Consider the following 196650-nt stretch of genomic DNA (forward strand, 5'->3'; position numbering starts at 1 on the left):
ACGGATGGAAAGCTATGAAGTGTTACTTAAAAATTATTATCCTCAAGATCGTGTTTATTTAGCAGTGTTCCCTGCAGCTATGCGTTATGCAGGTCCGCGTGAAGCGATTTTCCATGCTATGGTTCGCAAAAATTATGGCTGCACTCACTTTATCGTTGGTCGTGACCATGCAGGTGTCGGTGATTATTATGGAACATACGATGCACAACTTATTTTTAGCAACTTTACTGTAGAAGAGCTTGGTATTAACTTAATGTTCTTTGAGCATAGCTTCTATTGCTCAAAATGCGAAAACATGGCATCGACAAAAACGTGCCCGCACGGTAAGGAACACCATGCCATTTTGTCCGGAACAAAAGTTAGAGAATTACTTCGCAATGGTGAGATTCCGCCAAGCACATTCAGCCGAAAGGAAGTTGTTGAAGTATTGATTAAAGGGCTTCGCGAACACGCTTTAAAGGCCTAACCAGGTAACGAGGAGGATTATACTTTGGGAAAAAGTACAAATATTACATGGCATGAGTTATCATTATCTAAAGAAGCACGACGCAAACAAAACGGACATCAAAGCTTTGTCCTTTGGTTTACGGGATTATCTGGTTCAGGGAAATCAACGGTGGCAAACGCTCTTGCACAAAAACTATTTGAGATCGGAATTAGGAACTATGTATTAGACGGAGATAATATTCGTCATGGACTTAATAAGGACCTAGGTTTTTCTGATAGCGATCGTACAGAAAATATCCGCCGTATTGGTGAAGTATCTAAGTTGTTCGTTGATAGCGGCCAGGTTGTCTTAACAGCATTTATTTCACCATTTATTGCAGACCGTGAGCTAGTTCGCGGCCTACTTGAAGACGGGGAATTTATCGAGGTTTATGTAAAATGCCCGCTTGAGGAATGTGAAAAGCGTGATCCAAAAGGATTATATGATAAAGCAAGAAAAGGCTTAATTCCTGACTTTACTGGAATTCATTCACCATACGAAGAACCGATCAACCCAGAATTAGTAGTGAATACTAGCGAGTCATCCGTAGACGAATGCGTCGAGCAAATTATTGCTTATTTGTCTTCAAAAAACGCGATATAGAAAGATGGGGAAACGGTATGGCATACGAAAAAATTTGGGCTGATAATCCAAATCTAAACAAGACTGAACTTCGAAAGCTACAAAAAGACGCTTTAAAGATTTTTGATGACATTCCTTATTATGCACAAAATGGTTTTAGTTCCATTCCGCAAGAAGAATGGGATATGTTCAAATGGGCCGGTTTATATTTGCAAAAGCCAAAAGAAGCTGGTTATTTTATGATGCGCGTCTGTGTTCCTGCTGGAGCATTAACGAATGAACAGGCGATAACATTAGCGAATATTGCAAAGGATTATGGACGTGGTGTCTACGATATTACGACTCGTCAAGCGGTCCAATTCCACTGGCTAACAATTGATCAGATTCCTGATATTTATAAGCGTTTAGAAGTAGTTGGGCTTTCTTCAGCAGGTGCTTGCGGCGATATTACCAGAAATATCGTTGGAAATTCATTGGCGGGAATCGATCCGGACGAATTATTCGATACGAGAGACATTGTGCAGGAAGTTTATGATTTCTTCCAATTTAATGAAGATTTCTCAAACCTACCTAGAAAATACAAAATTTCAATCTCAGCAAATGTAAACAATGCATCCAATGCTGAAATTAACTGTTTGTCATTTGTTCCAGCGACTAAAGAAATCAATGGAGAAAAGGTTGCCGGTTTCCATGTGAAAGTTGGTGGCGGATTATCTTCTGTTCCATATTTAGCTGAAACGCTTGATATCTTTGTTACTCCTGAAAAAACGTTAGACGTCGCCGTTGCAATCACCACTCTTTACCGTGATCATGGCTATCGTGAAAAACGCCACCGGGCGCGTTTGAAATTCCTTATTGCTGACTGGGGCGTAGAAAAGTTTAAAGAAAAATTGCTTGAGTTAACGGGTCCTCTTCCTGAAAAAGGAGAAGACGCTCAAAAAGGCTGGAATGCTGGTTACTTCTACGGGGTAAACAAACAAAAACAAGAGGGATTAAATTTCATCGGTATGAATATTCCGGTTGGGCGGTTAACGCCGGATGATGTGATCGAGTTAGCACGACTTTCCAAAAAATACGGAAACGGTGAAATTCGTAATTGTAACTCACAAAACATTGTCATTCCTAATATCCCTGACGAAAATGTTGAAGCGATATTAAAGGAAGAAATTTTTACGAAATTCCCAATTTCTCCAAATAAACTTGTAGGCTATTCTGTAGCTTGTACAGGTAATGAATATTGCAACTTGGCATTAGTTGAAACAAAAGAAAGAATGAGAACAATTGCAGAAAACCTTGATCAAGAGATTTCTCTTGATGTCCCAGTTCGTATTCATATGGTAGGCTGTCCTAACTCTTGTGGTCAGCGCCAAATTGCTGATCTAGGGCTCCATGGTGTGAAATCAAGAAACAAAAATAAAGAGCTTGTCGAGGCATTTGAAATCCATGTTGGCGGAACATTAGATGTAGGTGCGAAGTTTAACGAGAAGCTTAAAGGTAAAGTTGAAGCAGATCAGCTTGAACAAGTGGTCAAAGAGCTCTTGTTAAGCTTCAAAGAAACAAAGCTTCCAGGCGAAACGTATATCGAATATTTTAACCGCGTCGGCAAAGAGTATATTCAAGAGGAATTAGATAGAATTTTAACAAGTGTTGCTGTTTAATCAACCAATATTGAGATTGCCGCCCAACTCGATCACACTGGGATGGACAGGCAATCTCATATTAGTTTTTAGAGAAAAGGCTGGGTTAAAGCTCCTTGTTGATTGGACCGGAAGGTGCGAGACTCCTGCGGGAAAAGAAGGACAGGGGAGACCCCACAGGCGCCATGGCGCCGAGGAGAACGAAAAGCGGAAGCGGCTTGCCTAGGGGCGACAGGCATAAGACGAGCCGGCATGAAGGTCGTTCTTTGACCTTCTTGACGGATTGGCTTATGACCCCGAGCCCCTAGCCGCTGGAGCTAGACAGGCTCCCGGACTGCCCACGGAAAGGGAGCACCTGAAGCGGAAATCAACAGACATATTTAACAGAGCTTAGAGAAAAGGTGGCTTGACGATGAACCTGTATCGGTTTGAAGTGACTTTGGGACGTGAAGTGGCGCATGTTATTGTAGCCGCGGATAATGAGGAAGCCGCTTTTAATCAAGTGGATATTGAAATTGAGCGGCATTTTTTAAAGCTTCCTGTAGTAAACGATGTTGTTTTATATGAAAAAAAAGTCATTCGCAATGGCGCTGGCTTTGTGATAACCCGAGATGAAACGATAATTTAAAAACAAGAAGGCGGGTGCTTATATATGGGGAAAGTTTATTTAGTCGGAGCAGGACCCGGAGACCCTGACCTGATCACTATTAAAGGATTAAAATGTATTAAAGAAGCGGATGTCATCCTCTATGACCGCTTAGTAAATAAGGAACTATTGAATTATGCAAAATCCTCAGCAGAATTAATCTATTGCGGAAAACTCCCAAATAATCATTCGTTGCAGCAAGAAACAATTAACGAGACAATCATCATTCATGCTCAACAAGGGAAGGTAGTAACGAGGCTTAAAGGAGGAGACCCATTTGTCTTCGGCAGAGGTGGAGAGGAAGCAGAAGCTCTCTTTAATTATGGGATTGAATTCGAAGTCATTCCGGGCATTACCGCTGGGATTGCCGCTCCGGCCTATGCAGGTATCCCTGTAACTCACCGTGATTATGCCGCAACCTTCGCAGTTGTAACCGGTCATCGAAAAGACGATTTTGAAGATGATACAAAATGGGGACACTTAGCAAAAGGGATTGATACATTAGCTGTTTATATGGGTGTCAAAAATCTTCCTTTCATCCAAGCAAAGCTACTAGAGCATGGGAAAGATCCTAGCACGCCGGTTGCCATCATTCATTGGGGAACACTACACAATCAGAAAACGATTGTGAGTTCATTAGGCTCAGTGTTAGAAACGGCCGCAAAAGAAAAAATTGAAAACCCATGTATGATCATAATTGGCGAAGTAGTAAGGATGCGTGAAAAACTTCAATGGTTTGAGCAAAACCCATCTCAGAACAATTTACTTTTTAGTGAGGCTTATTAACATGAATGCAGTTCTTTACATTTGCCATGGAAGCCGTTTAAAACAAGCTCAGGAACAAGCAATAGCTTTTATCCAAACGTGTATGAGTGAAAGACTTGCTCCCATCCAGGAATACTGTTTTCTTGAGCTCGCAGAACCATCGATTGAAGCTGCATTTAAAGTGTGTGTTGAAAAGGGCGCAAAGAAAATTATCGTGGTTCCAGTGCTATTATTGGCTGCCGCACATGCGAAAGAAGACATACCGAAAGAACTGGCACGTTTGAAACAGAATTATCCGGAAATTAAGCTGATTATCGAAGAACCAATCGGTGTTCATCCTTCGATTCCGGAGATTCTTAAAGAAAGAATCGAAGAGACTAACAAAGGACTTCCGACAGATTCAATGGTTTTACTAGTTGGAAGAGGAAGTAGTGACCCCGACGTAAGGAATGATTTAGGGAAAATCGCAGAAATGTTAAAGGCGACCCTAAATAACAAAAAAGTGGATACAAGCTTTTTAGTAGCTGCATCGCCAAGCTTTGAGGAAGCCTTGCAAATGGCTAAACAAAGTAGATATAAAAAAGTTTTTGTTATTCCCTATCTACTGTTTACAGGGATTCTAATGAAAAAAATCGAAAAAATTATCAAGGAACATAAAGAAAAGTCCCTGCAAGAAATCATTTTATGTAGATATTTAGGCTACCATCCACTTCTTAAAAATATTCTGAAAGAACGAGTGATAAGGTCATTAAATGAAGACAATGACATGTACTTTCAATAAAAAAGCACAGTTTTCTAATCGAAACCGTGCTTTTTTTACTGTTTATCATTCTCAATAGATTTTTATTTAAGAATAATTATAAAATTATTTTGAAACAATAAAATGGATAGAGTATAATACTAATAATCCACAAGACTTTCATAGATTTTTCTGCCGATTTTTCATTTGTATTGGTAACCTAACCCTTCCTCCATTCCTTGTAAAAAAGGGCGGCTATGATCACAAACTCTACAAGCCCGCCATATACAAATGGCCAACTTTGGGTTAAATGACCAATGATAAATAATGGAGCAATGGCGATTCCTATCTTAACTATCTTTTTCATGGACAATCCCTCACATGTTTTCTTTTCAAAAGGTGTAAGAATTTATTTTTTTCAATATATTATACTACATTTAATAAAAGGGTAAGGCAAGCAAAGTATTTTCGCTTTTGCCTATACACAATAATCATCTTAAATTTTTCAATGGGGGGACGCTTATGACAATAGAACAAATTCAAATTTCTCCAAATAAAGCAACAACAGATAATCAAGTCCCACTAATCCATATTATTGATGATGATTTGGTGGGTTTAATTTCCTTAAAAAATAATCTTGAGGACAAGGGCTGGATGGTCGTAGCCGATACCGATCCTCAAAAAGCGATTTCTCATTATTTTGAAATGTGCCCCGATTGTTTAATCCTTAATGCCCAGCTACCTAATAAAAATGGTTATCAAATCCTTGAAGAAATACAAAAGCATAATAGCAAGATTTTTGTGCCAAAGCTTTTACTAAGCTCTGACACGAGTAGAGAGGCTAGAATAAATGCTTATAAAAGTGGAGCAGACGACTTTATTATTAAACCCCTCGATTTAGAGGAGCTTACTATACGTTTAGAAAGGCATATTGACCGAAAAAGGACCTATGAACAGACAGTATTAATTGATGAACTTACTAAAGTGTATAATAAAAAATTTTTAGAAATTGAATTAGAAAAAAGTTTAGATGATTGGAATCGCTCCGATTATTCCTTAACAATTGCTGCTTTAGATTTAGATAATTTTTCTTACCTTAATAAACGTTATGGTCACTTTACTGGAGATTCAATTCTCCTTGATTTTGCAGGGTTTGTGAAAGAGAACATTAGAAGTGGTGATGCTTTCTTTCGATTATGGGGCGATCGCTTTCTTATCCATTTCCCACGAACAAACAATCAAGAAGCTAGCGAGGTTGTTAACCGTCTTTTAAGCAAGTATTCAACGAAAATGCATGAGAAAGAGGGTCAATTTTTTAATGTAACCTTTTCTGCAGGACTTTTTGAAGTCCAAAATGTTGAATTAACCCCAAAAGCGGCCATCCAATTGGCGGAAAGGGCTTTAGACATTTCAAAGCGTGAAGGGAAAGCACGAGTAGAAACTATTAAAGATGAATCCGTGTCTCTTGTAAAAAAACAGCTCCATATCTCAATCATTGATCATGACATGATTATTCGAACGATGCTAATGAAAGTGTTTGCTTCATTAGAGATTGAAAATTTCGAAATTAATATTGAAATGTTTGAAAATGGGGTTAAATTTTTTGAATCAAATCGTATTGAGGCAAAAGGGAAGCATTTTATTGTTATGGAAGCTGTAATGCCGATTATGAATGGAATAGAAATTCTAAGTAGAGTAAGGCAGCTAAAGCCCCGGTCCCCATTGCGTATTTTAATGTTAGCAGGGAAAAAAGATGAAAAGGAAATTGCCAGAGCGTTAAAATTGGGCGCCGATGATTATATGATAAAACCGTTTAGTATTACTGAATTAAAAGCAAGGATTGAACGCCTGCTTCAAAGGATGATGTAGATGTTCCAGAATGAAATATTCATTTTATCCATTGCCAGTTCGCTTATTCTGTCCATTTTAATCCTTTTACTGCTCTATTTGGTCATTCGTAAGGCAATAGAAAACAGCAGGCGTAGAAAAATAGAGGCAACAAAGGAAAAAATGAATCCATTATTATACGATTATTTGGTTGATGGAAATGTTGTAAGAGGTTTTCATGCGGATACAGCGATTAAGAAAATGGCTCTAGAGGAATTACTGCTGCGTTACGCTGAAATGATCGAAGGCGATGAGGAAAGGCAAAACATAACAAAGCTGGCGGACCTCTATTTAAAGGAATTATATTGCCGCAACCTGAAGAGTTTCGTGTGGAGCAAAAGGATGAATGCTCTGTACCATATAGAAGATCTTAGACTAGAAAGTTTAACTCATGAAGTACTAAAAAGAGTTGAATCAAAAAGAGCTTCTACAGAGGAAGTCATATTATCTTTTCGGATTCTAGCTGATTTTAATTATCCTAATATGTTTGAACTCCTGCAATCGAAATGGGAGGGGCTAACTGAATACGACTTCCGCTCGATTTTATCTCGGTTATCAGAACCTTTATTACAATCTTTTATTGCCCAATTTCAACATTGTCCCGAACAATTGAAATATGCCTTACTTGAAGTAATGAGTGTAAAGCGGGATTCGAACTTCTGCTTTTTTTTAGAAACCACGTTTTTAAGGGGCGAGGGAGAGATTCGTTTACGGGCTTTGAAAGCAATTGCTTCTATCGGGCATTGTCTTGATGTAAAGCCATACATGTCATTAGTTCGTTCAAATGTGTGGCAGGAAAGAATGATGGCCGCAAAAATATTTGGGAATATGAGAGGGAATGATCTCATTCCTTATTTGAAACAGCTTCTTTCAGATAAAGTTTGGTGGGTTCGTTATCAAGCGGGCCAGTCTATCATGATGTTTCCCGATGGAAAAGAAATTCTCCGCACGATTAGGGAAACCTCGGATGATCCATTTGCCAAAGATATGGCCTTTGAATGGATAAATAAAGGAGCTGTTTAGTAGATGGCAACTTACTTTACGCATGGGATTGCTTTATATTTTACTTGGTTTTTTGTTGTCTATATGTCGTTTGTCATTATCTTTTATTCTTTTATATTATTTATTTCCATGCTCCAGCTGCGAAAAGAATATCGTTTAAATCGAGATCAATTGTTTCATGAATATATGAACGAGATTAATATGAAACCATTATCCATTCTTGTTCCGGCATTTAATGAAGAGGCAGGGATTGTTCAAAGCATTCGTTCCTTATTAAGCATTAATTATCCAAGCTATGAAATTATTGTGATTAACGATGGTTCTACCGATCAAACATTACAAAAAGTCATTCATCATTATGAAATGGTTCCAATCGAAAGAGTCATTCGAAAGCAGCTCGAAACCGCCCCAATTCGAAAAATTTACCAGTCCACAATACTTCCAGAGCTTTACTTAATCGATAAGGAAAATGGCGGAAAAGCAGATGCGTTAAATGTTGGCTTAAACTTTGCGCATTATCCATATTTTTGTTCCTTAGATGGGGATTCGGTGCTTGAGCAGGATGCATTCTTAAAGGTAATGAAACCCATCATCGATTCAAATGAGGAAGTAATCGCTTCTGGGGGAAGTATTAGGATTGCAAATGGCTGTGATATTCAGAGCGGGCATTTAGTTAAGATCGGCCTTTCTAAAAACCCTCTGGTGATAATGCAAATTATTGAATACTTAAGAGCTTTTTTGATGGGGAGAATTGGGTTAAGCAAGCACAATTTACTTCTCATTATTTCCGGCGCATTTGGTGTTTTTTCAAAACGGTGGGTCATTGAAGCTGGTGGATATAATCCAAATACAGTCGGTGAAGATATGGAGTTAATTGTCCGTGTTCACCGTCTCATTAAGGAGAGAGGCTTAAACAAGAAGATTGTATATGTACCTGACCCTGTTTGCTGGACTGAGGTTCCGGAAAGCTGGAAGTATTTGCGTCGTCAACGGCGCAGATGGCATCGCGGCTTGCTCGAAAGTCTTTGGGCACATCGAAAGCTGACGTTTAATCCTAAGTATGGTTTAATCGGACTTATTTCTTTTCCATATTTTTGGATCATTGAGTTTTTTGGACCAGTTGTGGAACTCTCCGGTTATCTTTATATTTTGATCAGCTTCTTTCTTGGCGGTATATATATCGAATATGCGATCTTAGTCTTTTTGCTTGCATGCTTATACGGATCGTTATTTTCAATGACCTCAGTCCTTCTTGAAGAATGGAGCTTGCGAAAATATCCAAAAGTATCACAAATCCTAATTCTGTTTGTCTATTCATTAACGGAGACTCTTTGGTATCGGCCTTTAACCGTATTTTGGCGGGTAGAAGGAATTTGGCAAATGATTATTGGTGATCGGAGTTGGGGAGAAATGAAACGAAAAGGTGTATCCCAATGAGAATGATTCGGTATAGAGGTCAAACCCTTCTTTTCTTCTATATAATTGTGTTTTTACTAATTGTCACTAGTCCTTTTTGGATCTGGATTATAAAAGATTCAAAACCTTTAGATGTGTTAATCGTTGATAAAACTGTTCCAGATGAAAGTTATCGGGAGCATGAAGGGCTGGTGTGGCTCTTAAACAATGAGAAATATGTAAAAAAAGGCCAGCAACCCTACTCAATTGAAGAGGATTATATTGGGTTCAAATTAGGTGCAAATAAAACATATAAAAAAGAATCGCTTCCAACAAACTTAAATGAATATGAACTTATCTATTTAACGGATCTTTATGGAGTTTATCGTGAGGAATTTGAAAAAACAAATGAAACGGGAAAACGCTCAGAGCAGATCTATGGCGGTTTGACGAATGATGAGGTCAAGCTCCTTGAACAGAACCTGTTTAAAGGCAGAAAAACATTAGTCGCTGAATTTAATACGTTTGCCAGCCCTACCGAAGAAGAAGCAAAGGAAAAAATTTCTAATTTATTAAATTTATCTTGGAGTGGTTGGATCGGCCGTTATTTTCCTGAATTAGAAAGCAAAGAAGTACCGGTATGGGTGAAGGAGAATTATGAAAAAATTCAAGGGAAATGGAATTTTAAAGGAGAGGGAATTGTTCTCGTAGATCGCAATGATTTTATTGTTGTTTTATCCGGGAAGGAGCTAGAGGCACAAAGCTCAATTCCTGTTTTCAATGTGACAAAAAAGGGTAAGCAGCTATTTGATATTGAAAAAAATACGCAGTACTCGTATTGGTTTGACATTGTTGAGGCTCGGAATAACAATGAAGTTTTGGCCACATATAAGCTCCCTGTAACCGCATCTGGCAAAGAAAAGCTAACGCAATTTGATATTCCAATACAGTTTCCAGCAGTAATTCATCATCAAAACCGAAAATACGCTTCTTATTATTTTGCTGGTGATTTCGCAGATGAGCCGGAAGTTCCCGCTATTTATCAATCGAATCTGATCTCCTTTTGGAAGAAAAACATAACAGCTGAACCTTCATTTTACTGGGAAGCCTACGTGCCGATGATGAAAAAAATCCTTTCATCCGGGCTTCAGTCAAAATACGACGATAAAGAATTAGTCGAGATACATGACACGAATGGGATAAAGACCAATAGCCTGACCACTAAATCAACGATTCAGGTAATGAAGAATGGAAAATGGGAGGACTTATTGGTTAAAGGCGTCAATATCGGGATCGCCAAACCTGGCTATTTCCCTGGTCAGACCGCTATTTCAAAGGCAGAGTATGCGAGATGGTTTAAAGCAATTGGAGCGATGAATGCGAATACCGTCCGAATCTATACCCTCCACCCTCCGCAGTTTTATGAAGCTTTTTATGAATATAATCAAACTGCTAAAAAACCGCTGTACTTGCTACATGGTGTGTGGGTAAACGAAGAAAAGCTTGTTTCTTCTCAGAATGCATTTTCAAACGAAACAACAGAGGATTTTAAAAAGGAAATCACAAAGGTTGTGGATGTTATTCATGGAAGTGCGGAAATTCCAGAAGAAGGAGGACATGCATCAGGAAAATATACACGAGATATCTCTCCATATGTATTGGGGTTACTGATTGGTATCGAGTGGGATCCAGAAGCTGTGCTCCATACAAATGAAAAGAATCCGGCTCAGTCTTTTTACAATGGCCAATTTTTTCAAACAAAGGACGCTGCTCCATTTGAAAGTTGGCTGGCTCAAATGCTTGACTTTACTACACAATATGAAACAGACCGGTATCATTGGCAGCATTCTGTTAGTTTTAGTAATTGGGTGACCACTGATTTACTTGTTCATCCGGCAGAACCGCTGGCTAATGAGGATTTAGTCTCGGTTAATCCTAATCACATTTTATCTACCGACCGTTTTCAAGCCGGCCTTTTTGCATCTTATCATATTTATCCATATTATCCGGATGTGTTAAATTTAGACGAAACGTACAAAAACTATCAGGATTTTGGAGGGAAAAAGAATAACTATGCCGGTTATTTACACCAATTAATACAAGCTCACCAGCTTCCGGTCTTAGTAGCAGAATTTGGTGTCCCGGCTTCTCGAGGGCTAACTCATAAGAATGTGCATGGAATGAACCAAGGATTTTTGTCAGAACAGGACCAAGGGCTCATCAACCAACGCTTGTTTAAATCGATTATCTCAGAAGGGTATGCTGGTGGGATTGTCTTTTCGTGGCAAGATGAATGGTTTAAACGCACATGGAATACGATGGACTATGATGATTCGGACCGTCGCCCTTATTGGTCTAACCTGCAAACAAATGAACAGCATTTTGGTTTACTAAGCTTTGATCCAGGTAAACAAGGGAAGGCCATGGCTGTAGACGGGAATACTGGCGACTGGCTCAAAAATGGGGCCAAGCCTATTTATCAGGACCAAAGTAAAGATGCTGTAATTAATAAAGTGTATGTCCATTCCGATGAAGCGAATGTATATGTTCGATTGGATTATAACAAGCCTATTGATTGGAAGAGTCAATCTTCCTATTTGCTATTGGATACGATTGCAAATCAAGGTCAATACAAAGTCCCTTTGAATGAAACTAAACAGGTAGAAACCAATTACGGTGTTGATTTCTTAGTCAATTTACAAGGGGAGAAGAACTCGAATATTTTAGTCGACAGCTATTACGATCCATTTTATTATCAATACGGATACCAGCTTCAAATGATTCAGGAAATCGCTGGGGTGAACGTAAAAAATAATGGATTATTTCATCCAATTCGACTTGCCTTGAATAAACTGCAAGTACCTGAGAAAGAAAAATCTTATGAAACAGGCCGACTTTTGTTCGGGAATGGAAATCCTGATTCTGAGCAATATCAATCATTAACAGATGTCAGTATTAGTAAGGATCAAAAAGTGCTGGAGCTTAGAATTCCTTGGCAGCTAATCAATGTAAAGGATCCAAGCCAAAAGCTGATCATGAGCGATGTTTGGAAAAATGGATTAAAGGGAAAAGAAAAGATAGTTGGCATTAAGATAGCGGTAGTGACAACAGAAAAAGACAAGCTTAACAAAACCCTTCCAAAAATGAATGCTGGAGTGTTAGATGAAAAAGATGTATTTCTATACGAATGGAAGGAATGGGATCAGCCGAATTTCCATGAGCGATTGAAGGATTCTTATTACATCATGAAAGAAACGTTTGGAACAAGTGGAAAATAAAATATGCCTTAAAGGAAATGGATGTATGGTCCATTTCCTTTTTTATTGGAATAATTCGTCAGACTAAATCGGTTTTCAAAGGAAGATAATGATAAGGTAATAACCTTTTTTAAAGTTCATTGGAGGTAATCAAAAGATGTTGAAAAAATTGATTTTGTCCCTTTCGATTATGTTTATGTCAATGCCGATTTTTTCTAAGGCTGAAATAAGAATGTTTAATGAGCCACCCTTTGAATTTTATAAAGTCTCTAGCGGTGACTCTTTTTGGTTTATTGCAAAACGATATGGTCTTGATTACAGACAATTAATGGCCCTTAATCCTAATGTAGAGCCAATGAACATGCATGTTGGCGAAGTGATCCGTCTAAAGCCGGCAGCAGGAAGTCCAAGCAATTTCCAAGATCAAGTTGCACAATTGGTCAATAATGAACGAGCTAAAAACGGATTAAGACCACTCGTTCATCGAGCGGATTTAAAAAATGTGGCCCAGAAAAAAGCACAGGATATGATTAACTCAAACTATTTTTCCCATACAAGTCCGAACTATGGATCGCCATTTACAATGCTAAAAACCTTTGGGATTTCTTATCGCAGTGCGGGCGAAAATATCGCCAAGGGCCAAACCACTCCACAAGAGGTCATGAACTCGTGGATGAACTCGTCCGGACATCGCGCTAATATCTTAAATCCAAACTACAATTGCATTGGTGTCGGCTTTTATCATGGAGCATGGGTTCAAATGTTTATTCAATCATAATGCCATTAGAAGGGTCAGCCTCCCTAAACATTAAGGGGGCTACCCTTCTTTTTTTGTTCGGTTACTTAACCGTTTTTTATTAAAGGCTGTGTTAAAGCTAAGTGTTGATTTTTTTACACAATGTTGATTGGAGCGGAAGGCGCCCGCCCCGCGGATAGCAAGCGCCTCTCGCTGCAATCAACAGTCAAGTTTAACACAGCCTTATTAAAAAAATTTTGTAGAATAGTCAATTTTGTTCACTTTCGAGCATAGATTAAGGTGGATGAAATAACATGTAGACGACCTTCTGCAGGACGATATATAGAAAAGAAAGGAAATGTTGAGGAGAAGCCATGAGTAGATATCAGAAATTACATGAAGAGACGATTCCATTTTTAAAAACGAAGATTTTTTTACTGCTTATATTCATTGCCGTGCTGATTTTTGCAACCAATTTATATTTAAAGAGTCTCATTAAAATTGAAGCGCCCGAAATCGATCTAGGCCGGAAAGTGGTTGTACAGCTCCCAAATGGCAAAGAAATTCAAACGTATGAAAATTTGCTTGTTGAAGAGGATGGCAAATTATACTATCAGGGTGAACTAAACACGATTGATGTTACCGGAGGAATTGTTGTTGTGGAAGATTGGAATTAGCGTATAGAAGGCAAAATTAACCGAAAAGGGAATCATTTTTTTCCAGACGCAGTCTTGTTTTAAGTGACTGCTTTTTATTTTTATTAATATAGTTCAAATAGCACATTTTCTTTATATGGTATGTAATTATACTTGAACTTTATATATTACGTGTTAAAATCAGTTAGGAGATATATTTGTTTTTTTTAGAGAACATTTTGAAGATACATAGCGAAAAAAATGAAACTTTTTCGTGAGTTAATTCGTCTAATATAACGGAGGATTAACCTAAGGAAACGTTCTTTAATTTTTCATTATTTGCGTTTCTACTTAAAAATTAATGTGATATAGTAATCTACATTCATTCAACTTTACTTGCAGTAAATGAGGTGTAAGATCGTGAAAAAGTTTTTTAAATCTCCAAAAGGATTGCTTAGCGGAAGTCTTTCTGTTTTTTTCTTAGCGATCATTCTATTCTGGTTAAAAACGTATATAGCCTATCAAATCGAATTTGATTTAGGGATTGATAACAAAATCCAAAAGTTCTTACTTTTTATAAATCCATTAAGTTCAACCTTATTGTTTTTGGGACTAGCGCTTTTGTTCCGGAAACGTGGTCAAAACGTAATGCTGATCATCATGAATTTTCTATTGTCTTTTCTCTTATATGCTAATCTAGTATACTATCGTTTCTTTAATGATTTTATTACTGTACCCGTTCTTTTACAGACAAAAACGAACGCTGGGCAGCTTGGGGATAGTGTATTATCTTTAATGTCTCCTTGGGATGTTTTTTACTTTACAGATACGATACTGCTAATCTTGCTTTTAGTCTTTAAAGTTGTAAAACCATTAAGTGGGAACAATCGTCGCCCAGCGGCCTTTGTACTTGCTGCGGCTGTAATTGTTTTCTTATTTAATTTGGGATTAGCTGAAAAGGACCGACCTGAGTTATTAACCCGTTCCTTTGACAGAAACTATTTAGTTAAGTATTTAGGGACATATAATTTTACTATTTATGATATCATCCAAAATGCCAAATCATCGAGTCAACGGGCGATGGCGGACAGCAGTGATATAGTAGATGTTGAAAACTACATTAAAGCAAATCATGCTGCTCCAAATCCTGAGTATTTTGGCAAAGCTGCAGGAATGAATGTCGTCTATGTATCGATGGAATCACTGCAAACCTTTATTATTGATTATAAAATTAACGATCTTGAGGTAACACCATTTTTGAACTCTCTAACACGGAATGGTGAGGCGTTTTATTTTAATAATGTCTTTCATCAAACAGGACAAGGGAAAACATCTGACGCTGAATTCATGATGGAAACATCTTTGTTCCCAATGTCTCAAGGTTCGGTATTCGTCAATAAGGCACAAAACACGTATCAGGCGATGCCGGGGATTTTAAAAACAAAAGGTTATACTTCAGCAGCATTTCATGGTAACTATAAGACGTTCTGGAATCGAAATGAAATTTATAAATCGTTCGGTTATGATAAATTCTTCGATGCAGAATATTATGATATGAGTGAAGAAAACACAAAGAACTATGGGATGAAAGATATACCATTCTTTGAACAGTCCATGCCATTATTAACGGGCTTAAAGCAGCCTTTTTATACAAAGTTTATTACGCTTTCAAACCATTTTCCTTTCAAAATGGATGAGGGAGACACCGATTTCCCTGCGGGTAATTTTGGGGATAATAATGTCGTGAATAACTACTTCCAGTCTGCTCATTATATGGATCAAGCATTGGAAAAGTTTTTTAATGATTTAAAAACAGCAGGTTTATATGATAATACTGTTGTCGTTTTATACGGTGATCATTATGGTATTTCCGAAAACCACAATGAAGCAATGGCCAATGTAATTGGGAAGGAGATTACTCCATTCGAAAATGCCCAATTGCAGCGAGTTCCGGTTTTCATTCATGTTCCGGGTGTAAAGGGTGAAAAGATTGAATCTTTCGGAGGTCAGGTTGACCTAATGCCTACCGTTTTACACTTGTTAGGAATTGATACGAAGGATTATCTGCAAATGGGTACCGACCTATTATCACCTGAACACCAGCAAACTGTTCCATTCCGAAATGGCGACTTAGTTTCCCCGGAAATTACCTTTGTTGGTGGTAAAGTATATGACAATGCTACTGGTGAATTAGCTGATCAGACATTATACAAAGATCAAATCGATCAAGTCAGCACAAGGCTAAAAATATCGGATGAGATCGTTTATAAAGATTTATTGCGGTTCTACACTCCGCAAGGCTTTACACCAATCGATCCTAAAGATTATCAATATGTGAAAAAAGCAAATCAAAAAGAAGAAAAACAAAAGTAAACAAATAAAAGGATGACCATAGCCGCATACGTTGCGCTAAGGTCATCCTTTTTTGTTTTGGCTGTGTTAAAGAACAATGTTGATTTTTGAACACTCTGTTGATTGGAGAGGAAGGTGCGAGACTCCTGCGGGAGAAGGTGTCACGGGAGACCCCACAGGCGCTATGGCGCAGAGGAGGCTCCCGGACTCCCCCGCGGAAAGCGAGCACCTGGAGCGGAAATCAACAGACTAATTTAACACAGCCTTTATTTTTTGAAATGATACATTGGGGATAGGGTTATTGGTAGCAATCTAACCGAAATAACCATGGTATTTTGTCATAAATACGGATGTAAGAAAAATAATTGCAGACAGAGGGGGAAAGGAGTATTATTATTTAGTATTTCTAAATAATTTTTATTTGTTGGGAAAGAAGATGACGTTGTGAAAAATGGCCTTACGCTAAGTGAGCAAAATGAGACTTTCAGTATTCGAAATGGAATTGCCCAAACGATTGTTTTGAATGGGAGTGCAGGCTATTTTCCCTTATTTGCGATCAGTGTATTAGGCGCATCAAATTATCAAATTGGACTGATCAACTCGCTTCCGCAGTTTATTGGAATGTTCGCCATGTTAATTGGTTCAGTCATCTTAAATAGGCTGCCGCAGAAAAAGGCATTCACGGCATACTCTTTTTTAGTTACCCGGTTGTTTCTTCTTGGGATGTTTATAGTTGTATACTTTCCGAAGGAATATGCTGGATGGATTTTTGTTTTCCTTGTAGGGATGATGAATTTACCTGGTTCCTTCGCTAATCTTAGCTGGCAGTCTTTAATCGGAGACTTGATTCCCGAAACAAGAAGGAGCAGTTTCTTTAGCAAACGTAATAAATGGATGACCATTGTAGGAATGATAATCACATTTTTGATAGGAGTAGGTTTGAACTTTTTTTCAAAAAGCAACCCCGTGCCCTATCAGTTTTTATTTTTGTTAACTTTTATATTTGGCATAGTCGAGGTTTATTATTTACTTAAACATACTGAAATAAGTCGAACCGTTCGTTCGAGAAATCAGAAACGGAAATTCACCTGGTCGATTCAGGGAAATAAGCCTTTTCTTTATTTTTTAATTTGCGGCTTGTTTTTCAATTTTACCTGGCAAATGGCTTGGTCACTATTTAGCATTTTTCAAATTAAATATGCTTACGCAACTGGATTTTGGATCAGCGTCATTACGGTTGCCAATCAAATTGGCCAAATTGTTAGCTATCAATGGTGGGGGAAAATGGCGGACAGACATGGAAATGCAAAGATGATGATTCCTGTTTCAATCGGCATGGCACTTGCACCGGTCCTAACAATCTTGTCCACAAACCTCGTATACTTGACCATTATCAATGCAGTAGCTGGGTTATTTGTTTCGGGTACGGTCCTACTGTTGTTTAATTTATTGTTGGAAACTACAACAAAGGAAACCCGTGATAACTGCATATCTCAATATAATATTTTATTAGCTATTATAGGTTTTATTGCACCACAGGTCGGGGTCCTGTTACTTGAGGAGATATCGATGAATTTTGCGATGATGACCTCGACATTTCTAAGACTAATGAGCAGTGTGTTCTTTTTTGTTTTTTATCTCTATTTAAGAAAAAGCGGGCTTCGTTCCTATACACCTATTCATACCCCGTAAACAACAAAAAGAATACGATTATGTGATTAATTGCAATGCTCTTGCCAGTATTTAAGATATAATGAGGGTATACATAAATAGGAGGCAGAAAAAATGGGACAATGTAATTTAGATCATTCACAAGAAGATGTTTACAAAAAGTATGAGTCACAAATAGAGTTTTTGCCATTAGAAATAAGAGATTTGTTTGAAAAATTTTTTAAAAATGAACACAAGCAGGAAATTTTAAATGAAGTGTTCCATCTTTTAAAAAAATATGATTTATCATCAGTTGAAGAACGAGAAAACAGAAATAAGCAGCTAAACTTACTATTAAAGAACCTATAAAAAAGGAATGTTCCCCAGCGACTTGCAAGGGGGGGCATTCCTTTTTACTATTATTCGCCAAGGTTTTGGTACTTAATATTGTTGTTCATCAAGAGCTTTAGTTATTGGGTTTTTAATTATTAATGAATTAAATCTTTTTTGATCCATTGAAGGTGCATAAAGCTGATAATGGTTTTTCCCATCATGTTTCACTTGATACATGGCAGCATCGGCATTTTTTAAAAGGGTTTTCATGTCTTTACCCGCCATAGGATAAATACTTATGCCGATACTAGCCGATATGTTTAACTCGTAATCTTCGACGTTGAAGGGGGTGCTAAATGACCGGACAAGTGATTCGGCAAGAGCATGGAGATATTCATTATCAACCATATTAGGAATAATAATAGAAAACTCATCACCACCAATTCGTCCAATGAAGGCCCCTTCATGAAACACGCTGTTAATCCGATCAGCAACCTCTTTTAATAATCCATCGCCAATTTCATGTCCAAGGGAATCATTAATATTTTTAAATCCGTCGAGGTCTAAGAATAATAGAGCCACACGGTGTTTATTTGATTTTGCATTTTTTAAGGCTTCCCTTAGTTTATTTTCGAAATGTCTTCGATTTGGCAGCCCGGTCAAATAGTCATAATTTGCAAGATGATGAACAATATCCGTTGCTTCTTTTTGTTTCGTAAAATCACGAAGATTAAAAACAATTCCTTGAATATGTTCATCCGCTAAATAATTGGTAAAAGCAGCATCACACCAGCGAATTGTTCCGTCCTTATGCGTAAACCTAATTTGTTGTAAAATAGGTTCACTAGGTTGATCGATAATCCTATGAAGGATGCCTTTCTCAAAAGCTAGAACCTTATCATCTATAAATTCAGTTAAATTAGAACCGATTGATTCAAGCGCTGAAAAACCAAGAATTCGTTCAAATGAAGGATTAAGATAACTGATTTCGCCATACTTATTCATGATTCCGATGATATCGTAGGAGTTATTCGTTAAGGCGCTTAACTGTTTATCTTTTTGTGCGAGATGAAATTCCATTTCTTTTTTTTCGGTAATGTCTTCTTTTAAGCCAACAAACTGATAGGGAGAACCAGAATCGTCTAATAGAGGAGTAATGATCAAACGGACCCAAATAATCTTTCCGTCTTTTCGTTTGTTTTTTATATCTCCACGCCAAATTTTACCGGAGAGGATCGTATCCCACAAATCACGGAAAAATTCCTTTGAATGGAAGCTGGCGTTAAATGTTCTGGTAGATTTTCCTATCAAGTCTTCAGGTCTGTATAGGGTTAAATCAAAAATATTTGGATTCCCATAAAGCACATTACCTTTAATGTCGGTAATAACGACGTTCATTGATTGATCGACCGCATAAACTGTCTTTTCATTAATTAAGATCTTGGCTGGGTCACACTCTGGAAGATGGGCCCATTGATCTGAAGTCTGATTAGCTATTTTTGTATCAATTTCTTTGGAGTCTGGCTTCTTATGTACAATGAGATTGCCATCAATTGATCCATTGTGGGTCATTCCAATTTCCTCCGCGATGAAGTATTCATTAATCAGTGTACAATATCATCTTTTTGAAAGATGGAGCTAATTTTTTAATTGTTTGAATAAAGTATGAACATTTGATTTAGAAAGATAGAAGTGAATAAAAGAGGAGAGATAGAAGTTTAAATTGTGACAAGCTTTTTTTATTTTGCTATAATATGAATGATTTGGAATTGATGTAGGCAGAATGTAGGGGAACTGGTGTTGCCAGTTGAGAAATTATCCTTAAGATGATGACCCTTAGAACCTGAACTGGTTAACACCAGCGGAGGGAACATATTTTAACAAAACAATGTTTGTTAGTATGCGCCCAGGTTTTATACTAGGGCGTTTTTTGTTTTGAAAATAGTTCTTTTTTTATAATGGTTACCGGTCTATGTCGTTACATACTTGTAATTTTATTGGAGGAGTAAACATGAAGAAGTGGCTTTTGTTAGTTGTTTTTGCATTATTTATTACCGGTTGTGGAAATCAGGATGATTCAAAATCGAAGCAAAAGGATACAAAAAAAACACTTAAAAAGGTATCGGTTGTACTCGATTGGACACCAAATACGAATCATACTGGTTTATATGTGGCAAAGGAAAACGGTTATTTCAAAGATGCAGGCTTGGATGTGGACATCATCATGCCTGGGGAAGCTGGAGCGGATCAGCTTGTCGCCTCTGGGAAATCAGAATTTGGTGTGGGTTATCAAGAAGGGGTAACACAAGCTCGAATTCAAGGCGTACCCCTAGTCTCAATCGCTGCAGTCATTCAGCATAATACGTCTGGATTTGCGTCTCCAGCAGCTAAAAATATCGTTACTCCGAAGGATTTTGAAGGCAAGTCTTATGGAGGCTGGGGTTCTCCAGTTGAAAAGTCTGTGATCAATTCATTAATGAAAACACAAAATGCCGATGTGGAAAAGGTGAAAATTGTTAACATTGGTGACGCTGATTTCTTTACGGCAGTAAAGAAAGATATTGATTTTGCTTGGATTTATTATGGCTGGACAGGTGTAGAAGCAGAGCTTCGCGGTGAGAAGATCAATATGATCTACTTAACGGATTACTCAGAGAAACTAGATTACTATACACCAGTACTGACAACGAATGAAAAGATGATTTCTGAAAATCCAGATACGGTTAAAGCATTTGTTCAAGCTGCTTCAAAAGGATATGAGTTTGCGATTGAAAATCCGGAGGATGCTGCAGACATACTTATTAAAGCAGCCCCAGATTTAGATGCAGAACTGGTGAAGAAAAGCCAAGCGTGGTTAGCGTCTAAATATAAGGATGATGCCGACCGTTGGGGAGAACAGAAGCTTGAGGTTTGGGAAAACTATGCATCCTGGATGTTAGAAAACGGCTTATTAGAGAAAGAGCTAGATGCGAAAAAGGCATTTACAAATGAGTTTTTACCTGAATAGGGAGGGGTTATCATGGCCAATTCACTCGTAAGTATACAAATTTTACCGAAACCAACCGATGGAGGGGACGTGATTCCGTTGGTTGATGAGGCGATTCGTGTGATTGACGAATCGGGGGTCAAATATGAGGTTCATCCATTAGAGACGACTATGGAAGGCGAGTTGTCTCAACTATTTTTGATCATCGAGAAAATGAATGAGCGGATGATCGAAATCGGATGTAAGAATGTAATCTCACAAATAAAAGTACTTTATCAGCCGGATGGAATTACAATGGACACTCTTACGGAGAAATATCGATGAAATATCTTCAAAGGAAAGGATGGAGGCCGGTTTCGGTTCTCCTTCTTTTATTCGTTTTATGGGAAATCATTGTAAAACAAGCGGAAATGCCTGAATGGCTGCTCCCGACACCATCTAAGATTTTGAAGGAAGCTGTATCGGGCTGGACGAATTTTTATCCGGATTTAGTATCGACTACAGGGATTGCAACGGAAGGGTTTCTTGTCGGAGTGGGTGTCGGCTTAGTGGTGGCTGTTTTGCTTCACTTAATGCCAGCACTTCGCGACTCGGTGTATCCTCTGCTTATCTTATCGCAAAATGTCCCGATTATTGTTCTCGCTCCTTTGCTTGTCATTTGGTTTGGATTTGGATTACTGCCAAAGCTTATTGTTATTACACTAGTATGCTTTTTTCCGATTACCGTTGCTGCACTCGATGGTTTTAAACAGGTTCCGATTGCGCAGAAACATTATATGCTAATGGCTGGGGCGTCAAAGACACAACTGTTTTGGAAGCTTGAATGTCCGTATGCACTCCCGTCCATTTTTTCTGGGTTAAAAATCTCTGCAACCTATAGTGTAATGGGGGCTGTTATCTCAGAATGGCTTGGTGCTGAAAAAGGGATCGGAGTTTATATGACGTTGGCCTCTTCTTCTTTTAGGACAGACAAGGTTTTTGTGGCGATTTTAGCGATCATGCTGTTGAGTCTCTTTTTCTTCGGGATCATAATAGGTTTAGAGAAATATTTTATTCGCTGGAAAGGGAAGGGAGGAGCATAAAGTGAGTCATTTAACAGTCCGTCATCTCACAAAAGGTTTTGGGCAAAACAAAGTGCTATCAGACCTTAACTTTTCGGTTGAAAAAGAAGAGTTTGTTTCTATTCTTGGTCCATCAGGTAGTGGAAAGAGTACTATTTTTAATCTGATCGGTGGTATTTTGACTCCTGAAACAGGAGAAATTTTGCTCGATGGGGAAACAATAATTGGAAAACGGGGCTCGATTGGTTTTATGCCGCAAACGCCTGCTCTTCTCCCGTGGCGAACTGTTTTGCAAAATGTACTGTTAGGCGGAGAGCTGCAGGGGGAAAAGGACCGTGATAAAGCGGTGGAAATGCTTAAGAAAGCGGGATTAGGGGATTATATACAAGCTAGACCTGATGAACTTTCTGGAGGGATGAAGCAGAGAGTGGCGTTTATTCGTGCTTTATTAAGTCCACAATCGCTCATTTGCCTTGATGAACCATTTTCAGCGTTAGATGAATTGACAAGATTAGAAATGCAAAAATGGCTCCTTTCCATTTTAGGGGAATATCGCAGGACAGTGCTTTTTGTTACTCATTCCATCGAGGAAGCGTTGTTTTTATCAGATCGCATTATCGTGTTATCGCCAAAACCGGCACATGTTACGGCTGAATTTACAGTACCATTTAAACGACCGCGTAATGAAAGTTTGTTCCTTGAAGAAGAGTTCTTAAAATGGAAGCGGTCCATCTATTTTTCACTTAAAAAATAGGGAAGTGAGCAGGTTGATAAAGATTATAGATTCACATATTCATTTAGATCAATATGAAGATGTTGAGATTAAAGCTATTCTTGATAAAGAGTCGTCGATCGAGGCTCTAATAACAGTTTCTATGAATTTACAATCCTGTCAAAGGAATCTTTCATTAGCTGAAAAATATGCATGTGTAAAGCCAGCCTTTGGCTATCACCCTGAACAGCTTCTCCCATCTGAAACCGAACTTTGTGAATTATTAGATTGGATGGAAGTACATAAAGATAAGGTGGCAGCGATTGGAGAGGTAGGCTTGCCCTTTTTTTTGAGGGCCGAGAAAAAGGTTACTCCAAGTGAGTATGACCGTTATATTGAATTATTAGAGATATTTATTAAATTTGCAAAAAAATTGGACAAGCCAATCGCTCTTCATGCGGTTTATTCCGATGCGCCTGTTGTATGTGATTTGCTAGAGAAACATTCTTTTTCTAAAGCCCATTTTCACTGGTATAAAGGTGATCAAAAGACTACTGAAAGAATGATAGAAAATGGGTATTTTGCTTCTGTAACACCTGAAGTGGTGTATGATGAGGAGGAGAGTGTAAATTTGGTTCAGACTTTTCCGCTTAACCAGCTTTTGCTAGAAACGGATGGGCCATGGCCATTTGAAGGACCTTTCACAGGGCAAAGGACAAATCCGAAAATGATAAAAGAATCCCTAAGAAAAATTGCTGATTTAAAACGAATGAATTTTCATGAGATAGTCCAACAGACTCTCCAAAATGCGAAAATATTTTATAACATTTAGTTATAGGATCGAAAAGAAATAAAACACCCCAGGAACCATTTCCTAGGGTGTTTTCAGTTTCTTATGTTTGTTTTGGAAAAACTTTTTCAGAGCTCGCTTCATTAGTATCAATTTTACGATATTCAATTTCATTAGGGTTTAACCCATTTCCTAATGAACCGAAAACTTGCCCTCTTTGCAGATCAATTAAATTCTTTTCTTCAAGATAAATTCGAGGTGTCTTGATCAAGGTCAGCATCGCTTTAGTGTAGGGCATTTCATGATAACGCTCCGGCCACATTCTTTTAATTTGTTCTTTTACTAAAGGGTAATATTTTGGATTCATACTTGGGAACATATGATGTTCCGTGTGGTACGAAAAATTATAATGAAGCACATCGACCCATTTCGGAACAGTCACAGTTAAACTATTAGCTAAAGGATCGTTCGTATCGGTTTGTGGATTTAAGTTATGATTGGTAGCAATATAGCTGCTAACAATAAAATTAGCCAATAACGCTGGGAGCAAAAAGGCAAAGCTCCATTTAGCTGGACCAATTAACACAAGTAACAAAATCCAAGACAACCATGGAAACAAAAATTGCATCCAAACAGAGGGTTGTTTTGAAGGGTTAAATTCTTTTATAAATCGAATAAACATTCTTGTTGAATGCGTATTGAAATTTATAAACAAAAACAATACATATCCTAATGACCGAAATACTTTTGGAATTCGAAATAACGCTCTTAAAATGGGGTTTTTTAATATTTCTTCAGCCGTTGCCCATGTATCAGGATCTTTTTCAGTATGCTGTGTGTGAACATGGTGGGTGCTATTATGCCATTTCCGCCATAATAAAGGCCCTGTTGTAAATGGCCAAAAGCAGATCGCCCCTACAATATTGCGAAGTTTAGGATTTTTAACAACGGTCCCATGGAGTACTTCATGTCCTAAAAACCCATTACCAGCAAAACTTAACCCAATGACAACGGAAAGAAGAAAATTGATCCATATATTTAGCTCAAATAAACTTATCGAGACAATGCTACTAATAATAATGAGTAAATAAGCTAGTCCGCCAAGCAGCCTTGCTGGAGCAGGTTTAAAGGCCTTTTCTGGAAGATGAGGAGAAATCTTTGCGGCATACCATCCAAATGTTTGGAACTCTTTCATGTGTTACCCCTTTCGATAAAGAAAAAAATTTTAATAGTTAGATCTGGTTAAAAATGGTTTCTATTATATTTACTGTGTTTATAACGTAATGTTGAAACAACTATTTAATAGTACCATATCTGATTCCAACATCAAACACTTTTATTACCAGATACTAATAAAAGCTCCTAATAGTTAGTTGTAAAAACCTATGTACGTTCTCTTTTATCTTTCCCAATTCCGTGCATTCCTACAATTTCATTTTTGACTAAAAAAGGGAAGTTTGTAGTGTTAATATAAGATAATTTTCCATAACTCAATTCATTTTATGCACACAAAAAGGCTGACTCAAAATGGAAAAATCCATTCGGAGTCAGCCTTATTGTTAATAGTTATGGTAGAACAACAACCGTTCGTCCGCGTGCTTCACCTTTAAGAATTGAGGATAACGTTTCAGGCAAATCGGACAAAGTAACTTCTTTTTTGATTGTTTCCAGTAAGCCATCTGGTTTCATGTCGGTTGCCATACGATTCCAAACCTTCAATCTAGTTTCCATTGGACAATTGACTGAGTCAATTCCTAATAGATTGACTCCACGAAGGATGAATGGGAAAACCGTTGTTGGAAGATCAGCTCCTCCTGTCAGGCCACTAACCGCTACAGAGCCACCGTATTGGACTTTACTTAGAATGGAGGCTAACGATTTTCCTCCAACGGGATCGACAGCTCCGGCCCATAATTGTTGATCAAGCGGCTTTATTTTCTCGCCTATTAGTTCTTCTCTTGAAAGAATTTCCTTAACACCTAGCTTCTTTAAAAAATCGTGCTCCGATTGTTTTCCTGTACTCGCTACAACATGGTAGCCTCTTTTAGCAAGGATGGCGGCGGCGATGCTCCCAACTCCTCCAGTGGCACCTGTAACGAGAACTTTACCTTTATCGGGAGTTAATCCACTATTTTCTAAGCGGTCAACAGAGAGTGCAGCTGTAAAGCCCGCAGTACCATATACCATTGCTTCTTTTAGTGAAAGTCCTTTAGGTAAAGGGACAATCCAATCAGCTGGGATTTGCGCATATTCACTAAAACCGCCATAATGGGAAACGCCAATTTCATAGCTGGTGGCTATGATCTCATCTCCCTCAGTAAAACGGGGATCCGTTGAACTTACGACGATTCCAGCTAAATCAATTCCGGGAACAAAGGGATATGATCGGACGATTTTTCCGTTTGGAATACTTGCTAACCCATCCTTATAGTTAACGCTTGAATAATGAACTTTAACTATGACATCTCCATCAGGAAGGTCATCCATTGAAATCGTTCTTGTTTCAGCTGAAAAATGATCATTTATCTTGTCTACTACGAAAGCTTTGAACAATTTCTCCATAGTATAAATTCTCCTCTCCTAGTGTAGCTTACGACGGGAAATTCTCAACCCTAAGGTAAATCATAGCAAAAACGGAACAGAATATAAAAGGATAAAACTTATACTAAGGAGTACAAAACAGAAAAAATTATCTCTTTTTGTTTAGCTATTCTCATCAAAAAAGGGTTTATTCACGTAATGGTACATCCATCCCATAAAAATGGCTCCCCCGATTAAGTTCCCAATCGTTACAGGGATAAGATTATGAATAGTTCCATACATCGAAATCGTTCCGGGATGGTTCAACACTAATGCAATCGCAAAGGTGCACATGTTAGCGATACTATGTTCATAGCCTGAGATAAAAAAGCAAAATACAAACAGGACCATTGCAAACATTTTGGCGCCATCCCCTTTGAGGGTCATCGGAATGAAGAAGGCCAGACAAACGAGCCAATTACATAGGATTGCTCGAAAGAATAGTTGCACACCTGGAGCGTGCATTTTTTTCTCTACCACACTAAGAAGAAAACCATTTACATTTGCATCATTGAACAGCCCTGTTGTATAGATGGCGATCGCAAACAGGACGGCGCCTAGGATATTTCCGATATAGCTGGAAACCCAAATTTTTATGACCTCAATCCAGTTTATTTTTTTACGAAGCGCAGCGAAAGTAAAGTAGAAGGTGTTTCCCGTAAACAAATCACCGCCTCCATAAGAAATTAAAATGATGGCGGCACCGAATGTTAATGCAGCCATTGGGTAGGTGAGGGGAGAATGTTCAAGGTAAAAATAATTTCCTGTTTTGAATGCAACGATAACACCAAAACCAATAAACATACTGGCAAGCATAGATCTTGATATAAAGCGAAGCTTGCTTTGACGATAAATTTTTTGTTTTTTGAGCGCCAGCTTCTCAATTTCCAGGAGTGTTTCGACTTCCATTTAGCTTCCACCTATCATGATTATTTTTCTATTCCTTGCATTCTAATGTTTACTATCTGGTGGGTTGGTATTCATCCTTTGGCGACGAAGGTAAGTAGGTGGTAAAAAGAAAAAGGACTTAGCCATGATAAGCTAAGTCCTTTAAAAAATTACAATTTAAATGAGCTTTTTAGAGAAACGATTAAGTTAAACACTGACTTTTCTTTAGTGGAATGTTTTGGATCCACATTGAAATAGCCGTGACGGAAAAATTGGAATTTATCGTGAGCCTGTACATCAGCCATATTCGGTTCAATAAAGCCTTGGATCACCTGCAGGGAATTCGGATTAACATAATCAAGGAATGTTTTTTCCTCTGAATCTTCTAATTCCGTCCCTTCGGTGTCGGCATCTAAAATAAGTGGCTCGTAAAGACGGAATTCCGCTGGTACGGCATGCTTGGCATCCACCCAGTGTAAAGTCCCTTTAACCTTACGGCCGGTAAAGCCTGTTCCGCTCTTTGTTTCAGGATCGTATGTGCAGCGAAGTTCAATAATGTTACCCGCCTCATCTTTAATTACTTCCTCGCATTTAATGAAGTAGGCGTGCTTTAAACGAACTTCATTACCTGGGAAAAGTCGGAAATATTTTTTTGGCGGATTCTCCATAAAATCGTCCTGCTCAATGTAAATTTCTCTTGAGAAAGGAATTTGACGAATTCCCATCTCCGGAACTTCAGGATTGATTTCTGCGTCTAACCATTCCACTTGATCTTCAGGATAATTCGTGATGACAACTTTAAGTGGTCGTAGAATTCCCATTGTTCTTGGCGCTTTTAATTTTAAATCCTCGCGGACAAAATGTTCGAGCATAGCGGCATCCGCTGTTCCGGATCCTTTAGAAACCCCTGTTTCTTTAACAAATTCTCGGATCGCTTCAGGTGTATACCCTTTTCTTCTTAAACCAGATAGAGTCGGCATTCGTGGGTCATCCCAACCATCGACGAATCCTTCATCAACTAATTGTTTGAGTTTTCGTTTACTCATTACCGTATTAGTGATGTTTAAACGTCCAAACTCAGTTTGTTCCGGTTTATTTTCCGTTTCACATTCTTGAATAACCCAATTATAAAGTGGGCGATGATCTTCAAATTCTGTTGTACATAAAGAGTGTGTTACACCCTCGATGGCATCACCAAGTGGGTGGGCAAAATCATACATTGGGTAGATACACCATTTATCCCCAGTATTATGATGCGTTGCATGTGAAATTCGGTAAATGACTGGATCCCGTAAGTTCAAATTAGGGGAGGACATGTCGATTTTCGCACGAAGCACCTTCGCGCCATTATCGAATTCACCTTTGCGCATGCGCTCAAACAGATCAAGATTTTCCTCTACTGTACGGTTGCGATAAGGACTTTCTTTCCCGGGTTCGGTAAGTGTTCCCCGGTATTCTCGCATTTCTTCAGCTGAAAGGTCATCGACGTAAGCTTTTCCTTTTTTTATTAAAAGGACAGCGCGATTATACATTTCATCAAAATAGTCGGAAGCAAAAAACATACCGTCCCATTCATAGCCAAGCCATCTAACATCTTCTTTAATGGAATCTACATATTCCTGGTCTTCTTTTAACGGGTTCGTGTCATCAAATCGCAAATTGGTTTTACCGTTAAATTCATCGGCAAGCCCAAAATTAATGACGATTGATTTGGCGTGTCCAATATGTAAGTATCCGTTTGGCTCCGGAGGAAAGCGCGTCATTACGTAATTCCGTTTTCCTGATTCTAAATCTTCTTTAATAATACTCTTAATAAAGTTTGAGGAGTTTTGTTCCAACCTTTATCAACCTTTCTATATGTACAATTACTTATCACTTATTTTATATGTATTTTCGCGATTTTTCCACTGACCTTTATAGTAATAGGAAAAGAAAATAAATACAAGCGATTGTGAAGATGTTTTCGGGGTGTAATCTATTCACTTTTTATTCACTTTAGTTTTCGTTGATTTTATCTGAAAATTCATTATAATAAAGATAATGCTAATGTTAGGAAATATAACATCGAATGTCATGTAGTCTGTCGAGGCACATTTACTTGCGTTTAAAAACCACTGTTAGGAGGGATAACGATGAAATTGACCTCTAGAGAAACTGAAAAGCTGATGATTGTTGTCGCTGCAGATTTAGCTAGAAGGCGACAGCGAAGGGGATTAAAGCTTAATTATCCTGAAGCAATTGCCATAATTACATACGAAGTTTTGGAAGGTGCTCGGGACGGGAAAACAGTGGCACAGCTTATGCAATACGGGGCATCGATTTTGAGTCGGGACGATGTAATGGAAGGGATTGCTGAGATGATCCCGGATATTCAAGTAGAAGCAACTTTTCCTGATGGTACAAAGCTAGTAACGGTTCATAATCCAATTCGCTAATATGGGAGGGGTATTCATGATACCCGGAGAGTTTTTGTTAAAAAAAGAACCGATTTTATGTAATAAAAGCAAACAAGCGGTTTTGGTGAAGGTTGTTAATAGAGGGGACCGACCTGTTCAGATTGGTTCACACTTTCATTTTTTTGAAGTAAATAAGGCGCTCGATTTTGAGCGTGAGCGAGCATTTGGGATGCATCTGAATATTCCTGCTGGTACAGCGGTTCGTTTTGAGCCTGGTGATGAAAAAGAAGTAGAACTTGTCTCATTTTCTGGGGAACGAAAGGTCTACGGGTTAAATAATAAGACGAACGGTTCAATCATAAGGGGGAAATAAAATGAGCTTCCAAATGTCACGGCAGCAATATGCGGAAATGTTTGGTCCAACGACTGGTGATGCGGTTCGCTTAGCTGACACCGACCTTTTTCTAGAAATTGAAATGGATTACACGGTTTATGGTGATGAAGTAAAATTTGGAGGCGGCAAGGTAATCCGCGATGGGATGGGGCAGCATCCATTAGCTACAGGAAATGAAGTGGCCGATCTCGTTCTCACCAATGCGATTATTGTAGACTACACAGGAATCTATAAGGCGGATATCGGAATAAAAGATGGCCTAATTGCAAGTCTTGGCAAGGCGGGGAATCCTTTATTAATGGACGGTGTGAATATTGTTGTCGGTGCAGGAACAGAAGTGATTGCAGCAGAAGGGATGATCGTGACGGCAGGGGGAATTGATGCTCATATCCACTTTATTTGCCCCCAGCAAATCGAAACGGCCCTTTCGTCAGGAGTAACAACGATGCTAGGTGGGGGAACGGGACCTGCAACTGGGACGAATGCGACAACATGTACACCAGGTGCATGGAATATTCATCGAATGCTGCAAGCAGCAGAAGCATTTCCAATGAATTTAGGTTTTTTAGGTAAAGGTAATGCATCTAGTGAAGGACCATTAGTTGAACAAATCGAAGCTGGGGCAATCGGACTTAAGCTGCATGAAGACTGGGGAACCACTGCATCGACGATTGACACAAGCTTGCGGGTGGCAGAGCAATACGATGTCCAGGTAGCCATTCATACCGATACGTTGAATGAAGGAGGATTTGTTGAGGATACATTAGCGGCAATTAACGGAAGGGTCATTCATACCTATCATACCGAAGGTGCCGGAGGTGGTCATGCGCCCGACATCATTAAAGCGGCTGGCTTTGATAACATTTTGCCGTCATCAACGAATCCGACCAGACCTTATACGATTAATACGTTAGAAGAGCATTTAGATATGCTCATGGTATGCCATCACTTAGATCCAAGTGTCCCGGAGGATATTGCATTTGCGGATTCTCGGATTCGGAAAGAAACCATCGCAGCAGAAGATATTCTACACGATTTAGGGGTTTTCAGCATGATTTCATCCGATTCACAGGCGATGGGCAGAGTAGGGGAAGTAATTTCGCGGACCTGGCAGACTGCCGATAAAATGAAAAAACAACGCGGGAAACTGAAAGAGGACGAAAAGAGCATCGGCGATAATTTTCGAATTAAACGATATATTTCAAAATACACCATTAACCCGGCCATTGTTCATGGCATCTCGCAATATGTAGGCTCGATTGAAGAGGGTAAATTTGCTGACCTAGTTATTTGGGATCCTGCCTTTTTTGGAGTGAAACCCGAGTTGATTTTAAAAGGAGGCATGATCGCATATAGTGTGATGGGCGATCCCAATGCCAGTATTCCAACGCCGCAGCCCGCAATATACCGTCCGATGTTTGCCTCTTTTGGAAAAGCAAAGGAGAAGACCTCGATGACGTTTGTTTCCAAATTGGCTTATGAAAAAGGAATTGCCGAAAAACTTGGACTTAAAAAAATCATAAAGCCGGTTATAGGGACTCGTAACATTTCCAAAAAGGATATGGCTTTTAACAGTGAAACTCCGGAAATCGAGGTGGACCCGCAAACTTATGAAGTGAAGGTTGATGGGAAATTGATCACTTGTGAGCCAGTGGACATTGTTCCGTTAGCCCAGCGATATTTTTTATTTTGAGGTGATTAAGATGATTGTTGAACAAGTAATCGGGAATGTGACCACGCTTGTAAAAAAAGCTCCTCATGTTGAAAAAATATATATGCCCAGCGAAAACTTACTTAAACGAATTCAACGTGTGATGACGGATCACGGAAAGGAAATTGGCATTCGCTTAAAAGGAAACCAATGCCTGATGGACGGGGACATATTGTATATGGATGATAAAAATATGATTGTTATTTCTGTTACACCAGATGATGTACTAACGATTATGCCGACTTCACTTCAGCAAATGGGAGAAATTGCTCATCAGTTAGGAAACCGTCATTTACCGGCACAATTCGAAGGGAATGAGATGTTGGTTCAATACGATTATTTAGTGGAGGAACTGTTGCAGAAGCTTGAAATACCGTATAAACGCGAAAAGCGCAAAGTAAAACAGGCGTTTCGTCATATTGGACACCAACATGATTAGTTCACTTTTTTCATTACTCCAGCTTTGCGATTCCAGCTTTCCTTCTGGCGCTTTTTCCCACTCCTTTGGTCTGGAGACCTATATACAGGAATTTGAAATTACCGATAAGAATTCCTTTTATTCCGTAATAACAACGTATATTGACAAGCAGTTAGTTTTTTCTGACGGATTGGCGTGCCGGCTTGCTTACGAAGCACTGGAATCTACTAGTATTTCTGAGCTATTGGAACTTGACGAATTACTATTTGTTTCTAGTTTGGCCAATGAAACGAGACAGGGAAATCGAAGAATTGGAGTCAGGATGGCTAAGCTCTGCTATGATTTGTATCCTTCCGAGAATCTTCTAACCTATTTAACTCAAATCGATAACAAGCAGGCATACGGTCATTCCGCGTTTGTATTTGCCATCGTATGTCACCATTTGCGCGTGGATAAGGAGACAACCATTGGCACTTATTTATTTGCAACGGTTTCTTCGTTAATTCAAAATGCGGTACGCGGGGTTCCGCTCGGGCAAACCGACGGTCAAAAACTAATCATAGAGTGCGAGCAGCACATTAGAAACGCTGTAGAAGTTATCAAAAGAATGAGTATAGATGACCTTGGAGCGGTAAGCCCTGGACTCGAAATCTCGCAAATGCGCCACGAACGATTGCCGGTTCGACTTTTTATGTCTTGACAGTACTTGTAATCAGGACTTGTACATTAAGGTTAGAAGGAGGGGTTCACGATGGAACCAATTAAAATCGGAGTTGGAGGCCCTGTAGGTGCCGGGAAAACGATGCTCGTCGAAAAATTAACAAGAGCGATGCAAAAAGAATACAGTATGGCGGTTGTCACGAATGATATTTACACAAAAGAGGATGCATTATTTTTAATGAAAAATGGAGTCTTACCTGAGGATCGTGTGATCGGGGTTGAAACGGGAGGCTGTCCGCATACAGCCATTCGTGAGGATGCCTCGATGAATTTTGCGGCCATTGAAGAACTAACAGAACTCCATCCGGATTTAGATATCATTTTTGTTGAAAGCGGCGGGGACAATTTAGCTGCAACCTTTAGTCCTGAACTAGTTGACTTTTCAATCTATATAATTGATGTAGCACAAGGAGAAAAGATTCCTAGGAAAGGCGGACAAGGAATGATTAAGTCAGACCTTTTTATCATTAACAAAATCGATTTAGCCCCATATGTTGGTGCCAGTTTAGAGATAATGGAACAGGATACGATTGCCGCGAGAGGACGAAAACCATTTATTTTTACCAATTTAAAAGACGGAACAGGGCTAGCAGATGTTGTTGCTTGGATTAAGAGTGAGGCTCTGTTAATTGGTTTAAAATCGTGAGTGATACGGGTGTTTTAGAGCTAACAGCAGCTAAAAAGCAGTTAAAAACAATCATTTCTGACTGCTATTATGAAGGTGGATTTAAGATTACTCGTCCGGTGTATAGTGACAGTTTATCGCCCACTATCTTTTTAATCCATGTCGGAGGTGGATTTGTAGATGGTGACACGTATCGTATGAATTTAATTCTTAGCGAAGAAGCGGAATTAACTGTAACAACCCAATCCTCTACAAAAGTATATCGAACTCCGAATCAACCAGTTCGGCAGGTAACTGAAATTACTTTAAAGAAGGGGAGTTTATTAGAATTTTTCCCTGATCCTCTTATTGCGTATGAAGGTTCTCGCTTTATTCAAGAAACGACGGTTTATAAAGAGGACGATTCCGTTTTATTTTACAGTGATATTATTACTCCCGGCTGGGCTCGGGATGGGAGATTTTTTCGCTATGATTGGATTCGATCAAAATTAAAAGTTTACCAAAATAATCGGCTCATTCTTTTTGACCATCTGTTTCTAGAACAAGACGGCGATGCGATGGGGCTGTTGAAGATGGATGGCTATTCCCATATCGGTTCTCTGTTTCTTTTGCATCCCAATATTGGGAAGGATTTTATTGATAGGCTGCTAGAATTCCTTAATGATGGTTGGCATGAGCTGAGGTTTGGGATATCGCTGTTGCCGATTAAAGGGTGTATCGTGAGGATTCTCGGGAGGAGTACGGGTGAAATTGAAAAAATGATTCATGCAGCTCACTCCTTTGCGCGGAAGGAATTGCTTAATAAGGAGCCAGTTGTGTGGCGGAAATATTAAGATGGAAAAACGAGCTGAGTGCTCGTTTTTTGTTTGTGGGAATGGGGAGAGTTGGTGTGGAGTAGAGTGGAGTGGTCATGTGATCAGGCAGCAAACGCCTGAAAAAAGCTCCCAGTGTGGGAACGATCAGAGCGTGAATGTGCCAAAAATGCCACAGTAGGAACGATCAGCGCGTGAATGTGCCCGTGGAAGTCTAAAAAAAGCCCCAGCGGGAACGATCAGCGCGTGAATGTGCCCGTGGAAGTCTAAAAAACGCCACGGAGGGAACAATCAGGTCGTGAATGTGCCCGCAAACGCCTGAAAAGAGCCGTAGAGGGAACGATCAGAGTGCGAATGTGCCCGCCAACGTCAAAAAAGAGCCGCAGAGGGAACAATCAGCGCGTGAATGTGCCCGCCAACGTCAAAAAAGAACCAAAGAGGGAACAATCAGAGCATGAATGTGCCCGCCAACGTCAAAAAAATGCCCCAGAGGGAACAATCAGCGCGTGAATGTGCCCGCCAACGTCAAAAAAGAACCAAAGAGGGAACAATCAGAGCATGAATGTGCCCGCCAACGTCAAAAAAATGCCCCAGAGGGAACAATCAGCGCGTGAATGTGCCCGCCAACGTCAAAAAAATGCCCCAGAGGGAACAATCAGCGCGTGAATGTGCCCGCAAACGTCAAAAAAGAGCCGCAGAGGGAACAATCAGCGCGTGAATGTGCCCGCCAACGTCAAAAAAACGCCCCAGAGGGAACAATCAGGTCGTGAATGTGCCCGCCAACGTCAAAAAAACGCCCCAGAGGGAACAATCAGGTCGTGAATGTGCCGCCAACGCCTGAAAAGAGCCACGGAGGGAACACTCAGAGATGAACGTGCCCGCCAACGCCTGAAAAGAGCCGCAGAGGGAACAATCAGAGCATGAACGTGCCCGCAAACGCCTGAAAAAAGCCAAAGTGGGAACGATCAGAGAATAATCGCAACAACGAACATTCGATAAAATCCAAGGCACTAACAAGAAATGATCATGTGCCCCTGCCCTCAACAAAAAACAATAATAAAATAAAGCCAACCAAAAAAGTAACAAATTTGAAAGTCGCCAAAGAATCCATTATGATAGAAAATGAGTAACTATATTCAGAAATTTCTGACACAAACGGAGGCGTTTTTATGGGAAAAGCAATTCCGGAAAGCTGGTGGAGCCAGTTATCCTTGCCAGTCATATCGGCACCAATGTTCTTAGTTTCTGGCCCTGAACTTGTGAAGGAGTGCTGTTTAAACGGAGTAATTGGCTCGTTTCCTGCTCCAAATGCCAGGCCAATACATGTTTTGGATCAGTGGATGAACCAATTAAATACGGAATTAGCGAATGCTAAAGAAAAGAATCCAACTATGAGGGTAGCTCCATGGGCGATGAATATGGTGGTCCATAGCTCTTATAGCCGGCTTGATGAGGAACTGGAGCTCGTTCGCAAGCATCAGCCTCAGTTGGTGATCACCTCATTAGGAAGTCCGAAACAAGTAGTAGAAATTGTTCATGGCTATGGAGGTCTTGTTTTTTCAGATGTCAGCAATGTGAAATTTGCTAAAAAAGCTGCAGAAGCTGGAGTGGATGGCTTAATTTTAGTCGCGAGTGGAGCTGGTGGACATGCAGGGGATATAAACGGTATTGCTTTTGTTGAAATAGTTCGGGGATTCTGGGATGGAATCATTGTGTTAGCTGGAGGAATCTCAACCGGGGCAGGGATTTTAGCTGCCCAAGCAGCTGGGGCGGATCTGGCTTATATGGGGACTCGGTTCATCGTAGCCGAAGAAAGCATGGCAAGTGAAGAATATCGCCAAATGTTGGTAGGAGCAACTTTTGATGATATCATTTTAACTGATGCTTTTTCAGGGGTAAAAGCGAACATGCTTATTCCAAGTATTGTGAAGGCAGGATTAGATCCGAAGGCATTAACAAAAAAGGAAAATATAGACTTTAACCATATGCAAACAGAAAATAACGTAAAAGCTTGGCGCGATATTTGGTCTGCTGGTCATGGGGTTGGTTCAATTGAAAAAATTGGACCAGTTCGTGACATTATTAAAGGATTGGAAAATGAATACCGAGTTGCAGTTAACAGATTGAGCGAGAAGGCAAATAAGACAAGGATAAGGGAATAAACATTTCTAAAAAGGGCTTGTTTTTAGCAAGATTCCGGGGCGGAACCATAAATATGGTTCTGCCTTTTTAAATTGGTAGGACTTTTCTGCTGGTATTTTTATAGAAAACAATGTATTCTAAAGGAAAACACCAACGGAATTTTGTTGACGAGAAGCGAGGTGAAAATATTATGGTCATTAACACCGATGTTGTTATTGTTGGGGCTGGGCCTGGCGGGGCTTTATTAGGCTATTTATTAGCTAAGCAAAATGTTAATACAGTGGTTTTAGAACGGAATTCAAAAATCGATAAGGAATTTAGGGGAGAGCATCTTAATGAACAGGGTGAAACGGTATTAAAAAAACACAACTTGTTTCAACTGATTCAGGAATATGGGCTTCTTCCGATGGAATGGATTGAGTACTGGAATCAAGGCAAACCTTTCAAAACCATTATTCCAAGCTCCGGGCAGGAGCATCTTGGGATCCATGTTCCGCAAAATCACTTGCTTAAAGTACTAACCGATGAAGCGAAGCAGTTTGCAAACTATCAGCTTCTCATGAACACTGCAGTCAATGGATTAATTCAAGATGATGCTGGGAAGTATGTTGGAGTAAAAGCTATGTGCAATGGGGAAGAAGTCATTATCCACTCCTCTTATGTCATAGCAGCAGATGGACGTTTTTCAACCGTCAGAAAGTTAGCCAATGTAACAGCTCATTCTAGAAAACATGGATATGATCTTCTCTGGGCGAAAATTTCTACGCCAAAAGGGTGGGATCCGACCATTCGCTTTGCTATTGTTGACGGAAAGCAGCTTGCCTTGTTTACTCAAGCAGGAGGGTTTATTCAAATTGGTTGGAATATAAATGAAGGTTCTTACCCGGAAATCCGAAAACAATCGTTTAAACCGTTTATCCAGCAATTGATCAATGCTTTTCCAGCCTTAGCTGCTCAGGTTCAACAGAGTATTCGGTCTTGGGATGATTTCGTTCCATTATCCGTATTCAGCAGTCGTTTAGAGAAATGGGTGAAGAATGATTCGTTAATTTTTATCGGAGATTCTGCTCACACCATGACGCCAACTGGGGCTTTTGGAATAAATAGCTCATTAAAGGATGCGGATGAATTGGCGGAAGCGTTACTAACCATAATGGATTTAAAAACGAATCCTTCTGCCTATTTAAAGTCTTTCGAGAAAAATAGATTACAGGAAATGACACTGTTGCAGGAACAACAGCTTAAAATGGAAGCAGGGTTTAAAGAGAATTTCATTGTAATGAGCTAACGAGTAATTAAAATGAGTATGAATGATTTCAACGAAAAATGGCATGATATGGATAAAATGAAAGCCTTTTTCGATTCTATCTATTATAGAGGTGATCGTCGTGATTGACCCAAAAGTTGTGTCTACTCTAAGAGAAAAAATTACTGTCATAAGAAATAATGGAAAATCTATTTTTCTGGTTGGACCGATTCAATTACCAGTTAATTTAGACGGGGAAACGAAACTTTTTCAGTGGTATTGCTGGTTGAAATGTGAAAATATGGCCGGACATTTTTGTAAAGATGGTTCCTACGATACAGAAAAAATTATTGAGACTCTTTCATCTTCTAATCTTGCTGAAATGCAACAATCAAGCGTCCTAGTTTATGGGGATTTTGTTAATGCAGAGGATGCGTTAATCAGAATGCATAGCATTTGTCATACAGGAGATATTTTTGGAAGTAAGCGCTGCGATTGCGGTTTCCAACTGAAGCAGGCAATGAAAATGATTTCCCAGCACGGAGCAGGTGCACTTTTTTATCTTGCCAATCATGAAGGAAGAGGAATTGGTTTATTTAGTAAAGCAATGGCCTATATTCTTCAAGAACAAGGACTTGATACAGTGGAAGCCAATCTTCAGCTTGGATTTGTGGACGATGCCCGTAACTATGATGACGCGATTCAAGTATTAAAAACACTTCGCTCAAAGCCAGTTACATTAATCACCAACAATCCTAGGAAACTTGACGCCTTGCAAAAATTAGATGCCAATGTTACGGAGAGAGTAGCATTATGGGGCGATATTTCAGAGTACAATCAAAAATATTTGGAAACGAAAATTGAGCGTTCCGGTCATTTTGATGATTTAATCCTCGATGATCAACATTGATTTAGTAATCGAGGGTGAGATGACACTTAAATTTTTTGCTCACTGCTAGTCCAATTCCTTTTCAGAAAGGAGTTCACAAAAGACGATCAGCCGTTGTTTATCCGAGTGTTCAGGATGGCAGGTTATCAGTGTGATCATTGATTTCCCTTTAATGGGATTAAGCACTTCAATATCGGAGGGAGCAACAATTTTTTTGTCAAAAACTTTATAGGTAAAAACTTTGTTTTGCGTAGAAATAATCACTTTGTTGCCTAAATTTAATTCATTTAGACGATTGAAAAACTCTCCATATGTATAAGAACGATGGCCTGCAATGGCAAAGTTTTTATCTTTTTTTGCTAATTCATTAATAGAACTGCTTGATGGAAGATGACCAACGGCATAGCGAATATTTTCAGGAGAAGCCCCTTCAACTATTGGAGTCATTAATTTAATTTTAGGGATTTGAAGAATACCTATCGCATCACCTTCATTTTGTTCAACTTGTTGAGGATTCTCTTTTGTGGAGACTTCTGTAAAACTTAATGAAGTATATTCTTCGATAAGCTTTTTCTGTTCAAAATAGGTTTTTCCTTTTGCGTAGACGATAAACAATAATAGCGAAACACCAATAAGGAAGAACAAATTTCCTAGTTTTTTCATGAATCCTGTAACTCCTTTAAAAAAAGGAGGGTAATCACCCTCCCAAGAATATTTATATTACTTAAAAAACGGTAAGCAAAAGCTTTTTACACTGTTTGAAACTTTATTCTTCTTAAAACAGAGCCTAAAACCATCAATAATGCTGAAACGAGTAATAGAATGGAAGAATTCATAGCGGAACCTGTTTTAGGTAATGAATTCCCATCAATTGTTGAATTACTTGTGTTTACTGCAGTATTTACAGTTTTGGTGTTGTTATCGTTATTTTTTGTATTATCATTAGCTGGGTTTTTGTCATCATGTTGATTGTCATCACTAGGTTGGTTGTTGTCTCCAGATGGGTTGTCATTTCCGGATTGGTTGTCATTTCCGGATTGGTTGTTATCTCCAGGTTGGTTGTCATTCCCAGATTGATTGTCATCATCAGGTTGATTATCATTACCAGACTGATCGTCGTCCCCAGGTTGGGAAGGATCTTCTTGTTTTGAAGTATAGTCCTCGTATTCTAAAACACCTGTGTGAAGATCACCAACAATTACAGTATTGTCTGTGTCAATAATGACGACCCCTCCATGTTCCCAAATATACTCATCGGTTTCTACTTTTTCAGATTCAACAACACCTGCATGGACATCACCTAGAACCGGATTGCTTACATCTGCGTCAATTAAAGCACTATGGGAATATTCATAGTCCTCGGTTTTAATGTGAGTATTCTCAAGGACATCTGCATGAGCATCGCCAATAACAGGATTACTCACAGCCGCCTCAACTAATGCAGTGTGTGAATATTCACTATCATCCGTTTGAAGGTTTGTCTCTTCGCCAACCCCAACATGAGCATCTCCGACGATTGAATCTTGGACATCGGCAACTACTAATGCTTTATGTGAATAATCATAATCATTTGTTTCAGCTGTTGTTGATTCAAGCACACCTGCATGAGTGTCACCGAGTATAGCTGAATCATTTATGTCAGCTTGAATAATGCCCTCAGAAACAAATGATCCGTCTTCAGTTTCAACCTTTTTCGTGCTGATTGCATCAATTTCCACATCACCAGTTAAAGGCGTTAAAAGACTTCCGCCTAATTTAATGTTCACAAGTGAGCTTTTCGATTCACTTACGACACTTTCATCTACTAAGCTTTGATCACTTGTATTAGCGGGAGGTGCTGTTGGAATAGTAGGCACTTCTGGCAGACTAGGCACTTCTGGCAGACTAGTAACCGTATTGGTTAGTTCAGTTACGACATTTTGTGGCGCTACTTGTTGAACTAAGGAATCTGCTCCGGCTAATGCTTTAGTAGCATCTAGCTCTTCTGCACCAGCGTGACCTCCGAAAAGGGATAACCCGATAGCCATTGAACCTGCAACAATAATACTTTTTAACGATTTAACAACAAAATTTTTATTCATTTTAATCTCCTTCTTCTTAATTGTATTTTTTATGATAAGAAGAAGGAGTTTTTCGGTGGTTCTGCTGGTGGACCTGTTGTCCATTGATTTGTGATTTCTCTTAGTTTGCAGTGAAGTTGATTGGTCATTGTCACTTCGTTTAAGCAACCTAGATTAAGGTAGGCTGCTACCCCTGAGCCTCCGCCCAAATTAAAAGCTCCGCCACTACCACTGCCACTACCACTACCACTATTAGAAGGAGTTGGACTTGAGACAAATGGCGCTGATAATGCTAAGCTTAACGAATGGTTCGCGTTTTCGTTTAGATTATTTATGATCGTTATTAATTCTGATGAATCATTTTCTGAGCGATTACTTAACAAATTTTTAAAGAAGGGAAATGATATCGTATCCGTATCGTCAGCGTCAGTCCCTAATGTTACATTAAGTATTCCATCGCCAGAATTTACATTAGACTTTGTAATGATGGCGTTTTCACCATTTACTGGAAGCCCTGTTCCAGATCCATCTAATTTAGGTTCATTTCCTTCAGGCTTCTTTTCTGGAAATGTTATATCCGTAGGATCAGAGTTGTCAGAAGGATTTGTTATGGTTGGTTTAGTCGTAATGGATTCAGATCCGCCAATTTTTATTGTCGTATCGACAAGTGGCGAATCATTTAATTCAACATTAACTAAACTGCCATCTTTCTTGGTGGTATTTCCATTAACAGTCTCATTGACTTCAACTATTCCAATGTGTGTATCACCTAATAGATTATTCATCTCAATCGTTGCTAAACTTCCTGAGGAAACTTGTCCGTCGGTTTGAGTTTCTTCTTTTCCCGATAGGACTCCAACATTAACGTTTCCTAACAGGGCTGAATCACTAATCCCGATTTCGAGTAATCCACCTTGCGTTGAGACGCTTTCTCCAGTATCGGACAAAGTGGTTTTCTCCGAGAGTAAGTTCACACTAACATTGCCAAGACCACTCACGCCTACGCTGGTGCTAAGTAGTCCCTGACTCCCACCAATTTGTGCGTGAATGATAGAAGGAGCTACAATCGTGAAACAAATAGTAAACAAGAATATAAGTCCGTTTCTAATTCCTTTCACCCCCTTCCTTTCCGTTGGAATCTATTACCAATATAAATTTTGACAAATTTTGCGGATGAAATCAACAGTAAACGAAAACTTCTAAATATTTGGTTAAAAGGACCTAGTAAGCCTTTCAGCTTAAAAATATCTCTGAATTCCAAAACATCAGTTTTTTAGACGATACATACGAAAAAAAATAATGTTAAAATAGAAAAGTCACTCAGGACTTAAGAAGAAACGGGGGAGAAAAGATGATGAAAAACAATCAAGATATTATGCTCATCGCTTTAGATATGGACGGGACATTGCTTAATGATCAAGGTGAAGTATCGTTAGCCAATCGAGAAATGATAAAGAGAGCACAAGACAATGGCATTCATGTCATTTGCAGCACGGGCAGATCTTTAATTACCTCCCGTGAATACGTTAAGTCTTTAGGTCTTTCGTCCTATCATATAACTGTAAATGGCAGTGAAATTTGGGATGAAAGAGGAGAACTAGTTCAACGAATTGTTATTCCAACAGCACAAATTCAATGGATGCTACATATAGCGAAAGAATACGAGGTTAAATTTTGGGCAACAGCGACCGACCATGTTTGGCGCAGAGAAATGCCAGAGGATATTAGTCAGCATGTTTGGTTAAAATTTGGCTACGAAATAGAAAATGATGAAATTCGGAACAAGGTATATGAGAAGCTACAAACTCGTAAACAGTTGCTGGAGTTCAGTAATTCTAGTCCGATCAATATTGAAATTAATTCATACGGTGTCAATAAAGCAAAAGGAATTGAGGTTGTATGCGACCGCCTTGGCATTAACATGTCTCAGGTGATGGCAGTAGGAGATAGCTTGAATGACCTACCCATGATTCAGGCAGCAGGAATTGGAGTGGCAATGGGGAATGCTCAGGTAATCGTTAAACATCATGCAGACTGGGTGACAGACTCAAATAATCAGGACGGGGTAGCAAAAGCAATTCAAAAGTGGGTTTTTTAAAATAGAAGGGGAACAAATCAGAAAAGCTATTTTTCAGATTTGTTCCCCTTTATCTATCATTTCTTTTTCGGAACGATTTTTACATATTTATAGCCTGGCTTGAGCTTGAATTTCTCAGTCCCTGATTTAGTTTTAACTTGAAAAAGGGTGAATTTTCCTGGTTGATGATCAAGAACATCGATTTTAATGATATCACGGTCAGCAAATCGTTTTTCAATTTTTCTTATTTGTTTTTCTCGTTTCTCACCAAATAAGAAGTCATAAAGCAAGATAAGCACATATAAAAGGGGAATGCCGATCAACAAAGTATAAAGGATAGATGTAAGCATGGCTGTAATAGAACATCCTTTCTATAAAAATAGATAATCTAAATTATAACCTTATTGCAGGTAGAAAACCATTTTGTTAAAAATTATTTATTCACCCGACTAGAATCATTGTTTTTGGATCAAAAAAAGGCGGTCACCACGAGGTGAACCGCCAAAGTCCGGTTACATATAATGACCGAAGGACATGACCCAAATCGAACCCGCCACTGTTACAAAGGCAATAAAGAATGCATAAGCAATGTTAATTATATTAGCTTTTCCATCTTCGCCCTCATTCATATGCATGAACATATACAATTGAAGTACAGCCTGGATCACAGCAAGCGTTCCAATACTCCAAATAATCGTTCTAAATGGTAAGGTTGTTTCAAAAGCCAGAAAGACAGCTGCAAATGTTAACAATAATGATGTTAAAAAGCCCGCCACATGACTAATAGGAAATCCTTTTGATTTGTTCTCCATATTAAGCCACCATCCTTGCTAAATAAACGAATGTAAAAATGAAGATCCAAACGACATCTAGGAAGTGCCAATACAAACCAATGATAAAGACTTTACGAGCCGTAACAGGAGTTAATCCGCGGCGAAGGAGTTGGATGATAATTAACAGAGCCCACCCAATCCCTAAGCTTACGTGTGCCCCGTGGGTACCTAGTAAGACGAAAAAGCTGGAAAGGAAGGCACTTGTTTGCATGGTGGCACCTTCACCAACGTAATGAACAAATTCGGATATTTCCATAAAGATAAAGCCTGCGCCAAGAAGTAAGGTAATGATTAACCAAGTTAATAATCCCTTAAGGTTGTATCGGCGCATTTCATAGATTGCTAGACCACAAGTAAAGCTGCTCGTTAACAAAAGAAGCGTTTCGATCAATACGTCCTTCAGGATAAAAATATCCTGAGGAGTAGGGCCGCCTGCATATCGTTCTCCTAATACTCCGTATACAGCGAATAAGGTTGAGAACAAGACGATTTCTGCCCCTAAGAAAATCCAAAAACCAAATATATTTAGTCTGCTTTGCTCAGTTTGATATTCTAATGGCAACGAAGCATTGACTTTAGCTGACATGATTCTTCACCTCTTCATCTACCTTTTTCCAAGCCCGTTCCGTTTTAATAATCTCGTCAACAGGAACGTGGTAACCATCGTTATAATCAAAGGAACGCGCGATTAGCACTGCAATAATTCCGATTGAGGCAATCGCTGCGGCAATCGTCCATTCAAATACGAGGAAGAAACCAGCAATTCCAAAGATGACGGCCATAATGAAAGGGAGACCAGAATTACTAGGCATATGAATTTCTTCAAATTTCTTTTCATCTATTTGTAAGTCTTTATTATTTTTCTTCATATACCAAAATGCATCAAGTGAGTTCACTTCAGGTGCAACAGCAAAATTGTAATGTTGAACGGGTGATGCGGTTGCCCATTCGAGTGTACGTCCGTCCCATGGATCGGAAGAAATGTTACGATCAGCGTAGCGAGCACTCCAATAAATGTTATAGCACATTGCCGCAAATCCGGCTGCCAGGATTAGTGAACCAATTGCCGATAATAAGAATAATGGTGCAAAACCTGATTCGGCTGAGAAAGTATAAGCGCGTCTTACAGCTCCATCGAGTCCTAAGAAGAACATTGGCATAAATGTCACATTAAAGCCGATTACAAATAACCAGAAATGCCACTTTCCGATTTTTTCATTCAGCATAAATCCAAACATCTTTGGCCACCAATAATACAGTCCTGCAAATACTGCAAATACAACTCCAGGAATCAATACGTAGTGGAAATGGGCCACTAGGAAAAGGGTATTATGGTATTGATAATCCGCAGCCCCCATCGCTAGCATAACACCGGTTACACCACCAATAATGAAGCAAGGTACAAAAGCAAGTGCCCAAAGCATAGCTGTTGTAAACTTAATGCGTCCTTTTCTCATTGTAAACAACCAGTTAAACATTTTAACCCCAGTTGGTACGGCGATCATCATGGTCGTAATCGAGAAAACGGAGTTTACAGCAGGCCCGGCTCCCATTGTATAGAAATGGTGAACCCAAACGAGCATACTTAAAAAGGCAATACCGACAATCGATGCCACCATCGATTTATAACCATATAATGTTTTTCGTGAAAAAGTAGAGATGACCTCTGAAAACATCCCGAAAGCAGGAAGTACCACAATATACACTTCTGGGTGGCCCCATAACCAAAACAGGTTGGCCCAAAGCATGTCTAGCCCGCCGCCTGAAAGGGTAAAGAAATGGGTTCCAAAGATACGGTCAAATGTCATTAATGCAAGTGCGACTGTGAAAATTGGGAACGAAGCAACGATAATAATGGATGCAATAAATGATGTCCATGTGAACATTGGCATTCTCATTAACGTCATACCCTTTGTTCGCATCTTTAAAATTGTGACAATGAAGTTAATTCCTGTCATTAATGTTCCGATCCCTGCAATTTGTAAGGCAACGGCATAATAGTTATTTCCAATCCCAGGAGTAAACTCTTTCCCGGCAAGTGGGAAGTACGAGGTCCAGCCAGCATCAGGTGAACCACCGACTACGAAAGATATATTAAAGAGCATGGCACCAACGAAAAATAACCAGAAGCTAAGTGCATTTAATTGTGGGAACGCAACGTCTCTCGCTCCGATTTGTAAAGGAATAATAACGTTCATTAGTCCAATTAACAGCGGCATAGCCATAAATAAAATCATGATGACCCCATGGGTAGTAAAAATCTCATTGTAATGTTGGGCATCTAAAAATTCCATTTCAGGTCTTGAAGTTTGGACCTTCATTAACAGCCCGTCAATCCCGCCGCGAAAGAACATCAATACTCCGGCAAGGATGTACATGATCCCGATTTTTTTATGATCTACAGTGGTGATCCATTCTGTCCATAACCAGCGCCACTTCTTAAAATATGTGATTCCAGCAACAATTCCGATCATTGATAGTAAAATCGCAATCTGAGATCCTATAATAAGAGGATCTCCAGTCATCATGAAAAACTCTTTCCAATTAATGTCCATGCTGTTCACCTCCATCATTATCGTTCATGTTATTTTGAGTTTCAGCATTCGTATTTTCTTCTTTGAATATTTCCCCTTGATATCCATGGGTCTTATAAAGCTCAGGGTTGGTAATAGTTTTTGAGTCCATTTCAGAATGGTCAATCCATTCCAAGTGTGTATTTGAATAAGTAAGTCGGCCTAAGTGAGTTGGTTTTAGCAGCTCTTCGTATTTCTTTTCAGACAGCTTTGGAGCAGTCTTTTTTACATCCTTTACCCATTGTTCAAAATCGATTTGGGTTTGCGCTAAAACTTCAAATTCCATATCGGCATAGCCACGACCGTTAAAGTTCGTATTTCTTCCTAAATAGGAACCAGGGTGGTCTGCTACCACATATAATTGAGTTTGCATTTTATTCATCGTGTATTTTTGACCAGCTAATGCAGGTACCCAAAATGATTGCATTGTACTTGCTGATGTTAATTTAAAGAGGACTGGACGATCTTCAGGAATGTTGACATAATTGATGGTTTCAATTCCTTGTTCCGGGTAACTAAAGATCCATTTCCAGTCTGCAGATGTTACATGGATCGTAAGCGGTTCTTTCTTTTCATATCCCTCTGGAACTTTCTCAAGTGCGTATAGTGTTTTAACCGTTGGAATCGTTAATGCGATCACGATTAAAATGGGAATGGCAGTCCAAATGACTTCAAGTACCATACTGCCGTGTTCTTCTGGTGGCTCGTAATCTTTGTTTTCGCGTCTTTCACGATATTTCCACACTATGTAGCCAAATAAACCAAATACAACAACTACTACAAGTAGCATGAAAATAAGGGACCAGTTAATCAAATCTAAAATACTGCGAGCAACAGGACCCTGTGGATCAAAAACAACTAAGCTTGGTTCACAGCCGCTTAAAAGTACAATAGTAAGTGCGGCCAACAGGGAGAGCAAAAAGGTTTTTTTAGGATTCATTTTTTTTACTCCTTTTAAGTTTTTAATAAAGATGGGAAAAAGACATAAATGTAAAATAATTCACAATCTTAAATCAATAATTATAATAATTATTAAACGATAATTATTATTTCTACTACATAAATGATGATAACATAAAAAAATCCCAAATAATGATCAAAGTTTGAATAAATTGTGACAAATGTTTGAAGGGTTAATTATCCATTACTGGACAAAATTGTTTGAGGGTGTAGCGGGTATACTACTTATTAGTGAACATAGATTGAAGTTTAAAGGAGAAAAGTGCGGTATAATAGCCTATATAGAGAGATATGGGGGGATAAAGTATGGAGAATTGGACACAATCAATTTTTACTTTTTTTAAAATCGAATGGGAGAATGTTCAAGATTATTTTTTATCTCTCATTCTTACTGCTGTTGTTTCATACTTGACGATTAGAATCATCCGTTTGTTCATCCATCAATTTTTTAAACGAACTCATTTTATCGATGAGAAAAAAGAAAATACAATTGAGAGCGTAGTTAGGAATACCGCAAACTATATTTTGTTTTTTGTTATTTTATTTGCGGCAATTAAGCCTTTTGTCGAAAATTTAAAAGAGTTTATTATGGCTGGAGGAATCATTGCAGCAGTTGTTGGTTTTGGAGCGCAGAAGGTCATCAATGATCTATTAAGCGGGATGTTTATCATATTTGAACGTACCATTCAAAAAGGAGATTTTATTAATATAAATGAAGAACTTGAGGGAGGAACAGTTGAAGAACTCGGGTTTCGGGTTGTTAAAATCCGGTTGATTAATGGAAAGCTAGTTACAATCTCTAACGGTGAGATCCGTAAACTTGTTAATGGTTCAGTTGATATGAGACGGGTTTTTGAAAGTGTCATCGTATCATTTAATGAAAATCCAGGAAAAATAAAGGCACTGCTCGAGGGCGTATGTACTGAATTAAACGAACGGCATAAGGATTTCTTATTAGTGGATAAAACGACTGGAGAATATAAAGAAAAATACCAATTATACGGACTTCACTCATTAGATGTAAGCCCAATTGGTTACAAATTTTCGATTACTGCAACAGTGAACGATATCGATTACATAACAGCTGCAAGAGAAACTAAAGAGCTATTGGCTCAAACGATGTATGATAACAGGGTCATCATGCCCGCTCAGCAAATTGTTTTGCAAAGAGAAAAAGAACGAGAAGCCACCTTACAAAAGTAAAAAGCTGCCAAATGGCAGCTTTTTTTATGAAACTTTTTCAATTTTAACATTAGCTTTTTGAGGTCTAAATTCGCCTTCCCATTTTGAAATAACCGCCGCAGCAAGAGAGTTCCCTACTACGTTAACAGATGTACGAGCCATATCAAGAAGACGGTCGATTCCAGCAATGAAAGCTAAACCTTCAACTGGGATTCCAACAGAGCCCAAAGTTGCTAATAATACAACAAATGAAACGCCTGGAACTCCAGCAATCCCTTTGGAGGTTACCATAAGGACGAGCATAAGGGTAATTTGCGAGCTAATTGGCATGTCAATCCCATACATTTGTGCAATAAAGATTGCTGCCAATGCTTGATACAAAGTCGAACCATCAAGGTTAAAGGAATATCCAGTAGGAATGACAAAAGAAGTAATTGATTTAGGACAGCCGAAGCCCTCCATTTTCTCAATTAATTTTGGGAGCACCGTTTCAGAGCTTGCAGTACTATATGAAAGAATAAGTTCATCTTTTAACATTTTGATCATGTTAAAGAATGCTATTCCATGGATTTTGGCAATTCCACCAAGTACAACTAAAACAAAGAAAAGCATAGTACCATAAACAACCAAAATAAGTTTTCCAAGTGGAATAAGTGATTCAACCCCAAATTTAGACACTGTCACTCCAATTAAAGCAAATACCCCAAATGGAGCAAATTTCATAATTTGGTTAGTCACAACGAACATAGCATCTGCAGTTCCACGGAAGAATGCTAAAACGGGTTTTCCTTTTTCTCCGATTGCTGCAACCCCAATTCCGAATAATACGGAGAAGAAGATAATGGCAAGCATGTCACCGTTCATAAGTGATTGGAAAATATTAGTAGGTACGATGTTGACAAAGGTATCCATGAAACTATGTTGAGCAACCGTTTCTGTTGTTTCAAGATAATTTGAGATATCCCCTTTTGACAAGGAACTCATATCAATTCCTTTACCAGGTTGGAAAATATTAGCCGCTAATAAACCAATGATAATGGCAATGGTTGTAACAATCTCAAAGTAGAGAAGAGTTTTTCCTCCTAATTTTCCAAGCTTTTTCATATCGCCTGTTCCTGCAACACCAACAATAAGGCTGGCAACTACAATAGGAATAACAATCATTTTAATTAGGCGTAGGAAAATTGTGCCGATTGGCTGCAAGTAGGTTTCAACAGCCGGATTTCCATAAAAAATAGCACCTACTGCAATACCCAAAGCTAAACCAACTAAAATTTGGATCGCTAAGCCAAACTTTTTCATATTATCACTTCCTTTTTAATGTTATACGAAAATATATCGTATCAAAAAAAAACACTTTTTCAAATGCAGGAATTGGAAAAAAATTTAACGAAAGATTCAGAAGATACAAGGTTTTTGTGTTATTCAGAAAGGTGTTGTTAAAAAAAGGGGAAATAATTAAAAACTATCTCTATATAATGATTTTAAGGAAAATTGTGCTATTGTTTTATCCAAATTCTTCAATAATCAGACTTATGACAATTTTGTGCAAGCGGAAAAATATTAAATGAAGTTTGATATTATTTTATTTTTTGGGGAAAAAGAGTGAAAAGAAACGAGAGTTATGGGTGATTTTGCTAAGGAATAATTAAATTAGCGAAGCACAAAAATAAAAGGTAAAAAAGACATAAAAATGACGAAAAAGTAGTTTTTCCTATGTTTACATTAAGAAAATTTTAACTTACGATAAAGATTATGTTTTTTGTTATTCGACAAATTCATCCATCAATCGACAAAACACAACTTGCAACTAGGAGGATTTAAATGGATTTGTTTAGGAAAAAATCAATTTCCTTACTTCTGTCACAATCGGAAGCAAAGGGTGCTTCGCTTAAGAAAGATCTGGGTTCTTTTGATTTAACAATGCTTGGGATTGGTGCCATTATTGGAACAGGAGTATTCGTTTTAACTGGAGTTGTTGCGGCTGAACATGCTGGTCCAGCACTTATCCTCTCCTTTATTCTTTCAGCAATGGCTTGCGTTTTCGCGGCTTTGTGTTATTCAGAATTTGCCTCAACCGTTCCTGTGTCCGGCAGTGCTTACACCTATAGCTATGCGACATTTGGGGAATTGTTTGCCTGGATTTTAGGGTGGGACTTAATTTTGGAATATGGAGTTGCTTCTTCCGCTGTTGCGGCAGGGTGGTCCGGTTATTTCCAAGGCTTATTGACCGGTTTTGGTATTCATATCCCGACAGTATTCACAAGTGCATATAATCCTGAAAAAGGGACATTGGTTGATTTACCTGCAATTTTAATTGTTTTACTAATTACTTTCTTACTAACAAAGGGTGTAAAAAAATCAGCTAAGTTTAATACAATCATGGTATTAATCAAGTTAGCAGTAATTTTGTTGTTTATCGGTGTTGGTGCATTTTATGTAAAACCTGAAAACTGGACTCCATTTATGCCGTTTGGATTTTCAGGTGTTGCTACAGGTGCAGCAACCGTTTTCTTTGCTTATATTGGTTTTGACGCAGTCTCTACTGCTGCTGAAGAAGTTCGTAATCCTCAGCGCAATATGCCGATTGGAATTATTACCTCATTAGCTGTTTGTACGATTCTTTATATAATCGTTGCTCTGGTTTTAACGGGGATTGTTCCTTATAATTTATTAGGTGTTAATAACCCGGTAGCCTTTGCCCTTCAATATATTCATCAGGATTGGGTTGCCGGCTTCATTTCCTTAGGTGCGATTACGGGTATTACGACGGTCTTATTGGTAATGGTTTATGGACAAACTCGATTGTTTTACGCAATCAGCCGGGATGGATTACTTCCTAATATCTTTTCTAGGGTAAATCAAAAAACACAGACTCCGATTGCAAACTCATGGATTACCGCAGGAATGATTTGCTTTTTCTCAGGCGTATTACCATTAAATAAATTAGCTGAATTAACAAATATAGGAACATTATTTGCTTTTATCGTTGTTTCGTTAGGTGTTTTAGTGTTAAGAAAAACACAACCAAACTTAAAGCGCGCTTTCAAAGTTCCGTTCGTTCCTGTTATTCCTATTCTTGCTGTGTTATTCTGTCTCTATTTAACGCTTCAGCTTCCAATGACAACCTGGATTGGCTTTAGTACTTGGCTAGTAATCGGTTTATTTGTTTATTTCGGATACGGACGTAAAAGAAGTAAATTAAATATCGAATCAGAAAGCGAACGAAAAATTAGTTAAATAGTAAAAGTTAATCTTCAATAGAAGAAGTAAAATATCGGACACATAACGTGTCTGATATTTTTTTTGTATAAATAATGATTAAAGTCGAAAAATTGAAACATTTCTGATAGGAAACTTCTGTTGTTAATATCTAAAATTAAGATAAACAGTAGTCAAAGAAAATTCTTTTTGCAAAACGCTCTTTAAAAAAGATATAGGGGAGGCAGTTTAGGTGCAAAAGGTTAAAACAATAGACGAAATTGCGAGTAGCTATTTCCGTGATGGAATGACCGTAATGATAGGGGGATTTCTTGGGGTTGGCACTCCAGACATCCTTGTAAAAAAATTAATTGATCATGGGACGAAAGATCTAACCCTAATCGCAAGTGATACAGCAATGCCTGACAAAGGTGTGGGACCTTTAATCGTAAACAAGCGAATCAGAAAAGCAATTGTCACCCATATCGGTACAAATCCAGAGACAGGGAAGCAGCTACTAGCGAATGAGATCAGTGTTGAGTTTGTACCTCAGGGAACGTTACTGGAAAGAATCCGTGCGGGTGGTTCAGGTCTAGGTGGTGTCCTTACTCCAACAGGGGTTTGTACATTCGTCGAGAAGGGAAAACAAAAAATTAAAATAGGTGAGAGCGAGTTTTTACTGGAGCTTCCATTAAGAGCTGATATTGCCTTAATAAAAGCATTTAGAGGAGATCGGTTTGGAAATCTTGTCTATCGAAAGTCTGCTAGAAATTTTAATCCTGTCATGTCGTTAGCAGCTGATATAGTCATTGCCGAAGTCGAAGACTTAGTTGAGGTTGGAGAAATTGATCCTGAAGATGTCGTGACCCCGGGTATTCTTGTTGATATGATCATCGATCATGGAGGTCTATATGAATGATTGAACTAACAAAGCGGGATATCATTGCTAAGCGTGTTGCAAAGGAGCTTCATGATGGCGAAGTGGTTAATCTTGGAATTGGCATCCCAACTCTAGTCACTCAATTTTTACCCGAAAATGTTCAGGTTATCCTTCAATCGGAAAATGGATTTTTGGGATTAGGACCAGTGGGTGAGAAAATTGATCCTGATTTGATCGATTCAGGTGGGAAGCCATGCAGAATTTTGTCAGGGGGTTCATTTTTTGATAGCTGCATGTCATTGGCGTTAATTCGTGGAGGACATATTGATGTTACGGTGCTGGGAGGTATGCAGGTGGACCAAGAAGGGAATCTTGCCAGTTGGATGATTCCTGGAGGAAAAGTTACTGGAATGGGCGGTGCAATGGATTTAGTAACAGGTTCAAAAAAGGTTATCATTGCGATGGAACATACAACAAAGGATGGTACTTCAAAGATCGTTAAGCAATGTACAATGCCATTGACAGGAGGCCGTGTGGTTTCCAAAATTGTCACGGAATTAGCCGTCTTTTCAGTCACGAATAATGGTTTAGTGTTAGAAGACCTTCAAGAAGGTGTAGATTTAACTGCTGTTTATAAAAATACGGATGCTGATTTTTCTGTGCCGGACTCGACTGCACAGATGTGATAGGTGGGATGTAAGATGCTAGAAAAGAAGAATTCAATTTTAGTTTCTTTTTGGTATATTAGTATATTGTTGTTTGTTGTCTATATAATCGTATTATACATAATAATGGACCCGACTTCCTCCGAATTCGTTGAAAGGAAATTAAATTTAAATGGTTTTTCTTATCATACATGGCTTTATTTCTTTTATACACATTTAGGTCTAGGAATTATTTCTTTAGCGAGCGGACCATTTCAATTTTTGGGTCAAAAAGGGAATAATCAACAAAAACATAGATATATCGGAACTGCCTACACAATAGCTGTTTTTATTAATTCATTGATCGTTCCCTTTTTAGCACTCTATGTTGATGGAGGACTTTCAGCAGGAATCGCATTTTTTATTGTTGATGCAGCTTGGTTAGTGACAACCTGGATCGGCGTTTGGCGTTTGGCTCAAAACAAGTTTAACCTGCATCGGGACTGGATGATAAGAAGCTATGCAGTTACGATGGTGTTTATGACCTATCGGATTGTAATTACCTTGATGGAAGCAATACTTGAACTTGACAATAGCATTGCTATTCCACTAGGTTTAGCTCTATCGGCTGTATTGAACCTTATGGTAGTTGAGGGTTTTATTCGCAGTAAAAGACGACAGTTGAAAAGAATGAAAAACGTAACAGCTTAATTCAAGTAAATGGAAAAAATCCGGTCCTTTGACCGGATTTTTCTTTTATCTGGGGGTGTTTTGCTTTAGCCTGACTTTATAGTAAAAGATAAATATTAAAAATTTATTAAGAGATGATTAAAGTTCGTTTAAATATTTTATTAGAAAAATATTCAATCTATCGAACCACTTTAAGAAAATGATAGTCTAATAAGTATAGGTGGTGAGAGCATAATTGGAAAAAGAACAGCTGTTTATTGAAACCGTATATGAAAATAAGGGTTATTTTTATAGAATAGCAAAACGTATTCTTCAAAACGAGACAGATGTGGAGGATGCCATTCAAGATATGATAATAAAGGGATATCGCTCCATAAAGGGTTTAAAAGAGGAACGTTACATAAAAACCTGGCTAACAAGAATACTGATTAATCAATGTAAAACGATATTGAAGAAACGGAAGAGAGTTGTTTTTTCAGGGGAATTTCAAGAACTCAGTCAGTGTGCCGATTATCAAAAAATGGAAATAGAAGAATATCTTAATCAATTAACACAGGAATTAAAGGTGATTGCTGTTTTATATTATTACGATGATTTGCCGGTTAAAGACATAGCCGAATTTGTTAACGTGCCGATCGGGACAATTAAATCGAGACTCTCTAAGGTAAGAACCGACCTTAGGAGGATGATGGAGGAGTGAAGGCATGAAAGACGAACAATTTGATGAATACATAAAGAGTAAATTACGTGAAGAACCCGTTTTAACATTTGGTGATAATATTGATGAAACAATTAATAAGGCAATGAAAAAAGCAAAAAAGGCTAAGTTTAGAGCAACCAGGATGATTGCTGCAGCAATCGTGTTCTTAGGCCTGGGAGCAACTGCAACAGTATTACTGCAAGGACAACAAGATCAACCTAAAATGTCCCAAAAAAATGAAAATATCCAAGCTAACAAGGAAAAACTATCACAACTGGCGGCAGTTGATGTTGAGAGAGAAAAGGAAAGACTTGTGAGTGAAGGGTATTTATTAGAAGCTGGGAGCGACTTGCCTGAAGTTTCTGGACCAAGTAGTTCAGCTCTAAAAGATGTTAGATATACTTCAACGTTAAAGGACTATATATACAATTCAAGAAGTACTGTAAAAGGGAAAGTCCTCGGTGTTAAGTATATTATTGGAGAACATTCTGCCTATACGAAAGCGAAATTCCTTGTTGAAGAAAGTTACTCCGGTCTATACAAGCCCGGGGACATCGTGACAGTGGTTAGAGCGGGTGCCATTATCACTCATTATGAAATGATTATCAAAGAAGAAATCGATAAAAAGTTCAATATTCCTGAAGCCGAATTAGAACAAGCAAAACAAAAAATGGTTGTTGTCGACAATTGGGGAGGTGAAATGATTTTTCCAGATGAATCTATGATTCTTTTTATTGGTGATAGAGTAGAGACAGATGACTTAAACGATGAAGCGTATTATGTTAGCGGACCAGTCGTTAAATTTAAGGGGAAGGAAATTCTCATCCCCGATTCACGAATGGAAGAAGGCTATATATTTGAAGAGTTTTTCTTCACCAAACAATTATCAGTCTTTGTGGAAAAACTTGCTTCTATTGTAAAAGAAAAAGAAAATTATTCGAAAGAAAAGGCAATCGAAGCAGCGTATAACTTTCTTTCAGAACAAGATCGTCAGCAAATAACCAATTTAGAAAATTCGAGTGTTCGCTTTTCTTCGCGAGGAATTTATTATAAAACTCCGAAAAATGTCATAGTCGTTACGTTTATGTTAAAAAATGATCAGCCACTTACAGTTATTTTAAAAGAAGAGTATCAGCTATACAAAATAACAAAATAAATCGAGAGAAGCCTCCTTTCTCTCGATTTTTTCTATTTTATAGGGAATTTAAGATGTTAAATAGTAATGAAATATTTAGTTTATTCGATCCATTTTTGATAAGAAGTCAATAATAAGGATTAAAAAATAAAAAAACCAAGTTGACTTATAGGGTAAATGTGGTTATTATAATAAACATATTCTATCAATTCAAATTTTTTGGTTGATTGAGAATTCTAATTGAATACTTATAGCTGATCAGACAACTGAAGGCTGTTATCTTTTTTAAACAAAGATAGCAGCCTTTTTTTGTTTAGGCTGTGTTTAAGCTCAATATTGATTTTTTTACACAATGTTGATTGGAGCGGAAGGCATAAGACGAGCCGGCATGAAGGTCGTTCTTTGACCTTCTTGACGGATTGGCTGTAGACCTGCGAGCCCCTAGCCGATGCAGCTAGACAGGCTCACCGCCCGCCCCGCGGAAAGCAAGCGCCTCTCGCTGAAATCAACAGTCAAGTATAACACAGCCTTTGTATAAAAAATGAAAAGGGGAGAAAATCAAATGAAGCAGAGAAAGACATTTTGGGGAAAGTTATTTTTAATCCTAGCGATTACTTTAGTGGCTCTTGCCGGCTGCAGCAGTACTCAGGAAACGAGTAAAAAAATAGAAAAAAACTCTGGTGAAAACACAACAGGGAAAACAAGCGAAAAACAAACGAAAAAGGAATCAGTCGAGCTATTAAACGTCTCGTATGATCCAACTAGAGAGCTATATCAAGAGTTTAATGAAGAATTTTCAAAGAATTGGGAGAAAAAAACAGGTCAAAAAGTGACAATCCAACAATCACATGGCGGTTCTGGAAAACAAGCACGAGCTGTAATTGACGGGTTGGAGGCAGATGTTGTAACACTCGCGTTGGCTTATGATATTGATGAAATTTCAGCGGTTAGCGGATTAATTACTAATGATTGGCAAACAAAATTTAAACATAATTCAACACCATACACATCGACCATCGTGTTCCTTGTTCGAAAAGGCAATCCCAAAGACATTAAAGATTGGGATGACTTAACAAAAGACGGGGTTTCGGTCATCACTCCAAATCCAAAAACATCCGGGGGAGCTAGATGGAATTACTTAGCTGCTTGGGCATATGCCGACAAAAAATTCAGTGGGGATGAAAAGAAGATTAAGGATTTTATTAATAAGCTATACAAAAATGTAGAAGTTCTTGATTCAGGAGCTCGTGGTTCTACAACAACCTTTGTTGAAAGAGGAATTGGGGATGTCTTGATCGCATGGGAAAATGAAGCTTATTTGACCTTAAACGAATTAGGCAAAGACAAATTCGAGATCGTTAACCCTTCATTGAGTATTCTTGCTGAACCTCCAGTTGCTGTAGTCGATAAAGTAGTCGATAAAAAGGGAACCCGTGAAGTAGCGGAAGCCTATCTTGAGTACTTATATACGAAAAAAGGACAAGAGATTGCTGCAAAAAATTATTATCGTCCACGTGACAAAGAGATCTTAACAAAAAATCAAGAACAATTCCCTAAGATTAACCTAGTCAATATTAATGATGAGTTTGGCGGCTGGAAAAAAGCGCAAGAGACTCATTTCCAGGATGGCGGAACATTTGATCAGATTTACCAACCATAAACATTGAAAAGGAGGTTCATGTTAGGGCTGACCTATAACACCGTATCTATTCCAGTTTAGAGTAACGGAATAAATGATCCAGGAGGTTAGTCCTTCCATACCTCTAGGGGTGAAAGAATGAAGAAACAGTACAAACTGAGATCATATAGTATTTTACCTGGATTTGGCCTATCGCTTGGTTTTACTATGCTGTATATTAGCCTGCTTGTTTTGTTACCACTTTCGATGATATTTTTTAATACGTTAACACTGGATTGGACAAAGATTTGGTCAACCATTTCCGATCCTAGAGTAGTAGCATCCTATAAACTTAGCTTTGGAGCATCCTTTGCAGCAGCATTTATCAATCTTGTGTTTGGGGTTTTAATCGCTTGGGTATTGGTCCGTTATTCATTTCCGGGAAAAAAGATTATGGATGGATTAGTTGATTTACCATTTGCCCTGCCTACAGCAGTTGCCGGTATTGCCCTAACCACTCTGTATACACCAAATGGGTGGATAGGACAGTTTTTTCACATTAAGATTGCCTATACTCAACTGGGGGTAACAATTGCCCTTACGTTTATCGGTTTGCCGTTTGTTGTTCGAATGGTTCAGCCTGTTTTGCAAAGTTTGGAAAAAGAGGTGGAGGAGGCATCGTCAAGCCTTGGAGCTAATCGGTTTCAAACCTTTACAAAACTGATCATTCCCGAATTACTCCCGGCTGTAATAACTGGATTTGCGTTAGCGTTTGCACGGGCAATTGGAGAATATGGATCCGTTGTGTTTATTTCTGGTAATATGCCGATGAAAACGGAAATTACTCCATTATTAATTATGACGAAGCTGGAGCAATACGATTATGCAGGGGCAACTGCCATTGCTGCGGTCATGCTGCTCATTTCGTTTATCCTATTATTAACGATCAATTTATTTCAGTGGTGGATTAACAGGCGTTATGCCAATGAATAAAGGAGGTGTACTTCATGGCAGGACATGTTCCGATTAACCATTCAAGTGGAGCAATGCTAAGCGCAAACACAACGAATGAACCAAGAATCATCCGGTGGCTGTTAATAGCGTTGGCGCTTGGGTTTTTAAGTCTGTTTTTACTTTTACCACTCATTGCAATTTTTGTTAAAGCATTCGAAAAGGGAGTTGCGGTATATTTTGCTTCCATTACCCAGCCTGATGCATTGTCAGCTATTCGTTTAACCTTGCTCGTTGTTCTCATCGCAGTGCCAATCAATACACTATTTGGCATTGCCGCAGCATGGGTAATTACAAAGTTTCAATTTAAAGGGAAAAGCATTCTCATTACAATCATTGATCTGCCATTTGCGGTTTCACCCGTCATTGCCGGATTAATCTTTATCTTATTATTCAGTGCACATGGGTTATTCGGCCCTTGGCTTTTTGAACATGATATCAAGATTGTATTTGCTTTGCCTGGAATTATTTTGGCTACATTATTTGTAACGTTTTCGTTTGTCGCTCGGGAGCTAATCCCATTAATGCAGACGCTAGGCTCGGCAGAGGAGGAAGCGTCGATTACCCTGGGTGCAAGCGGTTGGAAAACATTTTTATTTGTCACCCTTCCCAATATTAAATGGGGGTTATTATATGGAATGATTCTTTGTAATGCCCGTGCGGTAGGTGAATTTGGGGCAGTCTCTGTTGTATCGGGGCACATTCGCGGGATGACGAATACAATGCCGCTTCATATTGAAATTTTATACAATGAATATCAATTTTCTGCTGCTTTTGCCGTGGCATCCCTAATGTCGATTGTAGCGGTTATTACCCTAGTTATAAAAAGTTATGTTGAGTGGAAAGCAAACGGAATAAAAAAGTAAACAAGGTTAAAAAGAAGGAGGGATAACCGTTGAGCGTATCCATCAATAATATCTCAAAAACGTTTGGTGCTCATAAAGCATTGGATGACATTAATTTGAAAATAGAATCGGGTGAACTGGTTGCCCTATTAGGGCCGTCAGGTTCAGGTAAAACTTCGTTGCTGCGTATTATTGCCGGGTTGGAGGCTGCTGACCAAGGCAGTATTTTCTTTGAAAATAAAGATATGACAACCATTACCACAAAAGAACGAAAGGTAGGGTTTGTGTTTCAGCATTATGCCCTATTCCGGCATATGTCTGTATTTGATAACATCGCATATGGTTTAAGGGTACGTCCTCGAAAAAGCCGCCCAACCAAACAAGAAATCAAAGCAAAGGTAGAAGAACTTCTGAGGCTAGTCAAATTGGAAGCTTATGCCGACCGCTTTCCCGCTCAGCTTTCAGGGGGACAGCGTCAACGTGTTGCCTTAGCCCGTGCTTTAGCTGTTGAACCAAAGCTATTATTATTAGATGAACCATTCGGAGCGTTGGATGCCAAAGTGAGAAAGGATCTTCGCAGGTGGCTGAGAAGACTCCATGATGATTTTCATATTACAAGTATTTTTGTTACTCATGATCAAGAAGAAGCATTGGATGTCGCGGACAGAATTGTTGTCATGAACGAAGGAAGAATTGAACAAGTCGGCAGTCCGGAGGAGGTTTATGAGCATCCAAAAAATCCATTTGTCTTTGACTTTCTAGGGAATGTAAACGTCTTTCCAGGAAGGCTGCGACTAGGAAAACTTAGTGATGGCAGCTTTGAAATCGATGCACCTGATTTTGTTGAAGTAGAGGAGAGTACCGATGCAGTCGGATATGTTCGCCCTCACGATATTCATATTTTTCGAGAGGAAATATCAAACGAAGCAGTACAGGCGAGGGTTGTTCACCTCCATAAAATAGGACCGATTGTACGGGTTGAACTAAGGAGAATCGATACAAATGAGTTTCTCGAAGCGGAGATTTCTAAGGAACAATACCGGACCCTAAACTTAACTGTAAAAGATAAGGTTTATGTTAAACCAAAGCAATTAAGGGTTTTCGTCCCTCAGGATTACTCCATTTAAATGGTGGAGTAATTCTATTGTTTTACGTATTCACATTTCTTTGGATTCTACTTTGATATTACTTAGCCCCTTGCGAATGATGGTAATGATAAACAACAATACCGGTATTCCTGTCTGTAAGGGTAAATGCAGGTAGACAGGAACCTTTTCTAAGCCAATCTCAATATGTTCAGGGAAACTACCTGCCATTAGGATTGAATAAAAGAGGATTAAAAGGCTTACAGCTAAAGTTCCTATCACTTTGTGCTTTTTCTTTGTTAATTTAAGGACCTCAGTGACTCCGGCAAAACCGGAATAGAAAAACACCATAATCTTTAGAAAAACTCCGAAAATTAATGTTGCTACAACGATAACATCTAACCTTTGAATAAAGTCGCCAATTTCTACTCTAGAAATTGTTTCTAAAAGGGGAAACGGGGACGTAGCAACGCCATTTACACCTAAAATAGCTATTTCTAAGGCAATCGTAAAACTTAAAATCACACCGCTGGCTACTATTCCGTATATCCCTACCTTCCAGCCGGATTGTGGTTTAGTCAAATAAGGAAGAATCATCGTAAAAACAATCATTTCACCAAATGGGAATGTATAGGTTTGTTTATAAACGGTTGAGATTACAGGTTTCCATCCGCTTTCTAAAAAGGGTGCTAAATTTTCAAGTTTGATAAGACCTGATGAAAAAAGAGAGGCAATTGCAAAAAAAATGAGTACCATCATGATAAAAAAAACAAATTCACCCGTTCTGCCAATCACCTCAAGGCCGCAAAGGATACCGTAGGTAATAATTACAATCATAAACCCATTTACAGCCAGTAATGGTGTTTCGTTTAAGGTGGAAGTAATCATTAACTCGCCAAAGTCACGTAATACCCGCGAAGCAATATAGAAAAAATAAAGGATATATACAAATGACAAGGGGATTCCAAGAAATTTGCCAAGAATTTTTTGGATGTAACTTGTTAGGGAGATATACTGATACTGCGTAAAGAGATAATAATAAATAAGGTACAATGGGATGCCATTTGCCATTCCTAACAAGATCGCCAACCACGCATCCTGTTTAGCTTGTAATCCAAGTCCTACGACAATCGAGCTCCCAAGCTCGAACATAAAAACTAAACAAAAAAATTGAAAAGGGCTTATTTTTACCTGGTTCATCCCAGTTTACCTACCTTTTTAATGATTCATTTGAATATTTTTATTTTTAGAGACCTTCGCTTTGACCATATCGACAAATAGTAAGAGAAGAGGATAGAATAGCCCGAAAATCAGCATGATCGGGGTCCAGGCTTTTGAAAGAAGGAAATGAAAATAAACAATATTTGGGTATAAGGCGATTGAAAGGACAACAATGATGATTCCTAACGGCAATGTTAATATTTTGTAATTTTTTAACTGTAAAGTTTGAGAAATGGATAATACAGTAGCGTAAAAGCAAATCGTAATTTTCATAAATAAAGAAATAAAAATCGTCGCACCGGATATAATCTCAATCCGTTCAATAAAATCGCCAATACTAATCTTCTGAGCTAGTACAAAGGTCGGGTAATAGAACCTGGAAGTTTCTTGGGCACTCAGAACCAAAATGGAGGTTGTTGTTATCACAAAAACGGCTATGCCCCCCGCTAAGGTAGATAATAGCATAGATTTTTTCACCTTTTTTTGTAAATTAACATAAGGGCTAATCATCAAGAAGATAACAATGTCCAAAAAAGGGACACCTAATGTTCGAATTGATCCACGGAGTACAGGGCTAAGACCATTTTCAAGAAATGGTTGCAAATTTTCAAATTTAAATTCAGGTAACAAAAAAAGAATTAGGAAAAATAAAAAAATTATAATATAAGGAAACAGCATTTCTGCAGTTTTACAGAATGTTTCGAGCCCTAGTCTGACCCCCATGATAACGACTAATAATAATAAAGTTTCAATTGCTTGAATGGGCGTTTCAGGTAAAACATGTGTCGTTAATAAATCTCCTGAAATTCTTAATAATCCGGATGTTAAGATGATTAAGTAAATAAAAAAGAAAAAAGCTACAAATTTTCCAAGCCATTTTCCCAATATTTTTTCGCTATACTGGGCGATCGTCATGTTAGGATATCGACCGGCTAATATACTGTATAACCAAACTAGGATTAATCCAAAACCAAGTCCCAGTAAGACCGAGAGCCAAGCATCCTGTTTCGCTTGAATGGCTGTTAATGGAGGAGTAATTAAGATAGATGTGCCAATCACAAACATGATAATTAATATTTGAAATTGGCTATTGGAGATTCTCCCATTTTCTTCTGCCATTAACCACACCTCCTAAAACGATAAAAGTAGATCGATCATGTTACCAATTGGTACAAAGATGATTAGTAGCCAATCCATCGGATTAGGGATTTTAATCCTTAAGGCTACTACAATCCAAAAAGCTGTTCCAAGGAAAAGAAACAAACTGAAGAAGAATATTTCTTTATAGGCTTTTTCTTTTTTTAGTTTAGGCACTTCAATTAGGGTGATGATCGAACAAACAATGAAAATTCCGAAGATCGCAATCATTCACTATTCTACCTTTACATTTTTAAGGAAGGATTGGTTTAAAACACCTGTTCGTCTGATTTTAAAATCAGATTGTATTGTTACTTCTGAATCAACGAAATGCTGATCCCAATCTTTCTTAAGAACCTTCCATTTTTGTGGATCTGCACGATGAATGACTTCTCCAAAACCATATATATCAGCGCGTAGTTTTTTTGCTTTTTTTACCGATTGGCTAAGAATGTGTTCATTCACTTTGTTAACAGACAACTCTAATTTCTTAATCGATTCCGGCTTAGTTAAATCAATATTACAAGCCACTTCTCCTACATTGGCTTCACCAGACATTTTGATATTTATGTGTACTTTTCCATTTACCACTTTTCCGGTTACTTCGGATTTTGCCCGGATAATTTCCAAAACTAGTTTATTACCATCGGGACAGGGAATTTTCCCAACTGTATTTTTTACATTGTCGGTAATATAGTTATAGCCCTTGCTTTCTTTTTCATTTAACCAGCCTATTAATTTGTCTCCATTAAATACGGCTACATTTTTATAATGAAGACGTGCAAAGGGGGTGATACGTTGAACGTTACCAGAAGTAAGCCCTTTACGCTTATTCCCTCTAATCGTGATACCAGTTAAAACAGGGTTCTTTCCCTCACTTGTAAGGTCTGTAATTAATTCATCCATTTGGATTGCAACCGTTGGCGCCCAGGATTTTTCAGAGCTTTCAAGTGATGAGCGCAATTTATTAGCAGGTATCGCTTCGAGAGGAGTAAGATTTTGAAGAATATCCTTACCACTCACATCCTTTGAAACGATAATATAAAAATCCTTACGGAACTCAGGATCCCTTGTAAGCAACTCTAACGCTTCACTAAAACCTTCCTTCGCTATTTCTTCGCCGAGAACGAGTATTTGTAAATGAGAAAAATAAAGCTTACGCGGGCTTATTGTCGTCATTCTTCGAACGGCCTCGAATAGATAAGCCCCTTCCTCAAAATAGGTTGTAACAGGGGTTCGGTTGCCTCCGCCTTTTTGCGATGCCACTTCACCAGGTTCAACCACTTGAGCCCCCAAAATATATTTGCCATCTTTTTTGTCGATAGACAATCCAACCACTAAAGCGAGCTCGTTTAACTCTCTCCGATTCCAGCACCCGGATAGTATCAACAGACATGAAATAAAAATCAACAATATGATTTTTTTTTTCATCCATTCTCATCCCTTTTCAAAAAGACTCTAATTTTTTTGGTGTTGCTTGGTTGCAATCGCATCAGTTTGACGTCTCATGTTCTTTTGATTGACTAGTCTTGGTCGTGAAAGCAATCGCCAGTGAGGCAATCTAAAGAGAGTATCTCGCTGATCCTCTAACACAAAGGGTGCAAAAGGAGCCATGTAGGGTATACCAAAAGACCTTAAACTATTTAAATGGAGTAAAAGCGCTAATAACCCTAAGGTAATTCCGTACAAACCAAATGAAGCAGCCAAAAACATCATTAGAAATCTCAGCATCCTAACGGAAATAGCCATATTATAAGCAGGAAAAACAAAATTGGAGATCGCTGTAATCGAGACAACAATAACCATTGATGCAGAAACAATTCCAGCTTCAACAGCTGCTTGTCCAAGTACTAATGCTCCAACAATTGATACGGCTTGACCTACTGCCCGAGGCATTCGAATACCTGCTTCTCGGAGAATCTCAAAGGTTACTTCCATAATAATAGCTTCTACAAACGCAGGAAAAGGAACACCTTCACGTTGTGCAGCTAAGCTAATTAATAAAGGTGTAGGCAGCATTTCTTGATGATAGGTGGTAACCGCCACGTAGAAGGAAGGTCCAACCAATGCAATCAAAAAACATATAATTCTTAGCATTCTTAGCAAAGTGGCGATATCGGCGCGTTGATAATAATCCTCTGAAACTTGAAAGTTTTGGATAAACAGTGCAGGTACGACTAAAACAAAGGGGGTACCATCAACAATAATCGCGACACGGCCTTCCAAAAGATTGCCAGCCACAACGTCTGGGCGTTCTGTATTATAGATGGTTGGAAACGGAGTGTAAGTCTCATCTTGAATTAATTCTTCGATGTATCCGCCTTCCAAAATACCATCAATATCAATCTGATCTAAACGCTGGTGAACTTCTTCGACCACTTTATCATTAACAATCCCCTTGATATACATAATCGCAACATTTGTTTTCGTAACTCGGCCAATCTTTTTTTCTTCACAGTGTAAATTGGAATCCTTAATTTTTCTGCGAATTAACGCAGTATTGGTCCGAATGTTTTCAGAAAATCCTTCCCTTGGGCCACGAACAACCGTCTGAGCCGATGGTTCAGTAACGCCACGATCCTCCCAACCAGCTGTTGAGGCCGAAATCGCCCCTGTAAAACCGTCAACTAAAATAATCGTATTCCCTGATAACACCATTGTATAAAGTTCATCATAATGGGTAATTTCAGAGATATTACCAACTGCTAATCGAACATTTTTCGCCCATTCTAATAAAGAAGGCTGGGAGAATAAATGAGTAGGTGGTACTACCTCATGGGTTTCGTTCATTAATGATTCCAGGATAAAATTATGAATGGTGGTTGCATCTGCTAGTCCATCTGCATAAATAACGGCTGCTTTAATCTTCTTGGCTTCACCAATTTTGAATTCCCTTAAGATGACATCTGAACTTTTTTCAAAGGCTTTTTTGATCATTTCAAGATCTTCATCATACTTACCCGTTAGGAGATCAGGAGAATGATCTGGTTGTGAAGATTCCGTTGCGCTTTTTAGTTTCTCAATTTTTCTATTCCTTCGAAATGTCCTCATCATCGAAAGTCCCTTCGCTAGAATCTTATTTATAGAATTTCCCCATAAATTACTATTTCATGCTAAATAATTGTTTGTTTTGAAAAGAATTCCAATACTTTTTTAAAACATTAAAGGATTTGATAAGAGAAAATCCTTGCAAGATCATTGAATTGTGTTATTGTAATAAATGATTAAATAATTAAATAATTCCACACTGGGGGTGCCGGGAAATGGCCGGCTGAGATAAAGATCCAAAGTCTTTGACCCTTAAACTTGATCTGGGTAATACCAGCGTAGGGAAGTGTATCCATTTTTGAATACATAAGTAGATTCCTATTGCTGGAGTCTGCTTTTTATTTTGACTCCAATAATAGGTATCATTTTCTGCCTCCCAGTGTGTAAACTTTGGGAGGTATTTTTATGCAGAAAACACAGAAATTGACATTGACAGCAATGTTCATTGCGATTGGGACTTTAACTAGCCATGCATTTTTTATTCCGATCGGAGTGACGAAAGTTTTTCCAATGCAGCATTTCATTAATGTTTTGTCAGGAGTATTATTAGGTCCTTATTATGCAGTGGCTCAAGCTTTTTGCGTTTCAATTTTAAGAAATATGATGGGAACAGGATCTGTCTTTGCTTTTCCAGGCAGTATATTTGGTGCCTTTTTGGCGGCGTTCTTGTTTAAAAAGACAAGAAAGTTGCTTATGGCTTACGTTGGGGAGGTCATCGGTACAGGAATCATCGGAGCGCTTGTTTCTTATCCAATTGCCACTCTATTTCTTGGGAAAGAGGCTACGCTATTTGGATTTATTCCAGCGTTTATCTTTAGTTCGTTTGCGGGGGCCACTATCGGTTATATCCTCTTAAAAGTATTTGTAAGAAACCCAGCCACGGCAAGAAAAATTAATGAATCTACTACCCATCCTAGAGTTTAAGGGCTAGGAAAATGTGGTGGGTCTTAAATGCAGATAAGAGGTGGAAAAAATGACGGATGTTCTTCAAAAAGTATTAAATCAAGTTGAGGAGCGACAAAAGGAACTGTTTACGCTTTTGGCGAAACTGATATCCTTTAAAACTCCCGCTCCTCCAGCAAGAAACACAAAAGAGGCGCAAGCTTTTGTTGCGGATTTCCTTACGAGATTAGGTTTTTCTATTGATATGTGGGATGTTTATCCGAACGATCCAAATGTAGTCGGGACACTTAAGGGGACGAGTCCCGACGAGTTTCACAGTCTTATTATCAATGGCCATATCGATGTCGCAGAGGTAAGTGAGGACGAACAATGGAAAGCGGATCCGTTCACGGCGGTAATAGATAAGGAGGTCATTATTGGCCGCGGTACAGCTGATATGAAAGGCGGTCTTGCCGGGGCTTTGTTTGCGATTCAATTATTACGTGAAGCAGGCGTTGAATTACCTGGGAATCTGCTTTTCCAATCGGTTATTGGTGAGGAAGTGGGTGAGGCAGGTACACTTCAATGCTGTAAGCGAGGCTATACCGCAGATTTTGCTGTAGTGGTCGATACAAGTGATTTACATATTCAAGGACAAGGCGGTGTCATTACAGGCTGGATCACCGTAAAAAGTAACCAAACCTATCACGATGCGACGAGAAAAGATATGATCCACGCCGGTGGCGGACTATTTGCTGCAAGTGCAATTGAGAAAATGATGAAAATCATCAGCGGACTTCAGGACTTGGAACGGCATTGGGCGATAACAAAAAGTTATCCCGGTTTTTCACCGGGAACGAATACGATTAATCCAGCCGTGATTGAGGGAGGACGGCATGCGGCATTTATTGCCGATGAGTGCCGTTTATGGATTACTGTGCATTACTATCCAAACGAAAATCACGAGCAGGTTGCAAAAGAAATTGAGGAGCATATTTTACAGGTTGCAAAGGGCGATCCGTGGTTAAGGGAAAATCCTCCACTTTTTGAATGGGGCGGAACCTCGATGATTGAAGATCGTGGGGAAATATTCCCCTCCCTGGAGGTCGACCCAGGTCATCCTGGAGTGAAACGGTTGGCACAATCTCATCAACGGATAACAAACAAACAGGCTGCAATCGATGTATCACCAACGGTTACCGATGGGGGCTGGTTTGGAGCAGTGGGTATCCCAGCTGCGATCTATGGACCCGGAGACTTACAAAATGCCCACTCGATAAATGAACAAGTATCGATCGCTCAGTTACTAGATTATACAAAGGTCATGGTTTCGTTTATTTATCAGTGGTGTCATACAAAATCAGCCAAGAATGAAGGAGTGACAGCAGGTGAAGTTTAGTAGCCGGTTATATGAAAAATTAGAGCCGATTTGGCGAAAAAACCATGCTCATCCATTTGTAAAAGGCATGGGAGATGGCACGCTAGAACCAAAGAAGTTTCGTTTTTATATGATTCAGGACTATTTATATTTAATTGATTATGCAAAATTATTTGCTTTAGGCGCAGTCAAAGCGACGGATGTTAGGGCGATGGGGAAATTTGCTAGATTATTAGAGTCAACATTAAATGAAGAAATGTCGCTTCATCGTCAGTATGCCGAAAAGTTCGAAATCAGTGAAGACGAACTTGAGCATGCAAAGCCTTCTCCGATTACATTGGCTTACACACATTATATGCTTCATATTGCCAATAACGGAACATTGGCAGAGCTTGTTTCGGCATTATTACCTTGCATGTGGAGTTATTGGGAAATCGGCAAAGAGCTAAGTGAGATACCTGGTGCATTAGAGCACGATTTATACGGTGAATGGATTGCCATGTACAGCTCAGAGGAGTTTGGGACACTTGCGACTTGGTGCATTGAATTAATGGATGAACTTACATTAGGAAAGCCGGAGGCAGAGTTAGCAAAGCTTGAGGAGGTTTTTCTTAATACAACCCGGTTTGAATACATGTTCTGGGACATGGCATTGAATGAAGAGATGTGGCCGACAGATGAGTAAACCGGTTGTTCAGTTTTCAAATGTAACGTTCTCCTATAAATCCGGAACAAAGTCAGCGGCTATACCGATCTTGGAAAACTTCAATTTTACCATTTTTGATAATGAATTTGTTAGTATTATTGGCCCGAGCGGTTGTGGGAAAAGTACGTTATTCAGGATTATAACAGGACTCGAACAGCCTGAAGCAGGGGAAGTTCTTATCAATGGTACCGTTCAACCATCCCGACTTGGTCAAGTTGGCTATATGCCGCAGCAGGACTTGCTTATGCCTTGGCGGACGATTATCGAGAATGCTTCCTTACCGCTTGAACTAAAAGGGATGAAATCTGAAGTGGCCCAAAAGAAGGTGCTGCCACTCCTTAATGAATTTGGTTTAGCGGGAGTCGGGCGTAAATACCCTTCGGATTTGTCAGGCGGTATGAAGCAAAGAGTGTCGTTTTTGCGGACGATTTTATCGGGTTCAAATGTCTTGCTATTGGACGAACCGTTTAGTGCACTGGATGCGATTACTCGGTTATCGATGCAGGAATGGCTGCTTGAGCAATGGGAGAAGCGGAAAAAGACGGTGATATTCATAACCCACGATGTCAATGAGGCTTTATTTTTATCGGATCGTATCTTTATTTTCACAGATACCCCTGTTGCAAAGCTGAAGGAAGTGGAAGTACCGTTAAAACGCCCTAGGTCAATCAGGGATATCAACGATTCAGATGTTATTACTCTCAAAGAATATTTAATCGATCAGCTTCGAATGAAGGTGAGTGTATGAGGGGCTGGAAGGACTATTTACCACCAATCCTGCTGGTTCTAATTTTATTATTCATTTGGGAAGTTGGAGCGCGCTTTGTCAGTATGCCTTTTATCCTTCCAGCGCCAACGGGGATTGCTTTGAGGCTTTGGGAGTTAAAAGGAAGTTTATTTCTTGAGCATCTTCCTGCTACAATGCTAATCGTCATCATTGGTTTAGCGATTTCGATTATTTTGGGTGTAGGCTTAGCTGTATGGATGCATTCAAGCAAGGGAATAGAGCGTGCTCTCTATCCGCTCATCATTGCATCGCAAACCATTCCCACCATCGCACTGGCCCCAATCTTTGTGCTCTGGTTTGGCTACTCGATATGGAGCAAAGTGGTTGTAACGATTCTGATCACTTTTTTCCCAATTGCCGTTAATACTTTTGATGGACTGCGGTCAAGCAGCAAAGAGTTAAGAGAATTAATGCTGACGATGGGGGCGAGGAAAAAGGATTTATTTTTAAAACTAGATGTTCCATCCGCATTGCCTTTCTTTTATTCGGGGTTGAAGGTAGCGTTTCCGCTAAGCGTAATCGGTGCAGCTATTGGTGAATGGCTTGGGGCACAGGCGGGCTTGGGATATTTTAGCAGAAGAATGATGACACAATTTGATGGAGCTGGTGTATTTGCACCGATTGTCATTTTGTCGCTACTCGGTATAGTTCTATTTTTACTGGTAGTAATGTTTGAAAAAAGATCATTTAAATGGAGGAAGTAATAATGAAAAAATGGATTGCAACTTGTGTGAGCTTATTCATGGTTTTGGTTTTAGCGGCTTGTGGAGGTACTGGAGAAAAAGCAAGCAATAATGAAGGAAAGAAATTAACCGACGTTAGTGTAATGTTAGATTGGTATCCGAATGCTGTTCATAGCTTTTTATATGTAGCACAGGAAAAAGGGTACTTCGAAGAGGAAGGCGTTAAGGTTAAAATCCAATACCCGGCAAATCCAACAGACCCTCTTAATCTAGCGGCTGCTGGGAAAATTACCGTTGGCTTTTATTATCAGCCAGATGTGATTATGGCTCGTGCAAACGAAAGTGTTCCGGTTAAATCGATTGGTGCGATTGTCCGTTCACCGTTAAATCATACTGTTTTCTTAGAAGAAAGCTCTATCGAATCACCAAAGGATTTAGAAGGGAAAACAGTGGGCTACCCAGGTATCCCTTTAAATGAAGCTATTCTTTCAACAATCGTCGAGCATGATGGCGGAAATCCGGATAAGGTCAAAATGGTTGATGTTGGCTTTGATTTAGTATCTTCTGTTGTTAGCAAGAAAACGGATGCTGTGATTGGCGCTTATGTAAACCATGAGGTACCAATCTTAGAATCTAAAGGAAACCCAGTTCGTTATTTTGATCCAACTGAGTACGGAGTTCCAAACTATTATGAATTAGTGGCGGTTACCGGTGATAAAACATGGGAAAAAGAACAGGAGTCTATTAAAGCGTTCTGGCGTGCAGCTTCAAAAGGGTATGAATTTATGAAGAAAAACCCGGATGAGGCATTGAAAATTTTATTAAAGAACCAGGATGAAGCAAACTATCCGCTCGATGCAAAGGTCGAGGCAGAGAGCATGAAAATTCTGTTGCCAAAAATGGACTCCGAAGCCTCTTTCGGCAGCCAAACGAAAGAATCATGGCAAGATACTGCCAGCTGGTTAAAAAAATCAGGCTTAATTAAACAAACGCCTTCAGTCGATGACATGTTTGTTAATTTAGGAGAATAATAGTATAGAAGGAAAAAGATAAGCTTGGCTGGTTAAAGCATTTAGCATTCAATTCATTATGGAGACAGTTTTAAGGAAGATCAGAACTTGCTTCAGCGACTAGCATGTTATCCCTCATTAGTCAGCTAAGAGTTCAAAATGTGGGGAGGCTTCAACATGGAAGATCGCCTATTCAGGAAAGCAATGGGGAAATTTGCGACTGGAGTAACCGTGATTACCACTGAAGTTGACGGGAATGTCCACGGGATGACGGCCAATGCCTTCATGTCGGTTTCCTTAAATCCAATGCTGGTTGTGGTTTCAATAGGTGAAAAAGCCCAAATGCTCGAAAAAATACGAAGCAGCAAAAAATACGCAGTGAATATCTTATCTTCAGACCAGCAGGAATTGTCGATGATTTTTGCCGGGCAAATAAAAGATAAACGGGATATGAGTTTTGAAAGGTTTGCGGGGCTACCCGTTATAGGTGGTTCGTTGGCACAAATTATTTGTGATGTGGTTAGTGAGCATGTGGAAGGGGACCATACTCTTTTTATTGGGAAAGTCTCGGATATTCATATTGAAAATGAGGGAGAACCGTTACTTTATTTTGATGGACGATATCGGTGAAGTGGGGTAAACAGGAGAAGGTGAGATGACTTCTCCTGTTTTTTTGAGTTCTTTGGGGTGTTGTTGTTGTTGTTGTTGCAGTTGTTGTGCATTGGCGGATAAAGGGCTAGATTTGGCGGATAGATCGTGGAATCGGCGGATAAACGGCTATTTTGGCGGATAAAACCCGAAAAATGGCGGATAACCGCTAGAATTTGGCGGATAGAACCAAATGATCCCTTAGAGAAAGTTCCAAATCCCTAAGCATCACTATCCTTATCATCATGCGTCGGATGTGCACCGGGGTATTGCCTTGGCAAGTCTTGGTGCAAATTCCGATTCTCAAAGGTAAAATTGCTGTAAAATTGTTGCCCTTCCTGCCATGGCGTACTTTTATTCTCAACAGGGCTATCAACGCCAATCGGTGAGCCGTATGGACCTTCCGGGAATTCCTCTGCAGTTAGAAACTCATATTGTTTTTCGACATTTTTCAGATTAGAATATTTGGTTTTCCTGCTCATAACATGTTAACCTCCAGTTTATGATTTTGAATTCACTTCAAATGCAGAGTGAAAACAATTTTGTTAATATATGCTTATCCTTCCTTCAACAGGGACTTAATATGTAATAGAGGCATATGCTGTAATTAATTTATTGAGAAAGATGTGATATATATTGTGTTTAATACTTTTCGCATATAAGATTGACCCCGAATTTAAATTAGTCGTTGCTGCTAATCGCGATGAATTTTACGAAAGACCAACCGCCTCGGTACATTTTTGGCAGGACCATCCTCATATCCTGGCAGGGCGGGATTTAAAGCAATTGGGAACTTGGATAGGCATCACTACGACAGGAAGGTTTGCGGCGTTAACAAATTACCGGGACCCTAGTGAAGTGACAGAAGGGAAACGGTCGCGCGGAGAGTTAGTCGGCGATTTTCTAAAGGAAGACAATACTGACCCTGAGGTTTATTTAGAAAAGGTAACCAAAAACAAGGACAAATATCCGGGTTTTAATCTCTTAATAGGGGATAAGAACGACTTGTATTATTATTCTAATAAATCAAATGAAGTAAAAAAGCTAGAACCGGGTATATACGGTTTAAGTAACCATCTTCTTAATACTGACTGGCCAAAGGTAAAAAGGGGAATTGTTGGATTAGAACAAATAATCAATCAGAGAGATGCCGAAACCATGGACGAGCGTCTTTTAAATCTTTTACAAAATGCAGATCCGGCTCCCGATGAAAGCCTGCCCAAGACTGGGGTTTCTCTTGAATGGGAGCGAGTGCTCTCACCAATGTTTATTAAAAGCGAGGGGTATGGAACGAGGAGTTCGACTGTACTTAAAATGACAAATGACTACATTCATATAACGGAACGAGTGTTTTCGAGCGAAGACCAACAAGACCAACAATTTACGGTAATGATTTAATTTTGCCTGGTGCGGAAATCTACATGCTAGTTAATAATAAAGCCTAGTACAGTTTGAACTAATTATATTGCTTGGGTATTTGAACGGACACAGAAGCCCTTATTTTAATAAAATAAGCTTGATTCTAGACTTAAGAGGACACAGGATCCCTTATTTACATAAAAACCACTGAATAAAGCCAGTTTTTAACCAAATAACGGATCTGTTGTCCGCTTAGCTTATCAAAACAACACTTTTTGTGAAAATAGCGGAACATATGTCCGCCACCAAATCACCAAAATGTTGGGCTATATCATTCACTGTACCCCTGTAAATTTATGTGCATTTTCATAGGCAAATTAAACATTGATATATCAATAAAAAAAGACTAACAAATTACCATCTAATTTGTTAGTCTTTTTTGGTTACATTTTTAATGTTTGTGATAGGTGGCGGAACCCATTACGAAACTCTGCGGTTGTTTTTTTCGTTCACAATTAGGCAAGCTGTAGAGCTTGATCATACTCTGCAGTAAGGTTGTCAATGATCGTTTGAACGGGAAGAATGTCATGAATTTCGCTTACTCTTGCTCCGGCAAAAACAAGACCATTCTCCACATCACCGCCAACAGATGTAAGCAATGAATCAAGTGTACAGAAGCGGTGAGAACAACTTTTTAGGCAATCAATACATTTCTTAACTCTTACTTTTTTGTTGTCACTAATTGCATCCGTAAATGTGTTAATGATGGCGCGGCCTTGATAGCCCACTGTTGTTTTCACTAGAACAGTATCTTCCGGGCGTGCATCCAAATATTTTTGTTTGAATGCCATTGGCGCATCACATTCTACTGAAGCAACAAAGCGAGTACCCATTTGTACTCCTGAAGCACCCATATCTAGGGCTTTTTTAATATCTGCACCGGTTAAAATACCACCTGCTGCAATGACTGGAATCGAAACTGCTTCAACGACTTCAGGAAGAATATCAAACATTGGACGGTCGGTACCAAGGTGACCACCAGCCTCAAAGCCTTCAACTACAACAGCAGCTGCACCTAAGCGTTCCGAAATTCTTGCTAGTTTTCCAGAGGAAACAATTGAAAGAACAGGAATTCCTGCTTCTCTTCCCCATGCGTACATATCACGCGAAATCCCAGCACCTGAAATAATAAAATCTACCTTTTCTTCAATAGCGGCTTTCATTTTGTCTGCAAAATCGTTCATAGCGAATAACACGTTTACACCTATATATCCAGCATCTTTGACAAGCTCTTTTGCTCGTCTGATGTGAAGACGCATTTCATCAACAGATATCCCGGTACCAGAAATGATGCCAATTCCACCCGCATTAGCGACTGCAGAAGCAAGTCCACTTAATGAAATCCCGATGCCCATACCGCCTTGCATAATGGGAACCTTTGGGGTCATATGACCGATTTTTAGTTGTGGAAAATTCAACTTAATACCCCTTTTCACAATAAAGAATGTTAGAACCTCTAATGAATGTTACCATGATTAAAATCAAAAGTATGTGACTTTTGTTACCAGGTCATAAGTCTTGGTAATATAAAGTATTATACCATAAACAGCGAAATTAATTTCTTTTTGTCGAAAAATAAATTTTAGAAAAAATTTCTACTATTTTGAAAGCGTTTCCGTGTATCTTCTATATTATAGTTGATAGTTTTCTAACCGCGAATAGTATTCTTTTACAAAGTCAAAAAATACTTTCTCAGATGGTGCTAAATCGCGTTTCTTCGGAATGATCAATCCGACCGTCCGTTTCACTTTTGGAGAAACGATTGGAATTTTAACGGTTAGGGGAGGTGTAGAATCATAAATGGTGCTCTCTGGAAGAAGTGTTACCCCCATTCCTGCTGAGACTAAACCTTTTATTGCATCTAAATCTTCTCCGATTGTCGATGTTTTTGGAATAAATCCTGCCTGCAAACAGGCATCGATCACGATTCGATGGAGAACCATTCCTTCTGGGAACAAGACAAACTCATCGTCTCGCAAGTCACTAAGGCGAAGACTCTTTTTGTCGGCTAAAGCATGATTGGCAGGGATGAGTGCAGATATGCTTTCCGAAAAAAGCGTATGTCCCTCAATATCCGTATCGTTTTTTGGCATTGGACCAAGGAACGCAATATCAATTTCTCTGTTTTTCACGGCATCAATAAGAAATTTATATGAACCTTGCCGCAATTGAAACGCAACATTTTCGTAGCGCTCTTTGAAAGCGGAAATTACAGTAGGTAAAAAGTGGCTTGCAAGGCTTGTTGGAAATCCGATCTTTATCGTTCCCCTTTCAGGATCCAGGTACTCATCAATCTGACTTTTCGCAAAATCAATTGCCTTTAGTGCCGTTTCGGTGTGCTCCAAAAAAAGTTTTCCCACCGGGGTAAGCCTTACATTTCGCCCTTCCTTTTCAAATAATTGAACACCTAGTTCGATTTCTAGATTGGCTATTTGTCTGCTAATTGCTGATTGGGCAATATGCAGATGTGATGCAGCTTCTGATACATGTTCCCGCTTGGCAACTTCCCGAAAATAGCGTAATTGTCTTATTTCCATGCTTCCGCCTCTTCCTATTTATATCAATTTTAGATTGTTTCGTTCGAAATTATATATTGTTAATATTGATTTTAACAGATAGTATAAGTTTATGAAAATAATTTGGGAAGAGAAATGTGAAACGGGGGAGAAAAAATGACATTCAATCAACTTCCAACAGTGCAAGGTCTCTACCGTCCAGAATTTGAACACGATGCATGTGGAATCGGTTTATTTGCGAACTTAAAAGGAATTACTTCGCACGAAATCGTAACAAAAGGTCTTCAAATGCTTTGTCAGCTAGACCATCGTGGTGGACAGGGAAGTGACCCACTAACTGGTGACGGTGCTGGGATTATGGTGCAAATTCCAGATGGATTTTTCAAAAAAGAGTGTCCGGAGCTTAATTTACCTGAAAAGGGGCGCTACGGAGTCGGAATGATCTTCTTTACGAATGATGTTCAATCAAGAACGGAGATAGAAGATTATATAAATAATCTCGTAGAGGTTGAAGGTCAAACTCTATTAGGTTGGAGAACTGTGCCTGTAAATGTCGGAAAACTCGGAAAAGTTGCAAAAGAAAGTCAACCATTTATTCGACAGATATTTATTGGAGCAAGTTCGGAATTAAACGATCAATTATCTTTTGAACGGAAATTATACGTGATTCGTAAACAAGCTGAGTTTTTTGCCCAAGAGCGGGAGCAACGTTTTTATTTTGCAAGCCTTTCATCCCAGACAATCGTCTATAAAGGATTGTTAACACCTGATCAAGTGGATCAGTTTTATCCTGACTTGCAGGATGAAGCATTTGTTTCGGCTTTTGCCCTCGTACATTCTCGTTTTAGTACAAATACATTCCCAAGCTGGGAAAGAGCGCATCCAAACCGTTATTTAATCCATAATGGTGAAATCAATACGCTTCGTGGAAATATTAACTGGATGAAAGCTCGTGAGCAGCAGTTTGTTTCGGACGCGTTTGGTAATGATTTGCATAAAGTCCTTCCAGTGTTAGATACGACTGGCAGTGATTCCTCCATGTTGGATAATGCATTTGAATTTTTTGTTCTAGCAGGTCGCTCACCAGCACATACTGCGATGATGCTCATTCCTGAGCCTTGGACAGAGAATCCGCATATTTCAGATGAGAAAAGAGCGTTTTATCAATACCATAGCTCATTAATGGAGCCATGGGATGGACCAACAGCTATTTCGTTTACAAACGGTAAACAAATTGGTGCCATTTTGGATCGTAATGGTCTACGTCCAGCCCGTTACTATGTAACCAAGGATGATTATATTATTCTCTCATCAGAGGTAGGAGTTATCGATGTTGAAGAGGAAAATGTTTTATATAAAGATCGTTTAAGTCCTGGGAAAATGCTATTGATCGATTTAGAGCAAGGCCGAATTATTTCCGATGATGAAATTAAATCTGAAATGGCAAAGGCTGAACCATATCAACAATGGCTAGATCAAAATCTCGTAAAATTAAACGATTCACTTGAAGAAGAAGTTTGTGAACCGCTAAGTGATCTTCGTACTCGTAAAAAAGCATTTGGATACACTCATGAAGATATTAATAAATATTTAATTCCTGTCGTAACAGAAGGAAAAGATCCACTTGGTTCAATGGGGACCGATACACCGCTTGCCGTATTATCGGATCGTCCACAATCTCTATTTAACTATTTTAAACAATCATTCGCTCAAGTAACAAATCCGCCAATTGATGCGATTCGTGAGCATATCGTGACATCAACGATGACGCTATTAGGGGCGGAAGGAAATCTGCTTCATCCAAATGCAGAAAATGCTCGTCGTATCGAGTTGGATACATTTGTATTATCCAATGTAGAGCTTTCGCAATTGCGTGAAGGTATAACTGCTGATTTTACTAGCAGCACGCTTGACATTTTATTTACAGATAATCTTGAAGGTCGGTTAGAGGAACTTTGTCAAGAGGCTGAACAAGCCATCGCAGAAGGGGCGAGCCTGCTGATTTTATCAGACCGAAATATGGCTGAAAATGCAACCGTTATTCCGGTTCTTCTTGCTGCAAGTGCTCTGCACCAACATCTAGTCCGCCGCGGTAGCCGTACAGAAGTTAGCATTATTGTTGAATCTGGTGAAGTAAGAGAAATTCATCATTTTGCTGCATTGTTAGGTTACGGGGTTGACGCGATTAACCCTTATCTTGTCTACGAAGTTTATAAAAAAGCGATTGCGGATGGCGCATTAAAGTTAAGCTACCAACAAGCAGTTGAAAAATACAACAAAGCTGTTTCCGAGGGCGTTGTAAAAGTAATGTCCAAAATGGGTATTTCTACAGTCCAGAGTTACCGCGGAGCTCAAATTTTTGAAGCTGTCGGCTTAGGCTATGAAGTAATCGAACAATATTTTAGTGGAACAGCTTCACAGCTAGGTGGAATTGACCTTACTGTGATTGCAAAAGAAGCACAGGAACGTCACCAAGCTGCATACGCAGATACGATTGATGATACGCTTGATTCTGGAAGTGACTTCCAATGGAGAAAAGATGGTGAACACCACGCCTTTAATCCAAAAACGATTCACACCCTACAAATGTCAACACGTAAAAATGATTATAGTCTTTACAAGCAGTACTCAGCGGCTGCTAATGAAGAACGCATGGGCTTTTTGCGAAATTTGTTCTCTTTTGATGAAAATCGTCAAGCAATCTCGATTGATGAAGTAGAATCTGTCGAATCAATCGTCCGTCGTTTTAAAACTGGAGCCATGTCGTTTGGTTCTTTGAGCCAGGAAGCTCATGAAGCATTAGCGATAGCTATGAACCGTCTTGGTGCAAAAAGTAACAGTGGTGAGGGCGGAGAAAATCCAGCTCGCTATATTCCTGATGCAAACGGGGATTCACGTCGCAGTGCGATCAAACAAATCGCTTCTGGCCGATTTGGCGTAAAGAGCCATTATCTAGTGAATGCTGATGAAATCCAAATTAAGATGGCTCAAGGAGCGAAACCGGGTGAAGGTGGTCAGCTTCCAGGAAACAAAGTGTATCCTTGGGTTGCAGAAGTTCGTGGTTCAACACCAGGTGTTGGTTTAATTTCTCCGCCACCGCATCATGATATTTATTCAATCGAGGACTTAGCTCAGCTCATTCACGATATGAAAAATGCTAATCGTGCAGCGAGAATCAGCGTTAAGCTTGTATCAAAGGCTGGAGTCGGAACAATAGCTGCCGGTGTTGCAAAAGGGTCAGCAGATGTGATTGTGATCAGTGGTTATGATGGAGGAACTGGGGCATCTCCAAAAACAAGTATCAAACATACGGGGCTTCCTTGGGAGCTTGGTTTAGCTGAAGCTCACCAAACATTGATGTTAAATGGTTTACGTGACCGTGTTGTTCTAGAGACAGACGGTAAACTTATGACAGGCCGTGATGTAGTAATGGCAGCATTGTTAGGGGCTGAGGAATTTGGATTTGCGACTGCTCCACTTGTTGTTCTAGGCTGTGTAATGATGCGTGCTTGCCATCTGGATACATGCCCAGTTGGGGTGGCAACGCAAAATCCTGAACTTCGCCGCAAATTTGCTGGTGACCCAGACTATATCGTTAATTACTTTATGTTTGTGGCGCAAGAAGTTCGAGAAATGATGGCTGAGCTTGGTTTTAGAACGGTTGAAGAAATGGTTGGCCGCACAGACGTATTAAAAGTGAGCGACCGTGCCCAAAACCACTGGAAAGCTCAATATTTAGACTTAACAACGTTACTTTATCAACCTGAAGGTGCGCGTACTTTTAGCACACCACAGAATCATAAAATCGAACAGTCATTAGACATTCAGAAGCTATTGCCTGCAGTAGCACCTGCACTCGAAAACAAGACAAAAGTTGATGCAGCATTTGAAATTAGAAATATTAATCGTGTTGTCGGAACGATTGTCGGTAGTGAAGTATCGAAGAAATATGGGGAAGAGGGACTTCCGGAAGATACGATCACACTTCGTTTTACTGGTTCTGCCGGTCAAAGTTTCGGGGCGTTTGTTCCAAGCGGGATGACGATGTATTTAACAGGCGATGCCAACGACTATTTTGGTAAAGGTTTATCTGGCGGTAAAATTATTGTTTCAGCTCCAAAAGAAGGAACTCTTGGTTCCGCGGAAAATGTAATTGCAGGTAACGTAGCATTATACGGTGCATCCAGCGGAGAAGCATATATTAATGGTCTTGCCGGAGAACGTTTCTGTGTACGAAACAGTGGTGCAAATGCGGTTGTTGAAGGCATTGGTGACCATGGCTGTGAATATATGACTGGCGGTCGTGTTGTTGTCCTGGGTGAAGTGGGCAAAAACTTCGGTGCCGGTATGTCCGGAGGGATCGCGTATTTGCTTGCTGAAGATCATGAAGAGGTCAAAGCATTGTGCAACCATGAAATGATCGAATTTGATACACTAACGGATTTCGCTGAAATCAATGAAGTAAAAGATATGGTGTTGAAACATCATCAATATACTGGAAGTCCAAATGCTGATTTTGTACTGAACAATTGGTCGGATCTTGTTGGCAAGTTCTTAAAAGTAATTCCAAAGGACTACAAGCGCATGATGAATCAAATCGATGAACAAAAAGCAGCAGGTCTTTCTGATGAAGAGGCTGTAATGAGTGCATTTGAAGCGAATGTAAATGGACAAAAAGCATCCTCGAAAGCTGATCAAAAATTAGAGGTTTTGACTAAATAAGAAAGGAGAGCGGAATATGGGTAAAGCAACTGGATTCATGGAATATAAGCGGGAAGAGGCGAAGGAACGCCATCCCGAAACTCGGTTAAATGACTGGAAAGAATATTCTTCTCCTTTCTCTGATGATGTATTGAAAAGACAAGGTGCCCGCTGTATGGATTGCGGGACTCCTTTCTGTCATATGGGAATGGAATTAAATGGGTTAACCTCAGGCTGCCCGATTCACAATTTAATTCCGGAATGGAATGATTTAGTTTTTCACGGAAGATGGCAAGAAGCATTAGATCGACTGTTAAAAACAAATAACTTTCCTGAATTCACCGGGCGGGTTTGTCCGGCACCTTGTGAGGGTTCCTGTACAGTAACCCTTACAAATGATCCCGCAGTAGCAATTAAAAATATTGAACGCGCTATTATTGATAAGGGTTTTGAAGAAGGTTGGGTAAAACCAAGAATTCCAGCCGGCCGTACTGGAAAAAAAGTGGCTGTAATTGGTTCAGGACCAGCTGGCTTAGCCGCAGCTGATCAACTTAACCAAGCTGGTCATTCTGTAACCGTTTTTGAACGGGACGATCGTCCAGGCGGATTGCTCATGTACGGAATTCCAAACATGAAGCTTGAAAAAGCTGTTGTAGAGCGCCGTGTGAATTTACTTGCTCAAGAAGGAATCGAGTTTGTAACCAATACCGAAGTCGGCAAGGACATTACGGCTGCAGAACTGCAGGCGCAGTTTGACTCTGTAATTATTGCGACCGGTGCCCAGAAGCAGCGTGACCTAGTCTTGGAAGGTCGCCAGGCAACGGGAATCCACTTTGCGATGGACTATTTAACGCAAACGACTAAGAGTTTGCTAGATTCTAATTTTGCAGACGGTAAATTCATTGATGCTAAAGGTAAGGATGTTATCGTTATCGGCGGTGGAGATACTGGTGCAGACTGTATGGCTACTGCGCTTCGTCAAGAATGTAATAGTGTTGTACAGTTTGGAAAACATCCAAAGCTTCCAGGCTCTCGTGACGCTGACAATATGTGGCCTGAACAGCCACAAGTATTTACGATCGATTACGCTCATAAGGAAGCTGAAGCTGTATTTGGCGGAGATCCTCGTCAATACTGCATTCAAACGAAGAAAATCGTTTCCGATGAAGCGGGTCACGTTAAGGAGCTTCACACTATTCAAATGGAAAAGATTAAGGACGAGAACGGCAATGTTGTCTTTAATGAGATTCATGGAACTGAAAAGGTGTGGCCAGCACAATTAGTTTTAGTTGCGATTGGATTTGAGGGTCCTGAACAAGAACTGCTCACCCAATTTGAACTAGAAACAGAAAACCGCAAAGTGAAAGCGGAATATGGTAAATTCACCACAAATGTTGAAGGTGTATTTGCCGCAGGGGATGTACGGAGAGGACAAAGCTTAATCGTATGGGCAATTAACGAAGGCCGTGAAGTGGCTCGCGAGGTTGACCGTTATTTGATGGGCAGCTCAAATTTACCTTAAAATGTGTTGGCTGTTGAGCCGACTTACGGACTTATTTATTAGTGGATGGGTGTAAACAAAAGGGGATTTTTATAGATAAATGAAGGGCCTTGGGGGAGGCCCTTCATTTTTGTATTTTATAAATTAGAATAAGTATAATGTACGGATAGGAAGCTGAAATCCACGGATAGGAAGCTGAAATCCACGGATAGGAAGCGAAAATCCACGGATAGAAAGCGGAAATCGACGGATAGAGAGCTGAAATCCATGGATAGAGAGCTGAAATCATCGATGGGAGACCGAAACCCACAGATAAAGAGCCCAAAACAGCTCATAAACCTTAAAACTTTTCATTTGCCAGCCGGTCTCTGTTCTCAGCTAAAGGTGGTTGTTCCATCCAACCGTTTTTGATTAAAAGCTGAATACCGTCTTCTGCATATAGACCAATTTCAGCAATAAGAGCTGTGTAAGTCAATACTAAGTCGCGTCTTTGCGAAACAGATAAAGCTGCACTATAAAATCCTATTGCTGCAGATATGATTTGAACAATATGAAATAACATTAGTTTATCTGAAAAGGGTGGGATTGTGGAGTTGGTTACTTCAGACACCCATGAAGGTGGCGAGATTAGGTCCTCGTTAGTTAATATCGTACTAAGGGTACCAACCTGTCTTTTACAAATATTTTTTCCTCTATTAAAATACTCTTGCAGTTCTTTTGTTTGACAGACCTGTGCAAAACCTAGTTCTAACACTACTTTTGCAATGGTCTTTTGTATGTTATAGCAAATTCCACTTATTTCCACTGCGTTTAATGGCCGTTTTTTTCCAAACCAGCCGGTTAAATAACTTTGATTATGAACAAAATCAATTTGGCTTGGTGGATTAATTTTTGGGGGCCTACTGTATATCCCCTTTTGGAGCATTAACGTTACCGTTCTTTCAAATAACTCCATCGCTTGCTTATTACAGTGGATAAAGTAGGACATTTGATCAGCACGAATAGAGGTACTTACCGCACCAGCATAGCCGGTCATGCCGAGTAATGTCATTACATATATGTACACTAACATAAACGTATCTGTAAATAAGGGAGGGGCAGTAAGGTTAACATCTTTGCTTGTAAAACCCTCCGGAATGGGGTAATTTTCGTGTCTTAGAAAATCTTTAATTTTAATAATTTGAGATTCAGCGATATTTAGGGCAAAAATCAAGATTTCTTTAATGTCTTTGTCCTGTGCTACTTCGATAGAATGCTTAAGTACACAGATAGACATAGTGTCCGACATATATTGAGACCATAGATTTGCTATTTCCCCTGAAGAAAGCCGATTATTATGATCTATATTTTCCACTAAGAAACCTCCATTGGTACATAATCTAATTTTATTTTTTCTCATCTAAATAATATGGTTATTATTAGAAATAAGCTGGATGTTTATTCGAAAAGATTCCATTGTATTTCAAATTTAAAAGGTTGTGGAATGTTACAATAAAGATAGTTTCGGGATTTAAAATTCTGACCCCGTTTCCTTACTTTGGAGGAATGATCATGAGTGAAAAAATTATGAATGAAATAATAGCATGGGTAAAATTAATTGCCATTGCGTTTCTAATTGCTTTTCTTTTTCGACAATTCTTATTTACACCTACAACTGTGTTTGGCGAATCAATGTCGCCGACGTTTCAAGAAAAAGATCGAGTAATCATTAGCAAAACAGCGGATATTCAACGATTTGATGTGATTGTTTTTGATGCGCCAGATGCGGATGAATATTATATTAAGAGGGTAATTGGTCTTCCAGGAGATCATATTAAAATGGAAGATGATGTACTTTATATTAATGGAAAAGCAGTTAATGAACCTTACTTAAAAGAACGAAAAAAATCTCCGTTCATTAGGTTTACGGGTAACTTTTCATTAAAGGAACTTACAGGTGTCTCTAAAGTACCTAAGGACTCAATATTTGTCATGGGGGATAATCGATTACACAGTAAAGATAGCAGATATTTTGGGTTTGTTTCAATCGATTCCGTTATTGGGGAAGTTAAATTTCAATTTTTTCCAATTGATGATATAGGAATAACAAAATGATACGAACAGAAAAAAGGTGAGCATAACTAAACTGCTCACCTTTTTCTACAAGAGAGGATATTGTGAATATTCTGCGCTTATCCTAATGAAGGCACTCTTAACAACGATTGTAAACTGGTAGTAACCTTGCTGATTAAGAATGATACTTTAATGCTCATTAACATCATCATTGAAATTAAGCTAAAAAGAATATTCAAAGCTATCCCTCCAAATTGAAGTTTAGTGTTAAAAATAACACTATGATTAGTGTTAATCTCCGGGAGGAATTTATACAACGATAAAGAGGTACCATTTTTAAACATTTTATAAAACTCGAGAACCCCATAGGAAGGTTCGATAAGACCATGATTCATACACAGAATAAATTTGAACATCCTTAGTAGGATTTAAGTTACTAATATAATATCCATTTCCCATGTAGATCCCTACATGAGTGACCCTTCCGTTTGTTCCAAAGAACATTAAATCACCTTTTCTAAGCTGCTGGAAGGTTAGCGGAGTTCCGACCTTTGATTGCTGAACGCTTGTCCGGGGCAGGGAAATTCCATAACGCTTGTAAATGAATTGGGTCCAAGAGCTGCAATCAGAAATCCAAGGCGCCTTTGCCGGATCGGCACCATAAACATACTGGGTTTTCCCTTGGGTACTGACGGCATAGTCAATAATTAGCTCTGCTTTTTCATATCCTGTATTAACGTGTTGTCCTGGGATTAAATTACTGGGATCTTTAATTTGCGGGTTCAATTTTAGAATTTGTGAAAAAGTAATTCCATGACGCTTAGCGATTGTGTACATCGTATCACCTGGCTTTACCGTGTAAGCAAGCGAGCTTAATGGCATTGCCAAACTAAGTGCCAAAGTGAACAATAAGATGATTTTTTTCATATCCTACCTCGTTTCCACTTTTTTAGTGTCGTTTTCAATAGCCTTTTTATTTTTATCAAAAACGAACTCTCTAAAAGAGGAAATATTTTCAGTTTTCCTTATGAAATCGGTAGATAGATAAAAAGATGACAATCTATACTGACGGTCATCTTTTAAAGAAAAGCTTTCTTGAAAGGGATGGTTATGCTCCCTCGAAAACCTCACCAGCTTCGACATCCTTGTTAACGACTGCACCTGCTCGAATCACAGCTGCTTTTCCAATTTTGACTCCTTCCATAATAACAGCGTTTGGGCCAATAACGACGCCATCTTCAATAACAACAGGTGCTGCATCAGGAGAGGAAATAACCCCTTTAATAACTACTCCGGCACCAATATGGCATTGCTTTCCGATTCTTGCACCCCCGCCAATAACTGCGTTCATATCAATCATTGTTTTTTCACCAATCTCTGCACCTATATTAATACAGGCTCCCATCATCACAACAGCATCATCCTTGATTATAACCCCTTCACGAATGATTGCGCCCGGTTCGATCCGTGCATTTAGATTTTTCGTGTCTAATAAATCAATTAACGAATTTCGTCGGTCCGTTTCGATAAAATAGTCTTCAATTAACTCAGAATGCTGTTCTAAAACTTGTTTGATTTCTTCCCAATTACCAAAAACAATTCCACCATCACCAAGTTTGATGACTTTGCTGCCTTCTCCAAAATGTATTTCGGCAATCTTGCCCTGAATATAGGCTTTTGCAGTGGTTTTCTTTTTAGCATTTTGTAACAGGTTTAAGATACTTGAATTGTCCATCGCCTTAACTCCAATCGCAAATAAATAGGTTAGTTTTATTAAAACATGAAAAAGGGAGCCAGCATACGAAAACTATTCGATAATTTAGCTCCACAATAGGGAAGTTCAAAATGTTAAATTGCACATTCAGCGACAATTTCATAGGAACGAAGTCGCGCTTGATGGTCATAAATTTGTGAGTTTATCATGAGTTCATTTGCGTGTGTTTGATCTAAAAACGCTTGAAGTTTAGTCCGAATCGTTTCAGGGCCACCGATGATGGATGTGGCAAGTCTCTCATCAAGTAAGGATTTTTCAAACTCAGTTGTTAGTCCATCCATGTTTTCTACTGGGGACTGAAGCTTGCCTGGATTGTTCCGGATAAGATTTAAAAATTGCAGTTGCATGGAGCTTGCAAGATAGTTTGCTTTTTCATCTGAATCGGCGGCGATTATATTGACTCCAACCATGGCATAAGGAGCGGCTAGTACTTCTGAAGGCTGAAAGTTGTTCCGGTACAACTCTAACGCAGGTACAGTATACTCTGGTGAAAAATGGCTCGCAAATGCAAACGGCAAACCAAGCTGGGCGGCAAGTCTTGCGCTATAGCCACTTGAGCCAAGCAACCATATAGGAATATTCAATCCTTCACCAGGAATCGCATGAACGTCCATCTTCGCTTGGGCAAGTGACGGGTTCAAGTAAGTACGCAGTTCCGCCAATTGCTGAGGAAAATCATCATACCGAAGATCACGTCTTAATGCTTGTGCCGTGATTTGATCCGTACCGGGTGCGCGGCCAAGTCCAAGATCGATTCGGCCAGGGAATAGTGATTCAAGTGTTCCAAATTGTTCAGCAATCACAAGTGAAGCGTGATTAGGGAGCATAATTCCACCTGAACCAACTCGAATTGTGGATGTACCAGCCGCAACATGCCCAATCACAACAGCAGTTGCAGAACTGGCAATGCCAGGCATATTATGGTGTTCGGCAAGCCAATATCTTTTATATCCTAATTTTTCAACATGACGTGCCAAATCTAATGTATTTCTCAGTGCATCACGAGCCGTTTTGCCCTCAATAATTGGGGAGAGATCCAGCACTGATAATGGTAAAGAACGTTTTAAATTGAATGAGTTAGTTGCCATAAAAGTCAGCTTCTTCCTTAGATAAATTATTTAATAAAACTAAATTTATTTTACCCACTAATGAAAAGGGATCAAAATAGTATGCTCAAAAAGGGATTTTGGAAGAATGTGAGCGCCGGTGCAATAGCGGGAGTTGTAATAATTTTACTAACATACCAATGGATTCAATTGACTAACAAGGAAGTATCGAGTAAGATAACAATATAGCTACGTTGTTCGTAACGATAATAAAGTTTTAACCTTTATACTTGGTTAGGGAGTTTTACATCGATGCCTAACCGACAAGCCTCTGTCTAAATGACATGGAGGACATGCGGATTTAGGTTTCTGCGAACACCCACTTTGAGGAGTGGTGGTTTAAAACTTTCTTAATAAAGTTACGGCAATGGTGGCTTTTTATTTTTCTTTTCTACATAAAAATAAACCAGATTCCTTTTTGGGATCTGGTTTTTCTGTGTTTAAGCGATTTTCTTTATCTCATGGCGATTCAGGGCACTAAACAGACCGAGATAAGTGCCCCATTTAAATGAAATCGAAAATAAGTCCTATTCAAGCGATTTTTTAACATTTCGTTTTAAGCGAGTAAAAGCAATAAAATCACATATTTCCTCTGGAGTAAGTGCAACATCGTCAAGAAAAAGAACAAAATTATTGGATTTTACCATTTCCGCCAAATCAAGCTTTGAATCCTTATGATCAACTTGATTTAAAATATAGTCAACTGAAGTATCAAATAATTCAGCTATCTGAGTTAAGGCTTTTAATGATGGCTCACGATAGCCGGATTCATAGCCTGCATATGTGCTTTTGGCAATTCCAAGGCGATCAGCCGTTTCTTGTAATGACCAATTCTTGTTTTTTCGAAGCTCTGCTAAACGTTGTAACACTTTTCATCACTACCCCTATGTTTATCTTTTTTGATTATAGCAGAATGTTTTCATATATAAAAGAAAAACGTACGCATTTTGAATACATATCTTGATTGTTATCGGTAAAAAGACGTATAATGAGCTATAAATATTCGCAAGGTGCGTACAAATAAATTTACATCTCTTCTTGGAGGTTAACCATGAAAAAGCTATTATTAATTGCGACCGGAGGTACAATTGCATCAATAGAAGGGGATGAAGGACTAGTTCCTGGGTTATCAGCAGATCAACTGTTGCAATATTTTCAGCACACTGATCAGACCATTGATGTGACCTGTCAGATATTAATGAACAGGGATAGTACAAATATGCAGCCTGAGCATTGGGTGGAAATGGCTGAAGCGATTTCCAAAAATTATCACCAATACGACGGATTTATCATTACACACGGAACGGATACACTTGCTTACACCTCAGCGGCGCTTTCTTATATGCTCCAAGGGTTAAAAAAACCAGTTGTTATTACTGGATCACAGGTACCAATTAGCTTTAAGCAAACCGATGCCAAAAGAAATTTAAACGATGCCGTTCGCTTTGCATGTGAGGAGATTGGCGGGGTTTTTGTCGTATTTGATGGACGTGTCATTATTGGTACGAGAGCAGTGAAAATGCGTACCAAAAGTTACGATGCGTTTGAAAGTATAAATCATCCTTACGTCGCCAATATTTCCGGTAATAAAGTAAGTTACTATTGGAGACCAACACGCTCTGACCAAACGCAAGAGCTTCAGGTTGATACTAGCTTATGTTCAGATGTGTTTTTGTTGAAGCTTTATCCAGGGACGAAACCAGAAATATTTGATTTTATTAAAACGCATTATAAAGGGGTTATCATTGAAAGCTTTGGGAACGGGGGTGTTCCTTTTGAAGATCGGAACCTGTTGCCAAAGATTAAGGAATTGACGGAACAAGGGATAGCGGTGTTAATTTCAACACAGTGTTTAGAAGAGGGGCAGGATCTTTATTTATATGAAGTGGGTCGAAAAGTGGCTCAATATGAGGTTATTTTATCCGGGGATATGAACACAGAAGCCATTGTCGCTAAGCTCATGTGGGCACTTGGCAAATCGACTAATTTGCAGGATGTTAAACAAATTATTGAAACACCTGCTGCGTGGGACCTTTCTACGAATTGGGGTAAAGAAGACTGAAAGAAGGACATCTTGTATGAGAAAGAAATTAATCGGGTTCATCTATCTTAATCTAGGCATCTTGTTAGTAGCCATTAATATCCATTTTTTCTTAGCACCTAACCAATTCGCAGCGGGTGGACTTGGCGGACTTGCCATCGTGCTCCATTACTATATTCCGTTTGTTTCAATCGGTTTATTAATGGCTGTGTTTAATATCTTTCTTTTTTTCGCTGGATTTGCATTTGTTGGATTTCAGTTTGGGGTTAAGACGATCTATTCAAGCTTTGCGTTGTCAGGGATGGTATGGATTCTTGATAAGCTTTTCCCTTTATCTGGCCCATTAAGTGACGACAAACTAATTCAACTAATCATTGGTCTGTTGATAGCGGCACTTGGCCTTGTGATCGTGTTTAACCAAAATGCTTCAACAGGCGGGATGGACCTTATCGGTTTAATCCTTAATAAATATTTCTCAATTGATATTGGTAAAGCTGTACTATTAGCGGATCTTCTCATCGCGATATTATCCGTTTTGGCTTTTGGGTTTGAAAAAGGCCTTTATGCATTATTTGGGATAATCTTTAGAGGATTAGTGGTAGATTATTTGTTTGAGCAGTTTTCAATTGTGAAAGAAGTCGTCATTATCAGTAATCAATGCGATTTAATTACAGGTTTTATTGTGAAACAATTACGGCAAAGTGCAACAGTTCACGAGGCTAAGGGAGCTTACTCAAATGACAAAAAAGAGGTTATCACGATCGTTGTAAAAAGGCAGGAATATAATCAGCTAAAAAGATTCGTACACAGCGTTGATAAAGAGGCTTTTGTTATCGTTCACAAAATGAGTGAAGTGCTTGGTAACGGTTTTCGATAAATGATAGATTCATAACTCTGTTCCTTTGGGGATAGAGTTATTTCTATTTTATTGAATCAAAAAATATATAAGACTAAAATGAATGGGGGGAAAGATAAGGGAGGCTAAAGCAATGGACGTGAAACTTTACAATGAAGCGAAAGATTTTATAACGGTTTGCTACGGAGAGTTGGGTAAAACAAAAGGGGAAATGGATCAAAGACTTGAGGAGATCGAGCAGCAAATCAAAGCAGAAGGATATTATGTCCATACCTTTGAGGAGCTTCAACATGGGTCTAGAATGGCTTGGCGCAATAGCAATCGGTGCATTGGCAGGCTGTTTTGGGAAAGTCTACATATCATTGATAAACGGCATCTTGAAACGGAAGAGGAAATTCGTGATGCGTTATTTGAGCATATTGATTATGCAACGAATGATGGAAAAATTCGTCCAACCATAACCATTTTTAAGCCGAAAATAAATCATGAAGTGCATGTTAGATTGTGGAATCACCAATTAATTCGTTATGCCGGATATGAAACAGAATCCGGTATAGTAGGAGATTCTCATTCTTTAGCGTTTACAAAAATGTGTGAGGAGCTTGGCTGGGAAGGAGAAGGCACTCATTTTGACCTATTACCTCTTGTCATTCAAGTGAAAGATCATAAACCAAAAATGTTTGCTATTCCAAAAGAGAAGGTATTAGAAATTCCCATTCGTCATCCTAACTATGATTGGTTTAAGGATTTAAAATTAAAGTGGTATGGAGTTCCTATTATTGCGCAAATGCGCTTAGAAATAGGCGGAATTCATTATACGGCAGCGCCTTTTAACGGATGGTACATGGAAACGGAAATAGGAGCACGGAATTTTGCGGACGATTATCGATATAATTTGCTCCCGAAAATAGCTTCGTTAATGGGGCTTGAAACAGAGACTAATTCATCGTTATGGAAGGACCGGGCTCTGATTGAATTAAATCAAGCGATAATTTATTCATATAAAGAAGATGGGGTCAGTTTGGTAGACCATCACACCGCAGCACAGCAATTTAAAATGTTCGAAGAAAAAGAGGCAGCATGCGGAAGAAATGTAACCGGAAATTGGGTTTGGCTCATTCCTCCACTCTCTCCGGCCACCACACATATATTTCATAAACCTTTTAAAAACGAAACCATTAAACCAAACTTTTTTTATCAAAACGAATTATTTTTATAATTGGCTGTGTTAAAGAACAGTGTTGATTTTTGTTCACTGTTGATTGGAGCGGAAGGTGCGAGACTCCTGCGGGAGAAGGTGTCACGGGAGACCCCACAGGCGCTATGGCGCCGAGGAGGCTCCCGGACTCCCCCGCGGAAAGGGAGCACCTGGAGCGGAAATCAACAGTCTATTTTAACATAGCCTTATAATTTGAAAGGGCTGATCCCGGAGCGTGTTTACCATGCTTGATTGGATCAGCCCTTATTGTTAGTCTTTATTTTTCGTATTTTTCCCACTGTTAATAACAATACCGGAAGAATAATTCCATAAAGAATCGAATAAGGGAACCATATTGATCCGATCACCGATAGAAAATAAGCGGAATTTGGATAAGCAACAAGAGAAAGAACCATCATCGACAACCCTAAAGGGATTAGGAGAAAGCGATAATCCTTTAGTTTTAAGGTTTGCGCCAAACAAAGCGAAGATGCATAAAAGCAGATGACCAGCTTGAAAAAGATCGTGATAAACCAAACGATTGCCAACATCGCCTCAATTCTTTGTAAAAAATCCCCAATATTAATTTTAGTTGCCAAAAGAAAAGTAGGATAGATCTCAATTGCAGTTATACCTGCACCAAGGACAAGAACGGATAGAAAGGAAATTATAATTAATACAATGCCCCCAATCATATATCCTGAGAAAAAGGCTTTTTTTGTAAATTTTGTCTCTTGTACAAAGGGAATGATCATTAAAAAAACAACAAGTTCCATGCTGGGTGTACCAATGTAAGGAAGAGAACCAAAAATAATCGGCTTTATCCCTCCCTCGAACACGGGCAGCATGTTTTCAAACTTTACTTGAGGGGAAATGAAAATGATTAATAGAAATAGTAAAAATAATACCCACGGAAATAAAAACTCTGACGTTCTTGAAAAGGTTTCTAAGCCTAGATGAACTCCGAAAATAACAATGATTAAAAAAATCGCTTCGATAAATTGGATGGGGGTATCCGCTAATATGTGTGTAACTAAGAAATCACCAATGTTCCGTAGTACAAGTGCAGAAATTAGGAAGAAATAGCTGAAAAAAATTATAGAGACGGATTTGCCAAGCCATTTACCAAGGATTTTTTCACTATATTCAGCCAAGGTCATGTTGGAAAAGGAATTTCCTATTGTGTTGTACAAAAAAACTAAGAGGGTTCCAATTGCCACTCCCAGTATCGCCGCTAACCAAGCATCTTGTTTTGCCCTGCCAGCAAAAGCGGAAGGTAAAAGTAAAATGGAGCTGCCAATTAAATACATTGTCACTAATACAGTGAATTGGTTTTGTGAAATTTTCCCATTCTCTAACATTTTAACCTCTAAGATGAATATGTCATTTTTTTATTATTCATTTATTTTTTGAAAATATTCTTTTAAGTTTGGCGAGAATGAAAGACTGATTCCGAGAGAATAATGAATTTGATTAAGTACTTTAAGAAACTAAGCTTTTATGTCACTTGTTACGAGTATGCACTTTTTTAGATTGGGAAGGGGGATTCCTCTGTGATTACGAGCTTAGGAATCTTAGTAGGTGCAATAATATATGGAGTTTTTCAAATTTGGATTTTATTAAAGAAAAAAATGAAAAAAGAGATTGTGGTGTTTATTGTTTTACTTATCATTGGAACTTTGTTAAATATGACTTTATATTTAGGAATTAAGCTGCCAAATCCACTAGATTGGGTAGTTAAAGTTATAAAACCTATCAGCGATTGGTTGGAAAAAATATTAAAGCCTTGATGATTTTGGAATAAATCTGTTGACAAATTTCTACGAAAAGATATAATTTTATTGAAATATCCAAAAATTCTAAATAAAAAGAATTGCGAAAATTGACAGTTTACGTTTCTCCCTCAGCTATGACATGCTTTTGTTAAACAACAAATCGAAAACGCTTTCTTGTCTAACAAAAACATATCAGTTAAAAAAAATATCCGTAAACCATTCTTTTTTGCTAAATCTCAAAGAGGAGGGTAGAAAAATAGAATAGGATATTGTACTTGAAGGATAAGCCGCATAATCCACATTAGACATGCCTTTATAAACAACGATGGAAAGTCCGTTTTGCTTAATACAAAATCTATTTGCATTTATCCTCAACTTGTTGTTGGCTCCGCTCTAATATTCTAGTATATTTATTTAGTATTTATTTTTTAGGAGGAAGTTATGGAAAACAATTCAACAAACGTAAAAGTTCAGGTTGCAGATCCATCCGCAATTGGGATGTTCGGTCTTGCAATGGTTACACTAATCGCTTCATCACAAAAATTAGGAATTACAGAAGGCCTTTCCTTTGTAATCCCTTGGGCATTTTTCCTAGGCGGTATCGCTCAGTTATTTGCTAGTGTTCAAGATGCAAAGCATAATAATGTTTTTGGACAAACAGCATTCGGTGCTTACGGACTATTCTGGATCGGTGTTGGAACTTCATGGTTAATTCAAATGGGTGTATTTGGAGAAGAATTAGCAGCAAATGTTGATCCTAAGCAACTTGGTTTTGCATTTATCGGATATTTAATTCTAAGCCTTTTCTTAACAGTAGGATCAATGGAAACAAATATGGTTTTATTCTCAATCTTTGTGTTAATCGATTTCTTGTTCATTGGTCTTATCCTTTCAACTTTTGGTGTTGTTCCTGAGTTAGCACATCAGGTTGCAGCTGTTTCTGAGTTATTAATTTCTTTAATTGGGTTTTATGGTGCTGGTGCAAATGTATTAAATAACCACTTTGGCCGTGTGGTATGCCCTGTAGGTAAGCCATTCGGAATTTTCAAACCTCAAGCAAAAATGAAGTTGGTTAAAAACGCTTAATTTTTTATATGAAAACCCCGGTTGTTGGACATGCTTGTCTTTGTCCACACCGGGGTTTTTTTGTGCTCTTTTTTCAATAAAAAAAATTGATGAAAAAGGGAACTTGTCTGCTTTACCGAATAGTATGAATTAGAAGTCAGAGAACACTGCGGAACGGTGTTGGAGGTATGCAATTCATACTTTGAAACAAAGGAGTTGATCCATTTTTATGGATGATACAGTTCTTGTATTTGTGTATGGAACATTAAGAAAGCATGAAGCGAACCACTACTTACTAGAGGGAGCAAAATGCCTAGCAGAACAAAGTTGGACGTATGGGGAGTTATATGACACTGGAGAAGGCTACCCGGCTATGAAATGCTCAGTTAGAAACAAAGTCTATGGCGAATTGTATTCTATGAATGAAGAACAGCTTAGGACCCTTGATCAATTAGAGGATTATGCTGGTCCAGGTAAGGATAATTTGTATGATCGCCACAAGCAAACAGTGTATACAGACATCGGCTCGCACAATGCGTATGTATACACAATAAGCCCTGACCATGAGAATTTGCTTCGTAATAAAATTGATTTAGATGACTGGAAAATCTATCATTCTTTTAAACAAACCCCGACCTTCTTTTACTTCGCCTATGGAAGCTGTATGGATCATGAGAGATTTAATTTGGATCACGTTGCTGATTATTTTCAAAATGTTAGTGGCGTGGGAATACTTGATGGATATCAGCTTCGGTACACAAGGATGGTTAGCGACGGAGGAAGAGCGGATATTGTTGAAGAGGGAGGAGTTGTCGAAGGAATAGTCTATGAAGTTCCAGAGGAAGCTCTTTCATACCTCTATCGCCGAGAAGGCGTAAAATATAAAAGCTACCGCCCAGCGCTGATTGATGTAAAAATAGAGGGTCAGTTAAAGAAAAATGTTCTAACGTTTATCGTCGTAAATAAGGATAAGGAAACAGCTCCGCCACTAGATTATGCGATCGAAATTATCCGTGGTGGAAGTGGCTTTCTCAGTGAGTCTTACATTAATAAGCTTAAAAGACAGCTAAAAGAACAATTTAATCTAATCTTATAAGGAAATTGATAATAGGTTCGAAAAATGGAAATTAAAGGTTTACAAGATGATGACGGTGGTTTATAGTAAATGAGTAAATTCAAAATATTAAAACTAGGGGTGTCCAATAGCTGGGCTGAGAGAGAAACGCGACGATGTTTCTTAACCCTCGGGACCTGATCTGGTTCATACCAGCGTGGGGAAGTTAGAATACTGTAAATTAGTAATGGTTTGTGCAATGGACATTACTTAATTTTCGCTAACATCTGCCGGGTCTTAATCAAGACCTGGTTTTTTCATGCTAAAATATGGATTGGATTTTGTCCTTTTTAAAATGGCTTTGTTAAAGAACAATGTTGATCTTCGCTGCAGGTGCGAGACTCCTGCGGGAGAAGGTGTCACGGGAGACCCCACAGGCGCTACGGCGCCGAGGAGGCTCCCGGACTCCCCCGCTGGGTCGCTGAGCACCTGGAGAGGAAATCAACAGCCAATAACAGAGTCAAAATTAAAAGAGGAGAGGACATAATGATGAACAAGTCGATTACTGATCTAAATCTGTCAATTTTATCTAGTTTTTCAGGAAGTAAAAAGGTTTATGTTGGAGGTTCAAGACCTGATATTCAAGTGCCGATGCGTGAAATTCAGTTGAGTCCAACAATCGGAACGGTCGGGGAGGAGAACAATCCACCTATACGGGTTTATGATACTAGCGGTCCATACACAGATTATGAATACGACACTGACATTCGAAAAGGGTTAACCCCACTGCGACGACACTGGGTTCTTGAACGTGAAGACGTCGAAGAGTATGAAGGACGAGCAATTAAACCTGAGGATAATGGCTACAAACAAGACGCCCCACTTGCAAATATGGAAGTTTTTCCAGGCTTACAAAGGAAACCGCTGCGGGCCAAAACGGGTGAAAACGTCACGCAATTACATTACGCACGACAAGGCGTGATTACACCTGAAATGGAGTATATTGCGATTAGGGAAAATGTCGATCCGGAATTTGTTCGAGAAGAAGTTGCATGGGGCCGGGCGATTATCCCTTCAAATATAAATCACCCTGAAAGTGAGCCGATGATTATTGGTCGTAACTTTCATGTGAAAATTAATGCTAATATTGGTAATTCAAGCGTAAGCTCATCGATTGAAGAAGAGGTAGAAAAAATGAGGTGGGCAACCCGCTGGGGCGCTGATACGCTGATGGATTTATCAACCGGAAAAAATATTCATACAACCCGGGAGTGGATTATTCGCAATTGTCCAGTACCTGTAGGAACAGTACCAATCTACCAAGCTCTTGAAAAAGTAAATGGAATCGCGGAGGATTTAACGTGGGAGGTTTTTCGTGATACGCTAATTGAACAAGCAGAACAAGGGGTTGATTATTTTACCATCCATGCTGGTGTTTTGCTGCGGTATATCCCCTTAACGGTCAAGCGAGTGACAGGGATTGTTTCACGAGGGGGCTCGATTATGGCGCAATGGTGCCTAGCCCACCACAAAGAAAATTTCCTTTATACACATTTTGAGGAAATATGTGAAATTATGAAAAAGTATGATGTAGCTTTTTCGCTTGGGGACGGCTTGCGGCCCGGGTCGATTGCTGATGCGAATGATGAGGCACAATTTGCCGAACTGGAGACGTTGGGGGAACTCACAAAGATTGCCTGGAAGCATGACGTTCAGGTTATGATTGAAGGACCGGGTCATGTGCCGATGCATTTGATTAAAGAAAATGTTGATAAGCAGATGGAGATTTGTGGAGAAGCGCCATTTTATACATTAGGACCGCTTACTACCGATATCGCTCCAGGCTATGACCATATTACTTCGGCAATTGGCGCAGCGATGATCGGCTGGTTTGGAACGGCCATGCTCTGCTATGTAACGCCTAAAGAACATCTCGGTCTACCAAACAAAGAGGATGTTAGAGTAGGCGTCATTACTTATAAAATCGCTGCACATGCTGCTGATCTGGCCAAGGGTCATCCTGGTGCCAGAAAGCGTGATGACGCCCTTTCTAAAGCAAGATTTGAATTCCGCTGGCGTGATCAATTCAATTTGTCCCTTGATCCGGAACGGGCGATGGAGTATCATGATGAAACCTTACCTGCCGAAGGTGCGAAAACAGCACATTTCTGTTCGATGTGTGGTCCGAAATTCTGCAGCATGAGAATTTCTCATGATATTCGAGGAATGGCATTGGAAAAAGAGGGCGAACTTGGTAAGGTTATTGATGAAGGTATGACAGAAAAAGCAAAAGAGTTTAAAGCTGGCGGTGGAGAGATTTATCAATAAAAATTTGACCACTGCAAATTAAAAATACCTTACTGTGATCTTGTAGGTGATGGAACCATGAAACAAAAAATTGTCACAACCATCCAAAATATTGAGCAACAGTTTAACGTAAAAGTTTGTTTTGCAGTTGAGGCGGGAAGCAGGGCATGGGGAATACCCGGGGAAGATAGTGACTATGATGTTCGATTTGTATATGCCCATCCTAAGGAATGGTATTTATCCATTGATGAACAACGAGATGTGATTGAACTTCCAAGTGATGACCGTCTCGATATTAATGGCTGGGAGCTACGTAAAGCGCTCCGCCTTTTAAAAAAAGCAAATCCTCATTTATTAGAGTGGCTCCATTCGGGAACCGTTTATTTCCAAACGGGGTCACTCATCGAAAAACTGAAGGAAATCGAGACAAAAGCTTTTTCGCCTCAATCAGCCATGCATCATTATTTAAATATGGCTAAACGTAATTTTCAGGTCTATATGCAGGGAGAGAAAGTGACGATAAAGAAATATTTTTACGTGCTTCGTCCGATTCTAGCCTGTAAATGGATTGAGATTTACAACACTTTTCCACCTGTGGAATTTCCAGTGTTGGTGGACAAAATGTTAAGTCCTGGTCCACTAAAGCAAGAACTCTTAGCTATAATGGAAAGAAAAAGGGCTGGGCAAGGACTTGAACAGGAACTGAAGTCCTTAGTCATCCATGATTATGTAAAAACAGAAATAGATCGTGTTCAAGACTATGCTAAATCAATGAGTGAGAAGAGAGAGGATATAACCATCCAGTTGAATTCTATTTTTCAGGAAACGATTGATGAAGCATGGGGGGGCTTGGCTTAATCAAATAAAGAGCAGCTGATTAGCTGCTCTTTTTTACAAAAATATTATTTATCAAGCTGTAGATCATTAGCAGGAATAGGGATAATTTTTCCACCAATTTGTACATGAATTGTATCGTTAAAGATGGCTTTTACAAATCCTTTTAAAGTAACGGGTGAATCTACGGAGATTTTCTTAGTTTCTGGTTTTTTAGCCATAATCTTCAACACCTTTCAAAGTTTATAAGATATGAAATTTGGAAAAATTATTTAGCCTTACTGATAGTTTAATTGTACAAAATTTGTGGGACGATTGGCAAAGAAAATGAATTAATTACATTATAATTTTTTATGGGAAGTTTTATGTTAATTTTTTATTTACTTTGAAGAAAAAGCTCCCTGTTTTCAATAAAGATCATGAAAGAAGCTAATGGAACAAAATTCTTCTTGTTATTCAGTTAAGAGGATGCTATATTTATTAAGCGATGAGCTAATTTGCATAAGTCAATGAACATGCCGGAAGGCTAAACGTATGAATGTGGTCATACGGTCCATTGCCGCAAACGCAAAAAAGGCGCCTGTTTTCGTAACAGGCGCCTTTTTCTTTTGAAAAATGATTGATTTCGTGAATTTTGGCTGCGGAAAATTGATTTTTTGAGTGAAAACAAGGTTTTTTATTCAAATTGAGCTTGTTTTTTGAAAATGCTCAGGATTTTAGACAATTATATGCTCATAAAAGAGGCTATATGGCCTTCTAATTGTGGATATGACCTATCTGAAAAATTTTATAGACCAACTTTTGAAATATATCGGGTCAACCCCCTAAGTTTGGACATATACTCATGTTTTCTCACGATTCCTTTGTTTTTAAAAAAACTTTTTTATCTATACAGCGATTGGTTTTTTATGATTTATTAGTCCTGCTTCAAACTGTTTTAAGAACTCTTTAGGAGTACGATCAAACAAACTACCGTGAATCCTCCTTTTGTTGTAAAAATCGATATAATCGTCAACTGTTTTATATGCTTGCTCAAGTGTCCTAAATTCATGTCTTTGGAAGCATTCTCGTTCAAGTACACTATGAAATGACTCTATATAAGCGTTATAATTTGGCGATTTAGGTGGGATTCTCTCATGAATTAGTTGGTCCTTATGGGCTTCGCAAAATTCATAAAATGCTTTACTACAAAACTGTGGACCATTGTCAGTCCGTATAACTAGTTTTGTTAATTCCTCTGAAGGAATTCCTCTTTTTAATAGGGCTTTCTGTAACATTCTTGTGATCGACTTGGTCTTACACTCTGTTCCTTTGTAGATACCTACAATGGTACGATCAAAAACATCTATAGCACTGGCGAGGAAAAAGAATCGACGAGATCCTGCGATATAGCCATACTTAATATCCAGTTGCCAAAGCTGGTTCGGACCGGTTACCATGTGATTTCTAGATATACGCCGAGGGTGTTTATTCTTTTTCTCACGTTGAGGGAGTAATATATCCATTTCCTGACACAAACGATACACTTTCTTTTTATTTATGATTAGCTTATATTTCCGCTGTAAGCAGCGAGTTAATTTTCGGTAACCATATACGGAATCCTCGCCATCAAGTAGCCTATTTATAAAAATCTTAATAGATGAATCAAGAACCCTTTTCCCATCTTTTTTTCTTGAAAACCCTGGAATCGGCCGCCCTCCAGTGTTCTTTTTAGGAGAAGGGGTATGAGATTCTCGATAATAGTAGGTGGATCGACGCACTCCTAAAGCTTTTAGAACTCGAAGGGCTGGAAAGCCCTCATGGATCCACTCATTAGCTAAGTTTATTTGGTCACTTAACCCGGAAATTTTTTTTTTAGTTGCTCACGAAGAAGAGCTACTTCAAGTTCCTTTTCACCTAAGAGCTTCATAGCCTTTTCATACTTGGCTTGTAAATCGTTGGGAGCAGGGGGCTGAGTTAGTGGAAGTATTCCTTCATTAGCCATTTCACGTTCAACTTCATCCCGATACACATTGACCCAACTACCTAATGTGCTTTTAGACATACCTAATTTTCTTGCAATAAACGCTATGTTTCCTGACTCTAAAGCCATACGAACATATTTTTTCTTAACTTCTTCAATCACACTATTTCTCTTACTCATAGTGGACTCCTCCCCTTATGACTAAATTGTACTCCTACTAAATTTAGGTGTCCAAATTAGTAAGGGGGCTAAAAAGATATGGTCCAACTTTCAAAATATATGGGTCAAGATTAAAATAAATGGTACAAGCTTCAAGCGATATGCCCATGTTATTCGCGATATGGCTCACTCGCCCCCATCAATGCCATAAAACGGAAACCCCCTTAAAGTCCGCAGCGCTAAAAACAATCATACGCTAAACAAAATTCATCTATAAAAAAACTTATCGATGCTGATCATATCGATTTGCTTTCGTCAGCGACCGAATCAGCTCAATCTCATCCTCAGTCAGCGGGGAGCTGCAAACAGCAGCCGCATTCTCGCGAAGTTGTTTAACCGAACTGGCACCAGCGACTATCGATGTAACGGCTGGATTGGCTAGGTTAAATTGTATCGCTATTTCCGTAAATGGCCGCCCGGAAGCCGTACTAAGTTTTTCACGAAACAGCGGCAAAAGCTTGGCCAACTCCTCGTAGGAATAATCCAAATAACCATTTTCTCGGACCCGGGTCGATGCTTTATCAAGCAGCTTACTGCTCAGCAAGCCATTCGCAAGCGGTCCTCGTGTCACCACACTAATTCCATTTTCCTGTAGAAGCGGCAAGGCTTCCTCTTCAGGGCGCCGATCGAGAAGGCTATATTGCATCATAACCGAGATAATGTTCGATTTAGAAATATACTCGCGAATGACATTCGGGCGAATCGAAGAAATTCCGTAATATTTAATAAACCCTTCCGCTTTTAATTCTTCAAATGCTTCAATTGTTTCATCAATTGGGTCATCCAAAGTGCCGCCATGAAGCTGGTACAAATCAATATAGTCCGTTCCGAGTCGCTTTAGACTTTGCTTTACTTCTTCTTTTATATAAGCCTTCGATGGATCCCAACTCCAGCCGTCCTTAGAATCCCGCCAGCGGTTACCAACTTTTGTCGCGATAACAACCTGATCCCGGACAGCCTTCAGTGCTTGTCCAACAATACTTTCATTTGTTCCAAAATCATATAAATCAGCCGTGTCAAAATAATTAATGCCAGCCTCTAATGCTGCCTCGATAATTCCGCGAGCCGTTTTTTCCTCTGTCCCAAGTGTCATACAGCCTAAGCCCAGCTTACTGACGAAAAGATCAGAACGGCCTAATTGTCGTTTCTCCAATTGCCTCACTCCATTCCTGTATGCTCTTTTCTATTCTATCGAATGGATGAAGTGTGATACAAATTTATCGTTTTTACGATTAAGGCTTAGCGAGTGATATCCTCTGCCCAATCGATCATCAATTCATAGCGGCGGCGGTATTCGGCAATCTTTCTTTTAATTTCCCATGCTTTTCCTACGAGGACGAAGCCTTTATCATGAACATAGATTTTCATTCGTTTCTCCCCCAAAATTAAAGTATGGTAAAATGTATGAGTCTACCATATCGGAATAGAACAGGAGTGACGGAAAAAAATGAGCCGCCTCGAAGAAAAAACGATTAAAACGGAACATATTTTTACCGGAAAGGTAATCAGTTTGCAGGTTGATGATGTTGAACTGCCGGATGGAAAAACAGCAAAACGGGAAATAGTAAAACATCCCGGAGCCGTTGCTGTGATTGCTGTAACAGCCGATAACAAAATCGTCATGGTCGAGCAATTTCGGAAAGCACTGGAACGAAATCTGGTAGAGATCCCAGCCGGAAAGCTAGAAAAGGGAGAAGACCCGCTTTCTTGCGCAGCAAGAGAGTTGGAAGAAGAGACTGGTTATGTTAGTGAAACGCTAGAATTGGTGAATTCCTTTTATGTTTCCCCGGGATTTGCTGATGAAATTGTTCATGTTTACGAAGCGCGCGGCCTTTCGAAAAAAGAAAATCCTGCTGAACAAGATGAGGATGAGTTCATCAATCTGCTAGAATTATCACTCGAAGAAGCAGAACAATATATCAAACAACAAAAAATCTATGATGCGAAAACCATTTTCGCTGTTCAATACTTAAAGCTGAAAGAGGCACTGAAACGCTAATGAAGCATTATTACGTTGACTTGCATATACATATCGGCAGAACTTTTACCGGAAAAGCAGTAAAAATAACAGCAGCAAAATCTCTGACTTTTTCCAATATAATTGATCATGCTCGAAATGAAAAAGGCTTAAATATGGTTGGAATTATTGATTGCCATTCGCCTGAAGTGATTATCGAAATCGAAAAGCTGATGGAAAAAGGTGAACTAACAGAGCTTCCTGATGGCGGGTTAAGCTATGGAGGTTTGACGGTGATTCCTGGCTCGGAATTGGAAATCTACGACGAGAATTGCCAAGGCCCGATCCATTTGCTTTGCTATTTTCCAACACTTCAGGCGATGAAAGAATTCTCTAGCTGGCTTTCAGGTCATTTGAAAAATATCAACCTTAGTTCACAACGAATCTATGCTAGTGGGAGAGAGCTTCAAATCAAGGTCAAGGAACTGTCCGGAATTTTTATCCCGGCTCATGTATTTACTCCTTTTAAAAGCCTTTATGGTAAGGGAGTGATTCGTTCCCTAACTGAAGTTCTTAATCCAGAGCAAATTGATGGAATTGAATTAGGCTTAAGCTCGGATACGTTAATGGCGGACCAGCTAGGCGAGTTGCATCAATATTCGTTTGTGACAAATTCGGATGCCCATTCTCTTCCGAAAATAGCCCGAGAATACCAGGTCATCGCAATGGAAGAACCTTCATTTGCCGAACTGAAAAAAGCGCTGCATCTTAAAGGCGATCGAAAAATAGTCGCCAACTATGGCTTAGATCCGCTGCTTGGAAAATATCATCAAACGGTATGTGCTACATGCCAAACTCAATACTCAACTGAGGAACCGTGTTGTCCTCAGTGTCAGGATACAAAAACAGTGAAGGGTGTGGCAGACCGGATTTTAGAATTAAAGACGGCCGAGTACTCACCGGAAAATCGCCCGGTTTATGTTCATCAAGTGCCACTTGATTTTATTCCAGGCCTTGGGCCAAAGCTGCTAAGAAAGCTATTGGATCATTTCGGCACGGAAATGGCGATTCTTCATGAAGTTCCGGAGGCAGCCTTAAAGCAGGTGGTTCCGGAAAAAGTAGCTGAACTGATCATCAAGGCTCGCCAAGGGGAGTTAAACCTCTTAGCTGGCGGCGGTGGAAAATACGGAAAAATAGCCGATTAATCACAAAAAACAGTCTACCTTATCTAGGTGGACTGTTTTTGTTCATGGCTGTGTTAAAGAATAATGTTGATGTAATGCTATCTGTTGATTGGAGTGGAAGGTGCGAGACTCCTGCGGGAGAAGGTGTCACGGGAGACCCCGCAGGCGCTATAGCGCCGAGGAGGCTCCCGGACTCCCCCGCGGAAAGGGAGCACCTGGAACGGAAATCAACAGCCAAATATAGCAAAGCCCAAAAAAGAACTCTAGTAATGAAAAAGATCCAGTCATAGAAATAGTAGACAAGCATAGAATGTACTAATTAATTTTAGGAGGAAGACAATGAAGAAGAGATTATACCAGAACGTCGCGGCCAATCATTTTCGTGAATATTCCTCAGTCTATATTTTCGTGATTGTGCTTTTCTTGATGGGAGTTATTTTTGGGGCGGTCGTTGTAAATAGTTTAAGTTTTTCGCAAAAAGAGGATTTGTTCTATTATTTGTCACAATTTTTCGGTCAGCTGACAGATGGGAAAGAAGCGTCGTCAAATGATTTATTCAAACAAAGCCTGCTTCATAATAGTAAATATATAGGGTTAATGTGGCTGTTGGGTATATCGATCATCGGCTTACCGGTCATCCTTATTCTCCTCTTTATTAAAGGAATGGTAGTCGGCTTTACTGTTGGTTTTTTAGTAAATCAAATGGGCTGGGACGGATTTTTCCTTTCATTTGTTTCCATTCTCCCGCAAAACTTTATCATTATTCCGGTCTTTATCATCATGGCAGTGATGACGATTACTTTTTCATTGCAAATGATTCGCAGGCAGTTTATGAAAAAAATCAGCAATCCGTTTATGCCAATGCTGTCGCGCTATTTTTTAACCCTGGCAGCGGCAATGGTTTGCATCTTTATAGCGGCCGCAATAGAAGCGTATCTGTCGCCTTCATTGATGAAGGCAGTGATAAACTCATTGTCTTAAATTAAAATAATTATTATATAAAAATAAATATTTATTCTTATTTAGAATAATTGTTTTTGAAACTGGCTTTCCTTCTGTTATAATGAGAATGGAAATTGGCGAGGGAGGGACTGTCAGTATGGAAAGTAGAATAGAACGAATTAAGAAGCAGCTGCATTCATCCAGCTATAAATTAACACCCCAGCGCGAAGCAACGGTTCGAGTTTTGTTAGAACATGAAGAGGATCATTTAAGTGCCGAAGATGTTTACCTCCTCGTTAAAGAAAAATCGCCTGAGATTGGTCTAGCTACTGTATACCGAACATTGGAATTATTAACCGAGTTGAAAATTGTCGATAAAATAAATTTCGGTGATGGGGTATCCCGATACGATTTGCGTCAAGAGGGAGCCGCCCATTTTCATCACCACTTAGTTTGTATAGAATGCGGATCAGTGGATGAAATCCAGGAGGATCTTCTTGATGATGTTGAGGCGGAAGTTGAGCGGAAATGGAATTTTAAAATCAAAGACCACCGATTAACCTTCCATGGAATTTGTCATCGCTGCCAGGAAAAAGAAACAAGAAAAGATTAAATAAAAGAGGCTGATTTTATTCCGGTTCCCTCACTACCACGCAAGTTGGCAGTGCTCAAGGGCTACACCAAAATAAGTCAGCCTCTTTTTTATAACTTTCATTTTAAAATATGGCTTTGTCAAAGCTTCTTGTTGATTGGAGCGGAAGGTGCGAGACTCCTGCGGGAGAAGGTGTCACGGGAGACCCCACAGGCGCTATGGCGCCGAGGAGGCTCCCGGACTCCCCCGCGGAAAGCGAGCACCTGAAGCGGAAATCCACAAGAAGCTTCACCCAGCCTAAAAAAATAGTAGAAAAGGTATAAATCCTACCACCTTTGGCATACCTTGTACTAGTAGTAAACGGCTGGAGGATGTAAAATGAAAGTATGGTTTAAGCTTTTTATAAAATCGATAAAGGTCTTTATTCTGTTTACGGGATGCACGATCCTTTTTTATTATGGAATGATGTGGGTCAATGAAGAGTATCAAAATTATCATCGCTACGATGAGCCAGAGGGCTCAGCACTGAAAGTATCAGCACCTGTAGACGGACAAAATATGCCTTGGCTTGACCGGCTAATATTGTTTTATTTAAATGGGGAGTAATGATATCATGGAAGATCGGCTTCGAGATTTTATCCATTTTTTAATTGTAGAAAAAGGACTGGCAAAAAACACAATCATATCTTATGAACGGGATCTTCGAAGTTATCTGAACTATTTAAAGACAACCGAGCTGATGACCGACCTTAATGAAGTTCAACGGTTTCAAATCATTCGTTTTTTAGCAACATTAAAGGATCAAGGGAAATCATCGAAAACGATTGCCCGGCATATTGCCTCACTCCGTGCTTTTCATCAATTTTTGCTGAGAGACAAAGCGGTGGAACGGGACCCGACGGTTCATATTGAATCTCCACAGCGAGATCAATCTTTGCCCAAGGTGTTAAGCATAAAGGAAGTAGAAAAATTGCTAGACTCACCTAAGGTTCACGACCATTTTGGACGAAGGGATAAAGCGATGATTGAGCTTCTGTATGCTACTGGTATACGGGTAAGTGAGCTGATCGGTTTAAATTTAGGTGATGTCCATTTAACGATGGGGTTTATTCGCTGTATCGGGAAGGGAAACAAGGAAAGAATCATTCCAATTGGCAGGACCGCTACCTCGGCATTACAAGATTATTTAGAAAATGGAAGACATTTATTTTTAAAAAAACAAAAAGACGATGCGTTGTTTTTGAATCATCTTGGTAGAAGGTTAACTAGACAAGGCTTTTGGAAAATCTTAAAGCGACTCACCCATAATGCGGGGATTACAAAGGAATTAACCCCCCACACACTGAGGCATTCGTTTGCTACCCACTTGCTCGAAAATGGGGCTGACCTCCGCGCTGTTCAAGAATTGCTGGGGCATTCGGATATTTCTACAACGCAAATTTACACTCATGTAACGAAAACAAGATTGAAGGATGTTTATAGCCAATTTCATCCGCGAGCTTGATAGTTTAATAGAAGAGAAAAAAGCTGTCGAAAAAAACGCAGCTTTTTCTTGTCTCTTGCTACTATTTTTGAGTACAATTAAGATGTCAGACTTCTGACAAATAAAAATGGTTATTCAGATTGTCAGAAGGGAATTCTAAAGATAAATGTAAAAACAGATTCAACCGAAGGAGGATGAAACTGATTATGCCTACATACAAACGAGTATTTTTAGTTGTTATGGATTCAGTTGGAATTGGAGAAGCGCCTGATGCTGAACATTTTGGTGATAAAGGTTCAGATACTTTGGGACATATTGCGGAAAAAATGAACGGCTTGCACATGCCCAATATGGGGAAGTTAGGACTAAGCAATATAAAAGAAATAAAGGGAATTGAAAAAGCCATCGCTCCACTTGGGTGCTATACGAAAATGATGGAAGCTTCAGTCGGAAAAGATACGATGACAGGACATTGGGAAATCATGGGTTTAAATATTAAAACCCCTTTCAAGGTATTCCCGGAAGGTTTTCCGGATGAATTGATCTCAGAGCTTGAGTCTCGAGCCGGGAGAAAGATTATTGGGAATAAGCCCGCTAGTGGCACAGAAATTTTGGATGAACTTGGTGAACAACATATGAAAACCGGGGACTTAATCGTCTATACATCGGCGGATTCGGTTTTGCAGATTGCTGCCAATGAGGACATTGTTCCGATTGAAGAGCAATATAAAATTTGTAAAATGGCTAGAGAATTAACGTTGGACGAGAGATATATGGTGGGCCGGGTTATTGCCAGACCTTTTATCGGTCAACCAGGCGATTTTAAAAGAACGGCAAATCGGCATGATTATGCGTTAAAACCATTTGGACGAACAGTAATGAATGAATTAGCCGATACAGGCTTGGATGTTATTGCAATCGGGAAAATATCGGATATTTATGATGGTGAAGGTGTTACACAATCCTGGAGAACGGTATCCAATATGGATGGAATGGATAAATTGCTACAGTCATTGGATGTCGATTTTACAGGATTAAGCTTCGTCAATTTAGTCGACTTTGATGCCCTATATGGCCATCGTCGTGATCCAATCGGTTATGGAAAGGCGTTAGAAGAGTATGATGTGCGTCTTGCCGAAGTATTGGAAAAAATGAATGAAGATGATTTATTAATGATCACAGCGGACCATGGAAATGATCCTGTTCATCACGGCACAGATCATACACGCGAATACGTACCTTTAATCGTTTATTCAAAAAAGATGAACGCAGGCAAGGAATTGCCGCTGCGCCAAACTTTTGCGGACATCGGCGCAACCATAGCAGAAAACTTTAATGTAAAGGCACCGGATTTTGGAACGAGCTTTTTACATGAACTAGATTAAACGTTAAGGTTGGTGAAGAAAATGAACTTTGAAAAAATTGAAAACGCTGCAAAATACCTGCATGAGCAGTATGAGGCTGTCCCGAAAATAGGGTTAATTCTTGGTTCAGGCTTAGGAGTTCTTGCCGATGAAATCGAAAATGCCGTAAAAATACCTTATGATAAGATTCCGGATTTTCCGGTTTCTACAGTGGAGGGGCATGCTGGTCAGCTTGTTTTCGGAACATTAAATGGAGTAGAGGTTGTCGCCATGCAAGGGCGCTTCCACTTTTATGAAGGCTACAGCTTTGAAAAAGTAACCTTTCCGGTTCGGGTAATGAAGCAATTAGGGGTCGAAACATTGATTGTAACCAATGCAGCCGGTGGGATTAATGAAAGCTTTGAGCCTGGAGACTTAATGCTGATCGCTGATCATATTAATAATATGGGCACAAATCCACTTATCGGTCGAAATGATGCTAAGCTTGGCCCCCGTTTTCCGGATTTATCGGAAGCTTATAGCCGTTTTCTGCGTGATAAGGCAAAAGGGATTGCAGAACAATTACAAATTCCTGTTAAGGAAGGAGTTTATGTCGGGAATACCGGTCCATCCTACGAGACTCCTGCTGAAGTAAGAATGCTGAGAACGTTAGGCGGGGATGCAGTTGGAATGTCAACTGTACCAGAAGTCATTGTGGCCCGGCATGCTGGCCTGAATGTGTTGGGTATATCGTGTATCTCCAATATGGCAGCGGGAATTTTGGATCAACCGCTTACTCATGATGAAGTAATCGAAACCACAGAAAAAGTTAAAGCTAATTTTATTAAATATATAAAAGCGATTGTTGCTTCACTTAAATGAGAAGATCATAGTTAATATTGAGAAACGTGGTGTTCATAAATGAGAATGGTCGATTTAATTGAAAAAAAACGAGATGGTCTTGAACTGGCGAAAGCGGAAATAGATTTTATTATTAGTCAATATACCGCGGGCGATATACCCGATTATCAGATGAGTGCTTTAACGATGGCCATTTTTTTTCAAGGAATGACAGACACGGAGCGGGCCAATCTAACGATGGCAATGGTTGAATCGGGAGATCAAATTGATCTTTCGAAGATTGAAGGAATTAAGGTGGATAAGCACTCAACAGGCGGAGTAGGGGATACAACCACTTTGGTACTCGGTCCATTAGTTGCTGCCGTTGGGGTTCCGGTTGCAAAAATGTCCGGGCGCGGTTTAGGGCATACGGGCGGGACAATTGATAAGCTTGAGTCTGTTTCGGGGTTCCATGTGGAAATTGAGAATGAGGAATTTATTGAACTTGTAAATAAGAATAAACTGGCTGTCATTGGTCAAAGCGGAAACTTAACTCCTGCGGATAAAAAGCTTTATGCACTTCGTGATGTAACCGCAACAGTAAACAGCATACCGTTGATCGCAAGCTCCATTATGAGTAAAAAAATTGCCGCTGGTGCCGATGCGATTGTTTTGGATGTAAAAACGGGTGCAGGCGCTTTTATGAAAACTCTTGATGAAGCAAGAGAACTAGCCAAGGCAATGGTCGGAATCGGAAACGATGTCGGCCGAAAGACGATGGCTATTATATCCGATATGAGTCAGCCGCTTGGATTTGCGATCGGCAATGCATTGGAAGTAAAAGAAGCAATTGACACGTTGCGCGGTGATGGTCCAAAGGATTTAACGGAGCTTTGCTTAACGCTAGGCAGTTATATGGTTTACCTTGCTGAAAAAGCTGATTCACTCGAACAGGCTCGTGAACTTTTACAAGCAGCAATCGAAGACGGTTCAGCGCTTGAAAAAATGAAGCAGTTTCTATCTTCACAGGGCGGGGACGGTTCGGTTGTCGATGACCCTGCTAAACTCCCACAAGCAAAGTATACGTTTGAATTGCCGGCTAAAGACGATGGATATGTTGCAGAAATAGTTGCAGATGCTGTTGGTTCAGCTGCAATGCTGCTTGGTGCCGGAAGAGCAACGAAGGAGTCAACTATTGATCTGGCGGTAGGACTAGTGCTCCGCAAGAAGATTGGGGATAAAGTAGAGAAAGGTGAATCCCTTGTCACAATCTATAGTAATTTTGAAAACGTTGCTGAAGTGCAAGAGAAACTCTATCAAAGCATCAGGTTATCACAAGGTGAAGTAAAGGCACCAAGTCTTATTTATGAGCAAATAACTGAATAAATTTGAAAAAACGCCAAGGTGAAACTTGGTGTTTTTTATGCCCTTTTTTAAGGGTAACTAGTCTAAGAATAGTAAAAGAAAATATTCCCTTTAATAATAGAAAACTGTATAAAAATGGTTTTAATGGAAAAAATGAAGGCTATTAAGAATGGGAGGTTTATGGTTATGAAACGAAACGTATCGATAGTAATAGCGATATTACTTAGTCTAACATTAGTCATTCCAACAGTTTCTGCAGAAGAACAACAACAAGAACAAAGTACACAGCTTGTCGACAACGCCAGGTCTGCCATTTTAATTGAAAGAGATACAGGCTCGATTTTATATGAAAAAAATAGTGATGAGAAATTACCACCAGCCAGTATGACCAAAGTTATGACCATGCTTTTAATCATGGAAGCGATCGACCAAGGAAAGCTTGATTGGAAGGAGAAAATCCGTGCCAGTGAATACGCAGCGTCCATGGGTGGTTCGCAAATTTTCTTAGAGCCTGGCGAAGAAATGACGACAGAAGAGATGCTAAAAGGAATTGCCATCGGTTCAGGAAATGATGCCAGTGTTGCCATGGCTGAACGAATTGCTGGTTCAGAGCCCGCGTTTGTGGACATGATGAATGCTAAAGCGAAGGAACTGGGGTTGAAAAACACTCATTTTAAAAACACAACAGGTCTGCCTGCAGAAGATCATTACAGCACTGCTCATGATATGTCGATGATGGCAAAGGAACTTTTAAAATATCAAGACATTACAAGGTTTACCGGCACGTACGAAGCGTACTTGCGTGAAAATACTGATAAGAAATTTTGGCTCGTAAATACGAATAAGCTTGTTCGTTTTTATCCAGGAGTGGATGGCTTAAAAACGGGCTTTACGGGCGAAGCGAAATATTGCTTAACAGCTACCGCCCAAAAAGATGGAATGCGTGTAATCGCAGTTGTATTTGGTGCACCAACATCGAAGGAAAGAAATGCCCAGGTTACCAAAATGTTAAATTTTGCTTTTTCTCAGTACAAGACTCATCCGATCTATAAGCGCAATACCGCGGTAGCACTTGCAAAAGTGAGTAAAGGGAATAAGAAGACCGTTGGTGTCGTGACAAGTGAACCGATTTCGTTATTAACGAAAAAGGGTGAAAATATCGCTGAAGTTGAGAAAAAATTTATCATCGATAAAAATATTAAGGCTCCAATCACAAAAGGTGACCGAGTCGGAACACTTCAGCTTGTCAGCAAGGGAAAGGTTGTTATGGAAAGTCCGCTTGTATCCAATCAGACCGTAAAAACAGCAACTTGGTGGGAATTGTATAAGCGTTCCTTTGGAATGTTTTCTAAAATTGGGGATTAACTGTCGAATCTACGCTTATGACAACTTCTTTTAGCGAATACCCACTAGTTTTGTCCATTAAGAAGGAAACCGTTTTACTTGTGACGAATTGACTCACTATACCAAATAAGGAGGCATTGGATAGTGAGTCTAAACATTGATATGGATATAAAGCATGACGTTTTATGCATTCGGTTAGCTGGAGAATTGGATCATCATACAGCTGAACAGCTTCGCGAACTTGCATCCAAGGCAATAGAGGATTCTAACATCCGACATATTGTTTTAAACCTAGAACAATTGACATTTATGGATAGTTCGGGACTAGGGGTTATTTTAGGCCGATATAAACAAATTAAACAGGTTGATGGTGAAATGGTGGTATGCGCAATTTCTCCAGCAATTAAAAGATTATTTGATATGTCAGGATTATTTAAAATCATTCGGTTAGAGCAGACGGAAGAATTTGCTTTACAAAGATTGGGGGTAGCCTGACATATGAAAAATAAAATGGAGCTGCAATTTAGCGCATTAAGCCAAAATGAATCGTTTGCCCGGGTTACTGTAGCAGCATTTATTGCCCAGTTAGACCCGACAATGGATGAATTAACCGAAATTAAGACCGTTGTATCTGAAGCAGTAACAAATGCGATTATTCACGGTTACGATAATGATCCGAAGGGGATCGTCTTTATATCCGTTACATTAGAGGATGGTTTTGTTGAAATGAAAATCAGAGATGAGGGAATCGGTATTCGTGACGTGGAAGAAGCCCGTCAACCTCTATTTACAACAAAACCAGATTTAGAAAGGTCTGGAATGGGTTTTACCATTATGGAAAACTTCATGGATGATGTAGAGGTTACTTCGCAGACAGGCAATGGAACGATCGTCACGTTACGAAAGCATTTATCACAGAACAAAATGCTGTGCAATTAAGGAGTCTTGCCTATGGATGTGGAGGTAAAAAACAATAGTAAGCAGATCTATCTTAAGGACCATGAAGTGAAAGAACTGATTAAAAGAAGCCAAACAGGGGATCAAGCCGCCCGGGACTTGATTGTTGAAAAAAACATGAGGCTTGTATGGTCTGTTGTTCAGCGATTTCTAAATCGTGGCTATGAGCCAGATGATCTCTTTCAGATAGGCTGCATTGGACTGTTAAAGTCGGTCGATAAATTCGATTTATCGTATGATGTTAAATTCTCCACTTATGCCGTTCCAATGATTATTGGTGAGATCCAGAGGTTCATTAGAGATGATGGAACCGTTAAGGTAAGCAGATCATTAAAGGAATTAGGGAACAAAATACGCAAGGCTAAAGATGAACTGTCTAAAACGATTGGCAGAATCCCAACTGTTAATGAGTTGGCTGAGTTTTTGGAGATTTCAGCTGAAGATATTATCATGGCACAGGAGGCTAGCAGAACACCAACCTCCATTCATGAAACTGTATTTGAAAATGACGGGGATCCCATTACGTTGTTAGATCAAATTGATGATGGAAATGAAGAAAAATGGTTCGACAAAATTGCCCTAAAAGAAGCCATACTTGAGCTTGATGATCGGGAAAGATTAATTGTATACCTTAGGTATTATAAGGATCAGACTCAATCAGAGGTTGCTGCAAGGCTAGGGATTTCCCAAGTTCAAGTATCAAGATTGGAGAAAAAGATTCTCCAGCACATGAAAGACCGTATGGATCTATAATCCGTGCGGTTTTTTTCTTTGTTTAGGAAATAACAGATTCTTATGCTGTGGATAACTTTTACAACGCTAGACTCGCCCAGCTCCTAGTGGACTTCGCCCACCTCCCTACGATAAGTCAACATCGAATCGCTATCGCTCTTCGTGTTTCCTTTATCTCAGTCGATGTGCTCCAGTCCTGTCGTGAGCTACCCGGGCGCTTGCGCTTTTGTTCTTTACCTCCAAAATTTGGCCAACATGAAAAAATTTCTGTAACTCATACTACTTATAAGAAATCATTGGTTTGGGAAGTGAATGGGATGGAAAAAACAATCTACATTCGCATGAGGAACCGCAGCCAAGTTCGACAAGAGGGAAAAGTATATATACAGGATATCGCTCAAATTATTGCTGATGATCACCTTGATAAACAAATTCGCGTACTCGAAGTTTATCAAGTGAAAAATGAAGATCGAAATATTGTTGTGGTAGATGCGATGACCGTAATAAAGAAAATAACAAAGGTGTTTCCAGACTACGAGGTTCAGATGATTGGACCATCACAGACGATTGTTGAGGTTATTTTTAAAAAAAGAAAGTTTTCGTTGCCCGCTTTTCTGTTAATTTGGTTTTTATTATTTTTCGGAGCCGCCCTAACGATTATGAACTTTCATGAAGATGTCAGCATGCAAATTGTTCAACAAAGGTTGTATACGATTATCACAGGAAAAAAAGAAGTGAAGCCGCTCCTATTTCAAATTCCATACTCCTTCGGCTTGGGACTTGGGATGGTGCTTTTCTTTAATCATTTCTTTAGGAAAAGAATTAATGAAGAACCAAGCCCCCTCGAAGTGGAAATGTTTAATTATCAGCAAGATATAGATCAATATGTCATCATGCACGAAAACAAAGAAAGTATGAAGCATATCGATGATCATTGATCTTATCCTTGTTATCTTTATTAGTCTTGCCGGTGGTTTAGCAGTTGGAGCGGGTTTTGTGGCTTTTTTAACCGTCTTGGGAATCATTCCAAGATTAACCCAGTTATCTAAAACGATGAAAATGATTCATTTTTATGAATGGGCGATTGTTTTTGGGGCTGTTTTTGGAACCTTCGCTAGTCTTAGAGACCCAATCATTATCCTCCCATCCTTTTTATTAATCATCCTTGGTTTAACCGGTGGTGTCTTTGTTGGAATGCTTGCTGCCGGATTAACGGAAGTATTAAATGTTTTCCCAATTTTAGCCAAACGTGTGGGAATTGAGGACCGGATCGAAATCCTGATGATGGCAATTGTATTAGGGAAGGTTTTTGGTTCACTGTTTCATTGGATCTATTTTGTAAATTAACGCTAGACGGGAAGGAATAACATCATGAATCAACGGAGAAGGGTCATTTTAATTACAGATGGTGATGATTATGCAAGAAGGTCTGTAGAAACAGTGGCAGCAGAAATTGGCGGTAGGTGTATTTCGATGTCCCATGGGAATCCGTCTATATTAACTGGTCCGGAATTGGTTAAGCACATCAAAAAAACTCCCTATGACCCCGTGTTTGTCATGTTTGATGATAGTGGGTATGTTGGCGAAGGAGCCGGTGAAGAAGCATTAAAACATGTAGCTACCCACGAGGACATCGACGTTTTAGGTATCATAGCGGTTGCGGCTAAAACGAGGCAGGCTGAATGGACGAAAGTGGATGTTTGCATTGATAGGGAGGGGGTATTAACACCATATGGAGTCGATAAATATGGTGAACCCGAACTGGAAATAGGGCGGCTTTACGGGGACACGGTCTATTGTTTAGATCAGCTTAATGTTCCAATTATTGTTGGAATCGGAGACATTGGAAAAATGGCTCAGCATGATCATTACGAAAGAGGGTCTCCCATTACGAAAAAAGCTGTAGATATCATTTTAGAAAGGAGTGGATATTATGGCAGCCAAAACAAAAGATAAGATTCCAATTCCCGAGTCAGTGGAAGAAATAGAGGATTTTTTTAAAGAAAAAATTGGCCTGGAAAGCAGCTTTGATCTAGGGGTTCGAAAGCTTAAAATAATCAGGAAAAATGTCCATCTTTACTATGTTAATGGGCTGGGGGATACTCAGTTCATTATGGAAATAATGGAGTCGCTGATCCGGATCAACGATCATGAAAAGCTATCTGCAAACCTGTTCCATATTATTGAAAATCATCTCATTCATCAATCTGTTAAACCAATTGAAACATTAGATGAAATGGTAGATCAGGTGTTGTCTGGTTTAATGGTAGTGGTGATTGAAGGTGAGCAAAAAGCCTTGGTGGTCGATGTCCGAAGTTATCCTGGGCGCCAGCCGCAAGAACCTGATACAGAAAAGGTTGTCCGTGGTTCACGAGATGGCTTTGTCGAAAATATTGTTGTAAACACAGCGTTAACGAGACGAAGAATTCGTGATGAGAGACTTCGATTTGAAATCATTAAAGTTGGGGAACGCTCAAAGACCGATATTGCCGTTGCTTATATTAAGGACGTAGCCGACACAGATCTTATCAGCATCATTAAAAAAGAAATACAAGCTATTAAAATAGATGGTTTAACAATGGCGGATAAAGCTGTAGAAGAATTTTTACTAAAGCAGGGGTATAACCCTTATCCACTTGTTAGGTATACCGAAAGAGCGGATGTGGCAGCCACGCATCTTTTAGAGGGGCATGTCCTGATTTATGTCGATACCTCACCGAGCGTCATCATAACGCCGACGACTTACTTTCATCATATGCAGCATGCAGAGGAATTCCGTCAATCACCTGCTGTTGGAACGTTTGTAAGATGGGTGCGCTTCCTTGGGGTTATAATCTCGATATTTCTCTTGCCTTTATGGTTTCTGTTCGTTGTAGAGCCCCATTTTTTACCAGAGCAGCTAGCGTTTATCGGACCAAATAAGCATACAAATATTCCAATTGTAATCCAGCTTTTCCTAGCTGATATTGGGCTTGAATTCTTAAGACTAGCAGCAATACATACCCCTACACCTCTTTCAACCGCAATGGGCTTAATTGCTGCGGTGTTAATTGGTCAAATAGCGATTGAAGTAGGCTTATTTGTCCCTGAAGTGATTCTTTATGCTTCCCTTGCCACAATTGGTACGTTTACAACGCCAAGCTATGAACTAAGTATTGCAAATAAAATTGGCAGACTAATGTTGTTAATCGCGGTTGCAATCTTTCATGCACCAGGATTCGTCATTGGCTCTACCGTATATTTCTTATTATTAGTGGCAATCCGCTCATTAAATACGCCTTATCTGTGGCCGTTTCTTCCATTTAATCCAAGAGCAGCTTGGCAAATTTTGATCCGTACAAGTGTGCCTGGCGATAAAATTCGGCCAAGTATTGTTCACCCAAAAAACCGTCAAAAGCAACCGGCTAATTCCTAGAAAATGATTTACAGACGAATGGTAATTATGATAAAGTTGGTTTAATTAAATTTTGGATACAGAAAAATAGACAGTATCTCTCGCAGAAACTGTCTATTTACTTATATATTTGAAATGCATTTTCGGAGGGGAAAACGATGTATTTTCACGGAACAACTAAAATTAATAATAGGGGTCACTTAGAAATAGGCGGCTTAGATACAGTAGACTTGGCGGAACACTTCGGGACCCCGCTCTATGTGTATGATGTAGCGTTAATCCGCGAACGAGCTCGAGGGTTTAAGAAAACGTTTGATCTTCTTAATGTACCTGCTCAAGTTGCTTATGCAAGCAAGGCCTTTTCAACAGTTGCAATGGTGCAATTGGCTAACGAAGAAGGGCTATCCCTTGATGTCGTGTCAGGTGGAGAGTTATATACTGCTCTACAAGCTGAATTTCCAGCTGAAAAAATCCACTTTCACGGAAATAACAAAAGTGTTGAAGAGTTAGCAATGGCTATTGATGCCCAAATCGGTTGTATCGTAGTGGATAATTTTTATGAACTAGAGCTGCTGGCACAAATTTGTGAGAGCAAAAAAGTAAAGACAAGTATCTTATTAAGGGTTACTCCAGGTATTGAGGCACACACCCACGATTATATTTTAACAGGCCAGGAAGATTCAAAATTTGGCTTTGATTTACAAAACGGGCAAGCGGAAAAAGCATTGCTTGAAGCATTAAAATCGGAATGGTTTGATGTTTTGGGTGTCCATTGCCATATTGGCTCACAGATATTTGAAACGACAGGTTTTATTTTAGCGGCCCAAAAGTTGTTTGAGAAATTGTCACAATGGCAGAACTCCCACCAGTTTCATTCAAAGGTATTAAATTTAGGTGGAGGCTTTGGAATCCGTTACACCGATGAGGACGAGCCGTTACAAGCACATCAATATGTTGAGGAAATCATTTCAGAGGTTAAGAAGCTGGCACAACAAAATAATATGCAGATGCCAGAAATATGGATAGAGCCAGGAAGATCATTAGTAGGAGATGCGGGGACTACCCTATATAAAGTGGGTTCACGCAAAGAGGTTCCAAATGTACGAAATTATTTAGCTGTTGATGGAGGAATGACTGATAATATTCGTCCAGCCCTTTATCAAGCTAAATACGAAGCTGTTTTAGCTAACCGTCCATTAGCTGCAATTGAAGAGACTGTGTCAATTGCCGGAAAATGCTGTGAGTCCGGGGATATGCTTATTTGGGATCTTCCATTGCCAAAAGCTTGTGACAATGATCTATTAGCTGTCTTTTGTACGGGGGCTTATGGTTATTCAATGTCCAATAACTATAATCGAATTCCACGACCGCCAGTTGTTTTTGTAGAAAATGGGGAAGCAACTCTTGTAGTTAAAAGAGAATCCTATCAGGACCTTGTAAGACTTGATTTACCATTAAATTCTAAAGTAAAAATCTGAGAAAAAAATACTCTTTACAAACTATAGAGTACGGGAGTATTATTATCATCAGTTTCATATTTCTAAATCGCTTAATCCAATTGGAACGGGGAAACCAATTTGCGGGCTACTTTGCTCGCTTGGGGTGAATACTTATGTACGCTCAGCTGTGGCGCATGGCGCTTCTGCTCTTCTACTAAGTTAGGGCTATTCTATGGTCCGAATCCGACAGCTAACCTCGTAAGCGTTATGGGAGAGGAAGATGACAACTGATGTGACATTGTTTAAATATGTCCACAGAGGGATGTTTCATGCTCTGTGGACTTTTTTTGTTTATTCGATGATTCTATTTAAGGGAAAAAGGTTTTAATTTTTATGTTGGTGGTGTTGGAGTCATGTTGTCAGCGGTAAAAAGGTTTTTAATTGGCCGTCCGTTAAAATCAGCCGCGCTTGGTGAGCAAAAGCTTAACAAGTTAAAAGCATTAGCTATTCTTTCTTCGGATGCACTTTCATCGGTAGCATACGGAACAGAGCAAATTTTATTAGTATTGGTTACGGTGAGTACTGTGGCCTTTTGGTACTCCTTACCTATTGCAGTAGGAGTTTTATTTCTATTAACGGCACTTATTTTATCGTATCGCCAAATTATTTTTTCTTATCCGCATGGTGGAGGAGCTTATGTCGTTTCGAAGGAAAACCTGGGAGTGAACGCTGGCCTGATTGCAGGCGGTTCATTGCTTGTAGATTATATACTGACTGTTGCGGTAAGTGTTTCTGCCGGAACAGATGCGATTACGTCTGCATTTCCTAAATTACATGATCATACGATATTGATTGCTATTATTCTTGTTATTTTCATTACATTGTTAAATTTAAGAGGCGTAACAGAATCTGCTTCCATTCTTGCTTATCCGGTTTATCTTTTTGTCATTGCCCTATTCGTTCTAATTGGAGTTGGCGGATTCAAAATTTTGACCGGGCAGGTATCGCCGGAATTACACCCAACTCTCGGGACTCCTGTTGCTGGAATTACCTTATTTTTATTGTTACGGGCTTTTGCCTCTGGATGTTCAGCCTTGACAGGCGTTGAGGCCATTTCTAACGCAATCCCGAACTTTAAAGATCCTGCACCCAATAATGCAGCGAAAACATTAATATTAATGGGTTCTTTACTTGCAATTTTGTTTTCTGGTATTACTTTTTTAGCTTATTATTACGGGATTAAGCCATCTCCAACGGAAACGGTAGTATCACAAATCGCGAATCAAACATTTGGCCGCAATGTCATGTATTACTTCATTCAAGGTACAACCGCTTTAATTCTTGTCTTGGCGGCGAATACTGGTTACTCTGCTTTCCCATTGTTAGCTTATAATTTGGCGAAAGATAAGTATATCCCTCGGATGTTTACTATGCGTGGAGATCGTTTAGGATACTCAAACGGAATATTAACACTTGGGGTTGCTTCGATTATTCTCATTATTGCTTTTAAAGGTGAAACGGAACAATTGATCCCTCTATATGCTGTTGGTGTTTTTATTCCGTTTACATTGTCGCAATCCGGGATGATTGTGAAATGGTTTCGGGAAAAACCAAAGGGCTGGGGATATAAATTTATTATTAATTTCGTGGGTGCTTTGATTAGTTTTACTGTTATGATGATCTTTTTTATCACAAAGTTTACCCAGGTGTGGTCCGTTCTTCTGTTCTTACCTATCATTGTGTACTGTTTTCACCGAATTAACAGACATTATGAATCAGTTGGAGAACAATTACGGCTCAAAGCAGGTGAACCTGCTGTTTTAATTGAAGGAAATGTAATCATCGTTCCAGTAGCTGGGATCACCCAGGTAGTTGAAAACTCGATTAACTATGCAAAATCCTTAACTGATCAAGTGATTGCGGTTTATGTTTCCTTTGATCGTGAAGATGAAAAGCTATTTGAACAGAAGTGGAAAAGCTGGCAACCGGATGTCAGATTGGTTACCTTACATTCGCACTATCGAAGCATTATTCAACCGTTAACGAAGTTTATTGATACAGTAGAGCATAAGGCTGCCGAGTCAAACTATTGGGTAACGGTATTAATTCCACAATTTATACCGAAAAAAAGCTGGCATAATATATTGCATAATCAATCAAGTATATTAATTCGTGCCTTTTTGTTATATAAAAGAAAGGTTGTTGTAGCAACTGTTCCGTATCACTTCCAAAAATAAACGGATTCCCTCCTCTGTTTGGGGATTAATGGAAATAGATGCTTTTTTAGTGTAGAATATGGTTATGAAATTATCATTGAACAAAATCAATGAATTTTGTATGATGATAACAATGATGTTAGTTTGCAACAATCAAACTTGATTACATATAATGTCAAGGTAAAAGAAAATGGATTACATGTTAGCCGTTTTGAGATTTTGGTCTGGACATGTTTATTTAATTAATGAGGGATACAATATGTTAATTCGTTATAAAAAAACTTTTGAGAAAATTGCAATGGGCTTATTATCATTTATGCCAACTGAAAAGGATTTGAAAAAGTTACAGCAAACGATGAAACAGTATGAGACGGATGAAAACTGGCAGCTTTTCCTCTGGAAAGAAGAGGATATTATTGGTTTGATCGGGGTCATTATTGAAGTAGATTGTTTGGAAATTCAGCATATTTCTGTGAATCCTTCACATCGACACCATGGGGTAGGAAAAGAAATGGTTATGGCCTTAAAGGAAATGTTTCCTGGTAAAGGCTTTAAACCGAATGAGTTAACTGCACCATTTATAGATAAATGTTTACAATGTGGAAATACAGAAGGCAGGGGATAACTATTCCCTGCCTTTTTTATCGTTTTTTCTTGCCATGGCCACGGATCTTTCTTGAATAACATCACTGCGGTCTCTAAGCGCATGGCGATGAATAAGCTCTTTATTGTCTAGGTTGCTATCCACACCCCATTTAAGCCCTTTTGCAAAGGTAAGCTGCTGACATTCTCTTAATAAGCCAGGATCGGAAATTGGCAGATTAAAGCTAGAGTAAGGGAACCCTGATTTAATATGTATGAGGCGCTCTTCTAAAAATGGTATTAAACTTGTTAAATTTATCCCAAGTTGATGTGCTGTCTGTTCTTGTCCTTGAAAGATGGCTAATGATTTTGAAAGGGTTCGTGCTGCACCGGATAGATTTCCTCTTCGATAATGATAATTTGATACGGCTAGCAAAATAAACCCAACCCAAATAGAGTGCTTATCTTGGTTGGCTGTTTCTTTCCAATATTCCTCTAAAATCTCATGACATTCAAAATAATCGCGATCGCTATGAAAGTGAACTAAAAATTGAATGTAGGCACTTGGATACATCATATTCTTCTCCCTACAAAAAAGTTAATAACATTTTAACATAATATAAAGTATAAAACCCAGCAGAGAGCTGGGCTGGTGTATTTTATAAAATGGTGCCATTAAGAATGAATTTTTTGTTGATTGGAGCGGAAATCAACGAGTATTTTAAACGGAGCCTATTAATTAAAACCAGGAAGCACCAACAATGATTAATAAAATAAACAGAACAACAATTAACGCAAATCCTCCGCCGTGGCGAAATCCATCTGACATAATAATTCCTCCTCCAAGCTTTTTATACTGATTACAATTTCATCATATGTGACAAAAGAAAAGAGGTTTGGGCGATTGTCATTATTTTTGTTAAGAAAATTTTACACCTTGAAAATTCTATTGGATAACCTACTTTTATCCTCTATACTAGAAATAGTGTTTTTGAATAAGTAATGAGAGAATTACGGTGATAACATGCAATATAATGTTAAAATTGATGCCTTCGAGGGCCCGCTTGATCTACTGCTACATCTAATTAATCGATTAGAAATAGATATTTATGATATTCCAGTATCAGAAATAACCGAACAATACCTTCTGTATATACATGCAATGAAAGAGCTCCAATTAGATGTGGCTAGTGAATATTTAGTAATGGCTGCAACCTTACTTGCTATAAAAAGCAAAATGCTGTTGCCTAAATATGAGGAAGAGATACTGGATGAAGACCTTGAACTGGAATACGAGGATGACCCTCGGGACGAATTAGTTGAAAGATTAATCGAATATCGTAAATACAAAGAAGCCGCTCAGGATTTAAAAACGTTAGAGGAACAACGAAGCCTTATTTATACAAAAGCACCAAGTGACTTATCAGATCTAACCACCGTTCGCCAGGAGACGAAAGATCTTAATGTATCATTGTATGATATGCTGGGTGCTTTTCAAAAGCTGTTGAGAAGAAAAAAATTACAAAAACCTTTACCGACCAAAATAACCAAACAGGAGATCCCTATTCAAACAAGAATGAATGAAATTATTATAGAATTGAAAAACATTAAAGGCCGAAAAAACTTTTTTGACTTATTCCCATATCCGGACAGGGGGCATATTGTCGTGACTTTTTTGGCTATATTAGAGCTAATGAAACGAAAAGAAATTAATGTTGAGCAAGAACAAAACTTTGCCGATATCTTTGTCTCTGCCTGCGAAGGAGTGAATTGAATTGGATAATAATAAATTAACAGGGATTATTGAAAGTCTTTTATTTGCAGCGGGAGACGAAGGGTTGACCATTAAGCAATTAGCTGAAGTACTTGAAATAACCGAGTCAAAAGTATCGAATTTAATCGAAGAAATGAAACAAGAGTATAACCAGAATGAAAGAAGGGGTATTTCGATTGTTCAGCTTGCTGGCACGTTTCAGTTAGCTACTAAGAAGAACAATGCGGATTATTTGAAAAAACTGGTGGAATCACCTGGTAATAGTCACCTTTCACAAGCTGCGTTAGAAACTTTAGCGATTGTCGCATATAAGCAGCCTATTACCCGTATTGAAATTGAAGAGATTCGCGGAGTAAAGACTGAACGTCCGCTGCAAACGTTACAAGCGAAAGCGCTGATAAAAGAAATAGGGAGAGCCGATGGTCCAGGACGTGCCATTCTTTATGGAACGACAAAGGAGTTTCTGGACTATTTTGGTTTAAGAAATATTGAGGAGCTTCCACCCCTCCATGAAAAGGTGGAAGAAGAATTTATCCAAGAAGAAGCGGATTTGTTTTTTGAAAAATTTCAAGAAGCCATTGATTCGTAACTTTTCTGACACATTTTCGATTTGATTATGGTAAAATAAAGTTGTAATTTTATGAATATGTTAATTTTTTTCATAAACGATAGCTGAACCATAATGGGTTGCGCACTTGTGTGGAGGAGGGAGCAGTTTTGCTTGTAAAAATATGCAAAGGCTATGAACTGGAAAAAGAAAAGCCAAACACTTCAGAAGATTTTTTTAATCGAAGTGAAGTGGTGTATATTGAAAATGGAGAGGAAAAAACACTGCATGTTTTATATGTTCGATTTTTTGATGAACAATTCAGTGATTTTACCCCATATAAAGAAAATCCCATTTTTCAAATAGGCAGCAAAGGTATAACCTTCAAGGATATTGTTGCACTTGTTTGTTTAATTAGAAATCCTGAGTTTCGTAATCGAAAGCGGATTTACATAAATACTATAGAAGAGCTGACTTCTTATTTTCAAGGGATTGATTTTGAAAAGTTACCTGAGATTTTTCATGCTTTAGAAGAAAAACAAGGGTATGAATTACAATCTCCGTTGGAATATAATGTTCAATCTAAGTAGAAAAAACAGCTCTAAAAGGGGGATAAGGATATGGGAAATACGATTGCAAAAGCTCAAATAGAAGATGTAAAATATTTTCTTGCGAAAACTAGCGCTGAGCTAGAAGAATTTTTAAATGAAAACACCCTTTCCGGTTTATTAGAAAAAAAACCTGGTAATCAGGACTATTATAAGCTTTTGTTAGGGAATATTAGAAAATTGCTTGTTTATTGTGAAGAGAGCTTGGATTCATGTAAAGTCATCTTGCAGACGGAAACTTTTCCTAAAGCAGCAGCCGAAAAGACTCTTTACCGGATTTATCATCAATGTATAGAAGAGTTCTTTTCACCTAAAAGTGATGTTTGGTTTGAAGATAGCCGTTCAGCTTACACGGGAAAAAATTCAATCAAGCTTCGTCACGATGCTCCGGATAATTTGAAAAAGCTAATCGCAGGCCTTGAAGGTGAATTCCAAAGAGTCAGGGAAGAACTGCAATATTACGAAACTGATTACCTTACAAAAATAATGCAATCAAAATAAGAACAAACAGGTGGCCAAAGTGGTCACCTTTTTTCGTATTTCTTAGCGAAATGGAAGTGTAATTTTTGTCATCATTTCAGTCATCCTTCATACGATAGATACGATAGAAAGGGAATGGGAGGAAAGAGGATGACAAAGTTTGAAAATTACGTAAAGGATGTTGCAGGCTGGAATAAACAATTAGTTCAATTTCTAGAATCTGAACAGGTTGAAAAAGAGGAAGAAATTTGGGACCGGCTTGATCAATTTACAAATATATTAGAAACGGTATCAGCATCTCCTACACAGCAGCAGTTAACCGAAATTCAGTCTCAAGTTGAAACTTTATATGAAGAAATGGAAAGGTATTTCTCTGAAAGACAGCAATTAGGTTCTGTTTGGATGAAAGAACCCGTTATTCCGGCTGGTGGACATTCCTTACCACCATTGCCCTATTCTTATGATGCTCTTGAACCGATTATTTCTAAGGAAATAATGGAACTTCATCATGATAAGCACCACAGGTCTTATGTAGAAGGACTGAATAAAGCTGAAAAAATGCTAAAAAAAGCTCGTGAATCTCATGATTTCGCCTTAGTTAAGCATTGGTCAAGGGAATTGTCCTTTCATGGGTCGGGTCATTATCTTCATACTATTTTTTGGAATAATATGAAACCAAAGGGTGGCGGCAAGCCAACTGGTAAATTATTATCCACGATAGAATCCTATTTTGGCAGCTTCGAAGCGTTTAAAAAACATTTTACAGAAGCTGCAAAAGAAGTCGAAGGTGGTGGATGGGCACTCCTAGTTTGGTCGCCAAGATCACGTCATTTAGAGATCCTGCAATCTGAGAAACATAATAACCTAACACAGTGGGATACTGTCCCTTTGCTAGTCTTAGATGTTTGGGAACATGCATACTATCTTCAATATAAAAATAAACGCGCGGACTATATTAATAATTGGTGGTCGATCGTCAACTGGAAAGACGTTGAAAAGCGATTTGAAGAGGCAAGTCAGTTAAAATGGAGACCTTTTTAATTAAAAACTACTAATCTGCACACATATATGTGTGCATTTTTTAATCTTTAATTTACCAGGTTAGTTGTCATATTGGCTTTGTACTTGCATAAACTTGTACAAACTCTAAAAGGAGACGAGGTTTCCAAAATGAAAAAGTTTTGTCAGTTTATCCTCTTTTTCTTTCTACTTTCAATAGTTGTTATAAATATCCCGACACGTGCTGAAGCTTCTGTTTCCGTTAGTGCAAGGAGTGCTGTATTAATTGAGCAAAATTCAGGCCGTATCCTATACCAAAAAAATGCCTTTGAGGTGAGCAGAATAGCGAGTATTACCAAAATAATGACCGCTATCTTAGCGATAGAATCCGGAAAGCTAAATGAAATGGTAACTGTAAGCAATCGTGCGGTTAGAGCAGAGGGGTCCTCCATCTATTTAAAGCCGGGAGAGAAAATTAAACTTGAAGATTTAGTATATGGATTAATGCTTAGGTCAGGAAATGACGCAGCAGTAGCCATTGCTGAACATGTTGGCGGGAGCTTAGAAGGTTTTGTTTTTTTAATGAACCAGAAGGCGGAGGAAATTGGCATGAGCAAAACCCATTTCGCCAATCCACATGGGCTCGATGATTCAAAGTCACATTATTCAACTGCTTACGATATGGCGATTTTAACGAAGTATGCAATGATGAACAGTACATATCAAAAAATTTCGGGTACGGAAATATATCGATCTGACAATCCTAACGAAAGCTGGGATCGGGTATGGAAGAACAAAAATCGTTTGCTCACCGAAAAATATAAATACTGTACTGGAGGAAAGACAGGCTATACCAAATTGGCAAAAAGAACATTGGTTACTACTGCCACAAAGGGGGATATGAATCTTATCGCGGTCACGCTTAATGCCGGAGATGATTGGAATGATCATATATCCATGTATGAAAATGCTTTCGAACAATATGATATTGCCGAAATACTAAGCTCAGGTACTGTATCAGCGGTAAAGAATTCTTTTTATAAAAAAAATCTATATTTAAAAAATTCGTTTGAATATCCGCTTACTTCACCAGAAGAGAATCAAATTAAAATCCAATATAAAATGTTGAAGCCGAAAAAGGAATGGAAGAACGAAGAAAATATCCCGAAGGTTGTTGGACATGCGATCATCTATTTTGATGATAAGAAAATTAAGCAGATGCCAATTTACTATCGGCATAAACAAAAAAAGGATTATTCCACTTTTGATTATTTCAAAAGCGTCTTTACGTCAGTTGCTGGTGTAAAGATAGATGGTTAACTATATTTGGGTCGGAATGACGGTGATTGGAATTGTTTTTGCCCTTATTAATGGAACCATTAAAGAGGTAAACGAAGCCATCTTTAATGGTGCAAAAGAAGCTGTTACATTATGTATTGGTTTAATCAGTATCCTTGTTTTCTGGTTGGGAATGATGCGGATTGCGGAAGATTCAGGGTTGCTAAAAAAATTATCATCATTATTTCGTCCGATTGTCGTCCGACTATTTCCGGAAGTACCACCAAATCATCCAGCCATGGGGTATATTTTATCCAACATGATGGCCAACATGTTTGGACTGGGGAATGCGGCTACCCCGTTAGGAATCAAGGCAATGGAGCAGTTAAAAAAATTAAATGGAGATAAAAATAATGCCAGCCGCTCGATGATCACGTTTTTAGCGATCAATACAGCGAGTATAACGATCATTCCTACAACTGTTATCGCGATCAGAATGAATTATCACTCTGATTCCCCGACAGACATAGTTGGTCCGACGTTAATTACAACAGTTTTTTCCGCAATAGCGGCAATCATGATTGATCGATATTTCCACTATCGAAGAAGCCGAAAAGGAAGAGAATAATATGGAACTTATTTCTCTGATTTCACTTTGGTTGATTCCTGTCTTAATCGGGGGCATCTTAATCTATGGAACAATAAAACAAATTCCTACTTATGAAAGCTTTGTTGAAGGTGGAAAAGAAGGGATAAAAATCGCTGTTTCGATCATTCCTTATTTAGTGGGAATGCTGGTGGCGATAACGGTATTTCGAGCTTCGGGAGCACTTGATTTCTTAATGAAAATGGTCGGTCCGTGGGTTAAAGCGATTGGTATTCCATCTGAAATTATTCCGTTAGCGCTCATCAGACCGATTTCAGGGACGGCAGCCCTAGGTATGACCAGTGATTTAATTGCAACGTATGGGCCTGACTCGTTTACGGGAAGATTGGCTTCCGTACTCCAAGGAAGCACGGATACCACTTTTTATGTATTAACTGTTTACTTTGGAGCAGTTGGAATAAAAAAAATGGGTGATGCGCTCAAGGTGGGGTTAATTGCTGATATTGTCGGCATTGTTGTCGCTATTGCAGTTGTTGCTTTTGTTTATGGGATGAACTAGCCCTAGTCAAAAAATTTGTTCGTAATCAATTTTTGAGCGGACATAGAGGCCCTTATTTTAATGAAATAACCCTTTTTCTAGACTTAAGCGGACACAGGAGACCTTATTTAGATAAAAACCACTGAATAATGCCAAGTTATCATCAGATAAGGAACCTGGTGTCCGCTTAGCTTATCAAAACAACCCTTTTTGTGAAAATAACGGAACTGATGTCCGCCACCATAGGCAACGGAACCCGTTTAAACAAACTGGGTTATTTTTTTTGCTTCTCGCCTTAGTGCTCCAGGAAGGAATGATCATCTCCCCGCAAGGTCATCACCCCTTATTTATTCGACACCATTAAACATTTTTTTCATTTTCTTCTACATAATAAAGCTTGCTTACTTTGAAATTTGACGAACTTATGTCATAATTCTTAAGAATAGAATCGATAATTCTATGCTTTCGATAATCGAAATTGAGGAGGCATTTAATGGAACGCTTGCAAAAGGTAATTGCTCATGCAGGTTTTGCTTCAAGAAGAAAGGCTGAACAGCTAATCTTAGATGGAAAAGTAACGGTAAATGGAAAAGTAGTTAAAGAGCTCGGCGTAAAAGTTTCTCCAAATGATAAGGTCGAGGTAGAAGGGATCCCGGTTGAACGAGAGGAGCCTGTTTACTATCTTTTTTATAAACCAAGAGGTGTTATCTCGAGTGTAAAGGATGAAAAAGGGAGGAAGGTAGTAACGGACTACTTGCCGGACATTAAGCAAAGAGTATATCCGGTAGGAAGACTGGATTACGACACATCGGGCTTACTCCTTCTGACTAACGATGGGGAGTTTGCAAACTTACTCATGCATCCAAGCAATGAAATCGAAAAAGTTTATGTTGTAAAAACAAAAGGAATTCCATCAAAGGAAAAACTTAAACTGTTGCAAAAAGGGGTAGTGCTGGAAGATGGAAAAACAGCCCCAGCAAAAGTTAAAATGATTTCCTTGGATAAACGGAAACAAACAGCGATTATTGAAATTTCGATTCATGAAGGAAGAAATCGACAAGTTAGAAGAATGTTTGAGGCTATCGGCCACCCTGTCATGAAATTAAAAAGAGAGAGGTATGGCTTAATCACCTTAGCAGGATTATCTGCAGGGGATATTCGCGAACTAACACCACATGAAGTGAAGCAAATCAGAACGATGGCAACTAGTAAAAGTTCGTAAATTTGTCACATTTTGGCCGTTAGTTAACAATGTAGCGATGTTGTTAAGTGCTATAATTTATTGGGAAAAATTGCTTTTAATTAGTACTAAGGGGGGAAGTACAGATGAAAAAGCAGCGGTTGATGATTAGAACATTCATTTTGCTTATCTTGGGAGCAGCGATTGCCTACACACTTTATGCCAATTTTACAAAAGATGATAAACAAACCGTTGAGATTGGAAAAAAAGCGCCTGATTTTGCTTTGGTTGATTTAAATGGAGAGAAACACAAGCTTTCCGATTATAAAGGACAAGGTGTGTTCTTAAATTTCTGGGGAACATGGTGTAAACCTTGTGAAAAAGAAATGCCCTACATAAATCACCAATATCAGCAATTTAAGGATCAGGGAGTTCAAGTCCTGGCCGTAAATGTTGGAGAATCAGACCTTGCAGTGAAAAAATTTGCTGAACGGTATCAGCTTGACTTTCCGATTGTGATTGATAAGGACAGTGAAGTCATGCATGCCTATGGAGTAAATCCATTACCGATAACATTCTTGATTGATAAGGATGGAAATGTTGTAAAAACGCATACAGGGGAGCTAACTGAAGCGATGGTAAAGGAATTTATGGAGCAGATTAAACCATAAAAAACGGGGAGATTTTTTCATGAACGAAGTAAAGTGTGAATGTGGTCATGTCAATCCTCACGGTACCATACTATGTGAAGCATGTGGGAAAGTACTTGTGGAAGAAGACAATAATGAGAAATTAGTTGATATGCGCTATGAAGGAAGCGCTCGACGTTCACAAACTTATAACAAAACCATTATTGATAAAGTTTGGAATTTCTTTTCATCGGTTAAAGTGGGAGTTTGGTTAATTGTCATCACGTTAATTGCATCTGGTATTGGGACTATTTTCCCGCAGGAAATGTATATTCCGCCTGTTATGCCGGCGGATGAGTATTATAAAGACCAGTATGGCGTACTGGGAGAATGGTTTTACAAGCTAGGTTTTCATAACTTGTACAGCTCTTGGTGGTATTTAATATTAATTGCTTCCATTGGTGTTTCATTAGTCATTTGCAGTCTCGATAGAGTGGTACCCTTATATCGAGCATTAAAGGGACAACGTGTTACCCGTCATGAAGGGTTTTTAAAACGGCAGCGCCTTTTTGGTACAAGCGAGACGTCATCTCAAGACAGTGCGCTGGATAAGGTAAAAGAAAATCTAAGTCTAAAGCGATACCATATCCGTGAAGAAAATGGTAATATTCTTGCAGAAAAGGGACGTTTTTCAAGATGGGGTCCATATATCAACCATATTGGCTTAATTATTTTCTTGATTGGCGGAATGCTGAGATTTGTTCCCGGTATGTATATCGATAAAGTTCTCTGGGTACGTGAAGGGGAAACGAAAGTGATTCCCGAAACGAATGGGGAGTATTATTTAAAAAATAATCAATTCCTTCTGGAGACGTATGAAAAGGGAAAAGATAAAAAGGTTTTTGAAGAGGCAATCGACAAAAAAGGAATGATGGCAAAAAATTATCAATCCACAGTCACGCTCTATAAAAAACAAGGCAATTCCGTAGCAGGTGAAGAAGCTCAGCTTGAAAAAGTAAAAGATTACAAGATTCGTGTGAATCATCCTTTAAAGTTTGAAGGGTTTGCTTTATATCAAGTTGATTATAAATTGAATGAAATGAATAAAATGTCATTTAAGCTTACGAAAAAAGCAACAAATGAAGAGTTTGGGGATTTAAAAATAGATTTATATAATCCTAAAGAACAATATGATCTTGGGAATGGATACAAAGTAGAACTATTAAGCTACTTCCCAGACTTCGAATTTGGGGAAAACGGGGATCCCACAACAAAATCCCGAATTCCAAATAATCCAGCATTCGTATTTAATATGATTACTCCTGATAAACCAAAAGGGGAAACAAGTTTTGTAGCAATCCGTCAGACCATTGAACCATTTGGAGATAATGAATATAAAATGGCGTTTAATGGGATCGAAACGAAGAATGTGTCTGCTTTAACGGTTCGAAAAGATTTAACCATTTGGGCAATCATTTTAGGTGGAATTATTTTTATGATTGGTGTTATTCAAGGGGCATACTGGAACCATCGCCGAATTTGGATCCAACAAGTCAATGATCAAATATGGGTTGCATCACATACGAATAAAAACTGGTACGGTTTAAAACGTGAACTTCAACTTATATTTAAGGATACAGGTATAAAGGAACCAGGGGATCAATCAGAAAAAGTCAAGGACAATTAAGGATGGGGAAAAACAAATAAGGGGGAAAGATGAGTGGTCAATTTAAGTGCAAACTTGCTTTTTATTGCGTTTATTCTTTATTTGGTCGCCACTCTGTTTTTTGGTGGAGCTATTAAAGAAAAAAAGGGGACAAATGATTCGAATAAGCCAAATTCCTGGGCAAAAATAGGAATTGTGATATCTATCATAGGCTTTATTGCCCAATTAGGATATTTTATTTTAAGATGGGTTGCTGCTGGACATGCTCCTGTCAGCAATTTGTATGAATATACCACATTCTTTGGTATGGCTTTAGTAGGCGCGTTTATTGCTATTTATTTTATTTATAAAACACCGTTATTGGGACTATTTACATTACCGGTTGCGGTATTGGTTATTGCGTATGCAAGCATGTTCCCAAGAGAAATAACGCCGCTTATACCTTCGCTACAAAGTAATTGGCTGCATATTCACGTTACTACCGCTGCATTGGGTGAGGCGATCCTGGCGATTAGCTTTGCAGCTGGGTTAATCTACTTAGTTAAGGTAGTTGATCAATCTAAATCAAGCAAAAGGACTTTTTGGCTTGAACTTGTTTTGTTTGGTTTAATTACGACTTTAGGTTTCGTACTAGTTTCTACTACTTTTTCGATGATGGACTATGAATCAAAATTTACTTGGATCGACAAAGGTGGGAACGAATCAGAACTCATTTATACGATTCCTGCGGTAACTGGTCCGCATGAGGGCAAGCTGTTAACAAAAGGGGCATTTGAACCAATTATCGAAATGCCTGCAATCATCAATGCAAAAAAATTAAATACGGTTATTTGGTCGCTTGGAGCCGGGCTTCTATTATATGGAGCTGTTCGCTTGTTGTTAAGAAAAAGAATTGCTGCTTCATTGCAACCATTAGTAAAGAATATTAATTTAGATTTAGTCGATGAAATAGGATACAGATCAGTCTTAATCGGTTTTCCTGTGTTCACTTTAGGGGCATTGATTTTTGCAATGATCTGGGCTCAAGTTGCTTGGACTAGATTTTGGGGCTGGGACCCGAAGGAAGTATGGGCATTGATTACATGGCTGTTTTATGCGGCGTTTTTACATCTGCGCTTGTCAAAAGGCTGGCATGGTGAGAAGTCAGCATGGCTCGCTGTAATTGGATTTGTTATCATCATGTTTAACCTTGTAGCTGTTAATTTGGTCATTGCTGGTCTACACTCATATGCATAAACTAGATTTTTAAGATTAGATTCATTAGGGGTTAAATCCTATTATTTGCAATATCAAGCATCTCATGTGAAACATTTTTTAGATATTGTGGTATAGGGTTTGACCCCTGTTTAATATTTATTAGATTGACAAACAATAATAAATATATTTTAACTAGTCAAGGAAACCTTACTTGCTTAATATTCTGAAAATTATTGTGTTCACAATAATGTTAGAAAGTTCACAGTAAATTTAACACCTATTCTGTAAAATATCTGCGAGGGGGCATAAATACATGGACAAAGACGTTAAAATTTTAGTAGTAGATGATGAAGAAAGAATTCGCCGCTTATTAAAAATGTATCTTGAGCGCGAAGAATACATAATCGATGAGGCTGAGGATGGAAATGAAGCCTTAGCCAAAGCAATTGCTAATGACTACGATGTCATCCTTCTTGATTTAATGATGCCAGGTAAAGACGGAATAGAAGTCTGCCGTGATCTCCGGGAGAAGAAATCTACTCCCGTTATTATGTTGACTGCAAAAGGTGAGGAAGTTAACAGAGTTCAAGGATTTGAGGTTGGAACAGACGATTATATCGTAAAACCGTTTAGCCCTCGTGAAGTGGTACTGCGTGTAAAGGCATTATTACGTCGTTCTTCACAAACTAGTTACTTACAAACCGAAACAACAACAAAAGATGTCATTGTTTTCCCACATTTAACCATTGATAACGATGCCCATCGTGTAACTGCTGATGGGAAGGAAGTTAGCCTAACTCCAAAGGAATATGAATTACTTTATTTCCTTGCAAAATCTCCGGATAAAGTGTTTGACCGAGAACAATTGCTTAAGGAAGTATGGCACTATGAGTTCTTTGGTGATCTTCGTACAGTAGATACCCATGTTAAAAGGCTGCGTGAAAAACTAAATAAAGTATCGGAACAAGCAGCAAGAATGATTGTGACGGTATGGGGAGTCGGCTACAAGTTTGAGGTTATCAATGAATGATGTTCTGGCGAAGTGTTGTAGGTAAGCTTTGGTTTACCGTTCTTTTCCTCGTTTCATTTGTATTGTTTATTCTTACCATTATGTTGCTTGAGTTCTTTGATAACTATCATATTGAACAAACTAGAAACGGATTGGAAAACACAGCAATTCAAATGGCAAGAATATTAGAGAATCATGATGAGATTGATCAGGAATTAGGCTTAGATATAGCCATGGAATTAGTGGACAAGAACTCTAGTGCCTTGGTGATTTTTGATCCTAAACATTATTATTATTCGCCAAACACGGACCAGTCTGAGCAGATTCAAGTTTCTTTTTTAATGAAGGATGAAAATTTTTCAAAGGTATTTCAAAAAGAAACGGTTCGCAAACAAATTTCATCTTTGGAAAAAATAAACGATGAGACGGCGTCACAGGTATTAGTGATCGGCGTCCCATTTATCAGTCAAACGGGTGACAACGCAGCTGTCTTCATTTATCAGCCGTTAAAGGTTATGCAGGAGACGACCCAGACGACCACTAAGTTCATATTATTGGCAGCTGGAGTTGCCATTATTTTAACCACTATATTCGCATTCTTTTTATCGACCCGGATTACGGCTCCGCTAAGGAAAATGCGGGAGGCTGCATTTGAGGTAGCAAGAGGCAAGTTTGATACTAAAGTTCCGATTTTATCACATGATGAAATTGGTGAGCTGGCAACTGCCTTCAATCAGATGGGCCGCCAATTAAAATTTAACATGAATGCCCTTAGTCAGGAGAAAGAGCAGCTTGCGAGTATTTTGAGTAGCATGGCTGATGGGGTTATCACTTTTAATCGTGATGGTACGATCCTCATTACGAATCCGCCAGCAGAAATTTTCTTGCAAAATTGGTATTTTGATCAAAATGAAACAAATTCAAATATTGAAGCAGTTCCTTCTGAAGTAATGGAATTGTTCCAATTAGCTGTTAATACTGAAAAAGAACAAATTGGTGAAGTCTCTGTACAGGGAAGATCTTGGGTTATTATCGTCAGCCCACTCTATAATAACAAATTCATCCGTGGAGCCGTTGCGGTCATTCGGGATATGACAGAGGAAAGAAGACTGGATAAGCTGCGTCAAGACTTTATTGCTAACGTCTCTCATGAACTCCGAACCCCAATTTCGATGATGCAAGGGTATAGTGAAGCGATTGTAGATGATATTGCCGAATCAAATGAAGAGAAAAAGGAATTAGCAAAAGTCATTTACGATGAATCGTTAAGAATGGGTCGACTTGTTAATGAACTATTAGATCTTGCGAGGATGGAAGCGGGCCATATTCAATTAACAGTTGAAAAAATAGAATTTAAGCCGTATATTCATAGAATTACAAGAAAATTCCAAGGCCTTGCCAAAGATAAAGACATAACCTTAACAGTCGAAATGAAAAACGACGAAGAAGTTTTTTATTTTGATCCGGACAGGATTGAACAGGTCTTAACTAATTTAATTGACAATGCCATTCGTCACACCCCAAGTGGTGGTTCTGTTACTGTAATAGAGAAAAGTGATGAGCGTGGTTGCTTTATCGAGGTTTGTGATACAGGTTCAGGAATTCCTGATGAAGACATACCATTTGTTTTTGAACGCTTTTATAAGGCTGATAAAGCAAGAACAAGAGGAATTTCTGGAACAGGATTAGGTTTGGCTATTGCAAAGAATATTATTAATGCTCATAAAGGGCATATTTCTGTTCAAAGTAAACAAGGTTATGGTACGACATTTTCTGTTTTTCTGCCACGAAATATTGAGTAAAATGAGGTTTTGTGCCGATTGTTCTTGATACACGGGAAACAATACCTGCTAATTAAAAACCTATCCGATTTGGATAGGTTTTTTTTACGAAAAAATTCGATTAAAAGGTTAGTTCTCTTTTCGTGAACAAGCCTTATAATTAAAAGTGAAACTTTTTTTTCTGGTTGACGACTAATTAAATGAACGGGGAGGGGAAACCATTTTATGGACTCCGTTTTCTTAGACTTATATACAAAGTATCACCAGCATGTGTTTCAATTTTTATTCTATATGGTAAAAAACCGTGAACAGGCCGAAGACCTAGTCCAAGAGGTTTATATAAGAGTATTAAAATCATACCAGCGATTTGAAGGGAAGAGCAGTGAAAAAACATGGCTGTTTTCTATTGCACGAAATGTTGCGATTGATCATTTTCGCAAGCAAAAAGGCTGGAGACAGAAGATGTTCGGTACCTTCGATTGGTCAACTCAGCAGGTGAAAGATGAATATCCTTTGCCAGAAGAGATTGCAATGCAAAGGGAGGAACTGCAAATCATGTATCGAGCACTTGATCAATGTACACTTGATCAAAGAATGGTCCTTGTCATGCGCTACCTGCAGGACCTCACCATTGCTGAAACAGCGACTGTGTTAAACTGGACGGAAAGTAAAGTGAAAACGACACAGCATCGTGCTTTAAAGGCGTTAAAAAAACAGATGGAAGAGATGGCCGAAAAGGAGGGATTCGTTCGTGAGTAAAGCAGATTGGAAGGAAGAGCATCTCGAAGAACTGCTTAAACAAATGCCAAAGGTAAACGACAACCGTAATCCCGATGATCTTTATCAGCTTATATCTAACAATGTAAAAAAGAAAAAACGAACTAGCTGGATTATACCCGGCTTTTCAAGCCTGGCAGCTATCATTCTTATGATCATTCTTATTCCGAGCTTCTTTGATGTTGATAATCGCGTCAACCATGATTCGATTCAGGAATCTAAATCAATGGATAAGGCTGAGAAAAGGGAATCTACAAGTTTAAAAATGACTCAGGATAGTAATAGCAACCAAATGGAAGCTCTAATTGCAATCAATAAGACGGCCGTTTATGAAGAGGATTTAGCCGGTAAAGAGCTTCTTACTTTTGGGATACCTGATAAAAGCGCTTTGAATGTCGTACCAGTAAGTGTTCTCGTCAATAAACAGGCTTCAAAAAGCTGGTTTGATTATTTTAATGAAATCATGCCTATATTAACGGAAGAAAATTGGGGGTTAACTGATTATTTTCCTTTAAATGGTACGTGGACGTATCATCGTCAGGAAAAAACAATCAATTTTGATGTTCCGAGTGATCACCAATACGGTCTGGGATCAGCTAGCCAAACGATGTTTGAGAGATCACTTGCGATGACATTTCGAGGCCAAAATGAAATTCATAAGATCACCCTTTCTACTTCAAATAACCCGGGAATCAACTTAGGAAATAGTGAATTAACACAAATAGATCTACTAGCTGTTCGAAAGGACCGCCATCCATATTTACTAATGTATACCGGCAATTATCAAGAGCCGCTGTTTGTCCCTACTCAGGAGACGGTTCCTTCCTTTGAAGCAGCGCTTGATGCAATGAGAATATCCGAACCGACTTTAGGTTTAACCTCAGCGATACCAGAAGGGCTAAACATTGATCATATCGTCACCGATAAAAAAACCGCAGTTATTTATTTTGAAAATCAAGCTGAAATTCCTGAAACACCGGAAATGATCTATGGGGTGGAAGCCATTTTACTAGCAGCTAAATCATTTGATTTTTCTACAGTAGAGTTCAAACACGATGAAACAAAGCAAATCGGCCCGTTTCAGCTCAATACACCAATTAATGTACCGTTAGCCGCCAATAAAAAAGAAATTCAATAAAGTGAAAGAGACTAACTTTCCGGGTTAGTCTCTTTATTTTTTTCTAGGATAAATATGAATATGAATGAATAAAAAAGAGAAAATCCACCAAATAATAACAAGGTGATTTTGTTTAAATACAGTACTCAAAGCTAAACGGGGAATATTAATAAGGAGGAACATAATGCGAGATCAAATAAAACGGCTTTTGAAAGCGGTTGTTTTGGCGCTCTCTATCGGCCTATTATTTCTCGGTGAAAAGGTAGCAAAAGCGGACACTGTCAATATTAACGAGCAAACGGATGATTGGATTTGGCCTTCAAACGGTGTTATTACAGATTTATATGGGACAAGAAGAGGCGTACATAAAGGAATAGATATTGCTGCGGAAGCAGGAACTCCTATTTTTGCAGTTGATGATGGCGTAGTAAGTAAATCATACTTTTCTGAAACGTATGGAAATGTTGTATTTATAAAACACCAAAATAGCTTTGAAACGGTTTATGCCCATTTAAAGTCGCGCAATGTCGCTGAAGGAGTGCAAGTAAAACAAGGCGCGATTATTGGCAGTATGGGGAATACTGGAGACTCTTCAGGTGTCCATTTACACTTTGAAATTCACAAGCAAGAATGGACATTTGATAAGCACAATGCAATTGATCCTATCCTTGCATTAGGGGAGGTTTCAGTTGGAAAATCTGTTGCCGCGAATGTGAACAAGGTACTTGAGGTATCTGGGCGTGCGAACCATCATTATGTTGTTCAACCAGGCGACACACTTACCTCCATTTCTCGTAAGACAAGTACATCCGTTGAAAACATTAAGCAAATTAATCACCTTTCCTCAGATATTATTGTTCCAAAGCAAGTCCTGATTGTTCAGTAAAAAACAACATCAATTCGATAGTTGGCCGCCTATTGATGGACTGTTTTAACGAAACATACAATCGGTGAAGATTACCAAAAAGCCCAGTTACTCTTGTGAAGTAACTGGGCTTTCAAATTGAAACGTCGAATGCGATCTGTTTTATAGATGAATTCGTCTAACGGTGACAATATCTCCACTTTCAGCTAGGTTTGCAACGAGGTCATCTGTTAGTGGTTTATCGGATGATAGAACCATAATGGCTTCTCCACCCGCTTCTTTACGGCCTACCTGCATGGTGGCAATATTAATTTCGTGATCACCCAAAATTTTACCTACACGGCCAATTACGCCAGGACGGTCCATATGCTTAATGATTAATAAATCACCTTCTGGAAGGAAATCGATATTAAAGCCATTTAGATTGACAATTCTTGGACCATAATGGTCAATATAGGTTCCTCTTACAGTAAAGTCTTGAACATCGCCTTTTACTGTAACGGAAATGGTGTTTCCATATCCAAAGGTATTTGTTCCTAGTTTTTCACCGATGGTAATTCCGCGTTCTTTCGCAACGAGGAGGGCATTGATTTCATTCACTGCCACATCAACTCGGTTTGTAAAGAATCCGGATAAGATCGCTTTTGTTAAATAGGAAATCTCTAAATCATTAACGGTACCTGCATAGGTGACGGAGATTTCATTTACACCTTCTTTGACACATTGAGAAATAGTCGAACCAAGTTGTTTACAAAGGGTATGGAATGGTTGTATTTTTTGGAAAATATCCTTTGACATAGATGGTAGATTAATAGCATTTGCCACAGGTTTATCTTCTAAGAATAAACGAACCTCTTTTGCAACTTGGATTGCTACATTAAGCTGTGCCTCTTTTGTGGATGCCCCTAAGTGTGGCGTATAAATCACATTATTAAATTTAAACAATGGATGTTCTCCTGGCGGTTCTGTTACGAATACGTCTAATGCCGCCCCAGCAACATGACCGTTTCCTAGATACACTTCCAATGCTTGCTCGTCGATAATCCCACCTCTCGCACAGTTGAGGAGATACACACCTTTTTTAGTTTTAGCAAGAGTTTTTTCATTTAGTAAACCTCTTGTTTCTGGTGTAAGTGGAGTATGTACTGTAATGATATCAGCGCTTTCTAATACTTCATCTAATGTGCAGCTGGCAACTCCTAGCTGGTTGGCCCGTTCTTTTGTCAGGAATGGATCAAATACGTTTACAGACATACCAAAGACTCTTGCCCGTTTAGCGATCTCAGAGCCGATTCTGCCCATACCAACAATCCCAAGCGTTTTTCCGTATAATTCAGTCCCAACGAAATCATTTCGTCTCCACTCTAATTTCTTTATGGACTCATAGGCTTGTGGAATCTTTCTCATAAGAGAAGCCATCATTGCAAAAGTATGTTCGGCAGTAGAAATGGTGTTCCCGTCAGGGGCATTAATAACCATAATCCCTCTTCTAGTAGCAGCTTGAACATCAATATTGTCGACACCTACACCAGCGCGTCCAACGATTTTTAAGTTTGGCATTTTATCCATTAGGTCTTCGGTTACCTTCGTGGCACTTCGCACTAATAAAGCATCAATTTGTGCTAATTGGACATCTGGGTCGGTAACTTTTTTCTGAATGATATTGGCTTCGGCCATATCTAATAGGGGCTGTAACCCCACTTCGCTAATGGCATCTGCTACTAATATTTGGTACATTATATTCATCTACCTTCCATAGTTTATAGGAACAATTTTAGGAATAATTTTCTGATTATTTTACTAAAATAATAATAGGATGTCAATTTAAAATCATTCACATCTTTAAAAGATGAATGCTGTACAGTAATAAAGTCTTTTATTGTCCTGTTTCGTTTTAACGAGAATTTTATCTTAAAAAAACATAAAATTCTCTTGTTTTGTTCCAGGTGCCATTACAAAGAAAAACCTCTTCTTAATGCGAAGAGGTTTTTCTGTGCAGTATAAACTATGTTTATTCAAACTTAGTAGCGTCACCATCGAATGCTTCGTCAGCAACTTTAATAGAATCAGTTGGGCAGCCTTCGAAAGCATCCATCATGTCGTCGATTAGGACTTCAGGAATTTCAACGATACCTTGGTTGTCATCAAGGGTAACAAATGCGATCCCTTCATCATCGTAATCATAAATATCTGGTGCAGCAGCTCCACATGCTCCACAAGCAATACAAGTTTCTTTGTCAACAATAGTGTATTTTGCCATGAAAAAACCCTCCCAATAGGTCAACAATTATTAAAATTTATTCCATTAACAGTAATGGAAAGCGTTCCCTACTCTATTTTAAAACTGTAAGCACAACTTTTCAATAGGAAAATAAATAAGAATCCTTATTCTGTACCTATTGTCTTTAATAAATTGCTGTAACAAAGCGTTATTATTCATGTTAAAATATATATATTGAAATCACCCGATAATAATTTTCTTGGAATATTAACACTATATTTTTTCCCTTATTTAGAACAGAAAAGGAGAAAAGATGGTCTTAACGTATCTTGAAACAATCATTCTTTATTGTATATCACAAATCCATGGCGAAAGAAGTATTTATTCAATCTTTCATTTGCTTAAAGGCAAGAAATCCTCACAAACGATTCAAGATGCTCATTTATTTCAATTGGCAAAACTATTTCAAACCTTTCCAGCTATTATGAGAGAAGAGTTTGAGGAGAGTATTGTCCGGTGTAAGCAAACAAATCTAGTAATGGAAATTTCTGATCAGCATTATATTTTAACAAGCAAGGGTCAAAGTGAACTAACGAAACAGTTAAACGAGTTTCCGTTGCCAAATTACCTTAATGGCTGGCATTACAATGCAAAGACCGTCGTTTTTTGGGAAAGACTATCCCTTCTTATCCAAGTTTGTTCAAACCTGGTTCATCAGAGGGCTGAATATATTCCTGTTCAGCGGAAAACAGATATACAACAGTGGCTGAAGAGATTTTTGCAGCAATCCTCCAAAGATCGGGAAGATTTAGCTAAGTCTTTATATCAGGAAATCGTCAGTTGCTTTGATACTGAACCTTCGTTGGAACCGGCTTTACTCGTTATTCGGTTAACGGGTTATGATAGAATTGGTCTAACCAGCCAACAGGCAGCTAACTTTTTTAAGCAGGAACATATGTATTATCAACTTTTGTTTATAAATTTTCTGCATTTTACCCTTGACACAATTCTTCATAATCCGATTGAATTTCCGCTATTATCGTCAATCATTGCTGATTTAAACCAACCTTATTCTTTTACGCTATCAACTAGTAAAACCTATACCTTGTTACAAAAAGGGTTCACGATCGATGAGATTGCCGTGATCAGGAAGCTTAAGCGAAGTACAATCGAAGACCATCTAGTAGAAATAGCCCTTTTTGATAAATCGTTTGATATTAATAACATTGTTGCACCAGAAAAGCAAAACAGGATATTAGCTGCGGCCGTGAAGGCGGAGTCTAAACAATTAAAACATATTCGCCAGCATGCTGAAGATGTTGAATATTTTGAGATAAGGCTTGTTATGGCAAAGTTTGGTGATTCAAAATGGAACTAACCTCAATTCTAAAAAAATACTTTCATTATGAAAAGTTCAGAGCGGGTCAGGAAGAAGTCATCTCCTCAGTTCTTGCCGGACATCACACTTTAGCCATGCTTCCTACTGGAACCGGGAAATCTTTATGCTACCAATTTCCGGGTTATTTATTAAAGGGACAAGTACTGATTGTTTCACCTTTATTATCATTAATGCAAGATCAGGTGGAGCAAATGAAGATGAAGGGAGAAAAAAAGGTTATTGCGATTAATTCCTTCTTAAATCCCCAACAGAAAAAAAACGCTTTATTAAACTTAAATAAATACAAGTTTATTTTTATTTCTCCGGAAATGCTTGGTGTGGATAGTGTAGTTAAGGCACTGGGGCAACAATTCATCTCACTTTTTGTGATTGATGAAGCCCACTGTATTTCACAATGGGGCTATGATTTTCGTCCTGACTACTTAAAATTGGGGGCCATTCGTCAGAAGCTCAATAATCCAATTACTTTGGCATTAACCGCGACAGCTACTAAGGAAGTAAGGGATGATATCAAAACATCCTTGGGGCTTAGCAGTTGTCAGGAAATTATCTACTCAGTTGACCGGCCGAATATTTCCATCAAAATAGAGAAAATGTCGGATCATACACAAAAGCAGGATCGGGTTTATGAATTAGTGCAGCAATTACAAGGTCCAGGAATTGTTTATTTTTCTAGTAAAAAAATGGCTGAACAAACCGCCGCTTTTTTACGTGAAAATGGCTTAACTAAAGTCATGGCTTACCATGGCGGATTAGAAATTGAGCAGCGGATCTTAATCCAACAACAGTTTATCAATGGACAACTGGATGTCATTTGTGCAACGAGTGCATTTGGGATGGGGGTCAACAAAGAAAATATCCGCTATATTATCCATTATCATTTGCCAATGCAAATGGAGTCTTATTTACAAGAAATTGGACGTGCCGGAAGAGATGGTCATGATAGTATTGCCATTTTGCTCTATACCCCTGGTGATGAGGTTTTGGCGATTCAACTATCTGAAGGCGAGCTCCCTGCAAAAGAGCAAATCGAATATTTCGCTCTTCTCACTAAAGATAAGCACGAGCAAATGTCTGAATTTCGACTCGAAGAATGGAAAATGATCGTTGGCTTTACTGATACGCAATGGCGGATTGTCCGTGAATTTTTAGATTTGGCCGTCACAACCAAAATAGACAGTCAAATTCAAGAATTAACTCATTTTGTAGAAAACCGAATTACATTAAAACGCGCAAAAATTTCTGCCATCACCAATTGGATTCATTCACAGGAGTGCAGAAGAAGGGCCATCCTTAGCTATTTTGGGGAGGAGCCGGTTACCAAAGCCAGTAATTGCTGCGATAATTGCGGGATAAATGATGATCCGTTTCTCGCTAAAGGCGAAGGCGAGAGCCGGGAAGATGAAACATTATTCAATTGGAAGTCATATTTGTCAGATATTTTATTAAATTAAGTGGGAAAAACAAAATGAAAAATCGTTATAATGAATTAATAAAAGAACTATCAGAGAAGGAATTATTATTTCATCTTTACCTCACGCAATTGATTTTATTTATTATTTCGTTCATCATTGGAATTTTTTTGATTGATGATTACTCCGCTTTTTTTCAATTATTTGATTGGAGTGATTCCAATGTTTACTTGGTTGGAGGTGGAGCCGCTCTTGTTGTAGTCATAATCGATACATTGCTGACTAAAATACTTCCGGAGCATTTCTATTTCGACGGTGGTTTAAACGAGAGGATTTTTCAAAATAGGAATGTAGTGCATATTGCTATTATTGCAAGTTTAGTAGCATTTAGTGAAGAAATATTATTTCGGGGTGTCATTCAAACCCATTATGGACTAATCATTTCCAGCATTCTTTTTGCCTTAGTCCATTATCGTTATCTTTTTAATTGGTTTTTATTTTTAAATATCATTCTACTAAGTTTTTTAATTGGTTATTTATATGATGTTACTGAAAATTTATCTGTAACCATTTTTATGCATTTTCTTATTGATTTTCTTTTAGGCTTAATGATTCGCTTAAAACATAACAAATTAGAAAGAACAGGAAGAGATGTTCATGAATAAAGAGGCACCATATCGGCAGAAAACAGATCATACTCGGCGAAGAATAGGCCGTACTACAATAACGGAGGGCGCATCCACTTCAGGAAAATTGCCTCCACGCAGTGAAATCCATCATCAAAAACGGAAAAAAAGCAGCAAAAAGGTTAGTTTTCCGTTAATACGGATTCAAGTCATATTTTTTATCTTGTTACCTATTACTATTTTTGCTTTATATACTTATCGGGATCAGATTTTGCCAAGTGAAAAAACGCCTGTATCTGAGGAAAAGAGCGGTTATGAAACGATTACAGTGGATAATGAGGATAGCGCTAAGAATTCCACAAAGGATACTCAAAAGTCTGACTCAGAAGAAAAAGCACCAGAAACGAATCAAACTGGTGCAGAGGAAGATAATACAGGCAGTTCCACAACGGACAATAACGAACCAATTGCAGAAGAAAACAATCAATCTCCTTCACCACAATCCGATGTCACAACAAGTGGAGATGCAGCTCAGCAGCAAACGGTTGTCAATGATGCAAGTGGGGCTAACGCTACCCCGGAGACCAATACTGTAGAAATAAAACAGCATACGGTTCAGACGGGTGAGACCTTGTATCGTATTGCAATGAAGTATTACCAATCGAAAGATGGAGTTGACATTATTAAGAAGGCTAATAATCTTACTAGTAATGAAATCCGTGTTGGGCAAGTTTTAAAAATCCCAATCCAATAGTCTATTTAAACTCCATTTTCGTCTTGAATGGAGTTTTTTTTTATTAGTGAGCACAAGGGGGAATGTACAAGATATTTGGTCATTCACTAAACAAAAAGGACCGGGCGGTTTTATGCCCGGTTTTTCTTATTGAAACCTCGCTCAGGGACATTTTCATAGGTGTTGGAAGACCTTTTGTCCTTGAGAGCCTCGCTTAAGGACATTTTCATGGGTGCTGGAAGAACTTTTGTCCTTAAGAGCCTCACTCAAGGACATTTTCATGGATGTTGGAAGAACTTTTGTCCTAGAGAGCCTCGCTCAAGGACATTTTCATGGGTGTTGGAAGACCTTTTGTCCTTGAGAGCCTCGCTCAAGGACATTTTCATGGGTGTTGGAAGACCTTTTGTCCTTGAGAGCCTCGCTCAAGGACATTTTCATGGGTGTTGGAAGACCTTTTGTCCTTGAGAGCCTCGCTTAAGGACATTTTCATGGGTGCTGGAAGAACTTTTGTCCTTGAGAGCCTCGCTCAAGGACATTTTCATGGGTGCTGGAAGAACTTTTGTCCTTGAGAGCCTTGCTCAAGGACATTTTCATGGGTGTTGGAAGAACTTTTGTCCTTGAGAGCCTCGCTCAGGGACATTTTCATAGGTGTTGGAAGACCTTTTGTCCTAGAGAGCCTCGCTTAAGGACATTTTCATGGGTGCTGGAAGACCTTTTGTCCTTAAGAGCCTCACTCAAGGACATTTTCATGGATGTTGGAAGAACTTTTGTCCTAGAGAGCCTCGCTCAATGACATTTTCATGGGTGTTGGAAGAACTTTTGTCCTAGAGAGCCTCGCTCAAGAACATTTTCATGGGTAAAGGAAAAACATTTGTCCTCCCCTGGCTATGTTAAAGAACAATGTTGATTTTAAACACGCTGTGGATTGGAGTACCTAGAGCGGAAATCCACAGCCAAATTTAACACAGCTATCCTATAAAACGACTACTTCCTTTGTTCATATTTCGATGGACAAGAACATAAGATGGTAATGGACAGGGGGGAATAAAATGGATCATTCGATTTTGATGCTCGATGAACGAACCGATCTCGTTACAAAACAGATGCTAAATAATGTAGTAAAGCGAAAAAAGAAATATGATCAATTTAAACAAAAGCATCTTTTGGTCATGTCGGCTACGTTGTTCTTTTCATTTTGCTATTTAGTATATTTATATATTACTGTCGTTAATCCCTATTCATATTCCTTTTCCGCTATGTTTTCAGCTTATGTAAATAATATTTTAAATTTATATTTTCTTATCATAACCCTTGGAACATATGGTCTGATGAACCTCCTCCGTGAAAAGAGGGATAAGGCAGAAAAAGAATTCCATGCTCTTAGGTGTGAGATTATTGATAAAAGCAAGGATTTATGGAAGAAAGAAGAAGCGTGGTCTAATCGCCATCTCGTTTTTGAGATGATGAAAAAAAACTTTGACATCAATTTATACCATGAAAATAAATGAGGCTGTCATAAAAATGAACAGCCCCGCCAGGATATTAGATTTTAGAAAAACTGTTTTTTGCCTTGTTCTTCTTTTAATATTTCAACTGCCTCTCGAAATCTTTGGGAGTGGATAATTTCTCTTTCTCTTAAAAATCTTAAACCATCATTTAAATCAGGATCATCACTCATATTAATAATCCATTGATAAGTAGCTCTTGCTTTTTCTTCTGCCGCTATGTCTTCGTATAAATCGGCAATGGGGTCACCTTTTGCCTGTATATAGGTGGCAGTAAATGGCACGCCTGCAGCATTATGATAAAAGAGGGCATTATCATGGTTAGCGTAATGGCCGTCTAATCCGGCTGCTATCATTTGGTCAGGAGTAGCATCTTTTGTCAGTTTATACACCATGGTTGCAATCATTTCTAAATGGGCAAGTTCTTCTGTCCCTATATCCGTTAATAAGCCTATTACCTTATCAGGAATGCTGTACCGTTGATTTAAATATCTAAGAGCAGCGGCCAATTCTCCGTCTGCGCCTCCATATTGCTCAATCAAAAATTTGGCTAATTTAGGATTACAGCAGCTAACCTTGACAGGATATTGGAGCTTCTTTTCATATACCCACATAAAGCCATAAACCTCCTTTTATAGGTTTTCTCCCGGCGCCGGTCGCCCCTGTGCGAGCCGTCTCCGCTTTTATAATATCCAGCTTCAGCGGCTAGGGGCTCGGGTCATAAGCCAATCTGACCAAAAGGTCAAAAAGCGACCTTTCGGCCAGCTCGTCTTATGCCGGTCGCCCCTGTGCGAGCCGCTTCCGCTTTTATAATTGCCACGGCCATGGGGGATCGTTCCAATTCCATGGATATCCAGAATAGCTATTGCCGTATTGCATCAGGGGACCAAACTGACTTTCAAATAATTTTTTTAATCTTTTTCGTTCTTTTGCACAGGAATTAAACTGGTTGATTGCTTCAGAATCTTGAGGATGGGTATCTAAATACAAAGTAAGCTCAACCAGGACGAAGTCAACAGCCTGAAGTTGTTCCATTAATTGATAAAATTCAGGAGGCACCTGTTTCATGACGGATTACTCTCCTTTGCTCGTTCATATGGGCTGAACCAAGGGTCATAAAATGGTTTCCATAAAGTCCCCGCTCGGAGCGCCTCGTGAGGCGAAAATTGTGGTAAATTTGGCGGCTGAAATCCAATATATAGATTCGGTGGAGTGGAAAAGGTTTTAACTTTTATCGGTGGACATGGATCAAATGGACTTGAATAGGGATAATAATTCTTTCTAACTGTAAACATAACTACCTCCCCTTTAAATTTTATTATTTTACAAAGAAGGCTAATATCAACTTGAATAAACTTAGATGAAACATTATTCCAATGCTAGAAAGGAACTACGTCATTTAATTCTATGCAAAAGTTTTTTTAATCATGAACATTGATATCGGTCTTTATTTAGGTTTAGCTTATTGTAAAACGAAATTTAAATATGGATAAAATAGTGAAGACCCTTCATAGAGTGGTATAGGAGGGATTTTTGTGTTTATTATTATTTGTCAGTTAATTTGCGGACTTATTTGCGGATTTTTAGTGATTAAATGGATCCCATTTACACTTCCAATCGAACTATCAGAGCTATTTGTTTCATTTGTATTAGATCCGGTTGAATTTTTTGCAGCATCAGTGGTGTTTATAATCGGGACTATTATCCATGGCAATCTCATAAAATACATATTCACATTAACGGTTGCTTTTATAAGGAAACAACATGGTTCTTATGTTAAATTGATTTTAAGCTATGGGGCGGTTGTGAATTTTTTAATTTTATTTAAACTAAGTTTTTGGCATGCATTAGCTTTTTTATGTTTTTCGTTCGTTTATGGTATGATTTCGATAGATTTTAGTAAGGGAAGGGTTTATTAGGTGGAAATATGATTTTCATTAGCTTTATGTTGGGGTTTGCGATTCTTTTCCTTATTTTTATGGTAAAAGAGGCATTTACCAATAGAATTTTGAATCATGAACTATCCTTTTCGGAGTTCCCGGAGAGTTTTAATCCAGTTACTATCTTTTTTATATCTGATATTCATCGACGTGAAATATCAGATTACGTAATTACTGAAGCATTGGGTAAGGCTGATATGGTTATTATTGGCGGTGATTTAACAGAACATAAAGTCCCTTTTCAAAGGGTGAGAAAAAATATCGAGAAATTAACAACAATTGCTCCAGTTTATTTTGTTTGGGGAAACAATGATTATGAGGTCGATACCAAATTATTACATTCTATGTTATTGGATTTAGGTGTAACGGTTTTAAGAAATACTGCAACCTCCTTTGAATCGAGGGAGGGTGATTTTTTTCATTTAGTAGGAATTGATGATGTTGGTACGGAGCGAGATTGTCTAAATGATGCTCTACTGGCTGCAAAAAAAGAGGGTTTTCGATTATTAGTTAGTCATAATCCTGAAATTATTGATAAGATTATCCCAGAACATAATATCCATTTTGTTTTATCAGGTCATACACATGGTGGACAAATTCGTATATTTGGTTATGGCCCCTATGAAAAAGGGGGTATAAAGAAAATAGCGAATACCATTTTATTCGTTAGTAACGGCTATGGGACAACCGCTCTGCCGCTTAGATTAGGAGCAAAGGCTGAAACTCATCTTATTACGATTAAACACAGTGCTAAAAACAATCAGCTTCTTCGAAAATCTACACTTAGCTGAAAACAAATCACCTTCTAAGAAATATCACATACATTACCATAAGAGCTTTTGTTCATGGCAGGGGGCTGCATCATGCGCTTGGAAAGATTAACATACAACAAAATAAAGTTTTTTCTTACGTTTGATGATTTGTATGACCGAGGTTTATCCAAAGATGATATTTGGAGAGATTCTTTAAAATGGCATCAATTATTCCATGATATGCTCGAAGAAGCTAATGAGGAGTTTGGTGTGGAGATACAGGGTACGATTGCTGTAGAAATATTTTCTCTTCAAGCCCAAGGGATGGTTATGATTTTAACAATGGAGGAATCAGACCAAGAAGAAGAATCTCTTGATGATGTCTTTATCGAAATGCAGGTAACAGTTGATGACTGTGAAGAAATCTTGTTTGAATTTTCTAGTATTGAGGAAGTCATCCAATTGTCAAAACGATTTAGCACGATGAAAGTTAATGGCGGAGGCCTGTATGCAATGAATGATAAATATTATCTTCTATTTGAAAATATCGAGGCAGAAGAAAAAAATAAACTAATTTCCGTGCTTGCGGAATATGGTGATCCTTCTCTTCTCAGTATCCACCGCTTAATCGAATATGGAAAACAAATAGTAAAACAGAATGCTATTGAAACAATTGTGAAATATTTCTAAACAGGGGCAGTATGCCTCTTTTTTATTATTGATAAATTATTAAGGGTGTTGTTATCTAAAAATAGTTTATTTATTAAATGTTATCTTGCATAAATCATTATTAAATGTATACTATGTCAATAAAGCGGACATAGCCGCTACAGTGAACATTAGGAGGTTTCACAATGGTAGCCGATAACGGTTCTGATCATAAAAATAAAGAAGGTAAACATGACGTTCTTAAATCAACTCAAACAGTCATTCATAGAGCTCTAGAAAAATTGGGATACCCAATAGAGGTTTATGAGCTTCTTAAAGAACCTTTGCGTATGTTGACAGTGAAAATTCCCATTCGGATGGATGATGGCTCTGTAAAGATTTTCACCGGATATCGTGCTCAGCATAATGATGCAGTGGGGCCGACTAAAGGGGGGATTCGGTTTCATCCGAATGTTTCAGAAAAAGAAGTGAAGGCGCTATCCATTTGGATGAGTTTGAAATGCGGAATAGTCGATCTCCCATATGGAGGGGGAAAAGGCGGAATTGTTTGTGATCCCAGAGATATGTCTTTTAGAGAATTGGAACGATTAAGCCGCGGGTATGTAAGAGCGATCAGTCAAATTGTTGGACCGACAAAGGATATTCCAGCTCCAGATGTTTTTACAAATTCACAAATAATGGCCTGGATGATGGATGAATATAGTCGAATTGATGAGTTCAATTCTCCTGGCTTTATTACGGGCAAGCCCTTGGTTTTAGGGGGCTCACATGGCAGAGAATCCGCGACTGCCAAAGGAGTGACCATTTGTATCCGTGAAGCAGCAGCGAAGAAAGGAATCAATCTTCAAGGTGCTCGTGTTGTGGTGCAAGGCTTCGGTAATGCAGGAAGTTACTTATCAAAATTTATGCATGATGCTGGCGCAAAGGTAATTGGTATTTCCGATGCCTATGGCGGCCTTCATGATCCAAAGGGATTAGATATTGATTATTTACTTGATCGGCGCGATAGCTTTGGAACGGTGACAAAATTATTTAACAATACGATAACGAATAAGGAATTGCTCGAGTTGGATTGCGATATTCTTGTCCCAGCCGCGATTGAAAATCAAATCACTGCTGAAAATGCCCATAAAATAAGAGCCAGCATCATTGTTGAAGCAGCTAATGGTCCAACAACATTGGAGGCAACGCAAATCTTATCAGACCGGGACATATTAGTCGTCCCTGATGTACTAGCTTCTGCAGGCGGAGTGACCGTTTCTTATTTTGAGTGGGTTCAAAATAATCAAGGCTATTATTGGTCGGAGGAAGAAGTCGAAGAAAAACTTGAAAAAGTTATGGTGAAGGCCTTTAATAATATATATCAAACGGCTCAAACCCGGCGAGTCGATATGCGCTTAGCGGCCTACATGGTCGGCGTAAGAAAAATGGCTGAAGCCAGCAGATTCAGAGGCTGGATCTAAGAAAAGCGGAAGCGGCTTGCCCAGGGGCGACAGGCTTAAGACGAGCCAGCCGAAAGGTGGGTTTTACCTTTTGGGTGGATTGGCTTAAGACCCCGAGCCCCTAGCCGCTAGAGCTGGACAGAGAAAAGCGGAAGCGGCTTGCCCAGGGGCGACAGGCTTAAGACGAGCCAGCCGAAAGGTGGGTTTTACCTTTTGGGTGGATTGGCTTAAGACCCCGAGCCCCTAGCCGCTAGAGCTGGACAGAGAAAAGCGGAAGCGGCTTGCCCAGGGGCGACAGGCTTAAGACGAGCCAGCCGAAAGGTGGGTTTTACCTTTTGGGTGGATTGGCTTAAGACCCCGAGCCCCTAGCCGCTAGAGCTGGACAGAGAAAAGCGGAAGCGGCTTGCCCAGGGGCGACAGGCTTAAGACGAGCCAGCCGAAAGGTGGGTTTTACCTTTTGGGTGGATTGGCTTAAGACCCCGAGCCCCTAGCCGCTAGAGCTGGATCTAAAACGTTGAATATTCAAACAAAATCTCCTATCATTAGATGAGATTTTTAATTACGATATCATTACATATAGATCATCAAAGGAGATGAGTTGCGTTTATGCAACATGAAGAAGTAATCGTAGTGGGGGCGGGTCCATGTGGATTGGCAGCGGCCATTGCAGTAAAAAATATCGGAGTAAATCCACTGGTGATTGAAAAGGCAAATGTCGTTAATTCAATTTATCACTATCCGACTCATCAAACTTTTTTTAGCACAAGCGAAAAACTTGAAATTGGAGAGGTTCCCTTTATTACCGAAGATTATAAACCTAGGCGAAATCAAGCGTTGTCCTATTATCGAGAGGTGGCTATTCGGAAGGAACTGCGAATTAACTCTTATGAAAAAGTTCTCGAAGTATTAAAACAAGGAGAAAAATTCCGTGTCATAACAACAAAACAAGAGTATTCAGCATCATTTATCATTATCGCGTCTGGATATTATGATAATCCAAACTATATGAATGTCCCTGGTGAAGACTTGCCAAAAGTTTCCCACTATTTTAAGGAAGCCCATCCCTATTTTGACAAGGATGTTCTTGTTGTCGGTGGAAAAAACTCCAGTGTGGATGCAGCGATTGAATTGGTGAAGGCAGGTGCGAGAGTAACCGTAATCTATCGGGGAAAAGAGTATTCTTCAAGTGTAAAACCATGGATCCTCCCGGAATTCGATTCATTAATTCGCAATGAAAAAATAAAGATGGTGTTTAACGGAAATATAAAAGAAATATTTCCAGATAAGGTTATATACACTGTCGATAAACAAGAGAAAGAGATTAAAAATGATTTTGTGTTCGCGATGACGGGTTATCACCCTGACCATGGTTTTCTTCGAAAAATGGGAATTAACATTGAACAAGACTCCGGTCGTCCATTCTATAATGAAGAAACAATGGAAACCAATATTTCCGGAATTTTTATTGCGGGTGTAATTGCTGCAGGAAATAATGCCAATGAAATCTTTATTGAAAATGGTCGTTTTCACGGGCAGCAAATAGCAGATGCAATTAAAACTAGAAAAAAGACTCTTTGATAATCTTTATTTGGTGTGTTTTGGCTAGAATCCAAAAAGAAGTAATGTTCAATCTTAATCATCCATGATACGATGAAAGAAATTGTTTGAAATGAGGATTCAAATGCTGGGGATTTTATCTGCTGGGATAGCGCCAGGTCTAGCTTTATTAGTTTATTTTTATTTAAAAGACCAATATGGTTCTGAGCCAATTTCGGTTGTGTTTAAAACATTTTTATTTGGTGCCATTCTTGTATTTCCGATTGCATTTATACAATATGTTTTTGAAACGGAAAATCTTGGTCAATCAGGGATGATACATGCTTTTGTTTTAACAGGATTTTTAGAAGAGTTTGTAAAATGGTTTGTGTTAATCTATACAGTATACCAGCATGTTGCCTTTGATGAACCGTATGACGGAATTGTTTATGGAGCAGCTGTTTCTTTAGGATTCGCAACTGCTGAAAATATTCTTTTCTTGTTCGCAAATGGCTTAGAACACGCCATTGGTCGTGCGTTTTTACCTGTTTCAAGCCATGCATTATTTGGTGTAATTATGGGATTTTATATTGGTAAAAGTAAATTTATGACAATATCAAAACGGAAATGGTTATCCCTTTCATTGATTCTCCCTTTTATTTTGCATGGGATCTATGATTATATATTGTTAAACGAACAAAAATGGGCGATGATGATTCTGCCGTTTATGTTGTTTCTATGGTGGTTGGGGATAAGAAAAGTAAAAAGGGCTCGCTATTTAAGTGCCATTCACTACGAAAGCAAGTTTAATATCGAAAAAACGAGACTTTCTACAAAATAAACCTGAAAAACTACAAAAAAGGATTGGTCATTTGCAGACCAGTCCTTTTTTGTGCTCTTTTTCATAAAATAACTTATTATAGTTTTTTGCATAAAAACCCAGTCTCTACGGAAACTACATCTAAGAAATGATTATCATCTGGGGGTAACTTCAATGAGAATTAAATGGTTTCCGATAAAGTATTTGGTTCTGGTTTTATTTTTCAGTCAAATAATATCCTTTTATGGAACTGAAAGAAAGGTACAGGCATTCTCAAATCAAGTTATTCAGCATGGTGCGGTGGGGGAAGATGTAATCGAACTACAATCGAGACTTCAATATATTGGGTTTTATAATGGGAAAATTGATGGAGTTTTTGATTGGAGAACGTATTGGGCCTTAAGAAACTTCCAATATGAATTTGGATTACCGATTGATGGTTTAGCTGGCCAAAAGACGAAGGCAAAGCTTGTTAAAGCCACTAAATATCATAAACAATATGTTCAAAAGCAAATAGGGAAAGGAAATAAGTTCACTCATTATGGCGGGATGGATTTAAACAAACAATCAGCACCTGCTAAACAAAAAGCACCTGCACAATCAAAAACACAAGCGCCGGCAAAGCCAAAAACACAAGCACAAACAAATCCAAAAACGCAAACGCCTGCAAAGTCAAAAACGCAAGCTCAAACAAATCCAAAAAAGCCAACGCCGGCAAAGCCAAAAACGCAAGCTCAAACAAATCCAAAAACACAAGCACCGGCAAAGTCAAAAACGCAAACAAATCCAAAAACACAAGCACCGGCAAAGCCAAAAATGCAAACAAATCCGAGAACACAATCACCTGCAACACCAAGAACACAAGCAATAGCGCCAGCTCCAGCGAAGCCAAAAACGCAAGCTCAGACACCACAAAAAAAACCAACAGCAACCAATACTCCAAATGGATTTTCACAAAATGACATCAAGCTGTTAGCAAATGCTGTTTACGGGGAGTCAAGGGGAGAGCCTTACATCGGACAAGTTGCAGTTGCGGCGGTTATCCTTAATCGGATTAATAGCAGCAACTTTCCAAATACAGTTTCAGGGGTTATTTTTGAACCTGGTGCATTTACTGCTGTGGCAGATGGACAAATTTGGCTCACTCCAAATGAAAACGCCAAAAAAGCCGTGTTAGACGCCTTAAATGGCTGGGACCCTACTGGAGAAGCTATTTATTATTTTAATCCGGACACTGCGACAAATGGCTGGATCTGGTCTAGACCGCAAATTAAGAAAATCGGGAAACACATATTTTGTAAATAGCGAGGTGAATTAATTTGCTTAGAGGAATTATGATAACAGTACTTACATTAGGTGTAGCTGGAACAGCGTATTGGGGCTATCAAGAGCACCGAGAAAAAAATGCAATTCTTATTAATGCGGAAAATAATTATCAGAGGGCTTTCCATGAACTAGTGTATAATGTCGACCTCTTACATGATAAGATTGGTACTACCTTAGCAATGAATTCAAGGAGCTCACTCTCTCCAGCCTTAGCTGAAGTATGGCGGTTAACTTCTCAAGCTCATAATGATGTTGGACAATTGCCGTTAACTCTTCTTCCATTCAATAAAACAGAAGAATTTTTAGCTAAGATAGGTGATTTTAGTTATCAAACGGCGGTAAGAGATTTAGATAAACAACCGCTAAATGATAAAGAATATGCGGCCTTGCAAGGTTTATACAAACAGTCAGCCGACATTCAGTCTGAATTAAGGAAAGTCCAACACCTCGTTCTTAAAAACAATTTGCGTTGGATGGATGTGGAAATGGCGTTAGCCACTGGAAAAGAGAATGCAGATAATACGATCATTGATGGCTTTAAGACAGTTGAAAAAACAGTTGAAGGGTACTCAGAAACTGATTTTGGACCAGCCTTTATCAATATGGATAAAAAGGATGAGAACTATAAATATTTAGCTGGGAAAAATGTATCAAAACAAGAAGCCATTCGAACAGCAAAAAAATATGCAGCCCTAGGGAATAACGTAAAAGTACAGGTAGAAAGCAGCGGTAAGGACTCTGATTACGGATTTTACAGTGTTTCTCTTTTAGAAAAACGATCTGGCCAAGAAGCAAATATGGATATTACTAAAAAAGGCGGTTACCCGATTTGGTTTATCTTATCAAGAGACGTTAATGCACAAAAAATCAGTTTAAATGATGCAACCAATAAAGCCATTGAATTTTTAAAACAAAATGGATTTAAGAACTTAGATTTATTTGAAAGCTCACAATACGATAATATTGGTGTGTTTACATTTGTTTCAAGCGAACAGGATATTCGAATCTATCCGGATGCAATTAAGGTAAAAGTAGCTTTGGATAATGGTCAGTTATTAGGTTTTTCAGCAAATGATTATTTAAAATCACATCATACGAGAGAAATTCCAAAACCAGCTATTACGAAGGATCAAGCCCAAGCAAAAATGAATCCGAATTTAAAGGTGATGGAAAATCGCTTAGCTGTCATTTTGAATGATGTTAAACAAGAGGTTTTATGCTATGAATTTTTAGGAACACTTGGGGAGGATACGTACCGAATCTATATAAATGCAGAGAATGGTATGGAAGAAAAGGTAGAAAAGCTGGAAAATGCCGAACCAATTTATGAAGATGTTGTATAGGAAAAGCTCTAGCTGCTTTTCCTTTTTTTTGTTTTTAGGAATAAAAGATTAGAAAAGATTAACAATAGTAGTATGAATCTGAAATAAGTGGTGAGGATATGTGAAAACATTTGAGAGAATTTTAATGAAGATTGTCTTGATCCAGTTTATTATATTAGTTTTTAGCCAGTTTTTTTTTCATAAAATTGAAGTATTGCCTGAACTACAGCAACTTGCTCGTTATGAGGGTGTGACGGAAGATAATTTTTCGCAAATACTGGAAACCTTTAATGGTAGGTAAAAAGTAGCATGAGTTGTTATGCCCAACCCATGCTTTCTTTTTTGATAGGCTTTGTTAAAGAACAATATGATTTAGAGCACTCTGTTGATCTTCGCTGCAGGTGCGAGACTCCTGCGGGAGAAGGTGTCACGGGAGACCCCACAGGCGCTAAAGCGCCGAGGAGGCTCCCGGACTCCCCCGCTGGGTTGCTGAGCACCTGGAGCGGAAATCAACAGCCTAATGAAAAAAGATATAAATATCATAGAAATAAACTAATTTGTGTTAAAATATATAAGTGTATATTTCAATTGATACATCTTCATGGAGGAATTATGAAAAAAAAGATTTCCATTGCAATTGATGGACCTGCAGCAGCAGGAAAAAGCACAGTTGCAAAAATTGTAGCAGAAAAACTATCGTATCTTTACATTGATACTGGCGCAATGTATCGCGCTTTAACCTTGAAAGCGATTCAAGAAAAACTTGATTTACAAGATGAAGAGCCATTATTGAACAGTTTAAATGATGCTAAAATCATCTTACTGCCAAGTGAAAAAGGGCAGCTCGTTTTTCTTAATGACCTAAATGTTACGGATGATGTGCGAACCGCAGAAGTAACCAATTCTGTTTCGCTTGTGGCCAAACATCCCCTTGTCCGTAAAGAAATGGTTGCAAGACAGAAACAGCTTGCTGCCGGTGGCGGTGTCGTAATGGATGGAAGGGATATTGGCACTCACGTTCTCCCCGAAGCCGAAGTGAAAATTTTCTTACTAGCCAGTGTAGAAGAAAGAGCGATCCGCCGTCATAACGAAAATCTCCTTAAGGGGTTTTCTTCCAATTTAGAACAATTAAAAGAGGAAATCGCATTAAGGGACAAACTTGACTCAGAGCGTGCTGCCTCCCCTTTAAAAAAGGCAGATGACGCGATTGAATTGGACACTACATCCCTTTCAATCAATGAAGTAGTTGAAAAAATCCTCTCATTTGCCTATGAAAGGATAGGATGAGCTTGACCTTTTACGGTTTTGCAAGATCTGTCTGTAATATCGTATTAGCCCCTATTTATCGTTTTGAGGTAATCGGTAGGGAGAACTTCCCTAGTGAGGGGGGCGTGTTATTATGTGCTAATCATATAGATGCCTTAGATCCGCCTGTTGTGGGCATTACCGCACCTCGGCCAGTTCACTTTATGGCAAAGGAAGAGTTGTTCAACGTTCCCGTTCTGGGGAAAATTATTAGCAACGTTCATGCATTTCCTGTTAAACGAGGGTTGAGTGATCGAGAGGCGTTAAGAAAAGGGCTTTCTGTTTTAAAAGAGGGGCATGTACTGGGGTTATTCCCAGAAGGGACGCGAAGTAAAACAGGGGAACTGGGGAAGGGTCTTGCTGGAGCTGGATTTTTTGCTTTACGATCAAATGCAGTCGTCGTTCCATGTGCCATTATTGGGCCTTATAGACCCTTTAGAAAGTTAAAAGTAGTATATGGGAAACCTATTGATTTAACGGAGGCCAAAAGTACTAAAATGTCGACAGAAGAAACGACAGAACTGATAATGGATGCTATCCGAAAGCTGATTAATACGTACAAATAGGTGTTTCATGCTTGACAAAAGCTACTATTTATAAGAAGTTAGATAAAAGGGCTTTTTTCTGAAAATTTCAGCCTGATATTATGGTGATGATTTTGTCACATCATATAAACTTTCAAGCAGTCATTGGATTAAGGAGGAGTACATATGGTAGAAGATATGAATCAAGTCGAAGTTTCAAATTTTGAAGTTGGTGACAAAGTAAGCGGCCAAGTAACAAAAGTGGAAGAAAAACAGGTTCTTGTCAATATTCAGAACAGCAAATTGGATGGAATTATTCCAATTAGTGAACTATCTAGCCTCCATGTAGAAAAAGCATCTGATGCTGTTGCTGAGGGTGATGAATTAGAACTTGAAGTGATAAAGGTAGAAGAAGATGCATTAATTTTGTCAAAACGTAAAGTAGATGCTGAAAAAGCATGGGACAACTTAGAGGAAAAATTTAATAGCGGGGAAGTTTTCGAAGCTGAAATTAAAGATGTAGTCAAGGGCGGTTTAGTCGTTGATTTAGGTGTTCGCGGCTTTGTTCCTGCGTCTTTGGTTGAAGCATTCTTTGTTGAAGATTTTTCAGATTACAAAGGAAGATCCCTATCCTTCAAAATTGTCGAACTTGACAAAGAAAAAAACCGTTTGATCCTCTCTCATCGTGCCGTAGTAGAGGAACAGAAGGATAAGCAAAAACAAAACTTGATTGGGTCCCTTGAGGCAGGTCAAGTATTAGAAGGTACTGTACAAAGAATCACGGATTTTGGGGCTTTTGTTGATATCGGAGGCGTTGATGGACTTGTTCATATCTCACAATTGTCTCACCAGCATGTTGACAAGCCGTCAGACGTGGTAGAAGAAGGACAAAAAGTTCAAGTTAAGATTTTAAGTGTTGATCGTGACCATGATCGAATTTCATTATCGATAAAAGATACTCTTCCTGGACCTTGGGCTAATATTGCCGACCGCGCTCCTAAGGGTAGTATTTTAACAGGTGTTGTGAAACGTCTAGTTTCATACGGCGCGTTTGTTGAAGTGTTCCCTGGCGTTGAGGGCTTAGTTCATATTTCGCAAATTGCCCATAAGCATATTGGTACTCCACATGAAGTATTAAAAGAAGGTCAGGAAGTAAATGTAAAAGTATTAGAAGTAAATGAACAAGACCAACGACTTTCATTGAGCATTAAAGAGTTACTTGAGAAAGAAGTGGACGAAGTCGTTGATTATGAATTACCTGAAGAATCAAAGGGCTTCCAGCTTGGCGAAATGATCGGGGATAAATTAAAGAATCTTAAAAACTAATGGTGATCAAATGTGACTAGATCTGAACGAAAGTGGGAACATATACGTCTTGCTTTAAAAACTGGTAAAGAAATGAACAGCAGTTTTGAGGATGTTACCTTTGTTCATCGTAGTCTCCCGGATACAAGTCTTGCACAAATTAAATTAAGTACAAAAATTGGTGAACTTTTGCTGAGTTCACCAATTTTTATAAATGCAATGACTGGGGGCGGAGGTCAACAGACTCTCGAAATCAATAAAAATTTAGCCGTCGTTGCTAAAGAGGCTGGTTTAGCAATGGCAGTTGGTTCTCAAATGTCAGCTTTAAAAGACAGTCGTGAGCAAGAAACTTATAAGATAGTCCGTAAACTGAACTCGGAAGGAATCATTATTGGAAACCTGGGCTGGGAAGCAACGGTTGAACAGGCAAAACACGCTGTTGAGATGATTCAAGCGAATGCTTTACAAATTCATGTGAATTCAGTTCAAGAGTTAACCATGCCCGAGGGAGATCGTGATTTTACCGGAGCTCTTTCAAGAATTGAAGCGATCGTCTCTCAAGTAGGTGTCCCAGTGATTGTTAAAGAGGTTGGTTTCGGAATGGGGCAGGAAACGATAAAGCAATTAGCTTCTATCGGCGTTACCACGGTGGACGTCGGCGGATTTGGCGGAACCAACTTTGCAAGAATTGAAAATGAACGCAGAAAACAACAGCAGCTTACTTTTTTTAATAATTGGGGGATCCCAAGCCCCGTTTCCATTGTCGAAGCTAAGAGCTGCAACCTGCCTGTCACCATTATAGGGTCCGGCGGAATACAAACTAGTCTGGATATCGCTAAAGCTCTAGCCTTAGGGGCAAGTGGAGTAGGAATGGCCGGAGTTTTGTTAAAGATCTTGATAGAAAACGGAATCGAACCATTGTATGAAAAGCTCAACCAACTTCATCAGGAGCTTTCGATTATTATGACAGCGCTCGGAGCAAAAACAATCAAAGAATTACAGAATGTACCACTAATTCTTAAAGGGGAAACCCACCATTGGTTAACAGAACGAGGAATTAATACGAAACAATATAGTCAAAGAGGCTGACCTGAGCGGGTCAGCCTCTTTTGTTATTTTTTAGTTAAATGGTTTGGAAAAAGAAGCTCATCCAGCTTTATCACGCAGGACGATAACCTAGCTATATTTTGAATCATTAAGCTTCCGTGCTTCTTCAGGGCTCTGCATTTTTGTAGCCCCCGGGTAGTGAAGTGCTTGATCACGATCTGATTCCACTCTTTCACTGGCCTTAAGCTTTTTTTCTTGGCGATCCTTACCCAATTAAACCACCTCCTATCTCTTAACATGATGCAAGTGTGAAAGTTTCATTCATTCATGAATGAAGTACATATTCTTGACCGATAATGGAAATGTTAGGAGGTAGTGCCTTATGGAGGGGATATTCTTTTATTGGGTTGCGTGGTTTTTTTGGATTATTGCAGCTTTCTTAATAAAAAAGTCATCACAATATCGGGATAAGCTGTTCTTCTGTATTCTTTTGGCCATTATTCTTATACCCTTCAACCCAACTATTGCAGGTAATCAAGTTAATCTTGGATTATTGTTTCTGTTATTCGTATTTTTACTGCAGGTAAATGCTCTGAGGAAGCTAACAGGTTTATATATCTTAATAAGCTCCTTTATCGTGATGCTTGCTTATGCAAGTTTCCTGCTTTTTGAATTGTATGACCCCATATGGGTTCTTTTTAACCGAAATTGGATGGTCGCATGTGCCTTAGTATATTTATGTATTCTTTTAAACTCGGACAAAGCACAACGATTTTATACGATTGTAATTGGGATGATCCAGGGTGAATTTTTGTATTCAATTTTTGTAAATAAATATAGTTTTCCTTATCCAATCGGAGCAACTGCCTTTTTAGATGCACTGGCCGTAACATTACTTGTCTTATATATATGGAGTTTGTGTGAAACAGTCACAGTCTATGTGGGTCAACAAATGAATCAGCATGTAAGGGGGAAACAGAAGTCAACATGAACGAATATACTTTACCGATTGCTTTTGGTGTCATTATCGGAACATTAAGCAGAATTTATATGTTGAGAACGGATTACCGTCAATATCCTACTTATCTCCATGGGAAAATTATCCACATTGCGTTAGGGTTTATTGCAGCAGGCTTAGGGACGGTTGCAGTTCCGGCAATATTAGAAGAAGAGTTTACAGCGATAACCTTTTTAACAATTGCCGCCTCGCAATTTCGTGAAGTACGGAATATGGAACGGAATACGTTAACTGAATTGGATGGGTATGAAATGGTCCCACGCGGTAGTACGTATATTGAGGGGATTTCAATAGCCTTTGAAAGTAGAAATTATTTAGTTATTTTAACATCCTTAGTGTCAACAACAGGTTATTTACTGATGAATATTTGGGTTGGCCTAGCAGCGGGGATTATCTCAGTCCTCATTTCAAAATCATTAATGTCGGGTGGGAGAATTAAGGACATTGTCGATATTGAATATGTTAAACCACGATTTGAAGGTGCAGGTCTTTATGTGGATAACATCTATATTATGAATATCGGTTTACCCAAAAGGCAAGAGGAGGTGTTGAAATATGGAATGGGATTTATTCTTAAACCCAAAAATTTTAACGCCAGAACCACGATCGCTAATCTAGGACAGCGCCAGGCTATCCTTCACGACGTTTCAACCGCTTTAGGTGTATACAGGGATTCTGGAACCCCTGCTCTTGTTCCGCTTGCCAAAAGAGATCTTGATGATGGTAGAATTGGAGTTTTTGTCCTACCTCAGGAAAAAAACATCGACAAAGCACTGGAAATTATCGGGCGGGTTCCAACCTTAGAAAACGCGATCAGAATGCCAACTGAACGGAAAAAGCAAGATTCTAAGGGGGGAGCGACGAAATGACACACGAAAAATATATATTAGCCATTATTACGACCAATAGTAAAAAAATCCCCTTCGGTTCCAATGTTTTTTTCTGTGATACGAAGGAGGAAATGGAGCATATTGCAGCGAACCTGGAGGCAATTCTTGATGGAATTGCCCATGCGCTAACGGATGAACTGTTTATTATCGTAAAACATTAGCATGTAGAACTATTATTTTAATTCGGGGTTCACTGGCCAAAACCAGGTGGGAAAAAGCGAAAAGTGGCCAGTAGAGAGGGTTCACTGGCCAAAACTAGGCGGGAAAAAGCCAAAAGTGGCCAGTAGGGAGGGTTCACTGGCCAAAACTAGGCGGGAAAAAGCTGAAAGTGGCCAATAGAAGGGTTTCACTGGCCAAAACCAGGTGGTAAAAAGTGAAAAGTGGCCAATAGGACGGTTTCACTGGCCAAAACCAAGCGAAAAAAAGCGAAAAGTGGCCAGTAGGACGGTTTCACTGGCCAAAACCAGGTGGGAAAAAGAGAAAAGTGGCCAATAGAAGGGTTTCACTGGCCAAAACTAAGCAGGAAAAAGCCAAAAGTGGCCAGTAGAAGGGTTTCACTGGCCAAAACCAAGCAGAAAAAAGCGAAAAGTGGCCAGTAGAACGGTTTCACTGGCCAAAACCAAGCAGAAAAAAGCGAAATTGGCCAGTAGAGAGGGTTCACTGACCAAACTCAAGTATCTGATATACGCAGTTCGGGTGCATGAGCTTTTGTTCATTCCAATGTTTTCATTGCTTGGAAGTTTTTCCTTTGATAAAATAATAAAGTTGGACCCTTCTCTTAAAAAAGGAAGGGTTTCTTTTCTTAATAAGAAAATTATTGCTGCCTGAGGAACGATCTCCACCGCTCAGTGTCATGTGACCACGCTGAACGTTTGCTTCCGCTTTTCAAAGTTGGAATCTAAAATAAATTTTTGTCATAATAAATTTAGCAGGAAAGAAAGGGTGGTTTTATGGTAAAACCAGTAGTTGCCATCGTTGGGCGCCCGAATGTTGGTAAATCAACTATATTTAATCGCATTGTTGGCGAACGTATTTCAATCGTAGAAGATATTCCAGGTGTAACCCGTGATCGTATTTACAGCTCAGCTGAGTGGTTAACCCATGACTTTAATATTATCGATACAGGGGGAATTGATCTTGGTGATGAGCCGTTCCTAGAGCAAATTCGTCAACAAGCAGAGATTGCCATTGATGAAGCAGATGTCATTATTTTTATCACAAATGGCAGAGAGGGAGTAACGGCGGCTGATGAGGAAGTTGCCAAAATCCTTTACAAATCGAAAAAACCGATTGTTCTTGCTGTCAATAAAGTGGACAACCCGGAAATGAGAGATCAAATTTATGACTTTTATGCCCTAGGATTTGGCGAACCGATTGCTATATCTGGGTCACACGGCTTAGGCTTGGGTGACTTGCTTGATGAAGCAGCTAAGCATTTTCCGAATACAAAGGATAAAGGCTATGATGACGATATTATTAAATTTAGTTTGATCGGGCGGCCGAATGTAGGGAAATCGTCACTCGTTAATGCTATGTTAGGCGAAGAGCGTGTAATTGTCAGTGATATCGCTGGAACAACTCGAGATGCGATTGACTCAGCTCTTACTGTGAATGGTCAACGATACATAATCATTGATACAGCAGGAATGAGAAAAAAAGGAAAAGTATATGAGACAACAGAAAAATATAGTGTTTTAAGAGCGTTGCGAGCGATTGAACGTTCAGACGTTGTCTTAGTGGTGATAAACGCAGAAGAAGGAATTATTGAACATGATAAAAAGATTGCTGGTTATGCTCATGAAGCAGGTCGAGCAGTTGTTATCGTTGTCAATAAGTGGGATGCAGTTGAAAAAGATGAAAAAACGATGAAGGAATTCGAGCAAAAGATCCGCGAACATTTTCTGTTTTTAGATTATGCTCCAATTGTTTTTCTTTCAGCAAAAACAAAAAAACGGATTCACACTTTAATTCCAATGATCCAAATGGCAAGTGAAAATCATTCGAAACGGGTTCCAACTACGGTTCTAAATGATGTCATTATGGATGCTGTAGCAATGAATCCAACACCAACAGACAAAGGAAACCGGTTGAAGATCTATTATACGACTCAAGTTTCGGTCAAACCGCCAACCTTCGTCGTCTTTGTTAATGATCCGGAATTACTTCATTTTTCATATGAGCGTTTTCTTGAAAATCGGATTCGCGATGCCTTTGGATTTGAAGGTACACCGATCAAAATATTTGCGAGAGAAAGAAAATAAACCCAATGGCGAGAAGCTTTTAAACTATTTAACAAGCTTTTGCTTATTAGAGAAGGGGGTATCTTGATGAACCGAAAGAAGGAAAAAGTAGCTGTCATTGGAGCTGGTAGCTGGGGAACAGCTTTAGCTTTAGTACTTGCCGATAACGGACATGAAGTTCGGCTTTGGGGACATAATGAAGCTCAAATCGAAGAAATCAATCAATTTCATACAAATAAAAAATATCTTCCGGAAATTTTGTTGCCAGATACGATTAAAGGCTATTCATCTTTAGCAGAGGCCCTTGAAGGTCTGGAATTAATTGTTTTAGCTGTGCCAACAAAAGCGATCAGGGAAGTTTTAAGGAATATCATTGAAGTCAGAACAGAACCATTAACGGTTGTCCATGTCAGTAAAGGAATTGAACCAGATTCGTTGCTACGGATCTCAGAAATTATTGAGCAAGAAATGCCTCAGCATTTATTGAAGGATGTTGTTGTTCTTTCTGGTCCTAGTCATGCTGAAGAAGTAAGCTTGCGCCATCCTACAACGGTGGCTGTTTCCTCAAAAAATATGGATGCTGCAGAAGCGGTTCAAGACTTATTTATTAATAATAATTTCCGTGTGTACACAAACCCTGATATTATTGGGGTTGAAATAGGCGGAGCTTTAAAAAATATCATTGCTCTCGCTGCCGGCATCTCGGACGGTCTTGGTTTTGGCGATAATGCCAAAGCGGCATTAATGACAAGAGGTTTAGCGGAAATTGCTCGGCTTGGAACGAAAATGGGCGCTAATCCCCTAACCTTTTCCGGGTTAGCCGGTATCGGTGATTTAATCGTAACCTGTACAAGTGTTCATTCTCGTAACTGGCGTGCCGGAAATTTACTTGGTAAAGGTCAAAGCCTTGATGAGGTATTAGAAAACATGGGGATGGTAGTTGAAGGGGTTAGAACAACAAAAGCCGCTTATCAACTATCACAAAAATATGATGTAAGTATGCCAATTTCTAATGTTCTTTATAATCTTCTTTTTAATAATATAAATCCTAATGATGCAGTAGAGTCGTTAATGGGAAGAGTAAAGACATTTGAAATGGATGATTTAGTTAACATTTTAGATGAAAGATTGAATGATTAATTAAAAAATATAGGCATTCGACGATGCGATTTTAATTTGTTTTGCATAAAATGCAACGAAGCAACTGGTAGTTTGAACCGGTGTTTTGGGTTTATTAGTCACCTAGACTGAAGTAAAGATATTGCCCCGTCTTTACTTCAGTCTTTTTTTGCCCATTTTTAACTGTTCACTATCCCTTGATTCTTCACAATCGAATAAAGTCGAAATATTATATTTTTTTTTGATGAAACCATTTTTTAATAAAGAACGTGTGATATAATACATTTCGAACAAAGGAGTGTTTAAAATGTCACAGTCTTTAATAAAAATGTGGATATCTTTGGCTGGTATGGGTCTTATGTTTTTATCACTTGGTTTTATTTATGTAAGTCGTTTTAAACTAAAGGGGATTTTAAAGTTTGTTACTGGCCTTATTGCTTATGGTTTAATGATTATCTCAGGTTTAATCATATTATTTGTCGTTTTAAGTGGACCAACGGTAGATTAAAATACATAGATTGTAGGGTTGAGGATGAAAAAATTCATTTCATTTTTCATAATTATGCTTGCTAGTTTACTTTTATCTGCATGTATGTATCCGGAGGAAGAACTGGCTCAAAATAAAGTGCCGTATCAAGATCAAATTCAAGCTGTGCAATCAGCAGTAAATCAGTTTCGTGAAGCGAATGGGGGAATTTTGCCAATCAAGACAAAAGAAGCCCAAACCCCCATCTATCAAAAATACCCGATTGACTTTAAAAAAATTGCCCCAGCATATATGAGTGAACCCCCAGGTAATGCATTTGAAAGTGGGGGGATATTTCAATATGTTTTAGTGGATGTGGAAGAAAATCCAACCGTTAAGCTATTGGATATCAGAATGGCAGAAACGATTCGTGAAATTAAGATTCGAATTCAAACAAAAGGGTATCCTCCTTATAAAGAAAAGCTCGCAAATAATATTTTTTCTTTAGATTATAAAAAATTAGGTTATAAGGAAGAACCGGTTGTCGTAAGTCCGTTTACACAAAAAAATCTTCCGTTAATCGTGGATGGGAACTCAGAGGTTTATGTGGATTATCGAAGTGATTTATATGAAGCTCTGAAGAAAAATGAGCATGCATATAAGCCCGGAGAAGACATTCGCGGGCTCCTCGTAAAGGATTCTATGTTTGTTCCAGCGTATTCTTTGCCATACACGATTGATGAAACTACAAAAGAACCTATCTTTTTAGAAAGTAAGTAAATAAATTTTGCAATCCTCATCAAGGCTCCATAATACAGGCAATATATAAACGCCTTGTGCTTTTTAAGAAATTAGTCATAACCCTTTTTCTACAAAATATATTGTAGGAGAAGGGTTTTTGTTTTTGATCCTTTCTTTATAAACGATCCTTATATAAATAATTAGGTTAAATGAAATAAGTTTTAATGCAGGGGGGTAAAAAAATTAACAAATCAGTCATAAGATGGTAGGACAACATCATAAACATATATTGTCTAATAGTATCTAAAAGAAATGATTTGGATAATATTATCCCACTAACTCAAGATTCAGGAGGGGATCACTTGGAAAAGATAGATATTTTTAAAGATATCGCGGAACGGACTGGCGGTGACATTTATCTAGGGGTAGTTGGAGCTGTTCGAACCGGTAAATCTACTTTTATTAAAAAGTTTATGGAGCTGGTAGTATTACCAAACATACGAAGTGAGGCGGAGCGGGCCCGTACCCAAGATGAACTCCCTCAAAGTGCTGCTGGAAAAACCATTATGACAACAGAACCGAAATTTGTTCCAAATCAAGCATGCTCTGTACATGTTGATGAAGGCTTAGAAGTAAATATTAGACTAGTAGATTGCGTTGGTTATACAGTTCCTGGGGCAAAGGGATATGAAGATGAAAATGGTCCTAGAATGATCACGACACCTTGGTATGAAGAACCAATCCCGTTTCATGAAGCAGCTGAGATTGGGACGAGAAAGGTCATTCAAGAGCATTCTACAATAGGCGTTGTCATCACTACTGACGGTACGATTGGTGAAATTCCTCGCTCTAATTATCTTGAGGCTGAAGAAAGAGTGATCGAGGAATTAAAGGAAGTCGGGAAACCATTTATTATGATTGTAAACAGTGCCCAACCATATCATCCAAACACAGAGTCTTTGCGGAATGATTTAGCAGAGAAATATGATATTCCAGTCTTGGCGATGAGTGTTGAAAGCATGCGCGAGACAGATGTTTTAAACGTGCTGCGTGAAGCATTATATGAATTCCCTGTGCTAGAAGTGAATGTTAATTTACCGAGCTGGGTTATGGTGTTAAGAGAGAACCATTGGCTGCGTGAAAGTTACCAAGACGCTGTGAAAGACACGGTTAAAGATATTAAGAGGCTAAGAGATGTCGATCGTGTCGTTCACCAGTTTAGTGACTTTGAATTTATTGATCGTGCAGGCCTTGCAGGAATTGAAATGGGGCAAGGTGTTGCTGAAATAGATTTGTTTGCACCAGATGAGTTGTATGACGAAGTTTTAAAAGAAATTGTTGGGGTGGAAATACGTGGCAAGGATCATTTGCTCGAATTAATGCAGGATTTTGCTCATGCCAAAACAGAATATGATCAGGTCTCAGAGGCGTTAAAAATGGTAAAGCAAACCGGATATGGCATTGCGGCCCCATCCTTAGCTGACATGAGCCTTGATGAGCCGGAAATCATTCGGCAAGGATCACGCTTCGGTGTTAGATTAAAAGCCGTAGCTCCATCGATTCATATGATTAAAGTAGATGTTGAATCAGAATTTGCCCCTATAATTGGGACGGAAAAGCAAAGCGAGGAACTGGTTCGATATTTAATGCAAGATTTTGAAGATGATCCATTGTCGATTTGGAACTCAGATATTTTTGGGCGCAGCCTCAGTTCAATCGTTCGAGAAGGAATCCAAGCCAAGCTTTCACTAATGCCGGAAAATGCAAGATATAAATTAAAGGAAACGTTGGAGCGAATTATCAATGAAGGTTCCGGCGGATTAATCGCGATTATTTTATAAGGAAAAGACTGACTCGCAATGAGTCAGTCTTTTCTTGTATTTAAGATATATTCGGTTAATTACCTATGAAAATAGGGCAAAAGGTGAAAAACTTATTACAATTATGTTTCAGAAGATGAAAAGATTGCCATTATTTCGCGGAATCTTCTTGATAAGCGTAAATGATTGTGATAATCTTTTAACAGAATTAGCGTTAGGGTGTCGCAAAACCTTATCACTAAAGGGTTTTCGCGTTATTTTTTGCTTGTAATCTGTATTTTTTAAAAAAATAGGTTGCAACAATAAATAAAAATACATTATAACGTATAAAATTCTGTGATTTTGTTTAGAAATGTAGGTAAGATCCTATTTTTTACTGAATCGTACCAATTTTCGGGAGGAGGTGAAAAGCATGAACAAAACAGAACTTATTAGTGCAGTTGCTGAAGCTAGCGAACTTTCTAAGAAAGACGCTACTAAAGCAGTTGATGCTGTTTTCGATACAATCTTAGAAGCTCTAAAAAACGGTGATAAAGTTCAATTAATCGGTTTTGGAAACTTCGAGGTTCGTGAACGCGCTGCTCGTAAAGGTCGTAACCCACAAACTGGGGATGAAATCGAAATCGCTGCAAGCAAAGTTCCTGCTTTCAAACCAGGCAAAGCGCTTAAAGATGCAGTTAAATAATTACATAAACTTGTCTTGAGCGAATGCTTAAGCAAAAGACCGCGTGAAAAATCCGCGGTCTTTTTTCATAAAGTACCTCAAAACATGCGTGTTAACAAATTTTTTATCGTACATAAAAACCTGTCGCCTTTGCTTGTGTTAAAATGAATATGCTAATATGTAAATAAACATTAATATTTGTAGAATTTTGTCTCCTAACCGCTCTTTTTTGCTTGTGTTATTTAGTGGACATAATGGTTTTATTTTATGACAATATACTGGGGGTGACTTTTAGTGGAAAGAAAAAATGTTAACGGGGATTATATTGTCATTAAAGCCAGTGAAGATGGTGTAAATGTAATCGGATTGACAAGGGGAACAGACACTAGATTCCATCACTCCGAAAAGCTTGATAAAGGGGAAGTATTGATTGCTCAATTTACCGAACATACTTCTGCTATAAAAATCAGGGGTAATGCAAAGATTTTGACCTGTTATGGTGAGATGGAAAGCGAAACAAAAAAATAATATCGACCTTGGTATACATGTCTTTTTTTATCATCGGGGAGAAGGTTTTTTTAAATAATAAATATGCCCAACGTAGTATCTTTATGATATAATTGTGACTGCCTTTATTTGAGGAAAGATTCAATGGATTGAATTGATTCAATTGAATAGGGCACTTTTTTTATGCGGAAAAGGAAACAGCTTTGCGCAATCATTTCTTTCACGGTAATAATAAATAGATGGCTGTTAACACATTAACGTTTATGCCTAGATAACGTCTCCTGTTTGGGGAGTTTAATTATATATCTTTGGGGAAACAAGGGTGATTATTTTGCATGATATTCAAACTAAATTAGCTGAATTGAAAGAGCTTGTTGAACAGAAAGCCTTTCATCCTTATTTAATGAAACATATTCAGGTACCATTAATTGATGAGGATCGGCTTTTATTACTCATTTCAATTTTTGATCAGCTTAATTTATCGGATATTGAAAAAAACACATATATTACCGCAACTTTGTTAATTCAATTGGCCCTTGATACCCATGACTATGTACATTCAGTTTCAATTGACGAGGAATTAAAAGGTCAACAGCTAACCGTATTAGCTGGAGATTATTTCAGCGGACTTTATTATAAACATTTAGCAAACATTAATAACATATCGTTAATACGTGAATTATCTAATGGGATAAAAGAAATAAATGAACACAAGATCATGCTTCATGGTAATCCACACACAAACAATATTGAGCTTGTCCTTGACCATCTGAAAAAAATTGAGGGTGCTCTATTTGAAAAAATTGCTGACTTTTTCAAAGTCTCATTTTCAAGTGAATTCACTTTGAATTTATTACTGGTAAAACGACTTCTTCGTGAAAGAGAGCAGTTTCTAACAACCGGGACATCAATAGGATTTGAAGCAATCAAAAAAATGATGGTTAATGACGATCCTAAAAGTAATGCAGAATTAACGGATGACCAACAAAAAAAATTATTATATGCTTTTGACCAAGCGATAAATCGCACGATTCATTCAATAAAAGCTGGGATGAAAAACCTGCCATATGTTAATGAATTGTTTAACATGCGGATTCAGTCCATAGTGGACGAGTACCAAGCAATGGTTAAAACTTTTGTGGAAGAAGGGTAAGAAATGCAGCAATCAAAGGAAGAGCGTGTCCATAAGGTTTTTGAGAAAATTTATGGAAACTACGATAAAATGAATTCTGTTATCAGCTTTCAGCAGCATAAAAAATGGCGGAAAGATACAATGCGCCGAATGAATGTTCAAAAGGGTAGTGCTGCTCTTGATGTTTGCTGCGGCACAGCTGATTGGACAATTGCTATGGCTGATGCTGTTGGATCTACAGGTGAGGTAATTGGACTTGATTTTAGTAAGAATATGTTAAAAATAGGTCAAGAAAAAGTCGAAAACCTGCAGTTGAAAAATGTATCCCTTATTCACGGGAATGCAATGGAACTTCCATTTGAAGATAATCGGTTTGATTATGTAACGATTGGGTTTGGTTTAAGAAATGTTCCAGACTATTTACAAGTATTGAAAGAACTTAATCGAGTGTTAAAACCAGGCGGGATTGCAGTTTGCCTTGAAACCTCACAACCAACTATGTTTGGTTTTAAACAGCTATATTTCTTTTATTTTCGATTTATCATGCCGTTATTCGGCCGAATTTTTGCGAAGAGCTATAAGGAATATTCATGGCTTCAAGAGTCTGCCAGAGACTTCCCAGGAATGGTAGAGCTGAAAGAAATGTTTGAAGAAGCCGGCTTTAGAAATGTCCGCTTTAAGCCATATAGTGGCGGAGTTGCAGCTGTGCATATTGGTGAAAAATAACCAAGAATTTGATCTTATTTAATTAGAAAAAATAAATCAAAAACAAAAATAGATAGATTCAAAGCTGGTGAATGCAAATGTTGAAATTAAAAATGATGTATTCATTTTTGAGTTCGGATTTGAATGTTATTGAAAAAGAGCTTGAGGAGTCGATCAACGCACAAGCTCCTTTATTGCACCAAGCATCCATGCATTTATTAAAAGCCGGGGGGAAGAGAATTCGCCCAGTTTTTGTCCTACTTGCAGGGAGGTTTGGTGACTATGACATTAACGTAATCAAAAATGTTGCAGTAACTTTAGAACTGATCCATACGGCCAGTTTAGTTCATGATGATGTGATTGATGACGCAGAAATGAGACGTGGCAAACCAACCATTAAAGCAAAGTGGGATAATCGTATTGCCATGTATACGGGCGATTATATTTTTGCTCGCTCATTGGAACTGATGACTGATATCAATAATCCGTTAGCCCACAAGATTTTATCAAACACGATGGTAGAACTTTGTCTTGGTGAAATTGAACAAATAAAAGACAAGTACCGTTATGAACAAAATTTAAGAGATTATTTGCGCAGAATTAAACGAAAGACAGCTCTGCTCATTGCTGCCAGCTGTCAGCTTGGCGCTGTAGCAGCTAATGTTAGTGAAGACGTTCATAGAAAGTTATTTCAATTCGGTTACTATGTTGGAATGTCCTTTCAAATAATCGATGATGTCCTTGATTTCACTTCAACAGAGAAAGAGCTGGGTAAGCCTGCTGGTGGAGATCTTCTTCAAGGGAACATCACCTTGCCTGTTTTATATGCAATGGAGAATTGGGATATTAAGAAAGAAATTATTAAGGTTCATCCACATACAACCAGAAGTGAAATGGATAAAATTATTTTAATGGTAAAAAATTCTGATGCGATTGAACGGTCTCTTAACCTTAGTGACCGCTACCTAAGTAAAGCCCTTTCCATTTTAGAGCAACTCCCACAAAATAAAGCAAAGAAATCACTCCGTGAAATTGCCTTGTATATCGGAAAACGGAAATTCTAATATTGCGAAAATTTCCAAACAATGTTAATATTTTCATGGATTGCTGCTTGTCAGTCCGTCATACATAAGTATCTAGGAGTGGATTTTATGGAAAAAACATTTTTAATGGTTAAACCTGATGGTGTTCAAAGAAATCTTATCGGTGAAATTGTTTCACGTTTTGAAAAGAAAGGATTTCAATTAGTTGGTGCAAAATTAATGAGTATTCCTGTAGAACTTGCAGAACAGCATTATGGAGAGCATAAGGAGCGCCCTTTCTTCGGAGAGTTAGTTGAGTTCATTACTTCAGGACCTGTATTTGCAATGGTTTGGCAAGGAGAAAATGTAATTGCTACAGCTCGCCAAATGATGGGTTCAACAAATCCGAAAGATGCTGCACCAGGAACAATTCGCGGTGATTTCGGTGTTACAGTTGGAAAGAATATCATTCATGGATCAGATTCTCCGGAAAGTGCTGTTCGTGAAATTGGCTTATTCTTTAATGAAGCTGAATTAGTGGAATACAATAAACTAATGAATGAATGGATTCTTTAAATTTTCCTTTTAAAGCACTTGTAGTCATTACAAGTGCTTTTTTGTATACGTTTACAGCTTCGGAAAAAATTTTTGTATTTTTTACATATACTGATAATTCATGTTAAAATGAATACTATTGTAAAATTTAATTTTTCAATTTTTAAATTTTTGCTATTTTTATTTTTTATGTCGTATGGTATATTGAGACATAATCCTTTAATGAGTTGAAGGAGGAAAGTGTAATGAGATATTTAACAGCCGGGGAATCACATGGTCCCCAATTAACCACCATTATTGAAGGGCTTCCTGCTGGAATGCCGCTTGTTGCTGAAGACATTAACTATGAATTGCAACGAAGACAAAAGGGCCACGGTAGAGGTCGAAGAATGCAAATTGAAAAGGATACTGCTGAAATCATGGCAGGGGTTCGCCACGGACTTACGCTTGGCTCACCAGTTGCACTCGTTGTTGAAAATAACGATTGGAAACATTGGACTAAAATAATGGGACAAGCACCGTTGGAACTCGATGAAGAAAATGATGTTAAAAGGAAAATTTCTCGGCCAAGACCAGGGCATGCAGATCTAAATGGTGCTTTAAAATATGGACATCGCGATATGAGAAATGTTTTAGAAAGATCATCTGCCAGAGAAACCACAGTTCGAGTGGCTGCAGGGGCAGTTGCAAAAAAACTACTTACATCGCTCGGAATTAACATCGCTTCACATGTAATTGAAATTGGCGGGGTTAAGGCTGAAAGCAAACATTTTGAGTCTCTTTCTGAGTTGATTGAAAAAACAGAGCAATCTCCAGTGCGCTGTGTTGATCCTGTTGCTGAGAAAGAAATGATGAAGGCAATTGATGATGCTAAACAAAATGGTGATTCTATTGGTGGAATCGTTGAGGTTATCGTAGAAGGCATGCCTTCGGGTGTTGGAAGCTATGTTCACTATGATCGAAAACTGGATGCTAAAATTGCCGCTGCCATTGTAAGTATAAATGCCTTTAAAGGTGTAGAATTTGGGATTGGGTTTGAAGCTGCAAGAAAACCAGGCAGTGAAGTTCATGATGAAATTATTTGGAATCAAGAACAAGGCTATACCAGAAGAACAAATCGCTTAGGCGGATTTGAAGGTGGCATGACAACAGGTGAACCAATTGTGGTTCGTGGCGTGATGAAGCCGATACCGACGCTGTACAAACCACTTCAAAGTGTAGATATTGAAACGAAAGAGCCTTTTTCTGCAAGCATTGAACGTTCTGATAGCTGTGCTGTTCCTGCGGCCGCTGTTGTTGCTGAAAGTGCAGTAGCTTGGGAGCTTGCCTCAGCATTAGTGGAGCAATTTTATGCTGACCGATTTGATAAATTGGCTGACCAAGTTCGTGAGTATCGAGAATATGCGAGGGAATTTTAATGGAAGCGGTGAAAATCCAAACCAAGTCAAAGCAATACCCGGTTTTTATTGGTGCTGGTGTTACCGCGAATCTCCAATCTTTTATTAAAGAGAGGTTTCCAAAGCTTTCTACGGTATTAATTATTTCCGATGAAACAGTAGGCAGTCTTTATTTAGATTCACTTAAAGCTCAAGTTTCTGAACTACAGGTGGCCACTTTTCTTGTTCCTAGTGGGGAAACAGCGAAATCCTTTGATCACTATTATGACTGTTTGACTTATGCGTTGGAACAAAAGCTAGATCGACAATCATTAATTATCTCCTTTGGGGGAGGAGTGGTTGGTGATTTGTCAGGGTTTGTGGCTGCAAGCTATATGCGCGGCATTCCGTTTATTCAAGTGCCAACTACAATCTTAGCTCATGATAGTGCTGTCGGAGGGAAAGTAGCGATCAATCATCCTTTAGGTAAAAATATGATTGGCGCTTTTCACCAGCCAGAAGCGGTTTTTTACGATTTGAATTATTTAAAGAGCCTGCCGATCAAAGAAATACGCTCGGGTTTTGCTGAAGTAATTAAACATGCGTTAATCCAAGATCCTTCCTTTTATAATTGGATTCAAACAAATGTTACGGATTTAAGTGATTTAAAAGAGGGAATTCTCCAGCATTCATTAGTCCGGGGCATTGAAATAAAAGGTATGATTGTATCTGAGGATGAAAGAGAAACAGGGGTACGAGCTTATTTAAATTTTGGTCATACATTAGGTCATGCCATTGAAGCAGAGTGTGGTTACGGAGTAATAAGTCATGGTGAGGCTGTCATCATTGGAATGGTCTTTGCCTTGAAATTAAGCAAGCAGGTAACGGGACTAACTTTCAATGAAGTAGATTTCACTTCATGGCTTAAACAATTAGGCTATCAAGTGACATTACCAGCTGGTTTAGAGCCAGAAAAACTGTTAGCTAGGATGAAACAAGACAAAAAATCGGTAAGTCAGAAAGTACGTTTTGTTTTGTTAAGTCAACTAGGACAACCAAGTTTATATGAAGTATCGGATGATGTTTTGATAGCTAGTCTATCAGAGTTTTAGAAACAAAGGGGGAAATTTTCATGATCCGCGGGGTGAGAGGAGCCATCACCGTTAACGAAGACAATGAAGCGGAAATTGTCGTAGCAACAGAACAATTAATTAGGCAAATGATTTTAGAAAATGAACTTTCAGCTGATCAAGTTGCCTCAATTTTTATTTCTGTTACGGACGATATAACAGCCGTTTTTCCTGCAAAAGCAGTTCGTCTGATCGAAGGGTGGAAATACGTTCCGGTTATGTGTATGAAAGAGATCCCTGTACCTAATTCATTACGTAAATGTATTCGGGTGATGATGCATGTGAATACAAACAAGGTTCAGGAAGAGATTTCACATGTTTATTTAGAGGGTGCTGAAGTTTTACGACCTGATTTGAACACATCAAAGCAACTTTAATTGTGGTGTTTCATTCTTGGGTACATAATTTCAGACAAATGTACTTACAAGAAAAGATCAAACATGAGGTGAACTGAAATGCAATGGAAAGAACAAATATTGACATTATCTCCATACCAACCAGGGAAATCAACTGATTCAGTAAAACGACAATATGGTTTAGAAAAGATCGTGAAATTGGCCTCAAATGAAAATCCATATGGATGCTCAGAGCAAGTGTTAGCTGCACTGCAGAATTCTGTCCAATCTCTGGAAATATACCCTGATGGCCATGCCACGAACTTAAGAGAAGCGGTTGCGAAACAGTTACAAGTCGAACCTAATCAGCTTATTTTTGGAAATGGTTCAGATAATATTATCCAAATTATTTCACGGTCGCTATTAACACCTGGCACCAATACTGTAATGGCTACTCCGACTTTTTCACAGTATAAGCACAACGCTGTCATTGAAGGTGCTGAAGTTCGGGAAATTCCATTGGTCAATGGTGAGCATGATTTGGCCTCCATGTTAGCAGCGATTGATACACAGACAAAAATTGTTTGGGTATGCAGTCCTAACAATCCAACCGGAATTTATATTGGTGAGGACAGCCTGTTGAATTTTCTTAAACAAGTACCTGAGAATGTACTCGTTGTGTTTGATGAAGCATATTTTGAATACGTTACTGCAGAAGACTATATCGATTCAGTAAAGCTGGTTAATACATTTAAAAACTTAATCGTACTAAGAACGTTCTCTAAAATCTATGGTTTAGCTAGTTTAAGAGTTGGATATGGCATTGCAAATCCTGCTGTTATTTCAGCATTAGAGCCTGTTAGGGAACCGTTTAATGTAAATACATTAGCCCAAGTGGCTGCTGAAGCTGCCATAAAGGATCAAGCGTTTGTTGAAGACTGTAAACAAAAAAATCGTAAAGGCCTTGAGCAGTTTTATCAATTTTGCCAAGATCATAATTTGGAATACTATCCTTCGCAAGGAAATTTCATTTTAATTGATTTTAAACGTGATGGAAACGAAGTGTTCCAGTATTTAATGGAAAGAGGCTATATTGTCCGTTCTGGAAAACCACTAGGTTTCCCAACTGCAGTTAGGGTAACTGTTGGTACCACTGAGCAAAACGATGGGGTAATTGCTGAAATGAAGCAAATGCTTGAAGTGAAAGCGACCTCTAATAAATAGGTGATTTAAAGGCGGTGGTCTTTTGAGAGGCCGTGTATTTGTGATAGGGCTAGGGTTGATAGGTGGCTCCCTGGCTCTTTCTATTAAGCGTACACATAAAGATTCTATTATAATTGGTTTTGATGTTAACGAAAAACAAAGGAAACTAGCGAAAATGCTCGGAGTCGTTGATGAAACTGTAGAAGAGATTAAGCTTGGCGCGGAGCAAGCTGACCTCATCATCATTGCTACTCCCGTAAATGAAGCGGAATTGATCATTCGAAGCCTATCAAATATGTCGTTGAAAAATGACGTGATTGTAACAGATGCCGGTAGTACAAAGACAAAAATTGTTGAAACAGCAACATGTCTTGTGAAAAAAGGAATTACCTTTATCGGCGGTCATCCGATGGCCGGTTCCCATAAAAGCGGTGTAACAGCTGCAAAAGCTATTTTATTTGAAAATGCCTTTTATTTATTAACTCCGAGCTCAGACATTGCCGGGGACCAGATTGAAACGCTAAAGGAATGGCTACAAGGTACTAAAGCAAAGTTTTTGATTGTATCACCGGAAGAGCATGACTATATGACTGGGGTAATCAGTCATTTCCCTCACGTCATTGCAGCATCCCTTGTTCATCAAGCAGAAAAAACGAGTCAAGAACAACATTTGGTAACGAGATTGGCTGCAGGTGGCTTTCGGGATATTACCCGGATCGCATCGAGCAATCCAGCAATGTGGAGGGATATTCTTCTGCATAATAAACCTGTTCTACTTAAAATTTTTCATGACTGGATCGACGAAATGGAACATGTAACATCGATGCTCGCAAATGAAAACGGCGATGCATTGTATCAATATTTTCAGAGCGCCAAACAGTTCAGAGATGAACTTCCTGTAAAAGATAAAGGTGCAATTCCGGCGTTTTATGATCTATTTGTTGATGTTCCCGATTATCCTGGGGTAATCTCTGAAATTACTGGTTATTTAGCAAAAGAAGAAATAAGTATTACCAACATCCGTATCCGGGAAACTCGTGAGGAGGTTTACGGAATACTAGTCATTAGCTTCCAAACAGAGGAAGATCGGCAAAGAGCAGAACAATGTATTAAACATTATACAGACTTCGATACATCAGTTGGACCTTAATTGTAAACTTTCATAGTGGATGGGTGATAAAACATGGATCAAATTCAACTACATACAAATGCTGCAGGTTTATCTGGAGAAATTTCCATTCCAGGCGATAAATCGATCTCACATCGTGCTGTAATGTTTGGTGCTATCGCAACTGGAACAACCACTGTTACGAATTTTTTGCCTGGGGATGATTGTCTTAGTACGATTTCCTGTTTTCGTAAATTAGGGGTAGAGATTGTTCAGGAAGATAATATGGTTACGGTCTACGGGAAAGGGCTAAACGGTCTTAATGAGTCTTCGGAAATTTTGGATGTTGGCAATTCCGGAACAACGATTCGGTTATTAATGGGGATTCTTGCTGGACGCCCTTTTCATAACGTTTTAATCGGTGATCATTCAATCGGCAGAAGACCGATGACACGTGTGGTAAAACCTTTGTTGCAAATGGGAGCTAAAATCGATGGGAAAAACAATGGGGAATTTACACCCATATCAATAAGAGGCGGAGAATTAACGGCAATCGAATATACACTTCCTGTTGCCAGCGCTCAAGTTAAATCATCGATTCTTTTTGCCGGGCTTCAGGCGAACGGAACGACAATCATTCATGAACCTGCTAAAACACGTGATCATACAGAGCGGATGATTCGTCAATTTGGCGGCGAAGTGGAAAGTAATGGTCTTTCTGTTAAGATTCAAGGGGGACAATCCTTAACTGCAAGTCATGTTAACGTTCCCGGAGATATTTCCTCAGCAGCATTTTTTATGGTTGCAGGTGCAATCGTTCCTAATAGTGAAATTATTTTAAAAAATGTTGGCTTAAATCCGACTCGAACAGGCATAATTGATGTTATGAAAGAAATGGGAGCGGATATTACCATCCTTCCAAATGAAGCGGAGCAATATGAGCCAACTGGGGATATCATTGTGAGAACTTCAAACTTGGTCGGTACCGTTATTGAGGGAGAGTTGATTCCAAGACTAATTGATGAGATTCCAGTCCTCGCTTTGCTTGCTACACAAGCAAAAGGTAAAACAATCATAAAAGATGCACATGAGTTAAAGGTAAAGGAAACGAACAGAATCGATACAGTCGTAAATGAACTTTCCAAGCTTGGTGCTTCGATTGAAGCAACCGAGGATGGAATGATTATCCATGGTGGAACAGCTCTTAAATCTGGAGAAGTAAGCAGTCATGGAGATCACCGAATTGGTATGATGCTAGCAGTTGCCGCTTTAATTACTAAGGGCGAGGTAATGCTAACCGATGCAGAAGCCATTTCCGTCTCCTATCCTAAATTTTTTAATGATTTAAATAATCTTTTAAGATAGTTGTGTTAAAGAACAAAGTTGATTTTTGAACACTCTGTTGATTGGAGCGGAAGGTGCGAGACTCCTGCGGGAGAAGGTGTCACGGGAGACCCCACAGGCGCTATGGCGCCGAGGAGAACGAAAATCGGAAGCGGCTTGCCCAGGGGCGACAGGCATAAGACGAGCCGGCATGAAGGTTGTTTTTTGACCTTCTTGACGGATTGGCTTATGACCCCGAGCCCCTAGCCGCTGTAGCTAGACAGGCTCCCGGACTCCCCCGCGGAAAGCGAGCACCTGGAGTGGAAATCAACAGACAAATTTAACAAAGCCTTACGATAAACAAGCAGGAGTTGGAGCTAATCCAGCTCCTTACTTTTCTAATTTTGTCAGTCATATTTATAAAAATTCCACATAGCTTGTCATAAGACCGTTTTAAAAAAGAGGGTGGTTTTATGACCTATATCATTGAAAATGCAAATGTATTGAACGAACAAACTGTTAACACAACATCATTCCTAGTTAAACAAGACAAAATCGCCTCTGTGTTGCCTTCCGTCAACAAGCTAAGTTACATGAGAATGGATGCAAATTCATTCATTATGACCCCTACTTATACGATGTTTGATCCACAGCTGCCTGAAAATAAATCATTTCAGGAATTGAAGCAGTACTTTTTAGAGGAGTTTATCAAAAAAGGATGCACCACTTTTTTAACAACCGCAAATATTGAGTTTGAAGCTGAGTTTTCGCTTAAAATCAAGCGAAAGCAAGCCATGCTTAATACGAGTCCCATCGATTATATTATTGCCGTCAAAATCCCTGTTCGGCTGCTAACCCCATCCTTCATTAGAAAATGTAAAAAGGAAAAAATACCTGCCATTTTTGTAGAAATAGAAAAATGGTCTGAAATAGTATCCGTTCCATGGGGATGGATTAAAGAGGCGCTTTTTCCATACAATTGTCCATTAATTCCAGTTTTCTCATTAAAAAGTGCTAACGAAATGCATCAGGCAATTGATAATTGGAGAAAAATTACTACAAATGAAAAAATCCCATCTCTAAAAAATGAGATACCAGTATCTCAGCCTATGACCAAACAGGACCTTGCCAAAATAGGAATCTATCCGCTTAAATCAAATCTCCTGCAGGGTGGAGAACTTAGTTATAATATGTATTTGATGGATTCTAAAAGCAAGCAAGTTGAACAAATGGATTTGTTTCATTATCATAATCATAGATTGGTTATTACAATGCATAAAGGAAAAGTAATTCGAGCAGGTGAAAAGGTGGTGTTTCGTTCGGGGTTCGGTGAAAAGGTAACAATTAAAATGCCATCTTTCTACACACTATAGTAAATCTTGAAAGGGTCATAACATGAATACAGTAAATAATATCATCTCTCTTTTAGAAAACGGTCAACAAAAAGAAGCCATTCAACAGTATAGACAAGTCCTACAACATGGAACGGCTGAGGAAAAATATGATCTCGCCGAGGAATTAACGAGGTTCGGATTTTTAGAGGAAGCAGCGGACCTATATAAGAATTTATTAGAAGAATACCCTGATGAAGGTGAACTGATCGTTCTGCTTGCCGAAATATACCTCGAAATGGGACAAGAAGAGGAAGCCATGCTTCTGCTTGAAAAAATTGACGCTAGTGATGAGTTTTTTCCCCAGTCTCTTTTGCTATTAGCCGATTTATACCAAATGAATGGTTTATACGAAGTAAGTGAGCAAAAATTAATAACAGCCAAAAAAATATTACCACAAGAAGAAGTGATTGATTTTGCCTTGGGCGAACTTTATGGTGAGCTGGGCAGGTTCGCAGAAGCCATTCAATCCTATGATCGTATTTTAACACAAGGCACAAAAGAGATTGCTGGGATCAATATCAATCAGAGAATGGCAGAAATGTTAAGTGCAAGCGGGTCCTTTGAGGAGGCTCTTCCCCATTATGATTTAGCGCTAAAGGAAAAACTTGAAATAAATACATTATTTGGTTACGCCTTAACAGCCTATCAATCAGGAGCCATTCAAACCTCTATTGAAAAATTTGAACAACTTAAAGAGCTTGACCCCGAATATCATTCCTTATATTTATATTTGGCTAAAGCATATGAGCGAGAAGAAGACCTTCAAAGATGTTTTGACATTATTAAAGAAGGAATCCGTCTTGATGATTTTAACAAAGATTTATTTTATTATGGTGGAAAGATTGCGCTTAAACTAGGTAAAGAAGAAGAGGCTGAAAGACTGCTGAGGGAAGCAATCGCTCTTGATCCAGGTTTTACAGAAGCTGTTCTAACCTTGAATAAACTTTTTCTTCTTCAGGAACGTTTTGAAGAAGTATTAGAATTAGCGGAGCAAGTTGAACTAATTAATGAAGTGGAACCTCAGTTGTTGTGGGATGAAGCGGTTGCTCATCACCATTTAGAGAATTATTCAAAAGCATTAAACAAATATCAACTTGCATATACTTACTTTAAGAATCATCAGGAATTTTTAAAGGATTACGGATATTTTTTAATTGAAGAAGGAAAAAGTGTTGAGGCTGTCGAAATTTTTATTGAATTACTAAAAAATGATCCGAGCAATATTGAATATCAAGAATTAGTTGATCGTTTACAAGGATCATAGGATGAACTGCATTTAAAATATGGTGAATTTGCAGAGGAGGGAAGCAAACATGACGACCCCTGTATCTGTCAACGAGAAGAAGGATTTTATTCGTTGGTTTTTAAACCATTATCAGTTGAAAAGAAGAGAATGTGTGTGGATCTTAAATTACTTAATGAGCCATGACCAGCTGATGGAAAAGGTTCATTTTGTAGATCAGGCACAATATTGTCCACGTGGACTTGTAATGTCTACGCATTGTGTTGATGAAGTACCATTTCGATTCTATAAAGAAAATGTAATGACAACAGATGCAGAAAAATCATTCCATGATATCCGTCTAAATCGGGATGAGGAAATTTATATTCAATTAAATTTTCATGCTTCCAACCAGGCTCATCAATATGCAGCGGTTCAAGAAGACAATCCTTTTATGCCTAGAAACGTGCAAATTAATGAGTCAGACCGTATTATTGCCGAGCGCTTTTTAACGGATAGCATCAGACGTTTTCAAGAGGAAAAGTTGCTTCAACAAATTGACGATGCTCTTGATCAACATGACCAGAATGCTTTCGAAGCATTAACAGACCAATTAAGAAAATTAAAAAAGTGACTTTTCGGACAGCTTGCTTGCAAAAGCAAGCTTTTTTGTTTAGGGTAGAATTGGATTATGTTAGTAACAGGAGGGATTTACAGTTGAAATGGAACCCGCAGGATATAGAAACTTTTTTGCAATCGAAAGAATATGTTGATACAGCGGTTCTACCACTACTTCCAGTCGCATTTGACAGTGAAATGGGACAGGCAGCTGGGATGAGCGAGTTTATTACTTTAGTAACAGGTCAATTAGAAAGACAATTTAAAGGTAGATTATTATTGCTTCCGGGGTTTTCTTATCTAAAAACATGTGAAGAAGAAAAGCTATTTACGGATCTATTATTATGGGAATCTCAATTGAAGGAAAGTGGTTTTAGTCATATTTTTTATTTAACCTCCGATCTGTTTTGGAAATCGGCGGAATCACGTCTAGACGGTTCACTTATTTGGATTCCTTCCATTCCGTTAGAAACGATGCAGGAAGCCCAAAAAATTTCCGTGGTAGAAAGTCAGGTAAAACAGATGTTAACTTTGTTTACTGGCAAATGGCATGAAAAAGAATAAATATTTAGAAAGTTGGAAGATTCAGGCTAGTATTTTATTGACCTTGAATAAAGATTGATATATCATGAGAATGTCCTAGTTTTATATTTTGTTTTAATAGTCTCGTGAACTTAAACTTTGTAACAGGGGGGGGGATAAGCATGAGCAAGCATCGTGTTTCAAGACGTCAGTTCTTGAATTACACTCTTACAGGGGTAGGAGGATTTATGGCGGCAGGAATGTTAATGCCGATGGTGCGATTTGCACTTGATCCAGTTTTAGCTGCAGATGCGGGTGGAGACTTTATTCCAACAAAGCAAAAAATTGCAGACTTAACTACTGAACCGGTTCGTGTCGACTTTACTTTTAAGCAAAAGGATGCTTGGTACGAATCAGAAGTAACAAATACAGCTTGGGTGTATAAGAATGACAAGGGGGAAATTGTTGCGCTTTCACCAGTGTGCAAACACTTAGGATGCACGGTTGACTGGAATGCGGACAAGGCGAATCCAAATCAGTTTTTCTGTCCATGTCATATGGGTCGATATGAGAAGGACGGTACAAACATACCAGGAACTCCGCCAATGGCGCCGCTGGATGTATACCCATATAAAGAAAAAGACGGCTACCTACACTTAGGTAAAGCCAAACCAAGAGCCTAAAAGGAGGCGTAATCAATGTTAAACAAAATTTACGATTGGGTAGATGAACGTTTAGACATTACTCCTTTATGGCGCGATATTGCGGACCATGAGGTTCCAGAGCATGTAAATCCGGCACATCACTTTTCTGCCTTTGTTTACTGCTTCGGAGGTCTAACGTTCTTTATTACGGTTATTCAGATTTTGTCTGGGATGTTTTTAACGATGTATTATGTTCCAGATATTAAAAATGCATGGGAATCAGTTTACTATCTACAAAACGAAGTAGCTTTTGGTCAAATTGTTCGTGGAATGCACCATTGGGGCGCAAGCTTAGTTATTGTCATGATGTTCTTACATACTCTGCGTGTGTTTTTCCAGGGAGCTTATAAAAAACCGCGTGAATTGAACTGGATTGTTGGCGTATTAATATTCTTTGTAATGCTTGGTTTAGGATTAACGGGGTACCTATTACCATGGGATATGAAAGCGCTATTTGCTACTAAAGTAACACTACAAATCATGGATTCTATTCCATTGATCGGACCTTATATTAAAACCTTAATGTCAGGACATCCTGATATCGTTGGTGCACAAACATTATCTCGATTCTTTGCAATTCATGTATTCTTCTTACCGGCTGCATTGTTCGGATTAATGGCTGCACACTTCATGATGATTCGTAAGCAAGGTATTTCTGGTCCACTATAAGATGGATTCGTTATTTATACGGCTTTAACATAGAGTTAAAGGAGGGGGATTGCTCAATGCATCACGGCAAAGGTATGAAGTTCGTAGGTGACTCACGTGTCTCTGCAGAACGTAAACCTAATATTCCGAAGGATTATTCGGAGTACCCTGGTAAAACGGAAGCGTTTTGGCCTAACTTTCTATTAAAAGAATGGATGGTTGGTGCTGTTTTCTTAGTTGGATATTTATGTTTAACGATTGCTCATCCTTCACCGCTTGAACGGATTGCAGATCCAACAGATACTGCCTATATTCCTTTACCAGACTGGTACTTCTTATTCTTGTATCAATTATTAAAATACTCATATGCTTCAGGTCCATACACTATTATCGGTGCGATGGTTATTCCTGGACTTGCTTTTGGTGGTTTATTGCTTGCACCATTTATTGATCGTGGACCGCAGCGCCGTCCATCAAAACGTCCATTGGCAACAGGCTTTATGCTATTGGCGTTAGCATCAATTTTTTATCTAACATGGGAATCCTATGTAACACATGACTGGGAAGCCGCGAAAGCTCAAGGTCAAATCGTGGCAGAGGCTGAGTTTGATAAAGAATCGGATGGCTATAAAGTATATCAAGATCAGGGCTGTATTAACTGTCATGGTGATAATCTGCAAGGTGGAGCAGGAGCACCTGCTTTAGTTGATAATGGATTAGAACCAGCCAAAATTGCAGATATTGCCAAAAATGGTCAAAATGCAATGCCTGCTGGTATGTTCAAAGGTACTGATGAAGAACTTAAGCAGCTTTCTGAGTTTATTTCAAGTGTAAAAAGCAAATAGTTTATAAAAAAGCTGACGATTTTCGTCAGCTTTTTTTATGGGGCTGCTTTTTATGATAAGATAATATCTACTAGAATTGTATGTAGATAGGTGGGTGCTCATGACGTTAATTTATTCGATTTTAGCTAACCGGAAAGTATTATGGCTCCTGTTAATTGTAAATATACTAGGAACTGTTTACGGTTATTATTGGTACCGTTGGCAGCTTGCTGATACGCCAGCTATTTTTTTACCTTTTGTCCCTGATAGTCCGACAGCGAGCTTATTTTTTGTTTTTGTATTAATTGCTTTTCTTTTTGGAAGAAATTGGCCGCTTTTTGAAGCGTTAGCGATTGTCACTCTTGTAAAGTATGGAATTTGGGCTGTAGTGATGAATGGCTTGGTTGGTATTGTAAATGGCGGTCTTGATTGGGTCAGCTATATGTTAATATTTTCCCATCTTGCCATGGCAATCCAAGGCATTCTATACGCACCATTTTATAAAATGAAACTTTGGCATCTTGTTGTGACCGGTGTTTGGGTACTGCATAACGAAATCATAGATTATGTTTTTAAAATGATGCCACGATATCATGATTTAGATCTATATATGGCGCAAATTGGATATTTTACCTTTTGGTTAAGTATTGCCTCATTGGCTTTAACCTATTTTCTTTGTCTAAGAAAAGGACGATTTTACCTTTCGATAAAGAGTTAATGTAGTTGAAAGAAAATCAGGTCTATCCTTGTCCTTCCTTACATACATATAAGTAGTAGTTGGAGGGGGGATGAGGATGAGAGCAAAGTGTTTTGTATTATTTTTGGCCATTTATCTTTTACCTATTTTTACAGTGAATGCAGAACCAACCTCGAACGTTGATAAAATAAATCAAATATCTGATGAGGCCCTGCAAATGGTGAAATTGCACCGTTATGATGATGCCAAAAAAATATTACAATATTTTTCTGATCTATACATTACGGAAAAAAACAATAATAAAATATTTACTAACGATGAAATGAAAATTATTACACTCGCATATCGTGATGCTTTTGATGCTTTGAAGGATGAGGGAGCGCCCCATGATGAAAAAATGGGGAAAGTAACAACATTCAGGTTAGTCATTGATGCACTGTTCTCGGGTCAACAGCCCCTTTGGACAGAAATGGAAGAGCCTATTATGTCTGCCTTCCAAAATGTCAAGAAGGCAGCTTACAGTGGGAATAATGTGAATTTCCATTCCAATTTAAATTCCTTTTTATCTTTATATAATTTGATTTATCCTAGTTTGCGAATTGACATTCCTCAAGAGCAAGTTCAAAAGGTCGATCAAAAAGTGAGTTATATTGATCAATATCGTCCTAAGGTACTATCAAAGGCAGAAGGGCAACAAGAGTTAGAAACTTTAGGGACTGATTTACAATCAATCTTTGATGGAATGACTGAAGATGAGACCGACCCAAGCCTTTGGTGGGTTATTATCTCAACTGGAAGCATCATCATTCTCACATTATCTTATGTGGGTTGGAGAAAATATAAAGGAGACCGGGATCAGGAAAAAAACCGGCCGCATAAACTTAAAGATTAATCTAATCTTTACACTAAATAGAAACCCTCCCTGAAACAGGGAGGGTTTCTATTTAGTGCTCTAACGGCATTTTGTTTTCATCAAGGGTGAATCCTTCGCCAAGGACATCGTGAACGGCACTTACTGAGACAAAGGCATGGGGATCAATGGATGTAATTAAATTTTTTAATTTCACTATTTCATTTCTGCCAACTACACAATAGAGGATTTCCCGTTTGCTTTTTGTAAACGATCCATGACCATGAAGGACTGTTACCCCTCGTTCCATTTCTGCCATGATCTGATCGGCAATTTGGCCGTTTAAATCGGAGATGATCATCGCTCCTCTTGCCGAGTAGGCTCCCTCTTGCATGAAGTCGATTACCCTTGCCCCCACAAAAACAGCCACTAACGTATACATCGCTTCTTTATAGGATAGGTATGTAAGAGAGATCGTGATCACACAGGCATCGAATAGGAACATCGTTTTCCCCATACTCCAGCCAATATATTTATGGGTTAGCCTTGCGATAATATCAACACCACCTGTTGTTCCACCGAATCTGAAAATAATTCCTAAGCCCACGCCAATAGCTGCTCCTGCAAAAAGAGCGGCAAGTGTTAAATCATCTCTTAACGGCATATCGATTTGGTAGCGTTGAAAAATCCATAGAAAAACGGATACGCTTAAAGTTCCAATGATCGTATATAATAGAACGGAGCGCCCTAACAGTTTCCAGCCGATGAAAAATAGTGGGATATTTAATAGTAAATTGACGTAAGAAGGGTCCCATTTATATAAAAAGTATAAAAGTAATGTTATCCCGGTAAATCCGCCTTCAGCTAAATTATTTTGCATATTAAAATGGACGATTCCGAACGAAAAAATTGCTGCTCCTAAAAGAATAAAGAAAATGTTTTTAAGTCTAAGTCCAAACATCACCATCATTCCTCCCTTACAATATCATTCTCTACAAAAATGCTTTTCATGAAAAAAATATCCCATAAGCTGATACTAGCATTTTATTTCATTAAGTTCACTTTCAAAGAAAACAAACAAGAGTTGAATAGAGACAGCCCTGCCATTTTTCACAAAAAAGCAAAAATTATTTGTAAATAAGATCAGTTTTAGCTAACATTATTATTGATATCATAAATTATAGGCTCTGTGATACTTGGCTGTTGATTTCCACTTTAGGTGCTCGCGCACCTTAGGGGGAGTCCGGGAGCCTCCTCGGCGCCATAGCGCCTGTGGGGTCTCCCGTGACACCTTCTCCCGCAGGAGTCTCGCACCTTCCGTTCCAATCAACAGAGTGCTCAAATCAGCATTGTTCTTTAACAAAGCCAAATAATTAAAGCGAAAGTACTTTTATATGTTTCTGAGGTGAAATGGATGCATGAGCAAAAGACAGTGAAGCAGCTTCAAGAGGAAGTGGACGCATACATAGGTCAATTTAAAGAAGGATATTTCAGTCCACTTGCGATGCTGGCCAGAATGACGGAGGAATTGGGCGAACTGGCTAGAGAAGTGAACCACTACTACGGCGAAAAACCGAAAAAAGCAACTGAGGAACCTAAAGAAATTGAAGAAGAGCTTGGTGATATGCTCTTTGTGTTGATTTGTATGGCGAACTCATTAAATATTGATTTAGAAAGTGCCCATAATTTAGTCATGCATAAGTTTAACACCCGCGATAAAGATCGTTGGACAACCATACATACGAAAGAGGAGAAAAACGAAAATGAATAAAGTGAAGATTGTCGTAGCTGGTCCGCGTGGCCGAATGGGAAAGGAAGCAGTTCATCTAGTTTCAACTACTGAAAATTTTGAACTTGTGGCTGTTCTAGATCATAAAAATGATGGCAAAAATTTAAGTGAAATTGATGGCTTTTTAGGTGTTGAGGCTCCTATTTACAGTAATATTGAACAATGTTTCACTGAACAAAAACCAGATGTGCTGATTGATTTAACAACTCCAGAGGTGGGAATGTATCATACGAAGACGGCTCTTCAATATGGAGTGCGTCCAGTAGTTGGAACAACTGGTTTTTCCGAAGACGATCTAAAGGAACTAGAGGCAATTTGCAACGAGAAGGAACTTGGCTGTATTATTGCTCCGAATTTTGCTGTCGGTGCGGTATTGATGATGAAGTTTTCAAAGCTGGCCGCCAAATATTTTCAAGATATTGAAATTATCGAGCTTCACCACGATCAAAAATTAGATGCTCCATCAGGAACAGCAGTGAAAACTGCTCAAATGATTAGCGAAGTGAGAACACCGAAGAGTCAAGGCCATCCGAATGAAAAAGAAACCATTCAAGGTGCACGCGGGGCGAATTTTGAAGGATTACGCATTCATTCTGTAAGATTACCAGGACTTATCGCACATCAAGAGGTTCTATTTGGCTCTGAAGGACAGACGTTAACGATTCGTCACGACTCTTATAATCGTGCTTCTTTTATGTCAGGTGTCAAGCTTGCTGTTGAAACGGTTATTAAGATTGAATCCTTAGTTTACGGTCTTGAAAACATTATCGAATAAACAAAAATAGATTGGGGAAAATCTCATGAATATCGCACTAATTGCTCATGATAAAAAAAAGGACGATCTTGTCAGATTTGTTTTAGCCTATCAGGGAATATTTGAAAAGCATACATTGTTTGGGACAGGTACAACAGGAAGCAGGATAATGGAGGCTACCGGTCTAGAAGTGGAACGGTTTCAATCCGGCCCGCTTGGAGGAGATCAAGAAATTGGTGCAATGATTGCTAAAAACAAAATGGATATTGTTTTCTTTTTCAGAGATCCGCTAACAGCCCAGCCTCATGAACCGGATGTGACAGCTTTAGTGCGTCTTTGCGATGTTTACTCGGTTCCGTTAGCAACCAATATGGGAACAGCAGAAGTGCTTATTAAAGGGTTGGAACGGGGTGATATCGAATGGAGAAATATCCTCAATCAGAATCGTTAACGGAGAATTCAGAGATCGAATTAGATATCCTAGCCTTTGGGGCTCATGCAGATGATGTTGAAATTGGAATGGGAGGCACGATTGCTAAGTTTGCTTCCCAAGGGAAATCGATTGGAATATGTGACCTTACAAAAGCTGAGTTGTCATCAAATGGGACAGTGGAATTACGGGAGCGAGAAGCCTATCATGCTGCTGAAATTCTCGGAGTTAAGGTTCGTAAAACTCTCGATTTGCCCGATAGAGGTTTATTTTTAAATGAAGAAAATATAAAAAAAGTGGTTGAAGTGATTCGCATGTACAAGCCTAAAATTATTTTTGCCCCTTTTTTTGAGGATCGTCATCCGGATCATGGAAATTGTGCCCGCCTTGTTGAAGAGGCGGCTTTTTCTGCGGGAATCAGAAAATACGAATCTACTTGCACCTATCCGGCTCATCGTCCAAGAAGTTTGTATCTATATATGATTAATGGATTCCATAATCCTGATATTGTAGTCGATATCTCTTTATTTATTGAGAAAAAAAAGGCAGCTTTACAAGCATATAAAAGTCAATTCGTGAAAGACAAGGAAACAGTTGATACCCCGCTTGTGAATGGTTATATTGAAGCAGTTGAGGCGCGCGAAAGACTATTCGGTAAAGAAGTAGGCGTCCAATATGCAGAAGGCTTTAAATTGAGGAAACCGTTGCTTGTTCAATACGATTTGTTAGGGGATCATCAATGAAAAAATTGAAAATTGGCATTACCTGCTATCCCACCATCGGCGGATCAGGTGTTGTTGCTACGGAACTAGGTAAATTATTGGCGGAGAGAGGCCATGAAATTCATTTCATTTCCTCTAGTCTTCCGTTTCGTTTAAAGAAAATGTACCATAATATTTTCTATCATCAGGTAGAGGTTAACCAATACTCTGTGTTTCAATATCCACCATACGATATTGCATTAGCCAGCAAAATGGCTGAGGTAGCCAACATGGAAGAACTGGACCTTCTGCATGTACATTACGCCATTCCCCATGCGGTATGTGCGATATTAGCAAAGCAAATGAGCGGCCGTAATTTAAAAATTGTCACCACCTTACACGGTACAGATATTACGGTTTTAGGGAATGATCCTTCTTTATCAAATGCGATTCGTTTCGGAATTGAAAAATCAGATTATGTAACGGCAGTTTCGAATTCCTTGATCGTACAAACAAATGAATTACTTCAATCAAATAAATTGATTCATCCCGTTTATAATTTTATTGATAACCGCGTTTATCAAAAAAAGGATTGCCAATTATTACGAGAGGAATTAGAGATAGCAGATGATGAAAAAGTAATCATTCATGTATCCAATTTCCGTCCCGTAAAACGGCTACCAGATGTTGTGAAATCTTTTGCCATGATAGCAGAAAAAATTCCGGCTAAGCTCTTATTGGTAGGGGATGGCCCGGAGATGTCTGTTGTCAGCAGGCTTGTGTGTGATCTTGGTATAAGAAATAAAGTACTGTTTTTAGGTAAACAAGAAAATCTTGAAGAGCTTTATTCAATCAGCGATTTAATGCTACTCCTATCAGAGAAAGAAAGCTTCGGGCTCGTTGTATTGGAAGGGATGGCTTGTGGTGTACCTTGTATTGGTACAAACGTCGGCGGAATCCCGGAAGTGATTTCAGATGGAGAAACAGGGTTTATTTGTGAGTTAGGTGATATTGAAACGATCGCAGCTAAAGGGATAGAGCTTCTAAACGATGAGAAACTCCATCAGAGCTTCTCCGAAAAGGCGATTAGAATTGCGACAACAAAGTTCGGCGCTGAACAAATTGTGTCACAGTATGAGGATATTTATAAAAGTCTGTTAGAGAATGGTGAATAAAAGTGGACCAAATATTTAAAAGTGCAGTTCCAATCTTAGCAAAAATAGAGGAAGCTGGTTTTGAAGCATATTTTGTTGGAGGATCTGTTCGAGATTATCTTTTAAATCGAGCGATTTCCGATATTGATATAGCGACATCGGCAACTCCAAATGAAATAAAAGCGATCTTCCCTAATACAGTTGATATTGGAATCGAGCATGGAACCGTTTTGGTTCTTTATAAGGGAACGGGCTATGAAATTACCACTTTTCGTTCAGAGTCTGGATACAAGGATTACCGCAGACCAAATGAGGTTTATTTTATACGCTCATTAATCGAGGACCTTAAGCGCCGTGATTTTACAATGAATGCGATGGCAATGAACAAAAATGGTGAATTAATTGATCCATTTAATGGCCAAAAAGCGATTGCTGAGAAAACCATTGTTACAGTTGGAAATGCAGAGGAGCGATTTTCAGAGGATGCTTTAAGGATGATGCGGGCGCTTCGGTTTGTCAGCCAATTGAACTTTACCCTTGATCCTACATGTTACGAAGCCTTAACGATTATGGGATCTTTGCTTCAACATATTGCGGTTGAAAGAAAAACATCAGAATTTGAAAAATTATTAATGGGTCCTAATCGAATCGAAGCCATTCACCTTTTAAATAAAACCAATTTAGACCAATATCTGCCTAGTCTAAAAGTGAGCCAAATGAGCATCGCTGAACTACAGCAATATCCATGTTCAGATTTACATATTTCAGAAATGTGGGGATTGCTCATTTATGCATTAAGGATTGAACCACAGGAAGTTGAAAAGTTCTTAAGGAATTGGAAATTACCTGTTAAGCGAATTAGGGAAATACAAGCAATCAATCAGTGGATTCGTTATCGCTTGGCAAATGGATGGGATCATTTATCCTTATATGCGGCAGGTAAAGAGATTTTATTACAAGCTGAAAGAGTATTTAATGTCATTAATCATCAGGAACCAGATGAGTCAATCGATGAGTTGATTAAGCGATATGACACCCTTCCGATTCAATCACGGCGTGAGCTTGAAATATCAGGAACGGATTTAATGGAATTATTGGATCGGCCCTCAGGTGCTTGGATTAAGGAATGGATAGAATTGATTGAAAAAGAAATTCTTGAGGGAAGACTGTTAAATGAAAATACAAGGATAAGAGAGTGGGTGTTATTTTGCAGTCAGAAGTAAGAAAAAAGCTATTAGATGCGTTTACAGCGGCAAATGGTGACTATCTTTCAGGACAATATTTAGCAGATTTGATCGGATGCTCAAGGACGGCTGTTTGGAAGCATGTCGAGGATTTGAGAAAACATGGATTTGAATTAGAAGCAGTTCAGCGAAAAGGGTATCGCATTGTAAAAACACCGGAACAGATTTCGGCTGATGAAATCCGCCTGGGATTAAAAACCAAATTTTTAGGTCAGGTCATTCATTTTAAGGAAAGTGTTGATTCCACTCAAAAAATTGCTAAAACATTGTCTTATGAAAATGCTCCTGAAGGAACGGTTGTGATTGCTGAAGAGCAACTAACTGGTCGCGGACGTATGGATCGTATTTGGCATTCACCGAAATATACCGGTATTTGGATGAGTATGATCCTTCGCCCTAATATCCCGATTGCTCAGGCACCGCAATTAACTTTAATCACAGCAGTAGCGATTGTCCAAGCGATTGAAGAGGTTTCGAAGTTGTCACCACAAATAAAATGGCCAAATGATATTTTAATCAACGGCAAAAAAGTAACCGGGATCTTAACCGAGCTGCAAGCAGAAGCAGACCGAATTTTTGCCATCATAATCGGAGTAGGGATCAACGTAAATCAAAAGCTCGAAGATTATCCTGAGGAACTTCGGGAGATTGCTACCTCTCTTTCAATTGAACAGGGAGAAAAAATATCTCGTGCTAAATTAATAAGAGCGGTTTTCGCAAATTTTGAAAACCTGTATTTGCTTTACTTAGAAAAGGGATTTGAACCGATTAAATTATTATGGGAAAGCTATGCAATAAGTATTGGGAAAACTATTACCGCCAGAACGCTTACAGAAAATATTCGTGGAAAAGCGCTCGGGATTACCGAGGATGGGGTTTTGATGATTGAGGATGAGGCCGGAACCATTCATTATGTCTATTCCGCTGATATTGACCTCTCTGAAAATTAAGTTAATTATAGCCAAACATCCCATTTGTCTGGTATAATCTTTTTGGGCAGTATCTGAGTGAACTGCACCTTCTAAAATAATATTTTAATAATGGATTCTGCCTAGATCCGACAATGGACCAGGACAGAGGGATAAAACAAACAATAACCTTAACCAATAGAATCCTTCTGCCAAAGAGGGATTTTTTGTTTTGTCTCCTCTTCTACTTGATGAAACGGAGGAAAGATGATGAAGCAAACTACTGATTTTTTGAAAATGAAAGAAAACAACGAAAAAATAGTCATGCTTACAGCTTATGACTACCCTTCAGCAAAATTAGCAGAGCGATCCGGCGTAGATGTGATACTCGTTGGTGATTCGTTGGGCATGGTTGTACTTGGATATGATTCCACAGTGCCTGTTACAATGGAGGATATGATCCATCATACAAAAGCGGTTAAACGCGGTGCAAAAGATACCTTTATCGTGGTTGACATGCCATTTATGAGTTATCACTTATCTTTAAGAGATACACTTATTAATGGAGCCAGACTTATTCAAGAGACAGGTGCACATGCGGTCAAGCTAGAGGGTGGAGATGGTGTTTTTGAAAGTATTGCGGCGTTAACCAATGCCGGAATCCCAGTTGTATCTCATCTTGGTCTAACCCCGCAATCTGTAGGCGTTCTTGGTGGGTATAAGGTCCAAGGGAAAAATGCAAAAGCTGCACGAAAATTGATTGATGATGCATTAAGATGTCAAGAAGCAGGAGCCTTCATGCTTGTATTAGAATGTGTGCCTAAGCAATTAGCTGAAGAAATCCAGTCAATCTTAACCATCCCAACAATTGGAATAGGAGCTGGAATACATTGTGATGGACAAGTATTGGTTTATCATGATGTAATCAAATATGGAGTCGATCGTGCTCCGAAATTTGTAAAACAATATGTCGATAGTAATGAACTGATTTCCATGGGTTTAACCTCATATGTTAAAGAAGTAAAAGAAGGACAGTTTCCATCTGAGCAGCAAAGCTTTACCATGAAGGAAGAAGAATTAGTCGGCTTATATGGGGGAAAATCATGAAAATCTTTACAAATATAAAAGAACTACAAACAGATATTCTTCAATGTAAAAAAGAGTCAAAGTCAATTGGCTATGTTCCAACAATGGGATATTTGCATGAAGGTCATGCTTATTTAATGGACCAAGCCAGAAAAGAAAATGATATTGTAGTAGTCAGCATTTTCGTTAATCCATTACAATTTGGACCAAATGAAGATTTTGAATCGTATCCACGAGATTTCGAACGAGATCAGCTAGTCGCTCAAAATCATCACGTTGACTATATATTTTATCCAAGTGTTGATGAGATGTATCCAAATCAACCATCTGTTTCTGTATCGGTAGTGGACCGTACAGATGTACTATGCGGTAAGTCCCGGCCTGGTCATTTTGATGGTGTGGCAACGGTTTTAATAAAACTTTTCAATATTGTCATGCCGGATAAAGCGTATTTTGGAATGAAAGATGCCCAGCAGGTTGCCGTTGTCGATGGAGTGATCAATGATTTTAACTTTCCAATTGAATTGGTTCCTGTTGAAACGGTTAGGGAAGAGGATGGACTGGCCAAAAGTTCACGCAATGTTAATTTGCTTCCTGAGGAGAGAGTTCAGGCCCCGGCAATCTATCAGGGGTTGAAACTTGCTAAGGAAGCGATAGTGAATGGTGAAACAGATCCGAACAAAATCGTAAATATCGTTGAGTCTTATATAAATGATCAAACAAAGGGCACAATTGATTATATTGAAATCTATTCATATCCGGAACTAAGGGAAATGGATAAGTTAACCGGAAAAATAATCATTGCTGTCGCGGTTAAATTTAACAACGTCCGATTAATCGATAATCTAATTATTCAATTAAAGAACGAATAGGTTCTAACAGGGGGAAAATTATGTTTCGTACAATGATGAATGCAAAAATCCATCGAGCTCGAGTCACTGAAGCCAATTTAAATTATGTTGGCAGCATCACAATTGATGAGGAAATTCTTGATGCAGTTGGTATGGTTCCAAATGAAAAGGTACAAATTGTAAATAACAATAATGGTGCAAGGTTCGAAACCTATATTATTCCCGGAAAGAGAGGCAGTGGTGTTGTTTGTTTAAACGGTGCAGCAGCTCGCCTTGTTCATGAAGGGGATGTTGTCATTATTATTTCTTATGCATTGGTTTCAGAAGAGAAAATTCATAGCCATAAGCCTAGAGTGGCAATCATGAACGAGTATAATCAAATCGTGGACATGATTGCAGCTGAGCCTGAAGCAACAGTTATGTAACCTCCAATTTTGGGGGTTTTTTTTATTTCAGCGCACCATTCGTATAATGATGCAATGATTGTGGAAGAAAAGTAATGAATGTCCTTAGGTGATCTAAACAACTAATGATAGTTTTTTTTCCGTAATTATGATACCGTTTGTTTGAATGAAGGTAAGAGGTGTATTACATGAACAATAAATATGTTGTGATTGATTTAGAGACAACTGGTAATTCTCCCAAAAGAGGAGATAAAATAATTCAATTTGCAGCGGTTGTCATTGAAAACGGTAAAATTACGAAACAATTTAATTCATTAGTGAATCCTCAACAAAAAATTCCTGTTTTTATTGAGGAATTAACTGGTTTAAATGATGATATGGTTCATGATGCTCCGTTATTCTCGGAAATTGCAGAAAAAGTGGCAAGCCTTCTTGAAGATGCCTATTTTGTAGCTCATAATGTCCTATTTGATTTGTCGTTTTTACAAGATGAATTAATTGAATCAGGGATGAATGGCTTTTACGGGCCCGTCCTAGATACAGTTGAATTAGCGCGCATCCTATTTCCGACTGCTGATAGTTATAAACTTTCAGATTTAGCCCTTCAGGAGGGCCTTGAACATGACCGGCCTCACCAAGCGGACAGTGACGCCTTTGTTACAGCACAATTATTCATTAATTTTTTAAACCGACTTGAAGAGCTTCCCGAAAAAACTCTAAAACAGCTCGCTAAGCTTTCAGGAGGATTAAAAAGCGATATTCAGATGCTCCTTGAAGATTTGCTTGAGCATAAACAACAGAGGGTTGAAATCATAAAGCCTGAGCTTGAAATCTACCGTGGATTAGCCATAAAAAAAAGCCAGAGCCTTGATGATGATAAGAAACAAAATACGGCCAACTATCCTTTTTCAGAGGCAGAAAAAGAGAGTTTGATGAAAAATGCTTTTCCTGTCTATGAAAAGCGGCAAGGTCAATTTTTAATGATGGATTCGATTTATCATTCTTTTCAGAGTGGGCAGCATGCGCTAATTGAAGCGGGAACAGGTGTTGGGAAATCGTTAGCATATTTAATTCCTGGAGCAATTTTTGCCAAACAAACAGGCCAATCAGTGGTAATCAGTACATATACAACCCAGTTGCAACAACAGTTAATGGAGAAGGATATCCCGTTGCTTAAAAAAATGCTGCCTTTTCCAATCAAAACGTGCCTTTTAAAAGGAAGAGGGCACTATATCAGTCTGGCCAAATTTGAACAATCACTCGTAGAAGAAGATGATAATTATGATACGACATTAACGAAAATGCAAATTCTTATTTGGTTAACTGAAACCCAAACGGGTGA

The 196650-nt window shown here is 38.8% G+C and carries 199 protein-coding genes, 1 other RNA gene and 4 riboswitches (1 of these 204 running past the window's edge); of the genes, 157 read left to right on the forward strand and 43 right to left on the reverse strand.

Going from position 1 to position 196650, the window contains the following annotated elements; genetic code table 11:
- From sat to ACI48O_RS04555, 6 genes are all read left to right on the forward strand, one after another.
- Positions 1 to 466, forward strand: the 3' end of a protein-coding gene (gene sat, locus ACI48O_RS04530) for a sulfate adenylyltransferase (RefSeq protein ID WP_435560542.1). The gene continues 683 nt to the left of window position 1, outside the view; 466 of the gene's 1149 nt are visible here — the last part of the coding sequence; its start codon lies beyond the left edge, outside the window; it ends in the stop codon at positions 464 to 466.
- Positions 467 to 490: 24 nt separating this feature from the next.
- Positions 491 to 1090, forward strand: a complete 600-nt coding sequence (cysC, locus tag ACI48O_RS04535) for an adenylyl-sulfate kinase (RefSeq protein ID WP_435560543.1) — start codon at positions 491 to 493, stop codon at positions 1088 to 1090.
- Between the two features lie 17 nt (positions 1091 to 1107).
- Positions 1108 to 2727: a nitrite/sulfite reductase gene (locus tag ACI48O_RS04540; RefSeq protein WP_435560544.1), complete on the forward strand. Its 1620-nt coding sequence runs from the start codon at positions 1108 to 1110 to the stop codon at positions 2725 to 2727.
- A 391-nt stretch (positions 2728 to 3118) separates the two neighbouring features.
- Positions 3119 to 3334, forward strand: coding sequence for a DUF3906 family protein (locus ACI48O_RS04545; protein WP_435560545.1), 216 nt, complete (start codon positions 3119 to 3121; stop codon positions 3332 to 3334).
- Positions 3335 to 3358: 24 nt separating this feature from the next.
- On the forward strand, positions 3359 to 4138 hold the full coding sequence (gene cobA / locus ACI48O_RS04550) for a uroporphyrinogen-III C-methyltransferase (RefSeq protein ID WP_435560546.1): 780 nt from the start codon (positions 3359 to 3361) through the stop codon (positions 4136 to 4138).
- Position 4139: 1 nt separating this feature from the next.
- The gene (locus tag ACI48O_RS04555; RefSeq protein WP_435560547.1) at positions 4140 to 4898 is read left to right on the forward strand and encodes a sirohydrochlorin chelatase; all 759 of its coding nucleotides are present in this window, start codon (positions 4140 to 4142) and stop codon (positions 4896 to 4898) included.
- 178 nt (positions 4899 to 5076) lie between these two features.
- Here the strand turns inward: ACI48O_RS04555 and ACI48O_RS04560 are convergent, their stop codons facing one another.
- Entirely contained in the window at positions 5077 to 5223 is a 147-nt protein-coding gene (locus ACI48O_RS04560) for a hypothetical protein (RefSeq protein ID WP_435560548.1), read from the reverse strand.
- Between the two features lie 155 nt (positions 5224 to 5378).
- Between ACI48O_RS04560 and ACI48O_RS04565 the strand changes: the two genes are divergently transcribed.
- The 9 genes from ACI48O_RS04565 to ACI48O_RS04605 all read left to right on the forward strand — a co-directional run bounded on the left by ACI48O_RS04565 (position 5379) and on the right by ACI48O_RS04605 (position 18139).
- The gene (locus tag ACI48O_RS04565; RefSeq protein WP_435560549.1) at positions 5379 to 6725 is read left to right on the forward strand and encodes a GGDEF domain-containing response regulator; all 1347 of its coding nucleotides are present in this window, start codon (positions 5379 to 5381) and stop codon (positions 6723 to 6725) included.
- On the forward strand, positions 6726 to 7766 hold the full coding sequence (locus ACI48O_RS04570; RefSeq protein ID WP_435560550.1) for a HEAT repeat domain-containing protein: 1041 nt from the start codon (positions 6726 to 6728) through the stop codon (positions 7764 to 7766).
- A gap of 3 nt (positions 7767 to 7769) precedes the next feature.
- The gene (locus ACI48O_RS04575) at positions 7770 to 9182 is read left to right on the forward strand and encodes a glycosyltransferase family 2 protein (RefSeq protein WP_435560551.1); all 1413 of its coding nucleotides are present in this window, start codon (positions 7770 to 7772) and stop codon (positions 9180 to 9182) included.
- On the forward strand, positions 9179 to 12418 hold the full coding sequence (locus ACI48O_RS04580; protein WP_435560552.1) for a hypothetical protein: 3240 nt from the start codon (positions 9179 to 9181) through the stop codon (positions 12416 to 12418). The genes ACI48O_RS04575 and ACI48O_RS04580 overlap by 4 nt, the downstream gene beginning before the upstream one ends.
- A gap of 136 nt (positions 12419 to 12554) precedes the next feature.
- Entirely contained in the window at positions 12555 to 13175 is a 621-nt protein-coding gene (locus ACI48O_RS04585; protein WP_435560553.1) for a CAP domain-containing protein, read from the forward strand.
- Between the two features lie 332 nt (positions 13176 to 13507).
- Entirely contained in the window at positions 13508 to 13810 is a 303-nt protein-coding gene (locus ACI48O_RS04590; protein WP_435560554.1) for a hypothetical protein, read from the forward strand.
- A 378-nt stretch (positions 13811 to 14188) separates the two neighbouring features.
- Complete coding sequence (gene ltaS, locus ACI48O_RS04595; protein WP_435560555.1) at positions 14189 to 16141, forward strand: lipoteichoic acid synthase; 1953 nt, start codon at positions 14189 to 14191, stop codon at positions 16139 to 16141.
- A 423-nt stretch (positions 16142 to 16564) separates the two neighbouring features.
- Positions 16565 to 17812, forward strand: a complete 1248-nt coding sequence (locus ACI48O_RS04600) for an MFS transporter (RefSeq protein WP_435560556.1) — start codon at positions 16565 to 16567, stop codon at positions 17810 to 17812.
- Positions 17813 to 17905: 93 nt separating this feature from the next.
- Positions 17906 to 18139, forward strand: coding sequence for a hypothetical protein (locus ACI48O_RS04605; RefSeq protein WP_435560557.1), 234 nt, complete (start codon positions 17906 to 17908; stop codon positions 18137 to 18139).
- 72 nt (positions 18140 to 18211) lie between these two features.
- Here ACI48O_RS04605 and ACI48O_RS04610 read toward each other — a convergent pair whose 3' ends face one another.
- Positions 18212 to 19675: a diguanylate cyclase domain-containing protein gene (locus ACI48O_RS04610; RefSeq protein WP_435560558.1), complete on the reverse strand. Its 1464-nt coding sequence runs from the start codon at positions 19673 to 19675 to the stop codon at positions 18212 to 18214.
- A 205-nt stretch (positions 19676 to 19880) separates the two neighbouring features.
- Positions 19881 to 19990, forward strand: a riboswitch (TPP riboswitch).
- Between the two features lie 124 nt (positions 19991 to 20114).
- Here ACI48O_RS04610 and ACI48O_RS04615 point away from each other — a divergent pair.
- From ACI48O_RS04615 to ACI48O_RS04635, 5 genes are read left to right on the forward strand one after another with little or no spacing between them, the layout of a single operon-like run.
- Entirely contained in the window at positions 20115 to 21110 is a 996-nt protein-coding gene (locus tag ACI48O_RS04615; protein WP_435560559.1) for an ABC transporter substrate-binding protein, read from the forward strand.
- 12 nt (positions 21111 to 21122) lie between these two features.
- Positions 21123 to 21413, forward strand: a complete 291-nt coding sequence (locus ACI48O_RS04620) for a thiamine-binding protein (RefSeq protein WP_435560560.1) — start codon at positions 21123 to 21125, stop codon at positions 21411 to 21413.
- Positions 21410 to 22171 carry an ABC transporter permease gene (locus ACI48O_RS04625; RefSeq protein ID WP_435560561.1) on the forward strand — a complete coding sequence of 254 codons (762 nt, stop codon included), beginning with the start codon at positions 21410 to 21412 and terminating at the stop codon, positions 22169 to 22171. The genes ACI48O_RS04620 and ACI48O_RS04625 overlap by 4 nt, the downstream gene beginning before the upstream one ends.
- A 1-nt stretch (position 22172) precedes the next feature.
- Positions 22173 to 22904, forward strand: a complete 732-nt coding sequence (locus ACI48O_RS04630; RefSeq protein WP_435560562.1) for an ABC transporter ATP-binding protein — start codon at positions 22173 to 22175, stop codon at positions 22902 to 22904.
- Between the two features lie 4 nt (positions 22905 to 22908).
- Entirely contained in the window at positions 22909 to 23694 is a 786-nt protein-coding gene (locus ACI48O_RS04635) for a TatD family hydrolase (RefSeq protein WP_435560563.1), read from the forward strand.
- Positions 23695 to 23755: 61 nt separating this feature from the next.
- Here the strand turns inward: ACI48O_RS04635 and desB are convergent, their stop codons facing one another.
- From desB to ACI48O_RS04655, 4 genes are all read right to left on the reverse strand, one after another.
- Entirely contained in the window at positions 23756 to 24847 is a 1092-nt protein-coding gene (gene desB, locus ACI48O_RS04640) for a Delta(10) desaturase DesB (protein WP_435560564.1), read from the reverse strand.
- A 371-nt stretch (positions 24848 to 25218) separates the two neighbouring features.
- Entirely contained in the window at positions 25219 to 26214 is a 996-nt protein-coding gene (locus ACI48O_RS04645) for an NADPH:quinone oxidoreductase family protein (RefSeq protein ID WP_435560565.1), read from the reverse strand.
- A 141-nt stretch (positions 26215 to 26355) separates the two neighbouring features.
- Positions 26356 to 27141 carry a formate/nitrite transporter family protein gene (locus tag ACI48O_RS04650; RefSeq protein WP_435560566.1) on the reverse strand — a complete coding sequence of 262 codons (786 nt, stop codon included), beginning with the start codon at positions 27139 to 27141 and terminating at the stop codon, positions 26356 to 26358.
- 149 nt (positions 27142 to 27290) lie between these two features.
- Positions 27291 to 28958, reverse strand: a complete 1668-nt coding sequence (locus ACI48O_RS04655) for a glutamine--tRNA ligase/YqeY domain fusion protein (RefSeq protein ID WP_435560567.1) — start codon at positions 28956 to 28958, stop codon at positions 27291 to 27293.
- Between the two features lie 294 nt (positions 28959 to 29252).
- On the opposite strand from ACI48O_RS04655, the gene ACI48O_RS04660 reads away from it, so the two are divergent.
- From ACI48O_RS04660 to ACI48O_RS04705, 10 genes are all read left to right on the forward strand, one after another.
- Positions 29253 to 29555, forward strand: a complete 303-nt coding sequence (locus ACI48O_RS04660) for an urease subunit gamma (protein ID WP_435560568.1) — start codon at positions 29253 to 29255, stop codon at positions 29553 to 29555.
- Positions 29556 to 29571: 16 nt separating this feature from the next.
- Positions 29572 to 29889, forward strand: coding sequence for an urease subunit beta (locus ACI48O_RS04665; protein WP_435560569.1), 318 nt, complete (start codon positions 29572 to 29574; stop codon positions 29887 to 29889).
- A gap of 1 nt (position 29890) precedes the next feature.
- Positions 29891 to 31603 carry an urease subunit alpha gene (ureC, locus tag ACI48O_RS04670; protein WP_435560570.1) on the forward strand — a complete coding sequence of 571 codons (1713 nt, stop codon included), beginning with the start codon at positions 29891 to 29893 and terminating at the stop codon, positions 31601 to 31603.
- Between the two features lie 10 nt (positions 31604 to 31613).
- Positions 31614 to 32060, forward strand: coding sequence for an urease accessory protein UreE (gene ureE / locus ACI48O_RS04675; RefSeq protein ID WP_435560571.1), 447 nt, complete (start codon positions 31614 to 31616; stop codon positions 32058 to 32060).
- A complete protein-coding gene (locus ACI48O_RS04680; RefSeq protein ID WP_435560735.1) occupies positions 32053 to 32739 on the forward strand; it encodes an urease accessory protein UreF in 687 nt (228 codons plus the stop codon). Before ureE ends, ACI48O_RS04680 begins: the two co-directional genes overlap by 8 nt.
- A gap of 51 nt (positions 32740 to 32790) precedes the next feature.
- A complete protein-coding gene (ureG, locus tag ACI48O_RS04685; protein ID WP_435560572.1) occupies positions 32791 to 33405 on the forward strand; it encodes an urease accessory protein UreG in 615 nt (204 codons plus the stop codon).
- The gene (locus ACI48O_RS04690) at positions 33402 to 34217 is read left to right on the forward strand and encodes an urease accessory protein UreD (RefSeq protein WP_435560573.1); all 816 of its coding nucleotides are present in this window, start codon (positions 33402 to 33404) and stop codon (positions 34215 to 34217) included. Before ureG ends, ACI48O_RS04690 begins: the two co-directional genes overlap by 4 nt.
- A 1148-nt stretch (positions 34218 to 35365) precedes the next feature.
- Entirely contained in the window at positions 35366 to 36358 is a 993-nt protein-coding gene (locus ACI48O_RS04695; protein ID WP_435560574.1) for an NAD(P)H-dependent flavin oxidoreductase, read from the forward strand.
- A gap of 170 nt (positions 36359 to 36528) precedes the next feature.
- Entirely contained in the window at positions 36529 to 37626 is a 1098-nt protein-coding gene (locus ACI48O_RS04700) for an FAD-dependent monooxygenase (RefSeq protein ID WP_435560575.1), read from the forward strand.
- A gap of 100 nt (positions 37627 to 37726) precedes the next feature.
- Complete coding sequence (locus ACI48O_RS04705) at positions 37727 to 38494, forward strand: GTP cyclohydrolase II (protein ID WP_435560576.1); 768 nt, start codon at positions 37727 to 37729, stop codon at positions 38492 to 38494.
- Positions 38495 to 38539: 45 nt separating this feature from the next.
- Here the strand turns inward: ACI48O_RS04705 and ACI48O_RS04710 are convergent, their stop codons facing one another.
- From ACI48O_RS04710 to ACI48O_RS04720, 3 genes are all read right to left on the reverse strand, one after another.
- On the reverse strand, positions 38540 to 39136 hold the full coding sequence (locus ACI48O_RS04710) for a class D sortase (RefSeq protein WP_435560577.1): 597 nt from the start codon (positions 39134 to 39136) through the stop codon (positions 38540 to 38542).
- Positions 39137 to 39222: 86 nt separating this feature from the next.
- The gene (locus ACI48O_RS04715; protein ID WP_435560578.1) at positions 39223 to 40554 is read right to left on the reverse strand and encodes an LPXTG cell wall anchor domain-containing protein; all 1332 of its coding nucleotides are present in this window, start codon (positions 40552 to 40554) and stop codon (positions 39223 to 39225) included.
- Between the two features lie 29 nt (positions 40555 to 40583).
- The gene (locus tag ACI48O_RS04720; protein ID WP_435560579.1) at positions 40584 to 41651 is read right to left on the reverse strand and encodes a hypothetical protein; all 1068 of its coding nucleotides are present in this window, start codon (positions 41649 to 41651) and stop codon (positions 40584 to 40586) included.
- A gap of 236 nt (positions 41652 to 41887) precedes the next feature.
- Between ACI48O_RS04720 and ACI48O_RS04725 the strand changes: the two genes are divergently transcribed.
- Positions 41888 to 42631, forward strand: a complete 744-nt coding sequence (locus ACI48O_RS04725; protein WP_435560736.1) for an HAD family hydrolase — start codon at positions 41888 to 41890, stop codon at positions 42629 to 42631.
- Positions 42632 to 42687: 56 nt separating this feature from the next.
- Here ACI48O_RS04725 and ACI48O_RS04730 read toward each other — a convergent pair whose 3' ends face one another.
- From ACI48O_RS04730 to qoxA, 5 genes are all read right to left on the reverse strand, one after another.
- Positions 42688 to 42960 carry a hypothetical protein gene (locus ACI48O_RS04730; RefSeq protein ID WP_435560580.1) on the reverse strand — a complete coding sequence of 91 codons (273 nt, stop codon included), beginning with the start codon at positions 42958 to 42960 and terminating at the stop codon, positions 42688 to 42690.
- A 162-nt stretch (positions 42961 to 43122) separates the two neighbouring features.
- Positions 43123 to 43422, reverse strand: coding sequence for a cytochrome aa3 quinol oxidase subunit IV (qoxD, locus tag ACI48O_RS04735; protein ID WP_435560581.1), 300 nt, complete (start codon positions 43420 to 43422; stop codon positions 43123 to 43125).
- Position 43423: 1 nt separating this feature from the next.
- A complete protein-coding gene (qoxC, locus tag ACI48O_RS04740) occupies positions 43424 to 44029 on the reverse strand; it encodes a cytochrome aa3 quinol oxidase subunit III (RefSeq protein ID WP_435560582.1) in 606 nt (201 codons plus the stop codon).
- Positions 44019 to 45998: a cytochrome aa3 quinol oxidase subunit I gene (qoxB, locus tag ACI48O_RS04745; RefSeq protein WP_435560583.1), complete on the reverse strand. Its 1980-nt coding sequence runs from the start codon at positions 45996 to 45998 to the stop codon at positions 44019 to 44021. Before qoxB ends, qoxC begins: the two co-directional genes overlap by 11 nt.
- On the reverse strand, positions 45988 to 46956 hold the full coding sequence (qoxA, locus tag ACI48O_RS04750) for a cytochrome aa3 quinol oxidase subunit II (RefSeq protein WP_435560584.1): 969 nt from the start codon (positions 46954 to 46956) through the stop codon (positions 45988 to 45990). Before qoxA ends, qoxB begins: the two co-directional genes overlap by 11 nt.
- A 326-nt stretch (positions 46957 to 47282) precedes the next feature.
- On the opposite strand from qoxA, the gene ACI48O_RS04755 reads away from it, so the two are divergent.
- Complete coding sequence (locus ACI48O_RS04755) at positions 47283 to 48179, forward strand: mechanosensitive ion channel family protein (protein WP_435560585.1); 897 nt, start codon at positions 47283 to 47285, stop codon at positions 48177 to 48179.
- Between the two features lie 24 nt (positions 48180 to 48203).
- On the opposite strand, the gene ACI48O_RS04760 is transcribed toward ACI48O_RS04755, so the two are convergent.
- Positions 48204 to 49460, reverse strand: coding sequence for a cation:dicarboxylate symporter family transporter (locus ACI48O_RS04760; RefSeq protein ID WP_435560586.1), 1257 nt, complete (start codon positions 49458 to 49460; stop codon positions 48204 to 48206).
- 522 nt (positions 49461 to 49982) lie between these two features.
- Here ACI48O_RS04760 and ACI48O_RS04765 point away from each other — a divergent pair.
- The 10 genes from ACI48O_RS04765 to ACI48O_RS04810 all read left to right on the forward strand — a co-directional run bounded on the left by ACI48O_RS04765 (position 49983) and on the right by ACI48O_RS04810 (position 60009).
- Positions 49983 to 51398: an amino acid permease gene (locus ACI48O_RS04765; protein ID WP_435560587.1), complete on the forward strand. Its 1416-nt coding sequence runs from the start codon at positions 49983 to 49985 to the stop codon at positions 51396 to 51398.
- A 214-nt stretch (positions 51399 to 51612) separates the two neighbouring features.
- Positions 51613 to 52278: an acetate CoA-transferase subunit alpha gene (gene atoD / locus ACI48O_RS04770; protein ID WP_435560588.1), complete on the forward strand. Its 666-nt coding sequence runs from the start codon at positions 51613 to 51615 to the stop codon at positions 52276 to 52278.
- A complete protein-coding gene (locus tag ACI48O_RS04775) occupies positions 52275 to 52925 on the forward strand; it encodes a 3-oxoacid CoA-transferase subunit B (protein ID WP_435560589.1) in 651 nt (216 codons plus the stop codon). The genes atoD and ACI48O_RS04775 overlap by 4 nt, the downstream gene beginning before the upstream one ends.
- 15 nt (positions 52926 to 52940) lie before the next feature.
- Positions 52941 to 53594, forward strand: coding sequence for a DUF2306 domain-containing protein (locus ACI48O_RS04780; protein WP_435560590.1), 654 nt, complete (start codon positions 52941 to 52943; stop codon positions 53592 to 53594).
- Positions 53595 to 53808: 214 nt separating this feature from the next.
- Positions 53809 to 54273, forward strand: coding sequence for a sigma-70 family RNA polymerase sigma factor (locus ACI48O_RS04785; RefSeq protein ID WP_435560591.1), 465 nt, complete (start codon positions 53809 to 53811; stop codon positions 54271 to 54273).
- A gap of 4 nt (positions 54274 to 54277) precedes the next feature.
- Positions 54278 to 55429, forward strand: a complete 1152-nt coding sequence (locus ACI48O_RS04790) for a hypothetical protein (RefSeq protein WP_435560592.1) — start codon at positions 54278 to 54280, stop codon at positions 55427 to 55429.
- A 541-nt stretch (positions 55430 to 55970) separates the two neighbouring features.
- Positions 55971 to 57068 carry a sulfate ABC transporter substrate-binding protein gene (locus tag ACI48O_RS04795; protein ID WP_435560593.1) on the forward strand — a complete coding sequence of 366 codons (1098 nt, stop codon included), beginning with the start codon at positions 55971 to 55973 and terminating at the stop codon, positions 57066 to 57068.
- A 117-nt stretch (positions 57069 to 57185) separates the two neighbouring features.
- Positions 57186 to 58019 carry a sulfate ABC transporter permease subunit CysT gene (gene cysT / locus ACI48O_RS04800; protein ID WP_435560594.1) on the forward strand — a complete coding sequence of 278 codons (834 nt, stop codon included), beginning with the start codon at positions 57186 to 57188 and terminating at the stop codon, positions 58017 to 58019.
- Positions 58020 to 58033: 14 nt separating this feature from the next.
- A complete protein-coding gene (gene cysW, locus ACI48O_RS04805) occupies positions 58034 to 58903 on the forward strand; it encodes a sulfate ABC transporter permease subunit CysW (protein WP_435560595.1) in 870 nt (289 codons plus the stop codon).
- Between the two features lie 29 nt (positions 58904 to 58932).
- Positions 58933 to 60009, forward strand: coding sequence for a sulfate/molybdate ABC transporter ATP-binding protein (locus ACI48O_RS04810; RefSeq protein WP_435560596.1), 1077 nt, complete (start codon positions 58933 to 58935; stop codon positions 60007 to 60009).
- A 30-nt stretch (positions 60010 to 60039) separates the two neighbouring features.
- On the opposite strand, the gene ACI48O_RS04815 is transcribed toward ACI48O_RS04810, so the two are convergent.
- Genes ACI48O_RS04815 through ACI48O_RS04835 form a run of 5 tightly spaced genes read right to left on the reverse strand, consistent with a single transcriptional unit; the run spans position 60040 to position 65376 of the window.
- Positions 60040 to 61167 (reverse strand): GerAB/ArcD/ProY family transporter, encoded by a 1128-nt coding sequence (locus tag ACI48O_RS04815; RefSeq protein ID WP_435560597.1) that lies wholly within the window; start codon positions 61165 to 61167, stop codon positions 60040 to 60042.
- Positions 61168 to 61185: 18 nt separating this feature from the next.
- Positions 61186 to 62307, reverse strand: coding sequence for a GerAB/ArcD/ProY family transporter (locus ACI48O_RS04820; protein ID WP_435560598.1), 1122 nt, complete (start codon positions 62305 to 62307; stop codon positions 61186 to 61188).
- A gap of 12 nt (positions 62308 to 62319) precedes the next feature.
- A complete protein-coding gene (locus tag ACI48O_RS04825; protein WP_435560599.1) occupies positions 62320 to 62556 on the reverse strand; it encodes a hypothetical protein in 237 nt (78 codons plus the stop codon).
- Positions 62557 to 62559: 3 nt separating this feature from the next.
- Entirely contained in the window at positions 62560 to 63756 is a 1197-nt protein-coding gene (locus tag ACI48O_RS04830; protein WP_435560600.1) for a Ger(x)C family spore germination protein, read from the reverse strand.
- A gap of 27 nt (positions 63757 to 63783) precedes the next feature.
- On the reverse strand, positions 63784 to 65376 hold the full coding sequence (locus tag ACI48O_RS04835; RefSeq protein WP_435560737.1) for a spore germination protein: 1593 nt from the start codon (positions 65374 to 65376) through the stop codon (positions 63784 to 63786).
- A gap of 188 nt (positions 65377 to 65564) precedes the next feature.
- A riboswitch (TPP riboswitch) is annotated at positions 65565 to 65675 on the forward strand.
- A 103-nt stretch (positions 65676 to 65778) separates the two neighbouring features.
- Between ACI48O_RS04835 and thiW the strand changes: the two genes are divergently transcribed.
- The 7 genes from thiW (at position 65779) to ACI48O_RS04870 (ending at position 71449) form a co-directional block, all read left to right on the forward strand.
- Entirely contained in the window at positions 65779 to 66297 is a 519-nt protein-coding gene (thiW, locus tag ACI48O_RS04840) for an energy coupling factor transporter S component ThiW (RefSeq protein ID WP_435560601.1), read from the forward strand.
- Positions 66298 to 66346: 49 nt separating this feature from the next.
- Positions 66347 to 67654 carry an acetylornithine deacetylase gene (locus ACI48O_RS04845; protein WP_435560602.1) on the forward strand — a complete coding sequence of 436 codons (1308 nt, stop codon included), beginning with the start codon at positions 66347 to 66349 and terminating at the stop codon, positions 67652 to 67654.
- Complete coding sequence (tenA, locus tag ACI48O_RS04850) at positions 67644 to 68318, forward strand: thiaminase II (RefSeq protein ID WP_435560603.1); 675 nt, start codon at positions 67644 to 67646, stop codon at positions 68316 to 68318. The genes ACI48O_RS04845 and tenA overlap by 11 nt, the downstream gene beginning before the upstream one ends.
- Positions 68311 to 69087, forward strand: coding sequence for an ABC transporter ATP-binding protein (locus ACI48O_RS04855; protein WP_435560604.1), 777 nt, complete (start codon positions 68311 to 68313; stop codon positions 69085 to 69087). Before tenA ends, ACI48O_RS04855 begins: the two co-directional genes overlap by 8 nt.
- Positions 69084 to 69830: an ABC transporter permease gene (locus ACI48O_RS04860; protein WP_435560605.1), complete on the forward strand. Its 747-nt coding sequence runs from the start codon at positions 69084 to 69086 to the stop codon at positions 69828 to 69830. Before ACI48O_RS04855 ends, ACI48O_RS04860 begins: the two co-directional genes overlap by 4 nt.
- A gap of 2 nt (positions 69831 to 69832) precedes the next feature.
- Positions 69833 to 70840, forward strand: coding sequence for an ABC transporter substrate-binding protein (locus ACI48O_RS04865; RefSeq protein ID WP_435560606.1), 1008 nt, complete (start codon positions 69833 to 69835; stop codon positions 70838 to 70840).
- A gap of 156 nt (positions 70841 to 70996) precedes the next feature.
- On the forward strand, positions 70997 to 71449 hold the full coding sequence (locus ACI48O_RS04870) for a flavin reductase family protein (RefSeq protein WP_435560607.1): 453 nt from the start codon (positions 70997 to 70999) through the stop codon (positions 71447 to 71449).
- Positions 71450 to 71688: 239 nt separating this feature from the next.
- On the opposite strand, the gene ACI48O_RS04875 is transcribed toward ACI48O_RS04870, so the two are convergent.
- Complete coding sequence (locus tag ACI48O_RS04875) at positions 71689 to 71949, reverse strand: hypothetical protein (RefSeq protein ID WP_435560608.1); 261 nt, start codon at positions 71947 to 71949, stop codon at positions 71689 to 71691.
- A 154-nt stretch (positions 71950 to 72103) separates the two neighbouring features.
- Between ACI48O_RS04875 and ACI48O_RS04880 the strand changes: the two genes are divergently transcribed.
- The gene (locus ACI48O_RS04880) at positions 72104 to 72865 is read left to right on the forward strand and encodes an NRDE family protein (protein WP_435560609.1); all 762 of its coding nucleotides are present in this window, start codon (positions 72104 to 72106) and stop codon (positions 72863 to 72865) included.
- 476 nt (positions 72866 to 73341) lie between these two features.
- Here the strand turns inward: ACI48O_RS04880 and ACI48O_RS04885 are convergent, their stop codons facing one another.
- Together ACI48O_RS04885 and ACI48O_RS04890 are read right to left on the reverse strand one after the other, a co-directional pair.
- On the reverse strand, positions 73342 to 74322 hold the full coding sequence (locus ACI48O_RS04885; protein ID WP_435560610.1) for an NAD(P)H-dependent flavin oxidoreductase: 981 nt from the start codon (positions 74320 to 74322) through the stop codon (positions 73342 to 73344).
- A gap of 195 nt (positions 74323 to 74517) precedes the next feature.
- Positions 74518 to 75423 (reverse strand): LysR family transcriptional regulator, encoded by a 906-nt coding sequence (locus ACI48O_RS04890; RefSeq protein ID WP_435560611.1) that lies wholly within the window; start codon positions 75421 to 75423, stop codon positions 74518 to 74520.
- 135 nt (positions 75424 to 75558) lie between these two features.
- Here ACI48O_RS04890 and gltB point away from each other — a divergent pair, with 135 nt between their 5' ends.
- Together gltB and gltD are read left to right on the forward strand one after the other, a co-directional pair.
- Positions 75559 to 80124: a glutamate synthase large subunit gene (gene gltB, locus ACI48O_RS04895; RefSeq protein WP_435560612.1), complete on the forward strand. Its 4566-nt coding sequence runs from the start codon at positions 75559 to 75561 to the stop codon at positions 80122 to 80124.
- 16 nt (positions 80125 to 80140) lie between these two features.
- Positions 80141 to 81625 carry a glutamate synthase small subunit gene (gene gltD / locus ACI48O_RS04900; protein ID WP_435560613.1) on the forward strand — a complete coding sequence of 495 codons (1485 nt, stop codon included), beginning with the start codon at positions 80141 to 80143 and terminating at the stop codon, positions 81623 to 81625.
- 319 nt (positions 81626 to 81944) lie between these two features.
- Here gltD and ACI48O_RS04905 read toward each other — a convergent pair whose 3' ends face one another.
- On the reverse strand, positions 81945 to 82958 hold the full coding sequence (locus ACI48O_RS04905) for a DUF3231 family protein (RefSeq protein WP_435560614.1): 1014 nt from the start codon (positions 82956 to 82958) through the stop codon (positions 81945 to 81947).
- A gap of 197 nt (positions 82959 to 83155) precedes the next feature.
- Between ACI48O_RS04905 and lepB the strand changes: the two genes are divergently transcribed.
- Positions 83156 to 83698, forward strand: a complete 543-nt coding sequence (gene lepB, locus ACI48O_RS04910; protein WP_435560615.1) for a signal peptidase I — start codon at positions 83156 to 83158, stop codon at positions 83696 to 83698.
- A 303-nt stretch (positions 83699 to 84001) separates the two neighbouring features.
- Here the strand turns inward: lepB and ACI48O_RS04915 are convergent, their stop codons facing one another.
- The 3 genes from ACI48O_RS04915 to ACI48O_RS04925 form a co-directional block, all read right to left on the reverse strand.
- Complete coding sequence (locus ACI48O_RS04915) at positions 84002 to 84583, reverse strand: C40 family peptidase (protein ID WP_435560616.1); 582 nt, start codon at positions 84581 to 84583, stop codon at positions 84002 to 84004.
- 181 nt (positions 84584 to 84764) lie between these two features.
- Positions 84765 to 85391 (reverse strand): 2,3,4,5-tetrahydropyridine-2,6-dicarboxylate N-acetyltransferase, encoded by a 627-nt coding sequence (gene dapD, locus ACI48O_RS04920; protein WP_435560617.1) that lies wholly within the window; start codon positions 85389 to 85391, stop codon positions 84765 to 84767.
- 113 nt (positions 85392 to 85504) lie between these two features.
- The gene (locus ACI48O_RS04925; protein WP_435560618.1) at positions 85505 to 86518 is read right to left on the reverse strand and encodes an LLM class flavin-dependent oxidoreductase; all 1014 of its coding nucleotides are present in this window, start codon (positions 86516 to 86518) and stop codon (positions 85505 to 85507) included.
- A 201-nt stretch (positions 86519 to 86719) separates the two neighbouring features.
- On the opposite strand from ACI48O_RS04925, the gene ssrS reads away from it, so the two are divergent.
- Positions 86720 to 86917: non-coding RNA, 6S RNA (gene ssrS / locus ACI48O_RS04930), on the forward strand.
- Positions 86918 to 87063: 146 nt separating this feature from the next.
- Here ssrS and ACI48O_RS04935 read toward each other — a convergent pair.
- On the reverse strand, positions 87064 to 87405 hold the full coding sequence (locus tag ACI48O_RS04935) for a helix-turn-helix domain-containing protein (protein WP_435560619.1): 342 nt from the start codon (positions 87403 to 87405) through the stop codon (positions 87064 to 87066).
- Positions 87406 to 87587: 182 nt separating this feature from the next.
- Here ACI48O_RS04935 and ACI48O_RS04940 point away from each other — a divergent pair, with 182 nt between their 5' ends.
- The 3 genes from ACI48O_RS04940 (at position 87588) to ACI48O_RS04950 (ending at position 90652) form a co-directional block, all read left to right on the forward strand.
- On the forward strand, positions 87588 to 88598 hold the full coding sequence (locus tag ACI48O_RS04940) for an asparaginase (RefSeq protein ID WP_435560620.1): 1011 nt from the start codon (positions 87588 to 87590) through the stop codon (positions 88596 to 88598).
- A gap of 16 nt (positions 88599 to 88614) precedes the next feature.
- A complete protein-coding gene (locus ACI48O_RS04945; RefSeq protein ID WP_435560621.1) occupies positions 88615 to 89454 on the forward strand; it encodes a YitT family protein in 840 nt (279 codons plus the stop codon).
- A gap of 112 nt (positions 89455 to 89566) precedes the next feature.
- Positions 89567 to 90652 carry a nitric oxide synthase oxygenase gene (locus ACI48O_RS04950; RefSeq protein ID WP_435560622.1) on the forward strand — a complete coding sequence of 362 codons (1086 nt, stop codon included), beginning with the start codon at positions 89567 to 89569 and terminating at the stop codon, positions 90650 to 90652.
- 236 nt (positions 90653 to 90888) lie between these two features.
- Here ACI48O_RS04950 and ACI48O_RS04955 read toward each other — a convergent pair whose 3' ends face one another.
- Positions 90889 to 91992, reverse strand: coding sequence for a GerAB/ArcD/ProY family transporter (locus ACI48O_RS04955; RefSeq protein ID WP_435560623.1), 1104 nt, complete (start codon positions 91990 to 91992; stop codon positions 90889 to 90891).
- Between the two features lie 192 nt (positions 91993 to 92184).
- Here ACI48O_RS04955 and ACI48O_RS04960 point away from each other — a divergent pair, with 192 nt between their 5' ends.
- From ACI48O_RS04960 to ACI48O_RS04980, 5 genes are all read left to right on the forward strand, one after another.
- The gene (locus tag ACI48O_RS04960) at positions 92185 to 92421 is read left to right on the forward strand and encodes a hypothetical protein (RefSeq protein WP_435560624.1); all 237 of its coding nucleotides are present in this window, start codon (positions 92185 to 92187) and stop codon (positions 92419 to 92421) included.
- Positions 92422 to 92847: 426 nt separating this feature from the next.
- Positions 92848 to 93492: an acetate uptake transporter gene (locus tag ACI48O_RS04965; RefSeq protein WP_435560625.1), complete on the forward strand. Its 645-nt coding sequence runs from the start codon at positions 92848 to 92850 to the stop codon at positions 93490 to 93492.
- Between the two features lie 208 nt (positions 93493 to 93700).
- Positions 93701 to 94567 (forward strand): gamma-glutamylcyclotransferase family protein, encoded by an 867-nt coding sequence (locus ACI48O_RS04970; RefSeq protein ID WP_435560626.1) that lies wholly within the window; start codon positions 93701 to 93703, stop codon positions 94565 to 94567.
- An 85-nt stretch (positions 94568 to 94652) separates the two neighbouring features.
- A riboswitch (TPP riboswitch) is annotated at positions 94653 to 94766 on the forward strand.
- 305 nt (positions 94767 to 95071) lie between these two features.
- Positions 95072 to 96853 (forward strand): phosphomethylpyrimidine synthase ThiC, encoded by a 1782-nt coding sequence (gene thiC / locus ACI48O_RS04975; protein WP_435560627.1) that lies wholly within the window; start codon positions 95072 to 95074, stop codon positions 96851 to 96853.
- A 57-nt stretch (positions 96854 to 96910) separates the two neighbouring features.
- Positions 96911 to 97690 carry a nucleotidyltransferase domain-containing protein gene (locus ACI48O_RS04980; RefSeq protein WP_435560628.1) on the forward strand — a complete coding sequence of 260 codons (780 nt, stop codon included), beginning with the start codon at positions 96911 to 96913 and terminating at the stop codon, positions 97688 to 97690.
- 44 nt (positions 97691 to 97734) lie between these two features.
- On the opposite strand, the gene ACI48O_RS04985 is transcribed toward ACI48O_RS04980, so the two are convergent.
- The 5 genes from ACI48O_RS04985 to mciZ form a co-directional block, all read right to left on the reverse strand.
- Positions 97735 to 97887, reverse strand: a complete 153-nt coding sequence (locus tag ACI48O_RS04985) for a hypothetical protein (RefSeq protein WP_435560629.1) — start codon at positions 97885 to 97887, stop codon at positions 97735 to 97737.
- Between the two features lie 666 nt (positions 97888 to 98553).
- Complete coding sequence (locus tag ACI48O_RS04990) at positions 98554 to 99513, reverse strand: IS3 family transposase (protein ID WP_435560738.1); 960 nt, start codon at positions 99511 to 99513, stop codon at positions 98554 to 98556.
- Positions 99501 to 99809, reverse strand: coding sequence for a transposase (locus ACI48O_RS04995; protein WP_435560630.1), 309 nt, complete (start codon positions 99807 to 99809; stop codon positions 99501 to 99503). Before ACI48O_RS04995 ends, ACI48O_RS04990 begins: the two co-directional genes overlap by 13 nt.
- A 262-nt stretch (positions 99810 to 100071) precedes the next feature.
- Positions 100072 to 101001 carry an aldo/keto reductase gene (locus ACI48O_RS05000; protein WP_435560631.1) on the reverse strand — a complete coding sequence of 310 codons (930 nt, stop codon included), beginning with the start codon at positions 100999 to 101001 and terminating at the stop codon, positions 100072 to 100074.
- Positions 101002 to 101087: 86 nt separating this feature from the next.
- Positions 101088 to 101216: a Z-ring formation inhibitor MciZ gene (gene mciZ / locus ACI48O_RS05005; RefSeq protein ID WP_435560632.1), complete on the reverse strand. Its 129-nt coding sequence runs from the start codon at positions 101214 to 101216 to the stop codon at positions 101088 to 101090.
- A gap of 79 nt (positions 101217 to 101295) precedes the next feature.
- Here mciZ and ACI48O_RS05010 point away from each other — a divergent pair, with 79 nt between their 5' ends.
- From ACI48O_RS05010 to ACI48O_RS05105, 20 genes are all read left to right on the forward strand, one after another.
- A complete protein-coding gene (locus ACI48O_RS05010) occupies positions 101296 to 101847 on the forward strand; it encodes an NUDIX hydrolase (protein WP_435560633.1) in 552 nt (183 codons plus the stop codon).
- A complete protein-coding gene (locus tag ACI48O_RS05015; protein WP_435560634.1) occupies positions 101847 to 103010 on the forward strand; it encodes an endonuclease Q family protein in 1164 nt (387 codons plus the stop codon). The genes ACI48O_RS05010 and ACI48O_RS05015 overlap by 1 nt, the downstream gene beginning before the upstream one ends.
- Before the next feature lie 318 nt (positions 103011 to 103328).
- Positions 103329 to 103970, forward strand: a complete 642-nt coding sequence (gene spoIIM, locus ACI48O_RS05020) for a stage II sporulation protein M (protein WP_435560635.1) — start codon at positions 103329 to 103331, stop codon at positions 103968 to 103970.
- Positions 103971 to 104088: 118 nt separating this feature from the next.
- Positions 104089 to 104544, forward strand: a complete 456-nt coding sequence (fur, locus tag ACI48O_RS05025; protein WP_435560636.1) for a ferric iron uptake transcriptional regulator — start codon at positions 104089 to 104091, stop codon at positions 104542 to 104544.
- 357 nt (positions 104545 to 104901) lie between these two features.
- Positions 104902 to 105129 (forward strand): YqzK family protein, encoded by a 228-nt coding sequence (locus ACI48O_RS05030; protein WP_435560637.1) that lies wholly within the window; start codon positions 104902 to 104904, stop codon positions 105127 to 105129.
- 7 nt (positions 105130 to 105136) lie between these two features.
- Entirely contained in the window at positions 105137 to 106027 is an 891-nt protein-coding gene (gene xerD / locus ACI48O_RS05035) for a site-specific tyrosine recombinase XerD (protein WP_435560638.1), read from the forward strand.
- A gap of 185 nt (positions 106028 to 106212) precedes the next feature.
- A complete protein-coding gene (deoB, locus tag ACI48O_RS05040) occupies positions 106213 to 107391 on the forward strand; it encodes a phosphopentomutase (RefSeq protein WP_435560639.1) in 1179 nt (392 codons plus the stop codon).
- 21 nt (positions 107392 to 107412) lie between these two features.
- Complete coding sequence (locus ACI48O_RS05045) at positions 107413 to 108231, forward strand: purine-nucleoside phosphorylase (RefSeq protein ID WP_435560640.1); 819 nt, start codon at positions 107413 to 107415, stop codon at positions 108229 to 108231.
- A 39-nt stretch (positions 108232 to 108270) separates the two neighbouring features.
- Positions 108271 to 109575: a pyrimidine-nucleoside phosphorylase gene (locus ACI48O_RS05050; protein WP_435560641.1), complete on the forward strand. Its 1305-nt coding sequence runs from the start codon at positions 108271 to 108273 to the stop codon at positions 109573 to 109575.
- A gap of 165 nt (positions 109576 to 109740) precedes the next feature.
- Positions 109741 to 110919 carry a D-alanyl-D-alanine carboxypeptidase family protein gene (locus ACI48O_RS05055; protein ID WP_435560642.1) on the forward strand — a complete coding sequence of 393 codons (1179 nt, stop codon included), beginning with the start codon at positions 109741 to 109743 and terminating at the stop codon, positions 110917 to 110919.
- Positions 110920 to 111042: 123 nt separating this feature from the next.
- Positions 111043 to 111393, forward strand: a complete 351-nt coding sequence (gene spoIIAA, locus ACI48O_RS05060) for an anti-sigma F factor antagonist (RefSeq protein WP_435560643.1) — start codon at positions 111043 to 111045, stop codon at positions 111391 to 111393.
- A gap of 3 nt (positions 111394 to 111396) precedes the next feature.
- Positions 111397 to 111837, forward strand: a complete 441-nt coding sequence (spoIIAB, locus tag ACI48O_RS05065; RefSeq protein ID WP_435560644.1) for an anti-sigma F factor — start codon at positions 111397 to 111399, stop codon at positions 111835 to 111837.
- A 12-nt stretch (positions 111838 to 111849) separates the two neighbouring features.
- Positions 111850 to 112608 (forward strand): RNA polymerase sporulation sigma factor SigF, encoded by a 759-nt coding sequence (gene sigF, locus ACI48O_RS05070; RefSeq protein ID WP_435560645.1) that lies wholly within the window; start codon positions 111850 to 111852, stop codon positions 112606 to 112608.
- Positions 112609 to 112904: 296 nt separating this feature from the next.
- The gene (locus tag ACI48O_RS05075; RefSeq protein ID WP_435560646.1) at positions 112905 to 113525 is read left to right on the forward strand and encodes a stage V sporulation protein AA; all 621 of its coding nucleotides are present in this window, start codon (positions 112905 to 112907) and stop codon (positions 113523 to 113525) included.
- Positions 113515 to 113934 carry a stage V sporulation protein AB gene (locus tag ACI48O_RS05080; protein WP_435560647.1) on the forward strand — a complete coding sequence of 140 codons (420 nt, stop codon included), beginning with the start codon at positions 113515 to 113517 and terminating at the stop codon, positions 113932 to 113934. The genes ACI48O_RS05075 and ACI48O_RS05080 overlap by 11 nt, the downstream gene beginning before the upstream one ends.
- A 24-nt stretch (positions 113935 to 113958) precedes the next feature.
- On the forward strand, positions 113959 to 114543 hold the full coding sequence (gene spoVAEA / locus ACI48O_RS05085; protein WP_435560648.1) for a stage V sporulation protein SpoVABEA: 585 nt from the start codon (positions 113959 to 113961) through the stop codon (positions 114541 to 114543).
- On the forward strand, positions 114521 to 116002 hold the full coding sequence (locus tag ACI48O_RS05090) for a spore germination protein (RefSeq protein WP_435560649.1): 1482 nt from the start codon (positions 114521 to 114523) through the stop codon (positions 116000 to 116002). Before spoVAEA ends, ACI48O_RS05090 begins: the two co-directional genes overlap by 23 nt.
- Before the next feature lie 137 nt (positions 116003 to 116139).
- Positions 116140 to 117459, forward strand: a complete 1320-nt coding sequence (gene lysA, locus ACI48O_RS05095) for a diaminopimelate decarboxylase (RefSeq protein ID WP_435560650.1) — start codon at positions 116140 to 116142, stop codon at positions 117457 to 117459.
- Positions 117460 to 117517: 58 nt separating this feature from the next.
- Positions 117518 to 117701: riboswitch (cyclic di-AMP (ydaO/yuaA leader) on the forward strand.
- Between the two features lie 132 nt (positions 117702 to 117833).
- Entirely contained in the window at positions 117834 to 119657 is a 1824-nt protein-coding gene (locus tag ACI48O_RS05100) for an APC family permease (RefSeq protein ID WP_435560651.1), read from the forward strand.
- A 238-nt stretch (positions 119658 to 119895) separates the two neighbouring features.
- Positions 119896 to 120261, forward strand: coding sequence for a GNAT family N-acetyltransferase (locus ACI48O_RS05105; protein WP_435560652.1), 366 nt, complete (start codon positions 119896 to 119898; stop codon positions 120259 to 120261).
- On the opposite strand, the gene ACI48O_RS05110 is transcribed toward ACI48O_RS05105, so the two are convergent.
- Positions 120262 to 120795 carry a DUF309 domain-containing protein gene (locus ACI48O_RS05110; protein ID WP_435560653.1) on the reverse strand — a complete coding sequence of 178 codons (534 nt, stop codon included), beginning with the start codon at positions 120793 to 120795 and terminating at the stop codon, positions 120262 to 120264. It abuts the gene before it with no gap.
- 162 nt (positions 120796 to 120957) lie between these two features.
- The gene (locus tag ACI48O_RS05115) at positions 120958 to 121047 is read right to left on the reverse strand and encodes a YjcZ family sporulation protein (protein WP_435560654.1); all 90 of its coding nucleotides are present in this window, start codon (positions 121045 to 121047) and stop codon (positions 120958 to 120960) included.
- Between the two features lie 195 nt (positions 121048 to 121242).
- On the opposite strand from ACI48O_RS05115, the gene ACI48O_RS05120 reads away from it, so the two are divergent.
- The 17 genes from ACI48O_RS05120 to ACI48O_RS05200 all read left to right on the forward strand — a co-directional run bounded on the left by ACI48O_RS05120 (position 121243) and on the right by ACI48O_RS05200 (position 137291).
- Positions 121243 to 121992, forward strand: coding sequence for a segregation/condensation protein A (locus tag ACI48O_RS05120; protein ID WP_435560655.1), 750 nt, complete (start codon positions 121243 to 121245; stop codon positions 121990 to 121992).
- On the forward strand, positions 121988 to 122581 hold the full coding sequence (scpB, locus tag ACI48O_RS05125; RefSeq protein WP_435560739.1) for an SMC-Scp complex subunit ScpB: 594 nt from the start codon (positions 121988 to 121990) through the stop codon (positions 122579 to 122581). Before ACI48O_RS05120 ends, scpB begins: the two co-directional genes overlap by 5 nt.
- Before the next feature lie 128 nt (positions 122582 to 122709).
- The gene (locus ACI48O_RS05130; protein WP_435560656.1) at positions 122710 to 123129 is read left to right on the forward strand and encodes a hypothetical protein; all 420 of its coding nucleotides are present in this window, start codon (positions 122710 to 122712) and stop codon (positions 123127 to 123129) included.
- 30 nt (positions 123130 to 123159) lie between these two features.
- A complete protein-coding gene (locus ACI48O_RS05135) occupies positions 123160 to 123648 on the forward strand; it encodes a YpuI family protein (RefSeq protein WP_435560657.1) in 489 nt (162 codons plus the stop codon).
- Positions 123649 to 123777: 129 nt separating this feature from the next.
- Complete coding sequence (locus ACI48O_RS05140) at positions 123778 to 124668, forward strand: superoxide dismutase (RefSeq protein WP_435560658.1); 891 nt, start codon at positions 123778 to 123780, stop codon at positions 124666 to 124668.
- Between the two features lie 129 nt (positions 124669 to 124797).
- Positions 124798 to 125946: a D-alanyl-D-alanine carboxypeptidase family protein gene (locus ACI48O_RS05145; protein ID WP_435560659.1), complete on the forward strand. Its 1149-nt coding sequence runs from the start codon at positions 124798 to 124800 to the stop codon at positions 125944 to 125946.
- Entirely contained in the window at positions 125939 to 126532 is a 594-nt protein-coding gene (locus ACI48O_RS05150) for a nucleoside recognition domain-containing protein (RefSeq protein ID WP_435560660.1), read from the forward strand. The genes ACI48O_RS05145 and ACI48O_RS05150 overlap by 8 nt, the downstream gene beginning before the upstream one ends.
- 1 nt (position 126533) lies before the next feature.
- Complete coding sequence (locus ACI48O_RS05155) at positions 126534 to 127070, forward strand: spore maturation protein (RefSeq protein WP_435560661.1); 537 nt, start codon at positions 126534 to 126536, stop codon at positions 127068 to 127070.
- 472 nt (positions 127071 to 127542) lie between these two features.
- Positions 127543 to 128271, forward strand: a complete 729-nt coding sequence (locus tag ACI48O_RS05160) for a pseudouridine synthase (protein WP_435560662.1) — start codon at positions 127543 to 127545, stop codon at positions 128269 to 128271.
- Positions 128272 to 128375: 104 nt separating this feature from the next.
- Positions 128376 to 128900, forward strand: coding sequence for a thiol-disulfide oxidoreductase ResA (resA, locus tag ACI48O_RS05165; protein ID WP_435560663.1), 525 nt, complete (start codon positions 128376 to 128378; stop codon positions 128898 to 128900).
- 19 nt (positions 128901 to 128919) lie between these two features.
- Entirely contained in the window at positions 128920 to 130545 is a 1626-nt protein-coding gene (gene resB / locus ACI48O_RS05170; RefSeq protein ID WP_435560664.1) for a cytochrome c biogenesis protein ResB, read from the forward strand.
- Between the two features lie 33 nt (positions 130546 to 130578).
- On the forward strand, positions 130579 to 131760 hold the full coding sequence (gene ccsB / locus ACI48O_RS05175; protein WP_435560665.1) for a c-type cytochrome biogenesis protein CcsB: 1182 nt from the start codon (positions 130579 to 130581) through the stop codon (positions 131758 to 131760).
- Positions 131761 to 132034: 274 nt separating this feature from the next.
- Positions 132035 to 132751 (forward strand): response regulator, encoded by a 717-nt coding sequence (locus ACI48O_RS05180; RefSeq protein WP_435560666.1) that lies wholly within the window; start codon positions 132035 to 132037, stop codon positions 132749 to 132751.
- Positions 132748 to 134532: an ATP-binding protein gene (locus ACI48O_RS05185; RefSeq protein WP_435560667.1), complete on the forward strand. Its 1785-nt coding sequence runs from the start codon at positions 132748 to 132750 to the stop codon at positions 134530 to 134532. Before ACI48O_RS05180 ends, ACI48O_RS05185 begins: the two co-directional genes overlap by 4 nt.
- 204 nt (positions 134533 to 134736) lie before the next feature.
- Positions 134737 to 135270, forward strand: coding sequence for an RNA polymerase sigma factor SigX (gene sigX, locus ACI48O_RS05190; protein ID WP_435560668.1), 534 nt, complete (start codon positions 134737 to 134739; stop codon positions 135268 to 135270).
- Entirely contained in the window at positions 135263 to 136426 is a 1164-nt protein-coding gene (locus ACI48O_RS05195; protein WP_435560669.1) for a negative regulator of sigma-X activity, read from the forward strand. The genes sigX and ACI48O_RS05195 overlap by 8 nt, the downstream gene beginning before the upstream one ends.
- Positions 136427 to 136589: 163 nt before the next feature.
- Positions 136590 to 137291 carry a peptidoglycan DD-metalloendopeptidase family protein gene (locus ACI48O_RS05200; RefSeq protein WP_435560670.1) on the forward strand — a complete coding sequence of 234 codons (702 nt, stop codon included), beginning with the start codon at positions 136590 to 136592 and terminating at the stop codon, positions 137289 to 137291.
- 141 nt (positions 137292 to 137432) lie between these two features.
- On the opposite strand, the gene serA is transcribed toward ACI48O_RS05200, so the two are convergent.
- Both serA and ACI48O_RS05210 read right to left on the reverse strand, forming a co-directional pair.
- Entirely contained in the window at positions 137433 to 139007 is a 1575-nt protein-coding gene (gene serA, locus ACI48O_RS05205; protein WP_435560671.1) for a phosphoglycerate dehydrogenase, read from the reverse strand.
- Positions 139008 to 139281: 274 nt separating this feature from the next.
- Positions 139282 to 139530, reverse strand: coding sequence for a ferredoxin (locus tag ACI48O_RS05210; protein WP_318508539.1), 249 nt, complete (start codon positions 139528 to 139530; stop codon positions 139282 to 139284).
- A 274-nt stretch (positions 139531 to 139804) separates the two neighbouring features.
- Between ACI48O_RS05210 and ACI48O_RS05215 the strand changes: the two genes are divergently transcribed.
- From ACI48O_RS05215 to ACI48O_RS05235, 5 genes are all read left to right on the forward strand, one after another.
- Positions 139805 to 140869 carry a YpbB family protein gene (locus ACI48O_RS05215; RefSeq protein ID WP_435560672.1) on the forward strand — a complete coding sequence of 355 codons (1065 nt, stop codon included), beginning with the start codon at positions 139805 to 139807 and terminating at the stop codon, positions 140867 to 140869.
- A complete protein-coding gene (locus ACI48O_RS05220) occupies positions 140860 to 142344 on the forward strand; it encodes a RecQ family ATP-dependent DNA helicase (protein ID WP_435560673.1) in 1485 nt (494 codons plus the stop codon). The genes ACI48O_RS05215 and ACI48O_RS05220 overlap by 10 nt, the downstream gene beginning before the upstream one ends.
- 14 nt (positions 142345 to 142358) lie before the next feature.
- A complete protein-coding gene (locus ACI48O_RS05225; protein ID WP_435560674.1) occupies positions 142359 to 142967 on the forward strand; it encodes a CPBP family intramembrane glutamic endopeptidase in 609 nt (202 codons plus the stop codon).
- Positions 142960 to 143682, forward strand: a complete 723-nt coding sequence (locus ACI48O_RS05230) for a LysM peptidoglycan-binding domain-containing protein (RefSeq protein ID WP_435560675.1) — start codon at positions 142960 to 142962, stop codon at positions 143680 to 143682. The genes ACI48O_RS05225 and ACI48O_RS05230 overlap by 8 nt, the downstream gene beginning before the upstream one ends.
- 1028 nt (positions 143683 to 144710) lie before the next feature.
- A complete protein-coding gene (locus tag ACI48O_RS05235; RefSeq protein ID WP_435560676.1) occupies positions 144711 to 145169 on the forward strand; it encodes a YpbF family protein in 459 nt (152 codons plus the stop codon).
- 41 nt (positions 145170 to 145210) lie between these two features.
- Here the strand turns inward: ACI48O_RS05235 and ACI48O_RS05240 are convergent, their stop codons facing one another.
- From ACI48O_RS05240 to ACI48O_RS05250, 3 genes are all read right to left on the reverse strand, one after another.
- Positions 145211 to 145780 carry a manganese catalase family protein gene (locus ACI48O_RS05240; protein WP_435560677.1) on the reverse strand — a complete coding sequence of 190 codons (570 nt, stop codon included), beginning with the start codon at positions 145778 to 145780 and terminating at the stop codon, positions 145211 to 145213.
- Positions 145781 to 145973: 193 nt separating this feature from the next.
- A complete protein-coding gene (locus ACI48O_RS05245; RefSeq protein ID WP_435560678.1) occupies positions 145974 to 146234 on the reverse strand; it encodes a spore coat protein CotJB in 261 nt (86 codons plus the stop codon).
- Positions 146231 to 146461 carry a spore coat associated protein CotJA gene (locus ACI48O_RS05250; protein WP_435560679.1) on the reverse strand — a complete coding sequence of 77 codons (231 nt, stop codon included), beginning with the start codon at positions 146459 to 146461 and terminating at the stop codon, positions 146231 to 146233. The genes ACI48O_RS05245 and ACI48O_RS05250 overlap by 4 nt, the downstream gene beginning before the upstream one ends.
- A 240-nt stretch (positions 146462 to 146701) precedes the next feature.
- Between ACI48O_RS05250 and ACI48O_RS05255 the strand changes: the two genes are divergently transcribed.
- From ACI48O_RS05255 to fni, 13 genes are all read left to right on the forward strand, one after another.
- Positions 146702 to 147085 (forward strand): hypothetical protein, encoded by a 384-nt coding sequence (locus tag ACI48O_RS05255; RefSeq protein ID WP_435560680.1) that lies wholly within the window; start codon positions 146702 to 146704, stop codon positions 147083 to 147085.
- A gap of 8 nt (positions 147086 to 147093) precedes the next feature.
- Positions 147094 to 147897 (forward strand): metallophosphoesterase, encoded by an 804-nt coding sequence (locus ACI48O_RS05260; RefSeq protein ID WP_435560681.1) that lies wholly within the window; start codon positions 147094 to 147096, stop codon positions 147895 to 147897.
- A gap of 72 nt (positions 147898 to 147969) precedes the next feature.
- Positions 147970 to 148548 carry a genetic competence negative regulator gene (locus ACI48O_RS05265; RefSeq protein WP_435560682.1) on the forward strand — a complete coding sequence of 193 codons (579 nt, stop codon included), beginning with the start codon at positions 147970 to 147972 and terminating at the stop codon, positions 148546 to 148548.
- Between the two features lie 164 nt (positions 148549 to 148712).
- Positions 148713 to 149990 carry a Glu/Leu/Phe/Val family dehydrogenase gene (locus ACI48O_RS05270; RefSeq protein WP_435560683.1) on the forward strand — a complete coding sequence of 426 codons (1278 nt, stop codon included), beginning with the start codon at positions 148713 to 148715 and terminating at the stop codon, positions 149988 to 149990.
- Positions 149991 to 150575: 585 nt separating this feature from the next.
- A complete protein-coding gene (locus ACI48O_RS05275) occupies positions 150576 to 151547 on the forward strand; it encodes a YpdA family putative bacillithiol disulfide reductase (protein ID WP_435560684.1) in 972 nt (323 codons plus the stop codon).
- Positions 151548 to 151650: 103 nt separating this feature from the next.
- Positions 151651 to 152346 (forward strand): glutamic-type intramembrane protease PrsW, encoded by a 696-nt coding sequence (gene prsW, locus ACI48O_RS05280; protein ID WP_435560685.1) that lies wholly within the window; start codon positions 151651 to 151653, stop codon positions 152344 to 152346.
- Positions 152347 to 152499: 153 nt separating this feature from the next.
- Positions 152500 to 153630: a cell wall hydrolase gene (locus ACI48O_RS05285; protein ID WP_435560686.1), complete on the forward strand. Its 1131-nt coding sequence runs from the start codon at positions 152500 to 152502 to the stop codon at positions 153628 to 153630.
- Positions 153631 to 153644: 14 nt separating this feature from the next.
- Positions 153645 to 154994, forward strand: coding sequence for a germination protein YpeB (gene ypeB / locus ACI48O_RS05290; protein WP_435560687.1), 1350 nt, complete (start codon positions 153645 to 153647; stop codon positions 154992 to 154994).
- A gap of 100 nt (positions 154995 to 155094) precedes the next feature.
- Positions 155095 to 155274: a YpfB family protein gene (locus tag ACI48O_RS05295; protein ID WP_435560688.1), complete on the forward strand. Its 180-nt coding sequence runs from the start codon at positions 155095 to 155097 to the stop codon at positions 155272 to 155274.
- Between the two features lie 311 nt (positions 155275 to 155585).
- Positions 155586 to 156260 carry a (d)CMP kinase gene (cmk, locus tag ACI48O_RS05300; RefSeq protein WP_435560689.1) on the forward strand — a complete coding sequence of 225 codons (675 nt, stop codon included), beginning with the start codon at positions 155586 to 155588 and terminating at the stop codon, positions 156258 to 156260.
- 2 nt (positions 156261 to 156262) lie between these two features.
- The gene (locus tag ACI48O_RS05305) at positions 156263 to 156844 is read left to right on the forward strand and encodes a lysophospholipid acyltransferase family protein (RefSeq protein ID WP_435560690.1); all 582 of its coding nucleotides are present in this window, start codon (positions 156263 to 156265) and stop codon (positions 156842 to 156844) included.
- Between the two features lie 144 nt (positions 156845 to 156988).
- Positions 156989 to 158128 (forward strand): 30S ribosomal protein S1, encoded by a 1140-nt coding sequence (rpsA, locus tag ACI48O_RS05310; RefSeq protein ID WP_435560691.1) that lies wholly within the window; start codon positions 156989 to 156991, stop codon positions 158126 to 158128.
- A 12-nt stretch (positions 158129 to 158140) separates the two neighbouring features.
- Positions 158141 to 159196, forward strand: coding sequence for a type 2 isopentenyl-diphosphate Delta-isomerase (fni, locus tag ACI48O_RS05315; RefSeq protein WP_435560692.1), 1056 nt, complete (start codon positions 158141 to 158143; stop codon positions 159194 to 159196).
- A gap of 87 nt (positions 159197 to 159283) precedes the next feature.
- Here fni and ACI48O_RS05320 read toward each other — a convergent pair whose 3' ends face one another.
- A complete protein-coding gene (locus ACI48O_RS05320; RefSeq protein WP_435560693.1) occupies positions 159284 to 159427 on the reverse strand; it encodes a YpzI family protein in 144 nt (47 codons plus the stop codon).
- Between the two features lie 109 nt (positions 159428 to 159536).
- Between ACI48O_RS05320 and ACI48O_RS05325 the strand changes: the two genes are divergently transcribed.
- From ACI48O_RS05325 to ypjB, 29 genes are all read left to right on the forward strand, one after another.
- The gene (locus ACI48O_RS05325) at positions 159537 to 160145 is read left to right on the forward strand and encodes a YphA family membrane protein (protein ID WP_435560694.1); all 609 of its coding nucleotides are present in this window, start codon (positions 159537 to 159539) and stop codon (positions 160143 to 160145) included.
- A complete protein-coding gene (locus tag ACI48O_RS05330) occupies positions 160142 to 161041 on the forward strand; it encodes a YIEGIA family protein (protein ID WP_435560695.1) in 900 nt (299 codons plus the stop codon). Before ACI48O_RS05325 ends, ACI48O_RS05330 begins: the two co-directional genes overlap by 4 nt.
- Positions 161038 to 161223 (forward strand): capping complex subunit for YIEGIA, encoded by a 186-nt coding sequence (locus tag ACI48O_RS05335; protein WP_435560696.1) that lies wholly within the window; start codon positions 161038 to 161040, stop codon positions 161221 to 161223. Before ACI48O_RS05330 ends, ACI48O_RS05335 begins: the two co-directional genes overlap by 4 nt.
- Before the next feature lie 789 nt (positions 161224 to 162012).
- The gene (gene der / locus ACI48O_RS05340; protein WP_435560697.1) at positions 162013 to 163323 is read left to right on the forward strand and encodes a ribosome biogenesis GTPase Der; all 1311 of its coding nucleotides are present in this window, start codon (positions 162013 to 162015) and stop codon (positions 163321 to 163323) included.
- A 66-nt stretch (positions 163324 to 163389) separates the two neighbouring features.
- Positions 163390 to 164442: an NAD(P)H-dependent glycerol-3-phosphate dehydrogenase gene (locus ACI48O_RS05345; protein WP_435560698.1), complete on the forward strand. Its 1053-nt coding sequence runs from the start codon at positions 163390 to 163392 to the stop codon at positions 164440 to 164442.
- A gap of 286 nt (positions 164443 to 164728) precedes the next feature.
- A complete protein-coding gene (locus tag ACI48O_RS05350; protein ID WP_435560699.1) occupies positions 164729 to 164929 on the forward strand; it encodes a DUF2768 domain-containing protein in 201 nt (66 codons plus the stop codon).
- Between the two features lie 24 nt (positions 164930 to 164953).
- A complete protein-coding gene (locus tag ACI48O_RS05355) occupies positions 164954 to 165667 on the forward strand; it encodes a hypothetical protein (RefSeq protein WP_435560700.1) in 714 nt (237 codons plus the stop codon).
- Between the two features lie 323 nt (positions 165668 to 165990).
- On the forward strand, positions 165991 to 167469 hold the full coding sequence (gene spoIVA, locus ACI48O_RS05360) for a stage IV sporulation protein A (protein WP_435560701.1): 1479 nt from the start codon (positions 165991 to 165993) through the stop codon (positions 167467 to 167469).
- Between the two features lie 391 nt (positions 167470 to 167860).
- Positions 167861 to 168133 (forward strand): HU family DNA-binding protein, encoded by a 273-nt coding sequence (locus ACI48O_RS05365; RefSeq protein ID WP_147533792.1) that lies wholly within the window; start codon positions 167861 to 167863, stop codon positions 168131 to 168133.
- A 273-nt stretch (positions 168134 to 168406) separates the two neighbouring features.
- Positions 168407 to 168640, forward strand: a complete 234-nt coding sequence (mtrB, locus tag ACI48O_RS05370) for a trp RNA-binding attenuation protein MtrB (protein ID WP_435560702.1) — start codon at positions 168407 to 168409, stop codon at positions 168638 to 168640.
- A gap of 301 nt (positions 168641 to 168941) precedes the next feature.
- Positions 168942 to 169772, forward strand: a complete 831-nt coding sequence (locus ACI48O_RS05375; RefSeq protein WP_435560703.1) for a heptaprenyl diphosphate synthase component 1 — start codon at positions 168942 to 168944, stop codon at positions 169770 to 169772.
- A 3-nt stretch (positions 169773 to 169775) separates the two neighbouring features.
- Positions 169776 to 170477: a demethylmenaquinone methyltransferase gene (locus ACI48O_RS05380; protein WP_435560704.1), complete on the forward strand. Its 702-nt coding sequence runs from the start codon at positions 169776 to 169778 to the stop codon at positions 170475 to 170477.
- A gap of 80 nt (positions 170478 to 170557) precedes the next feature.
- Positions 170558 to 171520 (forward strand): heptaprenyl diphosphate synthase component II, encoded by a 963-nt coding sequence (gene hepT, locus ACI48O_RS05385; protein WP_435560740.1) that lies wholly within the window; start codon positions 170558 to 170560, stop codon positions 171518 to 171520.
- An 87-nt stretch (positions 171521 to 171607) separates the two neighbouring features.
- Positions 171608 to 172054: a nucleoside-diphosphate kinase gene (gene ndk / locus ACI48O_RS05390; protein ID WP_435560705.1), complete on the forward strand. Its 447-nt coding sequence runs from the start codon at positions 171608 to 171610 to the stop codon at positions 172052 to 172054.
- A 224-nt stretch (positions 172055 to 172278) separates the two neighbouring features.
- Complete coding sequence (aroC, locus tag ACI48O_RS05395) at positions 172279 to 173451, forward strand: chorismate synthase (protein ID WP_435560706.1); 1173 nt, start codon at positions 172279 to 172281, stop codon at positions 173449 to 173451.
- Positions 173451 to 174521 (forward strand): 3-dehydroquinate synthase, encoded by a 1071-nt coding sequence (gene aroB, locus ACI48O_RS05400; protein WP_435560707.1) that lies wholly within the window; start codon positions 173451 to 173453, stop codon positions 174519 to 174521. Before aroC ends, aroB begins: the two co-directional genes overlap by 1 nt.
- A gap of 20 nt (positions 174522 to 174541) precedes the next feature.
- Positions 174542 to 174916, forward strand: a complete 375-nt coding sequence (aroH, locus tag ACI48O_RS05405; RefSeq protein WP_435560708.1) for a chorismate mutase — start codon at positions 174542 to 174544, stop codon at positions 174914 to 174916.
- Between the two features lie 78 nt (positions 174917 to 174994).
- Complete coding sequence (gene hisC, locus ACI48O_RS05410; RefSeq protein ID WP_435560709.1) at positions 174995 to 176098, forward strand: histidinol-phosphate transaminase; 1104 nt, start codon at positions 174995 to 174997, stop codon at positions 176096 to 176098.
- Between the two features lie 22 nt (positions 176099 to 176120).
- Positions 176121 to 177227, forward strand: coding sequence for a prephenate dehydrogenase (locus tag ACI48O_RS05415; RefSeq protein WP_435560710.1), 1107 nt, complete (start codon positions 176121 to 176123; stop codon positions 177225 to 177227).
- Between the two features lie 33 nt (positions 177228 to 177260).
- Positions 177261 to 178550: a 3-phosphoshikimate 1-carboxyvinyltransferase gene (aroA, locus tag ACI48O_RS05420; protein ID WP_435560711.1), complete on the forward strand. Its 1290-nt coding sequence runs from the start codon at positions 177261 to 177263 to the stop codon at positions 178548 to 178550.
- Between the two features lie 431 nt (positions 178551 to 178981).
- On the forward strand, positions 178982 to 179881 hold the full coding sequence (locus ACI48O_RS05425) for a hypothetical protein (protein WP_435560712.1): 900 nt from the start codon (positions 178982 to 178984) through the stop codon (positions 179879 to 179881).
- A gap of 22 nt (positions 179882 to 179903) precedes the next feature.
- The gene (locus tag ACI48O_RS05430) at positions 179904 to 181166 is read left to right on the forward strand and encodes a tetratricopeptide repeat protein (protein WP_435560713.1); all 1263 of its coding nucleotides are present in this window, start codon (positions 179904 to 179906) and stop codon (positions 181164 to 181166) included.
- 49 nt (positions 181167 to 181215) lie between these two features.
- The gene (locus tag ACI48O_RS05435) at positions 181216 to 181758 is read left to right on the forward strand and encodes a ReoY family proteolytic degradation factor (RefSeq protein ID WP_435560714.1); all 543 of its coding nucleotides are present in this window, start codon (positions 181216 to 181218) and stop codon (positions 181756 to 181758) included.
- 83 nt (positions 181759 to 181841) lie between these two features.
- Entirely contained in the window at positions 181842 to 182306 is a 465-nt protein-coding gene (locus tag ACI48O_RS05440) for a YpiF family protein (RefSeq protein WP_435560715.1), read from the forward strand.
- Positions 182307 to 182446: 140 nt separating this feature from the next.
- Positions 182447 to 182947 (forward strand): QcrA and Rieske domain-containing protein, encoded by a 501-nt coding sequence (locus ACI48O_RS05445; protein WP_435560716.1) that lies wholly within the window; start codon positions 182447 to 182449, stop codon positions 182945 to 182947.
- A 15-nt stretch (positions 182948 to 182962) separates the two neighbouring features.
- The gene (gene qcrB, locus ACI48O_RS05450) at positions 182963 to 183637 is read left to right on the forward strand and encodes a menaquinol-cytochrome c reductase cytochrome b subunit (RefSeq protein WP_435560717.1); all 675 of its coding nucleotides are present in this window, start codon (positions 182963 to 182965) and stop codon (positions 183635 to 183637) included.
- A gap of 56 nt (positions 183638 to 183693) precedes the next feature.
- Entirely contained in the window at positions 183694 to 184461 is a 768-nt protein-coding gene (locus ACI48O_RS05455) for a c-type cytochrome (RefSeq protein ID WP_435560718.1), read from the forward strand.
- Between the two features lie 100 nt (positions 184462 to 184561).
- On the forward strand, positions 184562 to 185158 hold the full coding sequence (gene lhaT, locus ACI48O_RS05460; RefSeq protein WP_435560719.1) for a lipoprotein heptaprenylglyceryl N-acetyltransferase LhaT: 597 nt from the start codon (positions 184562 to 184564) through the stop codon (positions 185156 to 185158).
- A 76-nt stretch (positions 185159 to 185234) separates the two neighbouring features.
- Positions 185235 to 186029, forward strand: a complete 795-nt coding sequence (gene ypjB, locus ACI48O_RS05465; protein ID WP_435560720.1) for a sporulation protein YpjB — start codon at positions 185235 to 185237, stop codon at positions 186027 to 186029.
- A gap of 52 nt (positions 186030 to 186081) precedes the next feature.
- Here ypjB and ACI48O_RS05470 read toward each other — a convergent pair whose 3' ends face one another.
- Positions 186082 to 186951, reverse strand: a complete 870-nt coding sequence (locus tag ACI48O_RS05470) for a YitT family protein (protein ID WP_435560721.1) — start codon at positions 186949 to 186951, stop codon at positions 186082 to 186084.
- Positions 186952 to 187401: 450 nt separating this feature from the next.
- Between ACI48O_RS05470 and ACI48O_RS05475 the strand changes: the two genes are divergently transcribed.
- From ACI48O_RS05475 to ACI48O_RS05525, 11 genes are all read left to right on the forward strand, one after another.
- Entirely contained in the window at positions 187402 to 187758 is a 357-nt protein-coding gene (locus ACI48O_RS05475) for a nucleotide pyrophosphohydrolase (protein WP_435560722.1), read from the forward strand.
- Entirely contained in the window at positions 187751 to 188551 is an 801-nt protein-coding gene (gene dapB / locus ACI48O_RS05480; RefSeq protein ID WP_435560723.1) for a 4-hydroxy-tetrahydrodipicolinate reductase, read from the forward strand. The genes ACI48O_RS05475 and dapB overlap by 8 nt, the downstream gene beginning before the upstream one ends.
- A 25-nt stretch (positions 188552 to 188576) precedes the next feature.
- The gene (gene mgsA / locus ACI48O_RS05485; RefSeq protein ID WP_435560724.1) at positions 188577 to 188981 is read left to right on the forward strand and encodes a methylglyoxal synthase; all 405 of its coding nucleotides are present in this window, start codon (positions 188577 to 188579) and stop codon (positions 188979 to 188981) included.
- On the forward strand, positions 188951 to 189703 hold the full coding sequence (gene bshB1 / locus ACI48O_RS05490; protein ID WP_435560725.1) for a bacillithiol biosynthesis deacetylase BshB1: 753 nt from the start codon (positions 188951 to 188953) through the stop codon (positions 189701 to 189703). Before mgsA ends, bshB1 begins: the two co-directional genes overlap by 31 nt.
- Positions 189700 to 190836, forward strand: coding sequence for an N-acetyl-alpha-D-glucosaminyl L-malate synthase BshA (bshA, locus tag ACI48O_RS05495; protein ID WP_435560726.1), 1137 nt, complete (start codon positions 189700 to 189702; stop codon positions 190834 to 190836). Before bshB1 ends, bshA begins: the two co-directional genes overlap by 4 nt.
- Before the next feature lie 2 nt (positions 190837 to 190838).
- Positions 190839 to 192038 carry a CCA tRNA nucleotidyltransferase gene (locus ACI48O_RS05500; RefSeq protein WP_435560727.1) on the forward strand — a complete coding sequence of 400 codons (1200 nt, stop codon included), beginning with the start codon at positions 190839 to 190841 and terminating at the stop codon, positions 192036 to 192038.
- Positions 192023 to 193009, forward strand: a complete 987-nt coding sequence (locus ACI48O_RS05505; RefSeq protein WP_435560728.1) for a biotin--[acetyl-CoA-carboxylase] ligase — start codon at positions 192023 to 192025, stop codon at positions 193007 to 193009. Before ACI48O_RS05500 ends, ACI48O_RS05505 begins: the two co-directional genes overlap by 16 nt.
- A 228-nt stretch (positions 193010 to 193237) precedes the next feature.
- Entirely contained in the window at positions 193238 to 194074 is an 837-nt protein-coding gene (gene panB / locus ACI48O_RS05510; RefSeq protein ID WP_435560729.1) for a 3-methyl-2-oxobutanoate hydroxymethyltransferase, read from the forward strand.
- Positions 194071 to 194925, forward strand: a complete 855-nt coding sequence (panC, locus tag ACI48O_RS05515; RefSeq protein WP_435560730.1) for a pantoate--beta-alanine ligase — start codon at positions 194071 to 194073, stop codon at positions 194923 to 194925. Before panB ends, panC begins: the two co-directional genes overlap by 4 nt.
- A gap of 20 nt (positions 194926 to 194945) precedes the next feature.
- Positions 194946 to 195329, forward strand: a complete 384-nt coding sequence (gene panD / locus ACI48O_RS05520; RefSeq protein WP_435560731.1) for an aspartate 1-decarboxylase — start codon at positions 194946 to 194948, stop codon at positions 195327 to 195329.
- Between the two features lie 167 nt (positions 195330 to 195496).
- On the forward strand, positions 195497 to 196650 hold a 1154-nt coding region (locus ACI48O_RS05525), incomplete at its 3' end, for an exonuclease domain-containing protein (protein WP_435560732.1).

Source organism: Neobacillus terrisolis, from assembly GCF_051233475.1.
Taxonomy (GTDB): Bacteria; Bacillota; Bacilli; order Bacillales; family Cytobacillaceae; genus Bacillus_BU.

What these genes read in the sequence shown, in the direction of transcription:
- ACI48O_RS05475 (WP_435560722.1), top strand. Translation starts at nt 187,402, where the DNA reads ATGCATGAGCAAAAGACAGTGAAGCAGCTTCAAGAGGAAGTGGACGCA.
- ACI48O_RS04605 (WP_435560557.1), top strand. Translation starts at nt 17,906, where the DNA reads ATGGGACAATGTAATTTAGATCATTCACAAGAAGATGTTTACAAAAAG.
- ACI48O_RS05235 (WP_435560676.1), top strand. Translation starts at nt 144,711, where the DNA reads ATGGATCATTCGATTTTGATGCTCGATGAACGAACCGATCTCGTTACA.
- ACI48O_RS04995 (WP_435560630.1), bottom strand. Translation starts at nt 99,809, where the DNA reads ATGAGTAAGAGAAATAGTGTGATTGAAGAAGTTAAGAAAAAATATGTT.
- ACI48O_RS04710 (WP_435560577.1), bottom strand. Translation starts at nt 39,136, where the DNA reads ATGAAAAAACTAGGAAATTTGTTCTTCCTTATTGGTGTTTCGCTATTA.
- ureC (WP_435560570.1), top strand. Translation starts at nt 29,891, where the DNA reads ATGAGCTTCCAAATGTCACGGCAGCAATATGCGGAAATGTTTGGTCCA.
- dapD (WP_435560617.1), bottom strand. Translation starts at nt 85,391, where the DNA reads ATGGACAATTCAAGTATCTTAAACCTGTTACAAAATGCTAAAAAGAAA.
- ACI48O_RS04560 (WP_435560548.1), bottom strand. Translation starts at nt 5,223, where the DNA reads ATGAAAAAGATAGTTAAGATAGGAATCGCCATTGCTCCATTATTTATC.
- ACI48O_RS05225 (WP_435560674.1), top strand. Translation starts at nt 142,359, where the DNA reads ATGAAAAATCGTTATAATGAATTAATAAAAGAACTATCAGAGAAGGAA.
- ACI48O_RS04590 (WP_435560554.1), top strand. Translation starts at nt 13,508, where the DNA reads ATGAGTAGATATCAGAAATTACATGAAGAGACGATTCCATTTTTAAAA.
- der (WP_435560697.1), top strand. Translation starts at nt 162,013, where the DNA reads ATGGTAAAACCAGTAGTTGCCATCGTTGGGCGCCCGAATGTTGGTAAA.
- ACI48O_RS04915 (WP_435560616.1), bottom strand. Translation starts at nt 84,583, where the DNA reads ATGAAAAAAATCATCTTATTGTTCACTTTGGCACTTAGTTTGGCAATG.
- qcrB (WP_435560717.1), top strand. Translation starts at nt 182,963, where the DNA reads ATGTTAAACAAAATTTACGATTGGGTAGATGAACGTTTAGACATTACT.
- ACI48O_RS05215 (WP_435560672.1), top strand. Translation starts at nt 139,805, where the DNA reads ATGGTCTTAACGTATCTTGAAACAATCATTCTTTATTGTATATCACAA.
- ACI48O_RS05120 (WP_435560655.1), top strand. Translation starts at nt 121,243, where the DNA reads ATGCAATATAATGTTAAAATTGATGCCTTCGAGGGCCCGCTTGATCTA.
- ACI48O_RS04890 (WP_435560611.1), bottom strand. Translation starts at nt 75,423, where the DNA reads ATGGAAATAAGACAATTACGCTATTTTCGGGAAGTTGCCAAGCGGGAA.
- ACI48O_RS04985 (WP_435560629.1), bottom strand. Translation starts at nt 97,887, where the DNA reads ATGGCTAAAAAACCAGAAACTAAGAAAATCTCCGTAGATTCACCCGTT.
- ACI48O_RS05075 (WP_435560646.1), top strand. Translation starts at nt 112,905, where the DNA reads ATGGAAAAAACAATCTACATTCGCATGAGGAACCGCAGCCAAGTTCGA.
- ACI48O_RS05350 (WP_435560699.1), top strand. Translation starts at nt 164,729, where the DNA reads ATGTCACAGTCTTTAATAAAAATGTGGATATCTTTGGCTGGTATGGGT.
- spoVAEA (WP_435560648.1), top strand. Translation starts at nt 113,959, where the DNA reads ATGAATCAACGGAGAAGGGTCATTTTAATTACAGATGGTGATGATTAT.
- cysW (WP_435560595.1), top strand. Translation starts at nt 58,034, where the DNA reads ATGGCAGGACATGTTCCGATTAACCATTCAAGTGGAGCAATGCTAAGC.
- ACI48O_RS04965 (WP_435560625.1), top strand. Translation starts at nt 92,848, where the DNA reads ATGGAAAACAATTCAACAAACGTAAAAGTTCAGGTTGCAGATCCATCC.
- ACI48O_RS05050 (WP_435560641.1), top strand. Translation starts at nt 108,271, where the DNA reads ATGAGAATGGTCGATTTAATTGAAAAAAAACGAGATGGTCTTGAACTG.
- ACI48O_RS05105 (WP_435560652.1), top strand. Translation starts at nt 119,896, where the DNA reads ATGTTAATTCGTTATAAAAAAACTTTTGAGAAAATTGCAATGGGCTTA.
- ACI48O_RS04815 (WP_435560597.1), bottom strand. Translation starts at nt 61,167, where the DNA reads ATGAACCAGGTAAAAATAAGCCCTTTTCAATTTTTTTGTTTAGTTTTT.
- panD (WP_435560731.1), top strand. Translation starts at nt 194,946, where the DNA reads ATGTTTCGTACAATGATGAATGCAAAAATCCATCGAGCTCGAGTCACT.
- ACI48O_RS04610 (WP_435560558.1), bottom strand. Translation starts at nt 19,675, where the DNA reads ATGACCCACAATGGATCAATTGATGGCAATCTCATTGTACATAAGAAG.
- resB (WP_435560664.1), top strand. Translation starts at nt 128,920, where the DNA reads ATGAACGAAGTAAAGTGTGAATGTGGTCATGTCAATCCTCACGGTACC.
- ACI48O_RS05145 (WP_435560659.1), top strand. Translation starts at nt 124,798, where the DNA reads ATGAAAAAGTTTTGTCAGTTTATCCTCTTTTTCTTTCTACTTTCAATA.
- qoxC (WP_435560582.1), bottom strand. Translation starts at nt 44,029, where the DNA reads ATGTCAGCTAAAGTCAATGCTTCGTTGCCATTAGAATATCAAACTGAG.
- ACI48O_RS05250 (WP_435560679.1), bottom strand. Translation starts at nt 146,461, where the DNA reads ATGTTTACAGTTAGAAAGAATTATTATCCCTATTCAAGTCCATTTGAT.
- ACI48O_RS05080 (WP_435560647.1), top strand. Translation starts at nt 113,515, where the DNA reads ATGATCATTGATCTTATCCTTGTTATCTTTATTAGTCTTGCCGGTGGT.
- prsW (WP_435560685.1), top strand. Translation starts at nt 151,651, where the DNA reads ATGCTGGGGATTTTATCTGCTGGGATAGCGCCAGGTCTAGCTTTATTA.
- ACI48O_RS04820 (WP_435560598.1), bottom strand. Translation starts at nt 62,307, where the DNA reads ATGGCAGAAGAAAATGGGAGAATCTCCAATAGCCAATTTCAAATATTA.
- panC (WP_435560730.1), top strand. Translation starts at nt 194,071, where the DNA reads ATGAAAATCTTTACAAATATAAAAGAACTACAAACAGATATTCTTCAA.
- ACI48O_RS04575 (WP_435560551.1), top strand. Translation starts at nt 7,770, where the DNA reads ATGGCAACTTACTTTACGCATGGGATTGCTTTATATTTTACTTGGTTT.
- ACI48O_RS04950 (WP_435560622.1), top strand. Translation starts at nt 89,567, where the DNA reads ATGGACGTGAAACTTTACAATGAAGCGAAAGATTTTATAACGGTTTGC.
- resA (WP_435560663.1), top strand. Translation starts at nt 128,376, where the DNA reads ATGAAAAAGCAGCGGTTGATGATTAGAACATTCATTTTGCTTATCTTG.
- ACI48O_RS04625 (WP_435560561.1), top strand. Translation starts at nt 21,410, where the DNA reads ATGAAATATCTTCAAAGGAAAGGATGGAGGCCGGTTTCGGTTCTCCTT.
- ACI48O_RS05220 (WP_435560673.1), top strand. Translation starts at nt 140,860, where the DNA reads ATGGAACTAACCTCAATTCTAAAAAAATACTTTCATTATGAAAAGTTC.
- qoxB (WP_435560583.1), bottom strand. Translation starts at nt 45,998, where the DNA reads ATGGACATTAATTGGAAAGAGTTTTTCATGATGACTGGAGATCCTCTT.
- ACI48O_RS05425 (WP_435560712.1), top strand. Translation starts at nt 178,982, where the DNA reads ATGACCTATATCATTGAAAATGCAAATGTATTGAACGAACAAACTGTT.
- fur (WP_435560636.1), top strand. Translation starts at nt 104,089, where the DNA reads ATGGAAAGTAGAATAGAACGAATTAAGAAGCAGCTGCATTCATCCAGC.
- mciZ (WP_435560632.1), bottom strand. Translation starts at nt 101,216, where the DNA reads ATGAAAATCTATGTTCATGATAAAGGCTTCGTCCTCGTAGGAAAAGCA.
- ACI48O_RS04940 (WP_435560620.1), top strand. Translation starts at nt 87,588, where the DNA reads ATGAAAAAGCTATTATTAATTGCGACCGGAGGTACAATTGCATCAATA.
- ACI48O_RS04845 (WP_435560602.1), top strand. Translation starts at nt 66,347, where the DNA reads ATGACGGATGTTCTTCAAAAAGTATTAAATCAAGTTGAGGAGCGACAA.
- ACI48O_RS04755 (WP_435560585.1), top strand. Translation starts at nt 47,283, where the DNA reads ATGGAGAATTGGACACAATCAATTTTTACTTTTTTTAAAATCGAATGG.
- ACI48O_RS04700 (WP_435560575.1), top strand. Translation starts at nt 36,529, where the DNA reads ATGGTCATTAACACCGATGTTGTTATTGTTGGGGCTGGGCCTGGCGGG.
- ACI48O_RS05275 (WP_435560684.1), top strand. Translation starts at nt 150,576, where the DNA reads ATGCAACATGAAGAAGTAATCGTAGTGGGGGCGGGTCCATGTGGATTG.
- ACI48O_RS04760 (WP_435560586.1), bottom strand. Translation starts at nt 49,460, where the DNA reads ATGAAAAAGTTTGGCTTAGCGATCCAAATTTTAGTTGGTTTAGCTTTG.
- panB (WP_435560729.1), top strand. Translation starts at nt 193,238, where the DNA reads ATGAAGCAAACTACTGATTTTTTGAAAATGAAAGAAAACAACGAAAAA.
- ACI48O_RS04665 (WP_435560569.1), top strand. Translation starts at nt 29,572, where the DNA reads ATGATACCCGGAGAGTTTTTGTTAAAAAAAGAACCGATTTTATGTAAT.
- ACI48O_RS04865 (WP_435560606.1), top strand. Translation starts at nt 69,833, where the DNA reads ATGAAAAAATGGATTGCAACTTGTGTGAGCTTATTCATGGTTTTGGTT.
- ACI48O_RS05010 (WP_435560633.1), top strand. Translation starts at nt 101,296, where the DNA reads ATGAGCCGCCTCGAAGAAAAAACGATTAAAACGGAACATATTTTTACC.
- mgsA (WP_435560724.1), top strand. Translation starts at nt 188,577, where the DNA reads ATGAATATCGCACTAATTGCTCATGATAAAAAAAAGGACGATCTTGTC.
- thiW (WP_435560601.1), top strand. Translation starts at nt 65,779, where the DNA reads ATGCAGAAAACACAGAAATTGACATTGACAGCAATGTTCATTGCGATT.
- cobA (WP_435560546.1), top strand. Translation starts at nt 3,359, where the DNA reads ATGGGGAAAGTTTATTTAGTCGGAGCAGGACCCGGAGACCCTGACCTG.
- sigX (WP_435560668.1), top strand. Translation starts at nt 134,737, where the DNA reads ATGGACTCCGTTTTCTTAGACTTATATACAAAGTATCACCAGCATGTG.
- ACI48O_RS05240 (WP_435560677.1), bottom strand. Translation starts at nt 145,780, where the DNA reads ATGTGGGTATATGAAAAGAAGCTCCAATATCCTGTCAAGGTTAGCTGC.
- ACI48O_RS05160 (WP_435560662.1), top strand. Translation starts at nt 127,543, where the DNA reads ATGGAACGCTTGCAAAAGGTAATTGCTCATGCAGGTTTTGCTTCAAGA.
- ACI48O_RS04730 (WP_435560580.1), bottom strand. Translation starts at nt 42,960, where the DNA reads ATGCTTACATCTATCCTTTATACTTTGTTGATCGGCATTCCCCTTTTA.
- ACI48O_RS04765 (WP_435560587.1), top strand. Translation starts at nt 49,983, where the DNA reads ATGGATTTGTTTAGGAAAAAATCAATTTCCTTACTTCTGTCACAATCG.
- ACI48O_RS04835 (WP_435560737.1), bottom strand. Translation starts at nt 65,376, where the DNA reads ATGAGGACATTTCGAAGGAATAGAAAAATTGAGAAACTAAAAAGCGCA.
- ACI48O_RS04945 (WP_435560621.1), top strand. Translation starts at nt 88,615, where the DNA reads ATGAGAAAGAAATTAATCGGGTTCATCTATCTTAATCTAGGCATCTTG.
- aroB (WP_435560707.1), top strand. Translation starts at nt 173,451, where the DNA reads ATGGAAGCGGTGAAAATCCAAACCAAGTCAAAGCAATACCCGGTTTTT.
- ACI48O_RS05150 (WP_435560660.1), top strand. Translation starts at nt 125,939, where the DNA reads ATGGTTAACTATATTTGGGTCGGAATGACGGTGATTGGAATTGTTTTT.
- ACI48O_RS05230 (WP_435560675.1), top strand. Translation starts at nt 142,960, where the DNA reads ATGAATAAAGAGGCACCATATCGGCAGAAAACAGATCATACTCGGCGA.
- ACI48O_RS05335 (WP_435560696.1), top strand. Translation starts at nt 161,038, where the DNA reads ATGACACACGAAAAATATATATTAGCCATTATTACGACCAATAGTAAA.
- ACI48O_RS04870 (WP_435560607.1), top strand. Translation starts at nt 70,997, where the DNA reads ATGGAAGATCGCCTATTCAGGAAAGCAATGGGGAAATTTGCGACTGGA.
- aroH (WP_435560708.1), top strand. Translation starts at nt 174,542, where the DNA reads ATGATCCGCGGGGTGAGAGGAGCCATCACCGTTAACGAAGACAATGAA.
- qoxD (WP_435560581.1), bottom strand. Translation starts at nt 43,422, where the DNA reads ATGGAGAACAAATCAAAAGGATTTCCTATTAGTCATGTGGCGGGCTTT.
- ACI48O_RS05140 (WP_435560658.1), top strand. Translation starts at nt 123,778, where the DNA reads ATGACAAAGTTTGAAAATTACGTAAAGGATGTTGCAGGCTGGAATAAA.
- ACI48O_RS04925 (WP_435560618.1), bottom strand. Translation starts at nt 86,518, where the DNA reads ATGGCAACTAACTCATTCAATTTAAAACGTTCTTTACCATTATCAGTG.
- bshB1 (WP_435560725.1), top strand. Translation starts at nt 188,951, where the DNA reads ATGGAGAAATATCCTCAATCAGAATCGTTAACGGAGAATTCAGAGATC.
- cysT (WP_435560594.1), top strand. Translation starts at nt 57,186, where the DNA reads ATGAAGAAACAGTACAAACTGAGATCATATAGTATTTTACCTGGATTT.
- lysA (WP_435560650.1), top strand. Translation starts at nt 116,140, where the DNA reads ATGTATTTTCACGGAACAACTAAAATTAATAATAGGGGTCACTTAGAA.
- ACI48O_RS05180 (WP_435560666.1), top strand. Translation starts at nt 132,035, where the DNA reads ATGGACAAAGACGTTAAAATTTTAGTAGTAGATGATGAAGAAAGAATT.
- ACI48O_RS04695 (WP_435560574.1), top strand. Translation starts at nt 35,366, where the DNA reads ATGGGAAAAGCAATTCCGGAAAGCTGGTGGAGCCAGTTATCCTTGCCA.
- ACI48O_RS04650 (WP_435560566.1), bottom strand. Translation starts at nt 27,141, where the DNA reads ATGGAAGTCGAAACACTCCTGGAAATTGAGAAGCTGGCGCTCAAAAAA.
- ACI48O_RS04980 (WP_435560628.1), top strand. Translation starts at nt 96,911, where the DNA reads ATGAAACAAAAAATTGTCACAACCATCCAAAATATTGAGCAACAGTTT.
- ACI48O_RS05155 (WP_435560661.1), top strand. Translation starts at nt 126,534, where the DNA reads ATGGAACTTATTTCTCTGATTTCACTTTGGTTGATTCCTGTCTTAATC.
- ACI48O_RS05115 (WP_435560654.1), bottom strand. Translation starts at nt 121,047, where the DNA reads ATGTCAGATGGATTTCGCCACGGCGGAGGATTTGCGTTAATTGTTGTT.
- ACI48O_RS04795 (WP_435560593.1), top strand. Translation starts at nt 55,971, where the DNA reads ATGAAGCAGAGAAAGACATTTTGGGGAAAGTTATTTTTAATCCTAGCG.
- ACI48O_RS05265 (WP_435560682.1), top strand. Translation starts at nt 147,970, where the DNA reads ATGCGCTTGGAAAGATTAACATACAACAAAATAAAGTTTTTTCTTACG.
- deoB (WP_435560639.1), top strand. Translation starts at nt 106,213, where the DNA reads ATGCCTACATACAAACGAGTATTTTTAGTTGTTATGGATTCAGTTGGA.
- ACI48O_RS04970 (WP_435560626.1), top strand. Translation starts at nt 93,701, where the DNA reads ATGGATGATACAGTTCTTGTATTTGTGTATGGAACATTAAGAAAGCAT.
- ACI48O_RS04775 (WP_435560589.1), top strand. Translation starts at nt 52,275, where the DNA reads ATGATTGAACTAACAAAGCGGGATATCATTGCTAAGCGTGTTGCAAAG.
- ureE (WP_435560571.1), top strand. Translation starts at nt 31,614, where the DNA reads ATGATTGTTGAACAAGTAATCGGGAATGTGACCACGCTTGTAAAAAAA.
- ACI48O_RS05055 (WP_435560642.1), top strand. Translation starts at nt 109,741, where the DNA reads ATGAAACGAAACGTATCGATAGTAATAGCGATATTACTTAGTCTAACA.
- ACI48O_RS05380 (WP_435560704.1), top strand. Translation starts at nt 169,776, where the DNA reads ATGCAGCAATCAAAGGAAGAGCGTGTCCATAAGGTTTTTGAGAAAATT.
- ACI48O_RS05030 (WP_435560637.1), top strand. Translation starts at nt 104,902, where the DNA reads ATGAAAGTATGGTTTAAGCTTTTTATAAAATCGATAAAGGTCTTTATT.
- ACI48O_RS05355 (WP_435560700.1), top strand. Translation starts at nt 164,954, where the DNA reads ATGAAAAAATTCATTTCATTTTTCATAATTATGCTTGCTAGTTTACTT.
- ACI48O_RS05435 (WP_435560714.1), top strand. Translation starts at nt 181,216, where the DNA reads ATGACGACCCCTGTATCTGTCAACGAGAAGAAGGATTTTATTCGTTGG.
- ACI48O_RS04875 (WP_435560608.1), bottom strand. Translation starts at nt 71,949, where the DNA reads ATGAGCAGGAAAACCAAATATTCTAATCTGAAAAATGTCGAAAAACAA.
- gltB (WP_435560612.1), top strand. Translation starts at nt 75,559, where the DNA reads ATGACATTCAATCAACTTCCAACAGTGCAAGGTCTCTACCGTCCAGAA.
- ACI48O_RS04790 (WP_435560592.1), top strand. Translation starts at nt 54,278, where the DNA reads ATGAAAGACGAACAATTTGATGAATACATAAAGAGTAAATTACGTGAA.
- bshA (WP_435560726.1), top strand. Translation starts at nt 189,700, where the DNA reads ATGAAAAAATTGAAAATTGGCATTACCTGCTATCCCACCATCGGCGGA.
- qoxA (WP_435560584.1), bottom strand. Translation starts at nt 46,956, where the DNA reads ATGAATCCTAAAAAAACCTTTTTGCTCTCCCTGTTGGCCGCACTTACT.
- ureG (WP_435560572.1), top strand. Translation starts at nt 32,791, where the DNA reads ATGGAACCAATTAAAATCGGAGTTGGAGGCCCTGTAGGTGCCGGGAAA.
- ACI48O_RS04585 (WP_435560553.1), top strand. Translation starts at nt 12,555, where the DNA reads ATGTTGAAAAAATTGATTTTGTCCCTTTCGATTATGTTTATGTCAATG.
- ACI48O_RS04620 (WP_435560560.1), top strand. Translation starts at nt 21,123, where the DNA reads ATGGCCAATTCACTCGTAAGTATACAAATTTTACCGAAACCAACCGAT.
- xerD (WP_435560638.1), top strand. Translation starts at nt 105,137, where the DNA reads ATGGAAGATCGGCTTCGAGATTTTATCCATTTTTTAATTGTAGAAAAA.
- ACI48O_RS04780 (WP_435560590.1), top strand. Translation starts at nt 52,941, where the DNA reads ATGCTAGAAAAGAAGAATTCAATTTTAGTTTCTTTTTGGTATATTAGT.
- ACI48O_RS05345 (WP_435560698.1), top strand. Translation starts at nt 163,390, where the DNA reads ATGAACCGAAAGAAGGAAAAAGTAGCTGTCATTGGAGCTGGTAGCTGG.
- ACI48O_RS05210 (WP_318508539.1), bottom strand. Translation starts at nt 139,530, where the DNA reads ATGGCAAAATACACTATTGTTGACAAAGAAACTTGTATTGCTTGTGGA.
- thiC (WP_435560627.1), top strand. Translation starts at nt 95,072, where the DNA reads ATGATGAACAAGTCGATTACTGATCTAAATCTGTCAATTTTATCTAGT.
- ACI48O_RS05185 (WP_435560667.1), top strand. Translation starts at nt 132,748, where the DNA reads ATGATGTTCTGGCGAAGTGTTGTAGGTAAGCTTTGGTTTACCGTTCTT.
- ACI48O_RS05455 (WP_435560718.1), top strand. Translation starts at nt 183,694, where the DNA reads ATGCATCACGGCAAAGGTATGAAGTTCGTAGGTGACTCACGTGTCTCT.
- gltD (WP_435560613.1), top strand. Translation starts at nt 80,141, where the DNA reads ATGGGTAAAGCAACTGGATTCATGGAATATAAGCGGGAAGAGGCGAAG.
- ACI48O_RS05270 (WP_435560683.1), top strand. Translation starts at nt 148,713, where the DNA reads ATGGTAGCCGATAACGGTTCTGATCATAAAAATAAAGAAGGTAAACAT.
- ACI48O_RS05325 (WP_435560694.1), top strand. Translation starts at nt 159,537, where the DNA reads ATGGAGGGGATATTCTTTTATTGGGTTGCGTGGTTTTTTTGGATTATT.
- ACI48O_RS05245 (WP_435560678.1), bottom strand. Translation starts at nt 146,234, where the DNA reads ATGAAACAGGTGCCTCCTGAATTTTATCAATTAATGGAACAACTTCAG.
- ACI48O_RS04660 (WP_435560568.1), top strand. Translation starts at nt 29,253, where the DNA reads ATGAAATTGACCTCTAGAGAAACTGAAAAGCTGATGATTGTTGTCGCT.
- lepB (WP_435560615.1), top strand. Translation starts at nt 83,156, where the DNA reads ATGAGTGAAAAAATTATGAATGAAATAATAGCATGGGTAAAATTAATT.
- spoIIM (WP_435560635.1), top strand. Translation starts at nt 103,329, where the DNA reads ATGAAGAAGAGATTATACCAGAACGTCGCGGCCAATCATTTTCGTGAA.
- aroC (WP_435560706.1), top strand. Translation starts at nt 172,279, where the DNA reads ATGAGATATTTAACAGCCGGGGAATCACATGGTCCCCAATTAACCACC.
- ACI48O_RS04830 (WP_435560600.1), bottom strand. Translation starts at nt 63,756, where the DNA reads ATGAAAAAAAAAATCATATTGTTGATTTTTATTTCATGTCTGTTGATA.
- ACI48O_RS04555 (WP_435560547.1), top strand. Translation starts at nt 4,140, where the DNA reads ATGAATGCAGTTCTTTACATTTGCCATGGAAGCCGTTTAAAACAAGCT.
- ACI48O_RS04715 (WP_435560578.1), bottom strand. Translation starts at nt 40,554, where the DNA reads ATGAATAAAAATTTTGTTGTTAAATCGTTAAAAAGTATTATTGTTGCA.
- ACI48O_RS05110 (WP_435560653.1), bottom strand. Translation starts at nt 120,795, where the DNA reads ATGATGTATCCAAGTGCCTACATTCAATTTTTAGTTCACTTTCATAGC.
- hisC (WP_435560709.1), top strand. Translation starts at nt 174,995, where the DNA reads ATGCAATGGAAAGAACAAATATTGACATTATCTCCATACCAACCAGGG.
- ACI48O_RS05090 (WP_435560649.1), top strand. Translation starts at nt 114,521, where the DNA reads ATGGCAGCCAAAACAAAAGATAAGATTCCAATTCCCGAGTCAGTGGAA.
- lhaT (WP_435560719.1), top strand. Translation starts at nt 184,562, where the DNA reads ATGACGTTAATTTATTCGATTTTAGCTAACCGGAAAGTATTATGGCTC.
- ACI48O_RS05200 (WP_435560670.1), top strand. Translation starts at nt 136,590, where the DNA reads ATGCGAGATCAAATAAAACGGCTTTTGAAAGCGGTTGTTTTGGCGCTC.
- dapB (WP_435560723.1), top strand. Translation starts at nt 187,751, where the DNA reads ATGAATAAAGTGAAGATTGTCGTAGCTGGTCCGCGTGGCCGAATGGGA.
- ACI48O_RS04645 (WP_435560565.1), bottom strand. Translation starts at nt 26,214, where the DNA reads ATGGAGAAATTGTTCAAAGCTTTCGTAGTAGACAAGATAAATGATCAT.
- ACI48O_RS04955 (WP_435560623.1), bottom strand. Translation starts at nt 91,992, where the DNA reads ATGTTAGAGAATGGGAAAATTTCACAAAACCAATTCACTGTATTAGTG.
- ndk (WP_435560705.1), top strand. Translation starts at nt 171,608, where the DNA reads ATGGAAAAAACATTTTTAATGGTTAAACCTGATGGTGTTCAAAGAAAT.
- ACI48O_RS05430 (WP_435560713.1), top strand. Translation starts at nt 179,904, where the DNA reads ATGAATACAGTAAATAATATCATCTCTCTTTTAGAAAACGGTCAACAA.
- ACI48O_RS04545 (WP_435560545.1), top strand. Translation starts at nt 3,119, where the DNA reads ATGAACCTGTATCGGTTTGAAGTGACTTTGGGACGTGAAGTGGCGCAT.
- spoIIAB (WP_435560644.1), top strand. Translation starts at nt 111,397, where the DNA reads ATGAAAAATAAAATGGAGCTGCAATTTAGCGCATTAAGCCAAAATGAA.
- ACI48O_RS04680 (WP_435560735.1), top strand. Translation starts at nt 32,053, where the DNA reads ATGATTAGTTCACTTTTTTCATTACTCCAGCTTTGCGATTCCAGCTTT.
- ACI48O_RS05015 (WP_435560634.1), top strand. Translation starts at nt 101,847, where the DNA reads ATGAAGCATTATTACGTTGACTTGCATATACATATCGGCAGAACTTTT.
- ypjB (WP_435560720.1), top strand. Translation starts at nt 185,235, where the DNA reads ATGAGAGCAAAGTGTTTTGTATTATTTTTGGCCATTTATCTTTTACCT.
- ACI48O_RS05445 (WP_435560716.1), top strand. Translation starts at nt 182,447, where the DNA reads ATGAGCAAGCATCGTGTTTCAAGACGTCAGTTCTTGAATTACACTCTT.
- ACI48O_RS04580 (WP_435560552.1), top strand. Translation starts at nt 9,179, where the DNA reads ATGAGAATGATTCGGTATAGAGGTCAAACCCTTCTTTTCTTCTATATA.
- desB (WP_435560564.1), bottom strand. Translation starts at nt 24,847, where the DNA reads ATGAAAGAGTTCCAAACATTTGGATGGTATGCCGCAAAGATTTCTCCT.
- sigF (WP_435560645.1), top strand. Translation starts at nt 111,850, where the DNA reads ATGGATGTGGAGGTAAAAAACAATAGTAAGCAGATCTATCTTAAGGAC.
- ACI48O_RS05330 (WP_435560695.1), top strand. Translation starts at nt 160,142, where the DNA reads ATGAACGAATATACTTTACCGATTGCTTTTGGTGTCATTATCGGAACA.
- ACI48O_RS05365 (WP_147533792.1), top strand. Translation starts at nt 167,861, where the DNA reads ATGAACAAAACAGAACTTATTAGTGCAGTTGCTGAAGCTAGCGAACTT.
- ACI48O_RS04725 (WP_435560736.1), top strand. Translation starts at nt 41,888, where the DNA reads ATGAAAAACAATCAAGATATTATGCTCATCGCTTTAGATATGGACGGG.
- ACI48O_RS04860 (WP_435560605.1), top strand. Translation starts at nt 69,084, where the DNA reads ATGAGGGGCTGGAAGGACTATTTACCACCAATCCTGCTGGTTCTAATT.
- ACI48O_RS05100 (WP_435560651.1), top strand. Translation starts at nt 117,834, where the DNA reads ATGTTGTCAGCGGTAAAAAGGTTTTTAATTGGCCGTCCGTTAAAATCA.
- aroA (WP_435560711.1), top strand. Translation starts at nt 177,261, where the DNA reads ATGGATCAAATTCAACTACATACAAATGCTGCAGGTTTATCTGGAGAA.
- ACI48O_RS04540 (WP_435560544.1), top strand. Translation starts at nt 1,108, where the DNA reads ATGGCATACGAAAAAATTTGGGCTGATAATCCAAATCTAAACAAGACT.
- ACI48O_RS05045 (WP_435560640.1), top strand. Translation starts at nt 107,413, where the DNA reads ATGAACTTTGAAAAAATTGAAAACGCTGCAAAATACCTGCATGAGCAG.
- ACI48O_RS04565 (WP_435560549.1), top strand. Translation starts at nt 5,379, where the DNA reads ATGACAATAGAACAAATTCAAATTTCTCCAAATAAAGCAACAACAGAT.
- ACI48O_RS05285 (WP_435560686.1), top strand. Translation starts at nt 152,500, where the DNA reads ATGAGAATTAAATGGTTTCCGATAAAGTATTTGGTTCTGGTTTTATTT.
- ACI48O_RS04615 (WP_435560559.1), top strand. Translation starts at nt 20,115, where the DNA reads ATGAAGAAGTGGCTTTTGTTAGTTGTTTTTGCATTATTTATTACCGGT.
- cmk (WP_435560689.1), top strand. Translation starts at nt 155,586, where the DNA reads ATGAAAAAAAAGATTTCCATTGCAATTGATGGACCTGCAGCAGCAGGA.
- ACI48O_RS04855 (WP_435560604.1), top strand. Translation starts at nt 68,311, where the DNA reads ATGAGTAAACCGGTTGTTCAGTTTTCAAATGTAACGTTCTCCTATAAA.
- ACI48O_RS05135 (WP_435560657.1), top strand. Translation starts at nt 123,160, where the DNA reads ATGGGAAATACGATTGCAAAAGCTCAAATAGAAGATGTAAAATATTTT.
- ACI48O_RS04570 (WP_435560550.1), top strand. Translation starts at nt 6,726, where the DNA reads ATGTTCCAGAATGAAATATTCATTTTATCCATTGCCAGTTCGCTTATT.
- ACI48O_RS05260 (WP_435560681.1), top strand. Translation starts at nt 147,094, where the DNA reads ATGATTTTCATTAGCTTTATGTTGGGGTTTGCGATTCTTTTCCTTATT.
- rpsA (WP_435560691.1), top strand. Translation starts at nt 156,989, where the DNA reads ATGGTAGAAGATATGAATCAAGTCGAAGTTTCAAATTTTGAAGTTGGT.
- ACI48O_RS04825 (WP_435560599.1), bottom strand. Translation starts at nt 62,556, where the DNA reads ATGATTGCGATCTTCGGAATTTTCATTGTTTGTTCGATCATCACCCTA.
- serA (WP_435560671.1), bottom strand. Translation starts at nt 139,007, where the DNA reads ATGTACCAAATATTAGTAGCAGATGCCATTAGCGAAGTGGGGTTACAG.